The organism is Pseudomonas sp. C9-3, from assembly GCF_032392015.1.
Classification (GTDB): domain Bacteria; phylum Pseudomonadota; class Gammaproteobacteria; order Pseudomonadales; family Pseudomonadaceae; genus Pseudomonas; species Pseudomonas nitroreducens.
This window is the reverse complement of the sequence record NZ_CP135919.1, coordinates 2,332,565-2,562,048: the sequence shown is the minus strand read 5'-3', so window position 1 is coordinate 2,562,048 and position 229,484 is coordinate 2,332,565. Positions and strand designations below refer to the sequence as shown.

190 protein-coding genes and 1 pseudogene (1 of these 191 cut by a window edge) are annotated in these 229,484 nt (G+C 65.1%); 93 read left to right on the top strand and 98 right to left on the bottom strand.

Annotated elements, in window-relative coordinates:
• The first annotated feature begins 374 nt into the window (after positions 1-374).
• From glgA to RS899_RS11425, 10 genes are all read left to right on the top strand, one after another.
• A complete protein-coding gene (gene glgA / locus RS899_RS11470; protein WP_315809977.1) occupies positions 375-1,901 on the top strand; it encodes a glycogen synthase GlgA in 1,527 nt (508 codons plus the stop codon).
• Positions 1,898-3,661 carry a malto-oligosyltrehalose trehalohydrolase gene (gene treZ, locus RS899_RS11465; protein ID WP_315809976.1) on the top strand — a complete coding sequence of 588 codons (1,764 nt, stop codon included), beginning with the start codon at positions 1,898-1,900 and terminating at the stop codon, positions 3,659-3,661. Before glgA ends, treZ begins: the two co-directional genes overlap by 4 nt.
• Complete coding sequence (gene malQ / locus RS899_RS11460; protein ID WP_315809975.1) at positions 3,658-5,700, top strand: 4-alpha-glucanotransferase; 2,043 nt, start codon at positions 3,658-3,660, stop codon at positions 5,698-5,700. Before treZ ends, malQ begins: the two co-directional genes overlap by 4 nt.
• Entirely contained in the window at positions 5,693-8,419 is a 2,727-nt protein-coding gene (gene treY / locus RS899_RS11455) for a malto-oligosyltrehalose synthase (RefSeq protein WP_315809974.1), read from the top strand. The genes malQ and treY overlap by 8 nt, the downstream gene beginning before the upstream one ends.
• The gene (locus RS899_RS11450; RefSeq protein ID WP_315809973.1) at positions 8,416-8,883 is read left to right on the top strand and encodes a DUF2934 domain-containing protein; all 468 of its coding nucleotides are present in this window, start codon (positions 8,416-8,418) and stop codon (positions 8,881-8,883) included. Before treY ends, RS899_RS11450 begins: the two co-directional genes overlap by 4 nt.
• A 15-nt stretch (positions 8,884-8,898) precedes the next feature.
• Positions 8,899-11,028, top strand: a complete 2,130-nt coding sequence (glgX, locus tag RS899_RS11445) for a glycogen debranching protein GlgX (RefSeq protein WP_315809972.1) — start codon at positions 8,899-8,901, stop codon at positions 11,026-11,028.
• 155 nt (positions 11,029-11,183) lie between these two features.
• Positions 11,184-12,101, top strand: a complete 918-nt coding sequence (locus RS899_RS11440; RefSeq protein WP_315809971.1) for a DUF72 domain-containing protein — start codon at positions 11,184-11,186, stop codon at positions 12,099-12,101.
• Entirely contained in the window at positions 12,098-12,880 is a 783-nt protein-coding gene (locus RS899_RS11435; protein ID WP_315809970.1) for an endonuclease/exonuclease/phosphatase family protein, read from the top strand. The genes RS899_RS11440 and RS899_RS11435 overlap by 4 nt, the downstream gene beginning before the upstream one ends.
• Positions 12,877-14,076 carry a cardiolipin synthase ClsB gene (gene clsB, locus RS899_RS11430; RefSeq protein WP_315809969.1) on the top strand — a complete coding sequence of 400 codons (1,200 nt, stop codon included), beginning with the start codon at positions 12,877-12,879 and terminating at the stop codon, positions 14,074-14,076. The genes RS899_RS11435 and clsB overlap by 4 nt, the downstream gene beginning before the upstream one ends.
• Positions 14,073-15,038, top strand: coding sequence for a lysylphosphatidylglycerol synthase domain-containing protein (locus RS899_RS11425; protein WP_315809968.1), 966 nt, complete (start codon positions 14,073-14,075; stop codon positions 15,036-15,038). The genes clsB and RS899_RS11425 overlap by 4 nt, the downstream gene beginning before the upstream one ends.
• 354 nt (positions 15,039-15,392) lie before the next feature.
• Here the strand turns inward: RS899_RS11425 and glgB are convergent, their stop codons facing one another.
• The 6 genes from glgB to RS899_RS11395 form a co-directional block, all read right to left on the bottom strand.
• Positions 15,393-17,567 (bottom strand): 1,4-alpha-glucan branching protein GlgB, encoded by a 2,175-nt coding sequence (gene glgB, locus RS899_RS11420; RefSeq protein ID WP_315809967.1) that lies wholly within the window; start codon positions 17,565-17,567, stop codon positions 15,393-15,395.
• Complete coding sequence (gene treS, locus RS899_RS11415) at positions 17,564-20,911, bottom strand: maltose alpha-D-glucosyltransferase (RefSeq protein ID WP_315809966.1); 3,348 nt, start codon at positions 20,909-20,911, stop codon at positions 17,564-17,566. Before treS ends, glgB begins: the two co-directional genes overlap by 4 nt.
• 17 nt (positions 20,912-20,928) lie before the next feature.
• A complete protein-coding gene (locus RS899_RS11410) occupies positions 20,929-22,911 on the bottom strand; it encodes an alpha-1,4-glucan--maltose-1-phosphate maltosyltransferase (RefSeq protein ID WP_315809965.1) in 1,983 nt (660 codons plus the stop codon).
• A gap of 119 nt (positions 22,912-23,030) precedes the next feature.
• A complete protein-coding gene (locus tag RS899_RS11405; protein WP_315809964.1) occupies positions 23,031-23,912 on the bottom strand; it encodes a Ku protein in 882 nt (293 codons plus the stop codon).
• Complete coding sequence (locus RS899_RS11400) at positions 23,900-24,166, bottom strand: hypothetical protein (RefSeq protein ID WP_054910687.1); 267 nt, start codon at positions 24,164-24,166, stop codon at positions 23,900-23,902. Before RS899_RS11400 ends, RS899_RS11405 begins: the two co-directional genes overlap by 13 nt.
• Positions 24,156-24,674: an MgtC/SapB family protein gene (locus tag RS899_RS11395; protein ID WP_315809963.1), complete on the bottom strand. Its 519-nt coding sequence runs from the start codon at positions 24,672-24,674 to the stop codon at positions 24,156-24,158. Before RS899_RS11395 ends, RS899_RS11400 begins: the two co-directional genes overlap by 11 nt.
• A gap of 181 nt (positions 24,675-24,855) precedes the next feature.
• On the opposite strand from RS899_RS11395, the gene RS899_RS11390 reads away from it, so the two are divergent.
• Complete coding sequence (locus RS899_RS11390) at positions 24,856-25,260, top strand: hypothetical protein (RefSeq protein ID WP_315809962.1); 405 nt, start codon at positions 24,856-24,858, stop codon at positions 25,258-25,260.
• Between the two features lie 4 nt (positions 25,261-25,264).
• Here the strand turns inward: RS899_RS11390 and RS899_RS11385 are convergent, their stop codons facing one another.
• Complete coding sequence (locus RS899_RS11385; protein ID WP_315809961.1) at positions 25,265-27,724, bottom strand: glycogen/starch/alpha-glucan phosphorylase; 2,460 nt, start codon at positions 27,722-27,724, stop codon at positions 25,265-25,267.
• Between the two features lie 204 nt (positions 27,725-27,928).
• Between RS899_RS11385 and RS899_RS11380 the strand changes: the two genes are divergently transcribed.
• Positions 27,929-28,306, top strand: a complete 378-nt coding sequence (locus tag RS899_RS11380) for a Rho termination factor N-terminal domain-containing protein (RefSeq protein ID WP_315809960.1) — start codon at positions 27,929-27,931, stop codon at positions 28,304-28,306.
• A 22-nt stretch (positions 28,307-28,328) separates the two neighbouring features.
• Here the strand turns inward: RS899_RS11380 and ligD are convergent, their stop codons facing one another.
• The 3 genes from ligD to katE form a co-directional block, all read right to left on the bottom strand.
• Positions 28,329-30,857 (bottom strand): DNA ligase D, encoded by a 2,529-nt coding sequence (gene ligD / locus RS899_RS11375; protein ID WP_315809959.1) that lies wholly within the window; start codon positions 30,855-30,857, stop codon positions 28,329-28,331.
• A 3-nt stretch (positions 30,858-30,860) separates the two neighbouring features.
• Entirely contained in the window at positions 30,861-31,292 is a 432-nt protein-coding gene (locus RS899_RS11370; RefSeq protein ID WP_233299771.1) for a phosphotransferase system, HPr-related protein, read from the bottom strand.
• A gap of 120 nt (positions 31,293-31,412) precedes the next feature.
• Positions 31,413-33,569, bottom strand: a complete 2,157-nt coding sequence (gene katE / locus RS899_RS11365; protein WP_315810427.1) for a catalase HPII — start codon at positions 33,567-33,569, stop codon at positions 31,413-31,415.
• A gap of 309 nt (positions 33,570-33,878) precedes the next feature.
• Between katE and RS899_RS11360 the strand changes: the two genes are divergently transcribed.
• Positions 33,879-34,517: a hypothetical protein gene (locus tag RS899_RS11360; protein WP_315809958.1), complete on the top strand. Its 639-nt coding sequence runs from the start codon at positions 33,879-33,881 to the stop codon at positions 34,515-34,517.
• A gap of 72 nt (positions 34,518-34,589) precedes the next feature.
• Here RS899_RS11360 and RS899_RS11355 read toward each other — a convergent pair whose 3' ends face one another.
• The 6 genes from RS899_RS11355 to RS899_RS11330 all read right to left on the bottom strand — a co-directional run bounded on the left by RS899_RS11355 (position 34,590) and on the right by RS899_RS11330 (position 42,080).
• Complete coding sequence (locus RS899_RS11355; RefSeq protein ID WP_315809957.1) at positions 34,590-36,317, bottom strand: SulP family inorganic anion transporter; 1,728 nt, start codon at positions 36,315-36,317, stop codon at positions 34,590-34,592.
• A 238-nt stretch (positions 36,318-36,555) separates the two neighbouring features.
• Positions 36,556-37,389, bottom strand: a complete 834-nt coding sequence (locus tag RS899_RS11350) for a CoA ester lyase (protein ID WP_315809956.1) — start codon at positions 37,387-37,389, stop codon at positions 36,556-36,558.
• A 14-nt stretch (positions 37,390-37,403) separates the two neighbouring features.
• On the bottom strand, positions 37,404-38,594 hold the full coding sequence (locus tag RS899_RS11345) for a CaiB/BaiF CoA-transferase family protein (RefSeq protein WP_315809955.1): 1,191 nt from the start codon (positions 38,592-38,594) through the stop codon (positions 37,404-37,406).
• Between the two features lie 79 nt (positions 38,595-38,673).
• Positions 38,674-40,023, bottom strand: coding sequence for an MmgE/PrpD family protein (locus tag RS899_RS11340; RefSeq protein WP_315809954.1), 1,350 nt, complete (start codon positions 40,021-40,023; stop codon positions 38,674-38,676).
• Between the two features lie 19 nt (positions 40,024-40,042).
• The gene (locus tag RS899_RS11335) at positions 40,043-41,203 is read right to left on the bottom strand and encodes an acyl-CoA dehydrogenase family protein (RefSeq protein ID WP_315809953.1); all 1,161 of its coding nucleotides are present in this window, start codon (positions 41,201-41,203) and stop codon (positions 40,043-40,045) included.
• 49 nt (positions 41,204-41,252) lie between these two features.
• Entirely contained in the window at positions 41,253-42,080 is an 828-nt protein-coding gene (locus RS899_RS11330; RefSeq protein WP_233299778.1) for an FAS1-like dehydratase domain-containing protein, read from the bottom strand.
• A gap of 135 nt (positions 42,081-42,215) precedes the next feature.
• Here RS899_RS11330 and RS899_RS11325 point away from each other — a divergent pair, with 135 nt between their 5' ends.
• The 3 genes from RS899_RS11325 to map all read left to right on the top strand — a co-directional run bounded on the left by RS899_RS11325 (position 42,216) and on the right by map (position 44,202).
• Entirely contained in the window at positions 42,216-43,130 is a 915-nt protein-coding gene (locus tag RS899_RS11325; protein WP_315809952.1) for a LysR substrate-binding domain-containing protein, read from the top strand.
• A 95-nt stretch (positions 43,131-43,225) separates the two neighbouring features.
• Positions 43,226-43,435, top strand: coding sequence for a ParD-like family protein (locus tag RS899_RS11320; protein ID WP_315809951.1), 210 nt, complete (start codon positions 43,226-43,228; stop codon positions 43,433-43,435).
• Positions 43,432-44,202, top strand: coding sequence for a type I methionyl aminopeptidase (map, locus tag RS899_RS11315; RefSeq protein WP_233299785.1), 771 nt, complete (start codon positions 43,432-43,434; stop codon positions 44,200-44,202). Before RS899_RS11320 ends, map begins: the two co-directional genes overlap by 4 nt.
• An 8-nt stretch (positions 44,203-44,210) precedes the next feature.
• Here map and RS899_RS11310 read toward each other — a convergent pair whose 3' ends face one another.
• The gene (locus tag RS899_RS11310; RefSeq protein WP_315809950.1) at positions 44,211-45,044 is read right to left on the bottom strand and encodes an oxidoreductase; all 834 of its coding nucleotides are present in this window, start codon (positions 45,042-45,044) and stop codon (positions 44,211-44,213) included.
• A 92-nt stretch (positions 45,045-45,136) separates the two neighbouring features.
• On the opposite strand from RS899_RS11310, the gene RS899_RS11305 reads away from it, so the two are divergent.
• From RS899_RS11305 to RS899_RS11285, 5 genes are all read left to right on the top strand, one after another.
• Complete coding sequence (locus tag RS899_RS11305; RefSeq protein ID WP_315809949.1) at positions 45,137-46,090, top strand: AraC family transcriptional regulator; 954 nt, start codon at positions 45,137-45,139, stop codon at positions 46,088-46,090.
• A 184-nt stretch (positions 46,091-46,274) separates the two neighbouring features.
• Positions 46,275-47,021, top strand: coding sequence for a helix-turn-helix transcriptional regulator (locus RS899_RS11300; protein WP_315809948.1), 747 nt, complete (start codon positions 46,275-46,277; stop codon positions 47,019-47,021).
• Positions 47,022-47,134: 113 nt separating this feature from the next.
• The gene (locus tag RS899_RS11295; RefSeq protein ID WP_315809947.1) at positions 47,135-48,622 is read left to right on the top strand and encodes a TolC family protein; all 1,488 of its coding nucleotides are present in this window, start codon (positions 47,135-47,137) and stop codon (positions 48,620-48,622) included.
• The gene (locus tag RS899_RS11290) at positions 48,619-49,779 is read left to right on the top strand and encodes an HlyD family secretion protein (protein WP_315809946.1); all 1,161 of its coding nucleotides are present in this window, start codon (positions 48,619-48,621) and stop codon (positions 49,777-49,779) included. Before RS899_RS11295 ends, RS899_RS11290 begins: the two co-directional genes overlap by 4 nt.
• A complete protein-coding gene (locus RS899_RS11285) occupies positions 49,769-51,304 on the top strand; it encodes an MDR family MFS transporter (protein ID WP_315809945.1) in 1,536 nt (511 codons plus the stop codon). Before RS899_RS11290 ends, RS899_RS11285 begins: the two co-directional genes overlap by 11 nt.
• Before the next feature lie 71 nt (positions 51,305-51,375).
• Here RS899_RS11285 and RS899_RS11280 read toward each other — a convergent pair whose 3' ends face one another.
• A complete protein-coding gene (locus tag RS899_RS11280) occupies positions 51,376-51,780 on the bottom strand; it encodes a hypothetical protein (protein ID WP_054910717.1) in 405 nt (134 codons plus the stop codon).
• Positions 51,781-51,812: 32 nt separating this feature from the next.
• Complete coding sequence (locus RS899_RS11275) at positions 51,813-53,369, bottom strand: EAL domain-containing protein (RefSeq protein ID WP_315809944.1); 1,557 nt, start codon at positions 53,367-53,369, stop codon at positions 51,813-51,815.
• 155 nt (positions 53,370-53,524) lie between these two features.
• On the opposite strand from RS899_RS11275, the gene RS899_RS11270 reads away from it, so the two are divergent.
• Positions 53,525-55,255, top strand: coding sequence for a response regulator (locus RS899_RS11270; protein WP_315809943.1), 1,731 nt, complete (start codon positions 53,525-53,527; stop codon positions 55,253-55,255).
• Positions 55,256-55,463: 208 nt separating this feature from the next.
• Positions 55,464-56,825 (top strand): MFS transporter, encoded by a 1,362-nt coding sequence (locus RS899_RS11265; protein WP_169939022.1) that lies wholly within the window; start codon positions 55,464-55,466, stop codon positions 56,823-56,825.
• Between the two features lie 360 nt (positions 56,826-57,185).
• Here the strand turns inward: RS899_RS11265 and RS899_RS11260 are convergent, their stop codons facing one another.
• On the bottom strand, positions 57,186-58,226 hold the full coding sequence (locus tag RS899_RS11260) for an ABC transporter substrate-binding protein (protein WP_315809942.1): 1,041 nt from the start codon (positions 58,224-58,226) through the stop codon (positions 57,186-57,188).
• A gap of 255 nt (positions 58,227-58,481) precedes the next feature.
• Here RS899_RS11260 and RS899_RS11255 point away from each other — a divergent pair, with 255 nt between their 5' ends.
• The gene (locus RS899_RS11255; RefSeq protein ID WP_315809941.1) at positions 58,482-59,969 is read left to right on the top strand and encodes a PucR family transcriptional regulator; all 1,488 of its coding nucleotides are present in this window, start codon (positions 58,482-58,484) and stop codon (positions 59,967-59,969) included.
• Here the strand turns inward: RS899_RS11255 and RS899_RS11250 are convergent.
• The 4 genes from RS899_RS11250 to RS899_RS11235 form a co-directional block, all read right to left on the bottom strand.
• Positions 59,959-60,303, bottom strand: a complete 345-nt coding sequence (locus RS899_RS11250; RefSeq protein WP_315809940.1) for a cupin domain-containing protein — start codon at positions 60,301-60,303, stop codon at positions 59,959-59,961. The two genes, RS899_RS11255 and RS899_RS11250, sit on opposite strands and share 11 nt — an antisense overlap.
• A gap of 11 nt (positions 60,304-60,314) precedes the next feature.
• Positions 60,315-61,700, bottom strand: coding sequence for an FAD-binding oxidoreductase (locus RS899_RS11245; protein WP_315809939.1), 1,386 nt, complete (start codon positions 61,698-61,700; stop codon positions 60,315-60,317).
• Positions 61,701-62,108: 408 nt separating this feature from the next.
• Complete coding sequence (locus tag RS899_RS11240) at positions 62,109-62,732, bottom strand: hypothetical protein (RefSeq protein WP_054910573.1); 624 nt, start codon at positions 62,730-62,732, stop codon at positions 62,109-62,111.
• 298 nt (positions 62,733-63,030) lie between these two features.
• The gene (locus RS899_RS11235; protein WP_315810426.1) at positions 63,031-65,028 is read right to left on the bottom strand and encodes a TonB-dependent receptor; all 1,998 of its coding nucleotides are present in this window, start codon (positions 65,026-65,028) and stop codon (positions 63,031-63,033) included.
• Positions 65,029-65,367: 339 nt separating this feature from the next.
• Between RS899_RS11235 and RS899_RS11230 the strand changes: the two genes are divergently transcribed.
• The 10 genes and pseudogenes from RS899_RS11230 to RS899_RS30815 all read left to right on the top strand — a co-directional run bounded on the left by RS899_RS11230 (position 65,368) and on the right by RS899_RS30815 (position 78,386).
• Positions 65,368-67,806, top strand: a complete 2,439-nt coding sequence (locus RS899_RS11230) for a glucose/quinate/shikimate family membrane-bound PQQ-dependent dehydrogenase (RefSeq protein ID WP_315809938.1) — start codon at positions 65,368-65,370, stop codon at positions 67,804-67,806.
• A 92-nt stretch (positions 67,807-67,898) separates the two neighbouring features.
• On the top strand, positions 67,899-69,164 hold the full coding sequence (locus RS899_RS11225; RefSeq protein ID WP_315809937.1) for a carbohydrate porin: 1,266 nt from the start codon (positions 67,899-67,901) through the stop codon (positions 69,162-69,164).
• Between the two features lie 147 nt (positions 69,165-69,311).
• Positions 69,312-69,644: a DUF1508 domain-containing protein gene (locus RS899_RS11220; RefSeq protein WP_054910576.1), complete on the top strand. Its 333-nt coding sequence runs from the start codon at positions 69,312-69,314 to the stop codon at positions 69,642-69,644.
• Between the two features lie 346 nt (positions 69,645-69,990).
• Positions 69,991-71,310: an amino acid permease gene (locus RS899_RS11215; protein ID WP_315809936.1), complete on the top strand. Its 1,320-nt coding sequence runs from the start codon at positions 69,991-69,993 to the stop codon at positions 71,308-71,310.
• Positions 71,303-72,577 (top strand): aspartate aminotransferase family protein, encoded by a 1,275-nt coding sequence (locus RS899_RS11210; RefSeq protein ID WP_315809935.1) that lies wholly within the window; start codon positions 71,303-71,305, stop codon positions 72,575-72,577. The genes RS899_RS11215 and RS899_RS11210 overlap by 8 nt, the downstream gene beginning before the upstream one ends.
• Positions 72,578-72,587: 10 nt before the next feature.
• Entirely contained in the window at positions 72,588-73,622 is a 1,035-nt protein-coding gene (locus tag RS899_RS11205) for a phosphotransferase enzyme family protein (RefSeq protein ID WP_315809934.1), read from the top strand.
• A gap of 92 nt (positions 73,623-73,714) precedes the next feature.
• A complete protein-coding gene (locus RS899_RS11200; protein WP_315809933.1) occupies positions 73,715-74,662 on the top strand; it encodes a helix-turn-helix domain-containing protein in 948 nt (315 codons plus the stop codon).
• A 241-nt stretch (positions 74,663-74,903) separates the two neighbouring features.
• The gene (locus RS899_RS11195; protein ID WP_315809932.1) at positions 74,904-76,244 is read left to right on the top strand and encodes a hypothetical protein; all 1,341 of its coding nucleotides are present in this window, start codon (positions 74,904-74,906) and stop codon (positions 76,242-76,244) included.
• A gap of 18 nt (positions 76,245-76,262) precedes the next feature.
• Positions 76,263-77,480 (top strand): annotated as a pseudogene (locus tag RS899_RS30820) (chemotaxis protein); the annotation flags it as partial.
• A gap of 150 nt (positions 77,481-77,630) precedes the next feature.
• Positions 77,631-78,386, top strand: a complete 756-nt coding sequence (locus RS899_RS30815) for a methyl-accepting chemotaxis protein (protein WP_371319001.1) — start codon at positions 77,631-77,633, stop codon at positions 78,384-78,386.
• A gap of 1 nt (position 78,387) precedes the next feature.
• On the opposite strand, the gene RS899_RS11185 is transcribed toward RS899_RS30815, so the two are convergent.
• Positions 78,388-78,630: a DUF2790 domain-containing protein gene (locus RS899_RS11185; RefSeq protein ID WP_054910583.1), complete on the bottom strand. Its 243-nt coding sequence runs from the start codon at positions 78,628-78,630 to the stop codon at positions 78,388-78,390.
• A gap of 261 nt (positions 78,631-78,891) precedes the next feature.
• Between RS899_RS11185 and RS899_RS11180 the strand changes: the two genes are divergently transcribed.
• On the top strand, positions 78,892-79,854 hold the full coding sequence (locus tag RS899_RS11180) for a GlxA family transcriptional regulator (protein WP_315809930.1): 963 nt from the start codon (positions 78,892-78,894) through the stop codon (positions 79,852-79,854).
• A gap of 166 nt (positions 79,855-80,020) precedes the next feature.
• On the opposite strand, the gene RS899_RS11175 is transcribed toward RS899_RS11180, so the two are convergent.
• On the bottom strand, positions 80,021-80,482 hold the full coding sequence (locus RS899_RS11175) for an Lrp/AsnC family transcriptional regulator (protein WP_024762520.1): 462 nt from the start codon (positions 80,480-80,482) through the stop codon (positions 80,021-80,023).
• Positions 80,483-80,754: 272 nt separating this feature from the next.
• Between RS899_RS11175 and RS899_RS11170 the strand changes: the two genes are divergently transcribed.
• The 6 genes from RS899_RS11170 (at position 80,755) to RS899_RS11145 (ending at position 87,482) form a co-directional block, all read left to right on the top strand.
• Entirely contained in the window at positions 80,755-81,987 is a 1,233-nt protein-coding gene (locus RS899_RS11170; RefSeq protein ID WP_205335635.1) for a 3-methyl-2-oxobutanoate dehydrogenase (2-methylpropanoyl-transferring) subunit alpha, read from the top strand.
• Positions 81,984-83,036 (top strand): alpha-ketoacid dehydrogenase subunit beta, encoded by a 1,053-nt coding sequence (locus RS899_RS11165; RefSeq protein WP_315809929.1) that lies wholly within the window; start codon positions 81,984-81,986, stop codon positions 83,034-83,036. Before RS899_RS11170 ends, RS899_RS11165 begins: the two co-directional genes overlap by 4 nt.
• Positions 83,037-84,320, top strand: a complete 1,284-nt coding sequence (locus RS899_RS11160; RefSeq protein WP_315809928.1) for a dihydrolipoamide acetyltransferase family protein — start codon at positions 83,037-83,039, stop codon at positions 84,318-84,320.
• 17 nt (positions 84,321-84,337) lie between these two features.
• Entirely contained in the window at positions 84,338-85,744 is a 1,407-nt protein-coding gene (gene lpdA, locus RS899_RS11155; RefSeq protein WP_315809927.1) for a dihydrolipoyl dehydrogenase, read from the top strand.
• A gap of 443 nt (positions 85,745-86,187) precedes the next feature.
• The gene (aroQ, locus tag RS899_RS11150) at positions 86,188-86,628 is read left to right on the top strand and encodes a type II 3-dehydroquinate dehydratase (protein ID WP_315809926.1); all 441 of its coding nucleotides are present in this window, start codon (positions 86,188-86,190) and stop codon (positions 86,626-86,628) included.
• A 5-nt stretch (positions 86,629-86,633) separates the two neighbouring features.
• Entirely contained in the window at positions 86,634-87,482 is an 849-nt protein-coding gene (locus tag RS899_RS11145) for a shikimate dehydrogenase (RefSeq protein ID WP_315809925.1), read from the top strand.
• 143 nt (positions 87,483-87,625) lie between these two features.
• Here RS899_RS11145 and RS899_RS11140 read toward each other — a convergent pair whose 3' ends face one another.
• Both RS899_RS11140 and quiC read right to left on the bottom strand, forming a co-directional pair.
• On the bottom strand, positions 87,626-88,294 hold the full coding sequence (locus RS899_RS11140; RefSeq protein ID WP_054910590.1) for a TetR/AcrR family transcriptional regulator: 669 nt from the start codon (positions 88,292-88,294) through the stop codon (positions 87,626-87,628).
• A 102-nt stretch (positions 88,295-88,396) separates the two neighbouring features.
• A complete protein-coding gene (gene quiC / locus RS899_RS11135) occupies positions 88,397-90,322 on the bottom strand; it encodes a 3-dehydroshikimate dehydratase QuiC (protein ID WP_315809924.1) in 1,926 nt (641 codons plus the stop codon).
• Between the two features lie 550 nt (positions 90,323-90,872).
• On the opposite strand from quiC, the gene RS899_RS11130 reads away from it, so the two are divergent.
• Entirely contained in the window at positions 90,873-92,207 is a 1,335-nt protein-coding gene (locus RS899_RS11130) for an MFS transporter (RefSeq protein WP_054910593.1), read from the top strand.
• A gap of 55 nt (positions 92,208-92,262) precedes the next feature.
• On the opposite strand, the gene RS899_RS11125 is transcribed toward RS899_RS11130, so the two are convergent.
• From RS899_RS11125 to RS899_RS11115, 3 genes are all read right to left on the bottom strand, one after another.
• The gene (locus RS899_RS11125; protein ID WP_233299813.1) at positions 92,263-92,682 is read right to left on the bottom strand and encodes a cupin domain-containing protein; all 420 of its coding nucleotides are present in this window, start codon (positions 92,680-92,682) and stop codon (positions 92,263-92,265) included.
• Between the two features lie 252 nt (positions 92,683-92,934).
• A complete protein-coding gene (locus tag RS899_RS11120; RefSeq protein WP_315809923.1) occupies positions 92,935-93,819 on the bottom strand; it encodes a Dyp-type peroxidase in 885 nt (294 codons plus the stop codon).
• 67 nt (positions 93,820-93,886) lie between these two features.
• Positions 93,887-94,495, bottom strand: coding sequence for a DedA family protein (locus RS899_RS11115; protein WP_054910596.1), 609 nt, complete (start codon positions 94,493-94,495; stop codon positions 93,887-93,889).
• 381 nt (positions 94,496-94,876) lie between these two features.
• Between RS899_RS11115 and RS899_RS11110 the strand changes: the two genes are divergently transcribed.
• The 3 genes from RS899_RS11110 (at position 94,877) to RS899_RS11100 (ending at position 98,825) form a co-directional block, all read left to right on the top strand.
• Positions 94,877-96,331 carry a sodium:solute symporter family protein gene (locus RS899_RS11110; RefSeq protein ID WP_054910597.1) on the top strand — a complete coding sequence of 485 codons (1,455 nt, stop codon included), beginning with the start codon at positions 94,877-94,879 and terminating at the stop codon, positions 96,329-96,331.
• Positions 96,332-96,794: 463 nt separating this feature from the next.
• A complete protein-coding gene (locus tag RS899_RS11105) occupies positions 96,795-98,366 on the top strand; it encodes a sensor domain-containing diguanylate cyclase (RefSeq protein ID WP_054910231.1) in 1,572 nt (523 codons plus the stop codon).
• A 144-nt stretch (positions 98,367-98,510) separates the two neighbouring features.
• Positions 98,511-98,825, top strand: a complete 315-nt coding sequence (locus tag RS899_RS11100; protein WP_054910232.1) for a hypothetical protein — start codon at positions 98,511-98,513, stop codon at positions 98,823-98,825.
• 27 nt (positions 98,826-98,852) lie between these two features.
• Here RS899_RS11100 and RS899_RS11095 read toward each other — a convergent pair whose 3' ends face one another.
• The 6 genes from RS899_RS11095 to RS899_RS11070 form a co-directional block, all read right to left on the bottom strand.
• Positions 98,853-100,802, bottom strand: a complete 1,950-nt coding sequence (locus tag RS899_RS11095) for a hybrid sensor histidine kinase/response regulator (protein WP_233299814.1) — start codon at positions 100,800-100,802, stop codon at positions 98,853-98,855.
• 74 nt (positions 100,803-100,876) lie between these two features.
• Positions 100,877-102,061 (bottom strand): hybrid sensor histidine kinase/response regulator, encoded by a 1,185-nt coding sequence (locus RS899_RS11090; RefSeq protein WP_315809922.1) that lies wholly within the window; start codon positions 102,059-102,061, stop codon positions 100,877-100,879.
• The gene (locus RS899_RS11085) at positions 102,051-102,638 is read right to left on the bottom strand and encodes a chemotaxis protein CheB (RefSeq protein WP_054910235.1); all 588 of its coding nucleotides are present in this window, start codon (positions 102,636-102,638) and stop codon (positions 102,051-102,053) included. The genes RS899_RS11090 and RS899_RS11085 overlap by 11 nt, the downstream gene beginning before the upstream one ends.
• Positions 102,635-103,453: a CheR family methyltransferase gene (locus RS899_RS11080; protein ID WP_054910236.1), complete on the bottom strand. Its 819-nt coding sequence runs from the start codon at positions 103,451-103,453 to the stop codon at positions 102,635-102,637. The genes RS899_RS11085 and RS899_RS11080 overlap by 4 nt, the downstream gene beginning before the upstream one ends.
• Position 103,454: 1 nt before the next feature.
• Complete coding sequence (locus tag RS899_RS11075; RefSeq protein ID WP_054910237.1) at positions 103,455-106,928, bottom strand: response regulator; 3,474 nt, start codon at positions 106,926-106,928, stop codon at positions 103,455-103,457.
• A gap of 190 nt (positions 106,929-107,118) precedes the next feature.
• Positions 107,119-107,283 (bottom strand): hypothetical protein, encoded by a 165-nt coding sequence (locus tag RS899_RS11070; RefSeq protein WP_175405565.1) that lies wholly within the window; start codon positions 107,281-107,283, stop codon positions 107,119-107,121.
• Between RS899_RS11070 and RS899_RS11065 the strand changes: the two genes are divergently transcribed.
• Positions 107,282-109,732 (top strand): ATP-binding protein, encoded by a 2,451-nt coding sequence (locus RS899_RS11065; RefSeq protein WP_054910238.1) that lies wholly within the window; start codon positions 107,282-107,284, stop codon positions 109,730-109,732. The two genes, RS899_RS11070 and RS899_RS11065, sit on opposite strands and share 2 nt — an antisense overlap.
• Before the next feature lie 15 nt (positions 109,733-109,747).
• Here the strand turns inward: RS899_RS11065 and RS899_RS11060 are convergent, their stop codons facing one another.
• The 8 genes from RS899_RS11060 to pqqA form a co-directional block, all read right to left on the bottom strand.
• Positions 109,748-111,442 carry a PAS domain-containing hybrid sensor histidine kinase/response regulator gene (locus tag RS899_RS11060; protein ID WP_054910239.1) on the bottom strand — a complete coding sequence of 565 codons (1,695 nt, stop codon included), beginning with the start codon at positions 111,440-111,442 and terminating at the stop codon, positions 109,748-109,750.
• Positions 111,426-112,589 (bottom strand): alcohol dehydrogenase-like regulatory protein ErcA, encoded by a 1,164-nt coding sequence (gene ercA / locus RS899_RS11055; protein ID WP_054910240.1) that lies wholly within the window; start codon positions 112,587-112,589, stop codon positions 111,426-111,428. Before ercA ends, RS899_RS11060 begins: the two co-directional genes overlap by 17 nt.
• Before the next feature lie 85 nt (positions 112,590-112,674).
• The gene (locus RS899_RS11050) at positions 112,675-114,468 is read right to left on the bottom strand and encodes a S9 family peptidase (RefSeq protein WP_315809921.1); all 1,794 of its coding nucleotides are present in this window, start codon (positions 114,466-114,468) and stop codon (positions 112,675-112,677) included.
• Positions 114,469-114,470: 2 nt separating this feature from the next.
• Positions 114,471-115,619: a pyrroloquinoline quinone biosynthesis protein PqqE gene (gene pqqE / locus RS899_RS11045; protein ID WP_054910242.1), complete on the bottom strand. Its 1,149-nt coding sequence runs from the start codon at positions 115,617-115,619 to the stop codon at positions 114,471-114,473.
• Positions 115,591-115,869, bottom strand: coding sequence for a pyrroloquinoline quinone biosynthesis peptide chaperone PqqD (gene pqqD / locus RS899_RS11040; RefSeq protein ID WP_017518379.1), 279 nt, complete (start codon positions 115,867-115,869; stop codon positions 115,591-115,593). The genes pqqE and pqqD overlap by 29 nt, the downstream gene beginning before the upstream one ends.
• Positions 115,869-116,618, bottom strand: a complete 750-nt coding sequence (gene pqqC / locus RS899_RS11035; protein ID WP_315809920.1) for a pyrroloquinoline-quinone synthase PqqC — start codon at positions 116,616-116,618, stop codon at positions 115,869-115,871. Before pqqC ends, pqqD begins: the two co-directional genes overlap by 1 nt.
• Before the next feature lie 25 nt (positions 116,619-116,643).
• Entirely contained in the window at positions 116,644-117,558 is a 915-nt protein-coding gene (pqqB, locus tag RS899_RS11030) for a pyrroloquinoline quinone biosynthesis protein PqqB (RefSeq protein WP_315809919.1), read from the bottom strand.
• Between the two features lie 47 nt (positions 117,559-117,605).
• Positions 117,606-117,677 carry a pyrroloquinoline quinone precursor peptide PqqA gene (gene pqqA, locus RS899_RS11025; protein WP_003106462.1) on the bottom strand — a complete coding sequence of 24 codons (72 nt, stop codon included), beginning with the start codon at positions 117,675-117,677 and terminating at the stop codon, positions 117,606-117,608.
• A gap of 402 nt (positions 117,678-118,079) precedes the next feature.
• Between pqqA and RS899_RS11020 the strand changes: the two genes are divergently transcribed.
• Entirely contained in the window at positions 118,080-120,008 is a 1,929-nt protein-coding gene (locus RS899_RS11020) for a sigma-54-dependent Fis family transcriptional regulator (protein WP_315809918.1), read from the top strand.
• A 365-nt stretch (positions 120,009-120,373) separates the two neighbouring features.
• On the opposite strand, the gene aldA is transcribed toward RS899_RS11020, so the two are convergent.
• The 8 genes from aldA to pedF all read right to left on the bottom strand — a co-directional run bounded on the left by aldA (position 120,374) and on the right by pedF (position 132,193).
• The gene (gene aldA / locus RS899_RS11015; RefSeq protein WP_315809917.1) at positions 120,374-121,810 is read right to left on the bottom strand and encodes an aldehyde dehydrogenase; all 1,437 of its coding nucleotides are present in this window, start codon (positions 121,808-121,810) and stop codon (positions 120,374-120,376) included.
• Positions 121,811-121,847: 37 nt separating this feature from the next.
• Positions 121,848-124,031 (bottom strand): PQQ-dependent dehydrogenase, methanol/ethanol family, encoded by a 2,184-nt coding sequence (locus tag RS899_RS11010; RefSeq protein WP_315809916.1) that lies wholly within the window; start codon positions 124,029-124,031, stop codon positions 121,848-121,850.
• Between the two features lie 556 nt (positions 124,032-124,587).
• A complete protein-coding gene (gene exaC, locus RS899_RS11005) occupies positions 124,588-126,108 on the bottom strand; it encodes an acetaldehyde dehydrogenase ExaC (protein WP_054910248.1) in 1,521 nt (506 codons plus the stop codon).
• A gap of 781 nt (positions 126,109-126,889) precedes the next feature.
• Positions 126,890-128,662 carry a methanol/ethanol family PQQ-dependent dehydrogenase gene (locus RS899_RS11000; RefSeq protein WP_045217984.1) on the bottom strand — a complete coding sequence of 591 codons (1,773 nt, stop codon included), beginning with the start codon at positions 128,660-128,662 and terminating at the stop codon, positions 126,890-126,892.
• Between the two features lie 472 nt (positions 128,663-129,134).
• Complete coding sequence (locus tag RS899_RS10995) at positions 129,135-130,064, bottom strand: quinoprotein relay system zinc metallohydrolase 1 (protein ID WP_315809915.1); 930 nt, start codon at positions 130,062-130,064, stop codon at positions 129,135-129,137.
• 26 nt (positions 130,065-130,090) lie between these two features.
• Positions 130,091-130,840, bottom strand: coding sequence for a quinoprotein dehydrogenase-associated SoxYZ-like carrier (locus tag RS899_RS10990; RefSeq protein WP_037013317.1), 750 nt, complete (start codon positions 130,838-130,840; stop codon positions 130,091-130,093).
• A gap of 10 nt (positions 130,841-130,850) precedes the next feature.
• Positions 130,851-131,750: a substrate-binding periplasmic protein gene (locus tag RS899_RS10985; RefSeq protein ID WP_024762485.1), complete on the bottom strand. Its 900-nt coding sequence runs from the start codon at positions 131,748-131,750 to the stop codon at positions 130,851-130,853.
• A gap of 5 nt (positions 131,751-131,755) precedes the next feature.
• Complete coding sequence (gene pedF / locus RS899_RS10980; RefSeq protein WP_024762484.1) at positions 131,756-132,193, bottom strand: cytochrome c-550 PedF; 438 nt, start codon at positions 132,191-132,193, stop codon at positions 131,756-131,758.
• A 308-nt stretch (positions 132,194-132,501) separates the two neighbouring features.
• On the opposite strand from pedF, the gene exaA reads away from it, so the two are divergent.
• The 3 genes from exaA (at position 132,502) to RS899_RS10965 (ending at position 135,644) form a co-directional block, all read left to right on the top strand.
• Positions 132,502-134,358 (top strand): quinoprotein ethanol dehydrogenase, encoded by a 1,857-nt coding sequence (gene exaA / locus RS899_RS10975; protein WP_315809914.1) that lies wholly within the window; start codon positions 132,502-132,504, stop codon positions 134,356-134,358.
• A gap of 56 nt (positions 134,359-134,414) precedes the next feature.
• Positions 134,415-135,077 carry a pentapeptide repeat-containing protein gene (locus RS899_RS10970; protein ID WP_233299825.1) on the top strand — a complete coding sequence of 221 codons (663 nt, stop codon included), beginning with the start codon at positions 134,415-134,417 and terminating at the stop codon, positions 135,075-135,077.
• Positions 135,078-135,209: 132 nt separating this feature from the next.
• Positions 135,210-135,644, top strand: a complete 435-nt coding sequence (locus tag RS899_RS10965) for a carboxymuconolactone decarboxylase family protein (protein WP_054910252.1) — start codon at positions 135,210-135,212, stop codon at positions 135,642-135,644.
• Positions 135,645-135,841: 197 nt separating this feature from the next.
• On the opposite strand, the gene codA is transcribed toward RS899_RS10965, so the two are convergent.
• The 3 genes from codA to codB are packed head-to-tail and all read right to left on the bottom strand — an operon-like array spanning position 135,842 to position 139,582.
• The gene (gene codA / locus RS899_RS10960) at positions 135,842-137,083 is read right to left on the bottom strand and encodes a cytosine deaminase (protein ID WP_315809913.1); all 1,242 of its coding nucleotides are present in this window, start codon (positions 137,081-137,083) and stop codon (positions 135,842-135,844) included.
• 22 nt (positions 137,084-137,105) lie between these two features.
• On the bottom strand, positions 137,106-138,326 hold the full coding sequence (locus RS899_RS10955; RefSeq protein ID WP_054910254.1) for a PucR family transcriptional regulator: 1,221 nt from the start codon (positions 138,324-138,326) through the stop codon (positions 137,106-137,108).
• Complete coding sequence (gene codB, locus RS899_RS10950) at positions 138,323-139,582, bottom strand: cytosine permease (protein ID WP_054910255.1); 1,260 nt, start codon at positions 139,580-139,582, stop codon at positions 138,323-138,325. Before codB ends, RS899_RS10955 begins: the two co-directional genes overlap by 4 nt.
• A 457-nt stretch (positions 139,583-140,039) precedes the next feature.
• Here codB and RS899_RS10945 point away from each other — a divergent pair, with 457 nt between their 5' ends.
• From RS899_RS10945 to RS899_RS10925, 5 genes are read left to right on the top strand one after another with little or no spacing between them, the layout of a single operon-like run.
• Complete coding sequence (locus tag RS899_RS10945) at positions 140,040-141,185, top strand: amine dehydrogenase large subunit (protein WP_315809912.1); 1,146 nt, start codon at positions 140,040-140,042, stop codon at positions 141,183-141,185.
• Between the two features lie 35 nt (positions 141,186-141,220).
• The gene (locus RS899_RS10940) at positions 141,221-141,760 is read left to right on the top strand and encodes a MauE/DoxX family redox-associated membrane protein (protein ID WP_054910257.1); all 540 of its coding nucleotides are present in this window, start codon (positions 141,221-141,223) and stop codon (positions 141,758-141,760) included.
• 4 nt (positions 141,761-141,764) lie between these two features.
• On the top strand, positions 141,765-142,397 hold the full coding sequence (gene mauD, locus RS899_RS10935; RefSeq protein ID WP_054910258.1) for a methylamine dehydrogenase accessory protein MauD: 633 nt from the start codon (positions 141,765-141,767) through the stop codon (positions 142,395-142,397).
• A gap of 17 nt (positions 142,398-142,414) precedes the next feature.
• Positions 142,415-142,936: a methylamine dehydrogenase light chain gene (locus RS899_RS10930; RefSeq protein WP_045217996.1), complete on the top strand. Its 522-nt coding sequence runs from the start codon at positions 142,415-142,417 to the stop codon at positions 142,934-142,936.
• 15 nt (positions 142,937-142,951) lie between these two features.
• Positions 142,952-143,479, top strand: a complete 528-nt coding sequence (locus RS899_RS10925) for a c-type cytochrome (RefSeq protein ID WP_024762476.1) — start codon at positions 142,952-142,954, stop codon at positions 143,477-143,479.
• Positions 143,480-143,781: 302 nt separating this feature from the next.
• Here RS899_RS10925 and RS899_RS10920 read toward each other — a convergent pair whose 3' ends face one another.
• The gene (locus tag RS899_RS10920) at positions 143,782-144,825 is read right to left on the bottom strand and encodes a LacI family DNA-binding transcriptional regulator (protein WP_315809911.1); all 1,044 of its coding nucleotides are present in this window, start codon (positions 144,823-144,825) and stop codon (positions 143,782-143,784) included.
• 218 nt (positions 144,826-145,043) lie between these two features.
• On the opposite strand from RS899_RS10920, the gene RS899_RS10915 reads away from it, so the two are divergent.
• The 5 genes from RS899_RS10915 (at position 145,044) to RS899_RS10895 (ending at position 150,750) form a co-directional block, all read left to right on the top strand.
• Positions 145,044-145,565, top strand: a complete 522-nt coding sequence (locus tag RS899_RS10915; protein ID WP_233299829.1) for a gluconokinase — start codon at positions 145,044-145,046, stop codon at positions 145,563-145,565.
• A 107-nt stretch (positions 145,566-145,672) separates the two neighbouring features.
• On the top strand, positions 145,673-147,025 hold the full coding sequence (locus RS899_RS10910; protein ID WP_024762473.1) for a GntP family permease: 1,353 nt from the start codon (positions 145,673-145,675) through the stop codon (positions 147,023-147,025).
• A gap of 166 nt (positions 147,026-147,191) precedes the next feature.
• Complete coding sequence (locus RS899_RS10905) at positions 147,192-147,329, top strand: hypothetical protein (protein WP_315809910.1); 138 nt, start codon at positions 147,192-147,194, stop codon at positions 147,327-147,329.
• A 181-nt stretch (positions 147,330-147,510) separates the two neighbouring features.
• Entirely contained in the window at positions 147,511-149,136 is a 1,626-nt protein-coding gene (locus RS899_RS10900) for an NADP-dependent glyceraldehyde-3-phosphate dehydrogenase (protein WP_315809909.1), read from the top strand.
• A gap of 342 nt (positions 149,137-149,478) precedes the next feature.
• A complete protein-coding gene (locus RS899_RS10895; RefSeq protein WP_038803198.1) occupies positions 149,479-150,750 on the top strand; it encodes a RidA family protein in 1,272 nt (423 codons plus the stop codon).
• 277 nt (positions 150,751-151,027) lie between these two features.
• Here RS899_RS10895 and RS899_RS10890 read toward each other — a convergent pair whose 3' ends face one another.
• Positions 151,028-152,188, bottom strand: coding sequence for a GGDEF domain-containing protein (locus RS899_RS10890; RefSeq protein WP_315809908.1), 1,161 nt, complete (start codon positions 152,186-152,188; stop codon positions 151,028-151,030).
• Positions 152,189-152,495: 307 nt separating this feature from the next.
• On the bottom strand, positions 152,496-152,969 hold the full coding sequence (locus tag RS899_RS10885) for a phage antirepressor (RefSeq protein WP_315809907.1): 474 nt from the start codon (positions 152,967-152,969) through the stop codon (positions 152,496-152,498).
• 453 nt (positions 152,970-153,422) lie between these two features.
• Here RS899_RS10885 and RS899_RS10880 point away from each other — a divergent pair, with 453 nt between their 5' ends.
• Complete coding sequence (locus RS899_RS10880; RefSeq protein WP_315809906.1) at positions 153,423-153,848, top strand: hypothetical protein; 426 nt, start codon at positions 153,423-153,425, stop codon at positions 153,846-153,848.
• A 130-nt stretch (positions 153,849-153,978) separates the two neighbouring features.
• Here the strand turns inward: RS899_RS10880 and RS899_RS10875 are convergent, their stop codons facing one another.
• The 13 genes from RS899_RS10875 to RS899_RS10815 form a co-directional block, all read right to left on the bottom strand.
• Positions 153,979-154,761 carry a cyclase family protein gene (locus tag RS899_RS10875; RefSeq protein WP_315809905.1) on the bottom strand — a complete coding sequence of 261 codons (783 nt, stop codon included), beginning with the start codon at positions 154,759-154,761 and terminating at the stop codon, positions 153,979-153,981.
• Positions 154,748-155,746: an NAD-dependent epimerase/dehydratase family protein gene (locus RS899_RS10870; RefSeq protein WP_315809904.1), complete on the bottom strand. Its 999-nt coding sequence runs from the start codon at positions 155,744-155,746 to the stop codon at positions 154,748-154,750. The genes RS899_RS10875 and RS899_RS10870 overlap by 14 nt, the downstream gene beginning before the upstream one ends.
• Positions 155,737-156,729, bottom strand: a complete 993-nt coding sequence (locus RS899_RS10865) for a fumarylacetoacetate hydrolase family protein (protein WP_315809903.1) — start codon at positions 156,727-156,729, stop codon at positions 155,737-155,739. Before RS899_RS10865 ends, RS899_RS10870 begins: the two co-directional genes overlap by 10 nt.
• Complete coding sequence (locus tag RS899_RS10860) at positions 156,726-157,298, bottom strand: cupin domain-containing protein (protein WP_315809902.1); 573 nt, start codon at positions 157,296-157,298, stop codon at positions 156,726-156,728. Before RS899_RS10860 ends, RS899_RS10865 begins: the two co-directional genes overlap by 4 nt.
• An 11-nt stretch (positions 157,299-157,309) precedes the next feature.
• Positions 157,310-158,083 (bottom strand): glucose 1-dehydrogenase, encoded by a 774-nt coding sequence (locus RS899_RS10855; RefSeq protein WP_315809901.1) that lies wholly within the window; start codon positions 158,081-158,083, stop codon positions 157,310-157,312.
• Positions 158,080-159,270 carry an MFS transporter gene (locus RS899_RS10850; protein ID WP_315809900.1) on the bottom strand — a complete coding sequence of 397 codons (1,191 nt, stop codon included), beginning with the start codon at positions 159,268-159,270 and terminating at the stop codon, positions 158,080-158,082. The genes RS899_RS10855 and RS899_RS10850 overlap by 4 nt, the downstream gene beginning before the upstream one ends.
• Positions 159,271-159,421: 151 nt before the next feature.
• Positions 159,422-161,893, bottom strand: a complete 2,472-nt coding sequence (locus tag RS899_RS10845; protein WP_315809899.1) for an efflux RND transporter permease subunit — start codon at positions 161,891-161,893, stop codon at positions 159,422-159,424.
• A 3-nt stretch (positions 161,894-161,896) separates the two neighbouring features.
• Positions 161,897-162,955, bottom strand: coding sequence for a WD40/YVTN/BNR-like repeat-containing protein (locus tag RS899_RS10840; protein ID WP_315809898.1), 1,059 nt, complete (start codon positions 162,953-162,955; stop codon positions 161,897-161,899).
• Between the two features lie 58 nt (positions 162,956-163,013).
• Complete coding sequence (locus RS899_RS10835) at positions 163,014-164,381, bottom strand: DUF1329 domain-containing protein (protein WP_315809897.1); 1,368 nt, start codon at positions 164,379-164,381, stop codon at positions 163,014-163,016.
• 14 nt (positions 164,382-164,395) lie between these two features.
• Positions 164,396-166,078 (bottom strand): DUF1302 domain-containing protein, encoded by a 1,683-nt coding sequence (locus RS899_RS10830; protein WP_315809896.1) that lies wholly within the window; start codon positions 166,076-166,078, stop codon positions 164,396-164,398.
• An 82-nt stretch (positions 166,079-166,160) separates the two neighbouring features.
• Positions 166,161-167,282 (bottom strand): FAD-dependent oxidoreductase, encoded by a 1,122-nt coding sequence (locus RS899_RS10825; protein ID WP_315809895.1) that lies wholly within the window; start codon positions 167,280-167,282, stop codon positions 166,161-166,163.
• A 98-nt stretch (positions 167,283-167,380) separates the two neighbouring features.
• The gene (locus tag RS899_RS10820; RefSeq protein WP_315809894.1) at positions 167,381-167,779 is read right to left on the bottom strand and encodes a Rieske (2Fe-2S) protein; all 399 of its coding nucleotides are present in this window, start codon (positions 167,777-167,779) and stop codon (positions 167,381-167,383) included.
• 3 nt (positions 167,780-167,782) lie between these two features.
• The gene (locus tag RS899_RS10815) at positions 167,783-168,724 is read right to left on the bottom strand and encodes a VOC family protein (protein WP_315809893.1); all 942 of its coding nucleotides are present in this window, start codon (positions 168,722-168,724) and stop codon (positions 167,783-167,785) included.
• A gap of 272 nt (positions 168,725-168,996) precedes the next feature.
• On the opposite strand from RS899_RS10815, the gene RS899_RS10810 reads away from it, so the two are divergent.
• Positions 168,997-169,938, top strand: a complete 942-nt coding sequence (locus RS899_RS10810; RefSeq protein ID WP_315809892.1) for a LysR family transcriptional regulator — start codon at positions 168,997-168,999, stop codon at positions 169,936-169,938.
• 236 nt (positions 169,939-170,174) lie between these two features.
• Complete coding sequence (locus tag RS899_RS10805; RefSeq protein ID WP_315809891.1) at positions 170,175-171,332, top strand: alpha/beta hydrolase family protein; 1,158 nt, start codon at positions 170,175-170,177, stop codon at positions 171,330-171,332.
• A gap of 42 nt (positions 171,333-171,374) precedes the next feature.
• On the opposite strand, the gene RS899_RS10800 is transcribed toward RS899_RS10805, so the two are convergent.
• From RS899_RS10800 to RS899_RS10780, 5 genes are all read right to left on the bottom strand, one after another.
• Complete coding sequence (locus RS899_RS10800; RefSeq protein ID WP_315809890.1) at positions 171,375-172,652, bottom strand: OprD family porin; 1,278 nt, start codon at positions 172,650-172,652, stop codon at positions 171,375-171,377.
• Positions 172,653-172,687: 35 nt separating this feature from the next.
• On the bottom strand, positions 172,688-174,022 hold the full coding sequence (locus tag RS899_RS10795) for an MFS transporter (protein WP_315809889.1): 1,335 nt from the start codon (positions 174,020-174,022) through the stop codon (positions 172,688-172,690).
• Between the two features lie 194 nt (positions 174,023-174,216).
• A complete protein-coding gene (gene fdhA, locus RS899_RS10790) occupies positions 174,217-175,416 on the bottom strand; it encodes a formaldehyde dehydrogenase, glutathione-independent (protein WP_315809888.1) in 1,200 nt (399 codons plus the stop codon).
• A gap of 79 nt (positions 175,417-175,495) precedes the next feature.
• Entirely contained in the window at positions 175,496-176,572 is a 1,077-nt protein-coding gene (locus tag RS899_RS10785; RefSeq protein ID WP_315809887.1) for an aromatic ring-hydroxylating dioxygenase subunit alpha, read from the bottom strand.
• 37 nt (positions 176,573-176,609) lie between these two features.
• Entirely contained in the window at positions 176,610-177,563 is a 954-nt protein-coding gene (locus RS899_RS10780) for a PDR/VanB family oxidoreductase (protein WP_315809886.1), read from the bottom strand.
• 258 nt (positions 177,564-177,821) lie between these two features.
• On the opposite strand from RS899_RS10780, the gene RS899_RS10775 reads away from it, so the two are divergent.
• The 14 genes from RS899_RS10775 (at position 177,822) to RS899_RS10710 (ending at position 189,692) form a co-directional block, all read left to right on the top strand.
• On the top strand, positions 177,822-178,286 hold the full coding sequence (locus RS899_RS10775) for a MarR family winged helix-turn-helix transcriptional regulator (protein ID WP_315809885.1): 465 nt from the start codon (positions 177,822-177,824) through the stop codon (positions 178,284-178,286).
• 362 nt (positions 178,287-178,648) lie between these two features.
• Complete coding sequence (locus RS899_RS10770) at positions 178,649-179,332, top strand: hypothetical protein (RefSeq protein WP_315809884.1); 684 nt, start codon at positions 178,649-178,651, stop codon at positions 179,330-179,332.
• Positions 179,333-179,536: 204 nt separating this feature from the next.
• Positions 179,537-180,379 (top strand): hypothetical protein, encoded by an 843-nt coding sequence (locus tag RS899_RS10765; RefSeq protein WP_315809883.1) that lies wholly within the window; start codon positions 179,537-179,539, stop codon positions 180,377-180,379.
• A 12-nt stretch (positions 180,380-180,391) separates the two neighbouring features.
• Positions 180,392-180,814, top strand: a complete 423-nt coding sequence (locus RS899_RS10760) for a hypothetical protein (RefSeq protein WP_315809882.1) — start codon at positions 180,392-180,394, stop codon at positions 180,812-180,814.
• Between the two features lie 352 nt (positions 180,815-181,166).
• Entirely contained in the window at positions 181,167-182,198 is a 1,032-nt protein-coding gene (gene pstS / locus RS899_RS10755; protein WP_054911195.1) for a phosphate ABC transporter substrate-binding protein PstS, read from the top strand.
• A gap of 74 nt (positions 182,199-182,272) precedes the next feature.
• Positions 182,273-183,238, top strand: a complete 966-nt coding sequence (pstC, locus tag RS899_RS10750) for a phosphate ABC transporter permease subunit PstC (RefSeq protein WP_315809881.1) — start codon at positions 182,273-182,275, stop codon at positions 183,236-183,238.
• Complete coding sequence (pstA, locus tag RS899_RS10745; RefSeq protein ID WP_065348203.1) at positions 183,238-184,131, top strand: phosphate ABC transporter permease PstA; 894 nt, start codon at positions 183,238-183,240, stop codon at positions 184,129-184,131. The genes pstC and pstA overlap by 1 nt, the downstream gene beginning before the upstream one ends.
• A 76-nt stretch (positions 184,132-184,207) precedes the next feature.
• On the top strand, positions 184,208-184,969 hold the full coding sequence (gene pstB, locus RS899_RS10740) for a phosphate ABC transporter ATP-binding protein PstB (protein WP_054911197.1): 762 nt from the start codon (positions 184,208-184,210) through the stop codon (positions 184,967-184,969).
• A 50-nt stretch (positions 184,970-185,019) separates the two neighbouring features.
• Positions 185,020-185,718 (top strand): hypothetical protein, encoded by a 699-nt coding sequence (locus RS899_RS10735; RefSeq protein ID WP_054911192.1) that lies wholly within the window; start codon positions 185,020-185,022, stop codon positions 185,716-185,718.
• Positions 185,719-185,777: 59 nt separating this feature from the next.
• On the top strand, positions 185,778-186,323 hold the full coding sequence (locus RS899_RS10730; protein ID WP_054911196.1) for a hypothetical protein: 546 nt from the start codon (positions 185,778-185,780) through the stop codon (positions 186,321-186,323).
• Between the two features lie 389 nt (positions 186,324-186,712).
• On the top strand, positions 186,713-187,753 hold the full coding sequence (locus RS899_RS10725) for a sterol desaturase family protein (RefSeq protein WP_315809880.1): 1,041 nt from the start codon (positions 186,713-186,715) through the stop codon (positions 187,751-187,753).
• 196 nt (positions 187,754-187,949) lie between these two features.
• Positions 187,950-188,441 carry a hypothetical protein gene (locus tag RS899_RS10720; protein WP_233299838.1) on the top strand — a complete coding sequence of 164 codons (492 nt, stop codon included), beginning with the start codon at positions 187,950-187,952 and terminating at the stop codon, positions 188,439-188,441.
• The gene (locus RS899_RS10715; protein ID WP_315809879.1) at positions 188,438-189,049 is read left to right on the top strand and encodes a PAAR domain-containing protein; all 612 of its coding nucleotides are present in this window, start codon (positions 188,438-188,440) and stop codon (positions 189,047-189,049) included. Before RS899_RS10720 ends, RS899_RS10715 begins: the two co-directional genes overlap by 4 nt.
• Positions 189,000-189,692, top strand: a complete 693-nt coding sequence (locus RS899_RS10710; protein WP_315809878.1) for a peptidoglycan-binding domain-containing protein — start codon at positions 189,000-189,002, stop codon at positions 189,690-189,692. The genes RS899_RS10715 and RS899_RS10710 overlap by 50 nt, the downstream gene beginning before the upstream one ends.
• 425 nt (positions 189,693-190,117) lie before the next feature.
• Here RS899_RS10710 and RS899_RS10705 read toward each other — a convergent pair whose 3' ends face one another.
• Genes RS899_RS10705 through RS899_RS10695 form a run of 3 tightly spaced genes read right to left on the bottom strand, consistent with a single transcriptional unit; the run spans position 190,118 to position 191,960 of the window.
• Positions 190,118-190,360 (bottom strand): DUF2790 domain-containing protein, encoded by a 243-nt coding sequence (locus RS899_RS10705; protein WP_315809877.1) that lies wholly within the window; start codon positions 190,358-190,360, stop codon positions 190,118-190,120.
• Entirely contained in the window at positions 190,357-190,920 is a 564-nt protein-coding gene (locus RS899_RS10700; RefSeq protein ID WP_315809876.1) for a cytochrome b, read from the bottom strand. Before RS899_RS10700 ends, RS899_RS10705 begins: the two co-directional genes overlap by 4 nt.
• A complete protein-coding gene (locus RS899_RS10695) occupies positions 190,920-191,960 on the bottom strand; it encodes a catalase family peroxidase (protein ID WP_315809875.1) in 1,041 nt (346 codons plus the stop codon). The genes RS899_RS10700 and RS899_RS10695 overlap by 1 nt, the downstream gene beginning before the upstream one ends.
• Positions 191,961-192,122: 162 nt before the next feature.
• Between RS899_RS10695 and RS899_RS10690 the strand changes: the two genes are divergently transcribed.
• Positions 192,123-192,632, top strand: coding sequence for a sigma-70 family RNA polymerase sigma factor (locus RS899_RS10690; protein ID WP_315809874.1), 510 nt, complete (start codon positions 192,123-192,125; stop codon positions 192,630-192,632).
• Positions 192,629-193,375, top strand: a complete 747-nt coding sequence (locus tag RS899_RS10685; protein ID WP_233299843.1) for an anti-sigma factor family protein — start codon at positions 192,629-192,631, stop codon at positions 193,373-193,375. Before RS899_RS10690 ends, RS899_RS10685 begins: the two co-directional genes overlap by 4 nt.
• A gap of 104 nt (positions 193,376-193,479) precedes the next feature.
• Here RS899_RS10685 and RS899_RS10680 read toward each other — a convergent pair whose 3' ends face one another.
• The 3 genes from RS899_RS10680 to RS899_RS10670 all read right to left on the bottom strand — a co-directional run bounded on the left by RS899_RS10680 (position 193,480) and on the right by RS899_RS10670 (position 196,982).
• A complete protein-coding gene (locus tag RS899_RS10680; protein WP_315809873.1) occupies positions 193,480-195,318 on the bottom strand; it encodes an amidohydrolase in 1,839 nt (612 codons plus the stop codon).
• Between the two features lie 19 nt (positions 195,319-195,337).
• Positions 195,338-195,892 (bottom strand): antibiotic biosynthesis monooxygenase, encoded by a 555-nt coding sequence (locus RS899_RS10675; RefSeq protein WP_315809872.1) that lies wholly within the window; start codon positions 195,890-195,892, stop codon positions 195,338-195,340.
• Positions 195,893-195,965: 73 nt separating this feature from the next.
• Complete coding sequence (locus RS899_RS10670) at positions 195,966-196,982, bottom strand: alpha/beta hydrolase (RefSeq protein ID WP_315809871.1); 1,017 nt, start codon at positions 196,980-196,982, stop codon at positions 195,966-195,968.
• Between the two features lie 445 nt (positions 196,983-197,427).
• Between RS899_RS10670 and RS899_RS10665 the strand changes: the two genes are divergently transcribed.
• The 3 genes from RS899_RS10665 (at position 197,428) to RS899_RS10655 (ending at position 203,291) form a co-directional block, all read left to right on the top strand.
• Positions 197,428-200,604 carry an autotransporter outer membrane beta-barrel domain-containing protein gene (locus tag RS899_RS10665; protein ID WP_315809870.1) on the top strand — a complete coding sequence of 1,059 codons (3,177 nt, stop codon included), beginning with the start codon at positions 197,428-197,430 and terminating at the stop codon, positions 200,602-200,604.
• 155 nt (positions 200,605-200,759) lie between these two features.
• Positions 200,760-202,763, top strand: a complete 2,004-nt coding sequence (locus RS899_RS10660; RefSeq protein WP_315809869.1) for a U32 family peptidase — start codon at positions 200,760-200,762, stop codon at positions 202,761-202,763.
• A gap of 126 nt (positions 202,764-202,889) precedes the next feature.
• On the top strand, positions 202,890-203,291 hold the full coding sequence (locus RS899_RS10655; RefSeq protein ID WP_054911077.1) for a hypothetical protein: 402 nt from the start codon (positions 202,890-202,892) through the stop codon (positions 203,289-203,291).
• 123 nt (positions 203,292-203,414) lie between these two features.
• Here the strand turns inward: RS899_RS10655 and RS899_RS10650 are convergent, their stop codons facing one another.
• Positions 203,415-204,044, bottom strand: coding sequence for an FMN-binding negative transcriptional regulator (locus RS899_RS10650; RefSeq protein WP_315809868.1), 630 nt, complete (start codon positions 204,042-204,044; stop codon positions 203,415-203,417).
• Positions 204,045-204,258: 214 nt separating this feature from the next.
• Between RS899_RS10650 and RS899_RS10645 the strand changes: the two genes are divergently transcribed.
• The 3 genes from RS899_RS10645 to RS899_RS10635 all read left to right on the top strand — a co-directional run bounded on the left by RS899_RS10645 (position 204,259) and on the right by RS899_RS10635 (position 207,842).
• A complete protein-coding gene (locus tag RS899_RS10645; protein WP_054911072.1) occupies positions 204,259-205,452 on the top strand; it encodes a GGDEF domain-containing protein in 1,194 nt (397 codons plus the stop codon).
• A 105-nt stretch (positions 205,453-205,557) separates the two neighbouring features.
• A complete protein-coding gene (locus RS899_RS10640) occupies positions 205,558-207,081 on the top strand; it encodes a sensor domain-containing diguanylate cyclase (protein WP_315809867.1) in 1,524 nt (507 codons plus the stop codon).
• Positions 207,078-207,842 carry an SIR2 family NAD-dependent protein deacylase gene (locus tag RS899_RS10635; protein WP_409978058.1) on the top strand — a complete coding sequence of 255 codons (765 nt, stop codon included), beginning with the start codon at positions 207,078-207,080 and terminating at the stop codon, positions 207,840-207,842. The genes RS899_RS10640 and RS899_RS10635 overlap by 4 nt, the downstream gene beginning before the upstream one ends.
• A gap of 238 nt (positions 207,843-208,080) precedes the next feature.
• Here the strand turns inward: RS899_RS10635 and RS899_RS10630 are convergent, their stop codons facing one another.
• Genes RS899_RS10630 through RS899_RS10615 form a run of 4 tightly spaced genes read right to left on the bottom strand, consistent with a single transcriptional unit; the run spans position 208,081 to position 212,255 of the window.
• Entirely contained in the window at positions 208,081-209,184 is a 1,104-nt protein-coding gene (locus RS899_RS10630) for an agmatine deiminase family protein (protein WP_315809866.1), read from the bottom strand.
• Between the two features lie 10 nt (positions 209,185-209,194).
• Complete coding sequence (locus RS899_RS10625) at positions 209,195-210,295, bottom strand: extracellular solute-binding protein (RefSeq protein ID WP_315809865.1); 1,101 nt, start codon at positions 210,293-210,295, stop codon at positions 209,195-209,197.
• 2 nt (positions 210,296-210,297) lie between these two features.
• Positions 210,298-211,200 carry an N-carbamoylputrescine amidase gene (gene aguB, locus RS899_RS10620; protein ID WP_315809864.1) on the bottom strand — a complete coding sequence of 301 codons (903 nt, stop codon included), beginning with the start codon at positions 211,198-211,200 and terminating at the stop codon, positions 210,298-210,300.
• Positions 211,200-212,255 carry an agmatine deiminase family protein gene (locus tag RS899_RS10615; RefSeq protein ID WP_315809863.1) on the bottom strand — a complete coding sequence of 352 codons (1,056 nt, stop codon included), beginning with the start codon at positions 212,253-212,255 and terminating at the stop codon, positions 211,200-211,202. The genes aguB and RS899_RS10615 overlap by 1 nt, the downstream gene beginning before the upstream one ends.
• A 133-nt stretch (positions 212,256-212,388) precedes the next feature.
• Here RS899_RS10615 and RS899_RS10610 point away from each other — a divergent pair, with 133 nt between their 5' ends.
• The gene (locus RS899_RS10610) at positions 212,389-213,252 is read left to right on the top strand and encodes a LysR substrate-binding domain-containing protein (protein WP_315809862.1); all 864 of its coding nucleotides are present in this window, start codon (positions 212,389-212,391) and stop codon (positions 213,250-213,252) included.
• A 269-nt stretch (positions 213,253-213,521) separates the two neighbouring features.
• On the opposite strand, the gene RS899_RS10605 is transcribed toward RS899_RS10610, so the two are convergent.
• On the bottom strand, positions 213,522-213,953 hold the full coding sequence (locus RS899_RS10605) for a helix-turn-helix domain-containing protein (protein ID WP_315809861.1): 432 nt from the start codon (positions 213,951-213,953) through the stop codon (positions 213,522-213,524).
• A gap of 108 nt (positions 213,954-214,061) precedes the next feature.
• Between RS899_RS10605 and RS899_RS10600 the strand changes: the two genes are divergently transcribed.
• On the top strand, positions 214,062-214,646 hold the full coding sequence (locus RS899_RS10600) for a flavodoxin family protein (RefSeq protein WP_315809860.1): 585 nt from the start codon (positions 214,062-214,064) through the stop codon (positions 214,644-214,646).
• Positions 214,643-214,867, top strand: coding sequence for a DUF2798 domain-containing protein (locus RS899_RS10595; RefSeq protein WP_054911063.1), 225 nt, complete (start codon positions 214,643-214,645; stop codon positions 214,865-214,867). Before RS899_RS10600 ends, RS899_RS10595 begins: the two co-directional genes overlap by 4 nt.
• 255 nt (positions 214,868-215,122) lie before the next feature.
• Here the strand turns inward: RS899_RS10595 and RS899_RS10590 are convergent, their stop codons facing one another.
• A complete protein-coding gene (locus RS899_RS10590; protein WP_139093031.1) occupies positions 215,123-215,539 on the bottom strand; it encodes a hypothetical protein in 417 nt (138 codons plus the stop codon).
• A 241-nt stretch (positions 215,540-215,780) separates the two neighbouring features.
• On the opposite strand from RS899_RS10590, the gene RS899_RS10585 reads away from it, so the two are divergent.
• The gene (locus RS899_RS10585; RefSeq protein ID WP_409978057.1) at positions 215,781-216,821 is read left to right on the top strand and encodes an alpha/beta fold hydrolase; all 1,041 of its coding nucleotides are present in this window, start codon (positions 215,781-215,783) and stop codon (positions 216,819-216,821) included.
• Positions 216,822-216,884: 63 nt separating this feature from the next.
• Here RS899_RS10585 and RS899_RS10580 read toward each other — a convergent pair whose 3' ends face one another.
• The 7 genes from RS899_RS10580 to RS899_RS10550 form a co-directional block, all read right to left on the bottom strand.
• Positions 216,885-218,135 carry an OprD family porin gene (locus RS899_RS10580; protein ID WP_315809859.1) on the bottom strand — a complete coding sequence of 417 codons (1,251 nt, stop codon included), beginning with the start codon at positions 218,133-218,135 and terminating at the stop codon, positions 216,885-216,887.
• A gap of 79 nt (positions 218,136-218,214) precedes the next feature.
• Positions 218,215-219,144 carry an electron transfer flavoprotein subunit alpha/FixB family protein gene (locus tag RS899_RS10575; RefSeq protein WP_315809858.1) on the bottom strand — a complete coding sequence of 310 codons (930 nt, stop codon included), beginning with the start codon at positions 219,142-219,144 and terminating at the stop codon, positions 218,215-218,217.
• Complete coding sequence (locus tag RS899_RS10570; protein ID WP_026078867.1) at positions 219,144-219,893, bottom strand: electron transfer flavoprotein subunit beta/FixA family protein; 750 nt, start codon at positions 219,891-219,893, stop codon at positions 219,144-219,146. The genes RS899_RS10575 and RS899_RS10570 overlap by 1 nt, the downstream gene beginning before the upstream one ends.
• Before the next feature lie 241 nt (positions 219,894-220,134).
• Positions 220,135-221,373: a CaiB/BaiF CoA transferase family protein gene (locus tag RS899_RS10565; RefSeq protein WP_233298377.1), complete on the bottom strand. Its 1,239-nt coding sequence runs from the start codon at positions 221,371-221,373 to the stop codon at positions 220,135-220,137.
• Between the two features lie 20 nt (positions 221,374-221,393).
• Positions 221,394-222,596, bottom strand: coding sequence for a 3-oxoadipyl-CoA thiolase (locus tag RS899_RS10560; RefSeq protein ID WP_315809857.1), 1,203 nt, complete (start codon positions 222,594-222,596; stop codon positions 221,394-221,396).
• A gap of 32 nt (positions 222,597-222,628) precedes the next feature.
• A complete protein-coding gene (locus RS899_RS10555) occupies positions 222,629-224,170 on the bottom strand; it encodes a 3-hydroxyacyl-CoA dehydrogenase (protein WP_315809856.1) in 1,542 nt (513 codons plus the stop codon).
• Positions 224,167-224,943, bottom strand: coding sequence for an enoyl-CoA hydratase (locus RS899_RS10550; protein ID WP_315809855.1), 777 nt, complete (start codon positions 224,941-224,943; stop codon positions 224,167-224,169). The genes RS899_RS10555 and RS899_RS10550 overlap by 4 nt, the downstream gene beginning before the upstream one ends.
• Before the next feature lie 243 nt (positions 224,944-225,186).
• Here RS899_RS10550 and RS899_RS10545 point away from each other — a divergent pair, with 243 nt between their 5' ends.
• From RS899_RS10545 to RS899_RS10535, 3 genes are all read left to right on the top strand, one after another.
• Positions 225,187-226,053, top strand: coding sequence for an IclR family transcriptional regulator (locus RS899_RS10545; RefSeq protein ID WP_064979828.1), 867 nt, complete (start codon positions 225,187-225,189; stop codon positions 226,051-226,053).
• A 59-nt stretch (positions 226,054-226,112) separates the two neighbouring features.
• The gene (locus RS899_RS10540) at positions 226,113-227,267 is read left to right on the top strand and encodes an acyl-CoA dehydrogenase family protein (protein ID WP_054909218.1); all 1,155 of its coding nucleotides are present in this window, start codon (positions 226,113-226,115) and stop codon (positions 227,265-227,267) included.
• A 117-nt stretch (positions 227,268-227,384) separates the two neighbouring features.
• Entirely contained in the window at positions 227,385-228,662 is a 1,278-nt protein-coding gene (locus RS899_RS10535) for an MFS transporter (RefSeq protein ID WP_023102387.1), read from the top strand.
• 165 nt (positions 228,663-228,827) lie between these two features.
• Here the strand turns inward: RS899_RS10535 and RS899_RS10530 are convergent, their stop codons facing one another.
• Positions 228,828-229,037 carry a cold-shock protein gene (locus tag RS899_RS10530; RefSeq protein WP_017518411.1) on the bottom strand — a complete coding sequence of 70 codons (210 nt, stop codon included), beginning with the start codon at positions 229,035-229,037 and terminating at the stop codon, positions 228,828-228,830.
• A 291-nt stretch (positions 229,038-229,328) separates the two neighbouring features.
• On the opposite strand from RS899_RS10530, the gene RS899_RS10525 reads away from it, so the two are divergent.
• On the top strand, positions 229,329-229,484 hold the 5' portion of the coding sequence (locus RS899_RS10525) for a hypothetical protein (RefSeq protein WP_175405560.1). Its footprint extends 12 nt past the window's final position; only the first 156 of its 168 coding nucleotides appear in the window; its start codon is at positions 229,329-229,331; its stop codon lies off the right edge, out of view.

Below are 229,484 nucleotides of genomic sequence, written 5' to 3'. Positions count from 1 at the left end.
TGCATTCTGCTGGTCGCACATCGCCAGCCGCCGGTGCGTTTTTTCTTTGCCTTCAGACACTTGATTCCAGGCCAGGGACTGGTACGGACCCTGCTTGCAGCTTTATCGGGGCTTTCTTTCCGGCTGCGCCTTTTCCCCCTGCCTGAGTGACCACAGCAACGAGCAGCTCCGGAACCATCCCGGACCTGGGTTCGCTGCCTGGCGTCTGTCTGCAGGGAACCAGCAAAAGGCCGCGGCCGACCACCGAGCCTGTTGGCGGAAAGACGAAACTTCGCCCTTCGCGCCCCTGTCACCCGAAGGACGGCACCACCCACGGAGACCCGCAGGGCCGGCAGGTAAAGCCACGCCCCCGCTGACACAGAGAGGAACGAACGATGCGCAACCAGCTGGCCGATGTGCGTCTGGAAGACGCCACACTCAACCTCACCGCGGTACCCTCGGCCGATGGTGCGCCGCCGCAGCGACGCAAACGGATTCTCTTCGTCTCCTCTGAATTTTCAGACTTCGTCAAGGCCGGCGGCCTGGGCGATGTCTCCTCTGCCCTGCCCCGGGCCCTGCTGGGCGACCACGATATCCGCGTGCTGATTCCCGGCTACCCACAGGTGCTCAAGGGCGCCGTGGCGTGCAAGATGGTTGGCCGCCTGCCCGGCCTTGCAGCATTGCCCGCCTGTGATATCGGCGAACTCAAGCTCGCCGATGGGTTGGTGGTGTACGCGGTGATCTGCCCGGAACTCTACGACCGCCCCGGCACCCCCTATGTGGACCAGAACGGCCATGAATGGGCCGACAACCATATTCGTTTTGCGCGGCTGAGCCTCGCCGCCGCCGACCTGGCCGCCGGCATGAGCGAGCTGGGCTGGAGGCCGGACCTGCTGCACGTGAACGACTGGCCCACGGCCCTGGCTCCGGCCTACATGGCCTGGCGTGGACAGACGACACCCAGCGTACTGACCATCCACAACCTCGGTTACCAGGGCGCCTGCCCGCTGGGCTGCTGCGCCGAACTGGGCCTGCCGGAAGCGGCCGGCCTGCCGGAGAGCATGGAATTCTACGGCAAGCTGTCCTTCCTCAAGGCCGGCATCAGCCACTCCAGCCACATCACCACGGTCAGCGAAACCTATGCCCGCGAGATCACCGGAGAAGAGTTCGGCTGCGGCATGCAGGGGGTGCTCTCCCAGCGCCGCGACCGTGGCCAGCTCAGCGGCATTACCCACGGCATCGACGCCGGCTGGGACCCGTCCTGCGACCCGCACCTGATCGAGGGCTTCGATGTCACCCGGCTGGCCGGCAAGCGCCGCAACGCCGAGTACGTCGAGAAGCACTTCGGCCTGCTGCCCGGCCGCGGCCCGCTATTCGCTGTTGTGTCGCGGCTGGTGCACCAGAAAGGCATCGACCTGACTCTGGCGATTGCCGACGAGATGGTCGCCGCTGGTGGGCGGCTGGTGTCCATCGGCTGCGGCGAACCGGAGCTGGAACTGGCCATGCGCGAACTGGCGGAGCGCTATCCCGGTCGGGTCGGCGTGCAGATCGCCTTCGACGAAACCCTGGCCCGGCGCATCTATGCCGCCAGCGACTTCCTGCTCATGCCCTCGCGTTACGAGCCCTGCGGCCTCAGCCAGATGTATGCCCAGCGCTTCGGCTCGCTGCCGATCGCACGGCACACCGGCGGCCTGGCCGACACCATCGTCGATGGCGTCACCGGCCTGCTGTTCCGCGAAGAGACCCCGGCCAGCTACTACGACGCCGTGCGCCGTGCGCTGAATATCTACCGCTATCCGGAATTGATGCACGCCATGCGCTGCAAGGCCATGGAGTCGCCGCTGACCTGGGACGACGCCGTTCGCCCCTACACCGCCCTCTACCAGCGCCTGCTGCACGCGCCCGCGCAGGCCGTACGATGACGCCACGGCATGGAGCGCAGGTCCTGCCCGGCGGCAAGGTGAGGTTCGCGCTGTGGGCCCCGGATGCGCAGCGGGTGGAAGTCGAACTGGGCGGCGGCCGCCTGTATCCGCTGGAGGCAGCGCAGGACGGTTGGTTCAGCGCCGAGCTGGCGGCTGTGGCCGGGCAGACCTATCGCTACCGCATCGACCATGAGCTGAGCGTGGCGGACCCGGCCTCCCGCGACCAGGCCGGCGGCGTCGAGGGCGAAAGCCGCGTAGTCGACCCCACCGCATTCCGCTGGCGGCACCCGCAATGGCGCGGCCGGCCCTGGCATGAAACGGTGCTTTACGAAACCCACGTCGGCCTGTTCGATGGCTACGCCGCGCTCCAGGGGCGGCTGGCGGCACTGGCAGAACTGGGCGTCACCGCCATCGAACTGATGCCGCTGAATGCCTTTCCCGGTCGGCGCAACTGGGGCTACGACGGCGTGCTGCCCTACGCGCCCTCCTGCGCCTATGGCGATCCGGACCGTTTGCGCCAGTTCATCGACGAGGCGCACGGCCTCGGGCTGATGGTCTTCGTCGACGTGGTCTACAACCACTTCGGCCCGCAGGGCAATTACCTGGGGCGCTACGCCAGCGCCTTCTTCCGCCGCGACCAGCAGACGCCCTGGGGCCCGGCCATCGACTTCCGCGATCCGGCGGTGCGCGAGTTCTTCATCGGCAACGCCGAGATGTGGGTGCGTGAATACCGCGTCGACGGCCTGCGCCTGGATGCCGTGCACGCCATTGCCGACAAGGACTTCCTCCGCGATCTCGCTACCCGTGCCCGCCACGCCGCCGAAGGCCGCGAACTGCACCTGGTGCTGGAGAACGAACACAACGAGGCAAGCCTGCTGCGCCGCAGCACTGAGGCAAACAACGACGGCTTCGACGCGCAATGGAACGACGACCTGCACCATTGCCTGCACGTGCTGCTCACCGGCGAGAATGAAGGCTACTACGCCGACTTTGCCCACGACCCCATCGGCCGCCTGTGCCGCTGCCTGAGCGAAGGCTTCGCCTTCCAGGGCGAGACCGACTACCGAGGCATCGCCCGTGGCGAACCCAGCGGTGCGCTGCCGCCGCAGGCGTTCGTGGCCTTCATCCAGAACCATGACCAGGTCGGCAACCGCGCCCTGGGCGAGCGCCTGACCTGCCTGGCGCACACCGACCCGCTGCGCGCCGCCACCGCGCTGGTGCTGCTCAGCCCGATGATCCCGATGCTGTTCATGGGCGAGGAATGGGGCGAGAGGCAGCCCTTCCTGTTCTTCACCGACTACCAGGGCGACCTCGCCCGCGCCGTCACCGAGGGCCGCCGCGAAGAGTTCAAGCGCTTCAGCCGGTTCGCCTCGCCCGGCGCCGCGGCCTGGATTCCCGACCCCAACGACTACCAGACCTTCGTCACCTCGCGCCCGCGCCCGGACCAGGGTGACGACGCCTGGCGCGAGCACTACCGGCAATTGCTGCAGGTACGCCAGCGCTGGCTGGTGCCACAGCTGCCCGGCAGCCGCGCGCTGCAGGCGAAGCCACTGGGCGAGCGCGCCCTGAGCGCGCGCTGGCAATTGGGCGACGGCAGCCAGTGGCGCCTGGACCTCAACCTGGGAACGGACGACGTCGCCGTCGAGCCGCCCGCCGAAAGCGCCCAGTTGCTGTTCTGCTGCGGGCAGAGTGCGGCGCATTACCGTCATGGCTGGCTCGGCGCGGCGTCGCTGGTCGCCAGCCTGGAGGCGCGCCGATGAGCGATGCACAGCTGGAGCGTCTGGCGGCTGAAGCCGGGCTGATGATCGACTGGGTCGACGCCGATAATCGTCCCCAGCGGCTCAGCACCGACGTGCAGCGCAGTGTGCTGCAGGCCCTGGGCTTCGCGGCGCAGAGCCCGGAGCAGATCCGCCAGAGCCTGAACGAACTGGAGCAGCGCCGCGCGCAGGTGCCGCCGCTGCTGACCGCCGACTGCGGGCGGCCGGTCAGCGTGCCGGTCGCGCCAGGCACCCGTTACAAGCTGTTCAACGAGGACGACAGCGGCCACAGCGAAGGTCATGTCGACGAGCACGGGCAGATTCCAGCCCTCGAACACTGCGGCTACTACCCGCTGCACCTGGGCCCGCATGAGCTGATCCTCGCCGTGGCGCCGCCGCGCTGCCCTTCGGTTGCGCAGTTTTGCGGCGGCCGTCGGCACGTCTGGGGCCTGGCGGCACAGCTGTACTCGCTGCGCAGCGAGGCGGACGGCGGTGCCGGCGACCTCCGCGCACTCGCCCAGCTGGTTCGTGCTGCCGCCGGGCAAGGCGCCGACGCCGTGGCGATCAGCCCGGTGCACGCAATGTTCCCTGCGGCGCGGGAAATCTACAGCCCCTACTCGCCCTCCAGCCGACTGCTGTTCAACGAACTCTATGCCGCTCCCGCCCTGGTGCTGGGCGACGAGCCGGTACGCCAGGCATTCGTTGCCGCCGGCCTGGAGGCCGAGCGGGAGCGCCTGGAACACTTGCCGCTGATCGACTGGCAGGCCGTCGCCCGCCTGCGCGATCGCTTGCTGGCACAGCTCTATGGGCAGTTCCAGCAGCACAGCGGCGCCCTGCAGGAGGACTTTCTCGCCTTCCGCAACCAGGGTGGCGCCGAGCTGCTTCAGCACTGCTGCTTCCAGGTCCTGCAGTTGCGTCGCGTCGCGGCCGGCGATGGGCTCGACTGGCGCTCCTGGCCTGAGCCCTACCGCCATGCGGCAAGCGCCGAGGTCGGCCGCTTCATGGTCGAGGCGGAACAGGCGATCAGCCAGCAGGCCTTCGGCCAATGGCTGGTCGCCCGCGGCCTGCAGCAGGTGCAGCGACAGGCGCGCGAGGCCGGCATGGGCATCGGCCTGATCGCCGACCTCGCGGTAGGCGCCGAACCTTCCGGCAGCCAGGCCTGGATGCGCCAGGACGAACTGCTCACCGGCGTCAGCGTCGGCTGCCCGCCGGATATCCTCAATCGCAGCGGGCAGAACTGGGGGATCTGCGCCTTTTCCCCGGACGGCCTGCGGCGCAACGGTTACCGCGCCTTCATCGAGATGTTGCGGGCCAACCTGCGCTACGTCGGTGGCCTGCGTATCGACCATATCCTCGGCCTGCGCCGACTCTGGATGATCCCGGCGGGAGCCGCGCCGCAGGACGGCGCCTACCTGGACTACCCCATCCAGGACCTGCTGCGGCTGGTCTGCCTCGAAGCACAGCGGGCCCGCGCCATCATCATCGGCGAGGACCTCGGCACGGTACCGCCGGGGCTGCGCGAAGCGCTGGCCGAACGGGGCATCCTGGGCATGCGCGTGCTGCTGTTCGAGCAGCAGCACGGCCACTTCATCGCTCCGCGCCACTGGCCCGATGCTGCGCTGGCCACCAGCACCACCCACGACCTGCCGACCCTGGAGGGATGGCAGAGAGGTCGGGACATCGACTGGCGCGAACAGCTCGGCCAGCGCAGCCCCGAGAGTGCTGCCCAGGAGCGCAACAACCGCCAGTACGAAACCTTCGCCCTGCGTCGCGCCCTTGGCGAAAGCGCCATCCAGGCCGATGCACTGCTGGATGGCGCCATCGAGTTCCTCGGCCGCACACCGGCGCCCCTGGTGCTGCTGCCGTTGGAGGATGCACTGGGCTGCGTCGAGCAACCGAACCTGCCCGGGCCGGGCGACAGGCACCCGAACTGGCGGCGCCGCTTCGAGGAAAACGCCGCCCGGCTGCTTGATGCCCCACCGGTACGCGCCCGCCTGGAACGCCTGCGTCGGGCCCGCAACGAGGGCCGCGAGCATGAGTGAAATCCGCGCCACCCTGCGCCTGCAATTCAATCGCGAGTTCACCCTCGACGACGCCCTCCCCTGGCTGGGCTACTTCGCCCGCCTGGGGGTCAGCCACCTCTACGCCTCGCCCTTGCTGGCCGCGCAACCGGGCTCGATGCATGGCTACGACGCAGTGGACCCGAGCCGCATCAGCGATGAACTGGGCGGCGAGCCGGCGCTGCGGCGCCTGGTGGACGGCCTGCGGCAGCACGGCATGGGCCTGATCGTGGATACCGTGGCCAACCACATGCGTATCGGCGACGCCAATCCCTGGTGGCAGGACGTACTCGAATGGGGGCTGGACAGCCCTTACGCGCATTTCTTCGACATCCGCTGGCACAGCGACGACCCGCTGCTCGACCAGCAGGTGCTGTTGCCCTGCCTCGGCGAGGACTATGTCGATGAAGTGAGCGGCGGGCGCATCCGCCTGGATTACGACGCCGCCAGCGCGCGCTTCCTGCTGCGCTATGGCGAGCAGCGTTTCCCGGTCTGCCCCGCCAGCTACGGCATGATCCTCTGCCACACCGACAGCTTCGAGCTGCTGGCCCTGGCACCGCGTTTCGTCGAACTGCACCATCACCCCATGGCCCGCCACCTCGCCCAGGGCCTGTGCCGCCAGGCCGCCACCGCGCTGGCGGACAGCTCCCGGCTGGAGAATCTGCTGGCCTCCTATCGCGCCGACTGGCACAGCCTGCACCGGCTCATCGAGCAGCAGCACTATCGCCTGGCCAACTGGCGCGTGGCGGCGGACGACATCAACTGGCGGCGCTTCTTCGACATCAACGAACTGGTCGGCCTGCGCGCCGAACGCCCCGACGTCTTCGAGGCCAGCCACGCCTACCTGCTGAAACTGATGGCCGAAGGGCTGATCGATGGCCTGCGCATCGACCACGTGGATGGCCTCGCCGACCCGCGCGGCTATTGCCGGCGCCTGTGGCGCGCCACCCACGGCGCACCGGTCTTCGTGGAGAAGATCCTCGCCCCCGGCGAGACCCTGCCGGCGGACTGGAAGGTCCGGGGCAGCACCGGCTATGACTTCATGAATCAGCTTTCGCTGCTGCAGCACGACGCGCGCGGCGAGCCGGTGCTTCGCCATCTGTGGTTGGAGTTCAGCGGCCGCCAGGACGGCTTCGCCGAGGAAATCCGCCAGGCCCGCGAGCGCGTGCTGAACTCGCTGTTCGCCGGCGACGTCGAAGGCCTCGCCCTGCAGCTCTGGCAGATCGCCCGCTTCGAGCTGGCCAGCCGCGACATTCCGCTGGGTTCGATCAGGCGCGCGCTGTTCCAGCTGCTCGTCGCCTTCCCGGTCTACCGCACCTACACCCATGCCCTGGGCCGCTCGACGCAGGACCAGCGCTTCTTCTCCCAGGCCCTGGAGCAGGCCCGGCAGCAACTGGAACCGATGGACCAGCGCACCCTCGTCTGGCTCGACCGCATCCTGGGCGGCGAACCCCTGCGCGGCCTGCCGCCGGGACCATTGCGGCAGCTGCGCAAGCTGGCCCTGGACCGTTTCCAGCAGCTCACCCCGCCTATCGCCGCCAAGTCCCTGGAAGACACCGCCTGCTATCGCTCGGCGGCGGCGTTGGGGCGCAACGATGTCGGCTCCGACCCGCAGCAGATGGCGGGAGATGCTGCGGCTTTCCATCGGGCCTGCCAGGAGCGCCTGTGCGACTTTCCCAGCGCCCTGCTCGCCACCGCCACCCACGACCATAAGCGCGGCGAAGACTGCCGCGCCCGCCTGGCGGTGCTCACCGAGCGCGCTGAATGGTTCGCCGAGCAGGCCTGGAGCTGGTGGAAACTGGCCGCTCCACTGCGCCGGCAGACTGCCCGCGGCCCCGCGCCCAGTGGCGGCGACGAGCTGATTCTGTACCAGTGCCTGCTCGGCAGTTGGCCGCTGGAACTGGCCGCCGATGACGAAGCGGGCCTGCGCGATTACCACCAGCGCATCGAGCAGTGGCAGCTCAAGGCCATTCGCGAAGCCAAGCTGGACAGCGACTGGAGCTCGCCCAACGAAGCCTACGAGCGGGGCTGCAGCGAATTCCTCGAAGCGCTGCTGCTCGATGCGCCCGGCTTGCCGCTGCGCCAGGCCATCGCCAGGGCGGCGTCCAGCCTCATGCCCGCCGGCGCACTGAACGCCCTGGCGCAGTGCGTGTTGCGCAATACCGTGCCGGGTGTGCCCGACCTCTACCAGGGCTGCGAATTCTGGGACTTCAGCCTGGTCGACCCGGACAACCGGCGCATCCCCGACTTCCCGGCCCGCGAAGCGGCTCTGGATGGCACGCCGGACTGGCCCGCGCTGCTGCGCGACTGGCGCAATGGCCAGATCAAGCAGGCCCTGCTGGCCTGCGCCCTCGGTCTGCGCCAACGCTGGCCGACGCTGTTCGCTGCCGGCGACTACCTGCCGCTGGAAGTGCGCGGCGAATTTGCCGCCGAGGTGGTGGCCTTCGTTCGCAGCCATGCCGGCCAGCATCTGCTGGTGGTGGTACCGCGCTGCGCCGCCGCGTTGCTGGGCCCATCTCCCCTGCCCCTGGTCGATGCGCAAGGTTGGCGGGACACCCGCCTGCACCTGCCTTCTTCCCTGGCCGCCATCCGCTGGAGCGGGCTGGCCGGCCCCCTCGAACCGCACGACGGGGAGCCGCTGCTGGCCAAGCTGCTGGCCGAGGTCCCGGTCAACCTGCTGATATCCGGAGGTGAACGATGAAAATCGACGAGCGAAGAGTCCGGGAGCTGGCCCACCAGATCTGGGAGTCCGAAGGACGCCCCGACGGCCAGCACGAACGCCACTGGCGCATGGCCCTCAGCCTTGCCGCCGCCGAAGCGGGCAAGTCCGCCCCTGAAAGCGATGAGCCGGTGCAGCGGCGCTTCGAGGGCGAGCAGGAGCCGGAAAAGCCGGCAATCCTGCAGGAACCGCCACGACGCAAGGGCCGACTGCCCAAGGCAACCCCCGAAACCCCCGACGCACCGCAAACCTCCAGTGAAACCGTGGCACCGACGCCGCCGCCCGCCGAGCGCAGCTCGCCGCCCAAAGCCAGGCCGACCAGTAGCGCGCCGACCGTCACACCGACCGACAAGCAGCGCAAGAGCAAGCCCTCCGCGGCCGAGAAAGCAACGCCCAAACCCTCGGGCGTGCGGCCGCCGACATCGAAGCCATCCCAATCCGACTGATCCCTGGAGCCAGCCATGACCCGACGTGCACAGTCCCGCGTTACCGAAGGGCGCCCTTTTCCCCTGGGCGCCACCTGGGACGGCCTGGGCGTCAATTTCGCGCTGTTCTCCGCCCATGCCACCAAGGTCGAGCTGTGCCTGTTCGATGCGCAGGGCAAGCGCGAACTGGAACGCATCGAGCTGCCCGAATACAGCGACGAGATCTGGCACGGTTACCTGCCCGACGCCCATCCCGGGCAGATCTACGGCTACCGCGTGCATGGCCCCTACGAGCCGGACGCCGGCCACCGTTTCAACCCCAACAAGCTGCTGATCGACCCTTACGCGCGGCAACTGGTGGGCGAGCTGCGCTGGTCCGAAACGCTGTTCGGCTACACCATCGGCTCGGCGGACGCGGACCTGAGTTTCGACGAGCGCGACAGCGCCGCCTACGTGCCCAAGTGCAAGGTCATCGACCCGGCCTTTACCTGGGGTGAGCAGCAGCCGGTGCGCGTGCCCTGGGATGAAACGGTGATCTACGAGGCCCACCTGCGCGGTCTGAGCATGCGCCACCCGGACGTGCCCGACCGCCTGCGCGGCACCTGCGCCGGGTTGATGAACAGCGGCCTGCTGGGGCACCTGCGGCAACTGGGCGTCACCAGCCTCGAACTACTGCCGGTGCATGGTTTCCTCGACGACAAGCACCTGCTGGAAAAGGGCATGAGCAACTACTGGGGCTACAACAGCATCGCCTTCTTCGCGCCCCAGGCCCGCTACCTCGCCAGCGGGCATATCAACGAGTTCAAGGAAATGGTCGCGCACCTGCACGACGCCGGCATCGAACTGATCCTCGACGTGGTCTACAACCACACTGCCGAGGGCAACGAACTCGGCCCGACCCTGTGCATGCGCGGCATCGACAACATTTCCTACTACCGCCTGCAGGCCGACAACCGCCGCTACTACGTCAACGACTCCGGCACCGGCAACACCCTCGACCTGAGCCACCCTTGCGTGTTGCAGATGGTCACCGACTCGCTGCGCTACTGGGCCACCGAAATGCGCGTGGACGGCTTCCGCTTCGACCTCGCCTCGATCCTCGGCCGCTATGCCGACGGTTTCGAAGAGCGCCACAGCTTCCTCGTCGCCTGCCGCCAGGACCCGGTACTGAGCCATCGCAAGCTGATCGCCGAACCCTGGGACTGCGGCCCCGGCGGCTATCAGGTCGGTGGGTTCCCGCCGGGCTGGGTGGAGTGGAACGACCGTTTCCGCGACACCGTGCGCAGCTTCTGGCGCGGCGATGAAGGCCAGTTGCCCGACGTCGCCCGGCGCCTCACCGCCTCCGGCGACCTGTACGACCAGCGCGGGCGGCGCCCCTATGCCTCGGTCAACTTCATCACCGCCCATGACGGCTTCACCCTGCGCGACGTGGTCAGCTACAACCACAAGCACAACCAGGCCAATGGCGAGGACAACCGCGATGGCCACGACGACAACCGTTCCTGGAACCACGGTGTCGAAGGCCCTACCGACGATGCCGGAATTCGCCGCCTGCGCGTGCAGCAGATGAAGAACCTGCTGGCCACCCTGCTGCTCTCCCAGGGCACGCCGATGCTGCTGGCCGGCGACGAGTTCAGCCGCACCCAGCAAGGCAACAACAACGTCTACTGCCAGGACAACGAACTGGGCTGGGTGGACTGGAACCTCGACGACGAAGGCCGTGAACTGCTGGCCTTCACCCACCGCCTGATCCGCCTGCGCCAGGCCTATCCGATCCTGCGGCGCGGGCGCTTCCTGGTCGGCGAATACAACGAGGAGCTGGGTGTACGCGATGTCACCTGGCTTGCGCCCGAAGGCGAGGAAATGACCGAGGACCATTGGCACGACCCGCAGCGCCGCAGCCTGGGCATGCTCATGGATGGCCGCGCCCAGCCCACCGGCATCCGCCGCAGCGGCGGCGACGCCACCTTGCTGCTGCTGGTCAATGCCGGGCACGAAGGCCTGGACTTCATCCTCCCGAAAACCGCACAAGGCCGTGACTGGCAGTTGCTGCTGGACACCGCCGAGCTGCCGCGGGAACACGAGCACAGCTGGGCGTTCGGTGCCGCCTACCCGCTGGGTGCGCGCGCCCTGGCGCTGTTCACCCTGCGTCGCAGCGAGGACTGACCGCTGGGCGATCCCGCGGAACGCTGCCCAGCGAACCCCGGTCGGACGTTCAGGAACCGGGCATCAGCGACCCGGAAAACAACCACCGCCGAAGGAGAACCCGATGCCACCAGCCGCCTCCCGCCCAAGCCTCCGCCACCCGGCCGGCTGAGCCGATGAAGGCCCTGCACATCGGCATTTCCGGCTGGCGCTATGCGCCCTGGCGCGGCGACTTCTACCCGCAGGGGCTGCGCCAGAAGGACGAGCTGCGCTACGCCTCCCGCGCCTTCAACAGCATCGAGTTGAACGGCTCCTTCTACTCGCTGCAGAAGCCCGAATATTACCGCCGGTGGGCGCAGGACACGCCCGACGGTTTCGTCTTCAGCCTCAAGGGCCCGCGCTACATCACCCACATCAGGCGCCTGCGCGATGCCGAGGAAGGCCTCGCCAACTTCTTCGCCTCCGGCCCCCTGGAGCTGGGCGAGAAGCTCGGGCCGCTGCTCTGGCAACTGCCGCCCAGCCTGCACTACGACGAGGACGTGGTGGAGACCTTTCTGGCGCTGCTGCCGCGCACCAGCGAGGCAGCGCTGGACCTGGCGAAAGCCTCCGCCAGCCGTCGGCCGCCGCACTGGCCCCGGTCGCTGAAGCGGCGCCCGCTGCGTCACGCCATGGAAGTGCGCCATGCCAGCTTCGCCTGCGCGCAATTCGCCCGGCAGCTGCGGCAGCACGGTGTCGCCCTGGTCTTCGCCGATGCGCCGCGCAAGTGGCCTTACGGCGAAGACCTCACCGCCAGGGACTTCGTCTACCTGCGCCTGCACGGCGACAAGGAACTCTACGCCAGCGGCTATGGCGACGCCGCCCTCCAGCGCTGGTGCGAGCGTGTAGCCCGCTGGCGGCGCGGGCTGCAACCCGCCGACGCGGAGCTGTTCGACGGCGCCACCCGCGGCGATCGCCGGCAGCGCGAGGTGTTCTGCTACTTCGACAACGACATCAAGGTCCGCGCGCCCTACGACGCCAGCAAGCTGATGAGGTTGCTCGATGTGCAGCTCACGGGGCGACAGGAACCCGGCCAACCGGCGGGAGACTGGGCATGAGCCAGGCCGAGCGCACCCCTCTGGTGCCCGCCGCCGTACAGGGCAATACGTTGCTGCGGGTGCTCACGGTGAACACCCACAAGGGTTTCAACGCCTTCAACCGCCGCTTCATCCTCCACGAACTACGCGATGCGGTACGCGCCACCTCGGCGGACCTGGTGTTTCTCCAGGAAGTCCACGGCGAACACCAGTTGCACGCCGAACGCCATCCGAACTGGCCCAGCGGACCACAGTACGAGTTCCTCGCCGACAGCATGTGGCCGGCCTTCGCCTACGGACGCAACGCGGTCTATCCCGAAGGCCACCACGGCAACGCCCTGCTCTCGCGCCTGCCGATCCGCAGCTGGGACAATCGCGACGTCTCCGAGGCCGGTACCGAGGAGCGCGGCCTGCTCCACGCACAGATCGACCTGCCCGGCGAGCGCGCCCTGCACGCGGTGTGCGTGCACCTGGGCCTGCACGAAGCACAGCGGCAACGGCAACTGCGGCTGCTCTGCGCCCTGATAGGCGAACTGCCGGCCAACGACCCGGTCGTCGTCGCGGGCGACTTCAATGACTGGCGCTGCCGCGCCACCGGCGTTCTGGCCGGCTGCGGCCTGCAGCCGGCATTCCCGGCCAGTGGCGGCGAGCCGCGCAGCTTTCCGGCGCGCTGGCCCCTGCTGCGGCTGGACCGCATCTATGTGCGGCACCTGCGGGTCACCCTGAGCGAGGTGCTCAACCGCAAGCCCTGGCCGCATCTGTCCGATCACCTGCCGCTGCTCGCCGAGGTTTCGCTATGAACGAGGTATGGCGCAACGGCAACCGGGTCGAACTGCTGATCAATGGCGAGGATTTCTTCCCCAGCGTCTTTCGCGCCATCGAGCAGGCGCGGCACGAGGTGCTGCTGGAAACCTTCATCCTGCGCGACGACAAGGTGGGCCGCGCGCTGCGCCAGGTGCTGATCGATGCAGCCGGGCGCGGCGTGCGCGTCGAAGTGATCGCGGACGGTTACGGCACGCCGGACCTGGACGCGAGCTACCTGGGCGGCCTGCTGGACGCCGGCGTACGCCTGCACCTGTTCGACCCGCAGCCGCTGCTGCTGGGCATGCGCACCAACCTGTTCCGCCGCCTGCACCGCAAGCACGTGGTGGTCGATGGCGCGCTGGCCTTCGTCGGCGGGATCAATTTCTGCGCCGACCACCTGGCCGACTTCGGCACCATGGCCAAGCAGGACTACGCAGTGCGCATCGAGGGCCCCGGCGTGGAAGACGTCCGCCGCGCCTGCCTGGAGCTGCTCAGCCAGTACGGCGACATTCCCGCCGCCGACGCCGTGCATCCCAGCGGCGTGGCCGGCCCTTGCCGAACCTGCCTGGCGATCCGCGACAACCTCTACCGCCGCACCGAGATCGAGCAGCACTACCTGCGCGCGATCGGCCAGGCGAAGGAGCGGCTGCTGATCGCCAACGCCTACTTCTTCCCCGGCTACCGCCTGTTGCGCGCCCTGCGCAATGCAGCCAGGCGCGGGGTCAGGGTCCGGCTGATCCTCCAGGGCCTGCCGGACATGCCGCTGGTGCGGCTGTGCAGCAAGCTGCTCTACGACACCCTGCTGCGCGATGGCGTGGAAATCCACGAATACTGCGACCGCCCGCTGCACGGCAAGGTCGCAGTGGCCGACCGCCGCTGGGCAACGGTGGGCTCGAGCAACCTCGACCCGCTGAGCCTGTCGCTGAACCTGGAAGGCAACCTGATGATCGAGGACGGCGACTTCTGCGCCGGGCTGGACGACCACCTGGAGCAACTGGCCAACCAGAGTTGCCGCCGCGTCACCCGCCAGTATGCGCGGCGCGGCTACTGGTGGCGGGCGCCGCTGGTATTCGCCAGCTTCCACTTCCTGCGCCACTTCCCGGCGATCGCCGGGCAATTGCCGGCGCACCGGCAGATTCTCAGCCCCGCCAGCCTCGACGAAGAACCCGGCCAGTCGCAGGTGCAGCCATGAACCGCAAGCGCTTCTGGAAGCGCGCCAACCGCGTTTTCAACATTGCCCTGCTGATCGCCCTGCCGGTGCTGCTGTTCCTGCTGCTGCGCGCCACTGACTGGGACGAGGTGTTCCGCCTGCTGCGCGAGTACAAACCCAGCACCCTGGCGCTGGGCATGCTGATTGCCTTCTGCAGCTACGCCATCTTCAGCAGCTTCGACGTGCTCAGCCGCTTCTATATCGGCCATCCGCTGCCGGTGCGGCGGGTGTTCACCGTGGCCTTCGTCTGCAATGCCTTCAACCTCAACCTCAGCTTCTGGGTCGGCGCCATCGCCCTGCGCTACCGCCTCTACGGGCGACTGGGCATGAGTACCGGGGACATCACGCGCATCCTCACCTTCAGCCTGATCACCAACTGGTACGGCTATCTGCTGCTGGCCGGCGGCCTGTTCGTCTGCGGCTTCCCCGACCTGCCGCAGAGCTGGTCCCTCGGCCAGGGTGGCTTGCGGGCCATCGGCGTTCTGCTGCTGGTGCTGGGCGCCGCCTACCTGCTGGCCTGCCGCTTTGCCCGCCGCCGCGCCTGGGGTTGGAAACGCTACCGGCTCAAGCTGCCGAGCTGGCGGCTGGCCGCCCTGCAGGGAATTTTCGGGGCCAGCAACTGGTCGATGATGGCGCTGCTGATCTACAGCCTGCTGCCCGCTTCGGCGAGCTACCCGGAGGTACTGGCAACCCTGATGATCAGCAGCATCGCCGGCGTCGTCCTGCACGTGCCGGCCGGGCTGGGGGTGATTGAGACCGTGTTCATCACCGTGCTGCGCGACCACTTCTCCCGCGGCGAACTGGTGGCGGCACTGATCGGCTATCGGCTGCTGTATTTCCTCATACCACTACTGCTGGCCTGCGCGGTCTACCTGTGGCTGGAGCGCCACGCGAAGAAGCTCAAGCGCCGGGATGAGCGACGGGAGGCGGCGCGCGCTTCGTGACGTCGGTAGGATCCGACGATCACTCACCGTGCCTTCAATACCCCACGACCCAATGCTCCAGGGAGAGGGGTCTTGTAGGAGCACCTGTCTTCTTCTGGTGAATCCGTGCCGATACTTTCCCCTCACCCCAGCCCTGGCTACGCGCCCCGCTCCTGAGGGAGAGGGTTAGGGTGAGGGCCGCCCCAAGCGCAGAAGCATCTCGCAGGAGCGGGACTTCGTCTGCGATGTCTGCACGCCGTGCCGAGGTGCCTGGGCGTACCAATCGCGGACGGAGTCCGCTCCTACGAAAACCGCCGCTCCTAGTTCGCCGGCTGCGTAGGAGCGGACTCTGTCCGCGATCGTTTTGAGGCCGCGCTAGGGCTGGCCATGCCCTTCGGGCCGGAGGATCAGGCAGCCCAGCGGCGGCAGGTCCAGCGCCAGGGACTGGGCCGGCCCATGGGATGCCTGCGGATCGCTTTCCACCACCCCGCGACTGCCCGCGCCAGAGCCGCCGAAGGAGTCGGCGTCGCTGTTGAACAGCACCTCCCAGCGCCCCGGCAGCGGCACGCCAACGAGATAGTGCGGGCGCAGCACCGGCGTGAAGTTGTGCACGACCAGTACCGGCGCACCGTCGCCGGCCAGGCGCAGCCACGCGTAGACACTGTTGCGCTGGTCGTCGCCGATCAGCCAGTGGAAGCCCTCGGCCCGGTCGTCGAAGGCGTGCAGCGCGGGTTCCTCGCGCAGCAGCCGGTTGAGTTCGCGGATCAGTGCCTGCGCGCCGAAGTGCTCGGCGTAGCGCAGCAGGTACCAGTCCAGTTGGCCGTCGTGGTCCCACTCGCGCCACTGGCCGAACTCGCAGCCCATGAACAGCAGCTTCTTGCCCGGATGAGTCCACATCAAGGCCAGGTACAGACGCAGGTTGGCGAACTGTTGCCAGCGGTCGCCCGGCATCTTGCCCAGCAGCGAACCCTTGCCGTGCACCACCTCGTCGTGGGAGATCGGCAGGATGAAGTGCTCGGAGAAGGCGTAGTGCAGGCCGAAGGTCAGCTTCTGGTGGTGGTAGCCGCGGTTGATCGGGTCTTCGCGGATGTACGCCAGGCTGTCGTGCATCCAGCCCATGTTCCACTTGTAGGCAAAGCCCAGGCCGCCTTCCTCGGTGGAGCGGCTGACGCCCGGCCAGGCGGTGGATTCCTCGGCGATCACCAGCGCGCCCGGTGCCTCGGCCTGGACCACGCTGTTGAGGTGACGGAGGAATTCGATGGCCTCGAGGTTCTCGCGGCCTCCGTGCTGGTTGGGGATCCATTCGCCGTCCTTGCGCGAATAATCGCGATAGAGCATCGAGGCCACGGCATCCACCCGCAGCCCGTCGATGTGGTACTCGCGCAGCCAATGCAGCGCCGAGGCCAGCATGAAACCGTGCACCTCGTTGCGGCCGAGGTTGTAGATGTAGGTATCCCAGTCCTGGTGGAAGCCCTCGAAGGGATGCGCGTATTCGTACAGCGCGGTGCCGTCGAAGTGCGCCAGGCCGTGGGCGTCGGTGGGGAAATGCGCCGGCACCCAGTCGAGGATCACGCCGACTCCGGCCTGGTGGCAGCGGTCGACGAAGCGCGCGAAGTCGGCCGGGCTGCCGTAGCGAGCGGTGGGCGCGAACAGCGAGAGCGGCTGGTAGCCCCAGGAGCCGCCGAAGGGGTGCTCCATGATCGGCATGAGTTCGATGTGGGTAAAGCCCAGGTCACTGATGTAGGGGATCAGCCGGTCGGCCAGCTCATCCCAGGTCGGCGCGCGGTTCTCCACCCATTGCCAGGAGCCGGCGTGCAGTTCGTAGATCGACAACGGCCGATCCACGCCCTGATGCTCGCCGCGTTGCTGCATCCACGACTGGTCCTGCCAGGGGAAAGGCGTCGGGTCCGGCACCCGCGAGCCGGTGGCAGGCGGCATTTCGGTGGCCAGCGCCATGGGGTCGGCCTTCAGCGGCAGCAGGCCGTCCGGACCGAGCAGTTCGTACTTGTAGACCTCGCCCGGTTGCAGGCGCGGGATGAACAGCTCCCAGACGCCAGCGGGATAGCGCAGGCGCATCAGGTGGCGGCGGCCGTCCCAGCCATTGAAATCGCCGACCACCGACACCCGCCGCGCATTCGGCGCCCAGACGGCGAAGCGCACGCCGGGCACGCCGTCGATCTGCATCGCCTGGGCGCCCAGGCATTTGCCCAGTTGGCGGTGGTTGCCCTCGGCGAACAGGTAGAGGTCCAGTTCGCTGATCGACTGCCCGAACGCGTAGGGGTCTTCACTTACCTGCTCGTGCTCCGGCCAGTGGATCCGCAGGCGATACGGCGCCTTGGCCGGCAGGCGGGCGACGAACAGCCCGCTGGCGTCCACTGCGTCCATGGCGGCGAGGATTTCGTCCTGCGGCGACAGCAATTCCACTGCCAGCGCACCCGGCAGCCAGGCGCGCACCTGCTCGCCGCCTTCGTCGCGGTGCGGGCCGAGGAAGGCAAAGGGATCGGCGTGATCGCCACGCTGCAGGTGGTCCAGGTCGCTGCGCAGGGTCATGTGCGTCCTCCGAGTAAGTGTCGTGCCAGTTCGAACAGCCCTTGCAGGGGGACTTCCAGCCAGTCGGGGCGGTGGCCGGCTTCGTAGAGCACTTCATAGGCGGCCTTTTCCAGGCTGAACAGCGCCAGTGCGGCGCCCTCCCCCTCACGGCCGTGCCACTCGTGGGGCAGGTCGGCGGCGGCCGTCCGGTAGGCTTCGAGGAAGGCGTCGCGGGCGTCGCGACGGTAGCGCAGGGCCAGTTCTGCCCTGGCCGCCTGGACCTCGGCCGGCGCCTCGGTGCCCTGGGCGCTGCGCAGGGCCATGGCGGCGGCGTAGTCGAAGGAGCGCAGTACGCCGGTGACGTCCTTCAACGGGCTGTGGCGCTGGCGGCGTTCGACCAGCGGGCGATTCGGCTCGCCTTCGAAATCGATCAGGAAGGCATCGCCCTGCACCACCAGGACCTGGCCCAGGTGCAGGTCGCCATGGACGCGGATCATCACGCCGCCCTCCGCCAGCCGCGCCAGGTTGCCGATGGCCTGCAGCAGTTCTCCGCGCTGCTCCAGCAGCCAGTCGGCCATCGCGCCGCCCTGCTCGTCCAGGCTCGCGCGTGCGTGGCGCAGGGTCTCCAGCGCCTGTTCGAGTTGCGCGCCGATGCTGTTGCTCCAGGCCCCGCTGTCGACAGCTCCACTGCGGTGCAGGCCGAACTCCGGCTCGTCGGTGGCTTCGGCCAGCAGCTGGTGCATTTCACCCAGGCGCTGGCCAAGCCGTCCGGCGAACAGGCGCAGTTCCTCCATGACATCGAACTCCGGCCCGGGTGTTTCCACTGCCGGCGGCAGGCCGTCGCGCATGGCGCGCTCCAGCTGGTTCAGGGTCCAGCTCCAGGCATCGCCCTGGTTGCTCAGGTAGCCCTGCAGCAGCAACAGCGTGTGCGGCTGGCCCAGGGCGTCGATGCGGCGCACCTCGCCCAGCAGCGGCGCGATGTTGGCAAAGCCGCGGCGGCTCAGGTAACCGCCCATCTCGGCTTCCGGGTGCACGCCGGGGAACACCCGGCGCAGCAGCTTGAGCAGCAGCTTGTTGCCGATCAGCGCGGAGCTGTTGGACTGGTCGACGCTGAGCACGCGGATTTCCGCTTCATCGTCGATGTCGCCGTACTGCAGCAGTCCCGGCTGCGGCAGGAACTGCAGCTCGCCCGCGGGGCCCTGCATCGTCGAGGTCTCGCGCAACAGGCGCAGCACCAGGCGGCTGAACGCCGGCAGGGCGAAGGCGTCGGTGAGCAGGCCGACCTTGCGCCCGCGGCGCAGCCGGGCCAGGGCCAGTTGCTGGGGCAGATCGTTGCCGGCGGCGCCCTTCTCCGGCACGGCGGCCAGCGGCAATTGGTAATGCTCGGCGCCGTCCGCGCCATTGACTTCCACTTCCGCCAGCAGCGGTGCGGCATCGGCCTCACCCAGCGGCATGGCATAGAGCAGACGGGCGCTGCCGGCCTCCAGCCGCCCCCTGGCGAACCAGCGGCGCTTGGGCAGGTAGCGTGGCAGCGAGTCGCTCTCCAGCAGCTCGCGCGGCGCACCGCTGGCGATCTCCGCCAGGCGCTGGGCCAGTACCAGGGTCGGCAGTTCGGGCATGCGTTCCACCGGCTTCACGTGCCACGCCGGCATCTGTTGGCTGTCGGCCAGGTAGAACCAGTAGAAGCCGTAGGGCGGCAGGGTCAGCAGGTAGGTCATGCGCCCGATCGGCGGGAAGGACGAGCCACCGAGCATTTCCACCGGGACTCGGCCGTCAAAGGCCGACAGGTCCAGCTCGACCGCCTGGGCGGCACTGGACAGGTTGGCGACACAGAGGATGCTCTCCTCGCTGGAGCCCTCGCCCTCCGGGCGGTACTGGCGCAGGTACGCAAGAATGCGCCGGTTGGGCGGTGACAGCATGCTGATGCTGCCGCGGCCGAAGGCCTTCTGCTGCTTGCGGACACCCAGCATGCGGCGCATCCAGTTGAGCAGCGAATGCGGGTCGCGCGCCTGGGCCTCGACGTTGACGCTCTGGTAGCCGTAGAGCGAGTCGAGTATCGGCGGCAGCACGAGGCTGGCGGGGTCCGCGCGGGAGAAGCCGCCATTGCGGTCCACCGACCATTGCATCGGTGTGCGCACGCCGTCGCGGTCGCCCAGGTAGATGTTGTCGCCCATGCCGATCTCGTCGCCGTAGTACAGGGTCGGCGTGCCGGGCATCGACAGCAGCAGGCTGTGGAGCAGTTCGATGCGCCGGCGATCGCGCTCCACCAGCGGGGCGAGACGGCGGCGAATACCCAGATTGATGCGCGCGCGGCGGTCGGCGGCGTAGTAGTTCCAGAGGTAGTCGCGCTCGTCGTCGGTGACCATCTCCAGGGTCAGCTCATCGTGGTTGCGCAGGAAGATCGCCCATTGGCAGTTGTCCGGAATCGACGGCGTCTGGCGCAGGATGTCGGTGATCGGGAAGCGGTCTTCCTGGGCGATGGCCATGTACATGCGCGGCATCAGCGGGAAGTGGAAGGCCATGTGGCATTCGTCGCCGGTGCTGCCCTCGGTGGCACCGTCCATTGCGCCGAAATACGGCCTCGTGTCCTCCGGCCACTGGTTGGCCTCGGCCAGCAGCATGCGGTCCGGGTAATGCGCATCCAGCTCGGCGCGGATGCGCTTGAGCACCACGTGGGTCTCGGGAAGGTTCTCGTTGTTGGTGCCGTCGCGTTCGATCAGGTACGGGATGGCGTCCAGGCGCAGGCCGTCGACACCCATGTCCAGCCAGTAGCGCATGACCCCGAGCACTGCGCGCAGCACCTGGGGATTGTCGAAATTGAGGTCCGGCTGGTGCGAGTAGAAGCGGTGCCAGAAGTACTGCTCGGCCACCGGGTCCCAGGTCCAGTTGGACTGTTCGCTGTCGATGAAGATGATCCGCGTCTGCTCGTACTTGCTGTCATCGTCGGACCAGACGTACCAGTTGCGCGCCTGCGAGCCCTTCTTCGCCCGCCGCGCGCGCTGGAACCAGGGGTGCTGGTCGGAGGTATGGTTGATCACCAGTTCCGTGATCACCCGCAGGCCGCGCTGGTGCGCCGCGTCGATGAAGCGGCGGGCGTCGGCCAGGGTGCCGTAGTCCGGGTGGACGCCCTTGTACATGGCGATGTCGTAGCCATCGTCACGCCGTGGCGAGGGGTAGAACGGCAACAGCCAGAGGGTGTTCACGCCCAGCTCGGCGATGTAGTCGAGCTTCTCCATCAGGCCGCGGAAATCGCCGATGCCGTCGTTGTTGGCATCGAAGAAGGACTTTACGTGCAACTGGTAGATGACCGCGTCCTTGTACCAGAGCGGGTCATCGAGAAAGGGGCGGGTCTTGCGCTTGGCCATGGTCGCGCTCCTGGAAGTCATTGCTCGGGATGCAGGCGCCAGATGCCGAACGGCAGGTGCCAGGGCTCGATGCGCATCCACTGGCGCTTGCCGTGCCAGGTCCAGCGGTGACCATTCATCAGGTCTTCGCCACCCATGGGCGCGTCATCGGGCAGGCCGAATTCCCACAGCGGCAGCTCGAAGTCCGCCTCCTGGGCGTTCTCCGGATCGAGGCTGACCGCCACCAGGATGAAGTTGGCCAGGTCGGCGCTGCGCTTGCCGAACAGCAGGATGTTGTCGTTGAAGACGGGATAGGCCTGGAAGCCCAGGTGGCTGTGCAGCGCCGGGTTCTCGCGGCGGATGCGGTTGAGCCGGGTGATCTCGCCGACGATGTTGCCGGGCGCGTAGTAGTCGCGCTGGCGCAGCTGGTACTTCTCGGAGTCGAAGTACTCCTCCTTGCCCGGCACCGGGTCGGCCTCGCACAGTTCGAACCCCGAATACATCCCCCACAGCCCCGAGCCCATGGTCGCCAGGGCAGCGCGGATGAGGAAGCCGGCGCGGCCGGAGCGTTGCAGGAAGTAGGGATTGATGTCCGGCGTGTTGACGAAGAAGTTCGGCCGGTAGCAGTCGCGCAGCGGCGGCTGATTCAGTTCGGTGAGGTATTCCTCCAGCTCCGCCTTGGTGTTGCGCCAGGTGAAGTAGGTGTAGCTCTGGCTGAAGCCGACCTTGCCCAGGCGCGCCATCATCGCCGGCCGGGTGAAGGCCTCGGCGAGGAAGATCACCTGCGGGTGCTCGCGGCGCACTTCGGCGATCAGCCATTCCCAGAACGGCAGCGGCTTGGTATGCGGGTTGTCGACGCGGAACAGGTTGACGCCCTGCTCCACCCAGCCCTGCACCACACCCAGCAGGCCGAGCCAGAGACCGGGAATGGCGTCGGCGGCGTAGAAGTCGACGTTGACGATGTCCTCGTACTTCTTCGGCGGGTTCTCCGCGTGGCGGATGCTGCCGTCCGCGCGCCAGCTGAACCAGCCGGGGTGCTCGCGCAGCCAGGGGTGGTCCGGCGAGCACTGGATGGCGAAATCCAGTGCGATCTCCAGGCCGTGCCCGCGGGCGGCGTCCACCAGTGCGCGGAAGTCGTCCAGGCTGCCCAGCTCGGGGTGCACGGTGTCATGGCCGCCCTCCTCGCTGCCGATGGCGTAGGGGCTGCCAGGGTCGTCGGGGCCAGCCTGCAGGCTGTTGTTGCGGCCCTTGCGGTGGGTGCGGCCGATGGGATGGATGGGCGGGAAATACAGCACGTCGAAGCCCATGGCGGCGATCTCCGGCAGCCGCCGGTGAACGTCGGCAAAGGTGCCGTGCTGGCCGGGTGTCGGGCTTTCCGAGCGCGGGAACAGCTCGTACCAACTGGCGAACCCGGCCAGCGGGCGCTCCACGTCCAGCTCGAAGGTAAGGCTGCGGGTCAGGTGCGGGCGGTGTTCGGCGCGCTGCATCAGCTCCAGGGTCCGCGGGGCCATGAACAGGCCGAAACGCGCCTCCCGCTCGGTGGTGTCCTGCAGGCTGTGGAGGATTTCGCCCAGCTCCGCCGCACCCTCCTGTGGCGCGTTGTGCAGTACCTCCTGGAACAGGTCGAGGCCCTCGCGGAACTCCAGGTCCAGCAGCTGGCCGGCGGCGTATTTCTTCTCCAGTTCGTAGCGGAAGCTGGCGTAGCTGTCGATCCAGGCCAGGACGATGAATTCCGTGCGGCCAATTCGGGTCGGCGTGATATCGGCCTCCCAGTGATCGTTGCCCAGGTGCTGCAGGGGCGTTTTCTGCCAGGGCTGACCCTTGCCTTCGCGCCAGGCGACTTCGGCGGCCAGCTTGTCGTGGCCATCGGCAAAGATGCGCGCATGGATGCGCGAGGCCCGGTGGGCGATGGCCTTGGCGGCGAAGCGCCCACCTTCCAGACGCGGCGCTACCTCTTCGATGACGATGCGCGCCTCGTTGGCGGCAACCTCGGCCCGATCGGCCGGATTCTCCAGTTCCATCGCGGCGCCCTCCTCGCTGCGGTGCGCGCCGGATGCGCGCTCGTGGGTGGATTGCTCGCTACAGGCATTGGGAACGGCAGGGCTTCGGCAAGTTCAGGCTAATTGCGCCAGTGGTCGTTTCAGGAACTCTTGCGCCTGGGCGCGGCCTTGCTCGTGGCACTCTTCTTCGCCGGCGTAGGGGTCGTTTTCTTCGCGGAGCTGGCGGCGCTGCGCGGTTTTTCTGCGCCCTTGAGGCTGCGCTTGAGCAGTTCGGTGAGGTCGATGATGTCGGCGCCTTCGCTGGCTTTCGCTTGCGCCTGCGGCACGTTCTCCAGCTGGCCCTTGGCGGCCTTCTGCTCCACCAGGCGGTGGATTTCCGCGCTGAACTCGTCCTGGTAATCCGCGGGCGACCAGCGGCCACTCATGTCCTTGACCAGGCGTTCGGCCATCTCGGTTTCGCGCTTGTCCAGCTTGACCTTGTCCAGCGCCAGGCCCAGTTCGTCCACTTCGCGCACGTCCGCCGGCCAGCGCAGGGTCATCAGCAGGATGGCGTCGCCGTCGTCGCGCAGCATCGCCAGGTGCTGACGGCTGTGCATCACCAATTGGCAGACCGCCGCCTTGCCGGTCTTCCTCAGGGTATCGCGCAGCAGCACGTAGACCTTCTCGCCGCGCTTCTCGGGCGTCAGGTAATACGGGGAGTCGTAGAACGCCACGGGAATTTCGCCGATCTCGATGAAGCCGAGGATGTCGATGGTCTGGGTCGCCTCGGGCCGCGCGGCGCGAATCTCCTCTTCGCTGATCACCACGTAGCGGCCCTTCTCCAGCTCCACGCCCTTGACGATGTGTTCCCTGGGCACCTCCTTGCCGGTGATCTTGTTCACCCGTTTGTAGCCCACCGGTTCCAGGCTGCGCTCGTCCAGCCAGTCGAAGTCGGTGGCGCTGGAACGCGCGGCGCTGTTGAGCGCCACCGGGATGTGCACGAGGCCGAAGCTGATGGCGCCTTTCCAGATCACACGGGCCATGGGTAACTCTCCTGCAGGATGATGCCGTCGTCGAAATGCACGCGGCCGGCGCTGTCGATATCGCTGATCCGCTCGAGCATGCGCTGCGCCTGCCACTCCGCCTCCGACACGTTGCGGCTGCCGGGTGCATAGACCCAGAGCACCTCGACCGGCGCGCCCTGGCGGGTCACCTGGTACTCGATCAGGCCGGTATAGCGGCCGTTCTCCAGCATCGCATCGGTCCAGGCACAGGCCTGGGCGAATTCACGGAACATCGCGGTCCTCTCTCGCCGCCTGTTCGGTAGGCGGTCGGTTGCGTTCCAGCCAGCGTGGCAGAACATGCAGCACCAGCAGCGCGAGCAGCGTACCCAGCACTGCCGTGGCGGAGTGCCCAAGCCCGACGCTGATCCCGATGGCCGTGCTCAGCCACAACCCGGCGGCGGTGGTCAGCCCTTTCACCTCGGACACCTGGCTGCCCTTGAGGATGGTACCGGCGCAAAGGAAGCCGATGCCGGCGGCGATCCCCTGGATCACCCGGCTGACCGCATCGGCCTGCGCACCGCCCTCGTGGATCGCCATCACGAACAGCGCAGCGCCCAGGGTGACCAGCATGTGGGTACGCAAGCCGGCGGCCTTGCCTTGGCTTTCCCGCTCGTAGCCGACCACGCCGCCCAGCACCACGGCGAGCGTCAGGCGCAGCGAGGCGCGGGTGATCTGCTCGACTTCGCTCAGGTCGGAGAATTCGGCGACCAGCGTTACCCAGATGCGATCCAGCGTGTCCATGACAGGCTCCGCAGTCCCTCTTAAGGGTGCAGACCCGCCGACCGCGCAATTGGTTTGCTGAAAATTCGCCGGCGATTCCACCGCCCGGCGGAAAATCCGTGCACCTCGCCATCGGCGCGGTCCATCGCTCATACCCGGCGCAGCACTGCCGGCCAACGCACCTTCAACACAGGAGACCGGAATGAGCATCGACCCCAAGCGTTTCGCCAACGAGTACCAGAACGCCCTCGTGGAGGTCGCCCTGCCGGCCTTCGCCCGAGCCGGCGAGTTCGCCCGCGACCACGGCCTGGAGTGCAGCGTCGAGCTGCGGGAAGGTCGGCGCGACCTGCCCGAACTGGTGTTGTCCGTGCGCGACGCCTGCCAGGCAGCCGACTGCGTCTGTCGCATCAGCGCCGACCCGAGCACGCAGCGGCTGTGCCATGAGAACCGCTGCGGCGAGACCGAAGCCGACGTGCAGCGGGTGGTCGGCTCCATCGCTTCGCTCAACGAGAGGGTGCTCGACACCCGCCTGCTGGAGTTCTTCCAGGAGGCTTTCGCGCTGCACCTGGACTACGCCTCCCGCCGGCATGCCGGCGGTTTCTGGTGACGGCTCAGTCCTCCCCGGCCTGCACCTTCCAGATATCCCTGGCGTACTCCCGGATGGTCCGGTCCGAGGAGAACCAGCCGACCCTGGCGGTATTGAGCATGGAGGCCTTCCACCAGCGCGCCGGTTTGCGCCAAAGCTCCTCGACCTTTTCCTGGGCGTCCCAGTAGGCGTCGAAATCGGCGCAGACCAGGAAGCGGTCGTCGCTGACCAGCGCATCGACCAGGCCGGTATAGCGCTGCGGATCGTCCGGTGAGAACACCCCGGAGCTGATCGCCCGCAGCGCCTCCTCCAGCCGCGGCGAGGCGACGATCTCGGCATGCATCGACAGGTCGCCAACGCGCTTGCGTGCCTCCACCTGCTTGGCCTTGAGGCCGAAGATGAACATGTTTTCCGCGCCGATGCGCTCGCACATCTCGACGTTGGCGCCGTCCAGCGTGCCGATGGTCAGCGCGCCATTGAGGGCGAACTTCATGTTGCTGGTGCCGGAGGCCTCCAGCCCCGCCGTGGAAATCTGCTCGGACAGGTCCGCCGCCGGGATGATCGATTCCGCCAGGCTGACGTTGTAGTTGGGGATAAATACCACCTTGAGCCGGCCGCGCACCGTGGGATCGCCGTTGACCATCCGGCTGATGTCGTTGGCCAGCTTGATGATCAGCTTGGCCACCGTGTAGCTGGGCGCGGCCTTGCCGGCGAAGATCTTCACCCGTGGCACGCGGTCGGTGGTGGGGTCGTTGCGGATGTCCTGGTAGAGCGCCACGGTATGCAGCAGGTTGAGCAACTGGCGCTTGTATTCGTGGATGCGCTTGACGTGAACGTCGAACAGCGCATCCGGGTCGATGCGCACACCCAGGCGCTCCTCGACCAGCGCCGCCAGGCGTTCCTTGGCATTGCGCCGCTGCTGGGCGAAGCGCTGGCGCACCGAGGACTTCTCCACCAGCTCGGCCAGCGCCGGCAGGTGCTTCTCGGGCTCGTCGAGTACCTCGGCGCCAAGGTTTTCCATCAGCAGCCGGGTCAGTTCCGGGTTGGTCTGGAACAGCCAGCGGCGGAAGGTCACGCCGTTGGTCTTGTTGCTGATCCGCTCCGGGTAGAGCCGGTGCAGGTCGCGGAACACCGTCTCGCGCATCAGGTCGGTGTGCAGCGCCGACACGCCGTTGACGCTGTGCGAGCCGAGGAACGCTAGGTTGCCCATGCGCACGCGGCGGCCGTGGTCTTCCTCGATCAGCGAGACCGAGCGCAGCAGGGCGAAATCGTGGATGTCCTTGGCACGCAGCGCGTCGATATGGAAGGCATTGATCAGGTAGATGATCTGCATGTGCCGTGGCAGCAGGCGCTCCATCAGGCTCACCGGCCAGGATTCCAGCGCCTCGGGCAGCAGCGTGTGGTTGGTATAGGACAGGGTCGCTACCGTCAGCGCCCAGGCGTCGTCCCAGTCCAGGCTGCGCTCGTCCAGCAGCAGGCGCATCAGCTCGGCGACGGCGATGGCCGGGTGGGTGTCGTTGAGCTGGATGGCCACCCGTTCGGGCAGGCCGAAGACGTCCTCGCCCTGCCCCAGGTGGCGTTGCATCAGGTCCTGCAGCGAGGCGCTGACGAAGAAGAACTCCTGGCGCAGGCGCAGTTCCTGGCCCGCCTCGGTGCTGTCTGCCGGGTAGAGCACCCGCGAGATGCTTTCCGCACGCACCGTATCCGCCACCGCCCCCAGGTGGTCGCCGGCATTGAAGCGGTCCAGCCGCAGGGTTTCCTCGGCACGGGCGCGCCACAGGCGCAGGGTGTTCACGCTGGCGGTACGCCAGCCCACCACCGGCATGTCGTAGGCCACCGAACGCACGCGCTCGGCCGGTTCCCAGCGCTGCCGTTCGACGCCATGGGCATCGCGCTCGCTGTGGACGCTGCCGCCGAAGCCGACGCTGAAGCTGCACTCGGGCCGCTCGAATTCCCAGGGGTTGCCGAAGTCGAGCCAGGTTTCGGTGTGCTCCTGCTGCCAGCCGTCGCCGATCACCTGCTTGAACAGGCCGTGCTCGTAGCGGATGCCGTAGCCGTGGGCGGGGATGTCCAGCGTCGCCATGCTCTCCATGAAGCAGGCGGCGAGCCGCCCCAGGCCGCCGTTGCCCAGCGCGGCGTCGGGCTCCAGCAGGCGCACGCGGTCGAGGTCCACGCCCAGCTCCGAAAGGGCCTGGCGCGCCACCTCCAGCAACCCCAGGTTGCTCAGGTTGTCGATCAGCAGGCGGCCGATGAGGAACTCCAGCGACAGGTAGTAGACGTGCTTGCGGGCGCTGCGGTCGATGGCGCGGGTGGTCTCCTCCCAGTTGTCGACCTGGTATTTGCGTGCGGCCAGGGCCACCGCCTCGAACCAGTCGTGGTCGAAGGCGTCGGCCGGGTCCTTGCCGACTGCGTAGCGCAGGCGGGTGAGCACCGCATGCTTGAAGGTCTCGACTTCCGACTGATCGGGAATGCTGTCCAGGGCCATTGCCGTCTCCTCTGGTTGCCAGTGGCTGCGGGTACGCGAGGCGTCCAGTGCATCAGTCCCCGGCGAAATCCATGAGTTCAGACCTTTTCGCCGACCGGCACGGCCCGTTCATCAGAAACGCCGAACCATCGGCGACGAGCGGTTTCTCCCCTCATGTGGCCCTTGGCAAAGGGCTGCCAGGTAATCAGAGACAGGAGAACCGTCATGCCACGCGGCGACAAAGGCAAGTACACCGAGAAGCAGAAGCGCAAGGCCGAGCACATCGAGGAAAGCTACGAAGAGCGCGGCGTACCCAGGGCGGAAGCCGAGGCGCGAGCCTGGGCGACCGTGAACAAGCAGTCCGGCGGCGGCGAGCGCAAAGGCGGTTCGGGCCAGCAGAAAAGCGCCACCGCCAAGGCCGCTGCACGCAAGAGCTCGGCCCGTCGCGCCGTTGCCAGCAAACACGGCGTGCCGCGCCCCGACCAGCCGCTGGAATCCATGACCAAGGCCGAGCTGCTCAATTGTGCGCGCACCCGGCACATCGCCGGGCGCTCCAGTATGCGCAAGCAGCAACTGATCGACGCCTTGCGAAAAGCCGCCTGAGCCGGGAGGTGTTTTAACTTCCTCAGCCGTCCAGTTTGCCGCGCATCTTTGCGCTCAACCGTTGCCGGGTCTTCGCCCAGTCGGCCCAGGGGTCCGAAGCCGCCAGACGCTCGTCGATGTTGGCGAGTGTCCATTGGTGTGCCGACTTGAGCCTGGCAAGCTCATGACGGCTGATCGGCACCGAGACCGGCAGCCCCTCCCGTGCACGTACCGACCACACGCACACCGTGCTGGCGCCCCGGCTGTTGCGCAGGTAATCGATGAAGATCTTCCCGACACGGTTCTTCGGCCCCGATACGGCGCTGAAGCGGTCCGGCATCAGTTGGGCCATGTGTCGGCTGATGGCATGGGCGAAGTCCTTCACTTCATCCCAGCCATGGTGCCGCTGCAGCGGCACGAGGATATGCATGCCCTTGCCGCCGCTGGTCTTGAGGAAGGCCGTCAGGCCCAGTTCATCCAGCAATGTGAGGGTCAACTGGGTCGCCTCGATCATCCGCTGCCAGGGCAGCGCCGGATCGGGGTCGAGGTCCAGGACGAAGCGGTCGGGTTTCTCCAGGTCATCGAGTGCGGCGTTCCAGGTATGCAGCTCCAGCGCGCCCATCTGCGCGGCGCCCACCAGCGCCATGGCCGAGGCGATGCGCAGCAGCGGTGCGTGACCGGGGTCAAGCTGCGGGTCCAGTTGTTCGGCGCCGGGGATCCCGGTACGCGAGGCATGGCGCTGGAAGAACTGCTCGCCCGCTACACCATCGGGCGCCCGCACCAGGGACACCGGGCGGTCGGCCAGCCAGGGCAGCAGGTATTCCGCGGCTTTGTCGTAGTAGTGCGCCACATCGATCTTGCGCAGCTTGCTGGTGGGATCGACCACTCGCTCGGGATGGGTGACGGTCACGCCTTCCAGGACATTGCCGCTGTTCGAGCGCGCGGGTCTGGTGGAGCCGGCGCGGGCAGCCTTCTTCGGTTTTTCCTCGACTATCGCCTCAGCCGGCTTGTCACTGCGCAGACCGTGGAACACCGCCTGGCGCACCCTGCCTTCACGGGTGATCTCGGCGAAGGCAACTTCGCCCAGCAACTCCGGACGCAGCCAGGTCACGCCCTTGGCCTCGGCCCCCTTGGGCGGCTCCCGCAGCGGGCAGGTCTTGCGCTGCAGCGGCTGAAACTGCTGATGCAGTCTCTTCAAGCTGGCCGCGCTGAAACCGGTGCCCACCTTGCCGGCGTAGCGCAGCTCGCCATTCTCGTCGTGCAGCCCGAGCAGCAAGGCGCCGAAAGATGAGCGCGAGCCCTTGGGTTCGCTATAGCCGACGATCACGAACTCCTGCCGGCGCTTGCATTTGAGCTTGATCCAGTCGGAGGAGCGTTTCCCCGTATACAGGCTGCCCGCACGCTTGCCAATCAGCCCTTCCAGGCCGAGCCGGCAGGCGCTGTCGAGGATGCTGCGCGGGTCGTCGGTGAAGTCCTCGGAATAACGCAGGCGATCATCGCCATTGCCGCGCAGGACCTGTGCCAGCGCCTGGCGCCGCTGCTCCAGGGACTTGTTGCGGTAATCCTCGCCATCCAGCCAGAGCAGGTCGAACAACGTGTAGTGGATGGGCGCCGAGACCTCGGCGTCGAAGGCATTCTGCAGGCGCTGGAAGTCCGGGCGGCCCTCCTCGTCCATCACCAGTATCTCGCCGTCCAGCCAGGCGGACGTCACCGGCAATGCCGCCAGCGCCGCGCACAGTTCAGGCAGCTTCTTCGACCAGTCGTGGCCGTTGCGGGTCAGCAACTTGACCTGGTCGCCGTCGAGGCGGGCAAGCAGGCGGTAGCCATCGAGCTTGATCTCGTAGCGCCAGTCGCCTGCCGGTGGCGAGTCCACCAGAGTGGCGAGTTCGGGAGAAATGGCCGCCGGCAGGCTGGCCTTCCCCGCCGCTCTTTTCTTCGCAGGCTGCACCGACCCGGCGCGCTTTACCGAAGCCTGCTTGCGCTGCGCAACCTCGCTGGGCAATGCCTTTCCGGTGACGACGCTCAGCGGCTGCTCGGCGAGGATGTCGTAGCGCGGGTAGTCCCGTGCCTGGTCATCCCGCCCCTTGATCAGGAACCACTGCGGCTGCCGCCCGGCCATGCGGGTGCGGATCAGGTTCCAGCTGCCGGTGAGCTTGCTGCCCGCCAGGCGGAACTTGAGATGGCCGTTGCCGAGGCCTTCGTGGGGATCGCCAATGGGTATCCAGCGGCCCTCGTCCCAGACGATCACGTCGCCGGCACCGTAATGACCTTCCGGGATATGCCCTTCGAAGCCCGCGTAGTCCAGCGGATGATCCTCCACCTCGATGGCCAGGCGCTTCACGCTGGGGTCGAGGCAGGGGCCCTTGGGCACCGCCCAGCTCTTGAGCACGCCATCGAGTTCGAGGCGGAAGTCGTAATGCAGATGGCTGGCGTCGTGCTTCTGCACGACGAAGGCAGCCTCCCCTTCCCGGTCCGCCGGCGTTTCGCCCTGCGGCTCGGGAGTACCGCTGAAGTCGCGTTTGCGCGCGTATTCCTTCAGGGTGCTGTCCGTGACGGCTTTGGCCCCGGCCACGGATCACTGTTCCTCGTCGGGGTCCGAGGCGTCCCAGGGTTTGCCGTCCAGCGGGTGCACACGGCCTTCCTCTGCCTCGTCCAGCCCGCCGCCCGCGCCGATCTCGCTGCCGCGAACGATGCGCAGGTCGCGGTCTGCCGGCTTGCCGGACGGCGGATCGAGCGGGGACTCGGTCCCGTCCTCGTCGATCAGGGTTTCCGGTGCCAGGTCATCCATGCTGACACCATCCTCGACGGCGCTGTCGCCCAGCGTCTCGCCGCCGGTCATGCCCATCTCGCGGCGGCGCTGCGGTGGGAATTCGCGCTCCACCTCCTGCGGCGAGCGCTCGTCGCCAATGCGGCCTTCCGGCTGTTTCTCGAAGTCGAGTTCGCGCACGCTGCCCATGCGGTCCTCGGTATCGTCGATCTCGATGTGTTGCTGGCGTCGTTCAGTCATGGCGACTCTCCTACGGTTCTCGGACAAATGCTGTCGGCCGGTTGAGCCGAACCAGCGGCTGGAGTTCAGGTTGACTGCCCGGTGGGCACGGGGCGGCAGCATCGGCCGCCGCCCCTCCGCTCAGGCAGGGATCTTCCCGGCATGGGCCTCGCGGCCCCAGATGCGGTGCTGCAGCAAGGCCTTCTGCAACTTGCCGAACACTTCCTTGGCGGACTTGCCGTCGATCACCCCTTCATCCACCGGCAGGCCGAGCTGCGCCGGCAGCTTCCCGGCGTCGCCGGCGAATGCCAGCGGCTTGAGGTGCTTGTACGCCTCCAGCAGGTAGTGCAGCGCGCGGCCATCGCTACCGATGGCCTGCACGGATTTCGCGCCGCCGGGCACGAACACTGCGTCGAAAGCCACCGACGGCAGCCCGTCCCAGCTGGCATCGGGCACCAGCGCCGAACCCGTTTCGGACTTTACCGGCGCGGCACTGGGGCCGATCAGCTTGGCGCTCGCCCCCGCCTTTTTCAGCGCATCCTGCAAGCCCTTGACGTCGCTTTCGTTGACGCCATCGGCGACCAGGATCGCCACCTTGCGGGAGCGGATATCGCCGGCCAGCAGGTTCGCCTGGCTCAAGGCCGGCGATGGCTTGGGCTGCGGAGCCTTGGCCTTCCTGTTGGTGAGTTTCACCCCGATACGCTGGGCCACGCGCTCGGCCAGTTTCGGGCAGATATTGGCGAGAATCTGGTTGACCTCGCGCTCGCGAATCGCCATTCGCTCGACCTTCGACAGCTCGAACGCATAGGCCGAAACCACATGGCCCTGCTCCGCCTCGCTGAGGCTGTGGTAGAACAGCGCGGCCTGGGTGAAATGGTCGGCGAAGGAATCGGCCCGCACGCGGACCTTGGTGCCGGTCATGGTTTCCGGGTAGCTGGCGAAACCGCCCTGGCGCGCGGCGGGCGGGGTTTCCTTGGGCCAGCCGTTGTCGATGGAATTGGGTTCGTAGGCGGCTCGGCCCTTGTGCAGCATGTGCTGGTGCAGGCCGTCGCGCTGGTTGTTGTGGAACGGGCACAGCGGCTGGTTGATCGGGATCTGGTTGAAGTTCGGCCCGCCAAGGCGCGACAGCTGGGTGTCGGTATAGGAAAACAGCCGCCCCTGCAGCAGCGGGTCGTTGCTGAAATCGATGCCCGGCACCACATGGCCGGGGTGGAACGCCGCCTGCTCGGTTTCGGCGAAGAAGTTGTCCGGGTTGCGGTTCAGCACCATGCGGCCCAGCAACTTCACGGGGACAAGCTCCTCGGGCACCAGTTTGGTGGGATCGAGCAGGTCGAAATCGAACTTGTCCTGGTCCGCTTCGGCGATTACCTGCACGCCCAGCTCCCACTCGGGGTAGTCGCCGCTTTCGATGTCGTCCCACAGGGTGCGGCGGTGGAAGTCCGCGTCCTTGCCGGCCAGCTTCTGCGCCTCGTCCCAGACCAGCGAGCAGACGCCGGACTTCGGCCGCCAGTGGAACTTGACGAACACACTGTCGCCCGCCGCATTCACCAGGCGGAAGGTATGCACGCCAAAGCCCTGGATATGCCGCAGGGAAATCGGAATGGCGCGGTCCGACATGGCCCACATGACCATGTGCGCCGACTCCGGCGTCAGCGAGACGAAGTCCCAGAAGGTGTCGTGGGCCGAACCGCCGGTGGGAATCTCGTTGTGCGGCTCGGGCTTCACTGCGTGGACAAAGTCGGGAAACTTGATGGCGTCCTGGATGAAGAACACCGGCATGTTGTTGCCAACCAGGTCGTAGTTGCCCTCCTCGGTATAGAACTTCACCGCGAAGCCGCGCACATCGCGCACCGTGTCTGCCGAGCCACGCGGCCCCTGCACGGTGGAGAAGCGCACGAACACGGGCGTACGCAGGCCCGCCTTGCCGAGAAACGCCGCCTTGGTCAGCGGGCTCCAATCCTCGTAGCACTCGAAATAGCCATGGGCCGCAGCGCCCCGGGCATGCACGATGCGTTCGGGAATCCGCTCATGGTCGAAGTGGGTGATCTTCTCCCGCAGGATGAAGTCTTCCAGCAGCGAAGGTCCGCGTTCCCCTGCGCGCAGGCTGTTCTGGTTGTCGGCGATGCGCACGTTGGTATTGGTGGTGAGCGCCTCCCCCGTGGCGTCCTCGCGGTAAGGCTCCAGTTGCTCGATCTTCTCGTTGCGGTTGCTGCGGTCGGTGGTGTTGGTGCCAGCCAGATCGCTTCGCTTTACGGTGGGTTTCTTGGCCACGGCAGGGTTCTCCTCATCAGGATGCAGAATGGCGCCCTGTTGGGATGGACGTCGGCGCCGGGTTCTACCTGTTGGGACAGACCTCTGGCGCAGAGTTCAGATATTTGCCGAAGCAGGCCCGGCACCGCCCCTGATCGTTCCGGACGACTTCTTCGCCCGGTGTCGCCGCGATACGCAGCTATCCTGAGTCAGAAATGCCCGCCGCCAGGTCGCCGGGTGACAAGGAGACGCTTCTTGAATTGGACTCGGCTATTCATCGCATCCTGCCTGTCGCTGACATCTTTTCCGAGCGTTGCCGAAAATACGCAGGCCTTTCTCCAGGGGCGCGTTTACGAGTTGCGCCGTGATATCCAGCAACCCTCGTGCGTCGAGTGGCCGACCGGTCTTCCGGATGGCGTCTGGGGCAAGGGCGGTGAATACATTCCGGATGGCGACCTGCTGAGTACCGACGGCCAGGTACTGATCGCTTCTGCAATCTACAAACCGTCAGGCGTCAGGGTTTCGCACACGTTCTACAAGAGCCGGCAGGCCTGCCAGGCCGAGCTTGCCGGGCAGTCCGCGGATGTTGCGAAGGTCGCCACTGCAAGGGCTGGCGACCAGGGTTCCTATGTCGACAGGCTTCAGCGCGATTTTGGCAGCCGGTTGTACTTCAGCTCCGCCGAGGCCGAGGCCCTGGTGAAGAAGATCAACATCGACTGCAAGGCCCCGGACGGTCGCTACCTGCCCCTCTATAACGCACTGCTGGCCCGCCTGGATGAAGCCAGTACGCCCGAGGCCTGGATGGAGACCAGTGTGGTCAATACCGGCAAGAAGCTGCAGGTGTTCGACAGCGTCCGCCTCAAGAGCGGCAAGGAGCTGACTCCGCAATTGACCCTGGAGATCAACGAATTCGGCGGCTACCAGACTCACGGCGTTCGCAAGCAGGCGCTATCGAACGCGTGTTTTGGCACCTACGGCCCCATCTGGAAGCTCTAGATTCGCCACTGTCAGGGTGAGCCTTGGGCCCTGCTCCACCGTAGCCCTGGGCGCCGCCTGATCGACAGGCGCCTAGGGCTCCCAGTCCACGCCGGAGTCGGCCAGGTAGGCATCCACGGCGGCGCCCACCGTGGGATGGAATGCCGATTCGCCCAGGCCCTCGAACAGCTCGAACTGCTTCATCTTGTCCTTCACCGGGTCCTTCATCTCGGCGAACTGCAATTCCACCCCGCGTTGCTCCAGGATCTTGTCCAGCTCGGCGAGCATGTCGGCGGAGGTGATATCGATGCTGGTCACCGGGCTGGCCGCGATCACCAGGCGCTGCACGGGCGTGGGGGACTGGTTCAGCGCCGCCAGTACCTGGTTCTGGAACTGCTCGGCATTGGCGAAGAACAGCGGCGCATCCCAGCGCAGCAACACCAGGCCGGGAATGCGCCGCGCATTCGGGTAACGCGTTACGTCGTGATAACCACGCACGCCGTCCACCCTGCCCAGCACGGCATGGTGCGGTCGCCAGCCATCCCAGAGGAACTCGATCACCGCGATCGCCACGGCGATGCAGATGCCTGGAATGGCCCCGAATACCGCCACGCCGGCAAAGCAGCCCATGGACAGCCAGAACTCCCATTGTTGCAGGCGGAAGATGCGCTTGAGGTCGGTGAACTCGAACAACCCCAGGGCCGCGGCAATCACCACCGCAGCCAGGGCACTGGTGGGCAGGTGCTGCATCAGGTTGGGCGCCGCCAGCAGCAACAGGGTCACCGCCAGGGCACCGACGATGCCGGTGAGCTGGGTCTTTGCCCCCGCGGCCTCGGCGACCGGCGTACGCGAGGAGCTGCTGCTGATGGGGATGCCCTGGAACAGCCCGGATGCGAAGTTCGCCACGCCCAGGCCGAACATTTCCTGGTTGGGGTTAACCGGCGTCTTCAGCCTCGCCGCGTAGGTGCGCGACAGCACACTGGTGTCGGCGAATGACACCAGCGCCACGGCGATACCGCCCAGTAGCACTTCCACCAGGTCGATGCCGCTCACCCAGGGAAAAGCAAACCCTGGCAGCCCCTGGGGCAACTCGCCGAGCACCTTGACGCCGCGGCTGCCGAGGTCGAACAGGCTGACCGACAGGGTCGCCAGCACCACCGCGATGAGAATGCCCGGAAGGCGCCGGTAGCGCTTGAGTGCGAGGATCAACACCAGGCAGCCACCACCCACCGCGAAACTCGGCCAGTTGGCCTGCCCGCCCAGCAGCGCCCGGCCCAATGACCAGAGGTCCTGCAGCGGCCCCCGGCTCTCGACGGAAAGATCGAACAGCTTGGGCAACTGGCTGATCAACACCGTCAGGGCGATGCCGTTCATGTAGCCGTAGCGGATCGGCTTGGACAGCAGTTCGGTGATGAAGCCCAGGCGCAGCAGCCCCGCGACCATGCAGACCACGCCGGAGACCAGCGCCATCAGGCTGGCGATGGCAATGGCCCGCTGCGGATCGCCCGCCGCCTGCACCAGCACCACCGCAAGAATCGGCGCGGCCAGCGCGGAGTCCGGGCCAAGCACGAGGATGCGGCTCGGGCCGAACAGCGCATAGGCCAGCAAGGGAATGATGGTCGCGTACAGCCCGTAGATGCCCGGTACGCCGGAAGCCTCGGCGTAGGCGATGCCCACCGGCACCAGCATGGTGGTCAGCACCAGGCCGGCAGCCAGGTCCCTGGGCAGCCAGCTCGCCTGGTAGTTGCGCAGGGTGGCCAGCCCTGGCAGCCAACGTTGCCAGTCGAAGCGGGCGGATTGCCGTGGTGAGGTATCGGGCATGGGGTCGAAAGGCTCCGGGTCGCTACTGCGCAGGCCCGCGCATGGGAGCCTTGTGTCCCCTAGCCTAGATCAGCCACCTGTCCCTTGACGGTGCTCTCGGTCAAGACCGCAGTTTTGCGTTGCCGAGGCGTTTCGCGAAATCCGGCCGACCATGCAGGAGCGAGCTTGCTCGCGAACGATTGGCACCGGCGACCGGCGGAAAAGGTTCGCGAGCCAGCTCGCTCCTACAGACAGTCGTTCAACCGCCAGCGCTGGCCAGCAGTCGCCGGGCGCGGGCCAGCACCGGCGCGTCGACCATCTGCCCGTCGACCTGGAAGGCCGCCGCGCCGCCTTGCGAGGCCTCCACCACGCGCCGCGCCCAGTCCAGTTCGTCAGCGCCGGGGGCCAGCGCCGCATGGGCCACAGCGACCTGTCGGGGATGGATGCACAGGGCGCCGAGCAGGCCGAGGTCGCGACCATGCCGGATGGTCGCGGCGAACCCTTCGGCATCATCGAAGGCGGGGAACACGGTATCCAGCGGCGGCTGCAGGTCGTTCACCCGCGAATGCAGCAGCAGGCTCAGGCGTACCTGGTCGTAGACCACCGCGGCGGCCTGGGTGCCGCTGCTCATGCCGATATCCAGCGCCAGGTCGAGGCCGCCGAAGGTCAGGCGCTCGACGCCCTCGCAGGCGGCGATCTCCCCCAGCGCGAGCAGGCCGCGGGCGCTCTCGATCAGCGGCCACACCGGCTTGCCGGAGGAAGCGGCGATGCGCACCTGCATGGCACGTTCGGCCTTGGGCAGCAGGATGCCGGTGACGCCCGGCAGGCGCCCGCAAAGTTCGAGGTCGGCCGCCTGCTGCGGATCGCCAGCGGCGTTCACCCGTACCCGCACGCGCGCCTCCGGGTTGGCGTCGAGGAAGCTTTCGAGGTTTTCCCGCGCCTGGGCCTTGAGCGATGCCTCGACGGCGTCCTCGAAGTCGACGATCACTGCGTCGGCGCCGCTGGCCAAGGCCTTGGCGAAGCGCTCCGGGCGGCTGCCGGGAACGAACAACGCGGTCCGTACGATGGAATCCGCCGGGGTATCCTGAATCATTGGGCTCTCCTGGGTCATACCGCGCCCTGCTCGTGCAGGCGCTGGATATCACCGGGGGTATACCCCAGTTCCCGGAGCAGGTCATCCGTCTGTTCACCCAGCGCCGGCACGGCGTCCATGCGCGGGGCATAGGCGTTGCTGTTCACCGGCGGCAACAGCGCCGGCAGGCGGCCGGCCGGGCTGTCGATCTCGCGCCAGCGGTCACGGGCCGCCAGTTGCGGGTGCTGCCAGAGGCCGCGCATGTCGTTGACGTGGGCATTGGCGATCTGCGCCTGTTTCAGGCGTTCGACCACCTGCTCGGCGCCCAGGGCCGAGAAGGCCTCGACTATCGATTCGCGCAGGGCATCGCGGTTGGCCACGCGCAGGCTGGTCGCGGTGAAACGCGGGTCGGTTGCCAGCTCCGGGCGCTGCAGGACGATCTCGCAGAACAGTTTCCACTCGCGCTCGTTCTGCACGCCGAGCATCACACTGCCGCCATCGCCGGTGGGGAACGGCCCGTAGGGGTAGATGGTGGCGTGGGCGGCGCCGGCACGCGGCGGCTGCGACTGGCCTTCGAAGGCGTAGTACATGGGGAAGCCCATCCACTCGGCCATGCCTTCGAGCATCGACACCTCGACGCGGCTGCCCTCGCCGGTCCTGCCACGCAGCAGCAGGGCCGAAAGGATGCCGCTGTAGGCGTACATGCCGGCGGAGATATCGGCGATCGAGCACCCGGCCTTGGCCATCGCGTCGGCGCCGGGGCCGCCGGTGACCGAGAGGAAGCCGCTTTCGCTCTGGATCAGCAGGTCATAGGCCTTCTTCTGCTCGTAGGGGCCGCCTTCGCCGTAACCGGAAATATCGCAGACGATCAGCCGCGGGAAGCGCTCGTGCAGCGCTTCGAACGACAAGCCCAGGCGCGCAGCGGCGCCGGGGGCAAGGTTCTGCACCAGCACGTCGGCCTGCTCCAGCAACTGCTCCAGCACGGCCTGCGCCGGCTCCTGCTTGAGGTCCAGCGACAGGCTTTCCTTGGACCGGTTGGTCCAGACGAAATGCGAGGCCAGGCCGCGCACGCGCTCGTCGTAGCCGCGGGCGAAGTCGCCGACGCCGGGGCGCTCGATCTTGATCACGCGGGCGCCGAGGTCGGCCAACTGGCGGGTGCAGAACGGTGCGGCGATGGCGTGTTCCAGGCTGACGACGGTAATCCCGTCGAGGGGACGCGAACTCATGGGCAACTCCAGACGCCGGCCGGGTGGCCGACGCTATGATTCGGTGGGATCGGGCGGCCTAGCCGCCCGCGAGTCTGTTTCAGTGGAAGTCGTCGAGGTTCGACAGCTGGTGCAGCCGCCAGCTGGCCTGCACCAGCCGATCCGCTTCGGCGCTGCCGCGCTGGCCGGCGAAGGCCAGCAGGCGGCGGAACTTGTCTTCCAGCTCGGCACGGCTCAAGCCATTGTCCGGATCGCCCTTGGGCTCGTCGATGGCGCCGTGCAGCTGGCGACCGTCGGTGGTGAGCACGTCGACGCGGCCCAGCCAGCGTTGCGGGTAGGCGCCGTCCACTTCCGCATCGAGCTGCATGGCGACCTTCTCGCGGAAGGCCGCGACGTTTGGATCCTTCAGGGAAAACTCCTCGAACTCCACCAGCCCGGCCTTGCCATGCACGGCGATCAGGCCCAGCACGGTGCCCATGGAGAATTTCGCCTGGTGCACCGTCTGCGGCACCACCACGCGGCCGAGCACATCGATGGCGCCCTGGTGCACGCGGGTGGTGACCGTGGCGATATCGCCGTGCGCCAGCCCTTCGCGCTGCATCAGGCCGAGCAGCGCGTCGGCGGCAGGATGGGTATGGCGGCAGGAGGCGTGGAACTTGTAGGAGGTCTCGCACAGTGCCCAGCGGGTGCCCAGGCCGTCCACCAGACGGCTCGGGTCGGCGTCGCTGGACATGCCGGCCGCCATGCCCTGCTCGCCTTCGAGAATGTTCTGCGCGCCGGTCAGGCCGTCGGCCGTCAGGTAGGCAGCGAGCAGGCCATCGGCAGCCGCCTTCGCGGTGTGCAGCTGCTTGGAATCGGCAGCGTCGCGCAGGAATTCCCAGAGGCCTGCGGCCTGGGTCCCGGCGCTGCCCAGGCAGTTGACGAACTGGCGGCTGTCCAGCCCCAGCAGCTTGCCCACCGCCACCGCAGCGGCCAGGGTGCCGACCGTGGCGGTGGTGTGGAAGATGCGGTAGTGCGAGCGACCGAGGAACTCGCCGATGCGGATGCCCGCCTCGTAGCCGGCGACGCTGGCGAGGATCAGCTCGCGGCCGGACTTGCCCAGTTCCTGCGCGGCCGCCAGGGCCGCCGGGAAGACCACGGTGGCCGGGTGCAGCACGGAGCTGTTGTGCAGGTCGTCCTGTTCCACCAGGTGCGAACTGGCGCCGTTGACCAGCGCGGCGAAGTACGCGGAAGTCGAGCTGCCGTCCACCAGCACGCGGCTCTTCCCGGTTGCCGGGCCCATGCGCTGGGCATAGCGCTGGAACAGCGGGATCGGGTGGCGGTTCTGGCTGGCCAGGGCCGAGCCGAGCCAGTCGAGGAAAAGTTCTTCGGTGTACTCGACCACTGCCGCGGGCAGGTCTTCGTAACGCAGGCCGGCAAGGAATTCGGCCAGGGCGTGGGTATTGTTCATCGCTTGTCGTCCCGGTTCGTCAGAAGGAGCGCGGCAGTTCGAGCAGGTGCTCGGCCACGTAGGACAGGATCAGGTTGGTGGAGATCGGCGCCACCTGGTACAGGCGCGTCTCGCGGAACTTGCGCTCGACGTCGTACTCGTTGGCGAAGCCGAAACCGCCGTGGGTCTGCAGGCAGGCGTTGGCAGCCTCCCAGCTGGCCTTGGCCGCCAGGTACTTGGCCATGTTGGCGGCGGCGCCGGCGTTCTTGCCGTTGTCGTACTCCTCGCAGGCGCGCCAGCGCATCAGGTCGGCGGCCTCGATCTCGATGTGCGCCTCGGCGATGGGGAACTGCACGCCCTGGTTCTGCCCGATCGGGCGGCCGAACACCACGCGGTCACGGGCGTACTGCGCGGACTTCTCGGTGAACCAGCGGCCATCGCCGATGCACTCGGCGGCAATCAGCGTGCGTTCGGCATTGAGGCCGTCGAGGATGTACTTGAAGCCCTTGCCCTCCTCGCCAATCAGGTTGCCGGCGGGGATTTCCAGGTTGTCGAAGAACAGCTCGTTGGTCTCGTGGTTGACCATGTTGGCAATCGGCTGCACGGTCAGGCCGTTGCCGATGGCCTCGCGCAGGTCGACGATAAAGATCGACATGCCTTCGGACTTCTTCTTCACCTCGGCCAGCGGCGTGGTGCGGGCCAGCAGGATCATCAGGTCGGAATGCTGGACGCGCGAGATCCATACCTTCTGGCCATTGATCACGTACTTGTCGCCCTTGCGCACGGCAGTGGTCTTGATCTTGGTGGTGTCGGTGCCGGTGGTGGGTTCGGTGACGCCCATGGACTGCAGGCGCAGTTCGCCGTTGGCGAGCTTGGGCAGGTAGTAGGCCTTCTGCTCGGCGCTGCCGTTCCGCAGCAGGGTGAACATGTTGTACATCTGCCCGTGGATGGTGCCGGAGTTGCCGCCGCAGCGGTTCACCTCCTCCAGGATCACCGAGGCCTCGGCCAGCCCCAGACCCGAGCCGCCGTACTCTTCCGGGATCATCGCGGAGAGCCAGCCGGCTTCGGTCATGGCGCGGACGAAGTCCTCGGGGAAGCCTTTCTCTTCATCGATCCGGCGCCAGTACTCGGCGGGGAACTCCGCACACAGGGCGCGCACGCCTTCACGGATGGCCTGGAGTTCTTCGGGGGTGGAAGTCATCGAATCACCTTTGCTCTTTTCTTGTTGGGAGGGCACCGCAGGGGTGCGATCAGTCGAATTCCACTTCGCCGCGCTGGGCGATGCCGGCACCGTTGCCAGCCCAGACTTCGGCCTTGCCGGGGCCGCTCAGGCGGCCGCCGACTGCGAAAGGTTCGGGGCTGATCAGCGGGCGCAAGCCACGGTAGGCGTAACGGCGCAGGCGTGCTTCGGGGTTGGCGCGGCAGAACGCGCGCAGGTTAAGGGTGCCGATCAGCGGGCCGTGCACCACCAGGCCGGGGTAGCCCTCGGCTTCGGTGACGTAGGGCCAGTCGTAGTGGATGCGGTGGCCGTTGAAGGTCAGCGCGGAATAGCGGAACAGCAGGATCGGTGTCGGCTCGACGGCCTCGCTCCAGTCGCCGGCCGGCAGCGCGTCGCCGCTGGAGAGCCGGGGCGGCGTCGGTTCGCGGTAGACGATGTCCTGTTCCTCGCTGAAGGCCAGGCGGCCGTCCTGGTGGAATTCATGGCGCAGGGTGACGAACAGCAGCGAGCCGGTGCGGCCGTGCTTTTCCTCGACATTGAGGATGGTCGTGGTGCGCTTCGCCAGCCCGCCGACGCGCAGCGGCTCATGGAACTCCAGGCGGCCGCCAGCCCACATGCGGTTGCGCCCATCGGCCGGCGGCAGGAAGCCACCGCGCGCCGGATGGCCATCGGCGCCCAGGCCGGGTTCGACCACCTCGTCCTGGAAGAACATCCAGTGCCACAGCGGCGGCAGCGCATCGCCCGCGGCCGGTACGTCTTCCGCGAGGGTCACGGCCAGACGGCGGACCAGCACGGCACTCAATTCTTCCTCGCGTTCCTGGGAACGGCCGATCCAGTCGGCGTACGGCGAATCGCTCATGGGTGACCTCTTGGCAGAGTGGATGAGCCGAGGATGCAACAGGGGCTTGCGTTCGGCGAATCCACATTTTCATAATCCAGCGTTAAGCAGAAACGAACGCCACTCCCATCCCCAAGCCTAGCGGGAACCCGTTGCATGCATTTCGATCTCGCCGACCTGCGTCTCTTCATCCATATCGCCGAAGCCCCCAGCCTCACCCAGGGCGCGCGCCGTGCCCATCTTTCCGCCGCGGCCGCCAGCGCGCGGATCAAGGCATTGGAGGGGCAACTCGACTGCCGACTGCTATATCGGGACAACCGCGGGGTCGAGCTGACTCCTGCCGGGGAGCGCCTACTGCAGCACGCACGGCTGATCCTGCGCCAGGTGGACCATCTGAAAAGCGACTTCAGCGGCCAGGCCGGCGACCAGGTCGGGCACATCCGCATCTTCGCCAACACCACCGCGTGTACCGAGTTTCTCCCCGAGCTGCTGGCGGACTTCCTCGCCGAACGCCCCGGCGTCAGTGTCGACCTGCAGGAACGGCTGAACCGCGACATTGTCCGCGCCATCCTCGATGGCTCGGCGGACCTGGGCATAGTCGCCGGCCCGGTACGTGCCGAGGGCCTGCAGATCGTCCACTTCAGCACCGACCGGCTGGTGCTGGCCGTGGCCCCGGACCACCCGCTGTGCGCCCTGCCCCGCCTGACCCTGGCCGATACCCTGGACTACGCGCACATCGGCCTGCACGAAGGCAGCACCCTGCAGAGCTTCCTGCGCGAGCGGGTGGACCGCATGGGTGGCGAGCTCAACCTGCGCATCCAGGTAGCCAGCTTCGAGGCGATCTGCCGGATGGTCGAGGCCGGTGTCGGCATCGGCGTCATCCCGGAAACGGCCGCCGTGCGCCACAGCCGCACCATGAACCTGCGAATACTGTCGCTGGACGAGCCCTGGGTGGTCCGCGAGCGCAGCGTGCTGCTGCGCGACCGCGAGGCCCTGCCCGCCTGCGCGCGCGCACTGGTCGACCTGTTGCGGGATCTGCAGGACGACACCACGGTTCAGCCGTCTCGCTGAATGCAGAGTGGCGAAGCTCTTTTGCATTAGCCCGGCAGGCGCAATATGATTTCAATATGTTTTGTAATACTTCATATAGCCGGAGTTAGACCTGTATGGGCATCATCAACCTGGACGACGACCTACATGACCAGCTGCGCCGCGCCAGCTCCGTCGCCTGCCGTTCGATCAACGCGCAGGCGGCCTTCTGGATCAAGATCGGCATGCTCTGCGAGCTGGAGCCGACCCTCAGCTTCAACGAGATCCTCACCCGCGAATTGCAGGAGGCCGGGGTGAAGTACCCGGCCACGGCAGGCGCGAAATGATCAAGAGCGACGCGGAACTGGCGCTGATGGCCGAGTCCGGCAGGCTGCTGGCGAAGGTTTTCGGCTTCGTCGACGGCCTGCCGCTGGAAGGCATGACGACGCTGGAAGTGAACGACCGGGTCGAGCGCTACATCGTCGACGAACTGCAGGCGCGGCCGGCCAGCAAGGGCCAGTACGGCTTCGCCTACGTACTCAATTCCTCGCGCAACCAGGTGGTCTGCCACGGTGTTCCCTCCGAGGCGGATCGCCTGCAGGACGGCGACATCGTCAACTTCGACATCACCCTGGAGAAGAACGGCTTCATCGCCGACTCCAGCAAAACCTACCTGATCGGCAAGGTTTCGCCTGCTGCAAAGCGCCTGGTGGACATCACCTACGAAGCCATGTGGAAAGGCATCCGCGCGGTGAAGCCCGGCGCCCGCCTGGGCGACGTGGGCCACGCCATCGAGCGGCACGCCCGGCAGCACGGCTACAGCGTGGTCGAGGACTATTGCGGCCACGGCATCGGTCGCGAGATGCACGAGCCGCCGCAGGTACTGCATGTCGGCCGTCCGCGCACCGGGCAGATCCTCAAGCAAGGCATGGTCTTCACCATCGAGCCCATGCTCAACGAGGGACTTTCGGGCGTGAAAACCCTGAAGGACGAGTGGACCGTGGTGACCCTCGACGGCAAGCTCTCCGCACAGTTCGAACACACCGTGGCGGTGACCGCCACGGGCTTCGAAGTGCTCACGCTGCGCCCCGAGGAACGCAACGCCAGGCACTGACCTGCGTCTCAGCCGTCGGTGGATCGGGTGAGCGCCTCCCAGCGGGTGAACTCCTCGTCCAGCGCTGCAAGCTTCTGCCGCACCACGCCCAGCGCATCGCTGCCCAGCAGGAGGTGGCGTGGCGGCTCTGGTGCCTCGATGGCTGCCAGCATCGCCTGCGCGGCCTTCACCGGGTCACCTGGCTGCTTGCCGCTCTTTTCCTGCCGCGCCTGGCGTACCGGGTCGAACAGTGCGTCGTAATCGGCAATCGAGCGAGGGCTGCGGACCATGGAGCGCCCCGCCCAATCGGTGCGGAAGGACCCTGGTGCCACCGCCGTGACCACGATGCCGAAGCCTTCGACCTCCTTGCCCAGCGCGTCGCTGATGCCCTCCAGGGCAAACTTGCTGCCGCAGTAGTAGGCGATCCCCGGCATCGTGATGTAGCCGCCCATGGACGTGATGTTGAGGATGTGGCCGCGACGCCGCTGGCGCAGGTACGGCAGTACCGCCCTGATCATCGCCACGGCGCCGAAGACGTTCACCTCGAACTGCCGGCGCATCGCTTCCAGCGGCGATTCCTCGAGGATGCCCTCGTGGCCGTAGCCGGCGCTGTTCACCAGCACATCCAGCGGGCCGACGCTGGCCTCGATCTCTGCGACCAGGCCCGGAATGGCATCGAAATCGGTCACGTCGAGCAGGCGCCCGAAGATTTGCCCGGGTGCCAGGGCTTCAAGTTCGGCGCGGGCCTGTTCATTGCGCACCGTGCCGACCACACGGTGCCCGGCGGCGAGCGCCTCACGGGCCAGTGCGAGGCCGAAGCCACTGCTGGCGCCGGTGATCAGCAGGTTCTTGCGAGGTGACATGGGGTGACTCCGTTGCTGGGGAATTGAGTGCACAATACTCAGCGTCACCGCCATTTCGCAGACCTCAAACTCTGACTTTATTGCCTGATTCTATGAAGACGGAAATCGAAGCAAGCTGCCCCGAGCAGGCACGCATGGCCGCCCTGCTCGCCGCACTGGCGCCCCATGAGGGCTACAACCTCACCGCGCTGCCCGGCGTGCGGCTGCTGCGCTCGAATCGTCCGCTGGCGCGCACCCCGGTGCTCTACGACCCCGGCATCGTAATCGTCTGCCAGGGCTGCAAGCGCGGCTATTTCGGCGAGGAGATCTACCTCTACGACGAGCAGCACTACCTCGCCGTCGCCGTGCCCGTGCCGTTCACCATGGAAACCGACGCCACGCCGGAGCACCCGCTCCTGGCCATCTACCTGCACCTGGACTTCCAGCTTGCCGCCGAGCTGATGTTGCAGATCGAGCAGATGGGCCACTCTCCCACCACGGACGCGCCGCGCAGCCTGTTCTCCAGCCCGATGGCCCCGGCGCTGAAGCAGTCGGTGCTGCGTTTGCTCGAAGCGTTGGGCGAGCCGCTGGAAGCGGCAATCCTCGCGCCGGCGCTGCTGCGCGAGCTGTATTTCCGCGTGCTCACTGGCGCCCAGGGCAATGCCATGCGCGCGGCGCTGGCCATGCGCGGCCGCTTCGGCAATATCGCCAGGGCTCTGCAGCGCATCCATACGAGCTACGCGCACCCCATCGACCTGCCGCAACTGGCGAGCGAAGCCGGTATGAGCGTTCCGTCATTCCATAGCCACCTCAAGGCCGTCACGCGCACATCGCCCATGCAGTACCTCAAGTGCACGCGGCTGCACCAGGCTCGGCTGCTGATCGTGCGCCAGGGCATGACGGCGCAGGCGGCGAGCCTGGCCGTCGGTTATGCCAGTGCGTCGCAGTTCAACCGCGAATTCAAGCGCCTGTTCGGCCGAACGCCATTGGCAGAGGCCGAGCGCATGCGGGAAAACTTTGCGATTCCCCCCGCGCAGGAAGCGTCGGGTTATGTCTCCTCTCACTGAAAAGAGAAAAACTTTACGAAGACGCCAAGCACCTGCTGATTTTTGATGATTTATTGCGCCTTAATTATTGTCTCGACAATACAACGCCAAATTATGCCGGATAGCCTCATTTAGAATGCTGACTCAACCAGGAGTCCCGCATGACGCCGCTCGATACCCCCAACCGCCGCGCAGGTCAGCCAGCATGACCTGCGCCATGTCCCTCGAAGCGCTGGCCTACGACCACCAGGATGGCGAGGAAATCCTGCCCCACTGCCACACCCAGGCACAGCTGATCCACTCGATTTCCGGCGTGATGCTGGTCGGCGCTGCGCAGAAGAACTGGGTGGTGCCGCCTGGCCACGCACTCTGGGTGCCGCCGGGCACCGAGCACCAGATCCGCATGTTCGGCAGCGTGCGGATGCGCACCCTGTTCATGCCCGCTTCGAGCTGGCCCTGGGGCGGCCAGCACTGCCAGCTGATCGCCGTGACGCCCCTGCTGCGGGAGCTGCTGGTGGCCGCCAGTGCCGTGCAGGCCAGCGAGGGCAACGAGCACCGCCGCCGTTGCCTGCACGAACTGCTGCTGGTGGAAATGGACGCGGCGCAGACGGTCGGCATTCACCTCGCCATGCCAAGGGACGCGCGCCTGCTGCGGTTGTGCAACGCGGTGATCGGCGCACCGGCGGATGAAACCGGCATGGAGGACTGGGCGCAGCGGCTGAACATGAGCAGCCGTACCCTCGCCCGTCTGTTCCAGCGCGAGCTGGGAATGAACTTCGGCGATTGGCGCACCCGCGTGCGCATGGTACTCAGCCTGCAACGGCTGATCGCCGGCGCCTCGGTACTGGAAGTGGCCCTGGAGCACGGCTACCAGAGCCCGAGCGCCTTCTCCCAGACCTTCAAGCGCATCCTCGGGCAATCGCCCAGCCATTATCAGGCGGCCAGTTGCTGAGCCTGGGCGCAGGCCGGTTGTCATTTTCGCGAGGCTGGTTGTCGGTCGTGCGAGAGAGCTGCACCGACTGAATCCCTAACCTGCGGGAGTCCGAAACCAAGTGACTCCCCGACATGCCCATACCTGCATTCAACCCGCGACATTCGCTGCTCGTACTGGCCGGCGCCGGCCTGCTGCTGAGTGGCTGTTCGGCGGTCAGTGATCATCAAGCGCCCACTTCCCGGCTTTCACCCGGCGCCGACTGGCAAACGCTCGCCACCGGTACCAACCCGCAGGAGCCGCCCGCCCGCTGGTGGCGGCTGTACCAGGACCCGCAGCTGGACCAACTGGTAACCCGAGCCCTGCAACACAACCAGGACCTGCAGGCGTCCCTGGCCCGTGTCGATGAGCTGATGGCCTTGCTGGGGCAGGCGCGGGCGCAGCGCTGGCCGAGTACCACGGCGAGCTGGCAAACCTTCTACGGCCGCACCAGCGATGATCAAACCGAAGCCAAGGCCAGCGGCGGCCGAGCCGGTTCGCAGTGGAACCATGTGCCGGGGTTCGCGCTGGACTACCAGCTCGACCTCTGGGGCCAGGTGCGCCAGTCGATCCTCGCCGCCCAGGCCAACGCCGAGGCGGCGCAAGCAGCCCATGACCAACTGCGAGTGAACGTCGCCGCCGGTACCGCCCGTGCCTATGCCAATGCCTGCGCCTATGCCGCGCGCGCCAGCATCCAGCAGCACTCGATCGCGACCGTGGCGCGCAGCCTCGATCTCACGGTCCGCCAGCGCCGCGCCGGGCTGGTCACCGACCTGGAGGTCGACCGCGTGCGCAGCCTGCTGGAGGAAACCCGTGCCCAGCTGCCACGCCTGCAGGCCGAACACCAGGCCGCGCTGGAAGAGCTCAGCGTGCTCACCGGCAGCGAGCCGGGACAGTTGCCCGCTGCTGTCACCGACTGCCGCAGCGTGCCTCGCTTGAGTCAGGCGCTTCCGGTCGGCGATGGCTGGTCGCTGCTGCAGCGCCGCCCGGACATTCGCGCCGCCGAGCGCGCACTGGCGGCCGCCGGGCATGAAGTCGGCGTGTGTCAGGCCGACTTCTATCCGAGCGTGTCCTTCGGTGCATCGATCACCGCTTCCGCCGAGCGCATGCACGACCTCGGCGATCACGAGGCGATCACTTATGCGGTCGGGCCGCTGATCAGCTGGAGCTTTCCCAACCTGCTCACCACCCGCGCCCGCCTCGAGGGGGCTCAGGCCCACGAGCGCCAGCAACTCGCACGCTTCCAGCAGCAGGTATTGGTGGCACTCAAGGACGTTCGCCAGAGCCTGGCGCGCTACAGCGGCGAGACCGGCCATCGCGAGGCACTCGGCAGTGCGCTGGATAGCAGCCGCAACGCCTTCCGCCTGGCGCAGGTGAATTACCAGGCCGGCGCCCTCGACTTCCTCGATGTGCTCGACAGCGAACGCGCCATGGTCCGTCTCGAAGCGGACAAGGCCGAGGCCGACCGGCAACTGGTCGAGCGCCAGATCGAACTCTTCCATGCCCTCGGCGGCGGCTGGCAGGACATGCCCGCCAATCAGCTTGCCGAACATTCCACCACTGCCAAGGGACCCGCGCGATGAACATTGCCGTCGATGACCAACAAGCCGAATCTGCCGAACGGGCGGCCCAGGTCGACAGGAAGCGAAACCAGCGCCGCCTGCTGTGGCTTGGCGGCGGCGCCCTCGTCGTTGCCGCGCTGGGCTACGGCCTGTACTGGGCCAGTGTCGGCCGCTACCTGGAGGAAACGGATGACGCCTATGTGCGCGCCGACTGGATCACCATCAGCCCGAAGGTTTCCGGCTACGTTGCCGAGGTGCTGGTGGATGACAACCAGAAGGTTGCCGCCGGCACCCCCCTGGTGCGCATCCAGCCTCGCGATTACCAGGCTCGCCTGCTGCAGGCTCAGGCGCGGCAGGCCGAGGCTCGGGCCGCCATCTCCGCACAACAGGCTGCGCTGGTGACACTCGACGCGCAGTTGAAGGAGCAGCAGGCGCTGATCGACCAGGCCGCTGCCGATGTCGACAGCACCCGTGCCGAACGCCAGCGCGCGCAACTGGACTTCCAGCGCTACCGCGACCTGGTCGCCCAGCAGGCCGCCAGCAGCCAGCGCCTGGAGAGCGTCACCGCCGACTTTGCCCGTGCGCGCTCAGCCGTCAGCCGTGCAGAGGCCGCTGCCAGCCGCCAGCGCACGCGCCTGGGCGTGCTCCAGGCCAGCCGCGATCAGGCCTTGGCGCTGCTCGCCCAGCAGCAGGCACGTGCCGCCGAGGCCGATGCCAGCCTGACCCTGGCCGAGCACGAAGAGGAAGACACGCTGATCCGCGCGCCCATCGCCGGCGTGGTCGGCCAGCGCCGGGTTCGCCAGCGCCAGTACGTCACGCCCGGCCTGCCGTTGCTGGCACTGGTGCCGGTGGAACAGTCCTATGTGGTGGCCAACTACAAGGAGACCCAGTTGCGCCGGATGCGTCCCGGCCAGCCGGTGGAGGTACGCGTAGACAGTTTCCCCCAGGTGGTTTTGCACGGCCGGGTGGACAGCTTCTCGCCGGGCTCGGGGGCGCTCTTCGCCCTGTTGCCGCCGGACAACGCCACCGGCAACTTCACCAAGATCGTCCAGCGTTTCCCGGTGAAGATCGCGCTCGCTGCCGACGCCCGCCAGCAGGTACCGATCCTGCCCGGCATGTCGGTGATCGCCGAAGTGGATACGCGCCAGGACAGTGAGGCCGGCCGGCATGACCAGTGAGGCGGAAAAGACTTCGCTGAAGGCCTGGGTAGCGGTCATCGGCGGACTGTTCGGCTGCTTCATGGCCGGCATGAACGTCCACGTCACCAGCGCCGCCCTGCCGGAAATCGAGGGTTCGCTCGGCGCGACCTTCGAGGAAGGCTCGTGGATCTCCACCGCCTACCTGGTCGCGGAGATCGTGATGATCCCGCTCACCGCCTGGCTGGTGCAGGTTTTCTCGCTGCGCCGGGTGATGCTGGTCGGCTCCGGCATCTTCCTGGCGGCCTCGGTAGCCTGCTCGTTCGCACCCAACCTCGCGAGCATGATCAGCATTCGGGTGATCCAGGGCGCGGCGGGGGCGGTGCTGATTCCGCTGTCCTTCCAGTTGATCATCACCGAACTGCCGGCTTCGCGGATGGCCATGGGCATGGCGCTGTTCAGCCTGTCGAACAGCGTTGCGCAGGCCGCCGGGCCCTCCATCGGCGGCTGGCTCACCGATGCCTACAGCTGGCGCTGGATCTTCTACCTGCAACTGATCCCCGGCGTGCTCCTGCTCGCTGCCGTGGCCTGGGCCATCGCCCCGCAGCCCATGCAGTTGCAGAAGCTGCGCCAGGGCGACTGGCTGGGCATCGCCAGCATGATCGTCGGCCTGGGGGCGATCCAGATCGTGCTGGAGGAAGGCGGCCGCAAGGACTGGTTCGGCTCCGAGTTCATCGTCTGGATGCTGGCCATCGGCGTCATCGCCCTGCTGCTGTTCATCCATACGCAGTTGTTCGGCCGGCGCTCGTTCATCAACCTGCGCCTGCTGGCAGGCTACAACTTCGGCGTGGCCAGCGCGGCGATGTTCATCTTCGGCGCGGCGACCTTCGGTCTGGTGTTCCTGGTGCCGAACTATCTGTCGCAACTGCATGGCTACAACGCCCGCGAGATCGGTGTCAGCCTGATCGCCTACGGCCTCGTGCAACTGGTCCTGGCACCGCTGATGCCGCGCCTGATGCGCTGGCTGAACCCCAAGCTGATGGTCGCCAGCGGCTTCGCCATCATGGCCCTGGGGTGCTACCTGGGGGTCTACCTGGACGCCGACAGCGCTGCCAACGTGATCATCCCGTCGACCGTGGTGCGTGGCATCGGCCAGCCCTTCATCATGGTGGCGTTGTCGGTGCTGGCGGTGTCCGGCCTGTCGAAGCAGGAAGCCGGCTCGGCCTCGGCGCTGTTCTCGATGCTGCGCAACCTGGGGGGCGCGGTCGGCACGGCGGCACTGACGCAGATCGTCTCGCAACGCGAGCGCTTCCATTCCGAACGTATCGGCGAACAGCTGGATGTCTTCTCGCCGGCTCTGCAGGAGCGCCTGCAGAACGAACCCGGCAGCGCCTTCGTCATCAACGAATGGCTGCCGACGCAAGCCGAAACCCTCGCCCGCCTCGCCGCGCACGTCCGCCATGAAGCCTTTCTCATGGCCTATGGTGATGCCTTCTATCTCTCTTTCATCGCCCTGCTGGCCTGCGCGATTGCCGCGTTGGCACTGCGCGGCAACAAGACTTCCTGAGGAGCCTGCATGCCCACCTTCCTGGCGACCTGGGCCGAGAAGCCCTGAGCCGCCCGGAAGGCGGCTCGGTGTTACTCGATGGTGAAGTGGATGCTGTAGTTCACCGTCTCGCCGCGCCGCGCGCTGGCGCGCATCTGGTAGACCTGCACGCTGTAGGTTCCCGAGGCTGGCAGCGCACCGCTCCAGTCCTGGCCGACGGAGCCAGCGCCCAGGGCGGTCGATTCGCCCGGCTTGTCGCCCGGAGCGAAGAGGTTGAAGTTGGCATTGCTGCTGCCCGTGACGCCGACTTTCATGTGTTGCCCAGCCTTGGCCGAAAGCGTGTAGAGGACCGTGTCGTAGCCCTTGAAGCTGCCTTTGACGGCGGCGCTGCTCGCGCCCTTGGCGAAGTGCACCGGGACCGTGGTGACGGTGTCGGCAGCCAGCGCGAACGCAGGGGTGACAGTGGCAAGGCAGAACAGCAGCAGGGAAGCTTTCATGGTGATCATCCTGTGTTCAGGGGAAGGGGAAATCATGACGCAGCCTGCCAGTCGTGGCCGGCTACGAAGGTTAAGAATGCTTCCAGCGGCATCGCCTGGCCGAACAGCCAACCCTGACCGTACTGCACGCCACGCTGGCGCAGGTACTGCAGTTGCTCGTCGGACTCGATGCCTTCAGCCACCAGCAGCAGCTTCAGCTGACGCGCCATGGCGATGGTGTGGTCGGTCACCGGGCAAGGCGTGCCGGCCGAGAGCGGCTGGACGAAGGAGCGGTCGATCTTCAGCAGGTCCAGCGGCAGCCGCCTGAGGTATTGCAGGCTGGAGTACCCGGTGCCGAAGTCGTCCAGGGCAATCGGGTGCCCTGCCGCGCGGCTCTGCGCCAGTGTTCGGTGCGCCGCATCGATGCTCAGCAGGCTGCTTTCGGTCACTTCCAGCCAGATGCACTGGGCGGCGATGCCGGCGTGCTGCCGTTCCTGCGTCAGGTACGGGAGGAAGGCGCCACTGGCTACATCGCGCGCCGACAGGTTGATCGACACGTGCTGCAACTGCCCCGAAACGAGGCTGGCGCCCAGCTCACGGCAAACGCCGGAGATCACCTGCGCAGTGATGGGCTCGATCAGGCCGCTGGATTCGGCCAGCGGAAGAAAGCTGTCAGGCATGCCCAGCGAACCGTCTGCGCGGCGCCAGCGTACCAGCGCTTCGGCACCGATGCAGCGGCCGTCGCGCAGGTCGAGGATGGGCTGGTAGAAGGCATGAAACTCGCCCTTTGCAACCGCCCGTGACAGTACGGCCAAGGGCGACAGCCATGCCCGCACACGGCACGCCACCAGCCAGCACCACAGGCCCGAAATCAGCAGGGCCAGCGGTGCGAGCATCAGCATTTCGCGCCACAGGTCGCCGAGAATTTCCTGGCGGGTGACCGCCGCGACGGTCTGCCAATTGCCGTGCGCAACCCGCGCGTACACGTAGCCGTCCTGCAAGCCGGAGTGCGGTTCGCCATGGATGCGCGTCAGCACCTGGGCGAAACCGGCGGCAGGCGTACCCAGCCAGTGCCCCGTGGGCGTGCCCAGCGCCAGGCTGACACCGGGCGCCAGGGAAGTCTCGAGGAAGTGTTCCGGCTCGATCAGCAGGTTGAACGCGGCATCGCGCAGGGCCAGCATGGGTTTGGCCGGCACAACGAACGGCTGCACGTTGATCGACACGCCAAGGCCCTCGCGGGTACGGAAGTCTTCCGGCCAGCGCTGTGCCGGGGACGTGACGGCGCCCCAGGAGCTGCAGACGAACACCTCTTCCTCGACATAACCGACCGCCTTCACCGCCAGTGTGTCGATGGCCACCAGGCGCATCTGCTCGATGCCCTCCACCGAGCAGGGCGGCAACGGCGAGCTGTTCAGTTGCCGCAGCGCGGTCGCGGCCTGGGCCAAGGTTCGGTCCGCGCGTTCGGAGGCAAGCCTTGCCAGGCTTTCCAGGCGTTCAGCGGTATGTTGCATGACCAGGTGCCAGGCGAGGAAGCCGCTGCCGGCTATGACCAGAGCGACACCCAGCGAGCCGACGAGGATGCCGGCCCTGACGATTCGAGTGCGACTCATATCGGTCACCTTGAGGGGAATGGGGAGTCTTTGCAGGCATTCTTTCCCAGTGGCCATGAACTGAGGATGCGAAATCCAGTCACGACTTGTAGGAAAATGACTACACGAAAGCCGCCGCCATGCCCTAGAGTGGAGAGCAGACCAGAGGGATAGAGATGGCGCGGATACTGATCGCGGACGAACACCCGATGACCCGCTACGCCGTGCGCATGCTGCTGCAGGCGGAGCGCCACACGGTAGTCGGGGAAGCCTGCAACGGCCTCGAAGCCCTGAGCCTGGCCACGCGCCTGGTCCCGGACCTGCTGATCATCGATATCGACCTGTCGCAGCTCACCGGCCTGGATGTCATCTCGCGTCTGCGCGCAAGGGGGCTGACGTTGCCGATCCTGGGCTACAGCACCCAGGACTCGGAGCACTACGTCGGCCGCTTCCTGCAGGCAGGCGCCTCGGGGTTCGTCAGCAAGCACCAGGACATCGAGCGCCTCAAGGAAGCACTGGGCGTTGTCCTGCGTGGGCACAGCTACTTCCCGGCCGAAATGCTCGGCAGCGTGCACCGCGGCAGCCTGCACGAGAACGACGCCGAGCGCGTGGCCTCGCTGTCCAACCGTGAATTGAGCGTGCTCAGCCTGCTCGCCAGCGGCTACAGCAACCAGGAGATCGCCCACGAACTGACCATCAGCGAGAAGTCCGTCAGCACCTACCGGGCGCGCATGCGCAGCAAGCTCAACCTTTCCAGCATGCTCGAGCTGATCGACTTCGCCCGCCGCAACCACCTTGCTGCACCCGCCAGCGATGCCCATGGCACCGACGCCGATGCCGGCGGGGCGCCCCTGTGGCGCTCCATGGTCGAAAGCCTGCCGGCGGCCTTCTACGTTCGCGACACCGAGGCACGTCTTGTCTATGCCAACCCGGCGCACCTGGAGCTGTACCAGGCAGAGCTGGACGACGTGCTCGGCACCCGCACCACCGAGGTGGACTGGTACTCGCCCAGCGACGCCCGCAACATGCTGCGTTTCCTGCAGCGCGCGATCAGTGAGGAGCAGTCCTTCAACAAGGACATCGAGCTCACCGTCCACGGTGAGCGCCGTGTGCTGCACCACTGGGGTACGCCCTACCGGGATGGCGAAGGCAACCTGCTCGGGATGATCTGCTGCAGCACCGACATCACCGAACGCTACGACCAGCTCGAAGAGCTGCGCAGCCGCGCCGAAGCTGGCGAACTGGCGCATCAGCAACTGACCGACCTGTTCACCAGCGCGACTACGCACCTGAACGAACGCATCCAGGCGCTGGCCGATACCCTGGGGCAGCCTGGCGGCCCGGCCCTCGAACAGGCCCAAGCGATTCTCGACGAGCTGCGAGTCCATGGCGCCTCGCTCAAGCGCGCGCTCATCGCCCAGGATGAAGTCCCGCTGCTGCCCACGCGGCTTGACGAGCTCTCCAGCGAGGTGCTCGAAGCCCTGCACGGCCAAGCCGGGCAGAAGCAGCTGGCCCTGAAGCTGGAAACCGACAGTCGCTCGCGCAAGCGGCTGCTGGTCGATGCCAAGTCCCTGCGCGAGGCGTTGCGGCACCTGGGCCTGTACGTGATCGACCTGACCGATGACGGCAGTGTCCGGCTATGCATTGCCGCCACCCCGAAGCAGGAACAGATGGCCGTGCGCATTACCGTCGAAGGCCTGCCGGGCAGCAGACGCCGCGAAATGCGCGCGTACTCACTCTCCGAGCTGACCCGCGACTACCCCGCCCGCAACCCGGCGCGCAGCAGCCTCAGCCTGAGCATTGCCCAGCACCTGATCAACAGCATCGGCGGCGAGCTGCAGGTGTCCCACCTGCCCGGCCAGGCCTGCAGCGCGACCGTGCACCTGTTGCTGCAACCCGCCGGCTGAAACCTGCGGCGGGCGCAATCGCAGGCGCTCATACGATCGTACAGGCCCCTACGCGGCGCTTCTTACCTTGGGTGGATTGTCCGCCCTGACCCACCCCTGCAACCTTTGCCTCCCCTCGCCGGCCGCTGAACGCGGGCTCCTGCCGCCCGTTGCCGACTCTCGGCAGCCGCCTGCCCGGCCACTTATAAATTCAACAAAGGTTGTACCCATGAGCGTGTTTGATGTCATTGAACATTCCCCGGTATCGAAATTTCACCGCAAGCTGCTGCTGGCCTGCTGCGGCGGGCCGTTCCTGGACGGCTATATCCTCAGCCTGATCGGCATCGCGCTGATCGGCTTCGGCCAGGACATCGCCGCCACTTCGGTGGAAACAGGCCTGATCGGCGCCGCCTCGCTGCTGGGCATCTTCTTCGGCGCGACGGTGTTCGGCGCCATCACCGACCGCATCGGCCGGGAAACCATGTACGCCCTGGACCTCACCATACTGGTGATCGCCTGCGGCCTGTCTGCCTTCGTCACCGAGGCCTGGCAACTGATTGTGCTGCGCTTCGTCATCGGCCTGGCGGTCGGCGCGGACTACCCCATCGCCACCTCGCTGCTGACCGAGTTCACCCCGTCCAAGCGCCGTGGCTTCATGATCGGCGTGTCCGGCCTGGCCTGGTCCTGCGGCGCCATGACCGCCTTCATCGTCGGCTACCTGATGGTTTCCTGGACGGGCGACCATTCGCTGTGGCGCTGGATGCTGTTCAGCGGCGCGGTGGTCGGCATCATCGTCGTACTGATCCGCCGCGGCATTCCGGAATCGCCACGCTGGCTGGCCAGCAAGGGCCGCATCGAGGAAGCGCAGAAGGTCATCAAGCTGGTCTACGGCAAGGACGTGGTGATCACCCCCGCCGACGTTGCCGAGCTGAACGACGGCGGCCGCCATCGCTCGTGGAAGAGCGACCTGAAGATGATTTCCTCGGGCGGCTACCTCAAGCGCACCATCATGTGCGGCATGCTCTACTTCGCGCAGATCACCCCGCAATACGTGCTCTACACCTTCGGCAGCATGATCCTGCTGACTGCCGGCATCAAAGGCGAAAACTCCTCGACCCTGGGCGAGCTGATGATCGCCATTCTCTTCGCCATCGGCGTGATCCCGGCGCTGAAACTGGTGGAAACCTGGGGCCGCCGGCCCATGGTGGTGGTGCCCTTCGCGCTGATGGCGCTGCCGCTGCTGGCCTTGGGCCTGTGGGCGGACGCGCCGGCCTGGTTCATCGTCGGCGCCTTTGCCTTCTATGCGTTCGTCTCCGGCGGGCCGAGCATCCTGGAATGGATCTACCCCAACGAGCTGTTCCCAACCTCCGTGCGTGCCACTGCCGTGGGTGTGGCCGTGGGCTTCAGCCGCATCGGCGCGGCGACCGGCACCTACCTGATGCCGATCGGCATCGAGTCCATCGGTTTGCAGGCGACCCTGCTGATCGGTGCGGCGATCACCCTGCTGGCGTTCTTCATCTGCCTGGCCTGGGCGCCGGAAACCAAGGGCCGCTCGCTGCAGCAGTCGGCATCGCTGAGCCTGGCGACCTGATCCGATATCCAGCCTGACCCCAAAGCCCATCGGTGACCCCGATGGGCTTTTTTGTGGGCGAGCTACCGGCGTTCCCGCAAGAGCAGACCTTGTCCGCGAGCCGTTCCCGACTGTGCAGGCCCTGGTTCGCGAGCAAGCTCGCTCCTACAGGATGCAACGCACGGCGCAGCAGGCTCTTCGTAGGACCGAGGGGGGGGACGCCTAGTCCTTGCTCGCGAACATCGAAGGCACCGGTCTCCGGTTCGCGCAGGCGAAGCCTGATCGCGGGCGCATCCCCTTCACGGTCCGGCCCCTCCACCCACAAAAAAGGCCACCCGAAGGTGGCCTGAAAGTGCGGGCGGGACCGCACACTGGGAAGACTTACTGCTTGGCGGCCCAGGCGTTGAAGCGCTGCTCCAGCTGCTCGCCGTGGTCGGCCCAGAAGGCCGCGTTCATCGCCACCTGGCCGGCCAGGTTGGCCTCGTCGGTGGGCATGTTGCTGCGGCGCGCGGCGTCCACCAACGGGACGGCAGCACGGTTCACCGGGCCGTAGGCAATCTGCTGCGCGTAGTTCTTCTGCTGCTCGGTCTGCAATACGTACTGGATGAAACGCAGCCCTTCCTCGGTGTTCTTCGCACCCTTGGGAATGGCGAAGGCGTCCATATCGTAGATGCCACCGTTCCACACCACGCGCAGCTGGCTTTCATCCTGCACGGCGGCGATCCGGCCGTTGTAGGCGGAGCTCATCACCACGTCGCCGGACGCGAGGTACTGCGGCGGCTGCGCACCGGCTTCCCACCACTGGATGCTCGGCTTGATCTGGTCGAGCTTGCGGAAGGCGCGGTCCTGGCCTTCCTTGGTGGCGAGCACGCTGTACACATCCTTGGGCGCCACACCGTCGGCCATCAGGGCGAACTCCAGGGTGTACATGGCGCCCTTGCGCAGACCGCGCTTTCCGGGGAATTTCTGCGTGTCCCAGAAATCCGCCCAGCCGGTGGGCGCGCTCTTCAGCTTGTCTGCGTTGTAGGCCAGCACCGTGGACCAGACGAAGAAGCCGACGCCGCAAGGTTGTACGGCACCGTCCAGCAGTTCAGGGGCGAGCTTGGCAATGCCCGGCTGTTCGCCGATCTCCTGCAGCAGGCCTTCATCGCAGGCGCGCGCCAGTTCCGGCATCTCCATCTCGACGACGTCCCAGGAAACGCTGCCGGTGTCCACCTGAACCTTGACCTTGGCCATCTCGCCGTTGAACTCGTCGGCGATCAGCCGGCTGCCACTCTGCTGCATGTAGGGCTGGTAGAAGGCCTTGACCTGGGCGGCCTTGTTGGCGCCGCCGTGGGAGACCACGGTGAGGTCGGCGAAGGCAGGGAAAGTCGCCGCGCAACCCAGGGCGCAGGCGATGGAGGAACTCAGGATCTTGTTCATTGTTATGGTCTCCGGTGAGTAGACGGCCCGCCTTGCGGCAGGCGGCGCCATCCGGGGCCTCCAAGGGCCCGCATGGCGCACTGCCAGCTAGTCTTGGGGCACGCGGGCAAGCTCCACAATCAGACGGAACTACAATTCGGAAGACCCCGCTCGTATCCCGGTACGAAGCCTGCGATGCCCACTCAAGCCAGGCGCGACAAGGCCTCGCGCTTGGTGGCATGCTTGCCGGCCGTTTCTCTTCGCTGCGGACCCGCCATGCCTTTCCATATCCAGGACATCCTCGACAACGCCTCCCTGCGCACCCGCCTGCTTGGCGGCAGCGAAGGCGTCGGCCGGCGCCTGCGCTGGGCGCACGTGTGCGAGCTGGCGGACCCCACCCAATGGCTCGGCGAAGGTGACCTGCTGATGACCACCGGCATCGGCATTCCCGCGCAGGCGCAAGCGCAGCGCGACTACCTGCAACGCCTGGCCGGGGCACGGATATCGGGGCTGATGATCGGCGAGAACATGCAGGCGCCGGCGGATATCCAGGCCCTGCAGGACGAAGCCTGCCGGCTGGGTTTCCCGCTGCTGATGACCGATTACGCGGTGCCCTTCTCCGCCGTCACCCGCGCCATCGTCGACGCCAGCAAGCAGGAAGAGCACGAGCGCCGCAGCGCCGTGACACGCATCTATGAAAGCGCACGCATCGGCCTGCGCGGGCTCGGCCTTGCCGGGCTGCTGCGGCGGCTGTGCAGCGACGTCCGCGCCCAGCTCTACCTGTTCGATACGGCCACCCTGCAGCCCTGGCAGGAGGGTTTGCCGCCGCTGCCAGACAGTTGGCGGGCAACCCTCGCCCAGCGTCGCTCGGTGCCGGACACCGTGACCCGCTGCAGCAATGGCGAGCAGGAAGCACTGGTGATGCCACTGCCGTCGCTGGCCACCTGCGAGATTCTCGCTACCGGCGGCGAGCTGCTCGACTACGGCCTTCTGCACCACATCGTCGCGGTGCTGGGCATCGAGCTGGAACGCGCCCAGGTCGAGCACGAGCGCATGCTGCGCCTGGGCTCGGAGTTGCTGGATGACCTGCTGCAGCAGCGCCTCACCGAACGCGCCGCGCAGGAACGCCTGGCGCAGCTGAACTGCCCGGTGGATGCCGCCTGCCTGGTGCTTGCGCGCGCCGCCGGCGAACTGCCGACGCACTGGCAGCAGCGCCTGCAGCGGCTGGGAATGGGGCTGCTGGTGCGCCACCAGGGCAACGAGCTGATCCTGCTGCTGAACGACCCGGCACAGGCGCAGGCCCTGCAGGCCGAGCTGGACTGCGTGCTCGGCCATAGCAACCCGCTGGGCCATGCATTGCGCGCGGTGGAGGCGCTGCGTGAGGCACGCCTGGCGCTGTCCCATGCCAACCGCCAGCGACCGCTGGTGGCTTACGCCGATGCGCAGGGCGAGCAGTCCTGGCTGCCGGCAAGCCTGGAGGAAGCCCGCCGCGTACATCGCCGGGTGCTGGGTGCGCTGGCGGATTACGACGCGCAACAGGGTGGCCAGTTGCAGCACACCCTGCGCGTCTTCCTCGAACAGAACCGCTCCTGGCAAAAGGCCGCGCAGCTGCTCAACGTGCACAAGCAGACGCTGGTCTACCGCATCCGCCGCATCGAGGAAATCACCGAGCGCTCGCTGGATTCCACCGAGGACGTGGCCGTCCTCTGGATCGCGCTGCGCTCGGCGCAGATTGCCGGGATGGACCTGGGGATCAGGGAATGATCACGAAGCTCTTGCGCACCGTCTCGCGGATATCCCAGGTGCCCTGACAGTTCGCCGGGAACAGCACGGCGTCGCCGGCGCGCAGTTCGATGGGCTCGCCGTCGTCCGGGATGAACAGGCAGTGGCCGCTGATGAAATGGCTGAACTCCCGTGACGACACCTGGCGCCGCCAGCGGCCGGGCGTGCATTCCCAGACGCCGGTGAGCAGCCCACCCTCGCCTTCCTCGGCGTGGGTCGCGGTGCTGGACACGGGCGTACCCAGGGGTTCCTTCACCGGCTGCGGCGCCGGCAGTTCGAGTCCGGCGGTGCCGGTGAGCAGGATCGGTTGGGGCATGGGCTGTTCTCCTAGAGGTCCTTGTCTTCGAGGCCCGCCGGAGCGAAGCCGGCCAGGGTCCGGTCGAGCCAGGCGCCCTTGCGGTTCTGCGCCTCGGCCTGTTCCTTGCGTTGCACCGCACCGCGCACCATCAGGCCGCCGATGTAGCGCACCGGTTCGAGCGGGAAGCGCTTGGGCTGGCGGCCGACCAGGCCGCAACGGCTCCATTCGTCATCGATGCCCAGCGCGAGACTGGCGAGGATGCGCCCGCCGAGACGGCTCGGGCCGACGCCGTTGCCGCTCCAGCCGATGCCGAAGACGATGTGCGGCGCGCCGTTCAGGTGGCCGAACACCGGCAGGCTGTCGTAGGTACGGTCGATGGGCCCGGACCAGCTGTGGGTCACCGGCACGTCGTCCAGCTGCGGGTAGGTGCGGCGCAGGTCCTGTTCGGTGTCGTCATTGAGCTGCGGGTTGTGGTCGTAGCTCTCGTCGATGCGGCTGGCGAAGCTGATCATCCCGGTGCCCTTGCCGAAGGCGATACGGCCGTCCTGGGTGGTGCGGTAGTAGTCGACCATCAGCTGCGAATCGGTGACGGCTTCGCCGCCGGTCCAGCCGATCTGCTCCAGGCGCTCGGGAATCGGCGCGGTGGCGACCACCGTGCTGGTCACCGGCAGGATGGTGCGGCGCAGTTCGGGAATCGCCGCCGCCCAGGCATTGGTCGCCATCACTACCTTGGGGGCGCGCAATTCGCCGCCGGGCGTGCGGATCACGGCCGGCTGGCCGCGATCCAGGCTGAGCATCGGGGTGTTCTCGAAGATCCGCACACCCTTCTCCAGCGCCACCCGGCGCAGGCCACGCACCAGACGTGCCGGCTGCACGGTGGCGTTGCTGGCTTCCAGTACGCCTTCCAGGTGCTTCGGCGAGCCGGCGCGGCGGGCCACTTCACTGTTGGAAAGCGATTGGAAAACCGGCTCGCCCAAGCGCTCGCAGGTCTGCTGCACGCCATTCCAGGCACCGCGCTGCGCATCGGTGGTGGCGGTCCACAACCAGCCGGCGCGGCGGAAGTGCGCGTCGATATCGTGGGCCTTGCAGAATTCCTCGATCTCACCGATGGCCGCCGCCGAGGCACGAGCCAGGCGCAGCGCCTCATCCTTGCCGCACTGCGCAGCCAGCGAGCTGATCTTCGGCCACCAGGACATGACGAAGCCGCCGTTTCGCCCGGAGGCGCCGCCACCGCAGATGTCGCGCTCGATGATGGCGATACGGCAGTCAGGCTTGAGCTCCAGCAGGCGCAGCGCGGTCCACAGGCCGACAAAGCCGCCGCCGACGATGGCTACGTCGACCTCGAGTGGGCCGTCCAGCGCGGGCAGCGGAGTCAGCTCGGAGGCGATTTCCTCCAGCCACAGGGAACGTTTCATGTGCGGATTCCAGATTGAACGGTAGTGCGCCACTGTCCTGTGTCAGGCCAGTGGCGAACAATCGTCCGTTCCATGCAATCCGGGGGAAGGCCTCATACGAAGATATGAAGCCATTGGGTGCGCATCCGCCTGACGAGACCGTTCGCCGGGCTCCTCGCCTGCGCTTACGCCCCTCACCCCAGCCCTGGCTGCGCGCCCCGCTCCGAAGGGAGAAGGGGCAGGCCGTGCCAACTGACGCGGAGGTTTCATCCTGCATCGAACGCTCCCCTCTCCCTCTGGGAGAGGGTTAGGGTGAGGGCCGACCAAAGCACAGGACTCAGTTGCGGGAGCGGACTCCGTCCGCGATGTCCTCACGCCGCGCCAAGGTGTCAGGGGCGCAGCAATCGCAGGTGAAGCCCGCCCCTGCGCTCAACCCTTGGCCTTCTTCGGCGCAAGGCCCGGCTTGGCGAACTTCACGATCAGCCAGTTCTCCGACTTGCCATGCTTCACCGTGACCTCGGCCACGCGAATGCTCGCCGGCACTGTCGCCAATACCTGGCGCGCGTCCAGCCCCGGCTTGATGTACTTGTCGAGCTGTTCGTAGAGGCGGTAGCTGATCATGCCGCTGCGCAGCGCGTGGGTCTCGAAGTCGCCGATAGCCTTGGCGTCAGCCTCGGTGCGGTTCGGGTTCAGGGTATGCGCCAGAACGTCGACCACGTTCTTGTCGTCGGCAATGGCCACCAGCATGAAGCGCTTGGCCACTTCCTGCAGCACGCGCCGGTACGCGGCGTCGTTGTATTCGGTGTACAACACCGCCTCCACCAGCTTCTGCTTGTCGAAGGTCAGCGCCAAGCGATAGCGCGTGCCGGCATAGTCGACGCCGTCCTTGCAGCGCGCGGTGACGCCCATGGGCTGCAGGCATTCGACGAAGCCCTGCTGCTTGCCGAAACCCTTCTGCGCCGCGCCGTAGTTGTACTTGCCGAACAGCGGGTCAGCCGCCGACGCCCAGCCCGCCACGCACATCAACAATGCCCCGATTGCCCATTTGCCCATTACGAACTCGTCTCACGAAATGCAAAAGACGCGAGGATAGAGGATTTGGCGCAATCATGGCTGCATGCAGACGATGATCGGACGTGGAGGGATGCGGGGTCGCGAGCAAGGACTAGGCGTCCCCTCGGTCCTACGAAGAGCCACAAGCCCACCTGTAGGAGCGAGCTTGCTCGCGAACCCGCACGGCACCGATCGGGACCGTAGGGCGCACAACCTGGAACAGGTTATCCGCCGACCGGCTTGCGGCGAATAACGCTGCCGCCTTAATGCGCCCTACGCAAAACCTCGGTCAGGACGCTCAGTCGAAGCGATACTCCAGCCCCGCCCCCGCGTACCACGACCGCCCCGGCGCGGCCTCGTAGTAACGACCGTTGCTATCGCCGACGATCACCGAACCGACGTACTGGCGATCCAGCAGGTTGTCCAGCCGCACCAGTTGGTGGAAGGTCCAGGGTCCGACATGCTGCTCGAAGCGGGTGCGCCAGTTGAACACCGCGTAGCTGGGCGCCGGCTTGTCCTCGTTGCTGTCCTCGACGTAGACCTTGCTGCGGTACTGGCCCTCGAAGCCCATGCTGATGCCGTCCCGGGGCTTCCACACCAGCTCGCCGAACAGGCTGCTGCCGGGCACGCCGGGCAGGTGGTTGCCCTTTTCGATCACGCTGCCGCTCTCGACGAAGTCCTCGTCGTAGGTGGCATCCAGGCGCGTGTAGGCGAGATTGGCCTGCCAGTGCTCGGAGAGGTCGCTCTGCACGCCCAGCTCGAAGCCCCGCCGCAGGGTCTTGCCGGCGTTCTGGTAGCTGGTTCGGCCGTCGGTGGAGCTGGCGACGACGATCTCGTCGTCGGTACGGATTTCGAAGATCGCCGCGTTGACCCGCGTATTGCCGGCGACCTTCGCCTTGAGGCCGACTTCGTACTGGGTGCTGGTGGCCGGGTCGAGGCCGAAGTTGAAGCTTTCCGCCAGCCCTGGCGCGTAGGCCATCTCTGCCTGGGTCGGCGTCTCGAAGCCCTTGCCGGCACTGACATAGCCATGCAGGTTCGGGGTAAAGGCATACATCACCGAGAGCGACGGGTTGTTCTGCTGGTACGTCTTCGATCCGCTGGAATCGCCGTTGCTCAGGTAATGGTCGTCCACTTCCATCTTCATGCTGCTGTGGCGCAGGCCGGCGTCGAAAGTCCAGTTGCCCAGCTCCCAGCGCGCCTGCACGTAGGGGTCGAGGCTGGTGGCGATGTCGTTTTCGTTGCGGCGCATCTCGCCCTTCACACCCAGCTGGTCGCCGCTGAAATTCTGGAAGCCCTTGCGGTCGTCCTCGGTGCGATCGTAGTCCACCCCGGTGGTGACGGTCAGCTCACCCGGCACGCCTTGCACCGGCTGGATCCAGCGCAGGGTGCCGCCGTGGAATTCGCGATCGAAGTCCACCACCCCGCCACCGCGCTGGGCATTGGAAGCCACGCCCCTGGGGATCGACAGGTACTGCACCACGCTGCGCTGGCCGGCGTAGAGGTTGAACTGCAGGGTCGCGTCGCCGAAGTAGCGCTCGTAGTTCATGCCCAGTTGCTGGTGGTCGATGCTCTTGCGCGTGTTGTAGGTCTCGGCCGCCGCTGCCACCGAGCGCGGGTCGTGCTGGTACGCGTCCCAGGTCTGGCCCAGCGGGTCCTGCGTGCCGTTCTGCTCCAGGCTGCTGTAGATCAGCGCCAGGCGGCTGTCTTCGTCGGGCTTGAAGTTGAGCTTGGCGAAGGTCTGGTCGCGGCGCGCGGCGCTGTGGTCGCGGTAGCCGTCGGTGTCCATGCGCGAGGCGTCCAGCAGGAAGCCGGCCTGCTCGGTGCCGCCCTCGGCATAGAGGTGGTTCTTGTTGAAACCGTCGCTGCCGAAGGTGGTTTCCGCACCGACTTTCGGCGGGCCGTAGCCGTCGCGGGAGAACATCTGGATCACCCCGCCGCTGTTGCTGCCATAGAGCGTCGAGGCCGGGCCACGGAGTACTTCGATGCGGTCGGCGACATCCAGGTTCAGCGTCGCCGCCTGGCCCTGGCCGTCCGGCGTGCTGGCCGGTATGCCATCGCTGAGCAGCTTCAGCCCGCGAATGCCGAAAGCCGAGCGCGCGCCATAGCCGCGGGAGGAAATCTGCAGGTCCTGGGCGTAGTTCTGGCGGTTCTGCACCACCAGGCCGGGGACCCGCTGCAGCACTTCGGAGGCATTGACGCCGAGCTGGCCATCGCTGAGTTGCGGCTGCTGCACGGTATCGATGGAGAACGGCAGGTCGAAGCTGGACACCGGGGCATAGGCGCCGGTGACCACCATGGGGGCCAGCAGCGTTTCGTTGTCCGTTTCCGCCGGTTCGGCGCGAGCCAGTTGGCCGTGGGCGACACCGCAGATCAACAGCGGCAGCAGTTTGAGTCGGGCGGGTACGACAGAGCGGTTAGCAGGCACGGCGACTAGGATTCTTCTGTAGGACCGAACGGCGATGCTGCCAGTCTCGGCAGCCGCTGCACAGGCCTTTCGTGGGTCGGGATATTGCGGGTTATCGAGTATGCAAAGGCTATTTCATTCGTCCGCCTTTGCCTCTTCGACGATTGTACTATCTAGTTAATTAGCATGCTAAGCGTATAATCGGCGAATCCAACAGCGAGAACCTTCTGTATGAAACCGGTACAGCGCACCTCCCGCGCGAGCATATTCATCCTCCTCGGCCTGGGCCTGATCATCGCCCTCCTCGGCCTCGCCCTGGCCGCCGGTGGCGTCCGTCTGGTCAGCCTTGGCGGCTCCTGGTACTTCCTCGTCGGTGGCCTGGCCATGGCGCTCTCGGGCCTGCTGATCGCGTTGCGCAAGCCGGTCGGCGCCTGGCTGTTTGCCGCCTTCCTGATTGGCACCGCGCTATGGGCCGTGTCCGACACCGGCCTGGTGTTCTGGCCGCTGTTCTCGCGGCTGTTCATGTTCAGCGCCATCGGCGTGGTGGTCGCGCTGGTCTATCCGTTGCTGGCCCGCTCGGCAGGCCGCAACGCTGGTCGTGGTGCCTATGGCATCGCTGCTGTGCTGGCGGTACTGGTGGCCATCGCCGCCGGTAACATGTTCGTCGCCCATCCCAGCGTCGCGCCCACCGGCAAGGGCCCTGGCCTGACGCCGGTGGACCCGGCCCATGCGCAGAAGGATTGGGCGCACTACGGCAACACCGAGGGTGGCAGCCGCTTCGCCGCGCTGGACCAGATCAATCGCGGCAACGTCGACAAGCTGCAGGTGGCCTGGACCTACCACACCGGTGACGTGGCGATCAGCGACGGCAACGGCGCGGAAGACCAGCTCACCCCGCTGCAGGTCGGCGACAAGGTGTTCATCTGCACCCCGCACAACAACCTGATCGCGCTGGACGCGGACACCGGCAAGGAGCTGTGGAAGAACGAGATCAACGCCCAGTCCAAGGTCTGGCAACGCTGCCGTGGCATGGCCTATTTCGATGCCACCAAGGAAATCGCACAGCCGACCCAGCCGAACAGCACGCCGGTCATCGCTGCCAGCGTTCCGGCCGGCGCCAACTGCCAGCGTCGCCTGCTGACCAACACCATCGATGCGCGCCTGATCGCTGTCGACGCCGACACCGGCGAGTTCTGCCAGGGCTTCGGCACTAACGGCCAGGTCGATCTGAAGGCAGGGTTGGGCGACGTACCCGACTCCTACTACCAGCTCTCCTCCGCTCCGCTGATGGCCGGCACCACGGTGGTAGTCGGCGGCCGTGTCGCGGACAACGTCCAGACCGACATGCCCGGCGGCGTGATCCGTGGTTTCGACGTCATCACCGGCGCCATGCGCTGGGCCTTCGACCCGGGCAACCCGCGAGACAAGCAGGCCCCGGCGGACGGCAAGAGCTACGTACGCAGCACGCCCAACAGCTGGGCGCCGATGTCCTACGACCCGGCGATGAACACCGTCTTCCTGCCCATGGGCAGTTCCTCCACTGACATCTATGGCGTGGAGCGGACGAAACTCGACCACACCTACGGCGCTTCGATCCTTGCCGTGGACGCCACCAGCGGCGCCGAAAAGTGGGTCTACCAGACCGTGCACAACGACCTCTGGGACTTCGATCTGCCGATGCAGCCGAGCCTCGTCGATTTCCCCGTGGCTGACGGCAAGACCGTTCCGGCAGTCGTCATCGGCACCAAGGCCGGGCAGATCTACGTACTCGACCGCGCCACCGGCAAGCCGCTGACCGAGGTCAAGGATGTGCCGGTCAAGCCGGGCAACATCCCCGACGAGCCCTACTCGCCGACCCAGCCGAAGTCCGTTGGCATGCCGCAGATCGGCGCACAGACCCTCAGCGAGTCGGACATGTGGGGCGCCACGCCCTATGACCAGTTGCTGTGCCGCATCGACTTCAAGAAGATGCGCTACGACGGCCTCTACACCGCGCCGGGCACCGACCTGTCGCTGAGCTTCCCCGGCTCCCTGGGCGGCATGAACTGGGGCAGCCTGTCCACCGACCCGGTGCACGGCTTCATCTTCGTCAACGATATGCGCCTGGGCCTGTGGATCCAGATGATCCCTTCGGCCAACAAGGGCGCGGCCGCCGGCGGTGGCGAGGCACTGAACACCGGCATGGGCGCCGTGCCGCTCAAGGGAACACCCTACGCGGTGAACAAGAACCGCTTCCTCTCGGTGGCCGGCATCCCGTGCCAGGCGCCGCCGTTCGGCACCCTCACCGCCATCGACCTGAAGACCCGCCAGGTGGCCTGGCAGGTACCGGTGGGCACCGTGGAAGACACCGGCCCGCTGGGTATCCGCATGCACCTGCCGATCCCCATCGGCCTGCCGACCCTTGGCGGCACGCTCTCCACCCAGGGCGGCCTGGTATTCATCGCCGGCACCCAGGACTTCTACCTGCGCGCCTACGACAGCAGCAACGGCAAGGAAATCTGGAAATCCCGCCTGCCTGTCGGCAGCCAGGGCGGCCCGATGACCTACGTGTCGCCGAAGACCGGCAAGCAGTTCGTCGTCATCACCGCCGGCGGTGCGCGCCAGTCCACCGACCGTGGCGACTACGTGATGGCCTACGCGCTGCCCGACACCCCGACAGCCAGCCAGTAACCCTCCCATCGCGCCCGCCTCGTGCGGGCGCCTCCTTCCGGCGCGGCACTCCCACCGCGCCTTTTTTATTCGCTTCAAGCTCAGGAAATTCCATGCGCACTTCCCTTCGCCTCACGCCCGGCCTGCTGCTGTGCGTCGCCTCGCTGCCTACGCTGGCCGCAGAAGGCCTGCTCGAACGATCCACGATGACCGGCGACTGGGGCGGCCTGCGCCACCAGTTGGAAGAAGATGGCGTCAAGTTCACCGGCGACTACAGCGGCGAGACCGCCTACAACGCCCACGGCGGCCTGCACCGTTCCGCGCGCTATTCGCAGAACATCAAGCTGGGCGTGCAGTTCGACCTGTCGAAACTCTACGGCCTGGAGAATGGCGGCAAGGTCCAGCTGACCATCAACGACCGCCGCGGCAACAGCGCCTCGGAGGACCTGGTGGGCAACCGCCTGCCGATCCAGGAAAACTACGGCGGCCTCTACACCCGCCTGACTGAGCTGAGCTACGAGCGCGACCTGGGCCAGGCGGTGAACCTCAAGCTCGGCTACATGGCCATGGGCAATGACGTCGGCGGGCTGGACAGCGGCATCCTCTGCAACTTCATGAACGCCGGCTTCTGCGGCCACCCGCTGAACATGTCCGGCGGCAGCGGCTGGACCAACTACCCCAACGCGCACCTGGGCGCACGGGTGAAGTACAGCTTCGCGCCCGACTGGCAACTGCGCATCGCCGCGTTCAACGTCGACCCGGAAAGCAACGGCAACTCCAGCCGCGCCTGGCACCTCACGCCCAAGCACACCACCGGCACCGTGGTGCCCATCGAACTGGTCTACAAGCCTCAGGGCGAATTGCCCGGTGAGTACAAACTGGGCTGGTACTACGACAGCTCCGACGTGCAGCGCATCGGTAGCAACAAGGAAGAGTCCGGGCGCAGCGGCCACTACCTGCTGGTCGACCAGGCGGTGTGGAACGATCCGGCCTCCGAGGGCCGCAGCCTGCATCTGTTCGGCCAGGCCTCGGCCGCCAGCAGCGCCGCCTCGCCCTTCACCAAGTGGTACGGCGCAGGTGTAGTGCTCTACAAGCCCTTCGAAGGCCGCCCGAAAGACAGTCTCGCGCTGGGTTACGGCCGCGCCGTACCCAACCCGCGCAGCCGCGAAGTGCAGGAGAACAACGCCCTCGCCAACGGCCAGGACTACCCGAACCTGGACAGCGGCGAACAGCTCATCGAGCTGAGCTACGGCTACCAGGCCACGCCCTGGCTGACCCTGCGCCCGGACCTGCAGTACGTCATCGAACCGGGGGCCTTCTCCGGCCAGGACATCGACAACGCCCTGCTGCTCGGCCTGCAGGTGAAAGCCAGCTTCTGAGAAAAGCGATCCTGAGACAAATTGATACAGTAACCCTATGATTCATAGGACTTTTCTTATACAAATAGCACGCCTCTACTCCTAAACTGGCCTGTCACCCTGCGGGAACACCCGCAGGACGTTGACACCGGTTATATGGAGCTACACATGCCCGGTTGGTATGAAATCAAGGAACTCAGCAGCGGCAACCGTCGCGTTCTGCTCAAGAACACTGCCCACGGTACTCTGCTGGAAACTCTGGCCTACCCGACACAGGAGGCAGCCGAGCAGGCCATCAACAGCCTCCGCAGCTCCTGTGCGGCCGTCGAGCGCTACAAGCGCCAGATGTCCCCCGGCGGCAAGAATTTCTTCGTGATCCGCGATAACACCGGTGCAGAACTGCTGACCAGCAAGCTGTACGACTCCGAGGCCGCACGTGACCAGGCGATCGCAACGATCGCCCAGGCCGGCCTCAGCTCGGAGCTGCGTGCACACGCCTGAGTGACGAGTGAATGAAAGAGCCCCGCGCAATGCGGGGCTTTTTTGTGGGTGATCGGTTTTGCGCATAGTCATCCCCCGCTGCGCCGAATCGGCCGGCAACGCCAGCGCCCGCGTCTTTGCGGAATTCTGATATCGCCCCACCCCGCCCCCTTCGTACCTTCTGCCTGCCCGGCGCATCCGACGCCGGGAGCGTGCAACCCACAAAACAACAAGAAGGGCCCGCCCCATGACTCCACGCATTCATCCGTCGGCGCACGCCGATGCCCTCCCTTGCCCGCTGCGCCCCGGCGCTCGCGGCTGACTGCCGTTCACCCTCTCGATCAATTACAGGCAAGGGACAACCACCATGCTCAAACAAGGCGTACTCCGCTGGCCCCAGATCGCCGGGCTCGGCATTTCACTGGTCATTGCCGGGCAGTTCTCCGGCTGGAACTACGGCCTGGCCAGCAGCGGCTGGGCCAACATGCTCGTCGCCACCCTGCTGATGGCCGTACTCTGCGGCGGCCTGGCGCTGTGCGTGTGCGAACTCTCCACTGCTCGGCCCCATGCCGGCGGCGTGTTCGCCTACGCGCAGCTGGCCTTCGGCCCCTTCGTCGGCTACCTGGTCGGCGCGGCGTGCGCGCTGGCGCTGACCATCGGCACGGGCGCGGCTGCCAACTTCCTCGCCGCCTACATGGAGTCGGTATTCGGCTTCGGCGGCTGGCCGGTGCGCATCGGCCTGTTCGCAGTGATCATCGGTATCCACATCATCGGCGTCGGCGAGGCCCTGGGCCTGACCCTGCTGGCCGGCGCCGTGGCCGCCATCGCCCTGCTGGCCTTCGGCGGCGCCATGCTGCCCCACGTGCACTGGGAAAACCTGTTGCCCACGGCTGGCAGCGCACTGCCGGGCGTAAGCATCGCCGGCGTGTTCGCCTGCGTGCCGTTCGCCATCTGGATGTTCATCTGCCTGGAGCAGGTCGCCTCCGCTGCCGAGGAAGCTGCAGACCCCGGCCGCAGCATGCCGCGCGGGATCATCGCCGCTGTCGGTACCCTCCTGCTGACGGCCCTGACCGTGGTGATCAGCGCGCCGGGCGCAGCCGGCGTGGAAGTAGTCGGCAACGCCGGCGATCCGCTGTACGCCGCCATGACCCACGGCGGGCTGTACGGCGAGCGCGACTGGCTGCCGCTGCTGGTCGGTTCCGGCGCCGTGTGCGGCCTGCTGGCGACCTTCTTCTCGGTGGTGTTCTCGGCTTCCCGTCAGTTGTTCGCTCTGTCCCGCGACGGCTTCTTCCCTGCCGCGCTGGCCCGCACCAACCGCCGAGGCGCGCCCTACGTCGCCCTGCTGGTGCTGACCGTGATCGGCCTGCCGCTGACTCTGGTGCCGCCGGAAAAACTCCTGCTGTGCATCGTCCTGCTGCTGGGCAGTTGCCACCTGGTGCTGTTCGCCGCGTACCTGCGCCTGCACCGCAGCCAGCCCGGCCTGGCGCGCCCGTTCCGCCTGCGTGGCGGCCCTGTGATCGCCAGCGTCGGCATGCTGCTGACCCTCGTGGTCATCGCTGCCTGCTTCCAGCTGGAAGTGGCCATGCTCAGCGCCCTGGCGCTGGTGGTCGCCGCACTGATCCTCAACTACCTGCTGCGCGCTGCCACCCGCGCCGGCAAGCCCCTGGAGAATGTCGAGAATGTCTGAACCTACCCTGCTGCAACGCCGCCACCAGGTCATGGGCGATGCCTCGCCGCTGTTCTACGACGAGCCGCTGGAGCTGGTGAAAGGCGAAGGCGTCTGGCTCATCGACGCCAACGGCAAGCGCTACCTGGACTGCTACAACAACGTACCCTGCGTCGGCCATTGCCACCCGAAAGTGGTCGCGGCCATGGCGGAACAGGCGGCGACGCTGAACATTCATACCCGCTACCTCAACGAGCGTGTGGTGCGCTACGCCGAGAACCTCACCGCGACCTTCGCCGAGCCACTGGACAGCCTGATGTTCACCTGCACCGGCAGCGAGGCCAACGAGCTGGCCCTGCGCATGGCGCGCTTCGTCACCGGCAACAAGGGCGTGATCGTCAGCGACTACAACTACCACGGCAACACCACCTCGCTGGCGGCAGTGACCACGGCACTGCCCAGCTCCGAGCCGTTCTCGGCCCATGCGCGGGCGGTGCCGATTCCCTGCCTGTATCAGGCAGACGGTACGCCCGAGCAAGTCGCCGATCGTTACGTGGCCAAGGTCGCCGAAGCCATCGCCGAGCTACAGGCCGCCGGCGTCGGCCTGGCCGCCATGCTGATCGACACGCTGTTCGCCAACGAAGGCATCCCGCGCCTGCCGGCCGGCTACCTGGAGCGTGTGGCCAAGCTGGTGCGCGATGCAGGCGGCCTGCTGATCGCCGACGAGGTGCAATCGGGCTTCGCCCGTACCGGCGAGCACCTGTGGGGCCATCAGGCGCACCCGTTCGTGCCGGACATCGTCACCCTCGGCAAACCCATGGGCAACGGTTTCCCCCTGGCCGGGCTGGTGACCTCGCGCGAGCGCGTCGAGACCTTCGGCCGCGCCAACCTGTACTTCAACACCTTCGGCGGCTCGCCAGTGGCCGCCGCCGTCGGCCAGGCCGTACTCGACGTGATCGCCGAGGAAGACCTGCAAGGCAACGCCCTGCGTCAGGGCGCGAAGCTCAGCGCCGAACTGCATCGCCTGGCCGAGCGCCGTTCGATCATCGGCGACGTGCGCGGCAAGGGCCTGTTCTTCGCCGTGGAACTGGTGCGCGACCGCACCAGCCGCGAGCCGGCCGGGCTCGAAGCGCGACGTATCGTCAACGCCATGCGCCAGCGCGGCGTGCTGATCAGCAAGATCGGTGGCGCCGACAACATCCTCAAGATCCGCCCGCCTCTGCCCTTCCAGGCCGAACACGGCGAGCTGTTCATCGACACCCTGGACCAGGTCCTGAGCGAACTCTGAGGAAAACTGCATGAACGACTTCCCGAAGGCCGATTTCGCAGCGCTCGACCACGACCAGCAAGTCGCCTGCCTGCGCGACCTGGCGCTGGATGCCCTGCGCCACTGGGACGGCGACTTCGTCGGCCTGGAACTGCTCAAGTACCGCGAGAACGCCGTGTTCTGCGCCACCCGCAGCGACGGCACGCGCAGCGCCCTGCGCGTGCACCGCGGCGGCTACCACAGCGAAGCGGCGCTGCGCTCCGAGCTGACCTGGATGGAGCAACTGGCCGCCGGCGGCATTGGCGTGCCGACCATCATCCGCACCCGCGACGGCGAGCACCTGGCCGAAGTGCGCAGCGCCGCGCTCGACGAGCCGCGCTACGTCGACATGCTTGGCTGGCTGTCCGGCAGCACATTGGGTTCGGCGGAACAGGGCCTGAGCGCCGACGGTGACATCGAGGCGCTGTTCCACAAGGCCGGCGCCGTGGCGGCGCGCATCCACCTGAATTCGGCCCAGTGGCGCCAGCCCAACGAGTTCACCCGGCACGCCTGGGACGAAGAGGGATTGGTCGGCGCCAATCCGTTCTGGGGCCGCTTCTGGGAACTGGACCTGCTCGCCGACGATGAGCGCGAACTGCTCCAGCGCGCCCGCCAGGAGGCGCGCATGGATTTGCGCCGCTACGGCCGCAGCCTGGGCAATTTCGGCATGATCCACGCTGACCTGGTGCCGGAGAACCTGCTGCTGGAGGCGGGCGAGTTGCAACTGATCGACTTCGACGACGCCGGCTTCGGCTGGCACATGTTCGAACTGGCCACGGCGCTGTACTTCTGCCAGGACGACCCGCGCCTGGCGCAGATCGAAGCCGCGCTGCTCGCCGGCTATCACTCGGTCAAGCCGCTCTCCGCCGCGGACCGCGCCGCCCTGCCGCTGTTCCTCGCTCTGCGTGGCACGACGTACCTGGGCTGGGTGCACACCCGACGCAACAGCCAGACCGCGAAGGAGCTGGCGCCGATGCTGATCGAGCGCGCCTGCGCCCTGGCCCGCGCCTACCTGGCGAGCCGCTGAATCTGGCAGAGCGCCACAAGCCCCTGGCGTGCAGGCACAATCCTGCACGCCAGCGCTGACCGATACTCGGCGCACAACCGAGGTGAACCGTCATGACCGGCATAGCCCGCCACCAGGCAACCGACTCCGATGAACTGGCCTGCGCCCTCGCGGGCTGGAGCCAGGACTACACCCAGCTCGGCCACGGCCGCCTGCAGGCGGAGCTGCTGCATGTGCAGTTGCCGGACGCCTCGCTGATCTACGAACACTCCAACCTGCACCTGCACGAAAACATGGCGCCGCCGGCCGGCCACCTGGTGATCGGCATTCCACTGCGCGCCAGCGACGACTCGCGCTTCAACGGCCAGGCGCTGCACGACGACACCCTGCTGGTGCTCGAAGGCGGCCGCGAGCTGGAAATCTGCGCCGCCGGGGAAATCCACATGCTCGGCCTGACCTTCAGCCAGCCGCAACTGGAACGCCTGCTCGGCGCCGAGGAGCGCGAACTGTTCGAGCGCGCGCTGGAGCAACGCCGCCTGCACCTCTCACCCAGTGGCGCCGGCAACCTGCGGCGCAGCCTGTGCGGCGCCATCGCCTCCTTCGAAGAGGAGCCCTGGCGTACCGCCGACCCCCAGCAGGCCGGCCACGCCGTTGCCCGCGTGCTGAGCCATGTCCTGCAGGCGCTGGAGGAAATCCTCCCCGGCAGCACCCGCGATGGCGCGCCGCGCTCGCTGCAGCAGCATCGCCGGCTGGTACTCGCGGCCATCGACCGCATGCAGGCGGACCTCGCCCAACCACTGTCGCTGCTGGAACTGAGCCAGAGCCTGAACACCAGCCAACGCACCCTGCAGTACTGCTTCCGGCAGATCTGCCAGAGCACGCCGCAGCAGTTCTTCCTCAGCCTGCGCCTGGCCGAGGCGCGCCGCAGGCTCAAGCAGGAACCGCAGCAGAGCATCACCCACCTGGCGCTGGACCTGGGCTTTGCCAGTTCCAGTCATTTTTCGACCTTGTACAAGCGGTTGTATGCGGAGCAGCCGTCACTGATCTCGCGCTCGCGCTAAATCCTGCCCCTGTAGGAGCGAGCTTGCTCGCGAACCCGCCTGACGCTGGCGCCGTCGGATGGCTCGTTCGCGAGCAAGGACTGGGCGTCCCCCTCGGTCCTACTGAAAAGCGTGGCGTCCGATCTGGCAACCACACCCAATCACTTGGCAGACACACGCAACGGCACAACGCCAGCCCTTACTTAGCATCGGTAGAAGTCTCATCCCCCCAATCGACAATAACGAAACGGATGCCTTCGCCATGACCCACGCCGCCGTGCTGCGCCCCACCCTGCTCGCCCTGCTCATCGCCGGCGCCAGCAGCTCCGCCAGCGCCTACCAGCTGTACGCCACCGACGACACGCACCTGAACGCCGATCTTTCAGCGACCTTCGGGCTGTTCCACAGCCAGGAGCGCTACAACATGACCGACACGCTGGATGAGGGCTCGTCCTCCTGGCAGGAAGGCTTCATCAAGTACGGCCTGAGCGGCGACCAGAAACTCGGCGACGCAGGCACCGCCTACGGCGCGTTCAACCTGCTCAGCTCCGCCACCTGGGGCGACGGCGATGCCGCTGGCTTCAGCGACGGTTCCGAGCGCACCACCAAGATCGAAGATGCCTACGCCGGCTGGCGTTCGGGCAAGCTCTTCGAGGTGCTGGGCGAGGATGGCATCGACCTGTCCTTCGGCCGCCAGAACATCGTGGTCGGTGACGGCTTCCTGATCGACGGCGACGCCCTGAACATGGGCAAGGGCCTGGCCGATGGCGAATACAACCGTGGCGGCGCCTATTACCTCGCCGGCCGCCGTGACTTCGACGAAACCGCCGTGCTGCGCATCGGCGGCAAGGAAGGCTGGCGCGGCGACCTGATGCGCCTGAAATCCGACAACCGCGCGCAGGCCAATTCCGAGCTGTACGTCGCCACCCTGGAGCACGTCGCCCCGGAAGCCACCTTCGGCCTGACCTACATCGACGTCACCGACGTCGACGAACGCTACGCCTCGCCGATCCAGCTCGACCGCAAGGACATGAAGACCTACAGCCTGCGCGCCACCGGCAATGCCGGCGTGGAAAACCTGTTCCTCTCCGGCGAATACGCCTGGCAGGACAAGGACAAGGCCCAGTACAGCGACGACCGCGAGAACGCCTGGTACCTCGAAGCCGGCTGGACCTTCTCCGACGTCGCCTGGAAGCCCTACGTCAGCTACCGCTTCAGCCGCTTCTCGGAAGGCTACGACCCGCTGTTCTACGGCTTCAGCCGTGGTTTCGGCACCTGGTTCCAGGGCGAGGTGGCGGGCAACTATTCCGGCCCGTTCAACAGCAACACCCGCGTCAACAACATCGGCGCCAAGGTCAGCCCGCTGGAGAACGTGAATATCGGCCTGCAATGGTTCGACTTCCACACCCTCGACACCGACCTGGGCAATACCGATGCCCGCGAGCTGGACCTGTATGCGGAATGGGCCGTCAACGACCACCTGATGATCATCCCGCTGGTGGGGCTGTACCAGCCGAAGAAAAGCGCCGACGAAGGCGGCACCCAGATCGGCAATGACAACAGCAACCTGTACAGCCAGCTGATGTTCTCCACCACCTTCTGACCCGAAAGCGAGCCCGCCATGCCCAGCCTCCTGACTTCTATCCAGGGTCGCATCACCTGGCTGGCGGGCCTCTGCCTGCTGCTGGTCTCCAGCGTTCTGATCGGCCTCTCGCTGTACCAGGCGCGGCAGGACAGCCGCACCATCGAGCGCGACAGCGGCGAACTCTTCGCCGCCGCCGCGCAGCACAACCTGGAAACCCAGGGCCAGGTGCAGGCGCTGCTGATCCGCGAGCGCCTGCAGAACAACCTGTTGCTGGGCGAGGGTCTGCTGCGCACCGTGCAGACCCTGCGTGCACAGCAGCGCCAGGGCGTCCTCGACCCTGCCGCACTGCGTACCGCACTCAACCAGTCGATGGCCGAAACCCTCGGCGCGCACCCGGAGCTACTCGGCCTGTTCCTGGTGTTCCAGCCCGATGCGCTGGACGCCGCCGACCACCAGTTCACCGCCCGTGAAGACCTGGGCAGCAACGAAACCGGCCGCTTCGCCCTCTACCTGCTGCAGAACGGCAAGGAAACCCAGCGAGTGATCGGCACCGAGCAAGTCCTCGGCGACACCACGCCCGGCCCCAGCGGCCAGCCCTATAACGCCTTCTTCACCTGCTCCACCGGGCACGCCCGCCCCTGTGTGCTCGACCCGTATTTCGACGAAGCCTCCGGCCAGCGCCGGCTGGTCACCAGCGTCACCCTGCCCTTGCTGGAAAACGGCAAGGCGATTGCCGCCATCGGCTTCGACATCGACCTCGCCACTCTTCAGCAAAGCAGCGTGGAGGGCAGCCGCAGCCTGTTCGACGGCCAGGGTCGCATCCGCATTCTCAGTCCCAACGGGCTGGTCGCCAGCGACAGCGGCGATGCGTCGAAGCTGGGGCAGAAGTTCGACGACAAGGCCGTGCTCGCCGAGATTGCCGCCGGGCGCTCGCAGTCCAGCGACGACGGCGACTCCATCAACGTGCTGCACAGCCTCGCCCCGGTGCCGGATGCTGCCCCGTGGGGAATCCTGCTCAGCGTGCCGCGCGCGGTGATGCTCGCCCCGGCGGAACGTCTCAAGGGCACGCTGGACGACCTGCGCTGGCGCAGTACTGCACTGGAGTTCGGCATCGGTGTCACCGCCGGCCTGCTCGGCATGCTGCTGGTGGCGCTCACCGCGCTGGGCATCAGCCGGCCGATCCTGCGCCTGGCGCGCATGCTCGAAGACATCGCCGATGGCGAAGGCGACCTCACCCGCCGCCTCGACTACCCGCGCCGTGACGAACTGGGCCGCCTCGCCACCGCCTTCAACCGCTTCCTCGACAAGCTGCAACCGAGCATCGCCGCCGTGCAGTCAGCCACCCGCGAAGCCCATGCCAGCGCCGACCGCTCCGCGCAGATCGCCCGGCAGACCAGCGACGGCATGCAGCAGCAGTTCCGCGAGATCGACCAGGTCGCCACCGCGCTGCACGAGATGTCCGCCACCGCGCAGGATTCCGCCCGCAGCGCCGCTCGCGCCGCCGAAGCCGCGCGCACGGCGGAACAAGCCTGCGATGACGGCTTCCGCACCCTCGACGCGACCAACAGCGGCATCGACCTGCTGGCCAGCGGCATGCACCAGGCCATGGCTGAGCTGCAACAATTGGCGGCCAGCAACGAGCAGATCGGTTCGATCCTGGAAGTCATCTGCGGCATCGCCGCGCAGACCAATCTCCTCGCCCTCAACGCCGCCATCGAAGCGGCGCGCGCAGGCGATGCCGGGCGCGGCTTCGCGGTGGTCGCGGATGAAGTGCGTGGGCTGGCCCGGCGCACCCAGGAATCGGTGGAGGAAATCCGCGAGGTGATCGAGAACCTGCAGGCGCGCGGCCACTCGGTCACCAGCGCGATGCAGGGCAGTTTCGCCCAGGCCCAGGGCAACGTCGATCAGGCGCGCCAGGCCATCGACGCGCTGCGGCGCATCGGCGAGGCAGTGAACCTGATCAGCGAGATGAACCTGCAGATCGCCAGCGCAGCAGAAGAACAGAGCAGCGTCGCCGAGGAGATCAACCGCAACATCGCCGGTATCCGCGACGTCACCCAGACCATTTCCGACCACGCACAGCAGGCCGCCGGCGCCAGCCGTTCACTGAACGAACTGGCCAGCCGGCAGCAGGGATTGGTGGAGCAGTTCCGCGCCTGACTCAGATGTCGCTGCAGCGCGGGGTCTGGCGCAGGTACTTGAGGGTGTGCTGCTGGCCTTGCGAGTCCAGGTAGACCATGGTGGCCTGGCTGACTTCGCAGCGCTCGTTGGGTTGGCTGATGCTCAGCACCTTGGCGACGTCCAGCGGCATGCCGTAGTGGTAGACGGCCGCCTCATCGGCAAAGGCAGTGAAGGACAGCAGCACGGCGGGGATGGCGAACAGCGCGCAGAGAGTGGATTTCATGGCAGGCACCTCAGTGATCACGCGGGTCGCGTCGATCGTGGCCCACTGCCATAAATCTAGCTGATGCGACCTTTCCTACACAGATCGACTTCGACAACGGATTTCTACGATTCACGCAACAATATTGCCTTGCAGGCGTACCTCTGGCTGTGATTGTGACGCCCTCCGTTGCCAGAATGGCAGCATTCGTTCCCATCGGCCGATTGCAGCCAGGCCGTTCCACCGCAAGAATGAACGCCATCGATCAGATCGGGAGGCACCATGAAACGCGTGGCCATGCTGCTGTTCCCCGGCGTGCAGGCGCTGGACGTTTCCGGGCCGCTGGATGTGTTCGCCGAAGCCAATGCCTTCGTGCCTGCCGGCCAGGGTTATCAGGTGGTGACTCTCGCCGCACAGCCCGTTCCCTTGCGCGCCTCCAACGGCCAGCTGCTGGGAGCGGATGCCGCCATCGACCAGGGTGACGGCGCGGCCGATATCCTGTTGGTGCCGGGCGGCCCGACACTGCCTGAGGAATCACCCTCAGTGGAGTTGCTCGACTGGCTCCGCACAGCCTGCGCCCAGGCGCCGCGCTACGGCTCGATCTGCACAGGCGCCTTCCTGCTTGGCCACGCCGGACTGCTGGACGGCAAGCGCGTGACGACGCACTGGAGCGATGCCCGGCGACTGGCTGAATTGTTCCCTCTGGCGCAGGTCGAGCCGGATCGCATCCATGTCCGCGATGGCGCGCTGGTGACCTCGGCGGGCGTCACCGCGGGCATCGATCTCGCGTTGGCGCTGGTGGCGGAGGATCACGGCGCGGCGGTGGCGCTGTCCGTTGCGAAGCGCCTGCTGGTGGTCGCCCAGCGCCAGGGCGGGCAATCGCAGTTCAGCCCCTTCCTGCAGGCGCCGGCGGACGAGGCTTCGCCAGTGGCACGCATCCAGCGCTATGTGCAGGAGCATCTGGACCAGCCGCTGGGCGTGCCACAACTGGCCGCCGAAGTGGTGATGAGCCCACGCAGCTTCGCCCGAACCTTTGTCCGTGAGGCCGGAATTACGCCCGCCGAGTTCGTCCAGCGCGCCCGCATCGATGCGGCCCGTGGATTGCTAGAAGGCAGTGATCTGGCGTTGAAGGTCATCGCCTGGCGCTGCGGCTTCGGCAGCCCGGCGCGGATGCGCCTGGTGTTCGTACAGCGCCTGGGCGTGACGCCGACGCAGTATCGCGAGCAGTTCCGCCGCAACGGCTGATTTGCCTCGACGTAGGATGGGTGGAGCGCAGCGATACCCATCAATTCGGCGCGCCGCAGCATGGGTATCGCTGCGCTCCACCCCATCCTACAAAACTCGCGAACCTCTGGCTGGCGCGGCGCCCGCCTGATCGCGGATAAATCCGCTCCTACAGGGAACTACCCAGCTAGATCGGCGGCGCCGAGCGCAGCATCACCGACTTCAAGGCGAAGGCCGATTTGATCCCGGCCACGCCGGGAATCTGCGTCAGCGTATTGGTCAGGAACAGTTGGTAGGCCGACAGGTCCTTCACCACCACCCGCAGCATGTAGTCGGCGTCGCCGGTCATCTGGAAGCAGCTCATCACCTGCGGCGCCTGGACGATGCGTTCTTCGAACCGGGCGAGGTAGTCGCCGGTCTGTTTTTCCAGGGACACCGAGACGAACACACTCATGCCGCCGGACAGGCGCTCCTCGTCGAGCCGGGCGAAATAGCCCTGGATGTAGTGCTCCTCCTCCAGACGGCGGACCCGGCGCAGCGTCGGGGTCAGCGACAGGCCGATGTTCTGCGCCAGATCGCGCCAGGACAGGCGGCCATCGTCGGCCAGGGCGCGGAGGATCTTCAGGTCGGTGCGGTCGAGATCAGCCATTTTTGCTCGTACTACTCAGTGCTGTTTTTATAGTGCAAACACACTAATCCTTAAGCTCTGAGCTAGTCAATTTGGAGCAAAAAACCAATCGGTCACACCTATACTGAAACCACAACTACAACAACCGAGGACCTCACCATGAGTGATGTCACCACCCGCTGCGCAACCCTGCGCGGCACCTGCACCGTAGCCCGACCCGGCCGGGTGCGCCCGCCAGGCCTGGCTTCTTCCGTCTGCTGATCCACACCCAACGATCACAACTGGAGACCGCCATGACCGACTATGCCCCACTCCGCCTGCACGTCCCCGAACCCACCGGACGCCCGGGCTGCAAGACCGACTTCTCCTACCTGCATCTTTCGCCCGCCGGCGAGGTACGCAAGCCCGCCATCGACGTCGAACCGGCGCAGACCACTGACCTGGCCTTCAGCCTGGTGCGCGTGCTCGACGAGGACGGCAACGCCGTTGGCCCCTGGGCCCCGGAGCTGAGCCACGAGCAATTGCTGCGCGGCATGCGCCTGATGCTCAAGACGCGCATCTTCGACGCGCGCATGCTCACCGCCCAGCGCCAGAAGAAGATGTCCTTCTACATGCAGTGCCTGGGCGAAGAGGCCATCGCCACCGCCCACACCATGGCGTTGCGCGACGGCGACATGACCTTCCCGACGTACCGTCAGCAAGGCATCCTGATCACCCGCGACTACCCGCTCAAGGACATGATCTGCCAGCTGCTCTCCAACGAGCAGGACCCGCTCAAGGGCCGCCAGTTGCCGATCATGTACTCCAGCCGCGAGAAGGGCTTCTTCTCCATCTCCGGCAACCTCGCCACCCAGTTCATCCAGGCCGTCGGCTGGGGCATGGCCTCGGCGATCAAGGGCGACACCAAGATCTCGTCCGCCTGGATCGGCGACGGCGCCACCGCCGAATCCGACTTCCATACCGCCCTCACCTTCGCCCACGTCTACCGCGCGCCGGTGATCCTCAATGTGGTCAACAACCAGTGGGCGATCTCCACCTTCCAGGCCATCGCCGGCGGCGAAGGCACCACCTTCGCCAACCGTGGCGTGGGTTGCGGCATCGCTTCGCTGCGGGTGGACGGCAACGACTTCCTCGCGGTCTACGCCGCCTCGCAATGGGCCGCCGAGCGCGCCCGCCGTGGCCATGGCCCGAGCCTGATCGAGTGGGTCACGTATCGCGCCGGCCCGCACTCCACCTCGGACGATCCATCCAAGTACCGCCCCGCGGACGACTGGACCAACTTCCCCCTGGGCGACCCCATCGCCCGCCTGAAGCAACACCTGATCGGCCTCGGCATCTGGTCCGACGACCAGCACGAAGCGCTGAAGAAGGAACTGGAAGCCGAAGTGATCGCCGCGCAGAAAGAGGCCGAGCGCCACGGCTCGCTGGTCGACGGCCACGTGTTCAGCGCCGCCAACCTGTTCGACGACGTCTACAAGGACCTGCCGGAACACCTGCGCCGGCAGCGCCAGGAGCTTGGGGTATGAATGCCATGAACCCGCAACACGAGAACGCCCAGGCCGTCACCAGCATGACCATGATCCAGGCGCTGCGCTCGGCGATGGACGTGATGCTGGAGCGCGACGACAACGTCGTGGTGTTCGGCCAGGACGTCGGCTACTTCGGCGGCGTGTTCCGCTGCACCGAGGGCCTGCAGAAGAAGTACGGCACCTCCCGCGTATTCGACGCACCGATCTCCGAGAGCGGCATCATCGGCGCCGCCGTGGGCATGGGCGCCTACGGCCTGCGCCCGGTGGTGGAAATCCAGTTCGCCGACTACGTCTACCCGGCCACCGACCAGTTGGTATCGGAAGCCGCGCGCATCCGCTACCGCTCGGTGAACGACTTCAGCGTGCCCATGGTGGTGCGCATGCCCTGCGGCGGCGGCATCTACGGCGGGCAGACGCACAGTCAGAGCCCGGAGGCGATGTTCACCCAGGTGTGCGGCCTGCGCACCGTCATGCCGTCCAACCCGTACGACGCCAAGGGCCTGCTGATCGCCTGTATCGAGAACGACGACCCGGTGATCTTCCTCGAACCCAAGCGCCTGTATAACGGCCCGTTCGACGGCCACCACGACCGCCCGGTGACGCCCTGGTCCAAGCACCCGGCCAGCCAGGTGCCCGAGGGCTACTACAGCGTCCCGCTGGACAAGGCCGCCATCGCCCGCCCCGGCTCCGAGCTGACCGTGCTGACCTACGGCACCACCGTCTACGTGGCCCAGACCGCCGCCGATGAAACCGGCATCGACGCCGAGATCATTGACCTGCGCAGCCTCTGGCCGCTGGACCTGGACACCATCGTCGAGTCGGTGAAGAAGACCGGCCGCTGCGTCATCGTCCACGAAGCCACGCGCACCTGTGGTTATGGCGCCGAGCTGATGTCACTGGTGCAGGAGAACTGCTTCCACCACCTCGAAGCCCCGATTGCCCGCGTCACCGGTTGGGACACGCCCTACCCGCACGCCCAGGAATGGGACTACTTCCCCGGCCCCGCCCGCGTCGGCGCGGCCTTCAAGCGCGCCATGGAGGTCTGAATGGGCACTCACGTCATCAAGATGCCGGACATCGGCGAAGGCATCGCCGAGGTCGAGTTGGTGGAGTGGCATGTCCAGGTCGGCGACGAGGTCCACGAGGACCAGTTGCTGGCGGAAGTCATGACCGACAAGGCCACCGTGGAAATCCCCTCGCCGGTGGCCGGGAAGATCCTCGCCCTGGGCGGCGTACCGGGCCAGGTGATGGCCGTGGGCGGCGAGCTGATCCGCCTGGAAGTGGAAGGCCACGGCAACCACAAGGAGGCCGCGCAGCCGAAGCCACAGGAAGAAGCACCAACCCAGCCGGCGGCCAAGCCTGAGCCGGTCGCCGAGGCGGCCAAGATTGAGCCCCGCGTCGAGAACAAACCCGTCGCCCCGGCCGCGCGCCCTGCTCCGTCGCCGGCTCCGCGCCGCGCGCCAGGTGAGAAGCCGCTGGCTTCGCCGGCCGTGCGCCAGCGTGCCCGCGACCTGGGCGTGGAATTGCAGTTCGTCCAGGGCAGCGGCCCGGCCGGGCGCATCCTCCGGGAAGACCTGGAGCACTTCCTCGAACACGGCGGCGCGACCATTGCCTCCGGCTACGCCGCGCGCCATGACGAGCACCAGATCCCGGTAATCGGCCTGCGCCGCAAGATCGCGCAGAAGATGGCCGAGGCCAAGCGGCGCATCCCGCACTTCAGCTACGTCGAGGAAATCGACGTCACCGACCTGGAAGCCCTGCGCGTCCATCTCAACACCAAGCACAGCGCGGCGCGCGGCAAGCTCACCCTGCTGCCCTTCATCGCCCGCGCCATGGTCGTCGCCCTGCGCGACTTCCCGCAGCTCAATGCGCGCTATGACGACGATGCCGACGTGATCACCCGCTACGGCGCGGTGCACCTGGGCGTCGCCACCCAGAGCGACAACGGCCTGATGGTGCCGGTGCTGCGCAACGCCGAATCCCGCGACCTGTGGGGCAACTCCGCAGAAGTCGCGCGCCTCGCCGAAGCGGCACGGCACGGCAAGGCCAGCCGCGAGGAACTGTCCGGCTCGACCATCACCCTGAGCAGCCTCGGTGCGCTCGGCGGGATCGTCAGCACACCGGTGATCAACTACCCGGAAGTGGCCATCGTCGGCGTCAACCGCATGGTCGAGCGGCCGATGGTGATCAATGGGCAGATCATCGTGCGCAAGATGATGAACCTGTCTTCCTCCTTCGATCACCGGGTGGTCGACGGCATGGACGCAGCGGCCTTCATCCAGGCCGTGCGCGCCCTGCTCGAACATCCCGCCACCCTGTTCATCGACTGATGAGTGGAGCCAGAGACGTGAAACAGAACCAGACTCTCGAAACCACCCTGCTGGTGATCGGTGGCGGCCCCGGCGGCTATGTCGCGGCGATCCGCGCCGGCCAGCTGGGCATCCGCACCGTGCTGGTGGAAGGCGCCTCGCTCGGCGGCACCTGCCTGAACATCGGCTGCATCCCGTCCAAGGCGCTGATCCACGCCGCCGAGGAATACCTCAAGGCCCGCGAATTCGCCGGCAAGTCACCGCTGGGCATCAGCGTGCAGGCGCCGAGCATCGACATCCAGCGCACCGTGGAATGGAAGGACGGCATCGTCGATCGCCTGACCACCGGGGTTGCCGCACTGCTGAAGAAGCACGGCGTCACCGTGATCAACGGCTGGGCCAGGATCGTCGACGGCAAGACCGTCGAAGTCGATCTCAGCGAAGGCGGCACCCAGCACATCCACACCGAGCACCTGCTGCTGGCGGCCGGTTCGAAATCCGTCGAGCTGCCCTTCCTGCCGGTGGGCGGCAACGTGATTTCCTCCACCGAAGCCCTGGCGCCCAAGGCCCTGCCCAAACGCCTGGCGGTGGTGGGCGGCGGCTATATCGGCCTGGAATTGGGCACCGCCTACCGCAAGCTCGGCGTTGAGGTCACGGTGGTGGAAGCGCAGCCGCGCATCCTGCCGACCTACGACGAGGAGCTGACCAAGCCGGTGGCCAACGCCCTGCGCAAGCTCGGCATCGAGCTGTACCTGGGCCACAGCGTGATGGGCCTGGAGCCGGACGGCAAAGGCCTGCGCGTGCAGGATGGCGCCGGCTCGCAACGGGTGATCGAGACTGACCTGGTGCTGGTCGCCGTCGGCCGCCACCCCAATACTGCCGGCTGGAACCTCGACACCCTGCGCCTGGACATGAACGGCCGCGCCGTGCGCATCGACGAACAATGCCGCACCTCCATGCGCGACGTCTGGGCCATCGGCGACATCGCCGGCGAGCCCATGCTGGCCCACCGCGCCATGGCCCAGGGCGAGATGGTCGCCGAGATCATTGCCGGCAAGCGCCGCGCCTTCACCCCCACGGCAATCCCGGCGGTGTGCTTCACCGATCCGGAAGTGGTGGTGGTCGGCCTATCGCCCGAGCAGGCACAGGCCGCTGGCTACGAGGTGCTGACGGCGAACTTCCCGTTCGCTGCCAATGGCCGCGCCATGACCCTGGAATCCGGCGACGGTTTCGTCCGCGTGGTGGCGCGCAAGGACAACCACCTGATCCTCGGCTGGCAAGCGGTGGGCAAGGCGGTCTCGGAGCTGTCCACGGCCTTCGTGCAGTCCCTGGAAATGGGCGCCTGCCTGGAAGACATCGCCGGCACCATCCACGCCCATCCAACTCTTGGCGAAGCCGTGCAGGAAGCTGCGCTGCGCGCGCTGGGGCATGCCTTGCACGTCTGAAGCCTGCACTCTCCAAGGTTGATAGCCTCCAGGCTTCCCCCTCTGACCCGCCGATTGGCGGGTCTTTTTTTGCAGGACCGAGGGGCGCCCAGTCCTTCATCGCGAACCTGTCGTCCCACTGCCGGAGTTTGTTCGCGAGCAAGCTCGCTCCTACAGGGGCATCGTGCCCCTGGAAATCCTCGGCGGGCTTGAACCGATCGCGGGCGGAGCCCGCTCTTATCTATGGTCGATCACCGCACGGAATGTGATTCTGCCCCCCTGTGCACAGGGGGTTACGTAGCCTGGTGAATCATCGACGTTTCCGGCGTTTTGACGATTTATAGGGAATTTTCCTCACCATCTCCGCTTCACCGCCCCCGCATTGACCAAATTAACCATTTGGTACATTTTGCTCCTACAGGCCTTTCCTCTACGGCCATACAAGAACAACGGAGCCATTCCCCATGCCCCACATCCTGCTCGTGCTCAACGGGCCGAACCTCAACCTGCTCGGTACCCGTGAGCCGGCCACCTATGGCCACGAAACCCTCGACGACATCGCCGCGCTCTGCCAGCGCACCGCTGCCGAGAGCGGCCTGCAGATCGAATTCCGCCAGACCAACCACGAAGGCGAGCTGATCAACTGGATTCACCAGGCGCGCGGCCGCTGCGCCGGCATCCTGATCAATCCCGCTGCCTGGACACACACCTCGGTGGCGATCCGCGATGCGCTGGCCGCCGTGGCATTGCCGGTGATCGAAGTGCACCTGTCCAACGTGCACAAGCGGGAAGAATTCCGGCACCACTCGTTCGTCTCCGCTATCGCCGTGGGCGTGATCGCGGGGCTGGGCAGCGACGGTTACCGCGCCGGCATCCAGCACTTCGCCAAGTTGCTGCAGGAGTGAGCCCGATGAGCGAGCACCGCACCGTCCTGGCCGGCCTGATCGGCGCCGGCATCCAGGCTTCGCGCACCCCGGCGCTGCACGAGCGCGAAGGCGACGCCCAGGGGTTTCGCTACCTCTACCGGTTGATCGACCTGGACACCCTGGGCATCGACTCAGCCGCCCTGCCCGATCTGCTCGCCGCCGCCGAGCGCATGGGCTACACCGGGCTGAACATCACCTTTCCCTGCAAGCAGGCGGTGATTCCGCTGCTGCACGAACTCTCCGATGAAGCGCGCGGCATCGGCGCGGTGAATACAGTGGTACTGCGTGACGGCAGACGGATCGGGCATAACACGGACTGCCTGGGGTTTGCCGAAGGCTTCCGGCGCAACCTCAGCGATGCGCCGCGCGAACGTGTGGTGCAACTGGGGGCCGGTGGCGCGGGCGCTGCGGTAGCGCATGCGCTGCTCAGCGAAGGCGTGGCGCAATTGACCATCTTCGAGGTGGACGCAGCCCGCGCTCAGGCGCTGGCGAACAACCTCAACGCCCACTTCGGTGGCCAACGTGCGCGGGTCGGTCATGACCTGGCCGGTGCGCTCGCCGAGGCAGACGGGCTGGTCAACACCACGCCCGTCGGCATGGCCAAGCTACCCGGCGCGCCGCTGCCGCTGGAGTTGCTGCACCCGCGCCTGTGGGTGGCGGAGATCATCTATTTCCCGCTGGAGACCGAACTGCTCCGCCACGCCCGCAGCCTTGGCTGCCGCACGCTGGATGGCGGCAACATGGCGGTGTTCCAGGCGGTGAAGGCGTTCGAGCTGTTCAGTGGTGTCGAGGCCAACGCGCAAAGGATGCTGGCGCACTTCGCTGCGATGTAGTGCGATGCCCTGGGTCGGGGAATACCCGGTTCGCGGGCAAGGACTAGGCGTCCCCCTCGCTCCTACAGCCCCCCTGGGAATGCGGTGCCGATGGTAGGAGCGAGCTTGCTCGCGAACAGCCTTCGCTCCAGATCCAGATCTGGTTACGGCTGCACGTAGCGCAACACCGCCTCAATGATCATGTCCTTGTGCCGCGCCTTGATCGCCGGGTCTTCCAGCTCGACCTGGAACAGCGACCCGACCGTATGACGGTTGGACACGCGATAGAAGCAGAACCCACTGATCAGCATGTGCACGTCGATGGCCGGCAGGCCGGCGCGGAAGGCGCCGCTGGCGGCGCCGCGCTGGAGGATGTCCTCGATGGTGCGCAGGATGTTGCTGTTCATCGAACGGATCGCCTCGGAGCCGGAGGCGAACTGGCCGTAGTGGATGTTCTCGATACTGACGATGCGCACGAAATCGACGTTGCGGTCGTGGTGGTCGAAGGTGAAATCCACCAGCCGGCGCATGGCTTCCAGCGGCTCCAGTTCGGCCAGGTGCAGTGTCTGCTCGGTACCGCGGATATCGCCGTAGAGCTTCTCCAGCACGGCCTGGTAGAGCTGTTCCTTGCTGCCGAAGTAGTAGTAGATCATCCGCTTCGAGGTGTTCATGCGCTCGGCGATGGCGTCCACCCGCGCACCGGAAAGGCCCTGCTGGACGAACTCGACGATGGCCGCCTGGAGAATATCCTCGCGGGTCTTCTCCGGGTTGTTCTTGCGGCCCCGGCGGGCGGTTTCGGCAGGAATAGGCTGAGTGGCGCTGTCGGCAGTCATGGGCTTGGGCATCGGTCCGCCGGCGCCAGGGCGCCGGCTGTGCGGTGAAAGGATGCGCGGATTATGCGCGCCCCCGCGCCCTTCAGGCAAAGCGCAGCAGGCTCAGACCTTCGGCCGGCGCGTGGTGCCGTTGCGTGCCTGTGCCATGGCCGCCAGGCGCACGGCGACGTTGGCTGCGCCGTATCCCGCATAGCCGCCGCGACGCTGGATGATCTCGAAGAAGAAGCGCCCCTCGAACGGTTCGGTATAGACGTGGTACAGCTCGCCGCCATTGGCATCGCGGTCGTAGAGCACGTTGAAGTAGGCCAGCTCGCTGAGGAACTCGTCGTCGAAGTCGAAGCGAGCGGCGAGATCGTCATAGTAGTTGAGCGGAATATCCAGCAGGGGAACACCGGCGTCCTTCGCCCGCGCCACCTCGGCGAAGATGTCCTCGCAGGCGAAGGCGATGTGGTGCACACCGGAGCCGCGGTAACTGGACAGCGCGTGGGAGATGGCGGTGTTGCGGTTCTCCGAGATGTTCAGCGGCAACCGCACACTGCCGTTGGCGCTGCGCAGGGCGCGGCTCTTCACCAGGCCATAGGGATCGGGCAGCACCACTTCGTCGTCGGCCTCGAAGTCGAACAGGCCTTTATAGAACAGCACCCAGCTGTCCAGCCCATCCGCCGGCAGGGCCATGGCCATGTGGTCGATGCGCTGCAAGCGGCCGCTCGGCTTGGCCTCGGGGTCAAGACGAAAGTCCACGTCATAGATGGTCTGCCCGTTGGCGCGCTCTCCCACCAGGTGCTCTTCAACCAAGTAGATCAGGCTGCCGTCCGGCGCACGCACCGCAGGAATCTCCCGCTCGTTGGGGCCGACCAGCCCGCGATACGGCTGGCCCTTGTAGCCCTGCGCACGCTCCAGCGCGCTGGCGGCGTCCCGTACGCGCAACGCGGTGGCGCACAGCGACGGGCCGTGGGCCTCGAAGAAGCTGTGGCCGAAGGAATAGGGTTCGGCATTGAGCACGATGTTGATATCACCCTGGCGCAGCAGGCTCACCGCCTTGGAGCGGTGTTCGCCGGCGCGGGCGAAGCCCAGGCGCTCCAGCCAGTTGCCAAGGCGCGCGCCAAGGGCTTCGTCGACGGCGAATTCGAGGAACTCCACGCCCTCCAGCTGGCTGGCCGGTGGCGGCGCGAACAGGCAGTCCAGCTGCTCCTGCGGCATGCCTTCGCCGAGCAGGCGCTCGCGGGTCTTCTCTTCCAGGTACAGCAGCGAGCGCAGGCCATCGGCGGCATTGGCTCGCGGCGGCGCGGCGCGGAAGCCATCGTTGAAGATTTCCAGCGACAACGGCCCGCGATAACCGCTCTTCAGGATCGGCCCGAGGAAGCCCGGCAGGTCGAATTCGCCCTGGCCGGGGAAGTTGCGGAAGTGCCGGCTCCACTCCAGCACGTCCATGGCCAGGATCGGCGCGTCGGCCATCTGCACGAAGAAGATCTTCTCCCCCGGAATCTGCGCGATGCCGGCCGGGTCACCCTTGAGCGATAGCGTGTGGAAGCTGTCGAGGATCACACCCAGCGCCGGGTGGTCCACCTCGCGCACCAGGTCCCAGACCTGCTGCCAGGTGTTCACATGACGCCCCCAGGCCAGGGCTTCGTAGCCCACCCTTAGCCCGCGGGCACCCGCACGCTCGGCGGCGAGGCCGAGGTCCTCGAGGAGGAATTCGCGCTCGCCCAGGGAGTCGGCCGCAACGTTGCTGCACATCAGCACCAGGTCGGTGCCCAGCTCCTGCATGAGGTCGAACTTGCGCTCCAGGCGGTCGAGGTTGCGCGGCAGTCGATCGCGACGGCAGCCCTCGAAATCGCGAAACGGCTGGAACAGGGTGATCGCCAGCCCCAGGTCGGCACACAGGCGGCGCACGTCGCGCGGGCTGCCGCCATGGTAGAGAAGATCGTTCTCGAAGATTTCCACGCCGTCGAAACCGGCGGCGGCGATGGCTTCGAGCTTGTCCGGCAGGGTTCCGCTGAGGGAAACGGTGGCGATCGAACGTTGCATCGGTGGACTCCTGCCGGGCGGGGTGAGGGGCTTGTTGGAATCGGTCTCCGGCTGAGTCTGATTATTCTGGCGGTCCGGGCCGGCAGCAATTTAAAGTGTACTAACTGGTTAGTTTTGTGTTCGATTACCGAACCAAAGGCCGTTTATCGAATTGACGCTGTTACGGCCGCTGCTCAAGATTTAGCCACGTCGACGCAACCCGGCTGCTCCCCCGGCACTGCCTTCACCGGGCTCTTTATCGAAGAGAAGTCCCTCAGCCGCTGCGAGATGGCCTGCGTGTCATCCATAACAATTTCAAGAACGGGTAAATGCTCATGTACGTACCTCACCCTCGCCTCGCCGCCTCCATTCCCCACCGCCAAATCATCCTGGCCCGCCTGATGCCGGGTTTGTGCACACTGCTCGGCCACTGCCGCGCGCACTGATTTTCGCCAGCCACCGCACGTCTTTCCTGCAGCTCTAGCCGATCGGCGGTGGAGCACGCGGGCCGCCTGCGGCACGACAATAATTCCCGAGGCTGCGCGTCAGCCCGATAACGGATGGCCCGATCATGATCCATACGCAATCCGCTCCCCTCGCTGCGGTCGCTCCGCACGGCTCTTCCCTCTTCGGCAAGGTGCGTGGCGCCATGGCCGTCGGCAAGGTGCGCTGGGGCATGCTCGCCCTGGTGTTCTTCGCCACCACCCTGAACTACATCGACCGCGCTGCCCTGGGCGTGATGCAGCCGATCCTCGCCGAGAAAATGGCCTGGACGGCCATGGACTACGCCAACATCAACTTCTGGTTCCAGGTCGGCTATGCCATTGGCTTCGTGCTGCAGGGCCGGCTGATCGACCGCATCGGCGTGAAGCGTGCATTCTTCTTTGCCGTGCTGCTGTGGAGCTTCGCCACCGGCGCCCACGGCCTGGCCAGTTCAGCGGCCGGTTTCATGGTCTGCCGCTTCATCCTCGGCCTCACCGAAGCAGCCAACTACCCGGCCTGCGTGAAGACCACGCGCCTGTGGTTCCCGGCCGGCGAACGGGCCGTGGCCACCGGCATCTTCAATGCCGGCACCAACGTTGGCGCCATGGTCACCCCCGCCCTGTTGCCGCTGATCCTCTCGGTCTGGGGCTGGCAGGCGGCATTCCTCTGCATGAGCGCGCTGGGCTTCGTCTGGGTGGTGCTGTGGAGCCTGAAGTACTTCAACCCCGAGGAGCACCCGACGGTGAAGCAGAGCGAACTGGACTACATCCAGGATGCCGTCGAACCGCCGGCCGAGCGCGTGCCCTTCTCCACCATCCTGCGCATGCGCGGCACCTGGGCCTTCGCCGTGGCCCTTTCGCTGACCGCACCGGTGTTCTGGTTCTACCTCTACTGGCTGCCGCCGTTCCTCAACCAGCAATACGGCCTGGGGATCAGCGTCACCCAGATGGGCATCCCGCTGATGCTGATCTGGTTGACCGCCGACTTCGGCAGCATCGGCGGCGGCATCCTGTCGTCCTGGCTGATTGGTCGTGGCATGAAGCCCATCCATGCACGCCTGCTGTCGATGTTCATCTGCGCCTGCTGCATCATCGGCGTGATCTTCGCCGCCAAGGCCAGCGGCCTGTGGATCGCCGTGGCCGCCATCGCCCTGGGGGTCGGCGCGCACCAGGCCTGGACGGCGAACATCTGGAGCCTGGTGATGGACTACACGCCCAAGCACATGATGAGCACGGTGTTCGGCTTCGGCGGCATGTGCGCGGCGATTGGCGGCATGTTCATGACCCAGATCGTCGGCTACATCCTCACCGTCACCCACAACAACTACGCGATCCTCTTCACCTTGATCCCGACCATGTACTTCCTGGCCCTGGCCTGGATGTTCTTCATGGCCCCGCGCCAGGTGCCCGGCGCGCCGGAGTGATCCGCACGCCACGACGAAGAACCCCGCCAACTGGCGGGGTTCTTCATTCGGGCATTCACTTCTTCAACGGCGTGAGCACCGGTGCACCTTCGTCCAGCAGCATCCACACCAGCAACTTGGCCGGCTTCTTGTCGCTGGCGTTGCGCGAGACCAGGTGCGGCGTGTTCGGTGCTTCGTACCAGGACTGGCCGGCCTGGTAGGTCACCGGCTTCTGCCCTTCGAGCTGGGAGATGACTGCGCCCTCGAGTACGTAGGCAAACACCGAGCCGCTGTGCACGTGTGCAGCGGACGCCTGGCCCGGCTCGTAGGCAACCGTGATCATCAGGCCCTTCTTGCCGGCGGCATCGGGGAGCTTCTGCTCCTGCTGGACGTCGATTTTCTCCGGATTGGCCGCGTCACCATGGGCGAATACCGGCAGGCTCAGCGCCAGGCCGAGGCCGGCGAACAACAGTTTCAGGGATGTGGATGCGTGCATGGCGGGTACCTCGGGCAGTGGGAACGTGGGGTTCACGCTACGCCTCGGGGTGCATCGGACCAACAGCCAATTCCGCCGAAGATCGGGGTGCCATTGCGGCGGGTGGCGGTGCCGTGCTGTTCGCGAGCAAGCTCGCTCCTACAGAAGAGCCTCGGGGTAACCTTTGTAGGAGCGAGCTTGCTCGCGAACCAGCGCACCAGCGCCCACCAAAAAGCCCCGCACACTGGCGGGGCTCTCGGGGACAGCGACGGCTCAGCCGAGCAGCGCGCTCAGGTCCAGCAGCCCGTCCTTGCGCGGCGGGCACCAGTAGTAGCCGCCGGTGAGCGGACGGCTGAAGCGGTACAGCGCGTCGGTGATGCCGTCTTCCAGGCCGCTCATGCGGCGCAGCTGCACCTCGAAGGCGTCCAGGGTGCGGCCGAAGGCGAGGAACATCAGTCCCGCGTCCTGGCCCTGCGTCCAGGGCATGGAGCGGCGCACGATGAAGGCTTCGGGCTCGAAGCTCTCCTGGGCGGTGCGCTTGACGTGGGCGGACTCAGGCGCGTCGTCCAGTTCCTCGTTGTCGCTCAGGCGGCGCCCCATGATGTCGTCGCGCTCGTGCTGCGGCAGCGCGGCAAAGTCCTGCAGCTGGTGACGCCACTGCTGGATCGCGGCAAAGCTGCCGCCGACCAGGCCCGCTGCGTCGCCCTCGACGATGGCGGCGGCGATGGCGTCGTCATCCTGCGGATTCTCGGTGCCGTCCTCGTAACCGGTCAGGTCGTGGCCGCTGCCATGGCGGAAGGCTTCTGTCAGGCTGGTCAGCTCCAGGGCCGGGGCCAGCAATGCCTGGAGCTCCTGGGTGCGCAGCAGCAGTTCGCCACGATCCTCACCGCGCAGCCAGACCCACAGCGCGTGCGGGGTGGACGGGTTGTCGACGCCCACGCCGGAAATGGCCGGGAACTCACGCAGCCCCTCAATGCGGCGGCCCACCGCGCGCACCAGCGACTCGCCAAACCCCACCACCGCGCGTTCGCCATCGGCGACCTGCAGCAGGCGATCCAGCGCGGCGGGCAGGTCCTGCAGCGATTTCACATCGAAGAACAGATGGCGGGCGTGGGCGGGAACCGGGGTGGCGAGAATGCCGGGCTGGTAAAGGCTCATGACAGCGTCCTTGATCGAAAGAGCGGCGATTCTAATCGCGCCGCGCACGAATCCAAACCGCTCTGTATCAAGGCTTGTGCAAACTTTCCCGGGTTGCGCCGGAATGCGCCTTGCGCCGCTGCCGATGGCGCCGCCACAGCTCCAATCCACCCACCAGCACCAGCACCGCGAGGAAGATCGGCAGCCGGTACGGCCGCAGGTTGCCCAGCCAGCGCTCCAGCACTTCCCCCGCCCAGTAGCCGGCGCTGGCGAACAGCAGCGCCCAGCAGAAGGCGCCGAGCAGGTTGATCAGCAGGAAGCGCAGCGGCCCTACCCGGCTCGCGCCGATCAGCAACGGCCCGGCCAGGCGCATGCCATAGAGGAAACGCACGGAGAAGATCGCCAGCAGCGGATGTCGCTCGATCAGCCCGGTGACCCGCTCCACGGCCAGCCCACGCCGCTGCAGCCAGGGCACAGCGCGGTCGCCGGCGCGGCGGCCGGTCCAGTAGAGCAACTGGTCACCCAGGGTGCCGGCCAGGGTCGCCCAGAACACCACCGGCACGTAGGCCAGCAGGCCCTGGTGAGCCGCCAGACCGGCCAGGATGAGGATCGTCTCGCCCTCCAGCAGGCAACCGACGAACAGCGCCAGGTAACCGTATTGGGAAAGCAATTGCGCCAGGTCGAAATGCTCGAACATGAAAGTCCTTGAAAGCGTGCCGTGCCAAGAGCCTAGCGGCTCCCAAGCTGTTCTGCTTATCGAACATCGACTGTAAAAAATAAAAGACTAAACAGTCACTTTTGATCGTTAGCAACCAATCAAATCAATCCTTTAGCGTAACCATTCGTCCAGCAATGTAATTTTTTTCGCTCATGGACGATTCAAGTGTTTGACATATTTAACGGATTTGGCAGACTGCGGCCCGTTGTCGCAACTGGTTACGTTTTTCCGGATTCACTGCCTGGTGCACCGGATGACCTCGGCCGCGCAACCCAACAAAAACAACTTTGTCAGTCGTGGCCTACCTGCCCGAGCTTCGTCTCGGCAGCATGGTTCCCGGCGAGCCAACGGAACGAACAAATGCTGATCTGGTTTGTAGCGGTGTATCTGGTGATCACCGTAGCTGTCGGTTTCTACGCCACCACCCGCGTGCACAACTCCTCGGACTACGCGGCCGCCGGTCGTAGCATGTCCTTCCCCCTCGTCGTGACCATGGTGTTCGCCACCTGGTTCGGCTCCGAAGCCGTGCTGGGCATCCCGGCCACCTTCCTCGAAGAAGGCTTCGCCGGGATCATCGAAGACCCGTTCGGTTCCTTCGGTTGCCTGATGCTGGTCGGCGTGGTCTTCGCCCGCCCGCTGTACCGTCTCAACCTGCTCACCATCGGTGACTTCTTCCGCAAGCGCTTCGGCCAGCACGTGGAAATCTTCACCAGCCTGGTGATCATCATTTCCTACATGGGCTGGGTCGCCGCGCAGATCACCGCGCTGGGCGTGGTCTTCAGCGTGCTCTCCGACGGTGGCCTGACCACCACCCAGGGCATGATCATCGGCACCATCATCGTCCTGCTGCACACCCTGTTCGGCGGCATGTGGTCCGTGGCGCTGACCGACTTCCTGCAGATGATCATCATCGTCTGCGGCCTGTTCTACCTCGTCTGGCTGATCGGCGACATGGCCGGCGGCCCGGTCAACGTGATCAGCCACGCCGCCAGCGAAGGCAAGTTCACCTTCCTCCACGGCACCTCGGCGAAGGACATCGTGGCCTTCCTCGGCGCAGCGGTGACGATGATGTTCGGCTCGATCCCGCAGCAGGACGTCTATGCCCGCGTGATGTCGGCCAAGACCGAGAAGATCGCCCAGCGCGCCACCATGACCGGTGCCTGCTGCTACCTGGTCTTCTGCATGCTGCCGATCTTCCTGATCTACGCCGCCTCGATGATCGAACCGGAGATGGTCAAGCACTGGCTGGCCGAAGACTCCCAGCAGATCCTGCCGCACCTGATCCTGGAACGTACCCCGCTGTTCGCCCAGATCATGTTCTTCGGCGCCCTGCTCTCGGCCATCATGTCCTCCGCCTCGGGCGCCCTGCTGGCCCCGTCGGTGACCCTGACCGAGAACATCGTCAAGCACTTCCTGCCCAACATGAATGACCGCCAGGCCCTGCTGGCCATGCGTTGCAGCGTGCTGGCGATGACCGTCGCCACCTGCCTGTTCGCCCTGCTGTCCAACGCCAGCATCTACGAGATGGTCGGCAACGCCTACAAGGTGACCCTGGTCGCCGCCGTGGTGCCGCTGTTCTTCGGCCTGTTCTGGAAGCGTGCCACCACCCAGGGCGCCCTGACCGCCATCGCCTGCGGCCTGATCGGCTGGGTGTCGCTGGAACTGGGCCATCAGGAAGGTGACTTCTGGCCGCCGCAACTGGTGGGCCTGATCTGCAGCGCCATCGGCATGATCATCGGCTCGCTGGCCCCGCAGTTCAGCCAGCACCGTGGCGAGAGCGTATCGGACATGGCCGCTGCCGCAGCCGCCAACTGATCGCCCCCTAGCTGTAGAAGAAGCCCCGCCACGTGCGGGGCTTTTTCATGGGCGGCGAATCTGCAGAGGTGCTCCCTGCGTCGGCACTCCCGTAATCGAACAGCCAGGAACGCCGCGGCGCGCCACCTCCAGTCGAACGCCCCCTGGAGCGACCCGGAGACAGGCCGTTGAAGGCATCGAAGCGAGGTTTCGGGGCACGCCGCATGCCTGCGCCAACAGGCGTGATCTCGCCGGCCTGTCCCGCCGCGCTGATCCGCCTGGCTGGCGGAACCGGCCCCGAACAGGTGACTGGCGGCGTATCCCTGCCTATCCTGAACCTCGACCCGTCGAGGACAGACGGATCAGGCAGCCCGCCCCAGCACGGAGCCCGGCCCATGGAGAGCCACCTGACATCGCGCCACGGCGCAGAGAACTGCCCCCTCGACGGAGCCCCCCGAGCGCCTCGCCCACCCGCGGTGGCTGCATGAAGCGCTGGAGCCGCAAGCCGCTGACCCTGCGGCTGCTGATCCTGGTCTTCGTCCTGCTCGCCGCCCTGGCGACCCTCGGCAACAGCCTGGTCGTGGCCTATACCGTGCAACGTTCGGCGCTGATCCATACCACCCTGGAGGCCAACCGCGCCTATGCCGCCAAGGTCGCCTCCAGCATCAGCGAATTCATCGATTCGGCGCAGCGCAACCTGGCCTTCAGCGCCAATATCCTCGCAACGCACCAGGGTGATCGCGGGGTATTGCGCGCCGAAGCGATGCGCCTGCAATCCCAGGACACCTACTTCAACTCCATCGCCATCGTCGATGCTCACGGCAAGGTGCTGGAGGCCTACCCGGATTCGCTGCAGATCGTCGGCACCACATTGCGCTCGGTAGGCGTACAGCAGGCCCTGCAACTCAAGCAGCCGGCGGTCAGCCAGGCGTATGTCTCCATCGCCGGCAACCTGGTGGTGTTCATCTCCCAGCCTATCGTCAGCCCTACCGGCGAGTACCTCGGGCTGGTCGGCGGCTCGGTCTACATCCTCAAGCAGAGCGTGCTGCACACCATCATCGGCAGCCACTTCCACCACGAGGGCACCTACGCCTTCGTCACTGACGCCAACCGCCGCCTGCTGCACCACCCGGAGGCACCACGCGTCGGCGAACTGCTCAAGGGCAGCCCGACGGTGGAAGCCGCGCTACGCGGAGAAACCGGCGCAATGGAAGTGCCCAACACCCAGGGCGTGGAGATGCTTGCCGGCTACGCCCAGGTGCCCGGCGCCAACTGGGCCGTCGTGGCGCAGCAGCCCCGTGACCTGAGCCTGGCGCCACTGGGCCTGCTGATGAAGGACATGTTCTTCGGCCTGATCCCCGCCAGCCTGCTGGGCGTGCTGCTGATCTGGGGCGGCGCCCTGTTGATCACCCGGCCGCTGCGGCAACTGGCCTACAGCGCCGAGCGCCTGTCGGCGCCGGAAACCCCGGGCGAGCTGCGCAGCATCAGGACCTGGTACCGCGAGGCCGCCGCCATCCGCCAGGCACTGCTGACCGGTGTCGGGCTCATGCAGCAGAAGCTCGGCCGGCTCAGCCAGGAAGCCCAGAGCGACGCCCTCACCGGCCTGGCCAACCGCCGCGCGCTGGCCGCCGCCCTGGCGACACTGGAACAGTCCGGCCTGCCCTATGCGGTGCTGCTGCTGGATATCGACCACTTCAAGCAGGTCAACGACAGTTGGGGCCACGACGCCGGCGACGAGGCCCTGCGCCGGGTCGCCGGTGTGTTGCGCGACTCCTCCCGGGCAGAAGACCTGGCGTGCCGCTCCGGCGGCGAAGAGTTCGTCCTGCTGTTACCGGGCACCAGCCTGGAAGCGGCCCGCAACATTGCCGAGCGGATCCGCGAAACGGTCGCCAGCACGATGATTCCCCAGGTCGGCAAGGTGACGCTGTCCATCGGCGTGGCCGAGAGCGGCAGCGCGCCGACGTCCACCGAGACCGTGCTCAAGCGCGCCGACCAGCGCCTGTACAGCGCCAAGCAGAGCGGCCGCAACCGCGTTGTCAGCAGCGAGAAGCCCTAGCCGGGGCAAACCGTTGGCGAACCGTTCGTCCCTCCCGCTGAACACCCGGGTCGCACCGCCAGTCTCTGTTGAACACGGCGCGCGCTCTTCGGTCCACCTGCGCCACCCGGTCATCGGAGTAGTCAATCGAAGGAGGTACCGACGATGGGCTGGAACGATCATCAGGACGCGGAACTTACCGATGGGCTTCGTCGCCTGCTCGACGAAGGCAAGCTGGAAGCCAATGGCGACCCGGCTATCCTCGCCCAGTACATCCTCAACCACGGCTTTGCCGCCCTCTCCGAGGAGCAGCAACAACAATTCCAGCGGGAGCTGCTGCCCCTGCTCAACTGCCGGGCTCGCAGCGAGGGCCTGATGCCCCAGGGCGATCTGGCCCCGCTGATCAACGATCCGGGCAATGAAGACCCTGGCTCGCTGATCGAGGCCGATACCACCGAAGGCTTGCACCCGCGCCGCTGAACGCCTGCGACGCATGGCGCGGGCGGGCTAATCCCCGCCCTTCACCCTCAGCAGGAGCACCAGCAACTGATCGCGGTCGAACGGCTTGGGCAGCCGTGGCACCGAATCGGCGAGGGTATCCGGCCGCCCGGCGTAGCCTGTGGTCAGTACGCAGGCCAGCGCCGGCTGAAGCAGACGAACCTGCTGGATGAGCTGCATGCCGTCCATGTCCGGCATGGCGAAGTCGGTGATCAGCAGGTCGAAGGACGACTGCTCCAGGAGACCGAGCGCCGTGCGTGCAGACTCGGCACGGGCCACCTGGCAACCCAGGTCGGCCAGCAGCGCACTGGTACCGGCCAGCACCAGAGCATCGTCATCGACCACCAGTACCCGCAGGCCCAGCGGCTCGTTCAGGTCGGCGCTTGCTTCCACGGCGACCGCCACCTCCGGCGCCGTCGGTTCGGCCTTGGGCTTGACCGCCGGCAGCCAGATTTCTGCCGTGGTGCCCGTGCCGGGCGTGCTGCGCAGCAGCAGTGCGCCGCCCTGCTGCTGGGCCAGCCCATGAACGATGGAGAGCCCCAGCCCCGTGCCCTTGCCGGTGGCCTTGGTGGTGAAGAAGGGCTCCGCCGCGCGGCGCAGGGTGTCCTCATCCATGCCCTGCCCGGAATCGGTCACGGCCAGGCATACGTATTCTCCCGGCGCCAGCTTGCCGCTCTGGTGCGGCCCAACCTGCGCGTTGCGTGCCGAAAAGGTGATGTTGCCGCCGCCGGGCATGGCATCGCGGGCATTGGTTGCGAGGTTGATGATCGCCAGCTCCAGCTGGTTCTGGTCGCTCATCACGCAATCCAGTTGCAGCGGGAAGCGGGTTTCCAGGGTAATGGTCGGCCCCAGCGAGCTGACCAGCAGCTCGCTCATGTCCTGCAGCAGCGCCGGCAGCAGAATCGGCTGCGGGAACAGCCGCTGCTTGCGCGCGAAGGCGAGCATCCGCTGGGTCAACTGGGCACCCCGGCGGGTCGCTTCCAGAGCGTTGCGCCAGATGGCCTGGACCTTTTCGTTGTCCCGCGGCAAATGCCGCTCCAGCAGTTGCAGGCCACCGAGGATCACGGTCAGCAGGTTATTGAAATCATGGGCGACGCCACCGGTGAGCTGGCCGAGGGACTCCATCTTCTGCGACTGGATCAGTTCGTCGCGGGCGCGCTCCAGCTCTTCCTGCGCACGGCGCTTGTCGGTGATATCGCGGGTGATCTTGGCAAATCCGAGCAGCTTGCCGGTATCGTCGAACACCGGGTCGATGACGATATTGGCCCAGAAGCGCGAGCCATCCTTGCGCATCTGCTGGCGCTCCTCCTCGTACCGCCCCTCGACCAGTGCAGTGTCCAGGCTGGCCTGCGGGACGCCGCCCTGGCGGTCCTCGTCGCAGTAGAAGCAATCGAAGCGGCGGCCGATGATTTCCTCCGGGTGGTAGCCCTTGATTCGTTCGGCCCCGGAGTTCCAGCTGGTGACGTTGCCCTCGGCATCGAGCATGTACAGCGCATAGTCGGTCACGCCATTGACCAGCAGGCGGAACTGCTGCTCGCTGCGCCGCAGGGCCAGCTCGGTCTCATGCTGCTCGGTGCGGTCACGGGTGATCTTGGCGAAGCCCAGCAACTCGCCTTCGCTGCTGCGGATGGCGTCGATCACCACGTGGGCCCAGAACGAACTGCCATCGCGGTGCAGGCGCCAACCTTCGCTCTCGTAGCGGCCGACCCGCGCCGCTTCGCCCAGTGCCAGCTCGGGCAGGCCGGCCTCGCGGTCGGTGGGCGTATAGAACCTTGAAAAGTGCTGGCCGAGGATTTCATCGGCGGCATAGCCCTTCAGGCGCTGTGCTCCGGAACTCCAGCTACTGACTCGACCATCCGGGTCGAGCATGTAGATGGCATAGTCGGTTACCGCCTCGACCAGCAGGCGGTAGCGCGCGTCTTCGACGAGTTGGGCGGTGCTGGCAGTCGTTTCGGGCATGAAATCTGCTCTCTTGGCTCATTGGAGCAAAGCATAGGTGCAGGCACGTCACTTCGAATGCCGCCGGACGGCGCTCAGTCCAGCGGCAGGTAGACACTGAACGCCGCGCCCTGCCCCGGCTCGCTGCGTACTTCGATACGACCGCCATGGGCCTGCACGATCTGCTCGGAGATGTACAAACCCAGGCCCAGGCCGGCGACGCGGGCTGCACCGGCGCCGCGCTCGAACTGCTGGAAGATGCGCCGCTGCTCGTCGGCACTGATACCGTCGCCATGGTCACGCACGCCAAGTTGCGCCTGGCCGTCCTGCGCCACGACGCTCACCTCCACCGGCTGGCCGGGACCATAACGCAGTGCGTTGCTGACCAGGTTGCTGATCACCTGTTCCAGGCGATAGGCGTCCCAGACACCTTCCACCGCCTCCGGCGCGTTCAGGCTCAGCTCGCAGCCGGCAGCCTGGGCCTGCACCGCGAAATTGCCCAGCACACGCTGGGCAATTTCCGTGAGATTGGCCAGCTCCGGGCGGATCGACAGCTTGCCGGTACGGATGCGCGACACATCGAGCATGTCCTCGATCAGCCGGGTCAGCCCGGTGAGCTGGCGCTCATCGCGCTCAAACAGTACGCCGAGGCGCTCCTGGGCGAAGTGCTCCAGCTTGCCCTTGGCCAGGTGCAGGCGGCGCAGCTGGGTATCGAGCATCAGGCCATTGAGCGGGGTGCGCAATTCGTGGGAGACGATGGACATGAAATCGTCGCGCATCTTCACCGCGCGCTGCAGTTCCACCTGGGTTTCGCGCAGCTCGGCGAGCAGCTTGTCCTGCTCGGTGCGCGCCTGCTCCAGTGCCTCAACGTGCTGGTCGAGCACCTTGCGCTGGCGGTAGAGGTCAACGAAGACGTTCACCTTGCTGCGCACCGCGTGGTTGTCCAGCGGCTTGTAGAGGAAATCCACCGCGCCGCTCTCGTAGCCCTTGAACGCGTAGTTCAGCTCGCGCCCGGCGGCGGTGACGAAGACGATGGGGATGTTCTTGGTGCGCGCGGTCCCGCGCATCAGCTCGGCCAGGCCGAAGCCATCCATGCCCGGCATCTGTACGTCGAGGATGGCGAGGGCGAATTCGTGTTCCAGCAGCAACGACAGCGCCTCGTCCGCCGAGGAGGCCTTGAATACCTCGCGCCCCTCGCCCTTGATCAACGCTTCCAGTGCCAGCAGGTTCTCCGGCAGGTCGTCGACGATCAGCAGTTTGCTTCCCTGGTTACGCAGCATGTTGGGTGCCCATTCGGGTCAGGAGTGCGTGAATCTCACGCAACGGCAAAATGTAGTCCGGGGCGTGCAGCGCAATCGCCGCCTCCGGCATGGTGGACACGGCGGCTTCGGCCGGGTCCTGGACGATACTGAGTCCACCCTGGTGCTGGATTCGCGCCAGCCCCTCGGCACCGTCCTGGTTGGCTCCGGTCAGCAGGATGCCGGCAAGCTTGTCCCGATAAGCGTCAGACGCCGAGTCGAAGAGGATGTCGATCGAAGGCCGGGAGAAGTTCCTCGGCGCCTCGCGGCTCAGGGCAAACGTGCGGTCCTGCTCGATGGACAGGTGGTAACCGGCGGCAGCGAAGTAAAGCCTGCCGGCCTCCATCGGCGCCTTGTCGCGGGCCTCTTCCACGGGGATGGCCAGGCGCCGGGCGAACAGTTCCACCAACTGGCTCTCGTGGTTCTCCGGCAGATGCAGCACAGCCACCATCGGCAGGACGAAGTCCGCGGGCAACCCGCCGAACAGCTGAAACAGCGCATCCACGCCGCCTGCGGAGGCGCCGATGACCACGGCCTGGATATCGCGTTGCGTGTTCATCGCTTGCGGAACACCCGTTCGCGGCGGTTCACCACCTCGAACTCCGAGGCGAAGTCGGTGAAATCCAGGCTTTCCTTGCTGCCCAGGCCGAGGAAGCCGCGGTGGCACAGCGATTCGTGGAACAGGCCGATGGCGCGGTTCTGCAACTGCCGGTTGAAATAGATCAGCACGTTGCGGCAGGAGATCAGGTGCGTCTCGGAAAACACGCTGTCGGTGGCCAGGCTGTGGTCGGCGAAGGTCACGTTGGCACGCAGCATCTTGTCGAACAGCGCGCCGTCGTAGGCCGCCGTGTAGTAGTCCGAGAGCGAGCCCTTGCCACCGGCGGCGCGGTAGTTCTCGCTGGCCTGGGCCAGGTCGTCCACCGCATAGATGCCACGCCGCGCCTGCTCCAGCGAGCGCGGGTTGATGTCGGTGGCATAGATGAGCGTGCGCTCGAGCAGGCCTTCCTCGTGCAGCAGGATGGCCAGCGAGTGTACTTCCTCGCCCGTGCTGCAACCCGCCACCCAGAGGCGCAGCGACGGGTAGGTACGCAACACCGGCACCACTTCCTGGCGCAGCGCGAGGAAGTAGCTGGGATCGCGGAACAGTTCGCTCACCGAGATGGTGAGGTACTGCAGCAGTTCGTGGAACGCGTGCGGGTCGTGCAGGATGCGCTCCTGCAGCGCCGAAATGCTGCGGCACTCGAACAGCTTGGTGGCATGCAGCACGCGGCGCTTCAGCGAGGTACCGGAGTAGTCCCGGAAGTCGTAGCTGTACTTCAGGTAGATCGCCTCGATGAGGAGGCGCAGCTCGATGTCCTGGCTGCGATCAGGCATTTCAGATGCGCTCCAGCTTGGGTAGCCATACACGGATCAGGGAGAACAGGCGGTCAAGGTCGATGGGCTTGGCCAGGTAGTCGTTGGCGCCGGCGCGCAGGCACAGCTCGTGGTCGTCCTTCATCGCCTTGGCGGTCACGGCGAGGATCGGCAGCTTCTTCCAGCGCGGGTCCTGGCGGATCAGGCGCGTCGCCTCGTAGCCGTCCATCTCCGGCATCATCACGTCCATCAGCACCAGGTCGATATCGCCGGCCTCGCCGAGCTTCTCGATGGCCTCGCGGCCGTTGCGCGCCACTTCCACGCGGGCGCCCTTGTGCTCCAGGGCACTGGTGAGGGCGAAGATATTGCGCACGTCGTCGTCCACCAGCAGGATGCGCCGCTCTTCGAAGGCCCGGTCGCGGTTACGCGAGGTGCGCAGCATGCGCTGGCGCTCGCTGGAGAGTTGCGACTCGACCTTGTGCAGGAACAGCGTCACCTCATCCAGCAGGCGCTCCGGCGAACGCGCGCCCTTGATGATGATCGAGCGCGAGTACTTGAGCAGCTCGGCCTCCTCGTCGCGGGTCAGGTTGCGTCCGGTGTAGACGATCACCGGCGGGAAGGAACAGATGTCCTCCTCGCCCATGCGCCGCAGCAGTTCATTGCCCTGCATGTCCGGCAGCTTCAGGTCGATGATCATGCAGTCGTAGATGTTCTTGCGCAGCAGCTCCAGGGCCTGCTCGCCCTGCTCCACCGCGGTGATCTCGATGTCGTCGTCGCCGATCAGCCGCGAGACGCTGTCGCGCTGCAGCGGGTCGTCTTCCACCAGCAGGATGCGCTTGACCTCTTGGGTCAGCTTGGCCTCCAGCTTGCCGAACACCTCGCGCAGCTGCTCGCGGGTGGTGGGCTTGAGGGCATAACCGATGGCGCCCAGGTGCAGGGCCGCTTCGCTGCGGTCTTCCACCGAGACGACGTGCACCGGCACATGGCGGGTACGCGGGTTGGCCTTCAGGCGTTGCAGTACGGCGAGGCCGGATTCGTCGGGCAGGTGCATGTCCAGCAGGATGGCGTCGGGAGCGTGCTCGTCGGCCAGCCGCAGGCCTTCCTCGGCGCCCATGGCCACCAGGCAGCGGTAGCCCAGCTCGCGGGCCAGGTCATAGAGAATGCGGGCGAACTTCGGTTCGTCCTCCACTACCAGCACGCAGCGCTGGCCGACATTGACCTGCTCGCGATCGTCGGCGAAGGCTGCCGCAGCAGGCGCACGCACCACCGGAGGGGCAACGGCAACCGCCTTCGCCACGATCGGCACGGGGGCGCTGGCGGCTTCCTCTTCAGCCGGCGCCTGGTAGTTCAGCGGCAACAGCAGGCTGAAGACGCTGCCCTTGCCCGGCTCGCTGCTGACGATGATGCTGCCGCCCAGCAGGTGCGCCAGGTCGCGGGAGATCGACAGCCCCAGGCCGGTGCCGCCGTAGCGGCGGTTGGTGGCGCCGTCGGCCTGCTGGAAGGCTTCGAAGATGCGCGCGAGCTGGTCCTCGGCGATGCCGATGCCGCTGTCACGCACATCGAAACGCAGCCCCTCGGGCGCTGCACTCACGCGCAGGGAAACTTCGCCGGCGTCGGTGAACTTGAAGGCGTTGGAGAGCAGGTTCTTGAGGATCTGCTCGACCCGCTGGCGGTCGCTGAACAACTGGGTCGGCGCGTCCTGGGCGACTTCGGCGACGAAGCGCAGGCCCTTGTCGTCGGCCTGCGGGCGGAACATGGTCTCCACCGCTTCCACCAGGCGGCGCACGCTGGCGTTCTCCGGGCGCACCTCCAGCTTGCCGGCCTCGACCTTGGAGATGTCGAGGATGTCGTTGATCAGATTGAGCAGGTCGTTGCCGGCGCCGTAGATCGACTCGGCGAACTTCACCTGCTCGTCGTCCAGGTTGCCCTGCTCGTTGTCCGCCAGCAGGCGCGCAAGGATCAGCGAGCTGTTGAGCGGCGTACGCAGTTCGTGGGACATGTTGGCCAGGAACTCGGACTTGTAGCGGCTGGCACGCTGCAGCTCGTCCGCACGGCCCTGCAGGTCCAGGCGTGCCTGGTTCAGCTCGGTGTTCTTGCCGTCGAGGTCGTCGCGCTGGGCGGCCAGTTCCTGGGTCTGCTCGGCCAGTCGCTCGTTGGTCTGCTCCAGCTCGGCCTGCTGGGCTTCGAGGTGCGCCTGGGACTCCTTGAGCACCCGCGACTGCTCTTCCAGCTCCTCGTTGGCGGTCTTGAGTTCCTCCTGCTGCACCTGCAGTTCTTCATTGAGCTGCTGGGTCTCCGCCAGCAGGTCCTGCAGGCGCTGGCGGTGCAGGGCTGCGGCCACGGCACTGCCGAGCGTTTCCGCGACACCCTGGAGGAACGCCTGCTCGCGCTCGCTCAGCGTACGCAGGAAGCCCAGCTCCAGGACGCCCACCACGCCACCCTCGTTGAGCAGCGGCAGCAGGGCGACGCTGACCGGCGAGCCATTGCCCAGCGCCGAGTTGACCTTCAGGTAATCCGCCGGCAGGCCCTCCATCACGCGCAGCTTGCGCTGCCGGGCAGCCTGGGCGATCAGGCTCTGGTCGGCGGCGAAATATTGCGTGCCGTCTTCCGCGTGGGCAAAACCGTAGGTGGCACCGCGCAACAGGCCACCATGGTCGTCGCGCACATACAACGCACCGATGGGCGAGCCGACGAAGTCACCGAGGAATTCCATCAGGCTGCGCCCCAGCGAAGGCAGGGATTGCTGCCCGATCAACTGGTCGCCCAGTCGGCTCTGGCCGTCGCGCAGCCATGCCTGCTGCTGCAGCTGTTCATTGTGCAGCATCTGGCGGCGCAGGGATTCGGAATAGGATTCGGACAGGCTGACCAGCTGCCGGCGTCCGAAATAGGCCAGCAAGGTGCCGACCACGATGCTGAACAGCAGGTAGAGAATCACCACGCCGGTGGACAGGCTGGAGGCGAACTGGTTGCGGTCGTGGCGCAACTGCTGCTCGGTATTGATCAGCGAGCCGTACTGCGCGCGAATGGCATCCATCATGCTCTTGCCGCGCCCGGCCTTGATCGCGTCGGCAGTGTCCAGGCCCTGGCGGCGCTGCTCGATCATCTGCTGGGCGAAGGTCATCCACTCGTCCTGCATCGAGGTCAGGCGCGAAACCCGGTCCACTTGCGGCGGGTTGTCGGCGACCAGCTCCGAGAGGCTCTTCAGCCCGGCATTGATGCGTGGCCGTGCCTGTTCCAGCGGCTCGAGGAAGCGCGGATCACCGGTAATCAGGAAACCGCGCAGGCCGCTCTCCTGGTCGACGCTCAGCCGCTGCATCTCGTTGGCGCTGGAAATCACCCGGTCGGTGTGTTCGACCCAGCCCAGCACATTGAGCATGTAGAGGATCAGCCCGATGAACAGCACCGCGCCCAACAGGCAGATGCCCAGCGGCAGCGCCATGTTGCGCGCCAGGATGCGGCGGAAGGCGCTTTCGTCGGCGATGGCTTTCTGGTTCATCGATGGATTCCCTGATGGCGGACCTTCCCTGGAAGCGATCGGCCGGTGTGGCGGCGTCGACGACATGAACCAGGTAAGTGTTTGAAGTTATTGTAAGAATGCTCTTAAAACAGCAGAAATAATAACCTGAAGCGTTGTAGGCTACACACCGGCTGGCCAATTGACAGCCGATCCCGCGCGCGCGTTCGAATTATTTGCCGTCGCCGGGGAGAAAAGTGGAATCTTCTGTCAAAGGGCCTTTCCAACGTCCGACAAGGAACAGAAGATCAATCGGCCGCAGGGTTTGCTCGATGCCAAGCTCCCAGGGGAATCCCCCCATTTCGCCAGGCAGTTTCCTCAACAGCAGTAGCGCCATGGCACCGCTGATCCGTCAGCATGACTGGGCATCCTCCCCGCTCGGCCCCATGGACCAGTGGCCGGCCATCCTCAAGGGTATCCTCGAAGTCGGCCTCAATTCGCGCCTGCCGGTATGCATCTACTGGGGCCCGGAATTCATTCTGCTGTACAACGATGCCTGGAGTGCGATACCCGGCGACAAGCATCCCGGCTGCCTGGGCCAGCCGGCGCGCGTGGCCTGGTCGGATATCTGGTCGATCCTCGACCCCATGTACAACGGCATCCTGCAGACCGGCGTGGCCGCCCACGAGGAAGATCGCCTGCTGCCCATGGTGCGTTTCGGCTATGTCGAGGAAGCCTACTTCACCTACAACGTCAGCCCGATCTTCGGCCAGGATGGCAAGCCCATAGGGCTGTTCAATACCGCCGTAGAAACCACCGGCAATGTCATCCAGCAACGCCGCCAGCGCCTGCTCACGCGCCTCGCCGAGCGCCTGGGGCAGGCCGACGACAGCGAGCAGATCTGCGCCCAGGCCTTCACCCTGCTTGCCGAAGCCAGCCATGACGTGCCGTTCTGCCTGCTCTACCGCGCCGGCACCCTGCTCGGCGCCTGCGGCACCGACACCAACGACCGCTTCGCGCCCGCGCAACTGACGCTCGAAGACGACCCGCTGCACCTGTTCAACGGCTTGAAGGAGGCTCACCAGTCGCCCCTGGGCAGCCAGCACGTGCGTGCCTTCGCGCCCTGGCCGGAGGTACTCGACAGCACCTACGCCACCCCGCTGAACGGTCACGGCGACAGCCTCGCGGTCTTCGGCATCAGCCCGCGCCGGCGCCTGGACGAAAGCTATGCGACCTTCTTCAACGAGCTGGCCGGCCTGCTCGGCCACGCCCTGGCCGCGGCCACCCAGCGCACGGAAGAACGCCGGCTGAAGGAAGCGGTGCAGGAAGAAGCCCGCCAGCGCACCCTGGAGCGTGATCGCGTCTGGACGGTGAGCCAGGACCTGCTCTGCGTGCTCGATCACCAGGGTCACCTGCGCAACGTCAACCCGGCCTGGAGCAGCCTGCTGGGCTGGAGCGAGGAGCAGCTCATCGGGCGTAACAGCGAAGAGCTGGTGCATCCGGACGACCTCACGCCCAGCATCGACATCCGCGCCACGCTGGCCCGTGGCGAGCGCCTGCAACACTTCGAGAACCGCATGCGCCATGCCGATGGCAGCTACCGCTGGATTTCCTGGCACGCCACCGAGGAAAACGGCGTGATCTACGGCTGCGGCCGCGACATCACCGAGCACAAGCGCGGCGTCGAGCTGCTGGAGCAGGCGCAGGCCGCGCTGCACAATGCCCAGCGCATGGAGGCTGTCGGCCAGTTGACCGGCGGTATCGCCCACGACTTCAACAACCTGCTGGCCAGCATCCGCTTCAGCCTCGACCTGATCACCCGGCGTGCGCCGGCCAATGCACAGCCGGAACTGGGCCATATCCTCCATGCCGCCACCCAGGCTACCGAGCGCGCCGCCGAGCTGACCCACAACCTGCTCGCCTTCGCCCGTCGCCAGGCCCTGGCCATGCATCCGGTGGACCTCGGCCAGCAATTGCGCGACTGGCAGGGCGAGCTGCTTGAACGCGCCGGCCCGGACGTCACCCTGACGCTCGTCCTGGCTGACGAACAAAGCGTGCTGACCGACAGCGACCAACTGCACAAGGCGATGCTTCACCTGGTAGAAAACGCCCGCGACGCCATGCCCGGCGGCGGCAGTCTGGAGATCACCCTGCAGCGGCAGGAGATCGCCGTCGGCGACCATGACGTGCCGGCCGGCGACTACCTGGGGCTGACCCTGCAGGACAGTGGCCAGGGCATGAGCGAGTCGACCCTGGCGCACGTCTTCGACCCCTTCTTCACCACCAAGGGCATCGGCCCCAACAGCGGGTTGGGCCTGTCGATGGTCTATGGCTTCATCAAACAGTCCGGCGGTCATATCCGCCTGCGCAGCGAGCCTGGCCAGGGCACCTGCGTCACTCTTTACTTCCCGAGAGGCAGTTCCGTGGTCAATATCCCCGACGTTCCCGTCATCCCCACCGAGTCGACCAGCCAGCAACTCTGCGTGCTGGTGGTTGAGGACAACGATCTGGTGCGCATGCTCACCGTGGAAGTGCTGGAGGAGATCGGCTACCAGGTCCTGCAAGCCGAAGACGCCGAACAGGCGCTGCCGATCCTGCAGGGCGACAGCGCCATCGACCTCCTGCTCACGGACGTCGGCCTGCCGGGCATGAACGGCGAGGAACTGGCCGCCGCCGCGCGGGAAGCGCGGCCGGAGCTGCCGATCCTGTTCGCCACCGGCTTCGCGGAGATCGTCCAGATCGATGGCAGCGAGCTGGCCACGCGCATGTCGATGATCGCCAAGCCCTTCTCCATCGACGCCCTGCGCGACAAGGTCAACGGCATGCTCGGACGCAAGGACGGCTGACCGACACCGCTGCCGTCAGTGGCTCAGCAGAAGGCTCAAGGCGGCGCGCAACTTGCCTGGCTTCACCGGCTTGTTCAGCAGCGGCATCCCCAGCCTCTGCAGTGCCCGGCGGCAATCGTCGCTGCGGTCAGCGGTGATCATCACCGCCGGCAGCTCGCGGCGAAAATGCTCGCGTAGCCCGCGCACCGCCTCGCAGCCGGTGCGGCCATGGTCCAGGTGGTAATCGGCCAGGATCACCTCCGGCGCCTTGCCATCCAGCGCCTTCAGCGCTTCCTCGTAGTTCGTCGCCACCAGCACCTCGCAGCCCCACTGCCCGAGCAGCGCGGCCATGCTGAGGAGGATCGCCTCTTCGTTGTCGATCACCAGCAGGCGGCGGCCCGGCAGCGGATCGCCAGTGACCGGGCGCGGGCCGTTCTCGACCGGCCCGGCTTGCGGCAGATCGCGTACCAGCGGCACCTCGATGGCGAACACCGAACCACGCCCCGGCACCGAGCGCACCTGCACGCGGCAACCGAGGATACCGGCGATGCGGTCGACGATCGCCAGCCCCAGCCCGACACCTCGGCGCTCCGCTGCACGGCCGGCATCCAGCTGGTTGAATTCGAGAAAGATGGCTTGCAGCTGGTCTGCCGGAATCCCACGCCCGGTGTCCCAGACCTCCATGCGCACGTTATCGCCGCGTCGGCGTGCCGCCAGCATCACGCTGCCGCGCTCGGTGTAGCGGCAGGCATTGCTGAGGAAATTGCGCAGGATGCGTGACAGCAGGCGGTGATCGGTGCGTACCGCCAGCGCCGGTATCCGTGAGCGCAGACGCAACCCCGCCGCGCGCGCCACTTCGTCGAACTCCGAGACCAGCGGGCCGAGCAGCTCATCCAGCGGATGGACATCCAGGTCCGGGCGGATCGCACTCTGGTCCAGGCGGGCGATATCCAGCAGGTCGGTGAGCAGGTCCTCGGCGCCTTCCAGCGCCTGGTGCGTACGCTCGACCAGCACCTGCTCGGAACCCGGCAACTTGCGTTCGCGCAGGGTGGAAACCAGCAGGCGCGCGGCGTTCAGCGGTTGCAGCAGGTCGTGGCTGGCGGCAGCGAGGTACTTGTCCTTGCTGTTGTTGGCGGCCTCGGCAGCATCGCGGGCCTCGCGCAGTTGCTGGTTCAGGCCCTCCAGCTCGCGGGTGCGCGCGGCGACGCGCTGTTCCAGTTCCTCGTTGAGGCTCTGCAGGCGCTGCTGGGCCAGCACGCGCTCGGTGATGTCGGCGACGAAGCCTTCCACCAGCCCCTCTTCATCGGGCTTGATCAGCAGGTTCATCAGCACGATGACGTGGCTGCCATCGCGGCGACGCAGGCGTGTCTCATAGCCGAACAGGCCACCGCGCTCGCGCAATAGCGCCAGGATGCGGCGCATCTCCGCTTCGCCCTCGACGAACAGCTGGCTGGCCATATCGGCGAGGCTCCACAGCACCTGCTGCGGGTCGTCGTAGCCGAGCATCCGCGCCAGCGCCGGGTTGGCGGCGCGCAGGCCCTGGCTCAGGCTGGCCTGGAAGATGCCGTGGACGGCGTGCTCGAACAGCCATTTATAGCGGTTGCGCTCGGTTTCCAGCTCGTCCAGGCGCGCCACCAGTTCCGGGTAATGGCTCTTGCGCGCGGAATGGCTGCCCAGCCCGAGCAGCCCGGCCAGGGCTTGTTGCTGCTGCTCGTCAGAGGGCCTCGCCATACACCACCTCGACATCGCGCAGGCTGGATTCGCGAGGGTTGGTAAGGATGCACGGGTCCTGCATGGCGTGGCGCGAGAGGAACGGAATGTCCGAGCTGCCAACGCCGTGCAGGCCGAGGCTCTCGTGGAAGCCCACGGCGTTCTTCAGGGCGATCAGGTGTTCCACCAGGCGCTGGCGGATCTGCGCGTGGGTCATGCCCCGGCAGTCGATGCCGAAGGTCTCGGCGATCACTTTGAATCGCTCGGGCGCGGCGCTGTAGTTGAAGGCCACCACGTGCTCCACCAGCACGGCATTGCACAGCCCGTGCGGCAGGTCGAGGTAGCCGCCGAGGCTGTGGGACATGGCGTGCACCGCGCCGAGGATCGCGTTGGAGAACGCCAGCCCGGCTTGCATGCTGCCCAGCATGATCTTCTCGCGCAGGGCGATGTCCGCCGGGTTGGCGATCATCTGCACCAGATTGCCGTTGATCAGCCGCATCGCCTCCAGCGCGTGGGGGTCGGTGAGGGGGCCGTGGCCGGTGGAGACGAAGGCCTCGATGGCATGTACCAGGGCGTCGATGCCGGTGCACGCGGAGAGGAACGGGTCCATGGTCAGGGTGGTTTCCGGGTCGATCAGCGACACATCGGGCACCACGGCCTTGCTGACGATGGAGAACTTCATCCGCTCGTCCTGGTTGGAAATGATCACGAACTGCGAGACGTCCGCCGAAGTACCGGCGGTGGTCGGGATCAGGATCAGCGGCGGGCTGGGCACACGCAGGGTGTCCACGCCCTCGAACTCGAGGATATTGCGGCCGTGGGCGGCGACGATGCCGATGCCCTTGGCGCAGTCCATCGGGCTGCCACCGCCGACCGCGACTATCACGTTGCAGCCTTCGCTGCGGTAGACCTCGGCGCCGCGCATCACTTCGTCGACACGCGGATTGGGCGACACCTCGGTGTAGCGGCAGAAGGGAATATCCTGGGCGGCCAGGCTGGCCTCGATATCGGCGACCCAACCGGCGGCGACCACCCCAGGGTCCGACACCAGCAGTACCTTGCGCGCACCGAAGGTTTTCACGTAGTTGGCGACATTGTGCCGGCATCCGGCACCAAAAATGATCTCAGGCGAGACGAATTTACGCAATTGGCTGAGCTCGTGAGGCATCGGGGGCTCTGTCGTTATTGTTATGGGATATTTCCGGCAGCCTACTGTATCCGTCAGGTATTGCAATGCGACCTTGGCAGACGGTTCAGACCTCCAGCAGCGCCTGGTAGAAACGCCACTCCGCCTCCAGCGCATGGGCAAGATTGGCGGCCTGGCGGAAGCCATGGCGCTCCCCGGCATAGCGATGCACTTCCACCGGCACGCCGCGCCGACGAAGGGATTCGACCATCGCGTCGGTCTGCGCCGGTACCACCACCGCGTCCAGTTCGCCCTGGAAGAAGATCACCGGCACCTTGATCTGCCCGGCCAGCAGCACCGGGGTTCGCTCGCGGTAACGCCCGGCGTCCTGCTGCGGATCGCCGATCAGCCAGTCCAGGTAGTCCGCCTCGAACTTGTGGGTCACCCGCGCCAGTGCCTGCGGATCGCTGACGCCATACAGACTGGCGCCCCCGCGCAGACCGTCCAGCCGCGCCAACGCCATCAGTGCGCTATAGCCGCCGGCACTGGCGCCACGCACGAAGACACGCTGGCGATCGATGCGCCCGGCGTTGCCGAGGCAATCCAATGCTGCGCCGATGTCTTCCACTTCCACCTGGCCCCAGCCCAGGTGCAGGCGCTCGCGATAGGCGCGGCCGTAGCCGCTGCTGCCACGGTAATTGAGATCCGCCACGGCAAAGCCGCGGCGGGTCCAGAACTGGATGCGCCCGTCGAACACCGGGTAACAGGCGGAGGTCGGCCCGCCGTGGAGGAATACCACCAGCGGCGGCGCCGGTCGGTTGCCGTGCGCTGGATAGAAGAACCCGTGCCCGCATTCGTCTTCGCCCACCGGGTAATGGAAGGCCTCGCCGCGGGACAGTTCGGCTTCCGGCAGCGGCCGTTCGCCACCGGCGAGTACCTGGGTGGAGCCGTCCACCCGGCGGATCGCCAGCAGCGTCGGCAAGCGATCCGGCGCAGCGGCGATGCAATAGAAGTGGCGCTCATCCGCCGCCAGCGAGCGGAAGCGGCTGTACTCCGGCGCCAACCGGCGCTCGTCGCCACGTCCGTCATACAGCACCAGCACCCCGCGCCCCTCTTCGTAACGGGTCGCCAGCAGGTTGCCGCGCGGCAGCGGCAGGTAGGTGTGCCCGCCCAGTTGCCAGGGAGCGCTGGCGTGATCGGCGACGGCGCACGGCAAGGCACCCAGGACCTCGTGGTACGGCTGCCAGTAGCCGGCGCAGTCGCTCAGCCAGTGCAGGCGCCCATCCTCGGCAAAGCGCGGCTGCTGGATGGACTCGTGGCGGGCCTGCCCGGCCAGGCAGCGCTCTTCGCCGGCGAAGGATTCGCACAGGCGGGTGCGCGTCCAGGGCTGGTGCGGGCGATCCCACTCCACCCAGGCGATACGCTCACCATTGCGCTCCGCCACGGGCGATGCGTAGAAGTCCGCGCCGGAGGCAATCACCCGGCGCCGGCCATCGGCGTCGAGACGAACGATACGATGGCTCACCCCGCCGCTGCCGTTCTCCTCTTCCACCGCCAGGAGTGCATTCCATGCCGGAACGAAATGGAGGTCGCCGTAGCGGCAATCGTCGCGGTGGGTAATCGGCCTTGGCGTGCCGCCCAGGCGCAACCAGTACACCTGCTGGTCGCCCTCTTCCACCCAGGCCACGCCGTCGGCAGTTGGGCAGCAGGAGCCGCCGCCGTACTCGTAGACGCGACTGCGTACCGAAGCGCCCGGTGGCGTCAGTTCGCGGCTCTGTCCTTCGCGGCGCAGGAACAGTCGGCAGCGCGCACTGACAGGGTCGAACGCGGCCCACAGCAATCCGCCGTGGGCCACGTGCAGCTCGGCAAAGTCCCCCGCGGCGGCTACCGCGCGCTCGGCGCTCCAGTCGCTGTCGTGCATCCTCAGGCCTTGCAGATCAGCTGCGAGGCCCGCTCGTTGCGCAGGGTCAGCGCGCTGAGTGGCATGGCGGCGGTTTCCGCCTCGCGGCGGGCATCGAGGATGATCCCGTGGTGGGCCGACTTGGCGCACACCGGATCGGTGGCTTCGGCATCGCCGGTCAGCATGAACGCCTGGCAGCGGCAGCCGCCGAAGTCGCGTTCCTTCTCGTCGCAGGAACGGCACGGCTCGGGCATCCACGCATCACCGCGGAAACGGTTGAAGCCGAAGGATTCGTACCAGATGTGCTGCAGGCTGTGCTCGCGCACGTTGGGGAACTTCACCGGCAGTTGTCGTGCGCTGTGGCACGGCAGCGCGGTGCCGTCCGGGGTGACATCGAGGAACACGCTGCCCCAGCCGCCCATGCAGGCCTTGGGGCGCTCCTCGTAGTAGTCCGGCACCACGAAAATCAGCTTGCACGGATTGCCGGCGGCGGCCAGGCGTTCGCGGTATTCGGCAGTGATACGTTCGGCCCGTTGCAGCTGTTCGCGGGTCGGCAGCAGGCCGGCGCGGTTCAGCTCGGCCCAGCCGTAGAACTGGCAGGTGGCGAGCTCGACGAAGTCTGCCTCCAGCTCGATGCACAGCTCGATGATGCGGTCGATGCTGTCGATGTTGTGCCGGTGGGTGACGAAGTTCAGCACCATCGGGTAGCCGTGGGCCTTTACCGCGCGGGCCATGGCGAGCTTCTGGGCGAACGCCTTGCGCGAGCCGGCGAGCAGGTTGTTAACCTCCTCGTCGGCAGCCTGGAAGCTGATCTGGATATGGTCGAGCCCGGCGTCGGCGAACTCCTTCAGGCGCTTCTCGTTGAGGCCGATGCCGGAGGTGATCAGGTTGGTGTAGAAACCCAGCCCACGCGCGGCGGCGATCAGCTCGGCGAGGTCCTGGCGCACCAGCGGCTCACCGCCGGAAAAGCCCAGCTGCGCCGCGCCCATCTCGCGGGCCTGGCGGAATACCTCGATCCATTGTTCGGTGGAAAGCTCCTCGCCGCCCCTGGCGAAGTCCAGCGGGTTGGAACAGTACGGGCACTGCAGGGGGCAGCGGTAGGTCAGCTCGGCCAGCAGCCAGAGCGGTGGCCCTACCGGCGCCTCAGCGCAGCTCGATCCAGAATTGCGCATGGGCCACCTCGAGGAATGCCAGGATGTCTTCGTCGATGCCCGGCACGCCGGGGAAATCGGCACGCAGGCCATCGATGATGCCGGCGACGTCGGCTTGCCCGTCGACGCGACCGAGAATCGCCCCGGCGCTGTCGTTGAGCTTCACCATCCCTTCAGGATAGAGCAGCACGTGGCAGCCCTGGGCCGGTTCGAATTGCAGGCGGAACCCCCGGCGCAGCGCCGGTACGCTGTCCAGCGAAGGCAGACTCATCACAGCAACCCCCTGTGCCATACGCGCTCGCTCGTTACCGTGTGGTACGGCGGGCGCTGCAGTTCATAGGCCATGCTCATGGCGTCGAGCATGCTCCAGAGCACATCGAGCTTGAATTGCAGGATCTCCAGCATGCGCTCCTGGGCCTCGCGGGTGCGGTAGTGCTCCAGGGTGATGCGCAGGCCGTGCTCGACGTCGCGGCGCGCCTGCGACAGGCGCTTGCGGAAGTAGTCATAGCCGCTGGCGTCGATCCACGGGTAGTGCTGCGGCCAGCTGTCCAGGCGCGACTGGTGGATCTGCGGGGCGAACAGTTCGGTCAGCGAGCTGCTGGCCGCTTCCTGCCAGCTGGCGCGGCGGGCGAAGTTGACGTAGGCGTCCACGGCAAAGCGCACGCCGGGCAGCACCAGCTCCTGGGACAGCACCTGCTCGCGGTCCAACCCCACGGATTCAGCCAGGCGCAACCAGGCCTCGATGCCGCCCTCCTCACCGGGAGCCCCGTCGTGATCGAGGATGCGCTGCAGCCATTCGCGGCGCACCTCGCGATCGGGACAGTTGGCGAGGATCGCCGCGTCCTTCAGCGGGATGTTCAGCTGGTAGTAGAAGCGGTTGGCCACCCAGCCCTGGATCTGCTCACGGGTGGCACGACCTTCGTACATGGCCACGTGGTAGGGGTGGAAGATGTGGTAGCAGGCGCCCCTGGCGCGCAGGGCCTGCTCGAATTCGGCGGGGCTCATGGCTTCGCGGGTCATCGCGAGGCTCCTTCTGAAAGGGCCGTCACAGGAAGATACCCATGCCGTCGAACGCCACCTCGATGCCGCGCGCGTCGAGTTCGGCGCGTTCGGGCGAGGCGATGTCGAGGATGGGATTGGTGTTGTTGATATGGATGAGCACCTTGCGCGGCCCGTCGATCCCGTCGAGCACCTCGATCATGCCGCCGGGGCCGCTCTGGGCCAGGTGGCCCATCTCGCTGCCGAGCTTGTCGCCCACCTCGCAGACACGCATCTCGTCGTCGCGCCAGAGCGTGCCGTCCACCAGCAGGCAGTCGGCGCGGCGCATCCAGGCCAGCAGGCCGTCGTCCACCTGCCCCAGGCCCGGCGCATAGAACAGCTTGCCGCCGGTAGCGGTGTCTTCGACGAACAGGCCGATGTTGTCGCCCGGATGCGGATTGCCCCGGTGCGGTGAGTACGGCGGTGCACTGCTGCGCAGGGCGATGGCGGTGATGCGCAGGCCCGGGCAGGCCGGGATGACGAAGGGCTCGGCGTCCAGCTTGATGAGGTTGTGCTTCAGCCCGCCGTTCCAGTGCGACAGCATGGGGAACAGCGGAAATCCGGTGGACAGGTCCTGGTGGACCATCTGGGTGCACCACACCTCGTGCGGGCAACCTTCGCGCAGGCTGAGCAGGCCGGTGGTGTGGTCGATCTGGCTATCCAGCAGGACGATGGCGGCAATCGCCGAATCGCGCAGACGCCGCGCCGGCTGCAGGGCCGGGAAGGACGCCAGCTGGGCGCGGATGTCGGGGGATGCGTTGCAGAGAATCCAGTTCTCGCCGTCGTCGGACAGCGCGATGGAGGATTGGGTGCGTGGCTGCGCAATCACGCTGCCGTCGCGTACGCCGCGACAGTTGCGGCAATTGCAGTTCCACTGGGGAAAGCCGCCGCCGGCGGCCGACCCGAGAATTCGGATGTGCATGACAGTGCCCCGTGGGCAGGGGCCCCGGCGGACCGGGGCCGAGTGGATCAGCGGTTGGCGAAGTACAGGGTCACTTCGAAGCCAAGGCGCAGGTCGGTGAAGCTAGGCTTGGTCCACATGGGTCTGTCCTCTTTTTGTTAGGCATGATGCCGGCAAAACCGGCAGGTCGAGTTAAACACCAGGGGGGAAGGCTCCGAATGATACTTTCGAAGGAGATTCCCCCCTGATTTGGTAGCGGGCCGGCGACAGCTGTCGCGCCCCGCCGCTACAACTGTCCCATCGCTGCGACAGCCATTGCCCGGTTGCGCCCGCGCCCTTGGGCGGCGGGCGGTCTGGCGCGGGGCTCGGCGCTCCGCGCGGTGTGATTCGGCACAGGCCTTGCTCGGGCTCTCGTCGCCCGTGACCGACCGGTCTAGACTGTCCAATCCCAAGAGCCTCAGTCCTAGGATCGGTCCCACACGAAGCCGATCCCCTACAAAAACAATGCGCCGCAGTCCGACTGACGGCCGCCGGGAGTGACCATGCACCCGCAATCCCTGGAAAACTGCCCGAACGACCTTGCCGCCTTCATCGCCGATCACTTCGGCGAACGTGACATCCAGCCCGAGGGCGCCATCGCGCGCTCCTGGTACCGCAGCGTGATGGAGCACCATCTCGACCCCCGCGCACGGGCGGAAAAACACATCCTCACCGCCGGGGAAATCCGCGAGCACCAGAGCCTGCACCAGGACTACCTGGCCATCGCCAGCCAGGGCGTCACCGGCCTCGCCCGGCGCGTGCTGCCGGCTGGCTTCGCGGTGCTGCTCAGCGACGAAAACGGCATCACCCTCGACGCGCGCCTGCCCAGCGAGCGCGACCGCTACACCCAGGCCGGGCTGATCGTCGGTGCGCGCTGGGACGAATCCATCGCCGGCACCAACGGCATCGGCACCGCCCTGGCCGCCGGCGAAGCGCTGACCATCCACCGCCAGGAGCACTTCCTGGTGAGCAACTTCCGCCTGAGCTGCTCGGTGGCGCCGATCTTCGATGCCCAGCACCAGCTGCGCGGCTGCCTGAACGCCACCTGCCTGTACAACGACGGGCCCAAGGACGCGCAGTACCTGACACTGCAATTGGTGATCCTGTATGCCCGGCTGATCGAGAACGCCAGCTTCCGCCAGCGCTACCGCGACCGCCTGACGCTGTCGGTGAAGGCCCGCGACGAGGTGTCGGACCTGGCCAACGAACAGCTCATCGCCCTCGACGAACAGGGCCGGGTGATCGGCGCCAACCACGCCGCCTTCACCGCCAGCCGGGGCGAGCTGCTGGGCAGCCGCATCGAGCAGTTGCTGGAGGCGGACGTCGATCAGTTGCTGGACCTGAGCAAGGGCGGCGCGCGCGGTATCCGCCTGCGCACCCTGGCCGACCATGCGCTGGTGGACGTCGGCCTGCGCACGCCGGCCAGCCCGCCACGCCGCAGTACGCCCCTGCGCAACGGCTCGAACAGCCCGGAACATCCCGATCTCACCCGGCTCGCCGGCACCGACCCGCGCCTGCATGACGGCGTGCGCAAGCTGCGCAGGGTGCTCGACAAGGGCATTTCCATCCTGGTGACCGGCGAGACCGGCACCGGCAAGGAAGCCTTCGCCCGCGCCATCCACCAGGCCAGCGCGCGGCATGCCGGGCCCTTCGTCGCGCTGAACTGCGCGGCAATCCCGGAAAGCCTGATCGAGAGCGAACTCTTCGGCTACCGCGGCGGCAGCTTCACCGGCGCCAGCAAGAAAGGCATGAAGGGCAAGCTGGAGCTGGCCAATGGCGGCACCCTGTTCCTCGACGAGATCGGCGACATGCCGGCGCACCTGCAGACGCGCCTGCTGCGCGTGCTGGCCGAGCGGGAAATCCTCCCGCTGGGCGCTGAAGCGCCGGTGGCGCTGGACGTGCAAGTGGTTTCGGCCACCCACCAGAACCTGGCCGAGATGATCCGCACCAAGGGCTTCCGCGAAGACCTGTTCTACCGCCTCGCCGGCATGACCCTGCAGCTGCCGGCCCTGCGCGAACGCAGCGACCGCGAGGCGCTGATCGACAGCCTGCTGGCCAGCCTGGGCGGCAACCTGCGCCTGGACGCCGGCGTACGCGAACAGCTGCGCAGCCATCCCTGGCCGGGCAACATCCGCCAATTGCTGAACTGCCTGCGCTATGCCGCCGCCCTCGCCGAGGACGGCCGCATCGACCTGGACTGCCTGCCGATGGAATTGCATCAGGCGGCTCCCGCCGTCATGGCCATGCCGGAACCGCAGAATGGTGCCCTCGCCGCCCGCCTGGACGATGACGAAGCCCGCCACTTGCTGGCCGTGCTGCGCGAGCGGCAATGGAACATCAGTGCGGTAGCGGAACAGTTCGGCATTGCCCGGTCGACCCTGTATCGGAAGATGAAGAAGCACGGCATCGTGCAGCCCAATGCGCTGTATTGATCCTTTCCCTTTTCCCTGCGTCCGCTGATCAGCTGGCTAACCCGCTCTACGCAACGGCCACCTGCAGGCACAGGGAAAAAGGAGCGGACCGCACCTGGCAAGGACGGCCCGCCCAGTCGAAACGGTGATGCATGCATCCCGAGTACAGAAATTCCTTAGTTCTGAACATTCCGTGCGTTCCTTGACGCCCTCTCCCCAGCCCTCTCCCTGAAGGGAGAGGGAGTATTCGAGTGAAGCGTCCCCGCCGTGTTTTCCTGGCACGTTTGGATCAGGAATAAACCGTGGTTGCGCCCACGCCGATCCAGCCCCCTCTCCCGCTTGCGGGAGAGGGTTAGGGAGAGGGGCTCCTGGAAGCCCCCTGCCACTCACTCCTGCGCATACACCACATGGGTATGCGTGTACTCGTACAACCCATGCTTGCCGTCCGCGCCGCCGATGCCGGACTTGCGCGTGCCGGCATGGAAGCCCTGCATCGCCTCGAAGTTCTCGCGGTTGATGTAGGTCTCGCCGAAGTCCAGCTCGCGGCTGGCCTTGAGCGCGGCGCTGAGGTTGCGGGTGTAGATCGATGAGGTCAGGCCGTAGTCGCTGTCATTGGCCAGGGCGATGGCTTCGTCGAGGTCTTCCACCACCTGGATCGGCAGCACCGGGCCGAAGATCTCCTTGCGCATGATCTCCATGCCGGCCGAGCAGCCGGCCAGCACGGTGGGCTGGTAGTGGAAGCCCTGGCCGAGGTCGGCCACCGCGCCGCCGGTGATGACCTGGGCGCCCTGCCCGGTCGCCGTGCGGACCATCTGCGCGACCTTGTCCAGGCCGATGCGGTTGACCAACGGGCCCATGTCCAGGTCGGCCTGCACGTTCGGGTCGCCGAAACGGGTGGCGGCCATGGCAGCGGCGATCTTCTCGATGAACTGGTCAGCCACCTGGCGCTGCACGTAGACGCGCTCGGCGCAGTTGCACACCTGCCCGGTGTTGATCACCCGCGAGGCCTTGATGGCGTTCACCGCCAGGTCCAGGTCGGCATCGGCCAGGACGATGGCCGGCGCCTTGCCGCCCAGTTCAAGGTTCAGCTTGGTGATGTTCGGCGCGGCCGCGGCCATGATCCGCGAGCCGGTAGCGACGCTGCCGGTGAAGCTGATCAGGTCCACCCCGGCGTGGCTGGTCAGCGCGCTGCCGGCGCTGGCACCGGTGCCGCCGACGACGTTGAACACGCCGGTGGGCAGGTCGGTTTCCGCCACCAGGCGGGCGAACTCGAAGCAGTTGATCGGCGTTTCTTCACTGGGCTTGATGACGATGGTGTTGCCGGTCAGCAGCGCCGGCGCCATCTTCCGGGCGATGAGGAAGAACGGGAAGTTCCACGGCAGGATGCCGGCCACCACGCCCAACGGCTTGCGCAGCAGGAAGATGTGCTCGCCGGCGCGGTCGCTGGTCAGCACCTCGCCTTCCAGGCGGCGCGCCCACTCGGCCATGTAGTCGAGATAATCGGCGGTGAAGTTCACCTCCACTTCCGCCAGCGCCGGCACCTTGCCCTGCTCGGCGGTGATGATCCTGGCCAGGCGCGGTGCGTTGGCGCGGACCTTCTCGGCGATCCTGCGCAGGTAGCCGGCGCGCTCGATGGCCGGCTTGGCCGCCCAGCCCTTCTGCGCCGCGCGGGCGGCGCCGATGGCACTGTCCACCTGCGCCGCGCTGGCTTCCGGGATGCGCGCCAGCAGCTCGCCGTTGGCCGGGTTGTGCACTTCGATCAACGGCTCGCCGGCGACGAAGCGGTTGTCGATGTAGTGCTGGTAGGTCGTTACTTCGGTCATGAATCAGTCTCCTGCTGGGCTGTTTCTTGGGGAGCCATCACTTGGCAGCGGTCTTCTGCGCACCGGCCAGTTGTTCCTTGAGGTCGTAGGCGCGCTTGATCAGGTACTGGTGCACGGCCTCGGCCTGTTGCAGGTCGAGGTGGCCCTGGAACGAGGGCATGCCGTCGGGGATGCGTCCGCCGTAGATGATGCCGAGGAAGCGCTGGTGGTTTTCCGCGCTGAGGGTGCGCAGGTCGGGTACTACGCCGCCACTGATGGCGTTGATGCCGTGGCACTGGGAGCAACTGCCATTGAACAGCTCGCGGCCCTGGTCGATCTGCGCGGTGGTCCCGGTCAGCGCTGGCGGCTCGGGCTTGCGGTCGGCCCACTTGTAGTTGATGTCCGGCAGCTTGGCGGTACCGCCGAGCTTGTAGGTCAGCACCTGGGCGTTGGGCTTGACCCCGGCGCGCAGCGACAGGGCGCCGGCGAAGGTGGAGAAGGCGCCGCCCCAGCCGGCCATGAAGGTCACGTACTGCTCGCCGTCCACTTCATAGGTGATGGGTGCGGCCATCACGCCGGTGTTGGCCGGGGACTCCCAGAGCTTCTTGCCGGTCTCGGCGGCGTAGGCCACCACGCGGCCGTCGGCGGTGCCTTCGAACACCAGGTTGCCGGCGGTGCTCAGGGTGCCGCCGTTGAAGATGGTGCTGTAGGGCACTTCCCAGCGTTGTTCCTGCTTCACCGGGTCCCAGGCGATCAGCTTGCCGGTCCAGGTGTCGGCGATCTTGCGCAGGCCCTCCGGGTCTTCCGGCATCATCCCGGTGTTGACGTCGAGCTGGTAGATGCTCTTGAACTTGGAGCGCGGCGGCGCGCCGTCGACGTCCTGGTACATCGCCGACATGATGTGCGCCGGGATGTAGACCAGCCCGGTATTGGGGTTGTACGACATCGGTTGCCAGTCGTGGGCGCCCCAGAACGCCGGCTGGATCAGCCGCGCCTTCTTCTGCGGGTCCTTCCAGTAGTCGGACACCGCCTCGTTGCGGATCGGCCGGCCGGTCTTCAGGTCGACGCCCTTGGCCCAGTTGATCGGCACGATGTTGTTGGCCGAGAGCAGCTTGCCGGTCTCGCGGTCGATGACGTAGAAGAAGCCGTTCTTCGGCGCCTGCATCAGCACCTTGCGTTGCTTGCCGTCGATCTCCATGTCCACCAGCATGATGTGCGCGGTGGCAGTGAAGTCCCAGGCATCGCCAGGCGTGGTCTGGTAGTGCCAGACGTATTCGCCGTTATCGGGATTGATCGCGACGATGGACGAGAGGAACAGGTTGTCGCCCTTGCCTTCGCTGCGGATGCGCGGGTTCCACGAGGAGCCGTTGCCGACGCCGATGTACAGCAGGTTCAGCTCGGGGTCGTAGGACATGGAGTCCCACACGGTGCCGCCACCGCCCTGCTTGGCGTAGTTATCGCCGAACCAGGTCTTGGCAGCGATTTCCATGCCCTTGCCCTTGGGCATTTCCTTCGGGTCGCCGGGCACGGTGAAGAAGCGCCAGTCCTGCTTGCCGGTCTCGGCATCGTACGCGGTGATGTAGCCGCGCACGCCGAATTCGGCGCCGCCGTTGCCGATGATCACCTTGCCCTTCACGATGCGCGGCGCGCCGGTGATGGTGATGCTGCGCGAGGGGTCGGTGCGGGTATCGACGCTCCACACGCGCTTGCCGGTCTTGGCGTCGATGGCCTCCAGGCGGCCATCGAGCACGCCGACATAGACCTTGCCCTTCCACACCGCCACGCCACGGTTCACCGCGTCGCAGCAGGCTTCGCCAGCGCGGCTGCGGTCGGACTGCGGGTCGTACTTCCACAGCAACTCGCCGGTGCGGGCGTCCAGCGCGTAGACGATGGAGAACGGCCCGGTGGTGTACATCACGCCATCGACCACGATGGGCGTGGCTTCCACGCCGCGGTCGATGTCCAGCTTGTGACTCCAGGCCAGCCCCAGGCCACCGACGTTGCTCTGGTCGATCTGCTTGAGCGGGCTGTAGCGCTGCTCGTCGTAGGTGCGCCCGGTGGTCATCCAGTTGCCCGGTTCCTTGTCGGCAGCAGCGATGCGCTGGCCATCGACGTTGGCCGGCCCCTCGGCGGCTTGCAGGTTGGCGGACAGACCGCCCATCAGCAGCGAGGCGGTCAGCAGGGAATGACGCAGGGCGGGTTGCAGGCGAACGGAAGGCACAGACAGGCCAATCGATCTCATGGAGGTTCTCCGATTCTTGTTGGTGCCGCGGATCGTTCGCCGCGGCTTGCAAGGCTCAGAGCAACCGCTGTGCCAGGCTTTTCGAATTGGGCTGGAGGGCTTGCGGTTCGGGGCTTCTGGCGTTGTCTGCCGGATGCTGTACAGGTGTTGCGGGCGCTACAGGTGTTGCGCAGCACAGATGCAGATGTTGCGGAGACGGGACGCTGCGAAAGCCCTTGTAGGATGGGTATCGCTGCGCTCCACCCATCCTACGGAACCTGCATGTCCGGACATTTCGGCGCATGGGCGGGTTCGCGAGCAAGCTCGCTCCTACGCAAGCGCTGCGAACCGAACCTGTAGGAGCGAGCTTGCTCGCGAACGACGACTCATCGGGAAAAAGAAAACGCGGCCGGAGCCGCGTTCGACGAAGGCCGTCACCCGTGGAATGGGTACGGAAGCGGACGGCCGCCCGATCGGGCGTGTCGACACAAGAAATGCCTGGTGGAGTGCCAGGCGGAGTACAGCGGAAAGGTCCGGCGAACCTGATGGGGGAAGGTCCGCCGGGTTACTGCAAGCTTTAGAAGAAGCCCAGCGGATTGATGTCGTAGCTCACCAGCAGGTTCTTGGTCTGCTGGTAGTGGTCGAGCATCATCTTGTGGGTCTCGCGGCCGACGCCGGACTTCTTGTAGCCACCGAACGCGGCGTGGGCCGGGTACAGGTGGTAGCAGTTGGTCCACACGCGGCCAGACTGGATGCCCCGGCCCATGCGCCAGGCACGGTTGATGTCGCGGGTCCAGACGCCGGCGCCAAGGCCGAACTCGGTGTCGTTGGCAATCGCCAGGGCTTCGGCTTCGTCCTTGAAGGTGGTCACGCCCACCACCGGGCCGAAGATTTCTTCCTGGAACACGCGCATGCCGTTGTGCCCTTTGAGCAGGGTCGGCTGGATGTAGTAACCGCTGGCCAGGTCGCCTTCCAGGCGCTCGCTGGAGCCGCCGGTGAGCAATTCCGCGCCTTCGCTCTGGGCGATGTCGAGGTAGGAGAGGATCTTCTCGTACTGCTGCTGCGAGGCCTGGGCGCCGACCATGGTGTCGGTGTCCAGCGGGTTACCGCGCTTGATCGCCTTGATCTTCTTCATGACCTCGACCATGAACGGCTCGAAGATCGACTCCTGCACCAGCGCCCGCGACGGGCAGGTGCAGACTTCACCCTGGTTGAAGAAGGCCAGCACCAGGCCCTCGGCGGCTTTCTCGATGAACGCCGGCTCGGCGTTCATGATGTCCTCGAAGAAGATGTTCGGGCTCTTGCCGCCCAGTTCCACGGTGGACGGGATGATGTTCTCCGCCGCGCAGTGGAGGATGTGCGAGCCGACCGGGGTCGAGCCGGTGAAGGCGATCTTGGCGATGCGCTTGCTGGTGGCCAGCGCCTGGCCGGCTTCCTTGCCGAAGCCCTGGACGATGTTCAGCACACCCGGCGGCAGCAGGTCGCCGATGATCTCGGCCAGCAGCATGATCGACAGCGGGGTCTGCTCGGCCGGCTTGATCACCACGCAGTTGCCGGCGGCCAGGGCCGGGGCGAGCTTCCACGCGGCCATCAGCAGCGGGAAGTTCCACGGGATGATCTGCCCGACCACGCCCAGCGGTTCGTGGATGTGGTAGGCGACGGTGTTCTCGTTGATCTCGGCGGCGCCGCCTTCCTGGGCGCGGATGCAGCCGGCGTAGTAGCGGAAGTGGTCGGCGGCCAGCGGTACGTCAGCATTCAGGGTCTCGCGCACGGCCTTGCCGTTGTCCCAGGTTTCGGCGACGGCGAGTTGTTCCAGGTTCTGCTCGATGCGGTCGGCGATCTTCAGCAGGATCAGCGCGCGATCCTGCACCGACGTGCGGCCCCAGCTGCCGGCAGCGGCGTGGGCGGCGTCCAGCGCCTTGTCGATGTCTTCGGCGGTGGAGCGCGGGAACTCGGCGATGATTTCGCCGTTCACCGGCGAGGTGTTGCTGAAGTACTGGCCCAGCACCGGCGCGACGAACTCGCCGCCGATGTAGTTGCCGTAGCGCGGTTTGAGGGTGACGACGGCGCCTGGGGTTCCGGGTGGGGCGTAGATCATGGGGATGCTCTCCTGTCGGGTCCCGGCCTCCATCGGCCAGGTCATGGAGCGATCTTAGGCAGCGCCCTTCCCGGCCCGGAATGCACCCATGGGAGGGATGGGTTCCTCATTTGGTAGTAGATGCGGCGAGCGTCGCAGGTTGTAGGGCGCCTAACCCGGAACGGATTATCCGCCGACGCCACCACGGCGTATAACGCTGTCGCGTTATGCGCCCTACGGTGCCGGGTGGTTCGCGAGCACGCTCGCTCCTACAGGTGGCGGCGAGCATCTGATGTTGCTTATCAGCGCAAGGTCCGCCGCGAAGGATTTCGCGGACAAGGTCCGCTCCTACGGGAACTCCACAACACGGCTCTGGCCCTGGCTCTGGATTTTGAAGGTTTCCAGAGAGACTTTCGCACACGCCGAACGCCCCGTTCAGGAGGCCTCGTTGAAGCGGAGTTTCAGGGGTTGAGCGACATGGATGTCGCGAGAGCCGCGATGGGCCAGGGATGGCCCTTCGTGGGGGGACGCCTAGTTCGGGCCCCTGAAACTGCGCTTCGACGAGGGAATTTTTCGCCTAAGCGAAAAACCGGATGTCCGGGGCAAGACCTTTGCCTACTTTGGGCGGGGCGGCCATCCGTCGTTTGCCAAAGTAGGTCGCCCGAGGGGGCGAAACCCAATGCATCCGCGCACACAGATGCGGCGCAGAAACGCCCAAAGGCCATGCACGCGAACAGCGCCAACAGCGCGCCAAAACAATGGGCCGGCACAATGGCCGGCCCCTGCTCACCTCACGGGCACATCACTTCTTCGCCACCAGGTCCTTGGGCAGCTTGAAGGTCCAGATCATCCCGCCCTGGTCCAGGTCCTTGATCCGCTTGGCCACCTCGCCGCCCCACAGCGGCACCGCGCCGCCCCAGCCGGAGAGAACGGTCACGTACTGTTCGCCGTCCATTTCCCAGGTGATCGGCGAGGCGATCACGCCCGAGCCGGTGTTGAACTGGTAGAGCTTCTTGCCGGTCTTGGCGTCGAAGGCCATCAGGTAGCCCTCGGGGTTGCCGGTGAACACCAGGTTGCCGTGGGTCGCCAGCACGCCGCCCCAAAGCGGCGCGTAGTTCTCGTAGCGCCAGACCTGCTTGCCGGTCTTCGGATCGATGGCGCGCAGCACGCCGATGTACTTCTCGTTCAGCGGCTTGATGGTGAAGCCCGCGCCGAGGTACGCCGCACCTTTCTTGTAGGCGATGTTCTCGTTCCACATGTCCATGCCCCACTCGTTGGACGGCACGTAGAACAGCCCGGTGTCCTGGCTGTAGGCCATGGGCATCCAGTTCTTGCCGCCGAGGAAGGACGGCGCGACGAACACCGACGTGCCCTTCTCGCCACCCTCACCCGGCGCGCCCGGGCGGTGGGCGTCGTCGTAGATCGGCCGGCCGTTCTCGTCCAGGCCCTTGGCCCAGGTCACCTTGTCGACGAAGGGGAAGCCACGGATGAACTTGCCGTTGGTGCGGTCGAGCACATAGAAGAAGCCGTTGCGGTCAGCGGTGGCAGCAGCCTGCACGGTCTTGCCGCCGTCCTTGTAGTCGAAGGACACCAGCTCGTTGACGCCGTCGAAGTCCCAGCCGTCGTGCGGGGTGGTCTGGAAGTGCCACTTGATCGAGCCATCTTCCGGGTTCAGCGCCAGGCGCGAGGAGGAGAACAGGTTGTCGCCCGGACGCAAGTGCGAGTTCCACGGCGACGGGTTGCCGGTGCCGATGAACAGCGAGTCGGTGCTCGGGTCGTAGTAGCCGCCCAGCCACGGCGCCGCGCCGCCGGTCTTCCACAGGTCGCCCGGCCAGGTCTTGCCCGCTTCGCCGCCGGAGATGCCGTTCTCCACCGGCTTGCCGTCCTTGTAGACGTAGCCCATGTGGCCTTCCACGGTCGGGCGGCTCCACAGCAGCTCACCGTTGGTGGGGTTGTAGGCCTCGATCTTGCCGACCACGCCGAACTCGCCGCCGGCGACGCCGGTGATCAGCTTGCCCTTGGCGATCAGCGGCGCCGCGGAGATGGAGTAGCCGGCCTTGTAGTCGGCCACGGTCTTCTTCCACACCACCTTGCCGGTGTCCTTGTTCAGGGCGACCAGCTTGGCGTCGAGGGTGCCGAAGATCACCAGGTCGCCATACAGCGCCACGCCACGGTTGATCACGTCACAGCACGGCATGATGCCGTCGGGCAGGCGTGCGTCGTACTGCCAGAGCTTGCGCCCGGTGCGCGCATCGGCGGCGAACACCCGCGAGTAGGAGGCGGTGACGTACATCACGCCGTCCTTGATCAGCGGTTGCGCCTGCTGGCCACGTTGCTTCTCGCCGCCGAAGGACAGCGCCCACACCGGCCGCAGCTCTTTAACGTTATCGCTGTTCAGCGTGTTCAACGGACTGAAGCGCTGGCCCTGCTGGTTGATGCCGTTGACCACGATCTGGTCGGTGCGCTTGGCGGCATCACTGATGTCCTGGTCGGTGACGCCGGCGTGGGCGCCCAGGCTGGCCAGGCCGATGGCGGTGAACAGCACGGTGCGGGCGAAAGGTTGAAGCTGTCTCATGGCGGTGCGCCTCTGCGATTGTTGTTGTACCCGGGAAAATTTCCCGGTCTGTCGCAGATTCTTGGTTTGGCACGGCAGGCCAACAATTGAACGCAGTGCCGAATTTCCTAGTTCCTTGGTAGCAATACCGGGCTGCAGCGGTGCGAAATTCGCGGCTTTTACGGGCTGGATGGGCGAGCCTTGTCCCTGTAGGAGCGAGCTTGCTCGCGAAGTGGATTCCCCGGCCACTGCGTTGTCTGTACGGGGTTACGAGCCCCTCACCCCAGCCCTCTCCCAGGGGGAGAGGGAGCCGTTCGGCGCGAGGGGCGAAAGCAGGAATGCATCCTGCTGGAAGGTTCGCGAGCAAGCTCGCTCCTACAGGAAGAGCAGATCGGAGCGACGAGCAGCAAAGCCGCTCCAGACAGCCCCCTCTCCCGTCGGGAGAGGGCTGGGGTGAGGGCCTGCGCGCGCACCGAAACCTCCGCAGAAATGGCTATTGCTCATCGACTCGCGGCAGAGCCTTCTGCTCATAGCGCGGATACAGGTGGCTGACACTGCGGATCAGCTCGTAGCGCGTCAGGCTGATGCCGGCGAAACGGTCCGGAATCGGCGTGCGCAGCAGGTCGTTCATGTCCGCGCCCTGGGCGATGCCGTCACGCATTACAGTGTCGAGCCAGCCCAGGTAATCGCGCATCTGCGCAAACGGCGCCGCATCCGTGGCGATGGGGCCATGGCCGGGGACGATCTGTTTCCACGGCAGCTGCTGCAGGGTATCGAGGTCACCCAGCCACACATCCAGGCCAGGACTGTTCGGCGTGGTCAGTGCGCGCTGGTAGAAGACGATATCCCCGGCGAACAGCACGCCGGTGGTTTCGTCGAGAATCGCCAGGTCCGCGCCAGTGTGCCCGCGCAAGCCCAGCAGGCGGAAGCGGTGGCTGCCCATCTGCCATTCACCGGGCTCCACCGTCTCGGTGGGCAGCACGACCTCAGTGCCACGCATCCAGTCGCCGACCAGGCGGTACATGTTCTCCGCCATGGCGTTGCCCTGCTCTTTCAGCAATTTACTGGTGCCGGCCAGCGCGCCGATGGGCACGTCGGTGAAGGCCTGGTTGCCCAGCACGTGGTCGGGGTGATGGTGGGTCAGCAGCACGTGCTTCACCGGCTTGCCGGTGGTCTGCTGGATCAGCGCACGCAGGGCTTCGCCATAGCGCCTTGACGGACCGCTGTCGATCACCAGCACGCCGTCGCCGGTGTCGATGAAGGCGACGTTGACGATGGCGCCACCGTTGTCCTTGGCAAAGTTGTCGGTGCTGCCTTCCACCACCCAGGTGCCCTCGGCGATCTGTCGGGGCTGAAGGTGGTACTGCAGGTCGGCCAGTGCCGGCAGGCACAGGCACGCGAGGGCGATCAGGAGGAAACGCATGGGCACCTCGTTGGCGCAGTGCGGCGTCAGCGCAGAGCGGCCTGGAATTCGTTGCCGTTGTTGTCGTGCAGCCAGAGCTCGGTATGCGGGTGGCCGCGCACTTCGAAGGTGAAGGTCGGGTTCTCGCTGACCGCGGGGAACAGGTCCAGTCGGGCGAAGACCTCGCCTTCCGGCCCCCGCAGTTCGGCATGGTCGAGGTAGAACTCGGGGATGCCGCCGACCAGGCCATTGTCCATCGGGTGCGAGACCGACAGGCGCACGCGGCTGTACTCTCCTTTGGGGTAAGACTCGCCATGGACCTGGCCGAGCCGGTCCTCCCAGCCCGGTTGCGCACGCACCACGCTGGGCGCTGTGCAGCCGCCACCGGCCGCATCGATCCACGCCGAGCCGACATGCCAGACTCCCTGCTCGTCCCGCAGCGCAGCACGGATCGGCGTGGCCTGTTCGATGCGGATGCGCACCGCCAGCAGCGGCTCCAGGTGCACGCCGGGGTAAAGCGTCAGCACATGGGGAATCGGGTTCAGCTCGGCCCATAGCAGCAGCCGGTCGAAGCGCCCCGGCAAGGCGCGGGCGTCCACCTCCACCGGGACCTGGCGGGAGTCCTCGGCGAACGGCGGCACACCCAGCCTGACCCGCTCGTCGAAGACGTAGGGCTCGCCATTGAGCAGGCGCTTGTGGTGGTACTCCCACATCACCGAGGGCATCGGGTCGCCCTCCACCGCCGCGGCCAGCAGCGGCAAGCCGCACAGCCCGAGCAACATCTGGCGCCTGCGCATCATGTCTCCCTCATTGCACGTCCTGGTAGAGCCCCGGCAGTTCGTAACGCACGCCGTAGGCCGCATAGAGCTTCTCCATCTCGCCGCTGCGCACCAGTTCCTCCAGTTCGCCGTCCAGGGCATTGGAGAGCTGGCGATTGCTTTCATGCACCGCCATGCCGATGTCCCACTCGGGCTGGCCGAGGTTGGGGTAGGTGTTCTCGGCGTTCTTCAGGTGCTCGTCGGCGGCTTGCGCGCGCATCCAGTCCAGCTCGCCACGCAGGGCCATCACCGCGTCCACCTTGCCCGCGCGCATGCCGTCGAAGGCCGCCTGGGTGCTGGGGAAGTGGATCGTCATGCGGCTGAGCTGGCCGCCCAGCACCGAGGTCAGGTAGAACGACGGCACGCTGTCCAGTTCGACGCCGATGGGGTGTTCGCGGAACGCCGCGATGGTGTCCACTTCCGCCAGCCGACGGTCATCGCTGACCACCTGCCAGCGCTCGCGCTGGTAGGGGCCGAACATCACCACCTGCTCGTTGGCGAACTCGCCGACATCGTTGCGCCGGTTGGCGTACTGGCGGTCGTAGGGCACGCGCAGCATCACGTCGGCAACCACGCCGGGGCGCAGGTAGTGGCCTTTCCAGATGAAGTTGCGCAGGTCATCGTCCAGGCGTTCGCCGGGGGTTACCCAGAGGAACTCCGCGCGCATGCCCAGGCCGCTGGCCAGGTGCTGCGCGAGATCGATATCGACCCCGCGCGGCTGCCCGTCCTGCATGAAACTGTAGGGCGGGAAGTTCTCGTAGACGGCGACCCGCAGGACACCGCTCGCGACCATGTCCTCGTAGGGGCGCACACCGGCCTGCGCCTGCCCCAGCAGCAGGCACAGGGCCGCACTCAGCAGCAGGCCGATCAGCAGATTGGGCAGGCGCATGGCGATCACTCGTCCACGTGCACGCTGTCCAGGTAGGTGCGGATTGCCCAGAGGCCTTCCTGGCTGATGAAGTCGGCCATCTTCGGCATGTACACCGCACCGTCACGTACCGCGCCGTTGATCACCCGCTCCTTGAACCATTCGTCACCCTCGGCGCCCACGTCAAGCATGCGCAGGTCGGGGGCGATACCACCGGACTTGGCCTCCAGGCCATGGCAGCGCGCGCAGTTCTGGTTGTAGGCCGAAGCGCCGATCTCCACCGCCTTGGCGTGGTTGGCGTAGGGCTCGCGGTAGGGGTTGGTGTCGCGCCATTCCTTGCCCAATGGTTCCAGCCCCGTGGTATCCACTGCCTGGGGCGTCACATTGCCGTGGGACAGGGCCAGGCCCGAGACACCCAGGCCGGCCATCAACAGCAGGCCGCACAGCACGTTCTTGTTGTTCATCACTTCATCCTCTCATCGAGATGCTTGGCAAGGCACGGCGCCCGGAAAGACGCCAGTGATGACGATGGTAAGAACGCGCGACCGACGGCCGAATCCTGCTTTGGATGCTCCCGTCTACTCCCTTCGTACTAGAACGCCGGTCGGCCACTGCCGGCGCTTTGGCAGCAAGCCCAAGTCATGCCCGGACCGGGAAATAGTCCCGGCATCGCCGGGAGCTTTTCCGTTCCCCGCCACCACGCCCTCCTCCCACCATGGATTCGCCGCGGCACGTGCAGCGGCCTGCCGCCATCCATCACGGGAAACCCACCATGAGAACAACAACAGCCCCCCTGCACCTCGTCCTCAACAGCCTCGCCTGCGCCATCGCCCTTACCGCCGGCGGCTCCGCCCAGGCCAAGGATGTGACCTGGGACGACATCGCCAACGACCACAAGACCACCGGCGACGTGCTGCAGTACGGCATGGGCACCAATGCCCAGCGCTGGAGCCCGCTCAAGCAGGTCAATGCCGACAACGTGTTCAAGCTGACCCCGGCCTGGTCCTACTCTTTCGGCGACGAGAAGCAGCGCGGCCAGGAGTCCCAGGCCATCGTCAGCGACGGCGTGGTCTACGTGACCGCCTCCTACTCGCGGCTGTTCGCCCTCGACGCGAAGACCGGCAAGCGCCTGTGGACCTACAACCACCGTCTGCCCGACGACATTCGCCCATGCTGCGATGTGGTCAACCGCGGCGCTGCCATCTATGGCGACAAGATCTACTTCGGCACCCTCGACGCCTCGGTCGTGGCGCTGAACAAGAAGACCGGCAAGGTGGTCTGGAAGAAGAAGTTCGGCGACCACGGCGCCGGCTACACCATGACCGGCGCGCCGACCATCGTGAAGGACGGCAAGACCGGCAAGGTGCTGCTGATCCACGGCAGCTCGGGCGACGAGTTCGGCGTGGTCGGCCGCCTGTTCGCCCGCGACCCGGACACCGGCGATGAGGTGTGGATGCGGCCCTTCGTCGAGGGCCACATGGGCCGCCTCAATGGCAAGGACAGCACTCCCACGGGCGACGTGAAGGCACCCTCCTGGCCGGAGGACAAGAACTCCCCCACCGGCAAGGTCGAGGCCTGGAGCCACGGCGGCGGCGCCCCGTGGCAGAGCGCGAGCTTCGATGCCGAGACCAACACCATCATCGTCGGCGCCGGCAACCCCGGCCCCTGGAATACCTGGGCGCGCACCGCCAAGGGCGGCAACCCGCACGATTACGACAGCCTCTACACCTCCGGCCAGGTCGGCGTCGACCCGAGCACCGGCGAGGTGAAGTGGTTCTACCAGCACACGCCCAACGACGCCTGGGATTTCTCCGGCAACAACGAACTGGTGCTGTTCGACTACAAGGCCCAGGACGGCAAGATCGTCAAGGCCACCGCCCACGCCGACCGCAACGGCTTCTTCTATGTGGTCGACCGGACCAACGGCAAGCTGCAGAACGCCTTCCCCTTCGTCGACAACATCACCTGGGCCAGCCACATCGACCTGAAGACCGGTCGCCCGGTGGAGAACGAAGGCCAGCGCCCGCCGCTGCCGGAGCCTGGGCAGAAGCACGGTAAGGCCGTGGAGGTCTCGCCGCCGTTCCTCGGCGGCAAGAACTGGAACCCCATGGCCTACAGCCAGGACACCGGGCTTTTCTACGTCCCCGCCAACCACTGGAAGGAAGACTACTGGACCGAGGAGGTGAACTACGCCAAGGGCAGCGCCTACCTGGGCATGGGCTTCCGCATCAAGCGCATGTATGACGACCACGTCGGCACGCTGCGCGCCATGAACCCCACCACCGGCAAGGTGGAATGGGAATACAAGGACCACCTGCCGCTCTGGGCCGGTGTGTTGGCCACCGCCGGCAACCTGGTGTTCACCGGCACCGGCGAGGGCTACCTCAAGGCCTTCGACGCCAAGACCGGCAAGGAGCTGTGGCAGTTCCAGACCGGCAGCGGCATCGTCTCTCCGCCCATCACCTGGGAACAGGACGGCGAGCAGTACATCGGCGTGACCGTCGGATACGGCGGCGCGGTGCCGCTGTGGGGCGGCGACATGGCCGAGCTGACCAAGCCGGTGGCCCAGGGCGGTTCCTTCTGGGTGTTCAAGCTGCCCAGCTGGGACAACAAGACCGCCAGCCGTTGATGCACAGGCCCGCGCCGGCTCCGGCGCGGGCCCTTTCACGTTCCCAGGAGATCGCCATGCGCCTGCTTGCCTGCCTGCTCTTCCCCCTCTCCACCCTCGCCTTCGCCACCAGCCAGCCGGCTGAAGTACCCGAAGACGACGCGGCCACCGTCATCGCTGGCTGCCGTATCGAGCCGGACAGCCAATGTCCCAACGCCGACCTGCGCGGTGCCGACCTGCGCAACCAGGACCTGACGCGGATGAACCTCTCCGGCGCCAACCTTGCCGGAGCCGACCTGCGCCACGCCAAGCTGGACCTGGCGAACCTGCAACAGGCGCAGCTGAACGGTGCAGATCTCACCCGCGCCAGCCTGCAGCAGTCCAACCTGCGTGGCGCCGACCTGAGTGGTGCCAAGCTGGTCGCCATCCAGGCCTGGGGGCTGTTCGCCCAGGGTGCGCAATGGCAAGGCGCAGACCTGACCGCCGCGTACCTGGAGTTCGCCCGCCTGAGCGGCGGCAAGCTGCACCAGGCCAACCTGCGTGCTGCCGACCTGGAAATGACCTGGCTGTCCCGCGCCGACCTCAAGGGCGCCGACCTGCGCGACGCCAACCTGCAGGAAGTGAAGCTGGCCGAAGCAAATCTGGAAGATGCCGACCTGCGCGGCAGCCGCCAGCGCTTCGGCAACTTCCAGGGCAGCAACATGGCGGGCTGCAAGGGTTGCCCAGGCGGTTGGGACTGAGCGCCCGGCGCATAGCCGGGATTGGCTCCATTGGTCTGCCGGTATTGCCGGGAATTGGCTATTCGAACGCCGGGGAGTCGGCGTTACCTTAGCTCCATTCCCGCACTACCGCGGGCCCCACTGGAGACCACCATGAGCGCACGTATCGAATGGGCCAAGGCCGCCCCCGACGCCTACAAGGCCATGATCGGCCTGGAACAGGCACTGGCCAAATCCGGCCTGGAAACTTCGCTGCTGGAGCTGATCCGCCTGCGCGCCTCGCAGATCAACGGCTGCGCCTACTGCGTGAACATGCACGCCAACGACGCCCGCAAGGCCGGCGAGACCGAGGCACGGCTGCAGACCCTGAGCGTGTGGGAGGAAACCCGCTTCTTCACCGAGCGCGAACGCGCCGCGCTGGCCTGGGTGGAAAGCCTCACCCGCCTGCCGGAGAAGCACGCCCCGCAGCACCAGTTCGACGCCCTGCGCGAGCACTTCAGCGACGCCGAGATCGCCAACCTGACCCTGGCCATCGCCACCATCAATGCCTGGAACCGCTTCGGCGTGGGCATGGCGATGGTGCCCTGAGCAGAGAGCTCTGACACCCGTAGGATGGGTGGAGCGCAGCGATACCCATGCGGTCGGTGCACGGAACTGATGGGTATCGCTTCGCTCCACGCCATCCTGCGAATTGCATCTGTGGCTCACGTAGGGCGCATAACCCGGCACGGGTTATCCGCCAGATGGCGGATAACGCCTCCGGCGTTATGCGCCCTACGCCGGTTTCAGCCTTCGATCAGCTCAACCTTCTCCGGCTCGCGCTTCATCAGCACGCGGCCATTGCGGATCGAGTACAGCGCCTTGGTCTGCTGGCGCACCGCTTCGTAGTCGCTGTCCACGCCCAGCACCAGCAGGTTGGCCGGACGGCCGGCGGCGATACCGTAGCGCGCCCCCAGGTTCAGCGCGCGAGCGCTGTTGTCGGTGACCAGGTCCAGCGCGCGCTGCAGGTCATCGAAGCCCATCATGTGGCAGATGTGCAGGCCGGCATCCAGCACGCGCAGGATGTTGCCGTTGCCCAGGGGGTACCACGGGTCCTTGATCGAATCCTGGCCGAAGCAGACGTTCATGCCGGCGCGGTCGATCTCGGCCACGCGGGTCACGCCGCGGCGTTTCGGGAAGGTGTCGAAGCGGCCCTGCAGGTGGATGCTCTCGGTCGGGCAGGAGACGAAGTTGATGCCCGAGCGCTTGAGCAGGCGGAACAACTTGGAGCAGTAGGCGTTGTCGTAGGAACCCATGGCCGTGGTGTGGCTGGCGGTGACGCGGCCGCCCATGCCGCGCACGCGGGCTTCCTCGGCGAGCACTTCGAGGAAGCGCGAGTTCGGGTCGTCGGTCTCGTCGCAGTGCACGTCCACCAGGCAACCGGTGCGCTCGGCCAGGTCCATGAGGAACTTGATCGAGCTGACGCCCTGCTCGCGGGTGTTTTCGAAGTGCGGGATGCCACCGACCACGTCGGCGCCCAGGCGGATCGCCTCTTCCATCAACTCGCGGCCGCCCTCGTAGGACTCGATGCCCTCCTGCGGGAAAGCGACGATCTGCAGGTCCACCAGGTGCCGCGCCTCTTCGCGCACTTCCACCATGGCCTTGAGCGCCGCCAGGGTCGGATCGGTCACGTCGACGTGGGTGCGCACGTGCTGGATGCCATGGGCGGCCAGCATGCGGATGGTGGTGTGGGCGCGGGACTTGGTGTCCTCGTGCGTAATGGTTTCCTTGCGCTGGGCCCAGCGCTCGATGCCCTCGAACAGCGTGCCGCTCATGTTCCACTCCGGATCGCCGGCGGTCAGGGTGGCGTCGAGGTGGATGTGCGGCTCCACCAGCGGGGCGATGGCCAGGTTGCCACGGGCGTCGATGTCGTCGCCGCTGGCGGCCAGGGTGCCGGCTTGCTGGACGACTTCGGCGATGACGTCGCCTTCGCAGCGGATGGTAAACAGGCCGGTCTGCTTGCGCAGGGAGGCGTTGATGATTTTCATGGGATCAAAGGTCCTCTTCAGGCTATTCGTGGCGCGGCGCGCTGGACATGCGCCAGATGAGCAGCGCCACGGAGGTATTCAGGCGGAATTGCGCGTCGTCCAGGGACTGGCCGCTGAGGGCCTCGATGCGCGCAATCCGCTGATTCAGGGTGTTGCGATGGATGCCCAGGCGCTGTGCCGCCTTGAGCGCGTTGCCGCCTTCCTGGACCAGCGCGTCGAGCGTCTCGATCAGCAGGTGCGGCTGTTTGCGGCCCGCATCGTTGAGCGGGCCGAGGGTGTCCTTCATGAACTGCTCGATCACCGCGCGATCGGGGATCGCCCGCAGCAGGCGCAGCACGCCCAGCTCACGGTAGTCGCAGACGCCGCCCGGCGCCTGCATGCCTTCGGCGACATCCAGCGCCTGGCGCGCTTCGAGCAGCGCGCGGGGATATTCCGCGCAGGAATCGGCGCGGGCAGACAGCCCAAGGTAAGCGCGCAGCGGAGCCAGCTCCCGCTGCAGTTCGGCGGCCAGGGCGTGCAGTTCGGGGCGCTCGGCGCTTTCGGAATCGGTCAGCAGCAGGACGAACAGGTCGCCCTGGATCACCACCGGCAGGCGCTCGGGGCGCTCCTGCTGCCAGCTTTCGAGATGGTCGAGCAGGCGCTGGCGGGTGAGCTGCAGTGCGCGCTCGGCCTCTTCCGGTTCGTGCTGCTGGAATAGCCTGTCGACGCCGGACAGCCGTAGCGCCACCAGGCGCCGCGGGGCTTCCAGCGGCAACTCCAGGTGTTGTGCGCGGCGACGGACGATCTCCAGGCTGGGGAAGTCGCCGCTCAGCAACTGGCCGAGGATGTCCCGACGCGAGGTCTTCACCTGGGTCATCTGCACCAGCGCCGTACCGATCAGGTGGGTGACGATGACCATCTTCAGCGCGTAGGGCTGCTCGATCAGCGGCAGCCCTTCCACCTCGGCCAGATGCACCACGGACTCGGGAATGCGCTGGATGAACTCGTCACCGGTAAGAATGACGATGCCGGCGATGCCGCTGGCGACGCCTTCGCGCACCAGTTGCAGCAGGTTGGCTTCGTCACGGGTGTGGTTGATGCCGGTGACGAACACCAGCTCACCGCCCATCACCCAGTCGGCAATGCCGACGTTTTCCGCCACGTAGGACCAGCGCACGCTGCGATGCACATTGCGCGCGCCGGCCCGCAGCGCGAGGCTTTCCAGCCCCGGCAGACGGAGGATTTCCTCGACGCTCAGGCTCAAGCGCGCGGCTCGGCCACCGGCGCGCGGGCGCGGGTGACTTCGGTGAGGACGATGTAGCAGATGGCCGAGGCGGCGATGCCCACCAGCGGTGCGATCCACGGCGAGGCGTAGGCCAGGCCCGCGCCGACGGCGTAGGACACCAGGCCGGAGACGTTGAACGCCGGGATGTGGGTGCCCACCAGCGCCGGGTATTCACCGCGGTTGCGGTACCAGTAGTCCGCCATGATCACGCCGCCCAGCGGCGGGATGATCGAGCCCAGCAGCACAAGGAACGGGATCAGCCACTCGTACATGCCACCGATGGCCAGGATGATGCCGATACCGGCGGCCAGCAGGGTCATGGTGCGGCGGCGCTCGCTGCGCACCAGGTGGCAGGCGGCGGCGGAGACGTTGTAGATGGTCGGACCCTGGATGGTCCACAGGTTCAGGCAGAGCATGATCACCGCGGCGAAGGACAGGCCCTGCAGCACCATCACTTCGACGATGTCGGCGTTCTGGTAGACGATCGCGCACCAGGCGCCGGCGACGATCATCAGGCCGTTGCCGATGAGGAAGGCGACCACGCTGGCAATCACCGCGATGCGCCCGCTGCGGGCCATGCGCGTCCAGTTGGTGGCCTGGGTCGCGCCGCTGGCGAAGGTGCCGAAGACCATGGTCACGGCGGCGGAGAAGGTCAGCGTCTGGCTCGGCTCCTTCGCCAGCAGGCCGCTCCAGCCGCCGGCGTGGTTGGTCGCGATGACCATCGACGCCACCAGCAGGATGAACATCAGCGGCACCGACACGCGGGACATGATGTCCAGCCCCTTGAAGCCGATGATCGCGGTGACCGAGAACAGCAGGCCGAACACCACCATCAGCGGGATGTTCAGCCACTCGGGCAGGCTCAGCATCTTCACCAGCACGATGGCCACGGTGGCAGTGCCCCAGGCGTACCAGCCCAGTTCGGCGAAGCCGAGGAGGAAGTCGGACAGCTTGCTGCCGCGCTCGCCGAAGCAGAAACGCCCCATCAGCACGGTGTTCAGGCCGCTGCGCGAGGCGATCAGGCCCAGGGCGGCGGCGTAGATGGCGAGCAACACGTTGCCGATGAAGGCGACCCAGAGCATGTCGACGAAGTCGAAGGCCATGCCGATCTTGCCGCCGGCGAACATGGTGCCGGTGAAAAAGGTGAAGCTGAACAGGACCATGGCGATGGGCAGCAGGCCTTTGCGCCCTTCCCTGGGCGTCGCGCTCAGGGGGAACTCACTGGGGGAACTCATCAGATGTCTCCGCGAGGATTGGTTGAGGACTCCCGGCACAACGCAAATAGCGGGCCGGAAAAGCCAATCAGGAACGACGCGGAAATTTTGAGCATGTCGAACATTGTGAACTGTTCACAATGCACACTTCCGGTGGGTGTAACGGCGTTTCAAGATAGCTCAAATGTGCATTGTGCGGATTTTCGGGGCACGATGCAGCTTTTTCGCACCAAAACTGACGAAAGCCTTGATCCATGTCTGTGCCGTTCGGCGGATTTTCTCCTTCCAAACGCCACGGCCGTCTGCACTTTCTCCCTGCGACACCCTGTCACCCCCAGACAAGGAAATGGCACGGACAACAAGTCCGGCGCACCCCGACACAGGCAGACTCTCCTCAATCTTCCGTCCGCCAACCACTCCCCGTGGCTGGCGGACAAGCCACGAAAAGCCCGCCAACACAAGAATAGGGAGTAACCCAATGAGCGTCGCCAGGTTCCTCGCTCCATCGGTCCTCGCGCTGGGCACCTGCCTCGCGATGAGCGCAGCCCACGCCGAGCTGCCGACCGAGAGCATCGGTGAGACCGTCTTGCCGTTCCCGCCCTCGCCGCACCGTGCGTACATCGTCGACGTGGAGTTCGAGAACTTCATCGCCGGCCGCGTCACCGTGGTCGACCCCGAGCAGAAGAAGATGCTCGGCATGGTCAGCACCGGCTTCGTCGCTCCGTCCACCCTGAGCCACGACGAGAAGACCCTGTACTCCGCCGACACCTTCTACTCCCGCGGCACCCGCGGCGTGCGCACCGACGTGCTGACCGCCTGGGACACCTCGAACCTGCGTCCGAAGTGGGAAGTGGAAATCCCGGCCAAGCGCGCCTCGATCCTGACCCAGAAGTACGCCCTGGGCGCGAGCTCCGACGACCGCTTCGTCTACATCTACAACTTCACTCCGTCCACCTCGGTCACCGTGGTCGACACGCAAGAGAAAAAGGTCGCCAGCGAAATCGCCATCAGCGGCTGCGTGCTCAACTACCCGGTGGGCAAGCGCAGCTTCGCCTCGCTGTGCGGTGACGGCCAGCTGCAGATCACCAGGATCGGCGACGACGGCAAGGAGGTCGGCCGCAGCCAGACCCCCTTCTTCGACCCGAACAAGGAGAAGCTCAACGAACGCGGCCTGGCCGTGGGCGAGACCTACTTCTTCGTGACCACCGACGGCATGGTCAAGCCGGTGGACGTTTCCGGCGACAAGCCGAAGATGCTGCCGAGCTGGTCGCTGACCACCGACGAAGAACGCAAGAAGGGCTGGGGCACCGGCGGCTGGCAGTTGATGGCCGTAGCGCCCAAGCTGAACCGCATGTACGTGCTGATGCATGAAGAGCACAGCGCCGGCAAATGGGAAGACCCGAGCCCGTTCATCTGGATCTACGACCTGAAGACGCAGAAGAAGATCGGCACCCTGGAAGCGCCCAAGCCGGTATGGAGCCTGCACGCCACCACCGACGACAAACCGCTGCTGCTGGGCACCGACATCGAAGGCGGCCTGCAGATCTTCGACCTGAAGACCGGCAAGTACAACGGCAGCATGGACAAGATCGCCAAGACGCCGATCCTGGTCCTGAGCCACTAAGCCTTTTTAGCAAGTCATCCCTGAGAGGTACGGATATGTTTTCCGATCCGATCCTGATCATCGCCAGTGCGGTGGCCGTTGCGGTGCTGCTCGCCAGCGCCGCCAGCCACAAGCTGCGCGCGCCGATGCGCTTCGCCCGCCAGGTCGAAGACTACGGCCTGCTGCCGGCCTCGCTGGTCGGCCCGGTGGCCCGCGTGCTGCCGGTGGTCGAGGGCGTCATTGCCTTCGCCCTGCTGGTGCCGGCGAGCCGTCATGTGGCGGCCCTGGCCGCCACGGCGCTGATCCTGTTCTATGCCGGCGCCATCGGCATCAACCTCTGGCGCGGTCGTCGAGACATCGACTGCGGCTGCTCCGGCCCCGGCCAGATGCAACCGCTGCGCCCGGTGCTGCTGCTGCGCAACGCGATCATCGCGGCGCTCGCCCTGCTCGCCGCCAGCGCTCCGCAGGCTCGCGAGCTGGGCGTGTTCGACGCCTTCGTGATCCTCGCGGCCAGCGCCGTCACCCTGCTCCTGTACGCCGCGGCCGACAGCCTGCTGGCGAACCATCCCCGTCTGCTCAAACTCATCGGAAGGTGAACAAATGGAAGGCCTGATCGTTTCCAACATTCTTCTCTGGGTGCTGCTCATCGCCCTCGCCTTCACCGTGATGGCGCTGGTGCGCCAGATCGGCGTCCTGCATGGCCGTATCGCTCCGGCCGGCGCGCTGATGGTCGACAAGGGCGTGGCCGTCAACGAGCCCGCGCCGAAAGTCACCGCCGCCGACCGCCACGGTCGCCCGGTCAACTTCGGCTATGAAGGCGAGCGCGGCCAGTTGCTGTTCTTCCTCTCGCCGACCTGCCCGATCTGCAAATCGCTGCTGCCGGCGATCAAATCCATCGCCAAGGACAAGGCCGGCGAGCTGGAAGTGATCTACGTCAGCGACGGCGACATGGCCGCCCAGCAGGCGCTGATCGCCGAGCACGGCCTGGAAAAAGCCGCCTACGTGGTCGGCCCGGAAGTCGGCATGACCTACCAGATCGGCAAGCTGCCCTACGCCGCGCTGATCGACAGCAAGGGCGTGCTGCGCGCCAAGGGCCTGGTGAACTCCCGCGAGCACCTGGACAGCCTGTTCGAGGTCGAGCACCTGGGCAGCGCCACCCTGCAGCAGTACATGAATGGCCACAGCCACAACGGCGTGCACACCCACGACGCCAGCCACGGCCACAGCCACTGATCACGGAGAGAACAAGAATGAAATTCCTCGACAACCTGTTCGAGCGCTCCTCCCGCCAGGTGGCCAACGTCACCTCGCGGCGCAAGCTGCTGGGCCGCTTCGGCTCGCTGCTGGTGGCCGGCGCGGCGCTGCCGATCATCCTGCCGATCGACCGCACCTCCAAGGCCCTGGCCGCCGAGGCGCCGAAGGCGGGCGACCCGGGTGATCCGAACAGCTGCGACTACTGGCGCTACTGCTCCATCGACGGCTTCCTCTGCACCTGCTGTGGCGGCACCACCACCTCCTGCCCGCCCGGCACCGATGCTTCCCAGGTGACCTGGATCGGTACCTGCCGCAACCCGGCCGACGGCAAGGACTACATCATTTCCTACAACGACTGCTGCGGTAAGCACAGCTGCTCCCAGTGCGCCTGTACCCGCAACGAGAGCGAGGAACCGCTGTACCGTCCGTTCAACAACAACGACGTCAACTGGTGCCTGGGCGCGGAATCGCGCATCTACAACTGCACCGTCACCATCATCCGCGGCGTCGCGGTCTGAGTCCGGAGAAGTCCCATGCGTAGTCTCGTTGTCGGCGCCCTGCTCTGCAGCCTGGTCGCTCCCCTCGCCCAGGCCCGTGCGATCCCCGATCCGCACCAGCGCCCGGCGCCCGGCAACGAGGCGGTGCAGAAGCCGATCTCCCAGCTCAGCTATACCCCGGCCACCAACTATCAGTTGCAGTGCGCCGGCTGCCACCTCACTGAAGGCAGCGGCAGCAAGGCCAACGACACGCCGCGCCTGCACGGCTTCGTCGGCAACTTCCTCAAGGTGGACGGAGGGCGGCAATTCCTCGTGCGCGTGCCGGGCATGTCGCAGTCCGCGCTGAACGACGCGCAACTGGCCGACCTGCTCAACTGGCTGCTGCGCAAGGACGGCATGGCTGGCGACAGCATGCCCGCCGAGTTCAAGCCGTACACCGCCGAGGAAGTCAAAGCCACGCGCTACCAGGCCCTGATGAACCTGCCCGGCACCCGCGCCGGGTTGATCCAGGAAATGCGCAAGCAGGGCATCACCATCACCGATGGGATGAGCGATGCGTATTGAGTGATTGCTCCGGCGGCTTGCCGCCGAATTGTTTTGCCTCCGCATTCAGCCCGCCGCTCCAGCGGGCTTTTTTATGCGCGGCAGATTTGCAGGGGGCTTTCGTAGGATGGGTGGAGCGCAGCGATACCCATGCGGACGGCGCACGGACCTGATGGGTATCGCTTCGCTCCACGCCATCCTACGGCCGAGGTACCGATTTCCCTGAACAGATCCGTAGGGCGAATAACCTGGAACAGGTTATCCGCCGGATGCCTCACGGCGGATAACGCTGGCGCGTTATGCGCCCTACGAAAGCGCTGGAGTCAACTGCTCTCCCGCACCATCAACTCGAACCCCAGGTCCATCACCGGTTCGCTCACCGGTTTGTCGTTGATCAGGTCGAGCAGTCGCTCGGCTGCGTGGGTGCCGATGGCCTTGCGCGGGGTGCGGATGCTGGACAGGCGCGGCACCATGAACTCCGAGCTGGGCAGGTCGTTGAAGCCCAGCACTGCCACCTGTTCGGGGATGCGAATGCCGTGACGCATGGCTTCGAGCAGCGCACCGTGGGCCAGGTCGTCGTTGCCGAAGAAGATGCCTTCCACCTGCGGCTGGCTGGCCAGCAACTGGCGAAACAGCTCGCCGCCAAGGCCCACCGAAGATGGGCGTGGCGTGAGGATTTCCAACGCAGGGTCGTAGCAGCCAGCCTGCTGCAGCGCGCGGCGATAACCCTCGCCGCGCAGCAGCGTGCGCTGGTCCAGCTGCGCGCCGATATAGGCCAGGCGTTTGCGGCCGCTCTTGAGCAGATGTTTGGCCGCTGCCTCTCCCGCGCGAATCTGCGAGAAGCCCACGCAGTGCAGCCCGGCGCCAGGGTCGAGGTCCATCATGTAGACGCTCGGCACGCCGCTCGCCTCGATCATCCGTCGTGCGCTTTCCGTGCGATCGAAGCCGGTCAGCAGCAAGCCGCGCGGCTGATAGGAGAGGTAGTTGCGCAGCAGGTTCTCTTCTTCGTCGCGGGAGTAGTGGTAGTTGCCGATCAGCACTTCGAGGCCGCGCGGGTGCATCACCGCGTGGATGGCTTCGAGGGTTTCGATGAACAGCTGGTTCGCCAGCGACGGCACCAGCACCACGATGTTGTGGCTCTGCTTGGAGGCCAGCGCGCGGGCGGCCGGGTTGGCGACGTAGCCCAGCTCGCTGGCCGCCTGTCGGACCTTTTCCGCCAGTTCCTCAGCTACCGTGCTCACCCCTCGCAGCGCCCGCGAAGCGGTGATCGGGCTTACTCCGGCGCGGTGCGCTACTTCATCCAGTGTCGGTCGGCCGGTGGTTCGGGAGCTTTTGTCGTTCTTCTTGTCATTCTTCTTGACGGTCATCGGGCGTATTGCCAAACAAAAATCGAGGCACTAAGGTAGCGCTGTCTTGCGACCAGGGCAATTGCCTGAGGCCGGCTCAACCGGTCCCTCGCCCGCCGACAGATCACCTCTGTCGAGAGCGCCGAGACAGACCGACTAGAATGACAAGAATACGGAGGCAGCCGATGCTTTTCGTTACGCCCAACAAAGACAGCGCTGTCTCAGCAATGAGGCTTTCCATGACCCCTTCCATCGATGCCGTCCTCATCATGGGCGTCTCCGGATGCGGCAAATCCAGCGTTGGTGAGGCGCTTTGCCTGCGCAACGGCGCGTTCGCCATCGAAGGCGATTCCTTCCACCCCACCGCCAACATCGAGAAGATGAGCGCCGGCATCCCGCTCACCGACGACGACCGCGCCGGCTGGCTCGATACCCTCGCCGCCGAACTGCAGAAGGCCATCGCCGCCGGCCAGCGCCCGGTACTCACCTGCTCCGCACTCAAGCTGATCTACCGCGAACGCCTGCGCCGCGCGGTGCCCGGCCTGGGCGTGGTGTTCCTGGAACTGACCCGTGACGCCGCCGCCGAGCGCGTCGCCACCCGGCCCGGTCACTTCATGCCGGCCAGCCTGATCGACAGCCAGTTCGCCGCCCTCGAACCGCCGCTGAGCGAGCCGCTGACCCTGCACCTGGATGCCACCCGCCCGGTCGACGACCTGGCCGAAGCCGCGCACTTGTGGTGGCGACAGCATTCCAGCGACTGACCTTGATAGCGCCTGCCCGCTCAAGATAGCGCTATCTCAACTCACCAAACTCTCTGCACCCAGAGAAGAGCCGCTCCGGCACACAACGACAACAACAGGAGAGCCCCATGCTCGGCATGTCCCACGAGACCTATCTGCTGCTGGATGCGGTGGTCACCATCATCGGCCTGATCCTGCTGATCACCCGTTTCAAGATCCATCCCTTCGTCGCCCTGATCATCGCCGCCGGCTTCCTCGGCCTGACGTCCGGCATGCCCGTGGCGACCATCGTCAAATCCTTCCAGGACGGTTTTGGCGGCGTGCTCGGCTTCGTCGGCATCATCCTTGCGCTGGGCACCATGCTCGGCAAGATGATGGCCGAGTCCGGCGGTGCCGATCAGATCGCCCGCACGCTGATCCAGGCCTTCGGCAAGCAGCGCGTGCACTGGGCGATGATGTTCGCCGCCTTCCTGGTTGGCATCCCGCTGTTCTTCGAGATCGGCTTCATCCTGCTGGTGCCGCTGGTGTTCATCGTCGCCCGGCGCAGCGGCGTGTCGCTGATCAAGATCGGCATCCCGCTGCTCGCCGGACTCTCCGCCGTGCACGGCCTGGTGCCGCCGCACCCGGGCCCGCTGCTGGCCATCGGCGTATTCGGCGCGGATATCGGCAAGACCATTTTCTATGGCCTGCTGGTCGCCCTGCCGACCGCCGCCATTGCCGGCCCGATCTTCGGTGCCTGGATCTCGAAGATGATCCCCGGCCAGCCCAATGAAGAGCTGGTGGCGCAGATCGCCCACGAGCCGGACACCAGCAACCTGCCCAGCTTCGGCGTCACCCTGTTCACCGTGCTGCTGCCGGTGTTCCTGATGCTGCTGAAAACCTTCGCCGACGTCATGCTCGCTGACGGCCATGTGGTGCGCGCCTGGCTGGACATGATCGGCCACCCGATCACCGCCCTGCTCCTGGCCCTGCTGCTGTCGCTCTACACCTTCGGCCATGCCCGTGGGTTCGACTCGAAGAAGATCCTCAAGCTGCTCGACCAGAGCCTCGCGCCCACCGCCGCCATCGTGATGATCATCGGTGCCGGCGGCGGCTTCAAACAGATGCTGGTGGCCAGCGGCGTAGGCGATGTGATCGGCCACATGGCAGTCCACGCGCAGATTTCACCGATCCTCCTGGCCTGGCTGGTGGCCGCGGTGATCCGTATCGCCACCGGCTCCGCCACCGTTGCCACCATCACCGGCGCAGGCATTGTGGTGCCGGTGATCGACCTGATCCCTGGCGTGAACCGCGAACTGCTGGTACTGGCGACCGGCGCCGGCTCGCTGATCCTTTCCCACGTCAATGACGCTGGCTTCTGGCTGGTGAAGCAGTACTTCAACATGAGCGTGATGGAGACCTTCAAGACCTGGACCGCCATGGAGACCATCCTCTCGGTGGTCGGCCTGGGCTTCATCCTGCTGCTGTCGCTGTTTGTCTGAGGCATTGATCGATGGGTATCGCTGCGCTCCACCCATCCTACGCACGAGGCTCACTCGGGCACTCGTAGGATGGCGTGGAGCGCAGCGATACCCATCAACCCCTCTTCGACACTACCCGGCGAACGCTGAACCCTTCGCCCCGGACTCCTGCAACGAGGTATCGCCCGTGACTTCCTCCGCAACTCCGAAAGCCCGCCCCGCGCAACCCGCCTGGCCTCGCGACTTCGACATCCGCGCCCGCTACGCCGAGCAGCAGGAACTCCTGCAGCCTCTGCAACCCCCGCAACCGGCGAAACACCCGTAGGGCGCATAACGCGGCACGCGTTATGCGCCAATCCCCCTGCGCCGAGCCCGAAGGCGGATAACCGCGAGCGGTTATTCGCCCTACATAGGCGCCGCCTGTACTCTCGGAGCTGAATCGATTTACTAATCCGTAGCTACGCTCTAAAACAGACCAGTCGCCCACCTTTCCCGAGGGATGAGTCATGCCCGACAACAACAAGCTCGACCATCTGTTCCCCCGCCTCACGGACATCCCCGACACCTGGCGCCCAGACGCGCCGGTCGAACAACGCGAATACCTGGTCAACGGCGAGATGCGCCGCTGGGATGGCCCGCTCGCCCCGGTGCGCAGCCCGGTATTCCTCGCCACTGACCAGGGCGACGAACAGGTCATCCTCGGCAGCACACCGCTGCTCGACGCCGACGCCGCCCTCGCCGCGCTGGATGCCGCCGTGGCCGCCTACGACAACGGCCAGGGTGAATGGCCCAACCTGCGCGTGGCCGAGCGCATCGCCCACGTCGAACGCTTCCTCGCCCGCATGCGCGAGCAGCGCACCGCCGTGGTCAAGCTGCTGATGTGGGAGATCGGCAAGAACCTCAAGGACTCAGAGAAGGAGTTCGACCGCACCTGCGACTACATCGTCGACACCATCGAGGCGCGCAAGGCGCTGGATCGCCGCTCCAGCCGCTTCGAGCTGGAACAGGGCACCCTCGGGCAGATCCGCCGCGTGCCGCTGGGCGTGGCGCTGTGCATGGGCCCGTACAACTACCCGCTGAACGAAACCTTCACCACGCTGATCCCGGCGCTGATCATGGGCAACACCGTAGTCTTCAAGCCCGCCAAATTCGGCGTGCTATTGATTCGCCCGTTGCTCGAAGCCTTCCGCGACAGCTTCCCGCCAGGCGTCATCAACGTCATCTACGGGCGCGGCCGCGAGACCGTCAGCGCGCTGATGGCCAGCGGCAAGGTCGACGTCTTCGCCTTCATCGGCACCCACTCCGGCGCCGCCGACCTGAAGAAACTCCACCCACGCCCGCACCGCCTGCGCGCGGCCCTCGGGCTGGATGCGAAGAACCCCGGCATCGTCCTGCCCAGCGTCGACCTCGACAACGCCGTCAGCGAAGCCATCACCGGCGCCCTCTCCTTCAACGGCCAGCGCTGCACCGCGCTGAAGATCCTCTTCGTCCACGAAGACGTGCTGGAGACTTTCCTCGACAAGTTCAGCGCCAAGCTCGCCGAACTCAAGCCCGGTATGCCCTGGGAGCCAGGCGTGGCGCTGACGCCGCTGCCCGAGCCGGGCAAGGTCGATTACCTGAACGGCCTCTTGCAGGACGCGCTGGCCAAGGGCGCCAAGGTCATCAACCAAGGCGGCGGCGAGAGCCGTGAAAGCTTCTTCTACCCCGCCCTGCTCAGCCCGGTGCGCGCCGACATGCGCCTGTACAACGAGGAACAGTTCGGCCCGCTGGTGCCCGTGGTGCCCTACCGCGAGCTGGACGAAGTGATCGACTACGTCCTGCAATCCGACTACGGCCAGCAGCTCAGCCTGTTCGGCAACGACCCGGCGCAAATCGGCCCGCTGGTGGACGCCTTCGTCAACCAGGTGGGCCGCATCAACATCAACGCCCAGTGCCAGCGCGGCCCGGACAGCTATCCCTTCAACGGCCGCAAGAACTCCGCCGAAGGCACCCTTTCCGTCCATGACGCCCTGCGCACCTTCTCCATCCGCACCCTGGTCGCCACGCGCTTCACCGACGCCAACAAGGAACTGATCAGCCAGATCATCCGTGACCGCGATTCCAGCTTCCTGACTACGGATTACATCTTCTGACACTCAGTTGCGCAGAGCCCCTCTCCCTAACCCTGGCTGGGGAGAGGGAAGCGCCCCGGCACGGCATTCCCATGAAATGCACTGACTCCGCTTCAAGCCCTTCCAGCCTCCCCTGCAAACCATCCCGACTAACGCTCATCGCCAATTGAAACAACCCGGTAAGAAGACCCCACTACGCTTGCCTTAAGTCAAAGGGGTCCCCCCTGGAGACTCGATAGTCTGCGCGCCTCTCGACGAGTTCGATATCCGTCGTCTGAATGAACAGTGGCAACGACCGATAACGAACCGGACTGAGCCTTTGCCACGAAACCCACGGATTCCCAGCAAACCAGGGAGCACCCTATGAGTGGCTACAACGCAGTACTGGCGAGAAATACCGACAAGGCACCCCAGGGCACCGGCCCTTATTCGCAAACCGTCGCCTTCTCCCACTACAACAACCTGTCGGCGCAACTGCCCATCGACCCTGCCAGCGGCAAGCTGGTCGCCGGCGGCGTGAAAGAGCAGGCCGAGCAGTGCTACAGGAACCTCAAGGCCGTGGTGGAAAGCATCGGCCACAAACTGGATGACAGCGTCCGTATCTCGATCTTCCTGACCAACATCGCGGACGCCGAAGCCGTCGGCAAAGTCCACGCCAGCTTCTTCCCGGACTACGTCCCGACCCTGACCACCGTTGGCGTGGCAGCGCTGCCGCTGGGCGCCCAGGTGCAGGTCGAGGCCCTCATCACCTGCGGTGAAGGCACCATCCCCAACGCCCCGCAGGCCGGCGACCTGATCAAGGTCGAAGGCAGCACCGAAAATGCGCCGCTGAATCCGCTCTCGACCCAGTCGGTCGCCTTCTCCCACTACAACAACCTGTCCGCGCAGCTGCCCATCGACCCGCGCACCGGCAAGCTGGTCTCAGGGGGCATCAAGGAACAGACCGCGCAGTGCCTGCGCAACATCAAGAACATCCTCGAAGGCATCGACGTGCCCTTCGACGACATCGTGCGGATCACCGTCTTCGTCAAGAACCTCGCCGATGCCGAAGCAGTGAACCAGGTCTACACCACCTTCTTCCCCGATTCGGCCATCGCCCGTGCCGTCGGCTACTTCCCCGCGCGCACCGTGGTAGCGGCAAAAGCCCTGCCGCTGGACGCCCTGGTGCAGATCGAAGCCGTGGTCTCCCACGGTGACGGCACCCCGCCGCAAGCGGTGGAAGACCGCCACGGCATCGTCATCAAGGCCCACAACACCGACGCCGCACCGCGTTGCCCCTACTCCACCCAGACCGTCGCCTTCTCTCACTACAACCACATCTCCGCCCAGTTGCCGCTGGACGTACGGACCGGTGAACTGGTGGCAGGCGGCGTGAAGGAACAGGCCGCCCAGTGCTTCAAGCACCTCAAGGCCATCGTCGAAAGCATCGACCACGCCTTGGCGGATGTGGTGAAGGTCAACCTGTTCCTGACCAACATCGACGATATCGCCGCAGTGGATGAGGTGTACGCCAGCTACTTCCCTGGCGGCACGCCGGCGCGCCGCACCGTGGGCGTATCGGCCCTGCCCAAAGGCGCCTCGATCCAGATCGACGCCGTGGTCGCCAACGCCGAAGGCACCCCGCCGGCCGCGTAACGGTTGAGCGGACGCAGCCTTTTCCGCCTCGCTCCGTCCCCTCTCCAGCCCTCTCCCTTAAGGGAAAGGGCTGGGGTGAGGGCAACGTCCAACACCGAACCACCCTCGACAGTACGCCCTGCGTAGACCGCAGGACGAACAGCCTGGCACCGCCTATCCGCCAGCCTCTGGGCGGCGAAGTACGCTATCGCGTTTTCCGCCCTACCCAGCCACCCCGCAGGCGCGAGCCCGCTCGCGAACCCGCTGCCACCGCCCCGATCCCCGAAGCGACCAGCCGCTAGGCAACAACCCCTTCCACACGATTGCGCCCCGAAGTCTTGCCCCGGTACAGCGCCGCATCGGCCTGCTGCAGCACGCCATCCAGCGCATGCGCGCTGCTGAATTCAGGCGAAACACCGATGGTCGCCGTACAGCGGATCGGCTGACTCGCACCGATGCCGGGCACCTGGCTGTGCTCAATCGCCACTCGCGTGCGCTCCGCCAGTTGCAAGGCACCCGCTCCGTCCGTATTCAGGGCAATCACCACGAACTCCTCGCCGCCCAGGCGGCAGATCAGGTCGCCCTGGCGCGCCGTGCTCTTGAGGACCTTCGCGACATGGCAGAGCACGAGGTCGCCCACCTGGTGGCCGTGGGTATCGTTGATGCGCTTGAAGTGGTCGATATCCACGATCAACAGGTAAGCCGCCCCGGCACGCCGGGAGCGGAAGTGCGCCTCCAGCCCGTCGAGCAAGCCCCGCCGGTTGAGCAGATGAGTGAGCGGGTCATGGGCAGCCATGGTGCGCAGCTCATCCGTCAGGCGTCGCAGCACCAGCCAGACGGCGCACGGAGGCAGCACCGTCCCCAGGAAGGACATGTAGATGTAGAAGGTTCGCTGGAAGCTGCTGCTCATATCCAGCGCGTCCATTCCTCCGTGGAGAATCATCACGAGCTTGATCGCATTCAGCGCACAGATGCCGCCGATCAACACAGCAAACACCATCATCTCGACGCGCAGATCCCTGGCAACGGTTCGTCCGGCGTACAACACCGCCACGGTCATGGCCAGGAACAGCACCGCACAGGCCCCCGCCAGCAGCGCGTGGCGCGCCGCCGAGCCGAACAGCGTCTGCACCAGCACCTGCGCCAGCAAGTAGCCGGCGGCCAGCGACAGCAGTGGACGCCACACTGGCGTGGGGCGGTCGAAGAAACGCAGCGCACCCAGCACATAGGCCACCGGCGCGCAGAGCGTCAGCGTGTGGTTAACGACACTCATCACCCCCCAGCTTGCCGGGCCGCCGAGCAGTTGCAGGATGTAGGCAAGCCCCAGCAACAGATTGCCCAGCGCAAACACATCCATGCCCATCTTCCGGCCATTCAGTCGCCTGCTGATCAGCAGGAACATCACGCAGAAACAAAGCAGGTGCACGCAGAGCATGCTGAGGATGACAGTCGTAACCATGGATTCGCGCTAGTGGAGGGATGGCAACAGGAGCCGAACATTGCAGGAGCGGCGCAAGCACGCGCCTATGATGCTCCTGGAGCGCCAGCGTATGGGGCATGGCTATTTACAATCATGGATCGTAGTCACACGGAGCAACCGAAGGCAATCTCCGCGCCACGCACAACGCAGGCCCAGTTCGACTGCACTGAATCGTCGGAGCGGGCGGCCTACCTTACCCTGCTCCGTGCTGCCCTCTCCCACTTGCGGGAAGCGGACTCCCGGGACTCGGTCGAATAGGAGCCCGCTGCTGCTCCACCGCGGCTGGCTACTCCCTGCGCCACCAGCGCCCGCGCCGCTCCTCACGCATCAATCTCGGCACCTCATGCATCGGCACCCACAACTCCCCCTGCCAATCCAGCACCGCCAGCGCACGGCCGTCCCCTCTTGCCTGCATGCGCTGCGGGAATCCCGCCCTGCCAGGCTCCTGATCCCTTAACACCGGCAACACATGGCCGGTGATCCACCGACGCAACTCCCGATGCTCCGGATCACGAAACCGATGCAGCACATGGAAAGCGCCAAAATCATTCACCAGCAACGCGACCTCCTCGCCGCCGCCCGTCACCAGGCGTGCTTCACGAAACAGATCATCATCCAGACGAAGAACATAAGTCTCGACCCGCTCGCGGATCAGATAGCCCAGCTCGCAGGCGACCAACCAGGGCTGGTTGTCGATCAACACGCCGCGCAGGGAACGGTTGTAGCGGTGGAAAACGGTGGGAACGTAGAGTTCGTCCATGTGCTTTTCCTAGGTAGTTTCAAGAAACCACCGCCCTGATCGTCGCCAAACGATGAGGGAGGCGGAGCCACACAGGGTTGGCGAACCGGCTACCTAGGTCCCGGCAGACCCGAAGGTCTCCCTGTGCGGCCCGCCATAGCACAGAACCGTGGGCGTATTGACACGCCACGGTCTGACGAAGCGTCACCGCGCCTAGGTAGTTTTTCGAGTCGCCAAACCCGTCCCCCGTCGCTTTCACAGGGGCGTCGGGAGGTTATGGGGAAGGCTGGAAGAGGTCAAGCCAGGCGATCCATCCGGCATGTTGCCAAAGGGCAGCTTCCGGCCCATTGCGGGCATTGTCCCTGCACAGTTCTAATCACGGCTGCCCGGGTATGTAATTGACCTAGCCGTGCCGAGTCGGGCGTCCGGGCGCCGCCAAGGTGCGAATGCTGATATTTCACGGGAGGTACACCTGTGACCCCGGACGATCTTGATGGACTGGATGTGGCGTGGATAGCAGTTGATGCCCTCGGGCAAGTTGCCATCTTTACGACCGGCGGAGCTGGAACCGTTCCATTCACAGCCGTTGCATCGATCGATATCACCGAACCGGAAGTCGATCTGCTGCCCGAAACGTCGGGCTTCGATCTGCTGGCCAATCTTCCGCGCCCGGATGATTTCGTTAGGTTCGCCAAACGTGGATTCTTCGCTTACGACTGGTCGGACGTCCATCGAGTAACTCAGCTTCGGATCGAAGGCTACGAGCTGCAAGCACGGCCGCTGCGGCCGTTAACGCTTAAAGAACTCCCCGCTTCGATGCAACTGGCTGCCGCGGCTACCGAGTTGCCCGATGTTTCGTTCGGCGCCTTGGTGATCCCAGCTGCGCTGCTGAAGACCTAGGCGCGCGGATGTCCGCTACTGGCCGCTTTCTGCCCCTCACGAATGGCTGCAATGGGTCGGAAGCGGACTCTAAAAAACCAATGACCCGGCCCTGTGGGAATACCGAGCCGGGTCTAAACTTGCGAGTTACTTATTCGAAAAGCGCCACAGCACGCACGAAACCTGCGGAGGCGTGACGGATCTTGTAGGGGAAGCACGAAACCCAGAAGCCGCTCGCCGGCAACTGATCGAGATTGGCGAGCTTTTCCATCTGCCCGTAGCCAATATCCCGCCCAGCCTTATGCCCTTCCCAGATGATGGATGCATCGCCTGACTCGGCAAAACGCTCACGGGTGTACTTGAAGGGCGCGTCCCAACTCCATGCATCGGTGCCTACTACGCGAACTCCCCGCTCCAGTAGATAGAGCGTAGCTTCGCGACCGATGCCGACCCCTGCATCGAGATAGCCGGGCTGACCAAACAAGCTTCCGGCCCGAGTGTTGATCAGGACGATTTCCAGTGGCTTCAGGTCGTGCCCGATACGCTGCAGCTCGGCTTCGATTTCCCCGGCGGTTACAACATGGCCATCAGGAAAATGCCGGAAGTCCAGCTTCACACCAGGCTGCAGGCACCATTCGAGCGGCAACTCATCGATGCCGAACGCAGGCTTTCCGCCGTCCGTAGTAGAGGCATAGTGCCAAGGTGCGTCCATATGCGTGCCACTATGCGTGGTTATGGTGAGGCGCTCAGCGGCCCACGACTCATCGCCAGGCAAGTCTTCCTTGCGCAGGCCAGGGAACATCGCTGCCATCTCGGGCCAGCCTTCCTGGTGATCCATGTAGTCGATCTTCGGCAACAGAGGCGGCGGGTCGGTGTATGGATTGTTCTCGAGGCAGACCGACAGATCGAGCATCCGACATTTACTGAGATTCATGAGAAGCAACTCCTACTTTGGCGGTTGTCGGTCGACTACGGCGGGCAGCGTTGGGCAGTGAGTTTCGCAGCAGCGCTGCTGCACTCCCGTCATGACAGAAGCCCAAGGCACGGGCACGAGGCGTGCGCAATTGCGGCTGGCGACCGAAGAGATTTTCCAACTGCGTATCGGGCGAGAATTCGATCTGCTCGCCATTGGACTCTCCGAAGCGTGCTGCCAGTGCATCGAGAATCTGGGCGACTGAAAGCTGCAGAACAGGCAATTGCCAAACCCGCTCTTCCACCAAATTCTTCAGCTCCGCCGCGTGCAAGAGGTTCTCCACACAACAACGGGCAGACATCCACCAGGCGGTCGCCCGCGGCGACACAGGGCAAGAGTAAGAGCCCCCTTCTGCATAGGCGTGCAAGAGGTCACTCATGAATGCGGACTTCAATCCGTTCGGTTCGCGCGGACGTGCAACGATGCCTGGGAGACGCAGCGCTCGCCCATCGACTTCACCACGCCGGGCCAGATCTTCAATGGCGATCTCGATCATGCGCTTGTGCGACGCATACGAGAGCTGCGGGTTAGCAGATTGAGACTCATCCATGCGCCCAGGAAGCTCGCCGCCATATATGGCAACACTGCTTGCATAGACCAACACAGGGGGGCGGTCACTGCTCCGTAGCTGATGGAGCAGCTCCAGGCTCGCTAGAAGGTTGACCTGATATCCCAGTTCGTAATTCGCTTCTGCCGCCCCACCAGGCACGCTGACCAGATGAAACACAACATCGATGCCGTCAGCCAGCGCCCGACGTAGCAAAGCAGGATCGGTGACACTGCCATAGTGCCGGCGCAGGCGCGTATCGTCCGGCAAGCCGTCCAGCTTCTGATCAAGAAGCAACAGAGCATCGATCTTCTTCCCGCGGATCTCGCCCTGGCTTAGTAGGCGAGAGACCAGCTCTCGTCCGACGAATCCGTTGGCGCCGGTTACCATTACGCGCATGGCCAACCTCCCTGCACCACGCGCTGGTCAATCGCTCCGAACAGGATCTCGCCTTGGGGGCCCCTGGCTTCCATACGTACCCTATCGCCGAAGCGCATGAAGCCAGTACTAGGTGAACCGTCTGCAATAGCTTCGATGGCTCGACGCTCAGAAATGCAGGCCGAGCCAACGGATCGATCGGAGTTAGAAACCGTGCCCGAACCAATCACCGTGCCTGAGCTCAGCTTCCTACTCAGCGCTGCATGTGCAATCAACTGATGGAAGCCAAAATGCATGGCCCCACCATGGGGATTGCCGAACCACTCACCATTCCACTCGACGCTCAGAGACAGATGCACCCTGCCACCTCGCCAGGCTTCGCCCAACTCATCAGGAGTGACAGCTACGGGAGCAAAACTGGTCGTTGGCTTAGCCTGGAGAAACCCGAAACCGGTCTTCATCTCACGGGGAGCGAGGGCACGAAGGCTGACATCGTTCAGCTGCAACACCAGGCGCACATGCCCCAGCGCTTCTTCAGGCGGGCACCCCATCGGAACCTCATCCACGAGGACTGCAAATTCCCCTTCGAAGTCGATGCCATGAGCTTCACTCGGCAAAGGAATATCCGCGCGCGGGCCAAGAAAGTCGTCGCCCGCCCCCTGGTAGATGAGTGGAATTCGATCGACGCCCTCAATGGGCTCCAGGTTGAAAGCCTTTTGCATCAACTCCCCGTGGCTCAGGAAGCACGAACCATCCAGCCACTGCCAAGCTCTAGGCAACGGTGCAGCCAACTGCTCGAAATCCAGTTTAAAGACGCCAGCAACGTCTCCCGCATTCAAGCGTTGATAAAGGTTCTCGAGATCAGCGTGAACAAGCTCCCAGCTGTCCAGAGCAGCCTGCATTGTGGCGGCAATTCCAGTTGCATCCACTGCAAACTGAAGGTTGCGGGAAACCACGATCAGGCTCCCGTCGCGAGTACCATCATTCAGTGTGGCCAGCTTCACGGCAGCAGCTCCTGCAGATCCGGCGCATAACGGCCGTCGAGAAGGATGAACACCATCCGCGCCATCTGCTCGGTGCGGTTGCTCCAGGCATGATTGGTTCCGCGCTGAACTACTATGTCTCCGCGTTTCAGATGAACTTCCTCGCCATCGAGAACGAGCCAGATCTCACCCTCCGTGACGATCCCGTAGTCCAGCGTCTCGGTACGGTGCATCAGCTTGTGTTTGGAATCCGTCTTCCCGGTACCGGCATGGGACTCGCCAATCTCCGCGAATGCTGCCGCAGCATCTTCAGCGCTTACCTGGTTTTGGACGCTATCCGGCGGAATATCGACCACACGAATGACACTGCCCAGAGGCCCTGGGCTGAGCTGCAACGGCTGCGAAGTGGGATCGTCGGCGTTGTCCAACGGTGCCGGGGTCGTTGCGCTATTCCAGACTTCGTAGAAGACGGTTCCCGGAATAGCCTTAAGCGGGAAGTTATTCGGAGTAGCGCCACTGCTCGCGACCACAGCCTGGCCGTGGGTGTCATGCCCAGTTACTATGCGTTTGAAGGTCGGAAGCTGTTGCATGTTGTCTCCTTTCAATTGCCGTCACCGACGGTAGTACCGCCGTCGACGATGATGTTCTGGCCGCTGATGAAGGCGCCTCCCGGAGCCGCGAGTAGCACTGCCAAAGCGGCCACCTCCTCGGGGCAGCCGAAGCGACGCAATGGTGTGAGGGCTATTCGGCGCTGTACGACTTCAGGATTATCAGTAAGGGGGCGTGCGAACTCGGTTTGAATCACGCCAGGGCTGATTGCATTCACGCGGATATTGCTCGGCCCCCACTCCACAGCCAGGTTGCGCGCGAGCTGCGCAAGGCCGGCCTTGGACATTCCATACAGGCCTAATGACTTGTTTCCGCGCACCCCGGCAATGCTCGACATCAGGATCACGCTACCTCCACCATGTTTCGCCATCGCGGGAAGCAGATAGCTCGTTAACCACATCGCGCTGCGCAAGTTGACGGTGAAGGTCAAATCCCAATCGGCATCGCTAGCGGTCAAAAGCGCCCCCATGTGAGGGGCAACGCCGGCATTGCAGACCAGAATGTCCACGCGGCCAAACAGCTCAAGTGCCTGTTTCGCCAGGTCAGCCACAGACGGCTGAAAACGCAGATCTGCAACTAGCGCATAGGCCTCAATGCCAGCATCGACCAGCTCGGCTGCGGCCTGACTGGACGTATCGGCATCCTCGCTGTTGATGATGACCTTGGCACCGGCGCGACCTAACTCTCGCGCCACCGCAAGGCCAATACCTCGGGTACCGCCAGTGATCAGCGCGATCTTCCCGGTCAGATTGAAAAGGTCGCTCATACAGCTTCTGCCACGTACGCCTTTCGGCGCTTGCGAAGCAGAACCAGGCAGATCGGAGCCAGTACGAGTTGAGCAATTGCAAACAGGAGAAGGGCAAAGGGCAGCCCTGCATGGTCTCCACCCGTCAGCGAGAGAATGATCAAGGGGCTCAGAAACTCGCCAGCAAAGATCGCCGCTGTGAATCCGCCAGTAGCCCGCCCACGCTGGGTGAAATCAACTTCCTGCATGACCTGAGTAATCAGCGTCGGAAGCAGTAGCCCCACGCCCATGCCATTGATCAGTACGGCGACTACCATCAGCGCCACGTTTGCCGTCTGGCTCATCAGGGCGCCACCAGCACCAGCAATCACAAACCCAATGGCGAGCAGTCGCGGAGCTGAGAACCCCGAAAAGATATGGAAGAGCAACGCCCCAGCAAGAACTCCCAGCTGGTTAGCTCCCATCGTGATGCCGATCTGCTGAGGCGCATCGACGTGAATCAGGTTGAGCAGGAATCCGGCCTGTACGGGCACGATGAAAAGGCTGACGCCCGCGAGGAGGCTGACCAGATAGAGCGGCAGCAGTTTTGCCCAAGGAAAACTTGAGCTGCTGGGCGTAGAGTTCTCCAACTGGCTGGCAGCGGGTTCCCAGAGAAGTTTTGCCATGAGAGGTATGCACAGCAGCCCTACGGCATACAGCACGAAAGGTGCTCTCCAGCCTACCTCACCGAGCGAGCCGCCTACGGCCATGAAGAGCGCTGCGGAGAGCGAGCTGGCGACCATCTGCAACGCAAACAATCGCTCCCGCCGCTCGCCCTCGAAGTAGTCACCGATCAAAGTGGTGCAGCAGGTCATGATCCCTGCCTCAGCGAGCCCAAGGCCTGCCCGGCTCGCCACAATGAGCGGCAATGAATCCAGAATAAGGGGGAGTGTCCCGCAGAGTGTGTAAACCAGCATGCACGCCAGGAGTAACGCCCGACGACCGAAGCGGTCGACCAGAGCCCCTGCGATGGGGGCCACGAGAGCGATCATCAACGCTGGTATGGTGAGCGCGACTGGAACCAGCACCGTGGAACCAGGAGAATCAAAGAAATGAGCCTGCAGGCGCGGCAGTACCGGAGCGATTAATACTGCGCCGAGCACCGGCAGGCAGCTGCCAAAAAGCAGCAAAACGGATTGTGCGGCTCCAGCGCTGCGCTCAGTGCTCATGTCGCATCTCCTCAAGGGAGCAGATGCAGGCACCAAAACTTGACAGGCCAGAAGCTAGTTCAATCAACAGTGTGGGCAGCAGGCAGGTAATGCGGGCCATTCAGATGTCCTCGTTCTTGTCTTTATGTCGCGGACTGTCCGAACCCCTGGCTCACGCCAGGGGAACAGTTGCGTGGGGCTTGCAGCAGGTGCGGTCGTGGTGAATTTCTTCCAGGTTGTGCGGAAGCGCGGCTTTGGCGACCGAAGCTGCAGTCGCACCTCTAGGAAGCAGGAAGTAGGCAAGCGCAGGCAGCAGAACCAGGGCGCCGACCATGTTCCAAACAAACATGAAGGCCAGCAGAACGCCCATATCTGCCTGGAACTTGATCGGAGATAAGATCCAGGTACCGACACCGATAGCGAGGGTCACGCCAGTCAGCATCACCACCTTCCCGGTGAAGAGCAGTGCCCGGTAGTACGCCTCGGAAAGACTGGCTCCTTGGCGCAGCTGCGAGAGCACAATGCTCATGACATACAACGCATAATCGACGCCGATACCCACACCCAGGGCAATCACTGGAAGAGTCGCAACCTTCACCCCCATCCCCAGGACGACCATCAGTGCCTCACAGAGAATTGAGGTGAGTACCAAGGGAAGAACCGCACAAAGAACGGCACGCCACGAACGGAAGGTGACAAGGCAGAGCAGGATTACCGCACCGTATACCCACCACAACATGTCGCGGTTAGCCTGCTTCACCACGATATTGGTCGCGGCCTCAATCCCTGCACTACCTGCGGCAAGCAGGAATTGAGCGTGCTCGGTGTCGTTGTTCTTTGCGAATCCCTCGACACTCTCGACGACGCTAGTGAGCGTGTCAGCCTTGTGATCCTTGAGGTAGGCATAAAGGGTCAGCAGGCTGCAGTCATCGTTGTACAGACCTCGCGGTGCACCCGCAGTGACCATGTTCAACGTCGCCTGGTTGTTGACCAGTTCGTACCACTTGGGATTACCCTCGGAAAGTCCAACCAGGACTCGGCGATTCAACAACGCCAGAGAGTTGGTGGAGTCCACGCCCTCTAGACCACGAAGCTGCCAATCAAGATCGTCCACACGCTTCAGCGTGTTGTATGCGGAGCACTCACCAGCAGGTGTTTTCACCATCACTGCAAATACATCGCTGCTCGCGCCGTAGTGCCGGGTGATAAAGCCGTTGTCTCGGTTGTAGCGAGAGTCCGGACGAAGCTCAGGCGCACCGGCATCCAGGTCGCCCACCTTCAGTTTGAGGCTGACAGCGTATCCACCAGCAGCCATGAGAGCGGCTACCACAACACACAGGGTCGCCCAACGCTTGTGGGTGAACAGATCAAGGAAGCGCCATACCGCATGCTTCTCCTCTCCGCTTGCTTCCGCCTCCTCTGCGCGAAGGCTGCGGCGTGCAGCTCGCCGGCTCACTCCAACATAGGAAAGCAGCACGGGGAGCAAAATCAGGTTGGTGAAGATGAGTACAGCGACGCCAAGGCTGGCGATCACGGCCAGATCCTGGATGACCTGGATTTTGATGATCATCAATACTGCGAAGCCGACGGCGTCGCACAGCAGAGCGGTAAGCCCTGCCAGGAAGAGCCTACGGAAGGTGAAGCGGGCCGCTACCAGACGATGCATACCGCGCCCAACGTCCTGCATGATGCCGTTCATTTTCTGGGCGCCATGACTCATGCCAATCGCGAACACCAGGAACGGAACCAGCACGGAATACGGATCGAGCTCGTACCCGAGTAGAGGCAACAGGCCAAGCTGCCAGATCACCGCTACCAGGGAGCAGGTGACAACCAGGAATGTGCTGCGTACACAACGTGTGTACCAATAGAGCACCGCGGCAGTGATGGCGATCGCGGCAGCAAAGAAAATCAGGATCTGCTTCAACCCATCAATGAGATCGCCAACGACCTTCGCAAAGCCTGTGATGTGGATCTCGACACCTTGGGCCTGATAGGTGGAGCGAATCTTTTCAAGCTCATGGGCGAAAACGGTGTAGTCGAGTGGCTGACCATCGGGCGTACGCTCCAGCAAGGGCACGTAAACGATGCTGGAGCGCTGATCGAACGCTACCAGTTGGCCAATTTCGTTGGAGCGCTCCACGTTGCGCTTCAGGGCATCCAGGCTAGTAGCGCCACCGTCATAACCGTCGGGAATCACCGGGCCGCCTTCGAGCCCTTCCTCCGTTACCCCCGTCCAACGAGTGGACGGCGTCCACAGCGATTTCATCGCCGCACGGTCGACACCGGGAAGTAGATACACCTCATCATTGAGCTGCTGCAGCGTATGCAGGTAGTCCTTGTCGTAAATATTGCCTTTGGGGTTGGCGACGGCAATGCGTACCGCATTCCCCAGACCTGCCAGTTCCTGGCGGTGCTCCAGGTAGTTGACGATGAATGGATGCTCGCGGGGAATCATCTTCTCGAAACTGGCATTGAGCGTTAGGCGTGTCGCTTGCCAGCCGAGTAGCAAGGTTGCAGCGAGGCACAGCAGAAGAACCAGTGCTCGGTGGTTGAACAGGGCACGCTCGAGCACGGAGCCAGAAGCGCTATCGAAATCGTCGAGGCTGCCGTTGGACGGCGCCGGAGAGGTCTGTACTTGCATGGCTCAGTCCGCGGTCGTGGTATTGGAGGAAGGCGCCAGGCGACGCGCGCCGGCCACACCGACTGCCACCAGCGCGCCATCGGCAGCTTGAGTGGCAGCCGCCAACGGAAGTCCGTCGGATACGGGGATAGGCTGAAGGCGGATAGGCGAAAGCTTGCTTTGGAGGAGCATGCCGGCCTGATTGACCAGCACCAGGTGATCGCCAACAACACGAATGGCGTTAAGAGAGGCCGGAACCGGATTGTCGACAGCCTGGAACGTGCTTCCACCGTCCTCGGACGAGAAGAGCTTGCCCCGCAGCCCACCGACCAATACGCGACGATCGGGGAGAATGGCCGCGGCAAAGTAGCTCCCCTCATACGGCCCCTCTATCGGGTCGAACTTCTGACCTCCGTCAGTGGAGCGCAGCAGGAGCCCCTGCTCTCCGACGATGATGAGTTCATTGCCGTCGCGTGCCATAGCATAGAGGTGGAGGCCTCTCGGGTTAGGCAGCTCGCCCATCCAAGACCGCCAGGTCTTGCCTCCATCCTCGGTGATCATAGCCAGGCCATAAGCCCCAAGAACCACGCCGTGCTGTGCATCAACGAAGTTCACGACCAGAAAAGGCTTGTCGGCGCCATCAGCGGACAGGCGTTGTGCCGCGGCAAGACGGCCAGCATCGCCAGAGGCTTGAGCCGCTTGCAGCTCAAGCGCGGCAGCCTGCTTTCCATCAAGCTGCAAGCTCCAGCTCTCGCCGCCATCGCCACTATGCAGGACGACACCAGAGTGACCGACGGCCCATCCGTTCTTTGCATCGACGAATTGCACACTGGTCAGCGTGCTACTGACGGGGCTGGCGGTTTGACGCCACTGCTGGCCGCCATCGTCGGACAGCAGAACAACCCCGCGTTCGCCGACAGCCACCAGCCGCGAGCCGGCTTGATTGACGTCCAGTAGCACAGCCTTCAGGGCTTGCGGCCCGACCACAGCAGGCTGGGAAAGGACATCCATCGTGCCTGATGCCCAGGCAGGCAACAGGGTGCAACTTGCTGACAGCAGCAAGCTGGAGACTATCTTCTTCATCGCACGCAACCTTTCTTTGTTCTTATGTGGAGCAGGCGGGGCTCACGCCCCGCCGAGATCAGCGAACGCCTTCGCCCGCCATCGCATCAGCGGTGAACACCGAGTCCTTGTAGGGCGGCACGATGCGGTACTGCTCACTCTTGCCAGCGAAGACATCACCCACGAACCAGGCTCCGGAGAGCAGGTCGTAGAAGCCAGTGGTAAGCGAGGCGGTACCCGGCAGGTCAGGCAGAACAACGGGCGAAGTCCACAGGACTTTCGCGAGCTGGCCGCGGGCGTCGTAACGGTCACCCAGGACTGCAGTCCAGGTGTCCTCGTCGAGGTAGTAGGTGCTCTTCGGCATTACGTGCCGCGCACCACTTTTCAGCGTGGCTTCAACCACCCACACACGGTGCAGTTCCCAGCGCACAGCGTCGGACTTCATGTGGTGCGCATCGAGCAGTGCTTCCGGGCTCGCAGCAGTGAACACGCGGTTGGAGTTGTAGGGGATATACATCTCCTTCTTGCCGACCAGCTTCCAGTCGAAGCGATCGATGCGGCCGTTGAAAACATAGAGTTCGTCGAAGCTCATTACGCCAGCAGTCGCCGGAGTCGGCGTATCACAGCAAGCGTTGGGTAGACGACGCACCCGACGCTGCCCCGGCAGGTAAGTCCAGGCGGCAGTCTTCTCAGCATTGAGGTTTTCAAGACCGGTGATACCTTCGCCGGCACGCAGAGGCGGGCCATCATTGGTCATGCGGATCGACCAGAACACGCCCTTGTCGCTATTGAAGTTTGGGAGATACCAGGGCATTTGCAGATCTGCGCGGGAGTCGTTGGTAAGCACGTGCTTGCCATCCGCAGTGGTGAGGTACTGGGTGAAGCTCGCGTGCCAGGACGCGCCGCGCCAACGCAGAAGGTGGTTCCAGATTGCCTCCGCGCCGTTTTGAGGAATCGGGAACGGAATGCCGCCAGCAGCACCTTCCGGCATCGGCCCGCCAGGGCCCTCTACCAGCTTGCCACTGGTGGCGTTGGCGAAGGTCGCGTCGTACACAGCCTGGGGCGCAGCGGCGCTACGATGCGTCGGATACACGACGACCTTGTAGCTGTCCGGGTACTTTTTCAGCATGGCTAGCGTGCCAGCAGACAGCTTGTCAGCGTACTGAGCCATGTTCTGCGCAGTGATGGTCAGAACTGCCTGATCAGCTGCGTACGGATCACTACGCTTCCCACCGGCCTTGTAGGAGGGGTCTGCCTGGGTGAGGCCACCCTTCCATTCGGGAATGCTGCCATCCGCGTTCCCGGCACGCTCGGCGCCGAACGGGGTAAGCGTCGATTTGAGCTTGGCGGCTTCATCAGCCGAAACGGCTCCCATCGCTCCGTGTGCAAAGAACAGCGAGGCGCTCAAGGCAGTGAGCAGGGAAACGAACTTCTTGTTGTGTTTCATCGAAAAATCCTCGGTCAGAAGGTGCGACTGACGGTGAAGGCGATGAAGTCGCGGTCTTTGAGCGACTGTTCGAAGGTGTAGTGGTTGTCTGCGTCCAGGAAGGTGTTCTCCGGGCCGTAGTAGTGCGTGTAGGTCAGGCCCAGGTTCCAGGTATTCAGGTAGTTGCCCTTCAGGCCGACGTTGATGTCACCGCCGTGATCGGCGCCGAATCCAGTACCGAGCGCCTCGGAGGCACCATTGGTGTAACTGGCACCGATCGGCACGGACAGATCCAGGCCCGGCAGGAACTGGCGATACATCGGTTCGAAAACCAGGCGCAGGCTGGTGGCGTCACGATCAGCATTCGGGTCGAGAGCATCGTGGTTCTTGCTAACGCTCATGACCCGGTTCCAGGCGATCTCACCCAGGAAGTTGGCTTCCGGTGCGATGAAGTTCGGCTCCAGGCTGGATAGCCAGGACAAGTTCGCGTGCAGGGTGCGGCCAGTCGCGTAGACGGGATCGTCGTCGTTGTTGATCGCTTCGCCGGGCGCCAGAGCATGTTGGCTGGTGGATGCCAGCGGCTGGTTCCAGCGGGTGGAGAGCTCGCCCGCAACGTTGAAGTTGCCGAGCGTGGTGGAGAAGCTCGCGCCGAGCGACTCGATACCTTCCGGGTAAACCCAGTAGTACTCGCCGGCCTTACCGCTCAGGGGATTGAGGTTGGCGAAGTCCGGGCGGACGTTGAGCTGAGGATTCTTGTCGTGGAAGCGGATGGCATATACACCCCAGTCCACTGTATCCGTACGCCAACGAACTTGGAGACCACCCTGACCGGAGTCTTTCGCCTCTTTGTCATTACCGTGGTAGAACGCTAGCGGTTGAGCCCCCGGGAACAGCGGCGCGCCAATGAACATACGTTCGTTGCCATCGCCGAAGGAGTCTGAAGTCGAGAAGTAGCTACCAGCGGCCGGCAGGCGGTTCGCTTCCCACTCGAATTGGTAGTAGGCGGCGACCGAGACGTCCGGAGTGATCTGCAATTGCCCGGAGATTTGCTGCACCGGACGAATGAGTTCCTTGAACTGGGTGTTCGGTACAGAGAGTCCTTTGACCACATCGATCGGAGCCATGCCACCGGCGATACCGTTCATGCCGTAGAAGAGACTTTCACCCCACTGCATTGCGTACTGCCCTACGCGCCCCGATGCCTGCATGTCACCAATGTCGGTCTTGCCGAAGAGAAAGGCGTCCAGCAGCTCACCTTTTCGACCGTGCAGCGTGCGAGTGTCATCGGTGAACTCGTCGTAATCCACGGAGTAGCTGTTGGCGCGGGAGGGGTCGTTGTTGTCCGTTCCGCGGTTGTAAACGTCGTCGTACCAGGCCGCACCGCTCAGGCGAGCACCGACATCGCCGTACGTGATGTCCAGTTCGGAAAGGAGATCCAGGCGGTTGGAGATCAGCCCTTTATCGAAGTTGCGGTCACCATCATCCTGGTTGAGCGCCGTTTGGCCCTCAGTCAGCTTGTCGCTCTGATCCCTGGTGCGCCACGCGGCGCTGTACTTCAGAGTGTTGTCCCAGCGAGTCCGGAGATCAGGGTTGCCGGTATCGAACTCGAATGCGCGCGCATCAGGTATCCCGGCGGTGATAGCCAGGATGGAGATCGCGAATGCCAGAGGCTTGAGTCGCGGCAACGGCCGTACGGGTGCACGCTTGCTAGACAGCATTTAAGTCACCTCATTATTGTTTTTGTAAGTCAGTGTTGGCTTGTGATCAGGTGCGCCTAGGCATGGCGCACCTGTCAGGTACTCAGATGGGACGGGCAGTGAGCTCCAGCATCTGCTTGACCAAAGCAATGCGATCGAAATGGCGGTCTTGCTCCATTTCTTTCTCACCTGCGAAGAGGGATTTCTGGCTGATGAATCTGCAGCGCTCGAAGCGGCGATCCATGAATCGATGCAGTTGCTCGGCCACGGTGCCGCCGGCAGTCAGTTCTTCGCTCAGGACAACTGCATCCTCAATCGCCATGCCGGCGCCCTGTCCCAGATGGGGGGTGGTCGCGTGCGCAGCATCACCGATCAGCAGAACCCGGCCGCGGTACCAAGGCTCGTCGACGAATACCGCTTCCAGCGGCTTGTATACGACCTGCGAGTTGTCGGTAATCTGTTCGCGCAGCTTGCCGATCAGCCCACCGAAACCCGACAGACGCTTGCGCAGCTCCGCTGCGAGGGAGTCCTCGGCCATCCAGGGATTGCCCGGTTCATGGGAAGTGGTGAAGAGATACATCAGGTCTTCCGCCAGGGGGACAAGGCCTGCATTGCCTGACGGCCCCTGGTAGTTGGCGAGATGATCAATCTCAGCGGGGCGCGGGAAGTTGTAGCGCCAGACCGACTGGCCAGTGAAGCGAGGCTGGTACTTGTCGCCGAACATCAGGCTGCGAACTTTCGAGAACAGGCCGTCAGCACCTACAACGAGCGAGTAACGAGAGCTGCTGCTATCGCTGAAAACCACGTCGACGCCGTCTGTATCCTGCTCGAAGCTTTCAACCGATGTGCCGAGACGCACCTGTGTGCCGAGCTCGATTGCCGTTTCGGTGAGTACCTTGTGCAGTGCGCGGCGAGAAATGCCGACGTTGGCAGGGTATTCAGGGCCAGCTAGGCGCTGCCCAGGGATACGCACGAGGGGAACACCGTCAGTGGTGTAGATACCGACATCCTCAAACGCATACGCAGCATCAAGGTAGGCGTCGAGCAGCCCCAGCTTGGCCATTTCACGGACGACGTTGCTCTGCTGGATGATACCCACGCCGTAGACAGTCCACTCGGTCTTCAGCTCGACCAGGTCGACCTCAATCCCTTTGCGGCGCAACGCGATAGCGGCACACAAGCCACCGATGCCACCACCGACTATCAGCACTTTTGCAGTATTCATGACGTTACTCACACGTGTTGTTCTTGTTCTCCGCATCCTTACGAGGTGCGGCCGTTATTCGTGCTGGGGTCGAGTTTCCCGAGCACAGTGGGATTTGACTAATCGAGTCCTCGGATGCGACCTATCGCGCTGCGAGATACCTCAATTGGCTGGCCGTGAGGATCGAGACGGAGGGCAAGCGATCCGCCCTCGAAAGCGAACTCCAGAGCCGTCAACGACTGCCCGAGGCAGGGGCCATAGACGCACTCGCCGCTGTCGGGCATGAACTGGGCGCCATGCGCATAGCAGATGACCCGCTGACCGTCGGCTGACAGGAATCGATCCTTTCGGTATTCCAGGCGCACATCGAGGTGAGGACAGCTGTTGCGATAAACCCGCACCTCGCCCCGATGAAGCAGCACGAACAACGTGTCGCGGCCTGTACCGAACGGATCGAAGCCGATCGCCTCGCCCTCTCTCAAGCGATCGAAAGGACAAAGCGCGATGCTGCGATCCACGGATCAGCCCTGTTTGGGCGGCGGGCCGCCGGGGGCCCATTTCTCGCGAGAGGTGAAGAGGAACAACTGAGAGTTGTCAGCGGACATGGGTGCCTGGCGAGCCGCCCAAGCGTCGTCATGCTTGTCCATGTCAGCGTCATATTCGATGTGGCAGCCCAGGGGACTGTTGAAGTACCAGAACCAGTTGGAGCCGAAGAGGTGACGGCCTGGGCCCCAGAAGCTCGTCCAACCCTTCTCCTGGAAGCGAGTGCCGGCCAAAAGGACTTCGGTACCGCTGCCCATATGGAAAGTGAAGTGCTCACAGCCCTGCATATGGGGCGGGGTCTGGATCATGAACAGGCAATGGTGGTCATCCATGGCCTTGGTGCGCATGAAGGGCCCCACACCAACGAAGCTGTCCGTGGTCACGAAACCCAGACGATCACGATAGAAGGCTTCACCTTTGGCCACGTCGGGCACGAAGTAGACAACGTGGGAAAGAGTGCGAGGACGAGCCTCCATATCGGGGGTGATACCCAACTGGTTCGCGGGGCGCTGAGGAGCACTACCCGGGGCATTGGTGAGGTCAGCCGGAGCATCGAAGTGACGGCGCCAGGAAACCTGGAAGGCGATGGCAAAACCGAGGTCATCTACGGTGTGCAGAGCACCGTTGGAGTCACGACGCACTTCGCGATCCCGACTCAGCTCGTCTTCGATCGCGGCAAGGTCGGCGGCACTGGCAACGCCATAGACGGTTTCACGAAGCGACGGTGCCGGGCCGATTGCCGGCGGCAGCTCCGCATCGTCGGGATGACGGATGATGATTGCAGATCCGTCCAGAGCTTCGAAATGGCCACCCTCAGTGTTCAGGTGGACTTCAGTCAGTCCGTAATCGCGAAGACAATCAGCGCAGGCTTGCAGGTCATCGACGCCAAAGACCAGGGCGTCAAGGCCAAGAATGTTCATGGCTACCACTCCATTGAAATTATGATCCGGCGGCAAGGCCGGTGGTGGTGTCGCCGCGGTAGGCATGCCGCTCGACTGGAGCGGAGATTGCTGACGTGAGGTAGTGCTGACTAATCGCGAGTCGGGATGCCAGCTATCCACAATCGCGATACATGGCTTGAAACAAGCTGGGCAGGGGGTTTCAGACGATCTGGCAGGTTGTTCTCTTGACGTATCGAGAATGTCGCACGAAGGTATCTCAAAAATAACTACAAGAACCGAGATGCATCGCCATGCGTTTTCATCATCTGGATCTGAACCTTTTGGTCGCACTTGATGTGCTTCTGGAAGAACAGAACATTACCCGTGCCGCCGAACGTCTTCACATGACACAGTCCGCCACCAGCGGTGTGCTGGGCAGGCTCCGCAAGTATTTCGAGGACGACCTTCTGGTACAGGTGGGCCGGACTATGCAGCCGACGCCCTATGCACTTGAACTGGCCAAACCAGTGCGCGAAGTGCTGCTCACGATTCGTTCCTCCATCACAGCAAAACCCGTCTTCGACCCAACCACTAGCAAGCGGCATTTTCGCTTGATCGCCTCTGACTACTTGATCAGTGTCCTGTTTTCGCAGGTGATTCAGCGTATCCATCAGGAAGCTCCGGGCATCACGTTTGAAATGCACCCCCCAGGTGAGCAGGCAGTTGAGATGACCTTGCGGGGTGAGGTCGATCTGATGTTTGTCCCAGAGCGCTATGTGATTGAAGGACACCCTTCTCAGCTGCTCTTCGAGGAGGAGCACGTCTGCGTCGTCTGGAAAGGAAATACTTATGTCGGAGACACGCTAACCCTGGAGCAGTACATGGAGATGGGCCACATCTCCGTTGCGTTCGGCCGCTCCCGGCAATTGAGCATCGAGGACTGGTTCATGAGCCAGTACGGTTTCAAACGCCGCCTCGAAGTCATCACCAACGACTTCAATACGCTGCCTCAGCTGCTGGTTGGCACCCATCGAGTAGCGACCATGCATCGCCGGTTGGCGGAGCTTTACGCACGATATCTGCCTCTACGGATTATCCCGCCGCCCGTCAAAATTCCCGTGATGCGGGAGATTATGCAGTGGCATCGCAGCATGGATGGTGACCCCATGCATCGCTGGCTGAGAGAGAAGGTTCACGACTTTATCCAGTCTCTCGACCAAGCCGGCGCACAGGCCGATGTGGCGGTTTCATAGGGGCATGCCCTCCCCTCTCATTTAAAGCGCCATCAATCTACGATGGCGCCTCGCTGCCTCTAGCTTCCCCAGTCTCAGAGCTACCTGCTGACTGCAGCATCTCGTTTCGCGATACCTCGCATCCCTACTCGCGATTGGCCAAAGCTCCCTGCTCTGCATAACGTCCTGATCTGATCGTGCCCGGCGTGCCTGAGATTTCCGGGTTCACTTTCCGCCCCCATAAGGACAACAAGAACATGTTCCGCTACTTCCCTACCAACTACGTTTGGAACCTGTCGGTGGATCTCGCCATCGAGATGGGTGCCCGCATGGGCGAAATCGAAGAAATGTGCGCTCCTCTTCAGGAAGCCGCAAAACAGCCAGATGCAGCTGGAACCGCGGCCTTCCGCGAGACCTGGTCGAAAATGGCCGACAAGCTCTGTGGTCTCGCAGAGGAGGATGAGTTCGCCGGCCGCCTGCTCTCTGCAGGCGAGAAATACAGCCGTGCCGCTACCTACTACCTCACCTGCGAACGTCTCCAGGCCCATGGCGCTCCTGGACGTGAAGCTCTCTACCAGCGCTTCCTAGAGACATTTGCCTTGGGCATCTCAATGTCGAAGGAGAATTGCGAGCGCGTCGAGATCCCCTACGAGGGCAAAGTCATCTCCGGGCTCTACGTCCGCGCCGAGGGCGTTGAAGGCCCTGCACCGTTGCTGGTTCAGGTCAACGGCCTCGATTCCACCAAAGAAATGAAATACCGCGTGGGCCTGCCGGCGTGGCTGGCCAAGCGTGGGGTGTCTTCGCTAATCATCGATCAGCCTGGCACCGGCGAAGCCCTGCGACTGCATGGGCTCACTGCACGTTACGACAGCGAACACTGGGCCAGTCGCGTGGTCGATTGGCTTGAAACCCGTTACGAAGTGGACGCAAAACGCGTCGGTATGGAAGGTGTTTCACTGGGCGGCTACTACTGTCCCCGCGCAGTCGCTTTCGAGCCTCGCTTTGCCTGCGGCGTGGTGTGGGGTGCTAACCACGATTGGCGTGATGTCCAGAAGCGTCGTCTCGAGAAAGAGGGCAGCTTCCCGGTGCCGCACTACTGGGCTCACGTTTGCTGGGTGTGGGGCGCGAAGGACATCGATGACTTCATGCGGATTTCGGAGAACGTGCACCTCGATGGCGTGCTCGACCGCATCAAGGTTCCGTTCCTGGTCACCCATGGCGAGAAGGACTCGCAGATCCCTCTCAAATGGGCGCACCGCACCTTCGAGCAACTGGTAAATAGCCCGAAGCGCGAACTGAAGATCTTCACCGAGCGCGAAGGTGGCGTGCAACACTCCAGCTTCGACAACAGCATCAACGCTGGTCAGTTCATCGCTGACTGGGTTGCCGAGACTCTCGGAGGCCATACCGCGTGAGGTCAGGCTCTGCCTGCGCCATGCGCAGGCAGAGCCTACCGCTCACCAGACCTTGATCGTGTAGTCGATGTTTATGCGCGTCTCGTTATCGCTCCGGAAGGTCGAGGCCGCTCCTTGCTGGTTTCGATAGAAAGCCTCCCGCACCCGAAATGCCAAGCCTTTAGCGGGGCCGGATTGGATGACATAAGCCAGCTCGAAGTCCTTGGACGACTCAGTGAGATTGCTGCCGCCCAACGCAGGAAGATCGATACTGTCGCCATGCAGGTAACGCATCATCCCGGTAAGACCCGGTATGCCCGACGCGGCAAAGTCATAGTCGTACTTCACGGCCCAGGTTCGCTCCTTGGGGTTAACGAAATCCGCACTCATCGTTCCATCACTCAAAACCACCGGTTCCCCGCCGGCAATGTAGGGGAAAGCCGTGTCCCCGAATTGCCTCATGTAACCAACACCCAGGCTGTGACCACCCCAGAGGTAGCTGAACATTCCTCCCACGTTCAGGTTGTCGACCTTTCCGCCTCTGGCCTGACCATCATCACGGCTGTTGAATACGCGAATATCTGATTTGAGCTTTCCCTCACCGAGCGGCAGTGTGTGAAGTACCCCGAGGAAGTCCTGGGTGTAGATGTCGCGAAGCTCTGCATGGAAAAGCCGCAGGGTCAGGCTGTCCGACCAGCGATAGTCGCCGCCGTAGAAATCAAACCGCTCGGACGAAGCTCCCGGCCGGAATCGACCATTGGGAGACGCTAATCCGATCGGTTGATAGTCGGTGGAGTCACGCAGGTTGACCCTGTCCATGCGCCCCACATGCGCAGTCAGGCCATCGATGTCGTCGGAAATCATGTAAGCGCCGCGGAACGACTGCGGAAGTAGGCGCGCCGGGCTCGCGTTGATGATGGGCAAAGCAGGGAATTGAGTTCCGACCGAGAGCTTCGTCTTGGAAATTTTTCCTTTCACTGCCAAGCCTAGTTCGGAGTACTCGTCTTTCGCCTCACGAGTTACCGGGTCGTAGGAAAGCAACTGAGTACCTGTGCGGTCGGGAGAAGAATCCAGCTTGAGCCCCAGCATGCCAATGGCGTCGACGCCCAGGCCAACCGTTCCTTCCGTGAATCCCGAATTCGCTCTCACGATGAAGCCCTGTGCCCACTCCCTGGCTGCGGAGTATGGGGTTTCGCCCTTGTAGTCTCGATCCAGATAAAAATTTCGTGCAGTGAGGGTGAGGTTGCTGTCCTCAACAAAGTCCGCCGCCGCCCCTTGCGAAAGCAAAGCGGCAAGCATCCCCAGGCCGGCAAGCCTAAAGCCCGAAAACTGATTGCTCATTGGGTGTCACCTTATTGTTCTTATGGGTGATCGGATCAGGAGGCTGGTTTGAGCGCGACGTGCGGCGCAGCCTTACTCTTCATCAGCCAGACGATGACCGCCGCTGCGACGAAGGCTGACGCGAACAGCAGATAGAGATCCGCAGGCTTCCAATTGGCATCGATGAGACGGCCCGCCACCAAGGGAGAGAGAATTGCCCCCGCTCTTCCCATACCGATCCCCCAGCCCAATGCGGTGACACGCAGCTCTGGGCCATAGATGCTCGGCGTAAGCGCATAGAGTCCTGCCACACATCCGTTCACCAGGACGCCAATCACCAGCACAAGGCCAAATGCCAGGTTCAGGTTGGAGGTGAAATTAACGAAGATGGCGAGGAAGAGAGCATTGAGAATCAGGTAGCTCATCAGGACTCGCGACAGGCGATAGCGAGCAGCAAGCAGACCTATCAGTGAAGTCCCGAGGATACCGCCGACGTTTAACAGGACACCGCCGGTAATCCCTTGCTGGTTCGACAATCCGGCTGTGACCAGAAGCTTCGGCGTCCAGCTCATGACGAAGTAGAACCCGAACATCACCAGGAAGAACCCTGCCCAAACCAACAGCGTTGGGCGCAAAAGGTCTTTGGAAAACAGACCGGCGAATGTCTGGCCCAGCGAGGCCTGAGCGCCCTGTTCCGATTTCGGCATGTCTGCAATCTGCTCTATCCCCACACGGCTCAGGAGCCGGTTGATTCGAAGCAGAGCATCACGAGGCTGACGGACAACAAGATAGGCGATGGACTCGGGGAGCAGGAAGTACAACACGGGCAAGGTAAGCAGTGTGGCTATACCGCCGTAAAGGAAGACAGAACGCCATCCCATTTGCGGGATAATCTGGGCGGCGATCAAACCGCCTAGGGTCGCGCCCAAAGCGTAGGCTGTCGACTGAAGACTTATTGCAAGGCTTCGCCATTTTTTGTTGGCGTACTCACCTGCAATGACATAGCTGCTCGCGAGAACACCGCCGATTCCCAATCCTGTCAGTAGCCTGAGAACCCCCAGCATCGTCACCGACGGCGCCTGTGATGACACCAGCATGCCAACGCCTGCAATCGAGATGCAGAGCAGAATCAGAGGCCTGCGGCCAAATCGATCGGCCCAGGGAGCAATGAAAAGTGAACCGAGCGCCATGCCGACCAAGCCCGCGCTCAGCAGATATCCAAGCTCGATACCACTGAGTCCCCATTCACTCGATACGGACGCTGCGGTGAAAGCCATCACCAGGACGTCAAATCCGTCGAGCATATTGATCAGGAAACAGAGGGAGATAACCACCCACTGGAACTTCCCCATGTCCTTCTGATCGAGCTGAATACTGATCGACTGGCTCATTGAGCGCCCCCCCGAATAACTGCTGGAGGGTTTTCGGGGACGGCCATAGCCGCCCTGCGGAGAAGGGAGCGTGAGAATTTCATCAGAGACCTTTTTGTTTTTGTTATGCGTGCAACGCAAGAGCTCGGCCAGGTCGACCAAGCGATGACGAGCTACCGCCCCGAGGCAAAAGGGGCGGTAGCCGGTGTAATACGTCAAGCGGCGCGGAACAGGTTGTGCGGATCGATAACGAACTTCTTCGGCACGCCGGCATCGAACTCGCCGTAGCCTTTAGGCGCGTCGTCCAGGGTGATGACTTCCACACCGACGATGTCGGCGATCTTGATGCGATCCCACATGATCGCCTGCATCAGCTGGCGGTTGTATTTCATCACCGGAGTCTGGCCGGTGTGGAAGCTGTGCGACTTGGCCCAGCCCAGGCCGAAGCGGATGCTCAGCGAGCCCTGCTTGGCGGCCGCGTCCGCCGCGCCCGGATCCTCGGTAACGTACAGGCCCGGAATGCCGATCTTGCCGGCCACCCGTACAACGCCCATCAGCGAGTTAAGCACGGTGGCCGGAGCCTCGTGCTGAGAGCCCGAATGGCCATGACCACGGGCCTCGAAGCCCACCGCGTCAACCGCGCAGTCCACTTCCGGCTCGCCCAGCAGATCGGCGATCTGCTCGTGCAGCGGGGTGTCCTTGGACAGGTCAGCGATCTCGAAGCCCTGGGCCTTGGCGTGGGCCAGGCGAGTCGGGTTGACGTCACCAACGATCACCACGGCGGCGCCCAGAAGGTGAGCTGAAGCAGCAGCGGCGAGCCCGACTGGGCCAGCGCCGGCGATGTATACGGTGCTGCCCGGCCCCACGCCGGCAGTCACCGCGCCGTGGTAGCCGGTGGGGAGGATGTCGGAGAGGCAGGTCAGGTCGCGGATTTTCTCCATGGCCAGCTCGCGGTTCGGCAGTTTGAGCAGGTTGAAGTCGGCGTAGGGAACCATCACGTACTCGGCCTGGCCCCCGACCCAGCCGCCCATATCGACGTAGCCGTAGGCGCCGCCGGCGCGGGACGGGTTGACCGTCAGGCAGACGCCGGTGTGCTGCTCCTTGCAGGTGCGGCAGTGGCCACAGGCGACGTTGAACGGCACCGAGACCAGGTCGCCGATCTTCATGGTTTCCACGCCACGGCCGATCTCGACGACTTCACCGGTGATCTCGTGGCCCAGCACCAGACCTTCGGGCGCAGTGGTGCGACCACGCACCATGTGCTGATCAGAACCGCAGATGTTGGTGGAGACGACGCGCAGGATTACGCCGTGGTCGATCTGCTTGCCCTGCGGATCCTGCATCTTCGGATAGGGAATGCTCTGAACTTCGACCTTGCCCGGGCCGAGATAAACCACACCACGATTTACAGACATATGTCCTCCATCTATGCGCCATTGGCGCCCTGTGAGATGTGTTGCGAGGAGGCAGTTATGGTCGCCTCCCGGTAGACCATCAGGATTCCTGGCGAAGCTGCTCAATGATCTTGCGTGCGCGGTTGGCCCCTACATCCACATGGATGTCCACGATCGACCGAGGGCCGAATTCGAGCATGTTCTTGTACTGAGCTTCGATAACGACCTTGTCTTCATCGAAGGTCATCGCGGTCTGCTCGACGACCTTCGCTTTGGTTTCTTCGTGATTGCTCTTCGGGTTGGTGGCAATCGTCCAGAAGTAGTGGCTGGTGTTTTCAGTCTCGGGAGTCACCCCATGGAACCCCCGCATGTGGAATCCACCGCGCCCAGGATCTTCAAGCGAGTCAGTCCCGGCATCGACTGCACCAGTCCAGATTCGGAGGTGAGTGACGCGGAACTCGATTTCCTGCCAACGATCAACCTTGCCCTTGAAGGGATAAGCAGCGGTGTAGGTCGGTGGCGGAACCGAGTCCGGCATATGGCGAATGACCCGCACAGTGGCGTCATCACTTTCAACACGCATCTGAGCGTTCATATGGATGCTGGCGTTTCCACCGATGGTGCGCAGGTGCACGTAACCCAGATGGCTCAGGTCGAGCAGGTTGTCATGGATGAGCTGGTAAGGAGCGTCGTAGTGATAGACGTCCCCTTCGTAGACGTACTCGCCGCTGCTGTGGACATCGTATGCCGGAGGTTCGCAGGTCGGTTCCGTTTGATCTGCGCTGCCAAACCAGATCCAGAGGATCTGATCACGCTCTCGAACGTGGTAAGCAGGGACTTTCGCCTTCGTTGGAATTTTGGCCTGACCGGGCACCTCAAGACACTGTCCCGCGCCGTTGAACAGCAGACCGTGGTAACCACAGCGGACACCTTTCTCCTCGAGCGTGCCATGCGACAGAGGCAGAGCCCGATGGCAGCAGCGGTCTTCCAGCGCCGCTGGCTGGCCGTCTGCTGTACGGAACAGAACAACGGGTTTGCCCAGCAGGGTTCTGCCTACAGGTTTATCTTTCAGCTCCCACGCAAAGCCCGCGACGTACCACTGGTTCAGCGGGAATTTAGGTAGCTCTGCAGGAGCTCCCACCTCGTATGCGAGCGACTGAGCTTGCGATGTACTCATAGCGATCTCCAGCTATCAGGTAGTTCTTGTTAGAGGGTCACAGATCCAGCACTAAGCGCGGACTGCGGGAGCGGGAACAGCAAGGTGTAAAACTGTCGTTTCGCGCATGCTCTGCTGCGCTCATGTACTGATCGCGATGCTCTGGTTCGCCCGCAAGAACTCGAGTAATGCAAGCGCCGCAAATGCCTTGTTCGCAGGAGCTTTCGACCTCAACGTCGTGCTCCAGCAACACTTCCAAAACGGTCTTTTGCGCAGGAACTTCAATCACACGACCAGAGCGTGAGAGCTCGACTTCGAAGGGTTGATCACCTTCAAGAACTTGCGGGGGCGCCGCGAAATCCTCGCGATGGATTTGCTGATCAGCCCAGCCAGACTCCTTCGCAGTGGATTGAATGTGCGACATGAAGCCTGATGGGCCGCAAACGTAGAGCTGATCCCCCTGCCCGGGCGCCGCTAGGATCTTCGCGGCATCCAGGTGCTGTTCGATTGGCCCATTGTCTACGTGAAGACGGAGGTGCTGCGCGAAGGGCGCGTCGCTCAGAAGATCGAGGAACGCCAGCCGCTCAACAGAGCGACCGCAGTAATGGAGCTCGAAGCGCTTGCGCGCTACCAAAAGGGTATGAGCCATAGCCAGGATGGGCGTGATGCCGATACCTCCGGCAAACAGCACATATCGATCGCCGCTGAGATCCAAATCGAACAGATTACGAGGCGCACTGATGGTCAGGCTGGAACCTTCCATAACGTCGGCGTGCATGCCTTTTGAACCACCTCTGGAAGCCGGCTCATTCAGCACCGCGATGACGTACCTGCCACGCTCTTGCGGCGAATTGCACAGCGAGTACTGTCGGACAACACCTGGCGCCACATGCACGTCGACGTGGGAACCCGCTGTAAAGGTCGGCAATTCCAGTCCGTTGGCGGCAGTTAATTCGAAGCTGCATACACCGTCAGCTTCAGCGGTTTTTCGAGAAACACAAACTTCGAGCATGAGCGTGACCCCACCGCAGATCTGCAGTGTTTGATAGCGAATAGATGTGAGCCGGCCTTACTGGCTGGGAGCGTTAGCTGGAGAAGAAATTACGAAGGGGGTGTCAGGGGTAGGCAAGACATGGCACGGCACCTCTGGATTTTTATTGTCGTGTCGCGTGCGCTTATGATGCGAACGCGGAATCTTTGTGTGATTCTCATCCTAAGCATTTTAGTTGCGATGTCAACCAATTAGACCTACGTGCAGGAACCGCTCGTCATGCCTCGTTCGCCCCTCAACCTGGATCGCTACGTTCCTGCGCTACTCACATCGTTGACCAACAAAATGTCCAGCGGGGCCTCTGCCTGCTACCGCAAGCACTTCGGGATAGGGATTGTGGAATGGCGGGTGCTGGCCATGCTCGCAGTCGAGGATCACATCAGTGCTAATCGCGTGGTTCAGGTGATCGGCCTCGACAAGAGCGCTGTCAGCCGAGCACTGCAAGTGCTGGAGCGTGATGGCCACGTGGCAACCGAGGTCGATTCAAAGGACGCTAGGCGCTATACCGTTTCGCTCACAGCGTCGGGCCGCAAGCTGCATGATCGTGTGTTGGTAACTGCGCTTGAGAGAGAGAGACTACTTTTGGCAGCTTTGAGCGAGGACGAGATTGAGGTGCTCATTGGCTTCCTACATCGCATGAGCGGGCAATTGGACTCAGTGAATGCGGTAGAGCCAAAAAGTTAATCATCGAGATTTGAGTTGCATCCTACTGCCGCGCAGGGGCGCTCTAGGGCCGTTATTCCTTCGAACCGGCCCCAATAGCGGGTGCGGCTGCTATCGGCCAGAAGCGGACCTTTTCTCAAATATTGTGCGCGGGGTTGATACTTCACCGGGTCGAACTGACGATTCAAGAGAGCACAGACTGGTGCCCGGCTGGATTGCCAGGCGATACGACCCGCAAAACAGCGGAGAGTAGGGGGGACTTCGTCTGATGTGAAATCTCTCGCCATTCCGGCGTCGACCAAGGGACACTGTTCTCCTAGAAGTCTTTTTTGTTCAATATGATGGGTGCGATCCAATCAGGCTCGCGGCGCCGTAGGAAACACATGTCGAATCAAGAAAGGAAACAAGCAATGCGCGCGGGTCTACTTCTCGTCGTGCCGCTGGCTCTTGCTGGCTGCACATTCAAAAAAACTGACATTCAGAACGAGGCTGAAGCAAGGAAGTATGACTCCGCGACTATGGCGCGCGTTCGATTGATCAGTGGGCAAGGTGCATACGCAGGCTTTGTATCAGGTCAAAGCTGCGAGCAATATTTCAACGTCAGCTATAGAAACGCTACAGTTGGTAAGGCGCCGGAAGGATGGAATCCAGCGCGTACCGCTCCGAAAGGCGAGAGTCTTGATGCCTTCGGAATGCCGCCCTCCGCCTATCAGAACAATGTCATTGGCATGCCGGCATCAACCGTTACTGCGACGATCGATGACACGCGTAGATACTACGATGAACATGTGGTCCCAGCTGGGCAGCCGCTGATCGCTTTTGTTGCTCTGGTTACCTCGAACTCCAGCTGTTCCTCGGCTCCTGTGAGCTTTATACCCCAGGCAGGCAAGGACTATGAGGTTCGGCAGGTGTTTAAGTCTGACTGGCCCCGGGCAACGTGCCGCAATGCTGTCTATGAGCTGGGAACAAAATATGAAACGCCTGTTTCCATAAATTACTGCTTCCGCGACAAGTCAGGCGATTTTCGAACCGTCAGCGGAGCCTCTACCGCCCCGATATCCCAATAGATGTAACGCCACACATATGCCCGATTGTGCGGATTTACTCCGTCCAATCGGGCATCTACGTTAACTGGACCGGATGGCTACATTGGTCGTCCTCTGCCAGGTGTGACCGACAGAAATCGACCCATTGCGGACGCTCCAATCTGAGCGAGCTGCGCTATTGCCACTGACTGTGCACACGTTGTATCTATACGTCCGAGCCGATCTATGTTCGGCATCATGGATGTGTACATAGTCAGGGAGGAACAGATGCTCACAGAGACAAATCAGGAACGCCAGATATTTGCCAGTACGGGCGAGCTAAAGTCCGAGGCGCGTAAAACCGGCTACAAGGCGCTAATTGCCTTTACCCGAGAATGGATTCTCAACCTTCCTGAGAATTACGGGCCACACCTGAAGAAGCTGTATTTCGAGGGCACCCTGCCGAATGAGTTAGAGGAAGGTCTCGGTCGTCAGGAGCCTATTTTTATTTGTCTGTCTGCACCCACAATAGATCGTGACTTTGTGGTTAATACGTTTAATCAGTATCAATACGATGGGATTCCCGCCGGATTTGTGAATGATTATCGCATGTATTTTGATGGGTGGGTTCGAGAGATCGACTCCGGCATCATGAATCGTATGCAGTTCATCGTGGAGAGCTTGGCTGATGACCGCGCGAACTGGCTCACTCGCAAAGGAGCAGACCACCGACCACTGTATCTCGTCTTCTACACCAGCATTTTCGCGGGGCTGCAACAAGGAAAACCGTCTAGTGAGTACATAGGCGTCGGACTGATTTCGTATGTCGAAGAAGTCTACGAAGAAATCTGCGACCTATATGACGGTGTGAGGGAAGCAGACTTTCTGAGAAGTTGTCTGGAAGTGCTATTTAGAGGGGAGGCTGCCCATCCGGACAAGACTTACCAAGACCCCGTATTTGTCGAGTTCATGTCCCGCTTTTTCGCCAAACAACTTCCGCCTTCTCTGCAGTCCTTGGTGGAAGATGTCTATCAGCAAACGCCCTCCGATGTGCGAATTGGCTGGGCGAGCGGGCGAGTGATTTTCTGAGGGAGAAACTCAGTGGAATGCTTATTGTACGTTTTAGCCGAGGCGAAGAACCAAGAGCATTTGGCTCAGGTGATACTGAATCTATCTGTCGACAAGCCCGTGCTTGAGGACGATGTCGAGCCTCACTGGCAGCCCTTGTTTCTCGCCTTGGAATTTATTCCGATGCCGGATTCCACGCTGACGCTGAAGGATGAACGACTGCTTGTGAGTTGGCCATTTCTACCGACTACTTCGCCCAGCCGCTATCTCGAGGCTTTGCAGGGTGCCGATATGAGATTGCTAGGTGTGATGGAGGCCTATGAAGACGGTGGCTACCACACGATTGCCTTGGACGCCTCTGGGAAAAATGGACGGTTCTCGGAAGAGTCCGTCTTTTTCGCACCTGAAAAAGTTGCGGCAATCCTAGGCGCGGGATGGACAGGCCAGCAGAGCTGACTTCCGCTTCTGGCCGGTAGCGGTCCCTGGCGAGCAGCCTCGTCCTAACAGTTCATTGGCGGCAACCGGACGCTTCTACATCCCTTGGCACTGCCGAGTGACCGTAACTATTTATTGCGCCGCGTGCTCATCGAACTGAGGGGCGATTCCCTGCCCTGACCCCCCGCCCCTGCCCTGAAATGGCCGCCAGCCACGGCGCGCAGCAGCTGCGAATTCACCTGACGCGCGTCGCAGAAGCCCGGAGATATGCCAGTCGAGCCGGCGAGCCAGAGCGTTTGCCACCGCGCTGTCATAAAAATTTCACAGGACCAGATCACAGTATGGCAGCCCGATATCAAAAGGATTGCCCTCGATGAAAAGCTTTGTGAAATCTGCTGCGATCGCCGTTACGCTGTCCATGTGTGCCACTTCCGTCACCTTTGCCGACGAAAGCGTCCGCCTGACCGGCTCTGGCGCCAGCTTCCCCGCTCCGATCTACCTGACCTGGTTCAAGGACTTCAGCAAGAAATCCGCTGGCGTCACCGTGGATTACCAGTCCAAGGGCAGCGGTGCGGGCGTACAGGATTTCCTCAACAAGACGGTGGACTTCGCGGCCAGTGACTCGGCCATGAAAGACGAAGACATCGCCAAGGTTGCCGAAGGCGTGCAACTGCTGCCGATGACCGCCGGCGAAATCGTCCTGGCGTACAACCTGCCGGGCAGCCCCAAAGGGCTGAAACTGCCGCGCGATGTTTACTCCAACATCTTCCTGGGCAAGATCACTCAGTGGAACGACCCGCAGATCGTCGCGGCCAACCCTGAGCTGAAGCTGCCGGCCCTGCCGATCACCGTTGTCGTGCGTGCGGATTCCAGTGGCACCACCGCTGTGTTCACCAAGCACATGTCGACCATCAACCCGGAGTTCAAGACTGCCCTGGGTGAAGGCAACACCGTCAACTGGCCGGCCAGCGACAAATTCATCAAGTCGCCGAAGAACGATGGCGTGACCGCTACCGTTCGCCAGACCCCTGGCGCCATCGGCTACATCGAGTACGGCTTCGCCAAGCTGGCCAAGGTCGACTTCGCCGAGCTGCAGAACAAGGCCGGTCAGTACGTCGTACCGAACGCAGAAAGCGGTGCGGCGGCGCTGGCTGCCGTGAAGTTCCCGGAAAACCTGGTGGCCTGGCTGCCCGATCCGGACGGTGCCCAGTCCTACCCGATCACCTCCTACACCTGGATGATCTTCCGCAAGCACAACGAGAGCCCGGCCAAGGCCAAGGCGATGCGTGAAATGGTCGAGTACGGCCTGACCGAAGGGCAGAAGATCGCTGATTCGATGGGCTACATCCCGCTGCCGCAAGCCGTTGTCGATCAGGTTCGCAAAGCTTCCGCCAACATCCAGTAACGCCTGCGAGTCTTCATCCGGCGTGGGCTGTCAGCCACGCCGGATGAGATTTCCACCTGTTCCGGAACTCCCCCATGACCCAACCTTTTGTCGTACCGGTAAATCCGGACTCTGCCTGCCAACCGCCATCCGCGAAGGATTTCCTGGTTGACCGGACCTTCCGTGCCATTGCACGCCTGGGTGTGGTCCTGATTCTGGTGCTGGTCGTTGCCCTCGTGTTCGAAGTCGGCCGCAAGGCCCTTCCGGGCATGGAGAAACATGGCCTGGACGTTCTCCTGGGTTCGGTCTGGGACGTCAACCAAGGCAAGTACGGCATTTTGCCGGCCATCTGGGGCACGCTCTACAGCGCACTGATCGCTCTGCTGATCGCAGGCCTGTTCGGCGTCAGCATGGCGATCTTCCTGACCCAGGATTTCCTCCCCGCCAAGCTTGCGGCGGTGTTCCGTACCATCGTCGAACTGCTCGCCGCCATCCCCAGCGTCGTTTATGGCCTGTGGGGGATCTACGTGGTGATCCCGGCCATTCGCCCGCTGACGGCGTGGCTGAACAGCGAGCTCGGCTGGATACCCTTTTTCGGCACATCGTTGAGCGGGCCAGGGTTGCTGCCCGCCTCTCTGGTGCTTGCCATCATGATTCTGCCCACCATTGCCGCGGTCTCGCAGGACGCTCTTGCCAGCGTGCCGATGAAGACCAAGCAGGCCGCCTACGGCATGGGAACCACCCATTGGGAAGCGATCCTCAAGGTGATGGTGCCCTCCGCTGCCACCGGCATCTTCGGCTCCCTGGTCCTGGGCCTGGGCCGCGCACTGGGTGAAACCATGGCCCTGGCCATGCTGGTCGGCAACGCGAACACCATTTCCTTGTCGCTGTTTGCACCGGCGAACACGCTGGCAGCCTTGCTGGCGCTGAACTTCCCCGAAGCCGGGCCGAGCGAGGTTGAAGTGCTGATGTATGCCGCACTGGTGCTGATGTTCATCACGCTGATCGTGAACGTACTCGGCTCCATGATCATGCTTTACGCCCAGCGGGGGACCAAGTAATGACCAGCCTCACTCCTACCGCATCTGCCCTGCCGAGCCTGCAGCGCAAGCTCGAGGGCCGTGCCCTGCGCAGCCTGGTGCTGACCACGCTGGTGTGGCTGGGCGCCCTGCTGGCCAGCGTGCCGCTGATCTCCGTGCTCTACATGCTGATCACCCGCGGTGGTGCGCGCCTGAGCCTGGAGGTCTTCACCGAACTGCCACCGACCGGCTTCGAGACGGGCGGCGGCTTCGGCAACGCGCTGGCCGGCACCTTCGTCATGGTCGGTATCGCCGCCGCCATTGCCGTTCCGGTTGGCATCATGGCAGCCGTCTTCCTGGCTGAACTGGGCCCGGACAGCAAACTGGCGAGCGCCGCGCGCTTTGCCGCCAAGACGCTCACCGGCCTGCCCTCGATCCTGGCCGGGGTCTTCGCCTACGCCCTGGTCGTGATGACCACCGGTACCTACTCGGCTCCTGCGGGTGGCGTGGCACTGGCCGTACTGATGCTGCCGATCGTCGTGCTCACGGCCGAAGAGTCGATGAAGATGGTGCCCAAGATCATGAAGGATGCCGCCTACGGCATGGGCTGCACCCGCGCCCAGGTCATCTGGAAGATCGTACTGCCTACCGGCCTGCCGGCGATCCTCACCGGCGTCATGCTGGCCGTGGCGCGCGCCGCAGGCGAAACCGCGCCTTTGCTGTTCACCGCGTTGTTCAGCAACTACTGGATCTACCACGACGGCAGCCTAGCAGTGATGAACCCCACGGCCTCGCTTTCCGTACTGATCTACAACTTCTCCGGCATGCCCTTCGACAACCAGCTCGAGCTCGCGTGGGCCGCATCGCTGGTGCTGGTGATGATCGTGCTGATCGTGAACGTCATCAGTCGCATTTTTGGCAAGCCCAAGTTTTGAGATACGGAGCATCCGAATCGTGAACACAGCTACTGCACAGAAAGTCGCCCCGGTTGGCTCCGAGACCCAGGTGGTCATGGACTGCAAACTGGACAAGATTTTCTACGGCAACTTCATGGCGGTACGTGACAGCCACGTGCCGATCGAAAAGAACAAGATCACCGGTTTCATCGGCCCTTCCGGCTGTGGCAAGAGCACCGTGCTGCGCAGCCTGAACCGGATGAACGATCTGGTGCGCGGCTTCCGCTTCGAGGGCCATGTGCATTTCCTCGGGCAGGACGTCTACGGCAAGGGCGTGGACCCTGTCGTCGTGCGCCGCTACATCGGCATGGTGTTCCAGCAGCCGAACCCGTTTTCGATGAGCATCTTCGACAACGTCGCGTTTGGCCTGCGCCTCAATCGCTACAAGGGCGACATCGGCGACCGGGTCAAGCATGCCCTGCAGGGCGCCGCGCTGTGGGATGAAGTGAAGGACAAGCTGAAGGTGAGCGGCCTGTCGCTCTCCGGTGGCCAGCAGCAACGCCTGTGCATCGCCCGCGCCATTGCCACCGAGCCGGAAGTCCTGTTGCTGGACGAGCCGTGCTCGGCACTCGACCCGATCGCTACCCGCCGTGTCGAGGAGCTGATGGTCGAGCTGAAGAAGGACTACACCATCGCGCTGGTCACCCACAACATGCAGCAGGCCATCCGTGTCGCTGACACGACGGCGTTCTTCTCGGTGGACATTTCCCAAGGCACGCGCACGGGCTACCTGGTCGAAATGGGCGCGACGAAGCAGATCTTCGAAAGCCCGCGGGAAAAAATGACCGAGGACTACATCAGCGGCAAGTTCAGCTGAGTCGAACCTGCAGTCGTATGAAGCCTCTCACCTCTTCTTCAGGGTTGCCCATGCCTGCCACGCGCCGTCTTGATCTGCCAGCGATTGAACGTGCGCTGCGTGAGGTGCAAGGCCGTTTCGGCGAGCTCAGCCAGTGCTTTACCGAGCCGCGTGATCCGTTCACCGATGAAGTGCTGCACAACGTGCTGGAGGGCTACGCCCTGATCGACGACTACGTCGCACGGGGCGTCGACCTGTTCGATCTGCAGCAGGTCAACCTGATGCTGGAGATCAACGCCACCGTGCTGTGCGGCCGGGACCCTGCCCGTCGGCTGGAATTCGCGCCGCACCTGGCGGCCACCGAGGCGCACTTCTTCAACAACGTGGAAGGCGGCATCAAGGACCTGTTCAACTGGTACTGCGCGTATCACAGCGAATCGGTGTGGAAGCGCGCGGCCGGGGTCTATGTGCGGATTCTGAGCAAGCCGCAGTTGTTCATCGAAGGTAACCATCGCAGCGGCTCGCTCATCGTCAGCTATCTGCTGCTACGTGCCGGGCTGCCACCGTTCGTGCTGACCCTGGACAACGCCAAGGGTTACTACAACCCGTCATCGGTCATCCGCAACTCTGCCAAGCATGGCGTAAAGGCGCTATTCGAATTGCCCAAGATCAAGAAAAAGTACGCAGCCTTCCTCGAAGATCAGGCAGCGGATTCGCAGCGATTCTTCCTTGGCGAAAAACACACCTCCGCCCATCAGGGAGGTGCCTGATGACCACCCAGCCCATGCTCGCAACCTGCCTGGCCATCAAGGATCAGCTATGGGACGCCATGAAGGGCTCCCTTGCGCCTTACCGGTTCGGACGCCCGCGCATACGGATTTCGTTCGATATCGATGACACCCTGGCCTGCCTCCCCCACCACAGCGACGTCGAACCCAGCAGGCTCCCGGTGTTTATTCATCGCTGGCTTGGCGAACCACTGCGTATCGGGACCCGCTCCCTGACCCGGGAACTACGCCGCCAGGGCTGCAGCATCTGGGTCTACACGTCCTCCGGCCGCACACCATCCTATATCCGGCGCTGGCTGTTGTTGTACGGCATCCACGTCGACGGCGTGGTCAACAGCGTTCGGCACAACCAGGCCCTGACCGAGCGCGGGCTGGCGAACTCCCCCTCGAAACTTCCGCCGGCGTTCGATATCGACCTGCATGTCGATGACTCCGAAGGCGTGAAGAGCGAAGGCCATGACCACGGTTTCCGCGTCGTTGTCGTACGGCCGGACGATGAGCGCTGGGCGCAGAGAGTCCTGGACTCAGTGGCTGAGCTCCAGGAAATGCTGGATCGACAACAGCAGCCAATGGCTACAGCGGCGTAAGCCATTAACCACGCGGCTCGTTGCTTACTGGCAAACATCATCCCCCTGCCCGTCGAGCAGACCCTGCAGCTTCGCGGATGTCGGTCCTTGGCCGACTCCCTCAAGGTTACGCCCTGGCTGAGTGCACCGTGCGGGCGCCTCCCTCCTCATCGTTGGACTATCCCGCTCAGCAGGCCACTTCAGGCCAATCCAATCGCCTCCGCACGCCAGGCTCTGCTGACGACCCTCTGTCGAATTGCCCCGCCCCGACGCCGCTGAACTTTGACAGTGTGATCCCCCAGGTCCCATGCTGAGCGAACACCTGACGCCCAATGAGTCGCCAGCGCCTCAGCGCCGTGGGCGATCACTCGTAGCAAAAGCCTGTACACCTGACTTCCGGCGCAGCGCCCATGCCTGACCTCTCGCATCTTCACAGCCAAGTCTCCGAGTGGGTAATCGGCCCCATTACTGCCCAGATCTCCGGCCTCTTCGACCTCAGTGGCCGCGTCGGCGTGGTGTTCCTGCTGTGTTCCTACGCCATCGCCTACGCGCTGTTCCGCTTCCGCCGGCAACGCGGGTTGACGCAATCGACGTCGTTCTGGCAGTTCATCGGCGGCGCGCGGGTTAATTTCCATCGCTCGGCGCTGCTGGATTACCGCTACTACCTGGTGCGCGGCATCCTCAACGTGGTGTTGCTGGTACCCATCATCGGGCTGGTCGATCCCTACATCCTGCGCTCGGGCGACTACATCGCCTTCTTCACCAACCTGTGGGGCGCGCGGCCGCAGGTGGGCGAGAACCTTGGGCTGTCGTTGCTCTATGGGCTGGGGGTGTTCCTGGTCAGCGACTTCAAGAACTACTGGGTGCACCGCGCCTTCCATTCGCGCTGGCTGTGGGCGTTCCACAAGGTGCACCACTCGGCAGCGGTGCTGACGCCGATCACGGCGAGCCGCGTACACTTCGTGGAGAAGCTGGCAGCCAATCTGGCCGGGACCGTGCTGCTGGGCGTCTACGCCGGCATTTTCTGGTACGCGTGCGGCGGCCAGATCAGCGCCTACACGCTGTTCGGCGTGACCTACATGATCCTGCTGTTCAACGTGCTGGCGACCAACCTGCGCCACAGTCATGTGTGGCTGTCGTTCGGACCTCTGGTCGAGCACGTGATCAACAGCCCCGCCCAGCACCAGATCCACCACAGCGACGCGCCCCGCCACTTCAACCGGAACTTCGGCATCAACCTGTCGCTGTGGGACTGGATGTTCGGCACGCTCTACGTCACCCAGCGCGCGCCGGAACCAATCCAGTTCGGCGCGGGGGAACACGACGATGCGAAGTATTCGTCGTTGTGGAGCCTGATCGTGACGCCGTTTGTGGAAACGGTGCGGAAGATTCGGATAGTAAGGCGTGTGCATGGCGCTTCGCCTATCACCTCGAAGACACCTTCCTCCTGATCAGGCCCAAGCCTTACTCTGCTCCTACACCCCGTTCAACGTCTCCCCGTCAAATCTCCTCTGCCAGCTCTGGTAATCGCATACAGCCCTCTCGGCTGTTTCCGACACCCTGCCCACAGTTCTCCTTGATAGCGTCCGGTATCCACTTGGCCTTCTACCGATAAGGAAGCCAACTCTGCCCCTCAAGGAGAACGTTATGACCGGAGAAGCCGCGTTCAGCGCTTATTACACGAACGAAACCAGCGAAGAGCTGCTTCGGGAGATGAATACTCCACACCATACCGACGAACAGATTCTGGCTATGGACTCTCTGGCCGCGGAGGTCGTACGCGAGAACCAGGATTATGAGAGGCGACACCCGATAATCGGTATTCGTCGAATTGCTACGCAAGGCAGCCGCAGCAAGCTCGGTGGCGAAATCAGGAAAGGCACCCTGGACATCCGAATAGGCCTGCCGACGGGCAAGACGGTGAATGTCGCGGTGATAGGCGACCAGGTCGAATACCCTGATGGAAGTTCTGCGCGCATCACCACTGGAGCGGATGAAAACTTCTACTACGCCGCACTTGTGGGCAGCCGCGTGGAAAACGGCGACGAAATCATCGACACCCCACAAGACGGCGTCGTCCTCACCATTCGCCAGGGCGAGAACCTGGATAACTTCCTGCCCGAAGTGGGAGGCCAATGATGTTGCGTCCTCAGGCACACGGCAAAGGCCAAGCGCTCCACGGTGATAAAACAACCACCAGCGCAACACTTATCAGCAGTCTGCAAAACATGGCGACCTGCCAAGGAAGAGGCGCCGTGCGCCACTCGGACCGCACCACGCCATGCCCCAAATGTGGGAAACCCGGAATCGTCATAGACGGGCATCCAGGGACAATCATGTTTGGCGAGCCCACGGCACTCGATGGGCACGTAGTCAAATGCGGTTGCCCAATTGGGAGTAATCGGATTATTGCGCCGCTGGGACCGCTTCCACCTAATCCTACCCGGCGCGCACCCGGCGAAACAAATAACTCCACCTTCTCTCTAGCGCGCCCCACCGACAAGCTAATTTCAAACAATCCGTTTGATCTGCAATTCTTGCTGACCGACTCAAATAACGGAAAACCCAAGCCCTATACGCCTTACCGAATAAAAATGGAAAACGGAACAGTAATAAGAGGTGTATCAGACGAGAGCGGCCTAACAAAAAAAATCTTCGCCGACTCCCCATTAAAAGCAACCATTGAGGCCCCAATTTATGAACCAGCAGAACTCACCAACCTCTGCACCGACGTCTGCCAACACTAACACCCAGCAATACACTTTGACGCCATCAACAGAAACCGACCCGGTGGTGATCACAGTACAAAACGAACTCAGTGGGGCGCAGTGGTTCAACCGTTTTCCAACCAGCAAGCAGACAAGCGACCTCCGTTCTCCGTTCCGAGAAAACACAGAGAGATTTATACAGGCATTAGAGGCCGCCGGCGCAAATGTTGACATCTCAGCAACACGCCGACCGAAAGAAAGAGCATTCCTCATGCACTGGTCATGGAAAATTGTTAAGCAAGGATACGACCCAAGGAACGTCCCCGACTATCCTGGCGGAGGTATAAATATAAAATGGGATCATACATTCGATAACGACCAATACAATGCGAGCGTTTCAGTTCAAGCTGCTCTAGACATGGTCACTCTATACCAAATATTCAATCTGCAAGTAGCACCATCACTGACCACCAAGCACATAACCGGAACAGCTATTGACATGACAATAAACTGGCAGGGGAACCTGACTATCAATCGCGCAAATGGCTCAATAGAAACCATAGAGACCCTTCCACGCGATGGAATGAATCAAAAACTAAAGGACATTGGGGCCGGCTACAACGTAATGAAATTTGTCGGCGGAATCGCCGATCGACCGCACTGGTCGGATAACGGGCATTGATCATGAGCAGAATATTTTTACTTCCGCTGATCATATCATGCGCCTCCATCCACGCGGCCCCACTGGAAACCTCTCCACAATTGCCATGTGATGTCTTGAAATTCACTGAAGAAAGGGACATCTGCGACCACCTCCGTGGGGAAACACCCGAAAATCCCGAGATATCTACAGCCGAGGTGGACAAATATTGCAAAGGCACAGACAAAAAACTGGCTGACCTTTTGACGAAATACCCTAACAGACCCGACATCCAAGAGGCTCTTTCTTCTTATGAGCCGAGAATCGAATCCGATAGCCGATAAACTTGAGCAGACACATACAAAAGATTATTCATAAAAAATAAGCACTTTGGGATTTTGAGATTCACCGAGGGCGGAAAGTAAGATTGCGCTCCGCTCTCTATTTCAATTAATCCTGTCTTCCGTTCAATTCTCATTCCTACACCCCTGCCCCCACACCGGATACCGCAGCGTATGCCGTTGCCCGGTGCTGTCCTCGTAGATCATCTCCACCTCGCGAATCCCGCAGAAATCCAGCTCCGGTGCCTGCACCACGCGCTTGATGTCGAGCTTCTGGCCGAAGTGATAGTCCTCGGCGGGTGGTGCGTCCTGCGCGGCGAGAGCCGCGCAGGAGGTGAAGAGGCAGGCCACGGCGAGCAGTCGCTTCATGGCCGTTCTCCCGAGGAAGTGGTACGCGGCATCGGGGCGCCAGTCATGCTCGGGAGCACTTCATCGCGACGAATGAGCCCGTGGAACAGCGCGGCGGCCAGGTGCAGGAGGATGGTCGCCAGCAAGGCGCAGGCGATGACGGTGTGAGCGCTGCGCAGGATTGCGTGGAGCTGCACCGAGGGCGAGACCAGCGCGGGCAGTTCGAAGCCACCCCACAGCACCACGGGGTACCCGCCGGCCGACTGCATGGTCCAGCCCACCAGCGGCTGGGCCAGCAGCAGGCCATAGAGCGCGAGATGCGAGAGGTGCGCGGCGCTGCGTTGCCAGCCGGGCATGTCGCTGGGCAGCGCGGGGATGCGATGGGTCAGGCGCACGAGGATGCGCAGCAGCACCAGTACCAGCAGCGCTGCGCCCAGGGGTTTGTGGATGGCGACCAGCGCGGCATGGCGCGGGGAGACGCTGGCAACCATGCCCAGGCCGATCAGCAGCATGGCGAGCACCAGCACCGCCATGAGCCAGTGCAGCACGCGCAGGGAGAGTGGGAAGTAGGTCGGTTTCATCAGTGGGTCTCCTGGGCCTGCTCACGGGTGCGACGGTTGAAGGATTCCGAGTAGGCGGCCGAGCGCGCGCTGAGCAGCGGGTCGTCGGAGGCGCGGATGCCGTCTGGGAGGATCAACGGGTCGTAGTTGACGTCGCGGCAGTCGCCGCCGATCTCCGGCTGCAGGCGCTCGATCACCAGTTCGCCGGCATCCACCGTGCGGCGGCCGGCAGGCCAGGCCTGGGTGGCGTCGCTGGTGCTGTCGCCGGGCTCGCCGAGGGTGAATTGCAGGCGCCAGCGCAGCGGGCCGGCGGCAATGCGCTGGGCCAGTTCGTCGGCGAGGAAGTCGGCGTCGCCGCGCTTGTCGGCGGCCAGCGGCTCGACCGGCGCTTCAGGCTGCACGGACCAGCGCACGGGCTGCTCCTTGCCGTCCTTGTTCACCAGGTAGAAGGCGTTGAGGCCGTAGTAGGCGCTGTTGGCGTAGCTGGAGGATGGCGTGGAGGATTTCACCCATTGCAGGAAGGGCCCGGTCTCGGGGTGCGCCTTGAAGAAGGCGCCGGCCTTGGCCGGGTCGGGCTTGCCGGTGCCCGGTTGCGGTGCGGTGGCCTGCTGCAGGGCAAAGAAGCTGGCGACGTCGCGGACGACGAAGACCGGCATGGCGTTCATGCCGGTCCGCCATTCCTGGCCATCCTTGGGCAGGAAGCGCAGCGCCAGGCTGCGGATCGGGGCCGCACCGTCGCTGGCCTTGGGGTTGCCGCCGGGAATGGCCAGGCGCCCCACCACCGGCACGCGGCCGACCGAGAACAAGCTGGCGCGGGACAGATCGGCCAGCCCGCCGTTGCTGTCGAAGTGGCCGATCACGCACAGGCCCTTGGCGTGGTTGCGCCGATAGCCGGGATAGACGCCGCCGTTGTGCTCCAGGGTGTTGATGACCTTGTCCGGGGTGAGGCGCTGCGGGTCGAGCCAGCCGGCAACATAGGCGAAGACGGCGGCCACGCCGAGTACCACGGCGCCGATGGCGGCCAGGCGCAGGGGCACGTTGGGTGTGGGTGTTTCTGTCATTTCCAGCTCCTCAGGCTTAGGCTGAATGCGTTGAGCCGGTACGACGCACCGTGCGCCGGGTTATTCCCGACCACTGCCAAAGAATTATTTTTTCGCAGGCCGGGAATAGATTGCCGCCGCAGTCGTCTTTCTCGCTCGAACCCACCCACTCCCGGCGCCCCGATGCATTCACTGGACGACCATTCACTGCGCGAACTGCTGCCCCGGCTGCGGCGCTTCGCCCTGTCGCTGACCCGCAGCGCAAGCAGCGCCGACGACCTGGTGCAGGCCACGCTGGAGAAGGCGCTGTCGGCCTGGGCCGGCCGCCGCGACGACGGCGACCTGCGCGCCTGGCTGTTCTCGATCCTCTACCGGCACTTCATCGACGGGCAGCGCCGGGCGAAGCGCTACGCGCGCCTGCTCAGCCTGTTCGGCGCGGACAGCGCGGTCAGCGCATCGCCCGAGGACATCGTCAGCGCACGCTCGACGCTGGAGGCCTTTGAGCGCCTACCCGCCGAGCAGCGCGCGCTGCTGACGCTGGTCAGCGTCGAAGGCCTGAGCTACCGCGAGGTAGCCGAGGCACTGGACATTCCCATGGGCACCGTCATGTCCCGCCTGTCGCGCGCCCGCACGGCGCTGCGCGCGCTGAGCGAAGGACAGGCGGCGACACCTTCTCTGCGGGTACTGAAATGAACGAACGCATTCCCGATGAGCACGATCTGCACGCCTACATCGATGACCAGCTCGACCCGGCGCGCCGCCAGTGGGTGGAAGCCTGGCTCGCCACGCACCCGGACGACGCCCGTCGCGTGGAAGGCTGGCGACAGGATGCGCAGCAACTGCGTGCGGCCTTTGCCGGGCAGGCGCGTAGTGCAATTCCCGAACAACTGGACCCGGCGCGGATTCGCCGTCAGCTCCAGCAACGCCGTCGAGCCCGGCTGGCCACGGCGGCGGCGCTGCTGGTGGCGCTGGGCGTCGGCGGCATGGGCGGCTGGCAGATGCGCGGCGACGCAATGATGCGCGGCATGGTGCCGATGCAGGACGCCGTGCAGGCTTACCGGTTGTTCGCCGATGCCAGCCAGAGCGGGCTCGACCTGCGCGATGGCGGCGACCTGAACGGCTGGCTGGCCCGTTACCTGAAGAACGCGGTGCCGCCACCGGCGCTGGAACAGGTTGGCTTGAAGACAGTCGGGGCGCGTCTGCTGGCGACGGAACAGGGGGCGGCAGCGCTGGTGATCTACGAAGATGGCCAGGGCCGCCGGCTGACCTTCTTCATCCGCCCGCCGGGCCCACGCCACGAGATGTTGCCGCCGGGGCAGCGCACGGATGGGGACCTGCTGGCACGTTACTGGAGCCAGGGTGGCTACAACTACGCGCTGGTGAGCCGCAGCGATGATCCGCAGGCGCAGGCCGTGGGGCAGTTGGTGGGGTTCTAGCGGAAGAGACAAGGTTAAGGCGCGCGCAGGAGCGCACCGAGGCACCTGCAGAGGGGCTTAAGAGCGGCCTCCGGCCATTGAGGTCGGAGGCCGCAGCGCCAGCGTCAGAACGCGAAGCACGAACAACCGAAAGCGCCCCAGAACCCCTGGAAGTCACTCACCGGCACGCTCGATTGCCGGGCGCGCTCGTGGCTGTGGCCATGCACGCCGCAGGAGCCGGCGCACTGGTGCACGGCCTGCTGCAGCGGGCCCTGCGGGCGCCAGTGGCCGGGGACCTTGGCCACGGGAGACCAGTCCGGCAGCACGGGTATTGCGGTCGGTGCCTGGCGCTCGAAGTCGCCACTGCCGAACACCACGCGGCCGTCCACCACGGTCAGCACCGATTCGATGGCCTTGATTTCTTCCTCCGGCACGTTGAAGTAGTCCGCCGAAAGCACGGCCACATCGGCCATCTGTCCGACCTTGATCATCCCTTTCTTGCCCTGTTCGTTGGAGAACCAGGCGCTGCCGTGAGTGTACAGCTGCAGCGCGGTGGCACGGGACAGGCCCTCGGGGTACAGCTCCATGCCGCCGACGGTCTTGCCGCTGACCATCCAGTACAGCGAGGTCCAGGGGTTGTAGCTGGACACACGGGTGGCATCGGTACCGGCGCCGACGGGGACGCCTTCGGCCAGCATGCGCTTGATCGGCGGGGTCGCCTCGGCGGCCTGCTTACCGTAGCGGTCGACGAAGTATTCGCCCTGGAAGGCCATGCGGTCCTGGATGGCGATGCCGCCGCCCAGCGCCCTCACCCGCTCGATGTTCTTCGGCGAGATGGTCTCGCAATGGTCGAAGAACCAGTGCAGGCCGTTGAACGGAATGTCCAGGTTGACCTTCTCGAACACGTCGAGCATCCGCGAGATGGATTCGTCGTACGTGGCGTGCAGGCGGAACGGCCAGCGCTGTTCGACGAGGTGGCGCACCACCGGCTCCAGTTCGGCTTCCATGCTGCCGGGCAGGTCCGGGCGCGGTTCGAGGAAGTCCTCGAAGTCAGCGGCGGAGAACACCAGCATCTCACCGGCACCGTTGTGCCGCAGGAAGTCGCTGCCCTGCCCGTACTTCACGCTGCTGGTCCAGTTCTTGAAATCGGCCAGCTCTTCCTTGGGTTTCTGGGTGAACAGGTTGTAGGCGATGCGCACGGTGAGCTGGTTTTCTTTTTCCAGTTGCTCGATCACCTGGTAGTCGTCCGGGTAATTCTGGAAGCCGCCGCCGGCATCGATGGCGCTGGTCACGCCCAGGCGGTTCAGCTCGCGCATGAACTGGCGGGTAGAGTTGACCTGGTACTCGAACGGCAGCTTCGGCCCCTTCGCCAGGGTTGCGTAGAGGATCATCGCGTTCGGCCGGGCCACCAGCATGCCGGTGGGCTCGCCGTTGCTGTCGCGAACGATCTCGCCGCCGGGCGGGTTCGGGGTGTCCTTGGTGTAGCCGACGACGCGCAGCGCGGCGCGGTTGAGCAATGCGCGGTCGTACAGGTGCAGGACGAAGACGGGAGTGTCCGGCGCCGCCTGGTTCAGCTCTTCGATGGTCGGCATGCGCTTCTCGGCGAACTGGAATTCGTTCCAGCCACCCACCACGCGCACCCACTGCGGCGACGGCGTGCGCAGGGCCTGCTCCTTGAGCATGCGCAGGGCGTCGGCCAGGGACGGCACGCCTTCCCAGCGCAGTTCGAGGTTGTAGTTCAGCCCGCCGCGGATCAGGTGCAGGTGCGAGTCGTTGAGGCCGGGAATCGCGGTGCGTCCCTTGAGGTCGACGACGCGGGTGGCGCCGGCGCGCAAGGCCATGGCCTCCGCCTCGGTGCCCACGGCGATGAATTTGCCGTCAGCGATGGCCACGGCGGTGGCCTCGGGTTTCTCGCGGTCGACGGTGTGGAAGCGGCCGTTGGTCAGGATCAGATCGGCGTACATGGCTATGTTCCTCTTTCGATCAGCGGGTGTTGAGCCAGGCGGAGAACAGGCGCGTGGCCCGTGGCATGAAAACGTAGACCACCAGCAGGACGATGGTCGCGACGATGAGCATGTTGGCCGGCACGAAGCCACCCAGCAGCGGGATTTGCGTGAACAGCGGGCGCCAGAGCTGCGGCACCAGCATCACCAGCGGCAGGATCACCAGGTAGGAGACGGCCGCCTGTTTCCAGCGCGGCGGCTGCTGCTGCGGGTTGTCCGGGGCGGTGAACCAGAACTCGTGGGCGCGGTGCAGTTCCTTCTGCTCGCCGTCGATCAGGTGCGGGTCGGCACGCTCGATCAGCTCGCGGCGCTGCGGCGAGTCGAGCCAGGCCTGCAGTTCATCGGCGCTGGCGAAGCGCAGGACCGAGGTGAAGTGGTCGCCTTGGCGCATCACGTCCACGCCCAGGTGGCCGGGGAACTCGCTGGCAGCGCGGGTCAGCTCGCGCAGGATGGTTTCATAGGCGGCGACGCTGTCGGGGCGGGCGCGGTGGCGGATGATCAGGGTGACGGATTCTTGCTGAGTGGTCTGGTTCATGTGGGTTCCCTCCAGAGAAGTGGCTTCCCCCGCCTGGTGGCGAGGGAGGCAAGCGGCTGGTTCGACAGACGGCTTACTTCAGATGAACCTTCAGCTCTTCACCGGCCTGGCGCATGGCGGCCTGTACCGCCGGAACCTGGTTGACGACGTTGAGCAGACCGTAGTCGTGGATCATTCCGTTGTAGCGCACGGAAGTGACAGCCACACCGGCGGCATCCAGCTTGCGACCGTAGGCTTCGCCTTCGTCGCGCAGCACGTCGGACTCGGCAGTCTGGATCAGCGTCGGCGGCAGGCCCTTGAGCTGGTCGTTACTGGCCCGCAACGGGGAAGCGTAGATCTCGGCGCGCTGTTTCGGGTCGGTGGTGTAGCTGTCCCAGAACCATTGCATCATCGGCTTGGTGAGGAAGTGCCCCTGGGCGAACTGGTTGTACGAGCCGGTCTCGAAGCTGGCATCGGTCACCGGCCACAGCAGCGCCTGGAAGCGCAGCTTGGGCGTGCCCTTGTCCTTGGCCATCAGGGCAACCACCGCGGCCATGTTGCCGCCGACGCTGTTGCCGGCCACGGCCAGGCGCTTGCCGTCGACGTTGATCTCCTTGCCGTGCTCGGCGACCCACTTCGTCGCGGCGTAAGCCTGGTTGATCGCCACCGGGTAGTGCGCCTCGGGGGACGGGGTGTAGTCGACATAGACCGCCACCGCGCCGGAGTTCACCACCAGGTCGCGGATCAGGCGGGCGTGGGTCGGGTAGTCACCGAGCACCCAGCCACCGCCGTGGAAGTACATGAACGCGGGCAACGTGCCCTTAACTCCAGCCGGGCGGACGATGGTCAGCTTCACCGGGCCAACGTCGGTCTGGATGGTCTTCTCGCTGACCTGGGTGCCGGAGAGGTCGACCTTCACCGAGGCCTGGGCGCCGGTCAGCACGGCACGGGCATCCTTGGGCGACAGGGTTTGCAGCGGCTGGCCCTTGCCAGCCTCCAGGGCTTCGAGGAAGGCCTGGGTGCTGTGTTCGACAGTCGGGTTGCCGGCAGCGAAGACGTTGCCGATGGCCAGGGCGAGAGAGGCGGCGAGCAGGGATTGCTTGGCGTTCATGATTCGGTTCCTTGAAAGTGGGGGAGGTTTTCCGAAAGGACGAACGAATCTTGATTCATGCCCGCAAAGCGCGGAATAGACAGGGTTGCAGGGTCGCTTTGCAGTTTTGCAAGGGCATTGCCCTGCCCTCTGCACGGCTGCATTGCGCAGTTCCAGGGCCGGTGCGTACTGATTCAGGTCAGGCGCAATCTGGCCTGGTCATGACGTTTCTCAATACCCATGGCGGATTCGAAAACCTTCTGACATAGCTCAAGGGTGTTGTCGGGCGCTGTAGTGAACAATCGCCGCCGCTACCAACTCCCGTGAGTGACTCACAGTGCCAGGACACCACCACTGAAACCCACCGCCCCACCCCTTCACGCCAGGCAACCCCTGGTGCGGCACACGGAAACTGCGCAACCGGGTTCTCTTCACCCATCCCGCCGAGAGGCGGTAGGAAACCGTGATGAAGAACACCCCATTGATGCTTCTGCTGGCCAGCCCGCTGGCCGTGGCCACCGCAACGGCGGCCAACAGCGTCACCGAAACCGATCAACGTTACACCGCCAACCAGAGCGGCCAATACGAAGACTTCCCCCAGGTCGGCACCATCAAGACCTTTGCCGTGAGCAACGGCGCCATCATCACCATGACCGGTCCCAGCGGCTCACCCCTGGTGCTGACCGGCGTCAGCGGCAAGGTCGACGGCAATACCCTGGATATCAAGGGCGCCAACAGCCAGGTCACCGTCAACGGTGACATCACCTACAACTACGGCAGCAACACCAACTCCAACAGCAAGTATGTCTACAACGGCATCGCCGTCACCGGCGGCGGACGTTTCGTGCTCAACGGCAACCTCACCGCCACTTCGACCAGTTCGGGCTACAGCAGCCCGAAAAGCGCCATGTATGTGGACGGCGCCACTTCCAGCGCCGAGCTCAACGGCAACGCCAACCTGACCATCGCCGGCGGCAAGGGCCTGTTCGCCGCCAATGGCGGGACCATCGACATGACCTCGAAAGACGGCACGCCCTATGTGCTGACGGTCACCAACAAGTCCAGCCAGCGTTCGGTGGAAGCCAACAATGGCGGCACCGTGACCCTCGACCTGGTGGACATGAACGGTACCTCTTACCTGAGCAACGGCGTGGGCCTGTACGCCACCAAGAACTCTTCCATCACCTTCATGGGTGGCGACTTCAACCAGACCACCACCCGCCCGGGCGCCAACGCGCTGTTTGCCCTCAACCATTCGAGCGTCACCGCCACCGGCTATGACGGCGGCCACCTGCGGATCAAGACCGGCGGCCTCAACGAAATCGGCGCCTGGGCCACCGGCAACTCTCAGGTGACCATCAACAGCGAGAAGCATCAGGACTTCCAGACGGTGATCCATACCACCGGCACCGGGCAATCCCATGGTCTGGCCGCAGGCTCGCTGGGCGGCGGCAGTGCCAGCGCCCCCGTCGACAGCGGCCACGCCGGCGCGCAGTACGGCAACTCCGAAGTCACGGTGTACGGCAAGACCGATATCACCACCGAAGGCAGGGACTCCGCCGGCCTGCGGGTGATGGGTGACGGCGCGAAGATCACGCTCACACCGCTGGTGGCTGGCGTGCGCAACAGCATCACCTCCGCCGCCAGCGCGATCCGTTACTCCTTCGCCAACGGCTACAGCCTCGCCAGCAACGGCGACCGCCTCGAAGGCGGCCAGGTGATCGACCTCACCGACACCGACATGGCGCACCTCGACGGCGCCACCGGCACTGCCGGGCTGATCGAAGTCGGCGGCCTCGCCGGGCGCACCAGTGACGGGCAGAACAGCGGCATCATGAATGTCGCCGATGCGGTGAAGGACGCCACCCTGAACCTCGCCAACAGCAGCGCCACTGCCCAGGACGGGCGCAGCCTGCTCAACGTCAACGCCAGCCAGAACAGTGCCGACGGCGTGTTCGCCAGCAGCTTCACGCTCAACGCCGAGAACAGCGAACTGGTGGGCCGCGCGGTGACCGACAGCACCGTTGCCGGCGATGGCAGCGTCAGTAGCGCCACGCTCAACCTCAAGGGCTCGCGCTGGTTCCTGCTGGACAAGAACAGCAGCGAGGCCAACCACTACGCCACCTCCAGCCTCACGGCGCTGGACCTGCAGGACGACTCGCAGGTCTACCTCAACAGCCGCGAGTCCTGGCAGAACGGCTTTGCCGCCAACCAGCCGGAGCACTATGGCAGCCTGCAGCTGGGCTCGCTGAGCGGCGCCGGGGCCTTCCACTTCTACACCGACATCGTCAACCAGCTGACCGACAATCTGACCATCACGGGTACCGACGGCAGCACCGGCAGCCATTCGGTCCTGGTGGCCAACGACGGCTCGCAGAGCACCCTGGGTGACGAGCGCATCGAGATCATCGAAACCAACGGCGGCAGCGGCCAGTTCGGCCTCTACGAAGGCGCGCTGGTGGAGCTGGGCGGCAACACCTATGCCCTGCGCAAGAACGAGGACGATAACTGGGAACTGTATGGCTATACCGCGCCGCCGGTTGATCCGGGCCCGACCGACCCGGTCGATCCAGAGCCTCCGGTTGACCCGAAGCCTCCCGTTGACCCCATACCGCCAGTAGACCCGACACCGCCTGTCGACCCCACGCCGCCTGGCCCGGTCGAACCCGGCGACCCTGTAGCGCCGACGCCGCCCGGCCCGGCCCCGGGCCCCGGCACCTCGACTACCCGCGCCTTCCACGCCCAGGTGCACACCAACTACCTGCTGTCCTACCTGGACATGCAGACCCTGCTGCAACGCATGGGTGAGCTGCGCTACACCGAGCGCGACACCGACGGCAACGTCTGGCTGCGCACCAACGGCGGCCGCCTGCACTCCTTCGCCGGCAGCAACTTCGACGGTTACCGCCTGAGCTACCAGGGTATCCAGCTCGGCGTCGACCGGCGTGTGCCGGTCAGCAGTGGTGACCTGTTCGTCGGTGCCATGCTCGGCCACACCGAGGCCGACCAGAGCTTCGACGAAGGCAGTGGCGGCGCGCGCAACACCCACGTCGGCATCTACGGCACCTGGCTGCACGAGAACGGCTTCTACATCGACGCCGTGCTCAAGGCCGCTCACCTGAAGAACAACTTCAGCGTCAACGATACCCAGGGCAACCGCGTGAAGAGCTCCGGCAGCAGCAACGGCTACTCCGCCTCGGTGGAAGCCGGCAAACGCTTCACCCTGCACCGCGAGAAGGACAGCCAGTGGTTCGTCGAGCCCCAGGCGCAACTGGTCTACACCGACCAGGGCGGCTTTTCCTCGCGTGCCAGCAACGGCCTGAAGATCCACTACGACGACTACGACTCACTGCTGGCTCGCGCCGGCGGCATCGTCGGCTACGAGCTGAGCAACGCTAAACACAAGTCCGAGGTGTACCTGAAGGGCGGTTACGTTCGCGAGCTGATGGCCGACGACATCGGCTACCGGATCAACGGCACGCCCAAGCAGAGTTCGGACTTCAGTGGCGGCTGGCGCGAGGCGGCCGTGGGCGTTTCCACACGCCTTACCGACGGCCACAGCCTGTTCATGGAAGTGGGTTACCGCGACGGCGACAACTTCGACCAGAACCACGCCAACGTCGGCTACCGGTTCGAATACTGAGCCACCCGGGGCGGCTGGTAACGGCCGCCCCGTTCTTTACAGGCGTACCCCTGCGCACCGTCCGGCACGCCACGGATGCCGGCGCGGCGTTTGACCGGTACAATGCGCGATTGCCCGTTCCATACCTGATAAGCACGCCTGATAAAGAAGAAACCATGTCCTTGCCCAAACACCATCTGGAACTGCTCAGCCCTGCCCGCGATGTGCATATCGCCCGCGAGGCCATCCTGCATGGCGCCGACGCCGTCTACATCGGCGGCCCGAGCTTCGGCGCGCGGCACAATGCCTGCAACGAGGTGAGCGATATCGCCCAGTTGGTGGAGTTCGCCCATCGCTACCACGCGCGGGTGTTCACCACGATCAATACCATCCTCCACGACAACGAGCTGGAGCCGGCGCGCGCGCTGATCCACCAGCTCTACGACGCCGGTGTCGACGCGCTGATCGTGCAGGACCTGGGCATCATGGAACTGGACATCCCGCCGATCGAGCTGCACGCCAGCACCCAGACCGACATCCGCACCCTGGGCCGGGCGAAGTTCCTCGACCAGGCCGGCTTCTCCCAGCTGGTATTGGCCCGCGAGCTGAACCTGCAGGAAATCCGCGCCATCGCCGACGAGACCGACGCGGCCATCGAGTTCTTCATCCACGGCGCGCTCTGCGTGGCCTTCTCCGGCCAGTGCAACATTTCCCACGCCCAGACCGGCCGCAGCGCCAACCGTGGCGACTGCTCCCAGGCCTGCCGCCTGCCCTACACCCTGAAGGATGACCAGGGCCGCGTGGTGGCCTTCGAGAAGCACCTGCTGTCGATGAAGGACAACAACCAGAGCGCCAACCTCAGCGCCCTGGTGGACGCCGGTGTGCGCTCCTTCAAGATCGAAGGGCGCTACAAGGACATGGGCTACGTGAAGAACATCACTGCCTATTACCGCCAGCGCCTGGACGGCATCCTCGCCGAGCGCCCGGACCTGGCACGCGCCTCCAGCGGCCGCACCGACCACTTCTTCGTGCCGGACCCGGACAAGACCTTCCACCGCGGCAGCACCGACTACTTCGTCAGCGACCGCAAGATCGACATCGGCGCCTTCGACTCGCCGACCTTCACCGGCCTGCCGGTGGGCACCGTGGAAAAGGTCGGCAAGCGCGACATGCTGGTGGTGACCAAGGACCCGCTGTCCAACGGCGACGGCCTCAACGTGCTGGTCAAGCGCGAAGTGGTCGGTTTCCGCGCCAACATTGCCGAGCCGAAGGGCGAGTTCGAGGAAGACGGCGAGAAGCGCTACCGCTACCGCGTCGAGCCCAACGAGATGCCGGAAGGCCTCTACCGCCTGCGCCCGAACCACCCGCTGTCGCGCAACCTCGACCACAACTGGCAGCAGGCGCTGCAGAAGACGTCCGCCGAGCGCCGTGTCGGCCTGTCGTGGGTCGCCAAGCTGCGTGAAGAGCGCCTGGAACTGACCGCCACCAGCGAGGAAGGCGTCAGTGCCAGCGTCGCCCTGGACGGCCCGTTCGGTGTCGCCAACAAACCGGAACAGGCGCTGGACCAGCTGCACGACCTGCTCGGCCAGCTGGGCACCACCCAGTACCACGCCGACGCCATCAAGCTGGACGCCCCGCAGGCGTTCTTCATCCCCAACTCCCAGCTCAAGTCGCTGCGCCGCGAGGCCATCGAGGCGTTGACCGAAGCCCGCGTGCAGGCCCACCCGCGTGGCGGCCGCAAGGCCGAGACCAACCCGCCGCCGGTGTACCCGGAGTCGCATCTGTCATTCCTGTACAACGTGTACAACGAGAAGGCCCGCGCGTTTTACCACCGCCACGGTGTGCAACTGATCGATGCCGCGTACGAAGCCCACGAGGAAACCGGCGAAGTACCGGTGATGATCACCAAGCACTGCCTGCGCTTCTCCTTCAACCTGTGCCCGAAACAGGCCAAGGGCGTCACCGGCGTACGCACCAAGGTGCAGCCGATGCAACTGATCCACGGCGACGAGGTGCTGACCCTGAAGTTCGACTGCAAGCCGTGCGAGATGCACGTGATCGGCAAGATCAAGGGCCACATCCTCGGCCTGCCGCAGCCGGGCAGCGAAGGCGTGAACACCATCGTCGGGCAGATCAGCCCGGAAGACCTGCTCAAGACCATTCGCAAACCGGCGCACTGAGCCGCTTTTTGTAGGAGCGAGCTTGCTCGCGAACAAGCTCCGCCGCGAGAGCAGGGTTCGCGAGCAAGCTCGCTCCTACAGTTACCCCCCTGCGCAATTCTCCGATCCCCCGCTATGATCGGGAGCATGCCCACCACTCCCCCACTCCGCCAGCAATGCCCACCCGGTGCCTGTGACTGCGACCGGGAACGGCTGCTGGCTGATCCCGGCGCCGACCTGCGCATTCTCCTGCTGACCCGGCATGAAGAGCAGCGCCTGCTGGAGCGCCTGGAAAATCTCAAGGACCTGGCCGACCTGGAGCGTCTGCAACAGAAGCTCTACGAGCAGCTCGGCATCCGCCTGCACATTGCCCCTGGCTTCAATGAAGTGCGCACCATGCGCGGCATCGAATTCGGTTTCGAGACCCAGCCCGGCCTCTGCCGCAAGACTCGCCAGGCCATCCCCGCCGCGATTCGCCGGGGCCTGGAGAAGAACCCGGAAATCGCCTGGCGCCTGCTGGATTCGCACGACCTGCTCGGCGGGTTCTGACCCGCGCCAACGTTCGGGGCCTTCCTGCAGGAGCGAGCCTGCTCGCGAACGGATTCCCCGGCAGTTGCGCTGCGAGGGCGGTTCGCGAGCAAGCTCGCTCCTGCAACCGGCCTGGAATCCTGGTTATCGCTTCACGTCCTTCGAGCTGACCATGGCCCCGGCCAGCGCGGTGTTTCCGCGCTGGCCGAGCGCTTCAGCCGCCCCCAGCCGATCCCGGTCTTCCTTGTTCTGGCTGAGCTTGGACTTGCCGACGATCTCGCTGATTTCCACTTCGATGCCGACGATGTTGGCCAGCATGCCGCTGATGAACTCCGGCGTGGAGTCGCTCATCTTCCAAGGCTTCGCTTCGCTGGCCTCGTGGGTGCGGGTCAGGCGGCCGACCACACCGCGCACGAAGCGCTCCTCGTCCATCACTTTCAGGCGACCGCGCACGTGCACCACCTGGTAGTTCCAGGTCGGCACCTGGCGGTGCGCCTCGTGCTTGCTCGGGTACCAGTTGGGCGACACATAGGCGTGCTCGCCACGGAAGATCACCAGCACGTCCTCGCCGTCGGACTCCTGCCACACCGGGTTGTTGCGCGCGACGTGGGCGCGCAGCAGCGGCCGCTCGGCGGAGAGCTCCAATTCGAATGGCAGGTGATTGGCATCCAGCACGCCGTCATGGCCGGTGACCAGGATGCCCAGGGGATACTCGCGGATCAGCCGGTGCAACTCGTCCGCCCGGGTTTCCTCGAAATGCGCAGGTACGTACATGAAAGACCTCGACTGCAGGTGGTGACGGTCATCATGCCGCCGTATTGGCACCCTATAAAGATCCATTGCAGGCCCTGGCAACAGAGCCAATCCTCGGCGAGCGAAGATTTGGTACACCCTATGCATCGCCCTGCTGGACGGCAATGACGCCGCCCCCTACTCTAGCCCTTAGCCAGCATTCGCCCTGGATGGCAGACACAGGCTCCCACTCTCGATGACCGCACCCGAGTTTCCCGCCGTTCCTCCCCGGCAGTCCCAGGGGAGAATTCCGCCGCGCCTGCAGGATGCCTACAAGGCATACGTGATCCAGCATTACCGGCGCTTCCTGCTGGCGATCAACTTCATCGCCATGGCCGCCTACGATTCCTACGTGCTGGCCGACGCGCTGCTGATCCCGGACATGGCCAAGGAGTCCCTGCTCCTGCGCAGCGGTCTGAGCCTGATCGGCCTGCTCAACATCTTCCTGGTGTTCCGCTTCAGCCGCAGCGTGCTGGTGATGGACATGCTGATGCCGTTGCACGACATCGTCTCGACCATCGCCTGGTTCGAGCTGCTCAAGCGCAGCGCCTCGCCGGACGTGCCCTTCTTCCTCTATGCCTCGGTGGTGTTCATCCTGCTGGGCAACCTGGGCGTGCGTTATTCGTTCAAAGGCATCGCACTGGTCTCGGCGATCATCTCGGCGATCATTCTCTACAACGTCTGGCTGATTCATGATGGCGCGGTCAAGCCGCTGCTGATCTTCACCCTGGTCTACCTGCCCATCGCCCTGTTCAGCCTGTTCATCAGCTGGACCAACATCAAGGGCGTGCGCCAGGCCTTTCTCGCCGACCTCGAGGAGCGCCGCCAGCGCGCGGAACTGGCGTCGCTCAACCTGCGCCTGCAGGAACTGGCCACCACCGATGGCCTCACCGGCGTGGGCAACCGCCGGGCCCTGGACCTGCAGCTCAACGAAAGCTGGCACGGCATGCGCGCCCACGGCCGGCCCTTCGCCCTGCTGATGGCGGACATCGACTACTTCAAGCCGTACAACGACCATTACGGGCACCAGGCCGGCGACCGCTGCCTGTGCCAAGTGGCCGAGAACCTGGTCGGCACCCTGCGCGGCGGGCGGGCCAACGTCTATCGTTATGGCGGTGAGGAATTCGCCATCCTGCTGGAGGCGACCAACGCCGAAGACCTGCGCTGCGTCGCTGAACGACTGCGCGAGCAGGTGGCGAGCCAGGGCATCGAGCACCTGCACCGGCCTGACAGCCTGCGCCAGCTGACCATCAGCCTCGGCGCAGCAATGGCCAACGAGGGCGGCCTGCATGAACCGCGCGAGTTGCTCGCCCGCTGCGACCGCCACCTGTACATCGCCAAGCAGAAAGGTCGCAACCGTGTGCAACTCAGCGGCATGCCAGGCGTCTGACCACCATAGCCAACCCGGCACGTGCTGCCGGCGTCTCCCTGGACCCGCCGGGCGATGCCCGCCCTGCGTGACGACCGCCACAGGGAACGTCCCAACGAGGCCAGTGTGAAACGCGACATCCGCCTTGCCATCCTCCTGCTGTCGATCATCAGCCTGACCGTCGCCATCGCAACGATCTGGGAGCTGTGGTCGGCCCGCGAGCGCACACTGGCGGAAACCACCACGCACAACCTCAACCTCACCCAGGCGCTGGACACCTACGTCGAGGGCATCGTCACGCAGAGCTCCATGCTGCTGCTCGGAATCGCCGAACGCCTGGAGCACGAAGGCCTCGCTGCTCCGCAGCTGCAACGTCTCAATGAACTGGTACAACGGCAGCAGCACCTGCTCGTGCAGCTCAATGGCGTCGGCATCTACGACGCCCACGGCAACTGGCTGATGACCTCTACCGGCCCCTTCCCGCCCGGCTCCAACAGCGCCGACCGCGCGTACTTCATCCACCATCGCGACAACCCTTCACTGGACGCCTACATCGACGGACCGATCCACAGTCGCTCCACCGGCGTCTGGGTGATCACCGTCAGCCGCCGCTACAACGACGCCCAGGGCAACTTTGCCGGGGTGATAGTGGCGGCGCTCGGCGTGCAGGACTTCCTGCGCCTGTTCGGCAAGATCGATATCGGCAAGACCGGCGCCATCGGCGTTGCCACCAGCAGCGGCCAGGTGCTGGTGCGCTATCCCTTCCGCGAGAGCGACATGGGCCGCGTGCTCTCGCGCTCGCCGATCTTCACCCAGTACCTGGAGGAAGCCACGGTCGGCAGCGCGACCTTCGCCTCCTCGCTGGACGGCATAGAGCGCATCTACGCCTTCCGCAAGAACGAACGCTATCCGCTGGTGACCTCGGTCGCCCTGGGCAAGGACGAAGCCCTGGCCGCCTGGCGCGCCGACGCCCTGCGCACGGTCGCCATCGCCTTCGGCCTGCTGATGGTCATCGTGGTGATCGGCAGCCTGCTGATCCTCGCCATCCAGCGCCGCATCGGCACTGAACGCCTGCTGCGCGACGCCCGCGAGGACCTGATCAAGGCCAACCGCCAACTGGAGGTCCTCGCCTCCCGCGATCCCCTCACCGGCCTGGAGAACCGCCGTAGCTTCGACGACCACCTGATCGCCGAGCTGCGCCGCGCACACCGCGAGCGCACGCCGCTGGGGCTGCTGTTGATCGACGTCGACCACTTCAAGCGCTTCAACGATACCTACGGTCACCCCGCCGGCGATGACTGCCTGCGCCGCATCGGCCGCATCCTCGCCGACAGCGTGCGCCGCCCCGGCGACCTCGCCGCACGCTACGGCGGCGAGGAACTGGCGGTGATCCTGCCCAATACGGCAGCGGACGGTGCCCTTGCCGTCGCCGAACAGTTCATGAAGCGCCTGCAGCAGGCCAATCTCACTCACGCGGGCAGTCCGCTGGGCCGCATCACCGCGAGCATCGGCATTGCCACCCTGCCCGGCGGCAGCGACAACTCCGCCGCCACGCTCATCGAGGCCGCCGACCGCGCGCTGTACCGCGCCAAGGCGGCCGGCCGCAATCGCCTGGAAAATGCCCCCACGCTGCCGGGAACCGCACCGTGATATTCGAACCCGCCCTGCTCGACGCCCTGCGCAAAGCCCACCACGTGGTGGTATTCACCGGTGCTGGTGTTTCCGCCGAGAGTGGTGTCCCCACCTTCCGCGACCGCCTCGGCGGGCTGTGGGAGCGTTTCGACGCCGCATCCCTGGCCACCGCCCAGGCCTTCCGTGCCGACCCGCCGCTGGTCTGGGGCTGGTATGAATGGCGACGCAGTGTCGTCCATCGCGCGCAGCCCAATCCCGCTCACCTGGCCATCGCAGCGCTGGCGGGCAAGGTGCCGAAGCTCACGCTGATCACCCAGAACGTCGACGATCTCCACGAACGCGCCGGCAGCCAGGACGTCACCCACCTGCACGGCCAACTGGAACGCCCGCGCTGTTTCGACTGCCAGCGCGAACCCGACGCAGCGCTGCCGGTTCCGGATGAGCCTGAGGCAGGGCGCCGCGTACCGCCGCCGGCCTGCGCCCATTGCGGCGGCCCGCTGCGCCCCGGCGTGGTGTGGTTCGGCGAAGGCCTGCCGATGAATGCCCTCAACCACGCCTTCCAGGCCGCCGAAGACTGCGACCTGCTGATCTCCGTGGGCACCTCCGGCGTGGTCTACCCGGCGGCCGAAGTCCCGCAGATCGCCTGGCGCGCCGGGGCCACTGTCCTGCACATCAACCCCGCACCGGGCCCGCTGCATGGCGAACGCGACTTCGCCCTCGCCAGCGCGGCTGGCACGGCCCTGCCAGCTTTGCTGATCGAGGCTTTCGCCGAGCGCTGATCGCGCAACGACTCTCGACCCATCCTACGAAGCTCACCCCACCGTAGGGCGAATAACCCGGAACGGGGTATCCGCCGAAAACGAATTCACCGGCCCCCGTGGCACATCCAGCGATAACGGACTTGTAGGAACGAGGGGGACGCCCAGTTCTTGCTTGCGAACCAGTCTGGCATCCATGCCGCCGTGGGCTGTTCGCGAGCAAGCTCGCTCCTACAAGGAGCCCGCCTGTGTAACCGCTCTACACCGCCGGCATCTGCAACGTCACGCAGTGGGTGCCACCACCACCGGCGGCGATCGGGTCGATGTTCAACTGCACGATCTCGCGGTCCGGGTACAGCTCGCTGAGCAAGGCATGGCAATGCTCATCCGCCGCCGCATCGCCAAACTTCGGCGCAATTACCCCGCCGTTCACCGGCAGGTAGTTGATGTAACCGGCCGCGAAATCCGGGTTGTCGCGGTTGTAGGCGCTGGGCTTGGGCTTCATCGGCGGCGGCAGCGTGTGCAGTTTCAGCGCGCGGCCATCGGCATCCGTAGCGGTCTTGAGTATCTCCAGGTGGCGACGGGTGACAGCGTGGTCATAGGACTGCGGATCGTTGTCCAGGTTGACCACGACCACGCCCGGCTCGACGAAGCGCGCGTAGAAGTCCACGTGCGCATCGGTGATGTCCTTGCCACGGATGCCCGGCAGCCAGATCACCTTGCGCAGCCCCAGCATGCGCTTGAGCTCGGCCTCGACGCGAGGGCGCGACCAGCCAGGATTGCGGTTGTCGTTGACCCAGCAGCTTTCGGTGAAGATCGCCGTGCCGTGGCCATCCACCTCGATGCCGCCGCCCTCCCCGCACAGCTCGCTGACGATGGCCTTGGCCTCCAGGTCCTCGGCCAGTGCCGCCGACACTCCACGATCGCGCTCGGCGTGCTGCTTGCCGCCCCAGCCGTTGAAGTTGAAGTCGGCCAGCGCCAGGCCGCCCGACGTGCCGTCGACAAGGAAGCAACCGCCGTAGTCGCGCACCCAGATGTCATCCACCGGCACCGGCAGGAAGTCGACATTCTGCCCGCCGCACGCACGCTTGGCCTCGGCCTGTTGTTCAGGCCGGCACAGCACCGTCACCGGCTGGAACTCGGCAATGGCGCGGGCCAGCCGCGCCACGGTGGCGTTGACGTCCGGGGCGAGGTCTTCCCAGACGTCGGCGCTCGCCGCGTAAGCGACGAACACCCGTTCCTGTTTGCGGTGCTCGTCGGGCATGGTCCACTTGCCCGAAGCCAGGGCGACGCGCCCCAACCCCAGGCCGAGCCCGGCGGCCAGCGTGATGCCGGTGCCGAGCAGGTTCCTGCGTGTCATCATCCTCGCCTCCTCAACCGCCGGTGCCGGTCTTGAAACTGGTCCAGGTACGCATCCGCGCGCGCATGTCGCGCTGGGGGATGTCCTTGCCGGGGAACAGCCGCGCGTAGGCCTTCTCATTAAGATAGATGTCCGGGTTGTCGCGCATGCTCGCCTCGACCATCGGCCGCGCCTTGGCGTTGGAGGTCGGGTAGCCGGTGGCGTTGCTGATCGCGGCCATCACTTCCGGGCGCATCAGGTAGTTGATCAGCGCATAGGCGTATTCCGGGTGCGGCGCGTCGACGGGAATGGCCATGGTGTCCATCCACACCGAGGTGCCTTCGCGCGGGACGCGGTACTCGAAGCGCTCGGGCTTCTTCGCCTCGTCGGCCGCCCGTTGCGACTGGGTGACGTCGCCGCTGTAACCGAGTGACAGGCACAGGTCGCCATTAACCAGCTGGGTGACCGGCTGTGACTGGAACTTGCGGATGTACGGGCGGATGCCGTTGAGCAGCGCCAAAGCATCCGCCAGGTCCTGCGGCTTGCCGCTGCGCGGGTCGCGGCCGAGGTAGTTGAGAACCACGGCCAGCACTTCGTCCGGCGAGTCGATCATGGAGATGCCGCAATCGGCGAAACGCTTGGCGACTTCCGGCTTGAACAGCATGTCCAGGCTGTTCACCGGTGCGCCGGGCATGCGCTGTTCGATCTTCGCCTGGTTGTAGGTCACGCCGATGCTGCCCCAGGTGTAGGGCACCACCGCGTGGCGCGAGTACGGGTACTTGGTCTGCAGCGTCTGCAGGCCCGGCTCGATATCGGCCAGCTGCGTCAGCTTGCTGTCATCGAGCTTCTGCAGGGCGCCGGCGCGCATCAACCGCTCGGCCACGGTGTCGCCGGGGAAGACCAGGTCGTAGCCGCTGTGCCCGGCCATCATCTTGGCTTCCAGCGTCTCGCTGCTGTCCATCACGTCGTAGATGACGCGGATGCCGGTTTCCTTGGTGAAATTCGCCAGCGTGTCGGGGGCGAAGTAGTCCGCCCAGTTGAACAGGCGCAGGACCTTTTCCTCCTCCGCCACGGCCGGTTGCAGGAGGCACGCCAGGGACAACCCCAACGCGCCGATCAGCAGGTGCTTGTTCATGGTCAGACTCCTTGCCAGCGTGGGTGCAGGTGGCGGCCATCGAGGCCGAGCAGCGGGCCGTACATTTCCGGGCGGCGGTCGCGGTACACGCCCCAGGTCAGGCGCTCTTCGCGGGCCAGGTCCAGGTCCAGCTCCTGCACCAGTACGGCGGCCTCGTTGCGCCCGGCTTCGGCCAGCAGCGCGCCTTTGTGGTCAGTGATGAACGACGAGCCGTAGAAGCGCATGCGCAGCGCATCATCGCTGGGCGCCACTTCCTCGCCGATACGATTGGCGGCCAGCACCGGCAGCAGGTTGGCGGCGGCGTGGCCGCGCTGGGCGGTCTGCCAGTGATCGCGAGAATCCAGTTGTTCCGCGCCCGGCTCGGAGCCGATGGCGGTGGGGAACAGCAGCAGCTCCGCGCCCTGCAGTGCCAGGCAACGGGCTGTCTCGGGGAACCACTGGTCCCAGCAGATGCCCACGCCAATGCGCCCAACGGCGGTGTCCCAGACGCGGAAACCGGTATCGCCGGGGCTGAAATACTCCTTCTCCTGGTAGCCGATGGCGTTGGGGATGTGCGTCTTGCGGTACACGCCAAGCAGGCCGCCGTCTGCATCGGCCACCGTCAGCGAGTTGAAGTAGGCGTTGCCCGCGCGCTCGAACCAGCTGATCGGCAGCACCACGTTCAGCTCCGCCGCCAGGCTGGCGAAGCGCTGCAGCAGCGGGCTGTCGTCGTAGGGCTGGGCCAGTGCGAGGTGGGCGTGGTCCTGCTCGATGCAGAAGTATGGGGTGGCGAACAGCTCGGGCAGGAGGATCAGCCTTGCCCCGGCCGCCGCTGCCGAGCGCACGTGGCGCTCGGCTTCGGCAAGGTTACGCGGCAGGTCCCAGCTGCAGGAGAACTGCAGCACGGCGACGGTCAGCTTGCTCATCACAGGCCTCCCAGCGGCCAGGCCGGCTGCTGCTGGGTAATGCAGTGCACGCCGCCGCCGCCGTGGGCCAGGTTGTTGATGCGCACCGGCACCACTTCACGACCGGGGAACGCGCGGGCCAGCACGGCAGCGGCTTCGTCGTCGGCAGCGATGCCATAGGCCGGCATGATCACCGCGCCGTTGGCCAGGTAGAAGTTGGTGTAGGAAGCACAGAACACTTCCGCTTCCGGGTCCACCGCCGCGCTGGCTTCGAACAGTTCGATCAGCTCGAAGGAGCGGCCCTTGGCGTCAGTGGCCAGCTCCAGCGCGCGACGGTTCTCGCGGGCGACTTCGGCGTAGGTGCTGGAAGCGTCGTGGGTTGCATCCACCAGCAGCACGCCAGGGCGGGCGAAGGCGCACACACCGTCGACGTGGCCGTCGGTCATGTCGCCGGTAACGTACTGCGGGTCGCCCGGCAGCCAGATGGTCTTGGTCACGCCCAGCAGGTGGGAGAAGATTTCCTCCATCTCACGCTTGCTCACGCCGGGGTTGCGATTGGGGTTGAGCAGCACCGACTCGGTGGTGATCAGCGTGCCCTCGCCGTCCACATGAATCGCCCCGCCCTCGTTGGCCAGTGGCGTGCCGAAGCAGTCCAGGCCGAGGTGGTTGAGGATGCGGCGGCCCAGGCCTTCGTCCAGGGTGTGCTCGGACTTGCCGCCCCAGGCGTTGAAGCGCCAGCTCACACCGGCCACGCCGTGTTGCGGATGGCAGACGAAGGTCGGCCCGGAGTCGCGGCACCAGCTGTCGTCGATGGGCAGCGGCACCAGCTCGACGTTCGGCCCGCAGAGTTCGGCGGCGCGGGCGACGGCGGACGGGTCCACTACCAGCTTCACCGGCTCGAAGCGGGCAATGGCATTGGCGACGCGAGCAAAGTCTTCCTGCACCTGCTCCAGCGTCACGCGCCAGCCACCCTCCCAGAGCGGTCGGTTGTGCGGGAAAGCCATCCAGGTCGCCGCGTGGTTGACCCATTCGGCAGGCATGCGCCAGCCGTTCTGCCTATCGTCGTTGCGATGCATATTCAAACCTTTGGTAAGGAATTTTTATCGGAAGAAAAGGATTAAGCGGCGCCTGACGACCATGCTAGGCCTGTAAAAACGCGACAACAAACGATAGATTTTGCGCAAATCTGATTAGGCGAACTTATCGATCATGCTCAAGCACTGGCCCCCCCTGAATGCCCTGCGCGGCTTTGAAGCCGCCGCGCGCCTGGGCAGCTTCCACAAGGCCGCCGAGGAGCTGCACCTCACCCAGTCGGCCATCAGCCAGCAGATCCGCAGCCTGGAAAGCTTCGTCGAGCAGCCGCTGTTCTACCGCTCCGGGCGCAAGGTGGCGCTGACCGACGCCGGCGCCGACCTGCTCAGCACCACGCAATCCATGCTGCAGCAACTGGCGGTGGGCATCCGCCGCCTGGACCAGTACCGCAAGCCCAACCAACTGGTGGTCAACACCACCCCGGCCTTCGCCCGCCACTGGCTGGTACCGCGCCTGGGCGACTTCCACGCGCGCCACCCGCAGATCGACCTGTGGCTGCTGACCACCGACGAAACCCCGGACATGGCCTCCCAGACCATCGACATCGCCGTGCGCGACGACCTCACCGCCCAGGCCGAATGCCGCTTCCGCGTGCTGCTGGAGGATCGTCTCTACCCGGCCTGTCATCCATCCGTACTGGCACAGGCGGAGCCGTCGCGCACCACCCTGCACGGTGAGCGGGAGATGGACTGGGCGCACTGGCAGGTGCAGGGCGGCGCGGATGTCGGCCAGCGCAGCGAGGGGTTGAACTTCTCCGATCCCGGATTGCTGCTGGATGCGGCGAGCCAGGGCCTGGGCATCGCGCTGGTGAGCCAGTTGCTGGCGGGGGATGCGCGGCAGAATGGCTTGCTGGCCCCACTCAGCGAAAAGACCGTGCGCGGGCCGAACTGGTCGCTGCTGGTGCATCAGCAGAGCGAGCGGAATGCGCAGGCGCAGGGGTTCTGCGAGTGGCTGGAAGCGGCGCTGGGGCTCCCCCTGTAGGAGCGAGCGTGCTCGCGAACCGCCCAAGGTGGATGTAACCGGGCGACATTGTTCGCGAGCAAGCTCGCTCCTACAGAAAGCCCCTCTCTCGGAGGGAGTTGCACCGTACAGTCCCCTCTCCCTCTGGAGCGGGGCGCGCAGCCAGGGTCAGGGTGAGGGCGAGCCCCGCGCAGGACTTCACCTCCGTAGGGCGCATAACGCCTATGGCGTTATCCGCCATCCGGCGGATAACCCGTTCCGGGTTAGTCGCCCTCCGAAAGCGCAACGGGTCAAACCTTCCCCTTACTCAACCGTCCCCGCTCCTTCTTCCCCTCCAGCGCACTCTTCGCCGCCGCCTTCACCAGGCGCTGGAAGGTCGGGCACTCGGCGTGGCTGGGCGCCGGACAGGCTGCCGCGTGGCGCAATCCCCGGCTCATCGCCTGCAGGCGCCCGATCGTGGCATCCAGCTCGTCCGCCTTGGCCGCCAGCATCGCCCGGTCGATATGGGGCCCACCGTCAGCTGCAAACATCGAGCGGATATCGTCCAGGCTGAAACCCGCTGTCTGCCCCAGGGTGATCAACGCCAGCTGGTCGAGAATCTGCGGGGCGAACTGGCGGCGCGCACCGGGCTTCGCCAGGGAGACGATCAACCCCTTCTCCTCGTAGAAACGCAGGGTAGATGCCGGCACGCCGGAGCGTTTCGCCACATCGGCGATGTCCATGGATCACCTCTTGACTTCAAGTTCACTTGAACTTGTAGGGTCACGCCAAAGCCCCTCCCGGTCAACCCAGGATGTGGCTTTCACCTTGCGTGCACCCACGGAGAAGCCATGAAAACCATTGCCATCGTCTACCACAGCGCCAGCGGCCGCACCGAGCGCATCGCCCAGACCATCGCCAGCGGAGCGAGCCTTGTCTCCCGCTGCGACGTGCAGCTAATCAGGGCCCAGGAGCTGATCGGGCGCCCGGACGCCCTCCTCGCCTACCACGGCCTGATCTTTGGCTCCCCCACCTATCTGGGCGGCGTCTCGACACCGCTGAAAACCCTGATGGACGCCACCGGACCGTTGTGGCGCCAACAGAAGCTGCGCAGCCGCCTCGCCGCCGGGTTCACCGTCTCGGCGCTGCCGGCGGGCGACAAGCAGTCCACGCTGATCTCGCTGTTCACCTTCTGCATGCAGCACGGGATGCTCTGGGCCGGCAACCCGATCCTGCCCGAGCAGCACCTGGGCGTACCGTTCGAGGAGGCCGCCAACCGCCTGGGCTCCTGGTCCGGCCTGATGGCCCAGGCCGACAAGACTGCAGCGGACTTCTGCCCCGGCGACCTGAAGACCGCACGGCTGTTCGGCCAGCACTTTGCCGAAACCCTCAGCCGCCTTCACCAGCCACAGTTCGACCAGGAGGCCCACGCATGATCCCGCGCCGCTACGCTCCGCTGCTGTTCGCGTTGATTCTGTCCGGGGTGATGAGCCTGCTGGTCTCCGGCCTTGCCACCGGGCGCGCCATCGGCCTCGCACCAGGCTTCGCCCATCTCTGGCTCGGCGCCTGGCTCACTAGTTGGGGCATCGCCTTCCCGCTGGTGCTGGTCATTGCCCCGCTGACGCGCCGTCTCATCGAGAGACTGGTACGCGAGTAGGAGCGGACTCCGACCGCGATTGACGTCAGACTCCGCGAAATATCAGAGAGCCTAGAACGTAGGATGGCGTGGAGCGCAGCGATACCCATCGCATCTGGCTGCGCAACAGCATGGGTATCGCTGCGCTCTACCCATCCTACCTAGGCAACCATGCCCACCCTGCTCGCACGAGCGGGCTCCATCGGCGAACACCTGCAGAAGCGGGCCATGCCCGCGATTCGCGCGCATGGCGCGCTCCTACACCGAGGTCAGCGGTTACTGCCGAATCCCGTCAGTGAACCGGCAGAAGCCGTCACGCACTGCGCCTTCGGTGGTGTACATGCCGCCCAGGGTGACGAAGACATAGCTTACCTTGGAGCCGGAGCCCGCCTTTTCCACCACGATGTTCAACGGTGCGTTCCGGCTGCTCAGGATCACGCCCTGGTAGGCGGAGATGGTGCCGCTCTTCTCGTCGGCGGTCTGGATGGTGAAGCCCTCCTTCACCAGGGTCTTCTGCGCCCGGTCGAAGACCTTGGCGTAAGGCATGTCCAACTGCACATTGGAGGTGAAGGTCTTGCCGGCGATGAAGCCGCCTTCGGTGTTGAAGTTGTCTTCGCACTGGTTGCCGGTCTTCTGGTGCGCGCAGCCCTGCAACAGGGCGGCGGCGAGCAGAATCATCGTGATTCGTCGCATTATCGTTCCTTGATCTGGTGGGGCCGCCATCCTTGCGGGTCTACAGCGGCGAAGGGGTTTTATAAGCCGAGGGCCGGCGCCCTGACCAGACTTTTCCTTGCCCGGTGAGAGGTTCGACACGGGAAAAATCGCCAATAACCCCCTCAAGCACGCACTTTCGCGCCATTCGTCCCGGAATTTTCCCAGCAGGGGACTCATGCTCGCCTACGCTTTGTCCGGCCCACCCCAACAAGGAAAAGACATGTCGGAGCACTTCGATAGCAGTCGCCGCGACCTGATGCGCCTGGCAGCGGTAGCACTCGCCGCCACCCAATTGCCAGCCGTCGCCCTGGCTGCCAGCGAGAAGAGCAAGGCCACCGCGTCGCTGAAGGCCGGTACACACACCACCTTCAAGGCGCTCAAGCAGATCGTTGCCGGCCAGTTCAATGTCGGCTATGCCGAAGATGGCCCGGCGGATGGCCCGGTGGTGATCCTGCTGCATGGCTGGCCGTATGACATCTACAGCTTCGTCGACGTAGCGCCGGCGCTGGCCGCACAAGGCTTCCGGGTGATCGTTCCGTGGCTGCGCGGCTATGGCAGCACGCATTTCCTCTCCGAGCAGACGATGCGCAACGGCCAACCCGCCGCGGTAGCCAGCGACATCATCGCGCTGATGGATGCGCTGAAGATCGACAAGGCCGTGCTCGCCGGCTTCGACTGGGGCGCGCGCACCGCCGATATCATTGCCGCCCTCTGGCCCGAACGCTGCAAGGCGCTGGTAGCAGTCAGCGGCTACCTGATCGGCAACCAGGCCGCCGGCCAGCAACCGCTGCCGCCGGAAGCCGAGTTCCTCTGGTGGTACCAGTTCTACTTCGCCACCGAGCGCGGCGCCGCCGGCTACGCGAAGAACACCCGCGACTTCACCCGGCTGATCTGGAAGCAGGCCTCACCCAAGTGGGACTTCGATGAAGCCACCTTCGAGCGCAGCGCCAAGGCGTTCGAAAACCCCGACCACGTCGCCGTCACTCTCCACAATTACCGCTGGCGGCAGAACCTGGCGGCAGGCGAAGCGCAGTATGACGAGCTCGAACAGAAGCTCGCCAAGGCCCCGCCGATCAGCGTGCCGACCGTCACCCTGGAAGGCGACGCCAACGGCGCGTTCCATCCGCCACCCAAGGCCTACGCGGCGAAGTTCACCGGCCACTACGAGCATCGCACGCTCACCGGAGGCATCGGCCACAACCTGCCGCAGGAAGCACCGGAGGCATTCGCCAAGGCCGTCGTCGACGTCAGCAAGTGGTAAGGCCCAGATCGAACGCATAAAAAAGCCCCGCCTGAGCGGGGCTTTTCGGTGCTGCCTGGCGCGTTACCAGATCGGCAAGGTGTAGCTGACGATGAAGCGGGTCTCGTCCATGTCATTGCCGAAGCTGCTGCGGAAGGTGCTGTTGCGCAGCTTGAAACCGACGTTCTTCAGCGGGCCGCTCTGTACGAGATAGCCGACGTCGGTGTCGCGTTCCCACTCCTTGCCGTTGCCCTGGCCGTTGAGCAGGTCGATGTTGTCGCCGCGCAGGTAGCGAGTCATCAGGCTCAGGCCGGGCAGCCCGTAGGAGGCGAAGTTGAAGTCGTAGCGCAGCTGCCAGGAGCGTTCGTCCTTGTTGGCGAAGTCGCCGATCTGCACATAGTTGACCAGGTACGGATCGGTGCCCGACAGGTAGGCGAAGCCGGTGTCGCCGGACATGCGCTGCAGGCCCAGGCCGAACGCCTGGTTGCCCAGCTTGTAGGTGAACATGGCGTTGAGCGCGCGGTTGTCGACGTTGCTGCCGCCATCGTCGGTGGAACGTGCCCAGCGGATGTCGGACTTCAGCGATTGGCCTTCGGCAATCGGCAGCGTGTGCACGAGGCTCACGTAATGCTGACGATAGAGGTCTTCGAGGTTGGCATAGTGGTAGCTGGTGCTCAGTTGGCTGTTCCAGCGATAGGTGCCGCCGGCGATGTTGAAGCGGTCGCTGGTCAGGTGGCTGCCGGCGACGATGTTGCGCTTGTTGCCGCGGGTCATCGACAGGTCTTCGTTGTTGGACGAATCGCGCTGCTTCACCTCGCGCAGCTGGCCGAGTTGCAGGTCGAGGTCGTCGAGTTCCTTCGACTCCACCAGCGCGCCCTGGAAGGTCTGCGGCAGCAGGCGGGTGTCGTTGTACTGCACGACTGGCAGCTTGGGCAGCAAGGTGCCGACCTTCAGCGTACTTTTGGAGGCGCGCAGCTTGGCGGTGAGGCCGAGGTCGCTGTAGTCGTCGGCGGCGCGCTTGTTACTGGCCGAGTACGGCAGCAGACCGGAGCCGGAACGGTCCGGGCTGGAATCCAGTTTCAGGCCCAGCAGGCCGAGGGCATCGACGCCCACGCCGACGGTGCCCTCGGTGTAGCCCGACTCGTAGCGCAGCAGGAAGCCCTGGGCCCACTCTTCGGATTTGGACTGCACGGCACCGCTCTGGCGGTAATCGCGGTTGAAGTAGAAGTTGCGTGCTTCGATGCTGGCCTTGCTGTCGGCGAGGAAATCCGCATGGGCGAACGAGGGCAGCAGCGCCAGTCCGGAGACCAGCACAGGGGTACGACGATTTTTCATTGTTCTTGTTTCTTTCTACTGGGGTGTTGGCAAAACGCCGGGCCGATGACAGCTGGCCCGGCCAGGGGAATGAGCAGGATCAGAGGGTCTTTTCCAGCTCCGGTACGGCTTCGAACAGGTCGGCGACCAGGCCGTAGTCGGCGACCTGGAAGATCGGCGCCTCTTCGTCCTTGTTGATCGCAACGATCACTTTCGAATCCTTCATGCCCGCCAGGTGCTGGATGGCGCCGGAGATACCAACGGCCACGTACAGCTGCGGAGCAACGATCTTGCCGGTCTGGCCGACCTGCATGTCGTTCGGCACGAAGCCGGCGTCGACCGCGGCGCGGGAAGCACCGACGGCAGCGCCCAGCTTGTCGGCCAGGGAATAAAGGATGCTGAAGTTGTCGCCATTGCCCATGCCGCGGCCGCCGGATACGACGATCTTGGCAGCGGTCAGTTCCGGACGGTCGGACTTGGCCAGCTCTTCGCCGACAAAGGCGGACTTGCCGGCATCGGCCGGGCCGGAAACAGCTTCAACAGCGGCAGAGCCACCTTCGGCAGCAACGGCGTCGAAGCCGGTGCCACGCACGGTGATCACTTTCACGGCAGCCGAGGACTGCACGGTAGCGATGGCGTTACCGGCATAGATCGGGCGCTTGAAGGTGTCGGCGCTGACGACTTCGATGATCTCGGAGATCTGGTCGACGTCCAGCAGGGCGGCAACGCGCGGCAGGAAGTTCTTGCCGTTGGTGGTGGCGGCGGCCAGCACGTGGCTGTAGCCCTTGCCCAGCTCAGCGATCAGCGGAGCAACGTTCTCCGGCAGTTGGTGAGCGTAGGCAGCGTTGTCGGCGACCAGCACCTTGGCAACACCAGCGATCTTGGCAGCGGCTTCAGCCACGCCACCGACGTTCTGGCCAGCGACCAGGACGGCGATGTCGCCACCAATCTTCTGCGCCGCAGCGACAGTGTTCAGAGTGGCGGCGCCCAGTGCGCCGTTGTTGTGCTCAGCGATTACCAGGATAGCCATCAGATTACTTTCGCCTCGTTCTTCAGTTTCTCGACCAGTTCAGCAACGGACTTGACCTTGATGCCAGCGCTACGGGCAGCCGGAGCTTCGACTTTCACGGTCTTCACGGTGGAAGCGGTGGAAACGCCCAGGGCGTCCGGGGTCACCACGTCCAGCGGCTTCTTCTTCGCCTTCATGATGTTGGGCAGCGACGCGTAGCGCGGCTCGTTCAGGCGCAGGTCGGTGGTGACGATTGCCGGCAGGTTCAGGGCAACGGTCTGCAGGCCGCCGTCGATTTCACGGGTGACGTTGACCTTGTCGCCAGCAACTTCGACCTTGGAGGCGAAGGTGCCTTGCGCGTAGCCGGTCAGCGCAGCCAGCATCTGGCCGGTCTGGTTGTTGTCGCTGTCGATGGCCTGCTTGCCGAGGATGACCAGCTGCGGCTGCTCTTTGTCGACCAGGGCTTTCAGCGACTTGGCGATGGCCAGGGAGCTCAGCTCTTCGTTGGTTTCAACGAGGATGGCGCGATCAGCACCCAGAGCCAGCGCGGTACGCAGTTGCTCCTGGGCAGCGGTCGGGCCGACGGAGACCGCAACGATCTCGGTGACGACGCCTTTCTCTTTCAGGCGTACGGCCTCTTCCACGGCGATTTCGCAGAAGGGGTTCATGGACATCTTGACGTTGGCCAGATCGACGCCGGAGTTATCCGCCTTGACGCGAACCTTGACGTTGTAATCGACCACGCGTTTTACCGCGACCAGTACTTTCATCAGTTGTTTCCTTGGCTAACGCCGGTTTGCATCGGCGCTGCGGTTGGGGGTGGTTCGCGAGCAAGCTCGCTCCTACAGGTCCAGCCTTGTGCCGGTGCGCTCTTCGTAGGAGCGAGCTTGCTCGCGAACGGATTCAGTTACGTAGGGCGCATAACCGCTTGCGGTTATCCGCCGTCATTCGGTGCAGCGGCGGATAACGCTGACGCGTTATGCGCCCTACTCTCTGGCGACCATCAGGGCGTCAGGCCTCACCGAGCTGCTCGATCACACCCTCGGCCTTCAACTGCGCCAGGCGTGCGTCATCGATTCCCAGACGGCGCTTGAGCACCTCGTCGGTGTGCTCGCCGAGCATGGGCGCCGGGCGCTGGTATTCCACCGGCGTCTCGGACAATTTCAGCGGGCTGCCGACCATGCGGAACGCCGCGTTCTGCGCGTGGGGAATCTCCACCAGCATGTCGCGGGCGATCACCTGCGGCTCATCCAGTGCGCGACCGATATCGTTGATCACACCGACCGGCACCTTCATCGCATGGATGCGCTTCACCCAGTTGTCGGCGGTGTCGCCCTGGAAGTGCTCGGCCAGCTTGCCGACGATGATGTCGCGGTTGCGCACGCGGTCGGCATTGCGGGTGAAGCGCGGGTCCTTGGGCAGTTCCGGCAGGCCGATCGCATCGCACAGCGAGACGAACTGGCTGTCGTTGCCGCAGGCGATGATGAAGTCCATGTCCTTCGCGCTGAATACCTGGTACGGCACGATGTTGACGTGGGCATTGCCCTGGCGGCCCGGCGAGCGTCCGGTGGCGAGGTAGTTCTGGCTCTGGTTGCCGAGCATGGCGACCTGCACGTCGAGCAGCGCCATGTCGCAGTGCTGGCCGCGGCCGGTCTTCTCCCGCGCCAGCAGCGCGGCCTGGATGGCGACCACCGAGTAGAGGCCGGTCATCACGTCCGACACGGCGACACCGACTTTCTGCGGGCCGGCGCCGGGCACGCCGTCCTTCTCGCCGGTGATGCTCATCAATCCGCCCATGCCCTGGATGATGAAGTCGTAGCCGGGCTCCTCGGCGCGCGGGCCAGTCTGGCCGAAGCCGGTGATGGAGCAGTAGACCAGGCGCGGATTCACTTTCGACAGGCTCTCGTAGTCCAGCCCGTACTTGGCCAGCGAACCGGCCTTGTAGTTCTCGATCAGCACGTCGCACTCGCAGGCCAGGGCGCGCACCAGCGCCTGCCCTTCTTCGGTGGCCAGGTTCAGCGCCACCGACAGCTTGTTGCGGTTGGTGGACTGGTAGTACGCCGCCTCGGAGCTGTCCGAGCCATCGGCGGCTTTCATGTAGGGCGGGCCCCAGCCGCGGGTGTCGTCACCCACGCCGGGCCGTTCGATCTTGATCACTTCCGCGCCCAGGTCGGCCAGCACCTGGCCGCACCAGGGGCCGGCCAGCACGCGGCTGAGGTCGAGTACGCGGTATCCGCTCAAAGCACCCATCTTCAACTCCTCACAGGCGCTCAGGCGCGCTCGATAACCATGGCGAGCCCCTGGCCCACGCCGATGCAAAGACTGATCACCGCATAGCGTTGACCGCTGCGCTGCAGTTGTCGCGCCACGCTCAGCGCCAGCCGCGCGCCGGAAGCGCCCAGCGGGTGACCGACGGCGATGGCGCCGCCATTGGGGTTGACCCGCGCATCGTCGAAATCGACACCCAGACCATGCAGGCAACCGAGCACCTGGGAAGCGAAAGCCTCGTTGATCTCGATGATGTCCATGTCGGCCAGGGTCAGGTTGGCGCGGGCCAGCGCCTTGTTGATCGCCTCGACCGGGCCGACACCCATGATCCGCGGCTCGACGCCGACTGCCGCCGCCGAAAGAATCCGCGCCAGCGGCTTGAGGTCGTGGCGTTCGCCCGCCGCTGCCGAGCCGATCAGCAATGCGGCGGCGCCGTCGTTGACGCCGGAAGCGTTGCCCGCGGTGACCACCCCGCCTTCGGACAGCGGCTTGAGGCGCGCCAACGCGGACTCATCGGAAGACGGACGCGGATGCTCGTCCTGCTCGACCACATTCGGCGGCGTCTTGCGCCCGGTCGGCACGCTGACCGGGAGGATTTCCCCGGCGAAGAAACCGGCCTGGCGGGCGGCTTCAAAGTTGGCCTGGGAACGGGCAGCGAAGCGGTCGGCCTGCTCGCGGCTGATGCCAAATTCGCGGGCTACGTTGTCGCCAGTCTCCGGCATGCTGTCGTTGCCGAACCCAGCAACGATCTTCGGGTTGGGAAAGCGCGCACCGATGGTGCTGTCGAATACTGTCAGGTCACGGCTGTACGCCGCCTCGGCCTTGGCCATGACGAAGGGCGCGCGGGACATGCTTTCCACGCCGCCAGCGACGAACAGCTCGCCTTCACCACAGGTCACGGCGCGCGCTGCATCGATTACCGCCGCCAGACCACTGGCGCACAGGCGGTTCACCGTCTGGCCCGGCACGGTCACCGGCAGGCCGGCGAGCAGTGCGGCATGGCGGGCGATGTTGCGGCTGTCTTCACCGGCCTGGTTGGTGTTGCCGAGGATCACGTCCTCGATGGCTTCGCCCGGCACCTTGGTGCTGGCCAGCAGCTCGCGGATCACCTGGGCGATCAGGTCGTCCGGGCGCACCGGCGCCAGGGCACCGCCGTGGCGACCGAAGGGCGTGCGCAGGCCGGCGTAAATATAAGCATTGAGCATCGGTATCTCCTTGAATCGGTAGGCGCCGGGCTTCAGCCCAGCGCAGGCTCGGCGTGGCGCAGCGACAGGCCCAGCGCGGCGCGGCGGCGTAGCCACGGGCCGGGGCGGTAGCGGGCATCGCCGGTCAGGTCGGTCATGCGTTCGAGAATGGTCAGCAGACGCGCCGGGCCGACGCTGTCGCCCCAGGCCAGCGGGCCTTGCGGGTAGCCCAGGCCACGGCGCACGCCTTCGTCGAGGTCGTCGACGCTGGCGATGCGCTGCTGGACGATGTCGCCGGCCAGGTTGACGATCAGCGCCAGTACGCGCTGGGCGACGAAGCCGACGCTGTCATTGATGACCGTGACGCCTATTCCGTCAGCCGCCAGCAGTGCATGGGCGGCATCGCGCATGGCCGGGGAAGTCGCCGGGTTCAGCATCAGGCAGCGGTGGCGCTGCAGGTCCAGCAGCAGGTCGATGCAGACGGTGCGTGCCGGGTCGGTGCCGAAGTTCTGGCAGGCCGTGGTTGCGTCCACACCATAGGGTGCGAGCAGGCACAGCGCCTCGCTGCTGGGTTGGGTGCCCTGCTCCAGGTTCGCGCCGAGTTTCTTCAGCAGTTCGCCGAGCAACTCGCGGTCCTGGTCGTTCTCCGCACCGATCCACACCGGCGGCAGAGCGGCCACGCTCGGTACCGGTTGCGGCGCCGGCGGGTCGATCATCTTGCCGTCTGCGTAGCGATAGAAGCCGCGGCCGACCTTGCGACCGACGAAGCCGGCCTCGAGCATCTGCCGGGTCAGCGCCGCCGGGCGATAACGCGGTTCCTGGTAGAACTGGTTGTAGATGGACTCGATCACCGGGTGGGAAACGTCCAGCGCGGTGAGGTCGAACAGCTCCAGCGGCCCCATGCGGAAGCCCAGGCCATCGCGCAGGATGCGGTCGATATCTGCCGGTTCGGCGATGGCTTCCTTGAGCATCTGCAGGGCTTCGGTGCTGTAGGCACGGCCGGCGTGGTTGATGATGAAGCCGGGGGTATCCTTGGCGCGGATGCCGCGATGGCCCATGCGCGCGGCCAGCGCTACCAACCTGTCGCCGACCAGCGGGTCGCTGGCCAGGCCGTCGATTATCTCGACCACCTTCATCAGCGGCACCGGGTTGAAGAAGTGGAAGCCCGCTACCCGCTCCGGATGCTGGCAGCCACGGGCGATGCTGGTGACCGACAGCGACGAGGTGTTGGTGGCGAGGATGCAGTCGGCGCTGACCACGGCTTCCAGATCGGCCAGCAGCGCCTGCTTGGCATCGAGACGCTCGATGATCGCCTCGACCACCAGATCAGAATCGGCCAGCTCGCCCAGGGAATCGGCAACCAGCAAACGAGCCAGGGTGGCGTCGGCCTCGGCAGGAGTGATCTTGCCCTTCTCCGCCAGCTTGGCGAGGGTGCGACCGAGGCTTTCACGCGCGGTTTGGGCCGCACCGTCACGGGCATCGAAGAGTTTCACCTGGATGCCGGCCTGGGCGGCGATCTGGGCGATACCGCTGCCCATGACACCCGTACCGACGATGGCCATGCGTTCAATACCGAAAGAAAGGGTCATGCTCATTCCCCCAGGAAACTGGCTTTGCGTTTTTCGAGGAAGGCGGCGGCGCCCTCTTTCTGGTCTTTCGAGTCGAACAGCAACTGGAAGGCCTTGCGCTCGAGCGTCAATGCGCTGTCCAGCGGCAGGTCGGCACCGGCGAGCATCACTTCCTTGATCTGCGCCACGGCCAGCGGCGGCAGCGCGGCGATCTCAGCGGCCAGCTCCAGCGCGCGGGGCAGCGTGCGCGAGTCTTCCACCACTTCACTGAGCATGCCGATGGCCAGGGCTTCGGGCGCCCTGACCAGGCAGCCGGTCAGGGCGATGCGCATTGCCTGGAACTTGCCCACGGCGCGGATCAGCCGCTGGGTGCCACCGGCGCCGGGCATCAGGCCGAGTTTCACTTCCGGCTGACCAAAGCGTGCCGACTCGCCGGCGACGATGATGTCGCAGTGCATTGCGAGCTCGCAGCCGCCGCCCAGGGCAAAACCGTTCACCGCAGCGATCACCGGCTTGGGGCAACGGGAAATCGCTTCCCACAGCAGTTCGGTGTGGCGACGGTACATCTCGATGGGGCTGGCCTGGGCGAATTCACGGATGTCAGCGCCGGCGACGAAGCACTCCTCTCCGCCGGTCAGCACCACCGCGCGAACCTCAGGGTTATCGCTCAGGGCGCGGAAGTGCTCGGCCAGTTGCTGGCGCACCGCAGCATTGAGGGCGTTTTTGGCTTCCGGGCGGTCGATGCGGACAACCGCCACACCGTTGGCCTGGATATCGAAATGAACCACGCTGGTACTCATGAAAGCTGTGACCTCACTTTTGTTTCGTCTGACGAAACGACATTCCGTATTTCGATTTAATCATAGTGATCCTGGATCGGCGCTGTAAACGGTGATGAGCCAAATAGCCTTGGAAGCCCCTTAAAACCTGAGCCCGATATATTTTTAGCGGCACGCCTGTACTAACCAGTTCAGACCCATTACAATTTCGTCTGACGAAACTGAATTTTATTTTATTGATTTTCCGTGAATAGGGGTTCTACCATGCGCCGCAACAAGACGGAGATGGACTCGGCTGCGCCGACGAAAAACGAAGGTGAAATCGGCCTGCTGGAACGCGGCCTGTACGACCCGGCCACGGCACTGAGCGAAGAGGAAAACAGCGGCCAGTTCGTCACGGCGCTGGCTCGCGGCCTGGAGATCCTGCGTTGCTTCACGCCACGGGAAAACGTGCTGAGCAACCAGGACCTGGCCCGCAAGACCGACCTGCCCAAGCCGACGGTGACGCGCCTGACCAACACCCTGATGCGCCTGGGTTGCCTCAAGCGCGAAGTGCATTCGGGCAAGTACCAGCTGGATGTCGGCGTGCTGGGTTTCGGCTACGCGATGCTGTCGAACCTGTCGATCCGCGCGGTGGCCCATCCGCTGATGGAGGAACTGGCCAACCACGCCCAGGCGGCGGTGGCCATGGCCGCCCGCGACCGCCTGCAGATGGTCTACCTGGATGTGGTCCAGGGACAGGGAAACATGACGATGCGCCGGCAGATCGGCAGTTACCTGCCGCTGGCGGTGAGTTCGGTAGGCCGCGCGTGCCTCGCGGCGATGCCGGAAAACGAACGGGAATTCCTGCTCGACCACGTTCGCGAACGCGAACCGGACAACTGGCCGGCCATCCGCAAGGGTCTGGACCGCGCCTTCAGGGACTACACCGACTACGGCTACTGCCTGTCGATCGGTGAATGGCACCGCGACGTCAACTCCGTCGCCGTGCCCTTGGTACACCCGCAGTACGGCCTGCTGGCCTTCAACTGCGGCGGACCGAGCTTCCAGCTGACCCGCGAGAAGCTCGAGGACGACATCGGGCCCCGCCTGATCAACATGGTCAACAACATAGGTGCCGCCGCTCGCTGAATCTCGGGTGACGGTGCCTCGCCAGACCGGCCCGCTCGCGGGCCTTGTGAGGAGTGCACATGATCCGAGACCCAGAAACGCTGCAGATACTTCTGGACTCCATCCACCAGTTCGTCGGCGAAGTGCTGATCCCGCGGGAAAACGAGGTTGCCGAAACCGACGCGATCCCGCAGGACATCATCCAGCAGATGCGCGAGATGGGCCTGTTCGGCCTGACCATCCCCGAAGAGTTCGGCGGCCTGGGCGTGACCATGGAAGAAGAGGTGAACATCACCTTCGAACTCGGCCGCACCTCCCCCGCCTTCCGCTCCTACATCGGCACCAACAACGGCATCGGCTCCATCGGCATCCTGATCGACGGCACGCCGGAACAGAAAGCCGATTACCTGCCCAAGCTCGCCAGCGGCGAACTGCTCAGCGCCTTCTGCCTGACCGAGCCGGACTCGGGCTCCGACGCCGCCTCGCTGAAGACCACCGCCGTGCGCGATGGCGACTTCTACGTGCTCAACGGCACCAAGCGCTTCATCACCAACGCCCCGCACGCCGGCATCTATACCGTGATGGCCCGCACCAACCCGGCGATCAAGGGTTCCGGCGGCATCAGCGCATTCATCGTCGAACGCGGCACACCGGGCATTTCCCTCGGCAAGCCGGACCACAAGATGGGCCAGAAAGGCGCGCACACCAGCGACGTGATCTTCGACAACGTGCGCATCCCGGCCAGCCAACTCATCGGCGGCGTCGAGGGCGTCGGCTTCAAGACCGCCATGAAGGTGCTCGACAAGGGCCGCCTGCACATCGCCGCGCTGAGCGTCGGCGCCGCCGAGCGCATGCTCGCCGATGCGTTGCAGTACGCCCTGGAGCGCAAGCAGTTCGGCCAGCCGATTGCCGAGTTCCAGCTGATCCAGGCGATGCTCGCCGACAGCAAGGCCGAGATCTACGCCGCCCGCTGCATGGTGCTGGACGCCGCGCGCAAGCGCGACGAGGGCCGCAACGTCAGCACCGAGGCCTCCTGCGCCAAGATGTTCGCCACCGAGATGTGCGGCCGCGTTGCCGATCGCTGCGTGCAGATCCACGGCGGCGCCGGCTACGTCAGCGAGTACGCCATCGAGCGTTTCTATCGCGACGTCCGCCTGTTCCGGCTCTACGAGGGCACCACGCAGATCCAGCAGGTGATCATCGCCCGCAACATGATCCGCGAAGCCCAGGCCTGACCCCCTCAGGCGGCGCGGGGCCACGCACCCCGCGCCTGCCAACCCCAAAGCACCTGCCACACGCTTACCGAGGACCGGCACGCCGGTCCGCCAACAACTACAACAGGTAATTCGTTCATGGAAAACACTGCTTCCGCTCCGGCGGCAACCGCCGCTACCCAGGACAAGACCTGGGTCCTCGTCTTCGCCTTCTGCTTCATCGGCCTGCTGATCGATGGCGCAGACCTGATGCTGCTCTCCTACAGCCTCACCAGCCTCAAGGCCGAGTTCGGCCTGAGCAACCTCCAGGCCGGCAGCCTGGGTAGCGTCACCCTGGCCGGCATGGCCTTCGGTGGGATCTACGGCGGCTGGGCGTGCGATCGCTTCGGCCGGGTCAAGACGGTGGTCTGGACCATCGTGCTGTTCTCCGTCGGCACCGCTGTTCTTGGTCTGACCCACAACTACTGGCAGTTCGCCGCGGCACGCTTCGTCGCGTCGCTCGGCCTCGGCGCCCTTTACGTGGCCTGCAATACGCTGATGGCCGAGTACGTGCCCACCAAATACCGCACCACCGTGCTAGGCACCCTGCAGGCAGGCTGGTCGGTCGGCTACATCGTCGCCACCCTGCTGGCCGGCTGGATCCTGCCGGACCACGGTTGGCGCTACCTGTTCTATATCGCCATCATCCCGGTGGTACTGGCCATCGCCATGCGCAAGCTGATTCCCGAGCCCGCCGCCTGGGTCCAGGCGCAGGCCGAACGCCAGCAGCGCAAGGCCAACGCTCCTGCCGGAACGGTTGCCGCTCCGCGGCAGAACGCCTTCCGCCAGATCTTCGCCGACCCGAAGGCCAGCCGCATGTTCCTGTTCTGGGCGCTGACCGCCGGCTTCCTGCAGTTCGGCTACTACGGCGTGAACAACTGGATGCCGTCGTACCTGGAAACCGAGATGGGCATGAACTTCAAAGCCATGACCGCCTACCTGGTCGGCACCTATGCCGCGATGATCCTCGGCAAGGTACTGGCCGGCGTCGCCGCCGACTGGTTCGGCCGCCGCACCGTGTTCTCCTTCGGCGCCCTGGGCACCGCGGTGTTCCTGCCGGTGATCGTGCTGTTCCACAGCCCCGAGAACATTCTGTGGATGCTGGTGGTGTTCGGCTTCCTCTACGGCATTCCGTATGGCGTGAACGCGACCTACATGACCGAGAGCTTCGCTGCGGCGTTCCGCGGTACGGCCGTGGGTGGTGCCTACAACATCGGTCGCATCGGCGCGGCCATTGCGCCGGCGGTGATCGGTTTCCTCGCCACGCAGATGTCCATCGGCGTGGGCTTCCTGGTGATGGGTGCCGCGTACTTCATCTGCGGGGTGATCCCCGCCCTGCTGATCCGCGACAAGCAGTTCGACCCGCAACAGGAATGATCGGGAGCCAGTGAGCCTGCTTCGGCTGGCTCACCCCTTCAATACAAAAACGCCCGGTGCACTGCACCGGGCGTTTTTTATTTGCGCTGTCGAATGGGGCGGAGCAAATCGAACAAGCAAAAAAAAGCCCCGCCTAAGCGGGGCTTTCTTCGTCAGCGATGTCGATTAGACAGCGCGAACTTGTTCAGCTTGCGGGCCTTTCTGGCCGGCAGTCACAACGAAGCTGACCTTCTGGCCTTCGTCGAGGGACTTGTAGCCGTTGCCTTCGATCTGACGGAAGTGAACGAATACGTCCGGGCCGCTTTCCGGGGTGATGAAGCCGAAGCCCTTCTCAGCGTTGAACCACTTGACGATGCCGTTTTGACGATCGGACATGATGTTGTCTCCTAAAAATATGCTAAAGGCCGGCCGAAAGCCGACCGGCGATGAGCTGAATGCGTAGTGAAGAGGTGCCGAGGAGATGGAGCATCTTGTAGAAGAACATCAAGTCGCGGAACTCGTTACTGGGCAGGCAGCCCATGCAGAATACAAGGTTTGGCGCATATTCATAGCTTTTTTTCACGACCAGTGGTGATTTTGACAAATGGTCGAGCTATCCCGGCGCTTTGAACAAAACAGGTGTAGTCTGCCGGTGCCGGTTTGGCGCCCCAACGCATAGGTGACTTCATGACTGATTCACAGCTGATTCGCGAACGTTCGGAGCTTGATGAAAAGATTGCTGCCTTCCTCTCCCAGGGCGGTGAAATCCAGGAAATCCCCGTTGGCCAACTGGCGGTGAAGGTCGAGAAAAAATCGCAGTGGGCGAAGTCCGACAGCAAGAAA

What these genes read in the sequence shown, in the direction of transcription:
- glgA (WP_315809977.1), top strand. Translation starts at nt 375, where the DNA reads ATGCGCAACCAGCTGGCCGATGTGCGTCTGGAAGACGCCACACTCAAC.
- treZ (WP_315809976.1), top strand. Translation starts at nt 1,898, where the DNA reads ATGACGCCACGGCATGGAGCGCAGGTCCTGCCCGGCGGCAAGGTGAGG.
- malQ (WP_315809975.1), top strand. Translation starts at nt 3,658, where the DNA reads ATGAGCGATGCACAGCTGGAGCGTCTGGCGGCTGAAGCCGGGCTGATG.
- treY (WP_315809974.1), top strand. Translation starts at nt 5,693, where the DNA reads ATGAGTGAAATCCGCGCCACCCTGCGCCTGCAATTCAATCGCGAGTTC.
- RS899_RS11450 (WP_315809973.1), top strand. Translation starts at nt 8,416, where the DNA reads ATGAAAATCGACGAGCGAAGAGTCCGGGAGCTGGCCCACCAGATCTGG.
- glgX (WP_315809972.1), top strand. Translation starts at nt 8,899, where the DNA reads ATGACCCGACGTGCACAGTCCCGCGTTACCGAAGGGCGCCCTTTTCCC.
- RS899_RS11440 (WP_315809971.1), top strand. Translation starts at nt 11,184, where the DNA reads ATGAAGGCCCTGCACATCGGCATTTCCGGCTGGCGCTATGCGCCCTGG.
- RS899_RS11435 (WP_315809970.1), top strand. Translation starts at nt 12,098, where the DNA reads ATGAGCCAGGCCGAGCGCACCCCTCTGGTGCCCGCCGCCGTACAGGGC.
- clsB (WP_315809969.1), top strand. Translation starts at nt 12,877, where the DNA reads ATGAACGAGGTATGGCGCAACGGCAACCGGGTCGAACTGCTGATCAAT.
- RS899_RS11425 (WP_315809968.1), top strand. Translation starts at nt 14,073, where the DNA reads ATGAACCGCAAGCGCTTCTGGAAGCGCGCCAACCGCGTTTTCAACATT.
- glgB (WP_315809967.1), bottom strand. Translation starts at nt 17,567, where the DNA reads ATGACCCTGCGCAGCGACCTGGACCACCTGCAGCGTGGCGATCACGCC.
- treS (WP_315809966.1), bottom strand. Translation starts at nt 20,911, where the DNA reads ATGGCCAAGCGCAAGACCCGCCCCTTTCTCGATGACCCGCTCTGGTAC.
- RS899_RS11410 (WP_315809965.1), bottom strand. Translation starts at nt 22,911, where the DNA reads ATGGAACTGGAGAATCCGGCCGATCGGGCCGAGGTTGCCGCCAACGAG.
- RS899_RS11405 (WP_315809964.1), bottom strand. Translation starts at nt 23,912, where the DNA reads ATGGCCCGTGTGATCTGGAAAGGCGCCATCAGCTTCGGCCTCGTGCAC.
- RS899_RS11400 (WP_054910687.1), bottom strand. Translation starts at nt 24,166, where the DNA reads ATGTTCCGTGAATTCGCCCAGGCCTGTGCCTGGACCGATGCGATGCTG.
- RS899_RS11395 (WP_315809963.1), bottom strand. Translation starts at nt 24,674, where the DNA reads ATGGACACGCTGGATCGCATCTGGGTAACGCTGGTCGCCGAATTCTCC.
- RS899_RS11390 (WP_315809962.1), top strand. Translation starts at nt 24,856, where the DNA reads ATGAGCATCGACCCCAAGCGTTTCGCCAACGAGTACCAGAACGCCCTC.
- RS899_RS11385 (WP_315809961.1), bottom strand. Translation starts at nt 27,724, where the DNA reads ATGGCCCTGGACAGCATTCCCGATCAGTCGGAAGTCGAGACCTTCAAG.
- RS899_RS11380 (WP_315809960.1), top strand. Translation starts at nt 27,929, where the DNA reads ATGCCACGCGGCGACAAAGGCAAGTACACCGAGAAGCAGAAGCGCAAG.
- RS899_RS11370 (WP_233299771.1), bottom strand. Translation starts at nt 31,292, where the DNA reads ATGACTGAACGACGCCAGCAACACATCGAGATCGACGATACCGAGGAC.
- RS899_RS11355 (WP_315809957.1), bottom strand. Translation starts at nt 36,317, where the DNA reads ATGCCCGATACCTCACCACGGCAATCCGCCCGCTTCGACTGGCAACGT.
- RS899_RS11350 (WP_315809956.1), bottom strand. Translation starts at nt 37,389, where the DNA reads ATGATTCAGGATACCCCGGCGGATTCCATCGTACGGACCGCGTTGTTC.
- RS899_RS11345 (WP_315809955.1), bottom strand. Translation starts at nt 38,594, where the DNA reads ATGAGTTCGCGTCCCCTCGACGGGATTACCGTCGTCAGCCTGGAACAC.
- RS899_RS11340 (WP_315809954.1), bottom strand. Translation starts at nt 40,023, where the DNA reads ATGAACAATACCCACGCCCTGGCCGAATTCCTTGCCGGCCTGCGTTAC.
- RS899_RS11335 (WP_315809953.1), bottom strand. Translation starts at nt 41,203, where the DNA reads ATGACTTCCACCCCCGAAGAACTCCAGGCCATCCGTGAAGGCGTGCGC.
- RS899_RS11330 (WP_233299778.1), bottom strand. Translation starts at nt 42,080, where the DNA reads ATGAGCGATTCGCCGTACGCCGACTGGATCGGCCGTTCCCAGGAACGC.
- RS899_RS11325 (WP_315809952.1), top strand. Translation starts at nt 42,216, where the DNA reads ATGCATTTCGATCTCGCCGACCTGCGTCTCTTCATCCATATCGCCGAA.
- RS899_RS11320 (WP_315809951.1), top strand. Translation starts at nt 43,226, where the DNA reads ATGGGCATCATCAACCTGGACGACGACCTACATGACCAGCTGCGCCGC.
- map (WP_233299785.1), top strand. Translation starts at nt 43,432, where the DNA reads ATGATCAAGAGCGACGCGGAACTGGCGCTGATGGCCGAGTCCGGCAGG.
- RS899_RS11310 (WP_315809950.1), bottom strand. Translation starts at nt 45,044, where the DNA reads ATGTCACCTCGCAAGAACCTGCTGATCACCGGCGCCAGCAGTGGCTTC.
- RS899_RS11305 (WP_315809949.1), top strand. Translation starts at nt 45,137, where the DNA reads ATGAAGACGGAAATCGAAGCAAGCTGCCCCGAGCAGGCACGCATGGCC.
- RS899_RS11300 (WP_315809948.1), top strand. Translation starts at nt 46,275, where the DNA reads ATGACCTGCGCCATGTCCCTCGAAGCGCTGGCCTACGACCACCAGGAT.
- RS899_RS11295 (WP_315809947.1), top strand. Translation starts at nt 47,135, where the DNA reads ATGCCCATACCTGCATTCAACCCGCGACATTCGCTGCTCGTACTGGCC.
- RS899_RS11290 (WP_315809946.1), top strand. Translation starts at nt 48,619, where the DNA reads ATGAACATTGCCGTCGATGACCAACAAGCCGAATCTGCCGAACGGGCG.
- RS899_RS11285 (WP_315809945.1), top strand. Translation starts at nt 49,769, where the DNA reads ATGACCAGTGAGGCGGAAAAGACTTCGCTGAAGGCCTGGGTAGCGGTC.
- RS899_RS11280 (WP_054910717.1), bottom strand. Translation starts at nt 51,780, where the DNA reads ATGAAAGCTTCCCTGCTGCTGTTCTGCCTTGCCACTGTCACCCCTGCG.
- RS899_RS11275 (WP_315809944.1), bottom strand. Translation starts at nt 53,369, where the DNA reads ATGAGTCGCACTCGAATCGTCAGGGCCGGCATCCTCGTCGGCTCGCTG.
- RS899_RS11270 (WP_315809943.1), top strand. Translation starts at nt 53,525, where the DNA reads ATGGCGCGGATACTGATCGCGGACGAACACCCGATGACCCGCTACGCC.
- RS899_RS11265 (WP_169939022.1), top strand. Translation starts at nt 55,464, where the DNA reads ATGAGCGTGTTTGATGTCATTGAACATTCCCCGGTATCGAAATTTCAC.
- RS899_RS11260 (WP_315809942.1), bottom strand. Translation starts at nt 58,226, where the DNA reads ATGAACAAGATCCTGAGTTCCTCCATCGCCTGCGCCCTGGGTTGCGCG.
- RS899_RS11255 (WP_315809941.1), top strand. Translation starts at nt 58,482, where the DNA reads ATGCCTTTCCATATCCAGGACATCCTCGACAACGCCTCCCTGCGCACC.
- RS899_RS11250 (WP_315809940.1), bottom strand. Translation starts at nt 60,303, where the DNA reads ATGCCCCAACCGATCCTGCTCACCGGCACCGCCGGACTCGAACTGCCG.
- RS899_RS11245 (WP_315809939.1), bottom strand. Translation starts at nt 61,700, where the DNA reads ATGAAACGTTCCCTGTGGCTGGAGGAAATCGCCTCCGAGCTGACTCCG.
- RS899_RS11240 (WP_054910573.1), bottom strand. Translation starts at nt 62,732, where the DNA reads ATGGGCAAATGGGCAATCGGGGCATTGTTGATGTGCGTGGCGGGCTGG.
- RS899_RS11235 (WP_315810426.1), bottom strand. Translation starts at nt 65,028, where the DNA reads ATGGTGGTCACCGGCGCCTATGCCCCGGTGTCCAGCTTCGACCTGCCG.
- RS899_RS11230 (WP_315809938.1), top strand. Translation starts at nt 65,368, where the DNA reads ATGAAACCGGTACAGCGCACCTCCCGCGCGAGCATATTCATCCTCCTC.
- RS899_RS11225 (WP_315809937.1), top strand. Translation starts at nt 67,899, where the DNA reads ATGCGCACTTCCCTTCGCCTCACGCCCGGCCTGCTGCTGTGCGTCGCC.
- RS899_RS11220 (WP_054910576.1), top strand. Translation starts at nt 69,312, where the DNA reads ATGCCCGGTTGGTATGAAATCAAGGAACTCAGCAGCGGCAACCGTCGC.
- RS899_RS11215 (WP_315809936.1), top strand. Translation starts at nt 69,991, where the DNA reads ATGCTCAAACAAGGCGTACTCCGCTGGCCCCAGATCGCCGGGCTCGGC.
- RS899_RS11210 (WP_315809935.1), top strand. Translation starts at nt 71,303, where the DNA reads ATGTCTGAACCTACCCTGCTGCAACGCCGCCACCAGGTCATGGGCGAT.
- RS899_RS11205 (WP_315809934.1), top strand. Translation starts at nt 72,588, where the DNA reads ATGAACGACTTCCCGAAGGCCGATTTCGCAGCGCTCGACCACGACCAG.
- RS899_RS11200 (WP_315809933.1), top strand. Translation starts at nt 73,715, where the DNA reads ATGACCGGCATAGCCCGCCACCAGGCAACCGACTCCGATGAACTGGCC.
- RS899_RS11195 (WP_315809932.1), top strand. Translation starts at nt 74,904, where the DNA reads ATGACCCACGCCGCCGTGCTGCGCCCCACCCTGCTCGCCCTGCTCATC.
- RS899_RS30815 (WP_371319001.1), top strand. Translation starts at nt 77,631, where the DNA reads ATGCAGCAGCAGTTCCGCGAGATCGACCAGGTCGCCACCGCGCTGCAC.
- RS899_RS11185 (WP_054910583.1), bottom strand. Translation starts at nt 78,630, where the DNA reads ATGAAATCCACTCTCTGCGCGCTGTTCGCCATCCCCGCCGTGCTGCTG.
- RS899_RS11180 (WP_315809930.1), top strand. Translation starts at nt 78,892, where the DNA reads ATGAAACGCGTGGCCATGCTGCTGTTCCCCGGCGTGCAGGCGCTGGAC.
- RS899_RS11175 (WP_024762520.1), bottom strand. Translation starts at nt 80,482, where the DNA reads ATGGCTGATCTCGACCGCACCGACCTGAAGATCCTCCGCGCCCTGGCC.
- RS899_RS11170 (WP_205335635.1), top strand. Translation starts at nt 80,755, where the DNA reads ATGACCGACTATGCCCCACTCCGCCTGCACGTCCCCGAACCCACCGGA.
- RS899_RS11165 (WP_315809929.1), top strand. Translation starts at nt 81,984, where the DNA reads ATGAATGCCATGAACCCGCAACACGAGAACGCCCAGGCCGTCACCAGC.
- RS899_RS11160 (WP_315809928.1), top strand. Translation starts at nt 83,037, where the DNA reads ATGGGCACTCACGTCATCAAGATGCCGGACATCGGCGAAGGCATCGCC.
- aroQ (WP_315809926.1), top strand. Translation starts at nt 86,188, where the DNA reads ATGCCCCACATCCTGCTCGTGCTCAACGGGCCGAACCTCAACCTGCTC.
- RS899_RS11145 (WP_315809925.1), top strand. Translation starts at nt 86,634, where the DNA reads ATGAGCGAGCACCGCACCGTCCTGGCCGGCCTGATCGGCGCCGGCATC.
- RS899_RS11140 (WP_054910590.1), bottom strand. Translation starts at nt 88,294, where the DNA reads ATGACTGCCGACAGCGCCACTCAGCCTATTCCTGCCGAAACCGCCCGC.
- quiC (WP_315809924.1), bottom strand. Translation starts at nt 90,322, where the DNA reads ATGCAACGTTCGATCGCCACCGTTTCCCTCAGCGGAACCCTGCCGGAC.
- RS899_RS11130 (WP_054910593.1), top strand. Translation starts at nt 90,873, where the DNA reads ATGATCCATACGCAATCCGCTCCCCTCGCTGCGGTCGCTCCGCACGGC.
- RS899_RS11125 (WP_233299813.1), bottom strand. Translation starts at nt 92,682, where the DNA reads ATGCACGCATCCACATCCCTGAAACTGTTGTTCGCCGGCCTCGGCCTG.
- RS899_RS11120 (WP_315809923.1), bottom strand. Translation starts at nt 93,819, where the DNA reads ATGAGCCTTTACCAGCCCGGCATTCTCGCCACCCCGGTTCCCGCCCAC.
- RS899_RS11115 (WP_054910596.1), bottom strand. Translation starts at nt 94,495, where the DNA reads ATGTTCGAGCATTTCGACCTGGCGCAATTGCTTTCCCAATACGGTTAC.
- RS899_RS11110 (WP_054910597.1), top strand. Translation starts at nt 94,877, where the DNA reads ATGCTGATCTGGTTTGTAGCGGTGTATCTGGTGATCACCGTAGCTGTC.
- RS899_RS11105 (WP_054910231.1), top strand. Translation starts at nt 96,795, where the DNA reads ATGAAGCGCTGGAGCCGCAAGCCGCTGACCCTGCGGCTGCTGATCCTG.
- RS899_RS11100 (WP_054910232.1), top strand. Translation starts at nt 98,511, where the DNA reads ATGGGCTGGAACGATCATCAGGACGCGGAACTTACCGATGGGCTTCGT.
- RS899_RS11095 (WP_233299814.1), bottom strand. Translation starts at nt 100,802, where the DNA reads ATGCCCGAAACGACTGCCAGCACCGCCCAACTCGTCGAAGACGCGCGC.
- RS899_RS11090 (WP_315809922.1), bottom strand. Translation starts at nt 102,061, where the DNA reads ATGCTGCGTAACCAGGGAAGCAAACTGCTGATCGTCGACGACCTGCCG.
- RS899_RS11085 (WP_054910235.1), bottom strand. Translation starts at nt 102,638, where the DNA reads ATGAACACGCAACGCGATATCCAGGCCGTGGTCATCGGCGCCTCCGCA.
- RS899_RS11080 (WP_054910236.1), bottom strand. Translation starts at nt 103,453, where the DNA reads ATGCCTGATCGCAGCCAGGACATCGAGCTGCGCCTCCTCATCGAGGCG.
- RS899_RS11075 (WP_054910237.1), bottom strand. Translation starts at nt 106,928, where the DNA reads ATGAACCAGAAAGCCATCGCCGACGAAAGCGCCTTCCGCCGCATCCTG.
- RS899_RS11065 (WP_054910238.1), top strand. Translation starts at nt 107,282, where the DNA reads ATGGCACCGCTGATCCGTCAGCATGACTGGGCATCCTCCCCGCTCGGC.
- RS899_RS11070 (WP_175405565.1), bottom strand. Translation starts at nt 107,283, where the DNA reads ATGGCGCTACTGCTGTTGAGGAAACTGCCTGGCGAAATGGGGGGATTC.
- RS899_RS11060 (WP_054910239.1), bottom strand. Translation starts at nt 111,442, where the DNA reads ATGGCGAGGCCCTCTGACGAGCAGCAGCAACAAGCCCTGGCCGGGCTG.
- ercA (WP_054910240.1), bottom strand. Translation starts at nt 112,589, where the DNA reads ATGCCTCACGAGCTCAGCCAATTGCGTAAATTCGTCTCGCCTGAGATC.
- RS899_RS11050 (WP_315809921.1), bottom strand. Translation starts at nt 114,468, where the DNA reads ATGCACGACAGCGACTGGAGCGCCGAGCGCGCGGTAGCCGCCGCGGGG.
- pqqE (WP_054910242.1), bottom strand. Translation starts at nt 115,619, where the DNA reads ATGCGCAATTCTGGATCGAGCTGCGCTGAGGCGCCGGTAGGGCCACCG.
- pqqD (WP_017518379.1), bottom strand. Translation starts at nt 115,869, where the DNA reads ATGAGTCTGCCTTCGCTGGACAGCGTACCGGCGCTGCGCCGGGGGTTC.
- pqqC (WP_315809920.1), bottom strand. Translation starts at nt 116,618, where the DNA reads ATGACCCGCGAAGCCATGAGCCCCGCCGAATTCGAGCAGGCCCTGCGC.
- pqqB (WP_315809919.1), bottom strand. Translation starts at nt 117,558, where the DNA reads ATGCACATCCGAATTCTCGGGTCGGCCGCCGGCGGCGGCTTTCCCCAG.
- RS899_RS11020 (WP_315809918.1), top strand. Translation starts at nt 118,080, where the DNA reads ATGCACCCGCAATCCCTGGAAAACTGCCCGAACGACCTTGCCGCCTTC.
- aldA (WP_315809917.1), bottom strand. Translation starts at nt 121,810, where the DNA reads ATGACCGAAGTAACGACCTACCAGCACTACATCGACAACCGCTTCGTC.
- RS899_RS11010 (WP_315809916.1), bottom strand. Translation starts at nt 124,031, where the DNA reads ATGAGATCGATTGGCCTGTCTGTGCCTTCCGTTCGCCTGCAACCCGCC.
- exaC (WP_054910248.1), bottom strand. Translation starts at nt 126,108, where the DNA reads ATGATCTACGCCCCACCCGGAACCCCAGGCGCCGTCGTCACCCTCAAA.
- RS899_RS11000 (WP_045217984.1), bottom strand. Translation starts at nt 128,662, where the DNA reads ATGAGACAGCTTCAACCTTTCGCCCGCACCGTGCTGTTCACCGCCATC.
- RS899_RS10995 (WP_315809915.1), bottom strand. Translation starts at nt 130,064, where the DNA reads ATGCGTTTCCTCCTGATCGCCCTCGCGTGCCTGTGCCTGCCGGCACTG.
- RS899_RS10990 (WP_037013317.1), bottom strand. Translation starts at nt 130,840, where the DNA reads ATGCGCAGGCGCCAGATGTTGCTCGGGCTGTGCGGCTTGCCGCTGCTG.
- RS899_RS10985 (WP_024762485.1), bottom strand. Translation starts at nt 131,750, where the DNA reads ATGCGCCTGCCCAATCTGCTGATCGGCCTGCTGCTGAGTGCGGCCCTG.
- pedF (WP_024762484.1), bottom strand. Translation starts at nt 132,193, where the DNA reads ATGAACAACAAGAACGTGCTGTGCGGCCTGCTGTTGATGGCCGGCCTG.
- exaA (WP_315809914.1), top strand. Translation starts at nt 132,502, where the DNA reads ATGAGAACAACAACAGCCCCCCTGCACCTCGTCCTCAACAGCCTCGCC.
- RS899_RS10970 (WP_233299825.1), top strand. Translation starts at nt 134,415, where the DNA reads ATGCGCCTGCTTGCCTGCCTGCTCTTCCCCCTCTCCACCCTCGCCTTC.
- RS899_RS10965 (WP_054910252.1), top strand. Translation starts at nt 135,210, where the DNA reads ATGAGCGCACGTATCGAATGGGCCAAGGCCGCCCCCGACGCCTACAAG.
- codA (WP_315809913.1), bottom strand. Translation starts at nt 137,083, where the DNA reads ATGAAAATCATCAACGCCTCCCTGCGCAAGCAGACCGGCCTGTTTACC.
- codB (WP_054910255.1), bottom strand. Translation starts at nt 139,582, where the DNA reads ATGAGTTCCCCCAGTGAGTTCCCCCTGAGCGCGACGCCCAGGGAAGGG.
- RS899_RS10945 (WP_315809912.1), top strand. Translation starts at nt 140,040, where the DNA reads ATGAGCGTCGCCAGGTTCCTCGCTCCATCGGTCCTCGCGCTGGGCACC.
- RS899_RS10940 (WP_054910257.1), top strand. Translation starts at nt 141,221, where the DNA reads ATGTTTTCCGATCCGATCCTGATCATCGCCAGTGCGGTGGCCGTTGCG.
- mauD (WP_054910258.1), top strand. Translation starts at nt 141,765, where the DNA reads ATGGAAGGCCTGATCGTTTCCAACATTCTTCTCTGGGTGCTGCTCATC.
- RS899_RS10930 (WP_045217996.1), top strand. Translation starts at nt 142,415, where the DNA reads ATGAAATTCCTCGACAACCTGTTCGAGCGCTCCTCCCGCCAGGTGGCC.
- RS899_RS10925 (WP_024762476.1), top strand. Translation starts at nt 142,952, where the DNA reads ATGCGTAGTCTCGTTGTCGGCGCCCTGCTCTGCAGCCTGGTCGCTCCC.
- RS899_RS10920 (WP_315809911.1), bottom strand. Translation starts at nt 144,825, where the DNA reads ATGACCGTCAAGAAGAATGACAAGAAGAACGACAAAAGCTCCCGAACC.
- RS899_RS10915 (WP_233299829.1), top strand. Translation starts at nt 145,044, where the DNA reads ATGACCCCTTCCATCGATGCCGTCCTCATCATGGGCGTCTCCGGATGC.
- RS899_RS10910 (WP_024762473.1), top strand. Translation starts at nt 145,673, where the DNA reads ATGCTCGGCATGTCCCACGAGACCTATCTGCTGCTGGATGCGGTGGTC.
- RS899_RS10900 (WP_315809909.1), top strand. Translation starts at nt 147,511, where the DNA reads ATGCCCGACAACAACAAGCTCGACCATCTGTTCCCCCGCCTCACGGAC.
- RS899_RS10895 (WP_038803198.1), top strand. Translation starts at nt 149,479, where the DNA reads ATGAGTGGCTACAACGCAGTACTGGCGAGAAATACCGACAAGGCACCC.
- RS899_RS10890 (WP_315809908.1), bottom strand. Translation starts at nt 152,188, where the DNA reads ATGGTTACGACTGTCATCCTCAGCATGCTCTGCGTGCACCTGCTTTGT.
- RS899_RS10885 (WP_315809907.1), bottom strand. Translation starts at nt 152,969, where the DNA reads ATGGACGAACTCTACGTTCCCACCGTTTTCCACCGCTACAACCGTTCC.
- RS899_RS10875 (WP_315809905.1), bottom strand. Translation starts at nt 154,761, where the DNA reads ATGAATCTCAGTAAATGTCGGATGCTCGATCTGTCGGTCTGCCTCGAG.
- RS899_RS10870 (WP_315809904.1), bottom strand. Translation starts at nt 155,746, where the DNA reads ATGCGCGTAATGGTAACCGGCGCCAACGGATTCGTCGGACGAGAGCTG.
- RS899_RS10860 (WP_315809902.1), bottom strand. Translation starts at nt 157,298, where the DNA reads ATGCAACAGCTTCCGACCTTCAAACGCATAGTAACTGGGCATGACACC.
- RS899_RS10855 (WP_315809901.1), bottom strand. Translation starts at nt 158,083, where the DNA reads ATGAGCGACCTTTTCAATCTGACCGGGAAGATCGCGCTGATCACTGGC.
- RS899_RS10850 (WP_315809900.1), bottom strand. Translation starts at nt 159,270, where the DNA reads ATGAGCACTGAGCGCAGCGCTGGAGCCGCACAATCCGTTTTGCTGCTT.
- RS899_RS10845 (WP_315809899.1), bottom strand. Translation starts at nt 161,893, where the DNA reads ATGCAAGTACAGACCTCTCCGGCGCCGTCCAACGGCAGCCTCGACGAT.
- RS899_RS10840 (WP_315809898.1), bottom strand. Translation starts at nt 162,955, where the DNA reads ATGAAGAAGATAGTCTCCAGCTTGCTGCTGTCAGCAAGTTGCACCCTG.
- RS899_RS10835 (WP_315809897.1), bottom strand. Translation starts at nt 164,381, where the DNA reads ATGAAACACAACAAGAAGTTCGTTTCCCTGCTCACTGCCTTGAGCGCC.
- RS899_RS10830 (WP_315809896.1), bottom strand. Translation starts at nt 166,078, where the DNA reads ATGCTGTCTAGCAAGCGTGCACCCGTACGGCCGTTGCCGCGACTCAAG.
- RS899_RS10825 (WP_315809895.1), bottom strand. Translation starts at nt 167,282, where the DNA reads ATGAATACTGCAAAAGTGCTGATAGTCGGTGGTGGCATCGGTGGCTTG.
- RS899_RS10815 (WP_315809893.1), bottom strand. Translation starts at nt 168,724, where the DNA reads ATGAACATTCTTGGCCTTGACGCCCTGGTCTTTGGCGTCGATGACCTG.
- RS899_RS10810 (WP_315809892.1), top strand. Translation starts at nt 168,997, where the DNA reads ATGCGTTTTCATCATCTGGATCTGAACCTTTTGGTCGCACTTGATGTG.
- RS899_RS10805 (WP_315809891.1), top strand. Translation starts at nt 170,175, where the DNA reads ATGTTCCGCTACTTCCCTACCAACTACGTTTGGAACCTGTCGGTGGAT.
- RS899_RS10800 (WP_315809890.1), bottom strand. Translation starts at nt 172,652, where the DNA reads ATGAGCAATCAGTTTTCGGGCTTTAGGCTTGCCGGCCTGGGGATGCTT.
- RS899_RS10795 (WP_315809889.1), bottom strand. Translation starts at nt 174,022, where the DNA reads ATGAGCCAGTCGATCAGTATTCAGCTCGATCAGAAGGACATGGGGAAG.
- fdhA (WP_315809888.1), bottom strand. Translation starts at nt 175,416, where the DNA reads ATGTCTGTAAATCGTGGTGTGGTTTATCTCGGCCCGGGCAAGGTCGAA.
- RS899_RS10785 (WP_315809887.1), bottom strand. Translation starts at nt 176,572, where the DNA reads ATGAGTACATCGCAAGCTCAGTCGCTCGCATACGAGGTGGGAGCTCCT.
- RS899_RS10780 (WP_315809886.1), bottom strand. Translation starts at nt 177,563, where the DNA reads ATGCTCGAAGTTTGTGTTTCTCGAAAAACCGCTGAAGCTGACGGTGTA.
- RS899_RS10775 (WP_315809885.1), top strand. Translation starts at nt 177,822, where the DNA reads ATGCCTCGTTCGCCCCTCAACCTGGATCGCTACGTTCCTGCGCTACTC.
- RS899_RS10770 (WP_315809884.1), top strand. Translation starts at nt 178,649, where the DNA reads ATGTCGAATCAAGAAAGGAAACAAGCAATGCGCGCGGGTCTACTTCTC.
- RS899_RS10765 (WP_315809883.1), top strand. Translation starts at nt 179,537, where the DNA reads ATGTTCGGCATCATGGATGTGTACATAGTCAGGGAGGAACAGATGCTC.
- pstS (WP_054911195.1), top strand. Translation starts at nt 181,167, where the DNA reads ATGAAAAGCTTTGTGAAATCTGCTGCGATCGCCGTTACGCTGTCCATG.
- pstC (WP_315809881.1), top strand. Translation starts at nt 182,273, where the DNA reads ATGACCCAACCTTTTGTCGTACCGGTAAATCCGGACTCTGCCTGCCAA.
- pstA (WP_065348203.1), top strand. Translation starts at nt 183,238, where the DNA reads ATGACCAGCCTCACTCCTACCGCATCTGCCCTGCCGAGCCTGCAGCGC.
- pstB (WP_054911197.1), top strand. Translation starts at nt 184,208, where the DNA reads ATGGACTGCAAACTGGACAAGATTTTCTACGGCAACTTCATGGCGGTA.
- RS899_RS10735 (WP_054911192.1), top strand. Translation starts at nt 185,020, where the DNA reads ATGCCTGCCACGCGCCGTCTTGATCTGCCAGCGATTGAACGTGCGCTG.
- RS899_RS10730 (WP_054911196.1), top strand. Translation starts at nt 185,778, where the DNA reads ATGAAGGGCTCCCTTGCGCCTTACCGGTTCGGACGCCCGCGCATACGG.
- RS899_RS10725 (WP_315809880.1), top strand. Translation starts at nt 186,713, where the DNA reads ATGCCTGACCTCTCGCATCTTCACAGCCAAGTCTCCGAGTGGGTAATC.
- RS899_RS10720 (WP_233299838.1), top strand. Translation starts at nt 187,950, where the DNA reads ATGACCGGAGAAGCCGCGTTCAGCGCTTATTACACGAACGAAACCAGC.
- RS899_RS10715 (WP_315809879.1), top strand. Translation starts at nt 188,438, where the DNA reads ATGATGTTGCGTCCTCAGGCACACGGCAAAGGCCAAGCGCTCCACGGT.
- RS899_RS10710 (WP_315809878.1), top strand. Translation starts at nt 189,000, where the DNA reads ATGAACCAGCAGAACTCACCAACCTCTGCACCGACGTCTGCCAACACT.
- RS899_RS10705 (WP_315809877.1), bottom strand. Translation starts at nt 190,360, where the DNA reads ATGAAGCGACTGCTCGCCGTGGCCTGCCTCTTCACCTCCTGCGCGGCT.
- RS899_RS10700 (WP_315809876.1), bottom strand. Translation starts at nt 190,920, where the DNA reads ATGAAACCGACCTACTTCCCACTCTCCCTGCGCGTGCTGCACTGGCTC.
- RS899_RS10695 (WP_315809875.1), bottom strand. Translation starts at nt 191,960, where the DNA reads ATGACAGAAACACCCACACCCAACGTGCCCCTGCGCCTGGCCGCCATC.
- RS899_RS10690 (WP_315809874.1), top strand. Translation starts at nt 192,123, where the DNA reads ATGCATTCACTGGACGACCATTCACTGCGCGAACTGCTGCCCCGGCTG.
- RS899_RS10685 (WP_233299843.1), top strand. Translation starts at nt 192,629, where the DNA reads ATGAACGAACGCATTCCCGATGAGCACGATCTGCACGCCTACATCGAT.
- RS899_RS10680 (WP_315809873.1), bottom strand. Translation starts at nt 195,318, where the DNA reads ATGTACGCCGATCTGATCCTGACCAACGGCCGCTTCCACACCGTCGAC.
- RS899_RS10675 (WP_315809872.1), bottom strand. Translation starts at nt 195,892, where the DNA reads ATGAACCAGACCACTCAGCAAGAATCCGTCACCCTGATCATCCGCCAC.
- RS899_RS10670 (WP_315809871.1), bottom strand. Translation starts at nt 196,982, where the DNA reads ATGAACGCCAAGCAATCCCTGCTCGCCGCCTCTCTCGCCCTGGCCATC.
- RS899_RS10665 (WP_315809870.1), top strand. Translation starts at nt 197,428, where the DNA reads ATGAAGAACACCCCATTGATGCTTCTGCTGGCCAGCCCGCTGGCCGTG.
- RS899_RS10660 (WP_315809869.1), top strand. Translation starts at nt 200,760, where the DNA reads ATGTCCTTGCCCAAACACCATCTGGAACTGCTCAGCCCTGCCCGCGAT.
- RS899_RS10655 (WP_054911077.1), top strand. Translation starts at nt 202,890, where the DNA reads ATGCCCACCACTCCCCCACTCCGCCAGCAATGCCCACCCGGTGCCTGT.
- RS899_RS10650 (WP_315809868.1), bottom strand. Translation starts at nt 204,044, where the DNA reads ATGTACGTACCTGCGCATTTCGAGGAAACCCGGGCGGACGAGTTGCAC.
- RS899_RS10645 (WP_054911072.1), top strand. Translation starts at nt 204,259, where the DNA reads ATGACCGCACCCGAGTTTCCCGCCGTTCCTCCCCGGCAGTCCCAGGGG.
- RS899_RS10630 (WP_315809866.1), bottom strand. Translation starts at nt 209,184, where the DNA reads ATGATGACACGCAGGAACCTGCTCGGCACCGGCATCACGCTGGCCGCC.
- RS899_RS10625 (WP_315809865.1), bottom strand. Translation starts at nt 210,295, where the DNA reads ATGAACAAGCACCTGCTGATCGGCGCGTTGGGGTTGTCCCTGGCGTGC.
- aguB (WP_315809864.1), bottom strand. Translation starts at nt 211,200, where the DNA reads ATGAGCAAGCTGACCGTCGCCGTGCTGCAGTTCTCCTGCAGCTGGGAC.
- RS899_RS10615 (WP_315809863.1), bottom strand. Translation starts at nt 212,255, where the DNA reads ATGCATCGCAACGACGATAGGCAGAACGGCTGGCGCATGCCTGCCGAA.
- RS899_RS10610 (WP_315809862.1), top strand. Translation starts at nt 212,389, where the DNA reads ATGCTCAAGCACTGGCCCCCCCTGAATGCCCTGCGCGGCTTTGAAGCC.
- RS899_RS10605 (WP_315809861.1), bottom strand. Translation starts at nt 213,953, where the DNA reads ATGGACATCGCCGATGTGGCGAAACGCTCCGGCGTGCCGGCATCTACC.
- RS899_RS10600 (WP_315809860.1), top strand. Translation starts at nt 214,062, where the DNA reads ATGAAAACCATTGCCATCGTCTACCACAGCGCCAGCGGCCGCACCGAG.
- RS899_RS10595 (WP_054911063.1), top strand. Translation starts at nt 214,643, where the DNA reads ATGATCCCGCGCCGCTACGCTCCGCTGCTGTTCGCGTTGATTCTGTCC.
- RS899_RS10590 (WP_139093031.1), bottom strand. Translation starts at nt 215,539, where the DNA reads ATGCGACGAATCACGATGATTCTGCTCGCCGCCGCCCTGTTGCAGGGC.
- RS899_RS10585 (WP_409978057.1), top strand. Translation starts at nt 215,781, where the DNA reads ATGTCGGAGCACTTCGATAGCAGTCGCCGCGACCTGATGCGCCTGGCA.
- RS899_RS10580 (WP_315809859.1), bottom strand. Translation starts at nt 218,135, where the DNA reads ATGAAAAATCGTCGTACCCCTGTGCTGGTCTCCGGACTGGCGCTGCTG.
- RS899_RS10575 (WP_315809858.1), bottom strand. Translation starts at nt 219,144, where the DNA reads ATGGCTATCCTGGTAATCGCTGAGCACAACAACGGCGCACTGGGCGCC.
- RS899_RS10570 (WP_026078867.1), bottom strand. Translation starts at nt 219,893, where the DNA reads ATGAAAGTACTGGTCGCGGTAAAACGCGTGGTCGATTACAACGTCAAG.
- RS899_RS10565 (WP_233298377.1), bottom strand. Translation starts at nt 221,373, where the DNA reads ATGGGTGCTTTGAGCGGATACCGCGTACTCGACCTCAGCCGCGTGCTG.
- RS899_RS10560 (WP_315809857.1), bottom strand. Translation starts at nt 222,596, where the DNA reads ATGCTCAATGCTTATATTTACGCCGGCCTGCGCACGCCCTTCGGTCGC.
- RS899_RS10555 (WP_315809856.1), bottom strand. Translation starts at nt 224,170, where the DNA reads ATGAGCATGACCCTTTCTTTCGGTATTGAACGCATGGCCATCGTCGGT.
- RS899_RS10550 (WP_315809855.1), bottom strand. Translation starts at nt 224,943, where the DNA reads ATGAGTACCAGCGTGGTTCATTTCGATATCCAGGCCAACGGTGTGGCG.
- RS899_RS10545 (WP_064979828.1), top strand. Translation starts at nt 225,187, where the DNA reads ATGCGCCGCAACAAGACGGAGATGGACTCGGCTGCGCCGACGAAAAAC.
- RS899_RS10540 (WP_054909218.1), top strand. Translation starts at nt 226,113, where the DNA reads ATGATCCGAGACCCAGAAACGCTGCAGATACTTCTGGACTCCATCCAC.
- RS899_RS10535 (WP_023102387.1), top strand. Translation starts at nt 227,385, where the DNA reads ATGGAAAACACTGCTTCCGCTCCGGCGGCAACCGCCGCTACCCAGGAC.
- RS899_RS10530 (WP_017518411.1), bottom strand. Translation starts at nt 229,037, where the DNA reads ATGTCCGATCGTCAAAACGGCATCGTCAAGTGGTTCAACGCTGAGAAG.